The following is a 226,756-nucleotide window of genomic DNA, read 5'->3' on the forward strand; positions in this document are numbered from 1 at the left end:
AGTTCGCGAGAAGGAGGCCCGGTTCCAAGGCAACTTGGAGCTGGGGGCACAAACCAGGGGGTGGCGACTGTTTATTAAAAACACAGGGCTCTGCGAAGTCGCAAGACGACGTATAGGGTCTGACGCCTGCCCGGTGCCTGAAGGTTAAAAGGAGGGGTGAGAGCTCCGAATTGAAGCCCAGGTAAACGGCGGCCGTAACTATAACGGTCCTAAGGTAGCGAAATTCCTTGTCGGGTAAGTTCCGACCTGCACGAATGGCGTAACGACTTCCCCGCTGTCTCCAACATCGACTCAGCGAAATTGAATTGCCTGTCAAGATGCAGGCTTCCCGCGGTTAGACGGAAAGACCCCGTGCACCTTTACTACAGCTTCGCACTGGCATCAGGATTGTGATGTGCAGGATAGGTGGTAGGCATCGAAACCGGAACGCTAGTTCCGGTGGAGCCTCCCTTGAGATACCACCCTTCGCACTCTTGATGTCTAACCGCGGTCCGTTATCCGGATCCGGGACCCTGCGTGGCGGGTAGTTTGACTGGGGCGGTCGCCTCCTAAAGCGTAACGGAGGCGCGCGAAGGTTGGCTCAGAGCGGTCGGAAATCGCTCGTTGAGTGCAATGGCAGAAGCCAGCCTGACTGCGAGACTGACAAGTCGAGCAGAGACGAAAGTCGGCCATAGTGATCCGGTGGTCCCAAGTGGGAGGGCCATCGCTCAACGGATAAAAGGTACGCCGGGGATAACAGGCTGATACTGCCCAAGAGTCCATATCGACGGCAGTGTTTGGCACCTCGATGTCGGCTCATCTCATCCTGGGGCTGGAGCAGGTCCCAAGGGTACGGCTGTTCGCCGTTTAAAGAGGTACGTGAGCTGGGTTTAGAACGTCGTGAGACAGTTCGGTCCCTATCTGCCGTGGGTGTAGGATACTTGAGAGGAGTTGCCCCTAGTACGAGAGGACCGGGGTGAACGATCCACTGGTGGACCTGTTGTTGCGCCAGCAGCAGTGCAGGGTAGCTATGATCGGACAGGATAACCGCTGAAGGCATCTAAGCGGGAAGCCCCCCTCAAAACAAGGTATCCCTGAGGGCCGAGGTAGACCACCTCGTCAATAGGCCGGAGATGTAAGTGCAGCAATGCATTCAGTTGACCGGTACTAATCGCCCGATAGGCTTGATCTGTTCCAGTAACAGTCAGTGACACAAGAACCAAAAGCAAAACACAAAACTTGGACTTCATGTCGATTGTATCTCCGCGACGTCTCAAAACCCAAACGTCGCGAATATGGATTTTCCTCGGTTTGGTGGTCATAGCGCAAGTGAAACACCCGGTCCCATCCCGAACCCGGAAGTTAAGCACTGTTGCGCCGATGGTACTGCGTCTTAAGGCGTGGGAGAGTAGGTCACCGCCAAACCTAGAAAAATCCATAAACACAAACGATACCAATAAAATATACCTTCAGACACAAACATCTGAAGACACAGACGCTCAGTCACAACACGCGTGATCAAGCAGCGGCAGCCTCAGGCAACAAAACGCAATGAGGAAAAACTATACTGTCGCGGGATGGAGCAGCCCGGTAGCTCGTCAGGCTCATAACCTGAAGGTCGTAGGTTCAAATCCTACTCCCGCAACCAATATTACCAAAACATAACACATACTTACAGCCGCCTCCGGGCGGCTTCCTGCGTTTGGGACAAGCCCGCTGAAAGCACTACGGATGTAAACAGAGCCAAGAGAGGCCCTATGCTGCACCAAATCCAACCCGCAGCGCGTCCAGCAAACCGGCAGTTATGATCATCTAGGTTGCTCTGCACCTGCTTCTTCTAAAAGTATCTCGAGAAAAGTTCGTCCGACGTGGTTCAGCTTGGCGCCCCTGCGAACAGCGGTTTGAACTGTTACGGGGCGGTCAAACCCACCATTTGCAATATTCTTCATTCGTCCACCCGCAACCCAGTCCTTGGCGAAGTATGATGGTAGATAGCCGACGTATCGGTCTGTCAGTATCAGCAGCGCGATCGCTTCCATTTGATGGCCGATTGCGTTTGAGGGCAGATGGCGGGTTTTAGGAGCGACGGTATCCTCATTTAGATAGGCGCGCTTGGCAAACAGTGACTTGCGTAGCTGTTTTTCCTGCTCTTCCGGGCAGTCTATGGTAAACAGCGGGTGCCCGGAACCACAATAGAGGCAAACGGTCTCTTTGCAGATATCGTTGTAGACCAATCCAGGCTTCGGGGAATGGAAAGGGCCGATTCCGATTGGAACTTTGCCGTCAAGCACCGCGAATTCAATGTCATTTGGGGCGAGAGAGTGTAGTTCAATCTTTACATCCGGTGCCATCGCTGTGAACTTTGACAGCGAGCGCACGATTGGAGCCGAGTTATTTGAAGCCCAGTTTTCGATGACACCCAATGCGAGATGACCGAAAAGACGGCCGCGCGATCCGTCAACGGTCTCCTGAAATTCCCCGAGTGCTCCGAACAATTTCTGCGCTGCTTGGTAGACTGTGTCTCCCTTTTCGGTAACGCGAAAACCGGTTCTGCCCCGGTCGCACAGGCGCATCCCAAGCCTGGTTTCCAATTCCGATATCTGCCTGGAGATCGTAGAGGTTGCCACGTTGAGTACGACCTGGGCATTTGAAAAACCTTCAGCATCTACAACGACGCAGAACACCCGTAACAGATGAATATCGACCTTTGAAACCTGCCTTGCAACCATAGCTACTCCAATGACTGCGTCATTGAGGCCATCTTGTTTGTAATATTGTGCAAGTTCAATCCCGATTATTGTAATTTAATGCACTTGGAAAGCAGGCACATTAACCTTTGGAGAGGTCCTGCCTGTGAAGGCAAGGCGGATCAGCTCTGATGGAAGGTATCAACAATAAGAACAACGACAACTTGGAGAGTGAAATGAAGAGACTAGCGACTTGGACGACGAGCGCGGTGTTGGCTACGCTTGGAACAGGTGCTTTAGCCGCCGATATGGTCATTGGTGTGCCAAACTGGCCATCGGTTCGCGTAACGGCGAATGTTCTCAAGATCGTGCTTGAGGATAATCTTGGCCTTGATGTTGAACTGCAAAACGGCAGCAATCCGATCGTCTTTGAAGCTATGGACTCCGGGGCCATGCAGGTCCACCCAGAAGTCTGGTTGCCAAACCAGGCTAATCTTCACAACACGTTCGTGAAGGAAAAGGGCACTGTTGCCATGAACCCGAATGGCATACCGGCAGATCAGGCCATGTGTGTCACCAAAGGCACCGCTGAACGCACCGGCATCAAGGCGCTGTCTGAGCTGAGTGATCCCGATATGGCGGCCAATTTCGACAGTGATGGCGATGGAATGGGAGAAATCTGGATCGGTGCCGCAGGTTGGGCGTCAACCAATGTCGAGAAAATCCGTGCCAAATCCTACGGGTACGATCAGACAATGACGCTTAAGGAAATGGATGAGACCTTGGCACTCGCTGAGGTTGATGCCGCGACTGATCAAAACACCAATGTGGTGTTCTTCTGCTATACGCCGCACCACATGTTCCAGCTGTATGATCTGGTCCAGTTGGAAGAACCGCCGCACGACCCTGCAAAGTGGAATGTCGCGCAGCCCACTGATGATCCGAATTGGCTGGAGAACTCCTCTGCGGCGATGGCCTGGGACAAGGCTTACCTGCATATCCACTATCAGGCCGCCATGGACGAAAGCGCGGCCGCAGTTCTGTCCAAGGTTAACCTGACCTCCGATCAAGTGTCAGCGATGGTCTATGCCTTGATCGTTGACGAAATGGATGCGGAGGTGTTTGCCCGCAAATGGGTTGAAGAGAACGCGGACCAGGTTGACAGCTGGCTGAACTGATTTCTGTTCTTCGTCACTTGCGCCCCCGCGCGAATCTTTGACGGGCGGGGGTGGTTCTCTGTGCGGTGCTCTTCTTGGTCTGCATAGCCCAATATATCCAACAGGTTGATATCTATGAACGATGACGCAGTCATACGTCTGGACGGAGTATGGAAAGTTTTTGGCGAGCGCGCCGAGGAAGCAATGGAGGCGATCCAACACCGAAATCTGAGCAAGGCCGAAGTGCTGGGTGAATTTGGGTGCGTGATCGGCATCGCAGATTGCTCCTTCGAGGTGCAGAAGGGCGAGATTTTCTGTGTCATGGGGCTGTCAGGTTCTGGCAAGTCCACCATGGTGCGACACATCAACCGGCTGATTGAACCCACTGCGGGCGATATTCAGGTTCTGGGCCGGGATGTACTGGCACTCAACGCCGAAGAACTGCGCGAGATGCGCGCAGTCAATTTGGGAATGGTTTTTCAGCATATGGCGCTGCTGCCGCATCGCACGGTGCGTGACAATGTGGCGTTTCCCTTGCAGATCCGAGGAGAATCCAAATCTCGTCGCTGGGAGGTTTCACAGCGCTGCCTGGAACGGGTGGACCTGCAAGGATACGAAGATCGCTTTCCACGTGAGTTGTCAGGCGGCATGCAGCAAAGGGTGGGCCTGGCCCGTGCGTTGGCCTCTGACCCTGACGTTTTGCTGATGGATGAGCCGTTTTCGGCCTTGGACCCACTCATTCGCAGACAGTTGCAGGATCAGTTCATGGCGCTATCGGCGGAACTGGGAAAAACCACAGTGTTTATTACCCATGATCTGGACGAAGCGATCCGTATTGGTACGCGGATCGCCATTATGAAAGATGGGCGTATCGTTCAGATCGGCACGCCTGAGGAAATCGTAACTGAGCCTGCTGACGACTACGTGAGAGACTTCGTTGAGGGGATTTCGAAGCTCAAGTTGGTTTTTGCCCATTCAATCATGGTGCCGCTGGCAGAGTATCAGACAAAAGACTGGGAAGATCTGGCGGTCAGCCCGCGCGCAGCACACTCGACGGATTTGGATATGTTGATTGATATCTCGACAGCCACTGAGCAACCAATCGTCATCACATCGGATGATGGAACGGATGTGGGTGTCATTGATAAGCCAACTCTTCTCAAAGGTATCCAAGGGGGCAAAGCATGACCGATACAGGATTGGAAAGTGGCCCCAATGCCAACAGCACGACGGTCGCTGATTTTGTCGAGCGGAACACCAGTTACTACACTGGGGCGTTTAAAAAAATTCAAGATACGACTGGTTTCGCATGGTCATGGAACACAATGGCGGCGGTGTTCGGGCCACTCTGGGGCGCGGCGCGCGGGGTTTGGGGTTTTTTCTGGATCTTTCTTGTTCTGGAGCTGTTTGCGCTGGTTCAGATAGGACGAGGGCTCTGGGGGGAACTTGGTGCCGACCAACTTGCCAAACTTGAGCGTGCTTTAGGGAATATCGCAAAACGTGAGGCACAGGCCGCTGAGTTGCTTGCTGCGGGAGATGCAGCCGGGGCTGACGCGAAACTGAAGATCGCAGAGAATCTGAAGAAAGTTGCCGCAAGGGCGCAAGAACAGGCTGATTTGGCAGCAGCGGAGGCAACCACCATTCTGTTGGTTGGCGTGGCGATTCTGACCTTGGTGAAGCTGCTCGAAGGGCTTTATGCTAATATTGCCTATGAGGCGCATTACCTGAAGTGGCGGGCGGATCAGGACAGTCAGCAGGTCGGTTTAAAAACATCCAGTACCGTTTTCGGTGCGATCATGATGCTGGCAATCATGCCACTTACGCTGTTGCGGTTCACGGTACGGGCACCGGATGAGATTTTGGCCAGCCTCACCGGTGGGTTTGTCGGTGAGACGATTCCGGTAACGGAGTTCCCAATCCAGCGTGAGTATTTCTCAGCCTTGTCTCGGAAAGGGGATGCTGCATTCGATTGGGCTGCGGCGAATTTTTCGAATACCTTTGATGGCATTACAGCGGCAATCCGTTGGTGTCTGGACGGGTTGGAAACCCTGCTGTTACAGACACCATGGCCCGTCGTTATGCTGGTGATTGTGGTCATGGCCTACCGTCTGGCAGGTCCACGGATCGCGATATTTACAGCAGCGTCATTGGCCTATCTTGCGTTTATGGGCCTGTGGGAATTGTCGATGATCACAGTAGCGCTGATCGGGGCTGGGGCGATGCTGTGCATCATTATCGGGGTGCCATTTGGTATCTGGTTCGGCAAATCAAAACGCGCTTACGCTGTCGCTGAGCCGGTTCTGGACTTTATGCAGACCATGCCGGCATTCGTTTATCTCATTCCTATCATTGCGTTTTTTGGTACTGGTAAGCCGCCAGGTGTGTTGGCTACGCTGATCTTCGCGATGCCGCCGGTGATCCGGTTGACGGCATTAGGAATGCGCGGCGTACCCGACGCGACGAAGGAAGCGGCAATCGCTTTCGGATGTTCCCGCCGCCAGTTGCTGTTCAACGTTGAGTTGCCGCTTGCACTTCCGTCCATCATGACCGGGATCAATCAGACCATTTTGATGTCGCTGTCGATGGTGGTGATCGCGTCCCTTATCGGTGCTGATGGTTTGGGGGCACTTATCCTTGAATCGCTGCAATACGCAGCCAAGGGGCAGGGCCTTTTGGGCGGCCTCGCGATTTTGCTTTGTGCGATGGTGATCGATCGGATTGCGCAGGGCAGCTACCGCAAGAAAGTCGGTGAAAACTGACTCTGGACCCATTTTGACATTGCATGACAGTCGTTGTGAAAGGAGCCCCGATGTCGGATCCGCATCTGAATGCGATGATGGAAAACCTCTATTGGTGGGGTATCCCGACCTTATTCCGTTGTCCAAACCTGCCCGTTGATGGTCAGGATATTGCATTGGTCGGCGTGCCTCACTCTGCAGGCAATGGAACCACAGAGCGTGATCAGCATCTTGGCCCGCGCGCCCTTCGCAACGTGTCATCAGTACAGCGGCGTATGCACAGTGGCTTTCAGCTGGATCCCTGGAATGCTGCGAAGATTGTTGATCTGGGCGATGTACCATTTCCGAAGGCCAACGATAATGAAGACTGTATTGATCAGATCACCAGTTTCTATCAGCAGATCGACAAGGCAGGCGCGCGGCCAGTCTCTGTGGGTGGGGATCATTCGATCACCGGGGGGATCGTTCAGGCGCTTGGGTGCGGGGCGATTACAAAAGGTGAGCCGATTTGCTTTCTGCATCTCGATGCCCACACCGATGTCTTCACCAAAGTAGACCACTTCCTGGGAGCGAAGAAGTCTGCGGCCCATTGGGGGGCTTATCTGGCGGATCAGGGTAAGGTTGATCCAGCCCATTCCATGCAGATCGGTATAAGAGGCCATGCCCGGACGCTCGACTGGCTGCAGCCATCCTATGAGTACGGCTACAATGTTGTGACGATGAGAGATTTCAGAAGGCGAGGTCTGGCTGACGTCGTGGCGCAGATTACCGAGGTGCTTGCTGGCCGCCCTGTCTATATTACATTCGATCTGGACTGTCTGGACCCGACGATTGCACCGGGAGTTTCCAATATCGAGGCTGGTGAGAAGGGGTTCGACATTGATGAGGCTGTGGGTTTGCTACATGCGGCGCGCGGCATGAATATTGTCGGCGGGGATATCGTTTGCATGATGCCAACCAAAGATAGCCCCAATCAGATAACCGCGCTGACTGCGGGTGCCATCATGTTCGAAATCATCTCAATGATAGCTGAAAATCATTCATCCCAACGAGAGGCCTAGATTTTATGGCGTCCTTGCCTACAGATTTCTTTCATCCAGTATCCGGGATGGAGATGCCCCGGTTTGCCGGTTTGCCAACCTTTATGCGGCTGCCACATGTGACCCTAGATGATCCGATCATTGATCAGGTGCAACTGGGCTTGGTTGGGGTGCCTTGGGATGCCGGAACAACCAACCGGCCGGGTCCGCGCCATGGTCCGCGACAGCTGCGCGACCTTTCGACCATGATCCGGGCCGGGAACCCGGTGACAGGCATCAATCCTTTTTCGATGATCAATTGCGCAGACCTTGGCGATGTCGCGCCCAACCCGGTTGATATCATCGACTGTATGGAGCGGATCAGCGCTTTCTACGCGGATCTGAAATCTCGCGACATCTTTGCGCTGACTGTCGGTGGTGATCACCTCGTATCATTACCTGTCCTGCGGGGATTGGCTAGCGACGCGCCGGTGGGTCTCATTCAGTTTGATAGTCATACCGACCTCTTTGACAGCTATTTTGGCGGAAACAAATATACTCATGGCACCCCCTTTCGCCGTGCAATCGAAGAAGGATTGGTCGATCCGAAGCGGATGGTGCAGATCGGTATCCGAGGCACTGCTTACAACACCGAAGATGTCGAATGGGGGCAGGCACAGGGTGTGAGAATCATCCGAATTGAGGAATTTTTCGATCGCGGCGTCTCGGACGTCATGCGTGAAGTTCGAGAGATTGTCGGTGACCAGCCGACGTACTGCACATATGATATCGATTTCGTTGATCCAGCTTTCGCACCTGGCACGGGGACACCTGAGGTTGGTGGGCCGAACAGCTTTCAGGCCCTGCAGGTGGTGCGTGAGCTCGCAGGCATTCAGCTTGTGGGTGCCGATCTGGTGGAAGTGTCGCCTCCGTTTGACACAAACGGAAACACCGCGTGGCTTGGGGCGTCGATCCTATTTGAGATGCTCTGTGTCTGTGCCGGAGCGATTTCGCGACGATGAGCTGCTACGAAAGAGGTGTTTCTAATGAAAATCCCGGCTGGGGAAGAGGCGCTTGGCCTGATCTCTCGGATGCATCGCACGGGCGGGATATCTGGTCCGTTTAGGCGTGTCGTCGGCGCGGGGCCCCTCGGACTGAATCGCACCGTCCAGCGGGTGGCCTAGCTCCGATAATCTGACAGATTCATCCTCAATATTTTGTGCGATGACGTGGACGACGGCGCCCTCTCGCTGAAGGTACCCGGTTACGCATAAGAGGCGTCCACCCATGACAATGCGCCGAAAGCGTTCGTATATCTTTTTCCAAACCACAACGTTGCAAACGCCTGTTTCGTCTTCAAGGGTCAGAAATATAACGCCAGAAGCAGTTCCCGGTCGTTGCCTCGTGATGACAAGACCGCCTACCGAGACGCGCTGCAGGGGAGCCTTTATCAGTTGGTCATTGCAGGTCAGACCAGGAAGGGTTGGGCGTAGCAGCTCCATTGGGTGTGCCCGCAAGCTCAGGCGCATGGACACATAGTCTTCGACGACTTCTTCCCCTAGGTGCATTCTTGGCAGCATGACATCCGGTTCGTTAATGGCCTCGCCGTCCAATTGATCGTTGAACAGGGGTAACGGTGCTGGTGTCGTGATGGACTTCACCTGCCAAAGTGCGTCCCGCCGCGAGATGCCCATCGACGAAAAGGCGTCAGCTTCTGCCAAACGTTCCAGTGCTGTGGGCGCCAGACCTGCACGTAGCCAGAGATGTTCGGGGTCAATATAGCCATTCCCGCGCGCTGCAATGATCCAGCCTGCGTCATCTTCCTTGAAGCCTTTAATCTGGCGAAATCCCAGACGTAGAGCCAAGGTACCATCCGGGCGACGCTCAAGTGAGTTGTCCCATTGGGACTGGTTTACACAGATTGGGCGCACCTCGATGCCATGATCACGCACATCACGGACAATCTGTGCCGGTGCATAGAATCCCATGGGCTGAGAGTTGAGCAGAGCACAGGCAAAAATGGCCGGATGATGACATTTCAACCAAGCTGAGACATAGGCCAGCATAGCAAAGGCTGCGGCATGGCTTTCCGGAAAACCGTAATCGGCAAATCCCTCGATTTGACCGAAACATCGTTCTGCGATTTCTCTACTGTAGTTGTTCTTAAGCATACCTGCGATGAACTTGTCGCGATATTTGCCGATCGTTCCCATACGCCGAAACGAGGCGAGAGATCTGCGCAGATGGTCGGCCTCTTCCGCTGAAAACCCCGCGCCCACAACCGCAATTTGCAAGGCTTGCTCTTGAAACAGGGGCACCCCCTCGGTGCGTCTGGTAACCTGTTCCAGTTCAGGCCCGAAGGGATCTGATTTTTCCAAACCGTTCCGCCTTCGGATGTAGGGCCTGACCATATCTCCCTGAATAGGGCCGGGGCGGACGATGGCGACCTCGATAACCAGGTCATAGAATTTGCGCGGGCGCATCCGGGGCAAAAAATTCATCTGTGCCCGGCTTTCGACCTGAAATACCCCCACCGCATCTGCCGCACAGAGCATGTCGTATGTCGCGTCATCTTTCTGTGGGATGGTCGCGATGCTGTGAGTGATGTTCTCATGTTGCTGCATCAAGGCAAATGCCTTGCGAAGACAGGTGAGCATGCCCAATGCAAGAATATCCACCTTGAGAATGCGCAGGGCATCAATATCATCTTTGTCCCAACAGATGACGGTGCGATCTTCCATCGCGGCATTCTCAATCGGGGCCAGTTCATCCAGTCGTCCGCTTGTTATGACAAAACCACCCACGTGCTGGGAAAGATGGCGCGGGAAGCCGATGATCTCGCCGATTAGGCGAATGGTCTGCATCAGGCGACGGTCTTCAAGATTGAGCCCCAATTCTTGGATGCGCTCCAGATCGACACTGCCATTGCTCATGCCCCAAATCTGTCCTGACAGACCTGCCGTTACATCTTGGCTAAGCCCCATCACCTTCCCAACCTCGCGAATGGCAGCCCGCGTGCGAAAGTGGATAACTGTCGCGCAGAGGCCCGCACGGTGGCGACCGTATTTCTGGTAAATCCACTGGATGACTTCTTCGCGCCGCTCATGTTCGAAATCCACATCAATGTCTGGTGGCTCTCCTCGGTGTTTTGAGACAAAGCGCTCAAAAACCATGGCGATCATATCGGGGCTGACATCTGTAATACCTAAGAGATAGCAAAGGATGGAATTGGCCGCAGACCCGCGCCCCTGGCACAGTATGCCTTTGGACTTGGCGAATTGTACGATGTCGTGAACGGTCAGAAAATAGGCTGGAAATTCGAGATCTTTGACTGCTGACAGTTCCTTTTCCATCAGCTTTATTGCGCGATCCGGCGGGCCATCCGGATAGCGCCGCTTTAGCCCTTCTTGTGCGAGACGCTCCAAACGGTCCTGCGGTGTTTCCCCTTCTGCCTCCTCATGGGGGTACTCATAGGACAGCTCGCTCAGATCGAAATTACATCTGTTGGCAATTTCCGCAGTGCGACGTAGCGCGGCAGGATGATCACGAAAAATGCGTGCCATATCTGCACCGGCCTTCAGACGGCGCTCCGCGTTGGGTAAAGCCCGGCTCCGATATCGTCAATGTTGATATTTTCACGCATGCAGGTCAGCACATCTGCAAGTTGCCTGCGGTTGGCCCGGTGCATCAGCACATCGCCGACGGCAACCATTGGAGCACATGTCGTCTGCGCTAATTTTGCACAAGCCGCCAGATAAGCCTGATCGCTTCCGTCATAGCGAGGGGTCGCGCCTAGGAACACATGGTTCGGAAATTGCCTTTCTATCTTCTGAATATCCGAAGCAGCGTTGCCTAACGTCTCTTTGGGTAGGGCAATCAGGATCATACCTTTGCAGGCGTCCATCATGTCCTCAGCATAAAGAAGACATTGCCCTTTTTCAGCGCGCCGTTTTCCTAAGGTGAGCAGACGTGCCAGTCTTTTGTAGGCGGAACGATCACAGGGCAGGGCAATCCAATCCACAGCACAGTTTTGTAATATCAGACGGCAGCCAACGATGAGCTTTGGGAAGATGGGTGTCGTGGGTTTGGGAAGAGCGGATGTATGCCCGATCTCTTGCCGGGATGACGAGTCGACCTGGTGCTGTGATCGGATCTTCAATGCGTCTTGGGGGTCGCGTTTCAGTTCTTTTAGCGCACTCCAGGCACGAACAACCCCCGCAAGTGAGTTGTGGTCTGTAATCGCAAGTGCCGAGAGGCCCAACTCTGCCGCCCGTACGATAAGTTCTTCGGGGTGAGAGGCACCGGTTAAAAAGGTGAAATTCGTGGTGACACAAAGCTCCGCATAATCCGGCGCATCAATGTGTTTGGCCAACATCTCGCGCTGGAATGTTTCGACAGGGCGGTGGGTTCTGTTCACTTCAATCATGCGAATTCTCCCTGAACGAACCACCCAGGGTTCTGAGGTGTATAAAATAGCCAGAGGCGTCTCCCCTGGGTCGTCTCCACTCTCCAATAATCGCGCATACCGGACCGCCAGTTGTCGTCTTCCATCCACCATTCGGGAGTGATGCGTTCAGGGCCGATCATGTGGCCTGTGGTCAATGAAATCCGACGCCAACGGAAATGGTTTGGGGGATAGGGGCCCCTGCCCGCAATCGGTTCGGGTGGAAATAGGCAGAGCGGGCGTGGGGTTTTACACATCCAGCCACTGGCTGCGTCTGAATAGGCCGCCGGTGAAACGATGAAACTACGCTCCGGAATATGGCTGTCAGCGGGTAGAAAGCGCTGAATGTTCTCGAGTCCGATCCGTGTTCCGATCCGCGTGATCAGGTCATCCAACCGGTCTTCGCCGTCACCTGCGACGTGAGACATTTGTTGCGTCGGCAAGGCTTCTGTCTGGGTTGCTTCGAGGCGCAGTTGATCAATGCCAAAGCCTGCATCCATTTCAGCCAACCCCTTTTCAAACAGGGGCAGAATCCTCTGGGGATCACGCAAGGCGCGGGCCAGACGTAATTCCACCTCTTGTTGATCCAGATCTACGCGCCGCAGTGTAATGACAAAGATGCGCGCACCCATTTCATGGGTTTTCAATTTGGCACAGAGCTGTGTCAGCAACCTTTCCGCACCGGCCATGACATCACTGAGAAGACCGATTGGCTCTGGCAATGTCATACGGACCCCGTAGTGAGGTGGAGCTACCAATGGAGTGATTTCTTCAGCTTGGTGGCCCAAAGCCTGATCAAGCCTCATCAATACATTGGCTCCAAAACGGCGGGCCAGCGGGGCGCGAGGCGTTGTTGCGAGATCTCCAATCTTACGCAGGCCCACTCTGACCAGCGCTGTTGTTGTTTTCTCATCAAGACGCAGGGCTGCAACGGGCAGGTGCTGAAGAGCGGGCAACATATCCCCGGTTGCAGCCTGCCCCTCGCCGTAATGCGCCAGGGCCCAAGCCGCCCCGCGTGTGTCAGCCAGGCCGATCTGCGCGGATAGACCGGCCCGCATCAAACCGCTACGGATAGCATTCAAGATACCGGTTTCCCCCCCGAAAAGATGGGAGGACCCACTGATATCGAGCACTAAACCATCGCGCCCCTCTAGGCCCACCCACGGGCAATAGCGGGTGGCCCAGCGGCGCAGGAGCAGCAAAAACTGTTGGTCCCGGTAAATGTCCGCTTCTGCTGTTTGAAGGTCTGGACAAAAGGCACGGGCATCTGAGTGGGCCATGCCCTGATGCAAACCTTGTCGCGTGGCTTCTGCATTGAGGCAATAGAGGCGGTTTGTGTTGCTGTGTTTGATCGTAAGCGCAAAAGGACCGGACAGCGGGTACTGCCGAAGAAACCGGTCACTCGCGAACCGGTGAAACCATATCGACACGACGCGACGCGCGATTCCATCGAACATGCCAAGATCCATTTGTTCCTGATTTGTTCTTAATAAGTCTCCAGTGAAAATGAGTCGAGTCTTGTGCCTGAAATATTGGATCGCAGCGCCAGCGAGTTTCGGCAGCATTGCTTCCCATGCCTTCGGGAATAAGGCAAAGCCCGGTGGTGTTTCCGGCCTTCGCTGCAAGCTGGAGCCGTCGACCAGCGGTCAGACTGAGTGGTTTGCTGATGTCGATCACGACCAGAGCGACTGCGCGTTCCTGCAGCGCCTCTTCTGCACTGGCGAGGCCGTCGGCCTGATGCTTCACATTTACGACCAACAGTTGAGACGGGTCTGTAAACTCCCCCAAACCTAGCGGATTAATATGCTCCAGACGATGGCTCTCGCGTATCCATAATGTCGGACCGCGAACCTGTGCCATCAAAACAGCAAGAAACCCAAAGCTGCCCGGACCGCACACCTCATGAACGCGTCCGCGTTTGAGAGGAAAATAGGGAAGGTCCAAAGAGGTCATAATCGATTTATATCGCGTTCCGCAGTTATGCAAAAGCCAGAGCCCGACAGGAAGTCACGCCAGACGCCATACGCAGGAGAAAACTTGTTTCACGGAGCGACAGGTTGCGCCAGGAATGCCTTCCTTCCAGAATAGGGTGAAACCCCCAATTAGAGACTGTCTATAACCTTCTCCGCGCTTATGAGATACTCCTGTTGCTTCTCCGCGGACATTCTGTCCCAGGTTCGATAGGGCTGCATCAGGCGCGGGTTCTTTGACAGTTTCTCACGGTTGCGGATCAGGAAATCCCAATAAAGCGGATTGAACGGGCAGGCTTTGGGGCCGGTTTTCTGTTTCACGTCATAGGCACATGTCGTGCAGTAGTTCGACATCTTGTTGATATAATTGCCGCTGGCGGCATAGGGTTTGGAGCCTAAGAGGCCGCCATCGGCGAATTGGCTCATACCGATGACATTTGGGGCTTCGACCCATTCATAGGCGTCGGCATAGACGGCCAGATACCATTCGTGGACCTGATGCGGGTCTATCCCTGCCAGCATTGCGAAATTTCCGGTGACCATCAGGCGCTGAATATGATGGGCATAGGCTTCGTCTTGGGTCTGGGTGATGGCGGCGGCCATACAGGCCATCTTGGTCTCTCCGCTCCAATAAAACTCCGGCAGATCTCGCCCTGCGCCGAGGGCATTTTCGGAGGTGTATCCAGGCATCTTCAGCCAGTAGATCCCGCGCATGTACTCGCGCCAGCCGATAATCTGGCGAATGAAGCCTTCAACCGCGTTGAGGGGGGCATGGCCCTCATAAAAAGCGCGTTCGGCCCGGCGGCAGACCTCAAGCGGATTGAGCAAGCCGATATTGATGTATTGAGACAACAGGGAGTGATAGAGAAACGGCTCTCCGTCCAGCATCGCATCCTGATAATCCCCAAACAGCGGGAGCGCCGCATCAATAAAATGATCAAGTGCCTTGAGAGCCGCTGCCCGGGTGACCGCGAACCAAAACGGTGTCAGCCGCCCGAAATTGCTGGGAAACCTGTGTTCCACCAATTCCAACACGTCTTGCGTGATACGATCCGGATCGCAGCGCAGCGGCTTGGGCATGAACATGTCGTTCTGCGCCGGTTTGCGGTTCTCTGAGTCATAGTTCCATTTACCACCCTCAGGGGCGTCCCCTTGCATCAACAGGCCGGTTTTGCGCCGCATGTCGCGATAGAAATATTCCATGCGCAGCTGCTTGCGTCCCTCTGCCCAGCTGCGAAACATGTCGTGGCTGGCCAGAAATCGGCTGTCATCCAGCATGGTTATCCTGGCTGGTCCGGACCATGTGTTCAGCGCCTCTTTGAGACGATATTCGCCAGGTTCAGTCACCAGCACTTCGGTTGCGGTGAACTGCTCCAAAGCCCGGTCCAATTCGCCTATAAGGCTGCCGGAATTGTCTGGGTCATCCAGGTAGATATATTGCAGGTTCCAGCCCGCAGCGGTCAGCTCATCCGCAAAGTGCCGCATGGCAGACAAAACAAAAGCGAGCTTTTTCTTGTGATGAGGGACATAGCTCGCCTCCTCTGCGACCTCGGCCATCAACAGGCGGTCTTTTTGAGGATCACCGATCTGGAGTGAGGGGAGATCATGTGACAGCTGATCGCCCAGGATCAGAATGATCCGGCCTGCCTCACGGCTGTCTTGAGGTGTTGTTTGGTTGGTCATGTCCGATGCTCCGCTGACCTGCCAGCAGATAGCGTAACCGGGGATGCTGACAACGCCTGAGCGGCTGAGACATAGTGAGACGCGGCGGATAATCCTTTTTAGAGCCTAATATTCTGAAATCGCGGGGCCTCGCAGTCTTCCTCCCGCCTCAGGAGGCTTGGCTATAGCGCACGCCCTCCGGTTTATGGGCGTCAAATACGCTGGCAATAATCCGGGTCAGCGCGCGGCCTTCGGGCTCAATAGTTAGGGCATCATCCGTCAACGTGACCAGATCGCCATAGGCCGCTGTAACGGCTGTCAGATCTGCGGTCAGCTGTTGGGTCTGTGGCCCGAACCGGTGCTGCAGTTCGCTACGGTCCAAACGGAAGTCGCACATCAGCATCTCGATGGCCCGGGCGCGCATCTTGTCGATCGGAGTGAGCTGATGACCGCGTGTCCCGGCCAGATCGCCCGCTTCGACCCTTTGAATATATGCAGCGGTGGCAGCTGCATTTTGCACGTAGCCCCCGTCGAAACGCGAGATTGAGGAGGCCCCAACACCGATCAGCGTCGGGCAGTGATCATCTGTGTAACCTTGAAAGTTTCGCCGCAGATGTCCGCTATTGCGGGCCAAGTTCAATCCATCCTGCGGTCGTGCAAAATGGTCGATGCCGATATTCGCAAATCCCGCAGATTGGAATTTTTTGGCGGCCAGCTCAGCCAGATGATACCGGGTCTCATCACCAGGCAGGGCAGTATCATCAATCAGCTTCTGCCGTTTGGCCACCCATGGGACATGAGCATATCCGAAAAGAGCGACCCGGTCCGGCGCCAATGTCAGCACCTTGTCTACAGTATCTGCAATGCGCGTGGCATCCTGATGCGGCAGACCGTAGACAAGATCGGTATTCAATGAGTGAATGCCTGCGGCACGCAGATCCGCAACGCAGGCGGCAGCCACGTCAAAAGGCTGGATCCGCCCAATGGCGGTCTGCACTTCAGGATCAAAATCCTGAATACCGATGCTTGCACGGTTCATGCCTTCTTTCGCAAGCGCGGCGATTTTGTCGCGATCCACCATTGTGGGATCGATCTCGACCGAGAATTCCCAATCGGCTGTCGGCGGGATTGCAGATTTTATTGATTGGGCCAGCCGGTGGATGAGGGCTGGAGGCAGAATTGTAGGTGTGCCCCCACCCCAGTGCAGCTAAGCCCATCCGTAGCCCGTCGGGAAGAAACTCAGCGATCAGGGAAAGCTCTTTTTCGACAGTGTCGATATAGCTTTCCACGGGGCTGAGGGTTTGCGTGCCCTGGGTTCGGCAGGCACAGAACCAGCACAACCGCTCACAAAACGGGATGTGGATGTAGACCGAGACAGGCACTGCAGGATCCAGTGACGTCAATTGGGTCTTTTGGAAGGCAGCCCCCACCGCCGTGCTGAACACGGGTGCGGTGGGATAAGACGTGTAACGGGGCACGCGGCTGTCAAAAAGTCCCAGCGCGCGAAGGCGGTCAATCTGTTTCATACCGCCAGATATGACCGATTCCGGGCAGTGTGACTTTGCGCGAAATCAAATGTCAGTAGGGCAGGGGGGAGACACCGATAACCTGCTCATGCAGGTGCAGCGCGCTGACCCAGAGCAGCAGGCCGATGCCAGTGCGCAGCAAGAGACTGCGCAGATGGTGTCGCCGCCAGTTCGGATCAACTATCGGCTTGAGTGAAAACAGGGCGGTGTGGGCAAAATATGCTGCCGCTTCCTGACCGAGGGCCGTTGTTGCCTTGGCGTCGAAGAGCAGGATCGCAGCGCTTGCAAGAAACAAGGAACCGCCAAAGACGATGGCATGAGCCAGATCGCCATTTGCCAGAAGATGTGACAGCGACCAAAGCGCCAAAGCCAACAGGAGCGGATGGCGGCTGAGCGCGGCCCGGCCGGGATCACCCTGTGTCGGATTGGCGGTACGCTTTCCTCCCAGCGTGTAGGGTGTGTCCACCCCCAAGCCCCAGACGGCCAGCACAAAGACTAAGGGCATTGCCAGCATCGGGGCCCAGCGGGCCCAATCAAGCGGCGGCCAGAGTTCAACATAGGGGGCTTGTGCCGCCGCGACGATCACCCAGCCAAACAGTACCAGCGACAAGAGCCCGTAGACCGAGAAATAGATCTTGCGGCCAAGGGATGCGATCAGCCGCCCGCGCAGATCAGCGAGCCGCGGCAGAAAATGACTGACGGTGAACACCATCATAGCGAGGGCGAAGCCGGTCCAATCGTTTGTCATCTATAATGTCCTAACCCGGCGAATACGGTGTGACTGCGCGCGGTTCATTCTGTTTACGTCTGTGGCGGATCTACAGTGTGAACCGCGTCAGGATGCGCCATCGCAAAGGCCGGGTTCTCAGCGCATGTGGCCTCTATCATCATGAGACGCGGCAGATCGTCGAAAGTCACCCCCCAGCGGCGCGCGTTGTAGAGCTGCGGTATGAGGCAGAGATCCGCAAGCCCCGGATGATCGCCGGTGCAATAGGGGGCAACCGGATATTCCTCCAGCAGTGCGTTGAAGGCAACAAGTCCCGGGCGAATGAAATGTCGCATCCAGTCCGCAGGCATGTCGACTGGATGCGCGGCTGGGACGGCAGCAGACCCTGTGCAAAGACCACTGGCATGGCGGGCAACTTTCAGATTGCAGACCGGATGCAGGTCGACGGCGATGGCGTGCGCCAAGGCTTGAGCCAAGGCGCGCTCTGCCGGGGCGCGCGGCAGTAAATCCAGATGCCGTGTCTGGTCAAGATAGTCCAGAATGGCCAGTGACTGTGTCAGCCGCAGTCCGTCGATCTCCAGCACCGGCACCAGGCCTTGGGGGTTGCGGGCCAGATGTTCGGGGCTGGCCTGCTCGCCCTTGACCAAATCGACCGTCACGGCCTCATAGGCGATACCCGCCAAGTTCAGCGCAATGCGGACCCGGTAGCTGGCTGATGATCGCCAGTAGTCGTATAATATGACGTCAGACATTCCGCTTCCCCTACATTGCGCATGTTACAGGCCGCAGTACAGCCCTTTGGCCTAAACGTTGTTCAGCTCCTTAGCATGCAGCCAGTCGGCGTGTTTTGGGGCCTTCTTGGTCTTTGACCAGTCCTCCAGCATGTCCCATTTCACGGCGTTCAGCCGCTGAAGAAGCGCCTCCTCTTCGGGGTCAGGGCAGGCCAGCTCAACCCGATGACCGTTTGGATCGAAGAAATAGATCGAGTGAAAGATGGAGTGGTCGGTCACACCCAGAACCTCAACACCGTTGGCTTCCAGATGCTCTTTGAATTCAATCAGTGTGTCGCGGTCTTTCACTTTGAAGGCGATGTGCTGCACCCAGATCGGTGTGTTGCGGTCACGGTCCATTTCCGGCTTGGTCGGCAGCTCAAAGAAGGCCAGCACGTTGCCGTTGCCCGCATCCATGAAGATATGCATGTAGGGGTCTGGTTCATGGGTTGAGGGGACATGGTCCTCGGCGATCGCCAAGACAAAATCCATGTTCAGCATCGTGTTGTACCACTCTACCGTCTGCTTGGCGTCTTTACAGCGGTAGGCGACATGGTGGATTTGCTCGATTTTCATGTGTCAGTCTCCTCTTGCGGCAGCGCAGCAGCTGCCAGCGCTTGTGTCAGGATTGCGCGTTTCCCAATATGGTTCGCCAGCACCAGAACCAGACGCGCGTTCAGCGCATCGCTTTCGGCTTTGGTCAGTCCCTCATGGGCCGCGAGAAGATCGGCATAGAAATCATCGGCCCTTTCGATGTTCGGGGCCAGAATTAGATTTTCGTGATCGGTATTACGAGCGTTCATGCCGAGGCCTCCTTGCCAATCGCGCGGCGCAGGGCTGCACGGAATTGGTTTTGGTCAAATGCCGGGCGCCGCGCCGCCACATGCTGGTCAGGGCGGATCAGATAGACAGCACTTGTTGCATCACCGAGATAACGTTCGCGCAGGGTTCCGGTCTTGTCATCTTTGGTCGACAGGGCCAGCCGCTTCACCGGGATACCCGCCTCCTCAAAGCTGTCGGGAGCGTCCGCGTCGATGGTCAGCAGGGTAAACTGGTCTGCCAGTTTGGGCAGCAGATATCCGTCCGCTATCGACACATCAGGGCAGGGGCTACCGGGCTTGGTACGCTGAGGCCCATGCAAGGCATCCGCTGAATTCAGCGCCGATCTCTCATAGGTGCAGGGCAGGGACAGGCGCCCCGAATTCACCAACGGCCGGGCAAAGGCGTGATGTTCGGACAGGTCCAGAACTGCGTCCCGCATAATCCGGCTCATTTCCGATTTCGGCGTGATGAAATCGGTGGAACGGGAGGAGTTGAGGATATTTTCATCTGCACCATGAACGCGCTCGCTGTCGTAACTGTCCAGCAGGCTTTCGGGCGCCTTTCCCTCCAGCACCAGTTTCAGTTTCCAGCACAGGTTATCTGTGTCCTGCAAACCGGAATTGGCTCCCCGCGCACCGAATGGTGACACCTGATGTGCAGCATCGCCAGCAAAGAGCACGCGACCGTGACGGAATTTCTCCATCCGGCGGCACTGGAAGGTGTAGATTGAGACCCACTCCAACTCGAATTTCACATCCTCGCCCAGCATCGCCTTAAGCCTTGGGATCACGTTCTCCGGGCGCTTCTCACGCTCCTTGTCGATGTCCCAGCCCAGCTGCAGGTCGATCCGCCAGACACCGTCAGGCTGTTTGTGCAGAAGTGCCGATTGCCCCTTGTTGAAGGGCGGATCAAACCAGAACCAGCGCTCTGTCGGGAAATCCGCATCCATGATCACATCGGCAATCAGGAAGTTGTCCTCAAACACCCGGCCAACAAAATCGAGACCCAGCATCTGCCGGGTTGGCGAGCCCGCGCCATCGCAGGCAATCAGCCAATCCGCCTCAAGATTGTAAGACCCTTCTGGCGTGTCGATCTCCAGCGTGACGTGATCTGCGTGAGTGCCGATGGCAGAGACCTTGTTGCGCCCTCGAATTTCAATCGGGGCCCCGGCAGCCTGAAGCGCATTCGCCCGCTGAACCAGATACTCCTCAAAGTAATATTGCTGCAGATTGATAAAGGCAGGCTGCGCGTGGCCGCTCTCCGGCAGGAGGTTGAATTCATAGACTTTGCGGTCGTCGAAAAACACCTTGCCCAGATTCCACTGCACGCCTTTTTCCACCAGCGGGTCGCAGAAGCCGAGCCGGTCCGCGATTTCAAGACTGCGTTTGGAAAAACAGATGGCCCGACTACCGAAACTGACCTTGTCATTCTCGTCGAGAACCACGACGCCAATCCCCTGTTGGGCGAGATCAATTGCTGCGGCCAGACCCACAGGACCGGCGCCAATCACGATGACCGGGTGGCGCACCGGGGCGCCTGTGTCCTGATCTTCGCTACGCTGATAGGGATACATGGGAACTTCAAAGATCTTGTTCATCTGGTTTCCTCCCAAAAATACATGCCGTAGGGCAAAGCTCTCCCATGTACCGGCAAAGGCTGCCGGTATCGGATAAGAGCCTGTCATAGGTTGCCCCGGCAGGACACGATCTGGATCAAATCCCCCCAGATGATGTCTCTGCCGGGGTGTGGATCTTAGTCCTGAAGCGCGTCCCACATCTCCAGATCGCGCTGGGCGGTCCAGATGCGCGGGGTATCAACGCCGCGGGCCTCATCATAGGCGCGCGCCACATTGAAGGGCAGGCAATGCTCATAGATCGCGTAGTCCGCGAACTTCGGATCACATTCGGCCCGCACGGCGTCCCAGGCCTCTTTCAAGGTGCCGTTCCTGGCCGCCACTTTGGCGGCGGGGCGGTAGGTGCTCTCAACGAAATCGCGGGTGTTCTCAATGGCTGCGTTGACCATCTCCTTGCCCACCAGCGCATCACCGCGGCCGGGTGCGATGGCATCCACGTCGTAGGCTTTGATATTGTCGAGCGTGTCGCCCCAATCGCTGAAATGCCCGTCACCGCAGTAGCAGGCGGAGTGGTATTCAACGATGTCGCCGGTGAACATGACGTTTTGGTCCGGCACATGGATCACAGCATCACCCGCGGTATGAGCGCGGCCCAAATGTTTGATATCAACGCGGCGGTTGCCGAGGTAGACAGTCATGGAATCGCTGAAGGTGGTGGTCGGCCAGGTCAGGCCGGGGATGCTCTCATGGCCTTCGAACAGACGCGGAAAGCGCTGGAACTCACTGTCCCAGTCCTCCTGCCCGCGTTCGACCACCATCGAACGTGCCTTATCCGACATGATGATGTTCTGCGCGCCAAAGGCCGATGCGCCCAGCACGCGGACAGCATGATAATGCGTCAGCACCACATGAGTGATCGGCTTGTCGGTCACGGATCGCACGCATTCGATCACCTTATTTGCCAGCCGCGGGGTGGCCTGCGCCTCCACGATCATCACAGAGTCATCGCCGATGATGACGCCGGAGTTCGGGTCGCCTTCGGCGGTGAAGGCATAGAGGCCTTCGCCGATTTCATCGAAGGTGATCTTCTTTTCGCTCATGTCCCCTTGGGACGCAAAAGCCTTTGCCATGGTGGTCTTCCTTATCTTGCGTAGGGGTCTTCAAGTGCGGCCAGAACAGTGCCGGTGCAGTCGCCAAAGCCAATGGTATAACCATCGCCCTTCGCCGCGCCCTTCAGGGTCAGCGTATCGCCATCAGCGATGAAGGACCGCTCCTCGCCAGTGTCCAGCGTCAGCGGCTCCTTGCCGCCCCAGCTGAGTTCCAGGAGCGAGCCGCGGCTGTCTTTGGTTGGGCCGGAAATGGTGCCAGATCCCAAAAGATCGCCTGCGTTCATCGGGCAGCCGGAGGTGGCGTGATGTGCCAGCTGCTGCGCGGCGGAGTAGTACATTTCCTTGTAGTTGGTCCGCGCGATGGTGGTTGCGTCCTTGCCCTGTGGCGCCATGGTGACTTCTAGGTCGATGTCATAAAGCATCGGCCCGCAGTCCTTCAGGTGATCCAGCAATTCCACCTCGCGCTCTGGTGTGTTGCAGCGAAACGGTTCCAGCGCCGGTTTGGTCACGATCCAGGGGCTGATTGTGTTGGCCGTTGCCTTGGCCTGAAACGGACCCAGTGGCTGATATTCCCAGGCTTGAATATCACGTGCAGACCAGTCGTTCAGCAACACGTAGCCAAAGATATGATCGTCTGCTTCCTGAACGGTGATCGGGCCTTCAGACGGCGTACCGACGATGGCGCCCATCTCCAGCTCGATGTCGAACCGCGCGCAAGGCGCCCACCGCGGCGCGGCATCGTTCGGTCCCTTCAGCTGGCCCCAGGGGCGGCGCACATCGGTGCCGGACACCACAACCGAGGACGCGCGACCGTTATAGCCGATGGGGATGTGCAGCCAGTTCGGCGGCAGGGCGTTTTCGGGGCCGCGGAACATGGTGCCGACATTGAAGGCGTGGTTCTTACCTGCATAAAAGTCAGTGTATTCGCTGACTGCAAACGGCATGTGCAACTCCGCACCGGCTGCCGGAACCAGCAGGGGCTCCAGCTTTTCCTGCTCGGCAGCGCCGTCGGACAACAGCGCAGTCAGCCGTTCGCGCAGCGCGGCCCAGACGGCCGGGCCTTCCTCCATCAGATCATTCCAATAAGGCACGTCAAACAGCGGCGCATCGCCCAGCTGGATCAGTCCGGCTTCCTCGGCGGCCTGCATATCCAGGATCATGTCTCCGATCGCAACACCGCAGCGGGGATCATCACCGTCAACAGAGAACACCCCATAGGGCAGGTTGTTCAGCGGGAAGGGGTGGGTCGCACTATTGGCAGAGGAGACCCAGGATTTTTTCAAAGGCATGCGTGATCCTTTTGTTTGAGAGCCGCTGCTCCCGTCATCTTTCCCGAAATACTCCGGGGGGTGAATGCGGCCCTCAGGGCCGCAGAGGGGGCAGCGCCCCCCTTTGCTTATTTTTTGCCCGGGGTGCCGTCGAATTTCTTTTCGATGTCAGCCCAGCAATCTATGTAGTCATCCTGCAGCGGTGCCTCATTGGCGGCAAATGGCGTCAGATGCTGCGGGAAACGGGTCTCGAACATGAAGGACATGGTGTTGTCCAACTTTTCCGGACCCAGGTTTGCGTTGGATGCGCCTTCAAATGCGTTTCTGTCCGGGCCATGCGGCAGCATCATATTGTGCAGGCTGACACCACCGGGGACGAAGCCCTGTGGCTTGGCGTCATACTGACCATAGATATTGCCCATCAGCTCGGACATGATGTTCTTGTGATACCACGGCGGGCGGAAGGTATCTTCTGCCACCATCCAGCGTTCCCGGAACAACACGAAATCGATATTTGCGGTGCCGGGCTGGCCCGATGGGGCCGTCAGCACAGTAAAGATTGACGGATCCGGGTGGTCAAACAGGATGGCCCCAACCGGACAGTAGGTCCGCAGGTCATATTTCATTGGCGCGTAGTTGCCGTGCCAGGCCACCACATCCAGCGGTGAGTGACCGATCTTGGTCTCGTGAAACTGGCCACACCACTTGATGGTGACGGTGGATGGCGTCTCGCGGTCCTCAAACGCCGCCACCGGCGCCTTAAAATCGCGCGGATTGGCCATGCAGTTGGCGCCGATCGGGCCACGGCCAGGCAATTCAAACTTCTGCCCGTAGTTTTCGCAGACAAAGCCACGACAGGGGCCGTCCAGCACTTCGACCCGGTAGACCAGCCCGCGTGGGATGATGGCGATTTCCTGGGGCTCGAGATCAATGATGCCCAGCTCAGTCGCAAACCGCAGCCGCCCTTCCTGTGGAACCACCAGCAATTCGGAATCAGCGGAATAGAAATAGCTGTCCACCATCGAGTCGGTGACCAGATAGACATGGCTCGCCATGCCGACCTGGGTGTTCACATCACCTGCCGTGGTCATGGTGCGCATGCCCGTGAGCCAGGTCAGCCCCTCTGTGCCATGGGGCACCGGATCCCAGCGGTACTGACCGAGGCTGATCACATCCGGGTCCACATTCGGGGCAGACTTCCAATAGGGCAGATCAATTTTGGTGTAGCGATGAGAGTGTTTTACCGAGGGGCGAATGCGATAGCACCAGGTGCGCTCATTCTGGTGGCTTGGGGCGGTAAAGGCGGTGCCACTCAGCTGTTCACCATAGAGACCGTAGTTGCATTTCTGCGGGCTGTTCATGCCTTGCGGCAGGGCGCCGGGCAACGCTTCTGTTTCAAAGTCATTGCCAAATCCGGGCATATAGCCCGCGTGAGGCCCGGCAAGAGACGGGGCCTGGATCATTTCATGGGCATCGACTTTGTGATTCATGACGCGCTCCTTTTGGTGTTCTCTGTTTCGGTAATAGTTGATTTTGTAACTAACAAGGGATAGCTCTGCCCTATGGATGAAAAAGATGACTTCGCGTTACAGGATTTCTTGCCGTATCTGCTCAACCGGGCGGCGGAGGAATCCTCGCTTGAGTTTCAAAAGCACTACAAGAACCGCTATGGAATGCTGCGCAATGAATGGCGGGTGCTGTTTCACTTGGGCAATTACGGCCGCATGACAGCAACCGAGATTGGCCAGCGTGCCAAGATACACAAGACGAAGATCAGCCGGGCGGTTGCGAAACTGGCGGAACGTCGTTTTGTGCTACGTCATCGCGACGAGAAAGATCGTCGTGCCGAGCACCTGGAACTTACGTCGCAAGGTGAGGCCGCTTACCGGGACCTGAGTACGCAGGCTGCGATCTATGATCGTCAACTCGCGGGGCGGCTTAGCGACGGGGAAAGTGCGGCGCTGCGCGACATGTTGCGCAAACTTGCAGGAATTGAGCCATAGACATCGCCGGGTTGAGGCCTCAGATTGGACCGGGACCACAATATGAGGCCGTGCATAATGACGGATGCTGCTTCACGCGCCACGCCGATAATCGACTGGCTCACTGCTGAAGGGCTACGGGGGGCCAGCCGTCAGGAGATGTTGCAGGGATTCTGCCAGAGGCTCGCCGACACCGGGGTACCCCTGCTACGCTTCCATCTGGCACAGCGCGCTTATCATCCGAAATATGGTGGTATTGGGTTCAGCTGGACGCGGGCCGACGGGCTGTCGCATGAGTATTATGAACACAGCGATACCCCACGAGATGAATGGCTCTACAGCACCTTCTATTACATGTTGGAACGCGATGTGCCTGAGTTCCGCAGTAAGCTGACAGGCCATGTTCTGGAGAGGTTTCCAGCGTTGGCGCAGTTCAAGCAGCGCGGAGCAACGGATTACTTTGCCTTGGCAAAGCGGTTCGGCGATTTCGCTGACGCACCTTTTGATCCTCGCCGCCCGGGCGAGGGGATTTTGTCGTCCTGGTCGACCGATCATCCCGAGGGATTTACTGATACAGACTTAGCCCTGATCCGCCAGATTTACTCGCATCTGGCATTGGCGCTGCGCGCGGCATCTGCACAGCAGATGGCCAAAGATCTGTTACAGGTCTATCTGGGGCGCGACGCCGGGCAGCGGGTTTTGTCAGGAGAAATTCAACGCGGATCCTCCCGCCAGATTGATGCTGTAATCTGCTACTTCGATCTGAAAGGGTTCACCCAGCTGGCAGAGCAAATTCCGGGTGCCGAGCTGATTGATATGCTCAACGATTACTTTGGTCTGGCTGTTGAGACGATCCAGTCTCACGGCGGGAATATCCTGAAATTCATGGGTGATGGCATATTGTCCATGTTCGATCTTGGCAGCATTGCTGAGGACGCGACTGCTGCCCTAGCTGCCGCCAGCGCACTGCAAGGGAAAATTCGCAAGCGCAATACGGAGCGCGCAGCGCAAGGCGTGCCAACTGCGGATTTCACTCTGGCGCTGCACGCGGGCGAAATCCTCTACGGAAATATCGGCTCTGAGAACCGGCTGGATTTCACAGTTATCGGGCCAACCGTCAATCTGACGGCGCGGATATCCGGTATGCATACCTCCGTTGGGCGCAGCATCATCGTATCTGAGCAGGTGCAAAAAGCAGCTCAACCGACCAACCATGATCTGGTCTCGTTGGGTCGCTATATGCTGCGCGGTGTCGCAGAGCCGGTGGAGTTGTTCACGATCTACGGGGGGTAATTTCCGCGACCTGTTGGGGCTGGAATTCAGCGAAAGGTAAAATTTGCCATAATTTTCGCATTTTTCTCCCTTAGTGCTGAAAGCAGGAAAAGGGTGTGGTCAGTGAGATTCGTCGAAACCTCGCAACGCGTCACCCCGGACAGCGACAGAGCAGCAAGGATAAGATGCAATGAAACTGACACTGCGCATGACCCATCTGACAGCCGCAGCGGCTGTGTGGTTTGCAACCGGTCCGAATGCCTTTGCAGCGGGTGAGTGGCCGGATGCGGGTGGCCCTGGGAACGGCAACGGTAATGGCTGGGGCAATGGCTGGGGTAATGGCTGGGGCAACGGCGGAGGTAACGGAAATGGCAATGGCAACGGTGGGGGCCAGACGGTTCCTGAAATTGATGTCAGTGCCTAGGCCTGCTCGCCGTCGCTGCGGTTGCGGCAGCGCTTCTGCTGACTTGGGAACTGCGCCGCCGCCGATCCATACAGAACTGATGCTGTGATGGCGTATGGCGTCAGAGGAAACCGGGCCTAGATCAGGGCCCAGTTTGCTGTGGCAAAGGCGACATAGGCGATCAGCGCATTGGCCACCATATGGGCCAGTATCGCCGCAGCCAGACCGCCGCCGCGCAGATATAGCGCACCAAAGATGGCGCCAGCCGCCATTCCCAAGGCAAAACGGTCGTGCATCAAGCCAAAGAGGGCGCTCGTGATGAGAAGTGCGACAACGGCCCGTAGAATCTGACCTTGTCCTGCCATGCGGCGCAGCAGATATCCGCGAAAGAACAACTCTTCGATAATCGGGACCAGAACGACGGTGCCGAGAAGACGTGTGCCAACCCAGAGCATATCGCGTTCATCGGTGCCACCCCGGCTGATGCCCGGTGTGGACATCACAATCCAGACAGCGGCGATCGCGGCGCCAGCCGCGATGTCAATTGGCCGTGGTCGATATGCCAACTGGCGCAGGGCAGGCCAGAATACGAGCAAAGCGGCGGCCATCATCGCCGCGCGCAGCGGGTACCCTTGCGCAGGATCGGCCCAAATCGCGGACACCAGCACACCGCTTAACATCATCACGATGAATGGGACGATGGAGGCAAGCAGCATATCAGCGCGCATCGGCGGCAGTTCAGCCGCAGCTGCGGCCAGCGCCTCTGGATTGGTCTGCAACCAGCGAGAGCGATGCGCAATGGCCAGCACCAGCAGCGCCAATAGCGTAAACATCAGCCAGCCGGCGTAACTGTGGAAGCCGTTAACGGCGTGCTCCGGTGCGATCCATGCACCGATCAGGATCAGGATGGCGATACGCACGATGTTGAATGCCCAGCTGAGCAGCAGCGCCGCAGGGAACAAGACCAGCCAGTACCGTGTCTGACGAATATCCCGTCCCATCAGCAACGCATATAGCCCCATGAAGGTGGTCACGAGTGCAAAGCCTTCTACGCCGGAGCATGGTTCGCCGATCTCCACCAGAAACCCGTCAACGCGGATCAGATGCAGCGCCGCATCAGACCAGACCGTCGCGCCGGAGACTTCCAGTACCCATGTCACCAGAACGAAGGTCACCGAGGTCAGCGCCTCGATGTTCCAGATCGGCTCCATCATGCGGGTGATGTCGGGCATGACCAGCGCCACCATCAGCGCCAGCGTCAAAGAGAGCCCGCAGCCGCGCAACCAGATCAGCCATGCACGCAGTGGCATCAGGGACAGCACCCCACCCAGTCCGGCAATAGCGCCGCCGAGGCAGATTAGAATGAGCGTCGGTGATATCCATGCGTTGATCCCAGCGGGGCCAAATAGTGCCAGCGGGACAAGCGCGATCATTAGGCCCGCGAGGTTGAGCACCAGCGCCGAGGGGCGTCTTGGGGCCTGTCCGATGGCAGACGTCAATGCGTGATATGCGCTGCGCATCAGGATCAGATAAAGCCCAAGCACGGTTAGAACGGCCAGCAAGCGCCCGGCGATCGAGCGCACAGTTGTGCACGCCAGATCTGCGCCGGTAAATTTGCAATGCACATTGGCCAGCAGCTGATAGGCGACCATGATGACAAACAGTTCGGCAACTGCCAGCCCAAGGATCAGGATCAGCCGACGCCCGCCGCGCTGGGCGACCAGCCCGGCCTCACCGCTGGTGGGGTGCTGGTCAGATATCGACATCCACGCCTGGCAGGTTCAACGATTTCATCATGTCCCGCAGTTCCTGACGAGCGGCGATATTGGAGATATTCAGCTGTTTGACGCCGATATCCTTAAGGTCAAGCAACGTCAGCCCGCGCGGGAATAACTCCCGAAAGACCACGCGCTCGGAAAAGCCGGGCGCCACGCGAAACCCGATCCGTTTGGACAGCATGGAAATGGCGCGTTCCATCTTCTCTTTGTTGACCATGCGCTGGGTGCCAACACGATTGCGGATCACGATCCAATCAATCGGCTTCAACCCGGCCTGGGCCCGCAGTTGCCGCGCATTCCAGACCATTTCTGAATAGACGGATGGGCCAGTGATTTTCTCACCTTTCTGATCGGTGTGAGCGAGGAGGTCAAAATCGACAAAACTGTCGTTCAACGGCGTGATCAGCGTGTCTGCCAGAGAATGGGCGACTTGGCTCAGACGGGTATGCGATCCGGGGCAGTCGATCAGGATGAAATCATTGTTGGGTTCCAGTTCGGAAACCGCAGCAGACAGCCGGTGGTCATAGACATTTTCGCCCGGTTGCAGGCTATCGGCGTCGATTTCAGGGAGCTCGTGCAGCGCAACCAGCGGCAGCTCCAGCGCGGCTTTCTCCATGAACGCCCTGCGGTTCTCCAGATAGCGCCCGAGCGACCGCTGCCGCAGATCAAGGTCCAAAGCGGCAATTTTGTACCCCAGCCGGGCCAGTGTGGTTGCCACATGCATGGAGACGGTGGACTTGCCCGCCCCACCTTTTTCGTTGCCGACGACAATAATATGCGCCACGTTCACTTCCCCCAATCACTGCGCGAAATACTGCGCATCTTGGGCTGACTATACTGTCCGGTCGAATCGATGGGAAGCGCGATATCCGCAGGTTAGGGCCTGATTTAGGCTCTGTGGTTTCCTCAGGGTGAACTTGCGCAATGAACATGGTCGCTGAAGTCGCAACAAAAAACGCCGCCCAAGGGAGCGGCGTTTTCCAAAAAATAAGTCCAGGTTGGCTTAGAAGCCCAGACCTTCGTACTTCTTTTTGAACTTGGATACGCGGCCACCGGCGTCCATCAGACGGGTGGAGCCACCGGTCCATGCGGGATGCACGGTGGGGTCGATGTCCAGCGCCAGTGTGTCACCCTCTTTGCCCCAGGTGGAGCGCATCTTGAGGATGGTGCCATCGGTCATTTTGACGTCGATGAAGTGGTATTCGGGATGGGTGTCGGCTTTCATGATACCACTCCTTACGCTTTGGCTTTGTAGTTTGTATCTTCTGCAATCCGTGCAGATTTACCGCGACGGGCGCGCAGATAGTACAGTTTCGCGCGACGCACACGGCCGCGGCGAACGACAGTGATGCTGTCGATGTTGGTCGAGTGCAGCGGGAACACACGTTCCACGCCTTCGCCAAACGAAATTTTGCGAACGGTGAACGAACCGGCGATGCCGGAGCCGTTTTTGCGGCTGATGCAGACGCCTTCGTAGTTCTGCACGCGCGAACGGCTGCCTTCGGTCACCTTGTAGCCGACGCGGATGGTGTCACCGGCTTTGAAATCGGGGATCTCTTTCCCCAGGGCGGCAACTTGTTCCGCCTCCAACTGTGCGATCAGGTCCATCGCAGGTCTCCTATAATTGCTCGTGGTTTTGCCCACGAAGTTTTGCGCGGTTGCGAGAGCTCTTGGTCTTCACCGGGTCCCGCAGATAGCAGCCCGCCAGAGATCACTCCGTTCTTTCCTAAGCGTGTGCTGTGCGCCCCCCAAATTGCCGAAGAAGGCGGGTCAGGGGTTTCAAAATGCAACAGAACACAGGTCCACAGACGCAAAAGCGAATCCAGACAGGGGCCTTCTATGCCTGTTTGGTCAGCGGATCAAGGGGAGAGGCCGCGTTTAAGAACCGCAAATCCCGCCTTCGGATCGTTCAGTCTGACGTCTTGCGGTCCTGGTAGGCCTGCCAGAGATCAGGGCGTCGGGCCTTGGTGATGTCTTCGCTCATTTTCTGGCGCCATTCAGCAATTTTACCGTGATGGCCGGACATCAGCACATCAGGAATGGTTTGTCCTTTCCATTCCGCTGGGCGGGTATATTGCGGATGTTCAAGCAGGCCGGAGGAAAAACTCTCCTCTTCGGTGGAGGCTTGATTGCCAAGAACACCGGGGATCAGGCGCACAGTGGCGTCGATCATCGCCTGCGCAGCAATCTCCCCGCCGGTCATGACGAAATCCCCCAGAGAAACTTCCTGAATGCCGTAGTGCTGCAGAACTCGTTCATCAACGCCTTCAAAACGTCCACAAAGCAGTGTGACACCATCGCAGTGCGCCAGATCCTGCATCAAGGCCTGATCCATCCGGCGCCCGCGTGGCGACAGGTAGATCAACGGCCAATTGCCGACAGCGCCCGCCATCGTATGCTCAATCGCATCCCCCAACACATCCGCCCGCAGCACCATACCAGCGCCACCGTCGGCGGGGGTGTCATCGACATTGCGGTGCTTGCCGATGCCGAACTGGCGTAGATCAACCGTGTCCAGCTGCCACAGCCCCTCTTGCAGGGCCTTGCCGGTCAGGCTTTCACCCAGAATGCCGGGGAAGGCATTCGGGAACAGGGTCATGATTTTCGCCTTCCAAACGCCAACTAGATTCGGCGTCGGCGTCATCAGCTCGCGTGGCTTGAAAGAGGGGCCAATGGCCTTGCGGCCGTGAGATTTGTTTTGTGCACTCATGTGGTGCTGTTTAATCCAGTTAGAACGACACGCAATAAAAAGCTTTGGTGTTTGGATGAATTCGGAAAAGGCCCCTATTGTAACCGACCATGAGTATCAGGCCGCAATCGAGGATGTGCAGGCACGAGCCAAAGCGTTCTGGCCACGTATTGCGTCGGACCTCGGTCTGGCTGCCGAAGGTGCCCGGTTTCGTCAGCTTCTGGTGAACAGCCGGTATCAGCATGTTCGCAGCGTTCAGGAGGTGACAACGGCAACCGGGCAACGCTATGTCTTGAGGGCGGTCTTTGACGACACCACTGCTGCACGGCAGATCAGGGCTCTTGATCGACATCAGCAAGCGGCGCTTGACCTGCAATCGGTATGCGGCGTGTCATCGCCTGACGTCCTGTGGCGAGATCAAGATAGCGCTGTAGTTTTGATGGATTTTGTCCAAGGGGAGACTGCCTACCGCGAGCTGGCTATGACCGAATACGGGTTTGGTGACCGGGCAGAGGTTCTTCGCCGGATTGGATGCGCGGTCGCTGAGCTGCATAGGGTTTCGGATGCAGGAGATATGCAATTCTGGCCTAAACCCTTTCTGAGACAGATATCAGCGCGGGCGGAGGCGGTACGCGCCGGGAAGTTTCAGGTCTTGAAGCCGAAGAGGTATTTGGGTCTCTGTGCGCTGCTTCACCGGGAGGCTCGGCGTGCACGTAAACAGACATTCCGCGGTGCATTGGAGCATGGAGATCTGCATCTGCGGAATATCCTGATGTGCGACAGCGAGGTGTCATTCATAGACTATTCAAACCATGACGGAATGTTCCCGCAGCGCGATATTGCCGATATTTGGTTGTCCAACTGCCCCGACCACCTTGCTGCAGAAGGGCGCACGCCTGGTTTCGGAGGGGTGGCCAGAGCGGATTGGGCAGCATTTGAGGAGGGCTATGGTGCAGAACTGACGGCGGATCCTATCTTCAGGTTCTTCTTTACCTGGCGTCTGTTCAAGCTGTGGTCAGCACTGGGCAGAAAACGATCGGAACCGCGACAGCGAACGCAGGATGTCGCTGCCGCCGCGGAACATGTTTTGGAGCAGCTGTTGGCAGCTGAAGGCTGACAGGCTCAGAACACGCCATCCGGTGGGTCTGCGATGATGCGCCCGCTTGCAAGATCAACCGTCGGTACAGCTGCCAGCGTGAACGGTAGCAGCACGGTTTTGCTCTCCGCCGGGATGGCGATTTCCAGCAGATCGCTGGCGCCGTGGTTCTGGACTGATTTTACGGTCCCCAGCAGTGTCCCGCCGGTGTCATAAACCTCAAGGCCCATCAGATCGGTGTGATAATATTCATCATCCGGAAGATTTGGGAGCCGCTCGCGTGGTGCAAACAGGCGCACCCCCTTCAAAGCATCGGCCTGCTCCTTGCTCTCGATCCCGCCGATACGGGCGGTAAACCCGTTCTTGATGGCGCGGACCAGGGTGATCGTATAGGTCTGACTGCCGTCTTCAGTGCTGAGCGGGGAGTAGTCTTCAATATCCTCGGGCATGGCGCAGAAACTCTTCAGGCGTACCTCGCCCCGCACCCCATACGAGCCTGAAATGGCACCAACGCAAATCTGCTCAGTCATTCAATCCATCCTTTGCAGAACCGCGCAGCAGTCCAAGTGCCGCCTGCGAGTCCACAGCGTTCTGTTTGGTAGTTGCGTTCATAGAGAACACCTGCGGTAAAGGCGATCAGAACAAAAACCGCAAGCCGGATCAATCGCCACATCTGTGGATTACCGGGTTTCGACCGGCAATGCGTTGCGGCGGGTTTCCCAGCCTAGCTGTTCCAGCTCCGGTGTTTTGGACATCCGCTCCGGGTGGCCAACGCAGAAATATCCGATCAACTGCCAGTCGGCCGGAACATCCAGATCCCGGTTCAGCTGTTGCGGATCAAGGATCGACACCCAGCCCAGCCCCAGACCTTCGGCACGCAGGGCGAGCCAGAACAGGGTCACAGCGGTAACAACGGAGTAGCGGCGCATCTCCGGCATGGTGCCAGCGCCGAGCTTGTGACCTTTTGTTGTGGAATCATCGCAGTAAATCGCCAGCTGAACCGGTGCTTCGCGCATTCCGGACAGTTTCAGCTTAGCATAGCGCTCAGCTTTGGCTTCGGAAAAGCCCGCCAGCGCCGAGGCATTTGCGGTCTCGAAATTCTCAAGTGCGGCGGCCCGAGCTGCGTCACTTTCGACACGGATCACCCGCCAGGGTTCGCTGAGCCCGACCGAGGGCGCCAGCTGAATGGTGTCGAGGCAGCGCGTAAGCACTGCCTCGTCCACCGGATCGGAGCGAAACCGGCGCACATCGCGCCGGACACGCATCAACAGATCAAGTTGCATGCGGAAGTCTTCAGAGAATGAATTGTCCCGCATGTTCATCAACTTACTCCGCGTCTGCAGTCGCTTCAGCAGCCTTGGCTGCTTTTTCTTCGGCGCGCTCCTGAGCTTTCTTGCCCGGGGTGCCTTTCTTGGGGTTGTTCCGCTCCACCTTAGCGCGAACGCCAGCAGCTTCCAACATCCGAGCGATACGATCTGTGGGCTGAGCGCCCTGATCCAGCCAGTGCTGCACACGCTCCATGTCCATTTTTACGCGCTCTTCACTGTCTTTCGGCAGCAGCGGGTTGTAGGTGCCCAGCTTTTCGATGAAGCGACCATCGCGCGGCATGCGGCTGTCAGCAGCCACAATGCGATAGAAGGGACGCTTTTTCGAGCCGCCGCGGGCCAGACGAATTTTCATTGCCATGGGTTCAGTCTCCTTTAATGGCGTTTACAGGGATATCCCTGTTATTCCTGGTGTTTCTTATGGTGTCGGATGACTTCCTGAATGATGAAGTTCAGGAAAGCCTTGGCGAAATCGGGGTCCAGGTCGGCCTGTTCCGCCAGGTCTTCGAGCCGTGCGATCTGCGCGGTTTCGCGCGTCGGATCGGACGGGGGAAGGTCGTGTTCAGCCTTGAGTTGGCCCACCGCCTGGGTGTGCTTGAACCGCTCGCCCAAAGTGTAGACGAGAATGGCATCAAGGCGATCAATGCTCTCGCGGTGGCCTTTCAGCAGCGCCGCTGCACGGGCGACGGGATCTTGGGTCTCTGTCGTCATTTCTGGCTCCGCGAGGGAATGAATGGGACGCGCATTGCGCGGCTGTGGGTGATGGGATCAGTCAAGCGCCCAGCCCTCCGGTTTGAACAGGGGATCTGCGTAATGGCTGATTTCCATCTCGATCCCATGGACCAGCTGGCTGTCCTTAAGCGCATCGGGGTCGGGGTGGCGATAGACTGCATCACTGCCGTCAATCGTCGCGGCCTCATGATCCTTCCGTGCGCCCAGCCGTTCTGCCAAGCGGATCGAATCCAGGTTTTTCGGATCAATATAGCTGACCGCGCCATCCCAGCCGAGCGTATTGTAATAGTAGTTGCGGGCCGCATGGGTGGCTTCCAGCGCATACCCCTTACCAGCGGCGTCAGGCCAGATGATCCAGGCGATTTCACGTTCAGGCCAGCCTGCGGGCATCCAGCCTCCGGCCATCCCGTAGGTTTCCTCGGTGATCTTGTCGTGGATCATCCACATGCCAAACCCGCGCACCTGCCAATGGCCGATCTCCGCGGCGTAGAGCATCCAGGCTTCGTACGGGTTCAGTGGACCGCCCATGAAGCGCGCGCGATAAGAACTGAACGTTGCCTTGAAGTCGGGATAATCCACGGCTTCGGGGCCCCGCAGAACCAGGCGTTTGGTTTCGATCACTGGGATGGACGAGGGCATCAGGCACCCCTCGCGCTGCATGAGAAACGGCGACAGATCATTGGAGACGCCCCGTTGTCACAGGCTCGCCCAACAGGCGCTGGCGCGGCTGATGCCGCCAGGTTCGCATATTGTTGGCCGGGGCCAGGCGGAACGACACCAACTGCTCCGGGCGGGCGCCAATGCGCTGCGCCAGAGCGATGGATGCGGTGTTATCCTCCGGAATGAAGGAGGCGATATTGCTCCAGTTTTTCTCACGGAAGAGCCAATCAAGAACGGCCTCTGCCGCCTCGCTTGCATAGCCTTTGCCCCGCGCATCCTCTGTCAGATGCCAGGAGAGTTCTGGTTCCGGCCAGCCTTTGGGGAACCATGGGCCAATCATGCCGACCGGGCGTCCGGTGCTGCGCTCGACCAGGGCGAACAACCCATAACCGCGCAGGTGCCAGTGACCAATAATGGTGGCAATCGACCACCAGAGGGCATCTGGATCGTCAGCTGCATCAATAAAGCGCGGGGCGCCAATGCGCAGAAAGGCATCATGCGCGTCGAAACCGGCCTCCGCAGGGGACACCAGTGTAAGCCTCTGCGTCATGAGGCTGGGGAAACGATAGCCCGTGTCTGACATTACCACATCCGTATCAACCCCTGCGGCACAGGCCGCAGCGATCTGTTTATGCATCAAAGACGGTTTGACCATGCCAGATGCCGGAAAATAATGGGTTAAAGCACCGTCCAGGCGTGGCAGAGTCGCCACAGTGGCACCGCTACGGTGGCCTGTGGAGCAGGAAAAGCGGAGATCCATCATGCGTAGGCCTCCATCCCGCCATCCGCATCAGGTGCGTTATGGCGGTAGACGAGCGTATCTGCAGACGTTTCGCCTTCGGGCAAAGGTGCCTCAGGATCCTGCGTGGCCCCTAGCCTCTCAGCCACTGAGACCGATTTGTCGTTTCCGGGCGTGATGTAGCTGACAAGGGTGGTAGCGCCCATCTGGGACCACGCCCATTCCAACGCTGCAGATGCTGCTTCGGTGACGTAACCGTTGCCTTCGAAGCCGTTGCAAAGTGTCCAGCCGATCTCCGCTTCGGGGTAATGGGCTGGTTTGTTGATGCCGACTTGGCCAACAAATGCGCCGTCTTCGCTGCGTTCGATTGCCCAGCTGCCGAAACCCAGAAGGGACCAGCTGCCCACCTCAGCGGCAATTGTCTGCCAGCTGTCCTTGAGTGAAAACGGCCCGCCCATATAGCGTGCGCGTTCACTGGCCAGCACATGGTGAAGCGGCGCGAAGTCCGACATCACGTGGTGGCGCAGCGTGAGGCGCGCAGTGGATATGGTGGGCGCAATGGTCACCTTACTTCTTCTTGCCCAGGCCGCTCAGACCGCCGGGCAGACCCATGCCGCCAAGGCCGGGTAGCCCGCCGGGCATACCGCCCATGCCACCGGGAAGGCCCTTGCCGCCGCCCATGGCTTTGGCTGCTGCTTCCAGCGCTTTTGGATCCATCTGGCTCGGATCCATTCCAGCCATATCGGGCATGCCGCCGCCTTTGCCGAACATGCCAGACATGGCTTGTTTCAGCATCTTGCCTTTACCCATCTTGCCCATCTTCTTCATGACGTCGGCCATCTGACGGTGCATCTTCATCAGTTTGTTGAGGTCGGAGACCTGCATACCTGACCCTGCTGCAATGCGCTTCTTGCGAGACGCCTGAAGGAGGGCAGGATTGGCGCGTTCTTTCTTGGTCATCGACTGGATCATGGCGATCTGCTGGCGCAGCACCTTGTCATCAAAACCGGATTCTTCGACCTGTTTTGCCATTTTGGCCATGCCGGGCATCATCTGCATCATGCCCTGCATGCCGCCCATCTGGATCATCTGCTCAAGCTGCATCTTCAGGTCATTCATATTAAAATGACCCTTCATCATGCGCTTCATCATGCGCTCGGCCTGTTCGGCCTCAATGGTTTCCTGGGCCTTTTCAACCAGAGCAACGATATCGCCCATGCCGAGAATCCGGCCTGCGATTCGGTCAGGCTCGAAGGTCTCGATGGCGTCCATCTTCTCGCCCAGACCGACAAAGCGGATGGGTTTACCGGTGACCGCGCGCATCGACAGCGCCGCACCACCGCGGCCGTCGCCGTCCATCCGGGTCAAAACGACGCCGGAGATGCCGATCTTGGCATCGAATTCTTCGGCCACTTCGACCGCGACCTGACCAGTCAACCCGTCAACAACCAGCAGCGTTTCGCGGGGGGAGACGACATCGCGGACGTCCTCGACCTCCTGCATGAGCACTTCGTCAATCTGCAGGCGGTCGAGCAGTGTCGAGCATATAGACGTCGTAGCCACCCAAGGCGGCCTGCTGTTTGGCGCGCTTAGCGATATCGACAGGTTTCTGACCCGGCACGATAGGCAGCGTGTCGACACCGATCTGGGTACCAAGTACCGCCAACTGATCCATTGCAGCCGGGCGATACACATCAAGCGACGCCATCAGGACGCGCTTGCCTTCTTTATCTTTCAGACGCTTGGCAAGCTTACCAGTGGTGGTGGTCTTACCAGAACCTTGCAGACCAACCATCAGGATGGGGGCTGGCGGGTTGTCCACTTTCAGCTGGCCCGGATCCTCATCACCGCGCAGCACACCCACCAGTGCATCATGGACGATTTTGACAACCTGCTGGCCGGGCGTAACCGATTTGGTCACCGCCTGGCCTGTAGCCTGATCTTGCACACGTTTCACAAAATCCCGGGCAACCGGCAGCGAGACATCCGCCTCCAGCAGCGCAACGCGGACTTCGCGCAGGGCGGTTTTGACGTCTTCTTCGGACAGCGCGCCCTGTTTGGTCAGCCGGTCAAAGACACCGGATAGGCGTTCGGATAAATTTTCAAACATGCCTTCGGCCTCCTATGCCGGTTTCAACGTGGACGCCCCACATGTAGGGAGCAAAGGATCCATGCGCAATCACCCCCACGGGCGTAACACGCTGGTGGAGGGCGATCCCTGGCAAGGGCAGGGACCGGAAGACTGTAGCGGCTCCCGGATTTGGGCCATGCGTTACTCGTTCGCCTGCAATGAGTCAACCCGAAGCGCTTTGGCCGGGAATAGGTGGTCCGCTGCCATGCGTTGAGCGCAACGGTTGACGCAAGGCACTGCGGTGGGGGAGTATCAGAGTGCGGGGCACGTCTATACGCGTGCAAGCGCCATCGCATTGCAGGTGCGTGAACAGCGCCTATGCGATGGCTCTTTGGTAGATGTCAGACATGAACAAAAACATGGGTCAGCCAAGCCCCCACTGCAGAGGCAGCTATTCTCAAGGCATCTGGTGCGGCGTTCCTGTCGCATTCCTTCATCGGGCGGCTTTGCAGCCACAGAAGGATCAAGACAGATGCGTGTGTTTACAGTTATCGGCCCCTCTCATTCCGGCAAGACTGAGCTGGCAAAAGCCCTAGCGACACTTCAGGAGCCAGAGCAGAAGCCGCAGCAGGCCACAGGTGTTGTGGAGTTGAGAGCGTTTCCGTTCATGGATGAGGCCTGGGGCGTGATTGATATTGCTTAAGCGGGGTTGAGAACTTGGCGACGGCGGGGCCCGCGTTGGCAGCCAGCGATGCGGCGGTTGTTTGCGTGTCGGCGGATCCATCTGCCGGGGTTTTGGCCGCGCCTTATCTCAGGATGGTCGAAGAGGCGGGCATTCCCGCCTTTCTTTTTATCAACCGTATGGATCAGGCCGCTGGGCGGGTGGCCGATATCGTCGCCGCGCTGCAAACCTATTGTCGGCATAATATCGTCCTGCGCCAGATACCGATGCGGACTGGGGGGAGGTGATCGGGGCGGTGGATCTGATATCCGAACGGGCGTGGAAATATCAGGAGGGGCAGCCCTCAGCCCTGGTGGCTTTCCCGGATAGCATCCATGCCCGCGAACGTCAGGCGCGGGGAGAAATGCTGGAAGCCTTGGCCGACTATGACGACGATCTGCTGGAGCAATTGATCGAAGACCGCAAGCCGCTGACAGAAGCGGTCTATGATGTGGCCACCCGTGTCTTGCAGCATAACGATTTGATCCCGGCGCTTTTGGGGTCTGCGCTTCATCGCAACGGTATCCTGCGTCTGATGAAATCCCTGCGCCATGAGGCCCCCGCGGTCGAGGTCGCAGCACAGCGGTTGGCAGCGGACGGGCAGCCTCTGGCCGTGGGGTGTATCGGAGACCTTGTTAAACATCTCGGCAAGACGGTCGTCGTCCGCGCGCTGAGCCAATCGGTGGGAGCGGGGGCGCAGGTTGGAGGTGGCAACCTTGGAGCGATGACGCAGTTGAGGGGGAGGGTACGGCTGCGAAAACCGGCCCAAGCGCGCCTGCAACCGGGCGCGCTGCTGGCAATGGCCGCAACCCATCCCCCTCCGGTTCGGGTGACCTTGCACCGGGGGATATCGCGCAAGTTGTGAAATCGGATCATCTGAGCCTTGGCTACGCCTATCTGGAAAACCGTGCCGCGCAATTGCCGCAGTGGGCCCAACCGCGCCCGTCGAGTTATCAGCGGATCGTCACGCCCGTGCACGATCGCGATGATGTCCGGCTGACTGCGGCGCTGGAGCGCATTGCTGAGATTGATACCGGGATGCTGGTCGAACAGGATGAGATCAGCGGGCACGCGCTGCTTCACCTGCAAGGGCCGCTGCATTTGCGCCGTATCCTGGGGCTGCTAAACGACTCGTTCGGTATCGAGGTGGGAGATGAACCTGTGCCGCCCGCCCTGCGGGAGACCATCACGCGGCCGGTCACAATCCATCATCGCCACCGTAAACAATCTGGCGGAGCTGGTCAGTTTGCCGATGTGGTGCTGAGCATCGCACCGGCCGCGCGCGGGTCGGGTTTCCATTTTACCGATGAGGTCAAAGGCGGTGCGGTGCCAAAGGGCTACATTCCGTCGGTGGAGGCGGGTGCGCGCGAGGCGTTGAAGGCGGGTGCCAGTGGCCATCCTGTTGTCGATGTGCAGGTGACCCTGAAGGATGGCAAGCACCACTCCGTTGACAGTTCGGACTACGCGTTTCGTACGGCGGGCAAATCTGCGGTTCGTGAGGCGGTGGCGGAGGCGGGGTCGGTGGTACTGCAACCCATCATGCGGGTGGAGATCCACGTTCCTTCAGTCTTCACTGGTGGGCTTGTCCCAGTGGTCAGCGGGATGCAGGGGCAGATACTTGGTTTCGCAGCCCACCCCGAGGCCGCAGGCTGGGACGTGTTTGAAACCCTGCTGCCGGTGGCGGTTCAGGACCAGCTCTGTAGCAGCCTTGCCAGCGCAACTCGCGGAACGGCCTGGTTCTCAAGCGGGTTCGATCACTACGAAGAGGCGCGCCGCACATCATCTGCGGCAGGTGGCGGGCGCTGACGAAACGCTGATGAGAAAGCAGGCGGAATATCGATGTTCCCTCTTGCATGCCCTCGTGTTTCGCATTGATCTGCGGGCGATATCATTTGTGCAGATCAATGAGGCCACGGTGGACGCATCATCCCAGTTTCAAGACAGCTTGCCTGTTTCTTCCGACAAACTTTTGGCGCAGCTGGATGCGTGGGGCATTAGCTACCGGCTGCACAGTCATGTGCCACTGCGCACTGTCGAGGACGCGAAGGCGGTAGAAGCGGGCTTCATGCAGGCAGGGGAGCGCGCGCTGCGGCTTAAGAACCTCTACCTGCGGGACAAGAAGAAACGCAATCATCTGGTCAGCCTTGAGCAGGACCGCGATGTCGATTTGAAAGCGCTGGCGGCTGATCTGGGACTAGGCAAACTGTCATTTGGATCAGCTGATCGCCTGCTGGAAACCCTGGGTGTGCGCCCCGGCGCTGTGACGCCACTGGCGATGGTCAACGGGGTCAATCAGGATGTGCACTTTTATATGGACAAGGCTGCGCAGCAGGCGGATGTGATCTACATGCATCCGTTGGTGAATGATCGCACCGTTGCCCTGACGCGACAGGTATTTCTGGAGGTGATGGATCGATTGAACGTCACAATCACCTGGGTCTGATGTGGCAGGGCAATTTGTGACCACTGCGCAAATTTGAACCTTTCTCTGGCTAGAGCCTGTGGAATGTGCATGGTTGCGGCAAGTGATACGCAGATGAGAGGTGATCATGGAAAACTGGGACGAGGTACGCACCGCCTATCAGGTGGCTCGGATGGGAACCGTGAGCGGCGCCGCCGAGGTGTTGGGCGTCCATCACGCGACAGTCATCCGCCACGTCGATGCGATTGAGGCGCGTCTCGGCGTCAAGCTGTTCCAGCGCCACGCGCGTGGCTACACCCCGACAGAGGCTTAGCCAAGATCTGCTGCGGGTGGCGCAGGCCACGGACGATCAGTTTGGTCAGCTGGTTGGTCGGCTCAAGGGGCATGGGGATGCGGTATCCGGCGAATTGGTCGTGACCTCGCTGTCCTCGATGTCGACACTGCTGGTTCCCGCGCTCACGGAATTTCAGCGTCAACACCCCGAGTTGGTGATCCGCTTTCTGACCGGTAGCCGCCTGTTTCGGCTGGAATACGGGGAGGCGCATGTCGCGATCCGCGCCGGATCTCCGCCGGAACAGCCCGACAATGTGGTTCAGCCCTTCATGCGGCAACAACACGGGCTTTACGCCAGTGCCTCCTATATTGAACGGTTCGGTCCGCTGAAAGGGCTGGACGATATGTCCAACCATCGGTTCATCTGCAATGACGACATAGATAGCCGGGCGCCTTATTCCCGCTGGCTGCGTGCCCACGCGCCCGAGAGTGCGCTGTCGTTTCGCTGCGTGAACGCCGTCTCGATGCAGGAGGCTCTGCTGGCAGGAGCGGGGATTGGTTTCCTGACCCGCTGGGAGGCGGAGCGGCATCCTGGGTTGACCCAGATGATGGAACCCCTGCCAGAGTGGGCGGGCGAATTGTGGCTTGTCACCCATGTTGATCTGCACCGCACGACCAAGGTGCAGAGTTTCCTCAGCTTCCTGAAAGCCGAAGCCAAGGCCTGGACCGCATGACACCGAGCTATCGCGGTCATCTCGCAATGCTGGTGTTCTCGGCCTTGGTGGCCGGATCGTTTTCGCTTGGCGCGATGGTGGCCAATGACATCGCTCCCATGGCCCTCAATGCCATTCGGTTTGTGATTGCTGCGGTGGTGATCGGCATTGCGGCACAGCTCACCCATGGCCTGCGCCGAAAGGATTTTGTGGCGCCTTGGCGTTTCCTCGTGCTGGGGGGGCTGTTTGCCATCTACTTCGTGCTGATGTTCTACGGATTGCAAACCGCCGCGCCAGTGAGTGCGGCTGCGGTATTTACACTTACACCGGTGCTGAGTGGGGTATTCGGATGGATCCTGCTACGCCAGATCACGACATGGCGGATGGCGCTGGCGTTGGCGATTGGTGCTGTGGGGGCAATCTGGGTGATTTTTCGCGGCGACCTGTCGGCCATCTGGGCCTTTGAAATTGGCCGTGGAGAGATGATATATTTCTGGGGATGTGTGGCCCACGCCGCCTATACGCCGATGGTGCGCTTGCTGAACCGGGGCGAGCCCGCGGTGGTGTTCACCTTCGGGATGTTGGTCGCGGGCGCAATAATCCTGTTGGTTGTCGGCTGGGGCGACATTCGCGCCACGGATTGGACCGGGCTGTCACCGCTTGTCTGGGTGGTCCTGCTCTATGTCGCGCTGATCGCCAGTGCCGCCACCTTTGTTCTGCTGCAATATGCAACGCTTCATCTGCCCTCAGCCAAGGTCATGGCCTATACCTATCTGACCCCAAGCTGGGTCATCTTGTGGGAAATTGCGCTGGGCCGTCCGGCCCCTAGTGGCATCGTGGCGCTGGGCGTGGTTTGCACCATCTGGGCGCTTTGGTTGCTGCTACAGGAGGGGCGCAGCGCAGTGCCGACTACGCAATCAGGCTAACCCGCCTCACTCGGAGGATGGATCTGCTGTCGGGCGGCCGAGTTCGGTTTCCAGAAAGCGCTCAAATGCGTCCAGATTGACGGGTTCGAACTGACCAAACCCCTGCATCCAGACGGAGGCGGACCGCATGGCGTCCGGCTGCAGTTTGCACCACTTCACGCGGCCACGTTTTTCCTGCGCAATGAGGCCTGCTCGTGTCAGGATCATCAGGTGTTTGGAGATCGCCGCAAGCGACATGTCAAACGGTTCAGCAACATCTGTGACGGCCATGTCGTCCTCCAGCAGCATGGTCAGAATGCTGCGCCGGGTTGGGTCCGCAAGGGCGGCAAATACGGTATCAAGAGGATCGCTCATGCCGACACACCTAAACCGCAAGATGCGGGTCGACAATCCCAAGCCGCTAGCCGCATATCACCGGCAACGACGACAGAGCGCGAAAGAGACATGATATGGCATTGAAATACTGGGCGGCGATCTTTGTACTGGGGATCGGCTGGGGCATGTCCTTCATGTTCAATGCTGTTTTGCTGCGCGAGCTGGGACCATTGTCGGTGTCCATGGGGCGGGTTGGCTTTGGTGCGCTGGGATGTTGGATCTATGTCGTGGCGGCGCGTAAGCGGGTGCCGGACCAACCACGGCGTTGGCTGGCGCTGTTTGGTTTTGGTGTCCTGAGCTATGCGGCGCCCTTTGCCTTCTACGCGCTGGGACAGCAGCATATTGCCAGCGGCGTGGCCGGGATCCTGAATGCGTTTACCCCGGCGCTTGCTGTTATGGTAGCGCATTTCTGGCCGGGTGGAGAGCGGGCGACCTGGCAGAAATCACTGGGCGTGGTTTTCGGCTTTCTTGGTATTCTAGTCTTGTCGTGGCCGCTGCTGCAGGGCGGACGCCAGTCCGAGGTCTGGGCTGTGCTTGTTACGCTTTGCGCGCCGCTGTGTTACGCGTTTTCGGTCAATATTGCCCGCCAGTTCCGTGATATTGATCCCGTGGTCCTTGTCGCTGTTGCCTTGACCGGGGCCACTGCGGCCATCACGCCGCTGGCGATTTGGGCCGAAGGTCTGCCGGTGATCACCCGATTGGAGACTTGGGGCGCATTGTTCATTATCGGTTTCATCCTGACGTCCGCAGCTTTCATTCTGTTCTATTGGGTTCTGCCTCGGGTTGGGCCGACCAATATCACCCTGCCAACGCTGATCGCGCCGGTTTCCGCCCTGGCGATGGGGGCCTGGATCTTGCAGGAGCCGCTCAAACTGGAGCACCTGACAGGGATGAGCCTGATCCTGATCGGACTGGTGCTGATCGATGGTCGCCTGCTGCGTAAAATCCGGCGTCGACCGGCCCTCTGATAAAATCAACCTTTTGGTTGAATATGGATTTTGACCGAAAAACCATCGTCTGTTCGCCAGATGGGCAGGAGGTGATGCGATAGGCCCCAGGCATAACTTAATAATTACAATGAGTTGCGCTCGACGTCGCAGGGCTTTCAGGGTTGTTGACTCTGAGGCGAGGACTCCTTAGCACCGCAACAGAATTCACGTGAGGATGGCGACCGTGTCACAAGAGCCAGACAAGCAGCGCTTGGCGCAGCTAGAGGCCAAGTTGGCAGAGGCGCGTAAGGCCCAAGAGCCCAAGCCGCGCGTGGATGAGCATTATTCGACGGCCAATCAGGCTTGGCGGATGGTGATTGAGTTGGTGGCCGGTCTGATGATCGGCTTTGGTATCGGATACGGGTTGGACCTTCTGCTTGGGACCATACCGATCTTTCTGGTGCTGTTCACGATGCTGGGTCTGGCGGCCGGGGTGAAGACAATGCTCCGCAGCGCGCAAGAGATCCAGGAAAAGAAACTGGCCGAAATGGCCGAACAAGATGCGCAGGACCGGGACTGATCCCCCGGCGACAGGAGAAACGGGACAATGGGCAAACTAATCTTTGGTGCAGCTTTTCTGCTGGTACTTGCGTCTGGGCTGTTCTTTGCCCCCGCTATTCCGGGCCTCCAGATCCATCCGACTGACCAGTTCCTGGTCAAGCCGCTGGGTGGCGCAGGTGAGCTGAACTTCTACACCCCGACCAACGTGACCCTCTGGATGGGTCTGGCGATTGTCGCGATCTTCGCGCTGATGGTTCTGGGGTCTGCAAAACGCGCGATTGTCCCGTCGCGCATCCAGTCGGTTGCCGAACTCGCCTATGGCTTCATCTATAAAATGGTCGAAGATGTGACCGGCAAAGACGGTCTGAAGTTCTTCCCCTATATTATGACCCTGTTCATGTTCATCCTGACCGCGAACATGCTGGGCCTGATCCCGGGCAGCTTCACCACCACATCGCATTTTGCCGTAACAGCAGTTCTGGCCATGCTGGTGTTCGTGACTGTTACTGTGACTGGTTTCGTGCTGCACGGGACTAAGTTTCTGGGCCTGTTCTGGGTTGGCTCCGCACCGCTGGCATTGCGCCCGGTGCTCGCGATCATCGAACTGATTTCCTATTTTGTGCGTCCTGTCAGCCACTGCATCCGTCTTGCAGGTAACGTGATGGCGGGCCACGCGGTTCTGAAGGTATTCGCAGGTTTTGCAGGCGCATTGGGCCTGTTCAGTTTCCTGCCGATCTTTGCCATCACCGCGGTTTACGCACTCGAAGTTCTCGTGGCCTTCATTCAGGCCTACGTGTTCACCATTCTGACCTGCGTGTACCTGAAGGACGCGCTGCACCCGTCGCACTAAGACGCGGTCAGGTCCGAACAATAAGATCCTCAACTTCCAATCGTAAGGAGATACACAATGGAAGGCGAACTCGCACACATCGGCGCTGGCCTGGCTGGCATGGGTACTGGTATTGCTGCACTGGGTGTTGGCAACGTTGCTGCTAACTTCCTGGCAGGCGCTCTGCGCAACCCCTCCGCGGCTGCTTCCCAGACCGCAACCCTCTTCATCGGCATTGCATTTGCAGAAGCTCTGGGCATCTTCTCGTTCCTGGTCGCTCTGCTGCTGATGTTCGCCGTCTAAGACCCTTCGGAACCATTTTCCTTACGGCCGGGCGGTGTGGATGACCGCGCCGCCCGGTGTAACGGCAAGTTCCCTAGGAGGACGACATGGCAACTCAGACGCAGGACGCAGGTCACGGTGCCGCAGAGGCCGCCCACGGTTCGGGCGGTATGCCGCAGCTGGACTTCTCGACCTATGCGAACCAGATCTTCTGGCTCGTGGTCACGCTCGTCGTGATCTATTTCATCCTGTCGCGCATCGCGCTGCCCCGCATTGCGGCAGTGTTGGCCGAGCGTCAGGGAACCATTACCAACGACCTCGCCGCGGCTGAAGACCTGAAGGCCAAAGCCGTAGAGGCCGAAACCGCTTATAACCAAGCTCTGGCAGATGCCCGTGCAGAGGCTCAGCGCATCGCTGCTGAAACCCGTGCGGAAATTCAGGCAGATCTGGATGAGGCCATTGCCAAGGCAGACGCACAGATTGCGGCCAAGGCAGCGGAATCAGAAGCCGTCATCGCCGAGATCAAGGCCGGTGCCATCGCCAGCGTCGAAGCCGTCGCTGTTGATACCGCCGCTGAGATCGTCGCCACCTTTGGTGGCAAGGCAGACGAAAAAGCCGTCGCAGCTGCGGTTGCCGACCGGATGAAAGGATAAGAACATGCGCTCTGTACTGGCTCTTGCTCTGACCTTTGGTGCCACCAGCCCCGCATTCGCGGCGTCCGGCCCGTTCCTGTCGATGAGCAACACCGACTTTGTCGTGACGCTCGCATTCCTGCTGTTCGTCGGCATCCTGCTTTATGCGAAGGTGCCCGGTCTGTTGGGTGGCCAGCTGGACGCTCGCGCCGAAGGCATCAAGAGGACCTCGAAGAGGCCCGTGCCCTGCGTGAAGAAGCTCAGACCATTCTGGCCTCTTACGAACGCAAGCAGCAGGAAGTTCAGGCGCAGGCCGATCGGATCGTTGCGTCGGCGCGTGAAGATGCTGCGAAAGCAGCTGACCAAGCCAAGGCTGACCTGGAAGTCTCGATTGCGCGTCGCATGACCGCTGCCGAGGAACAGATCACAGCGGCGCAGGACGCCGCGGTGAAAGAAGTGCGCGATCAGGCAATCACTGTTGCAATTGCAGCGGCGGATGCGGTGATCTCGAAACAGATGACAGCGACCGAAGCCAACAAGCTGATCGACGCTGCTATCGCCGACGTGGACGCCAAGCTGCACTAATTTGCTCTTGCATCGACGCTGTTAAAGAACCCGGCCCAAGTGGCCGGGTTTTTTGTATTCAAATGCGTTGCCTGCGATAACCGCGCACATCCTTACTTCCCCTAAAATGGTGGATTGAACGCAGGCTGAGCGATAGAAGAGAGCGCAAGACCCTGCCCGCTGGCGGGGCTTTCGGTTACCAGAGGAGTCACAGATGCGCGCCCATCCGACGGCCATTGTCAGCCCCAAAGCCAAGATCCACCCGAGTGTCGAAATCGGCCCCTTTTCGATCGTTCATGACAACGTCGAAATTGGCGCGGGGACCAGCATCGGAAGCAATTGTGAACTGGGCGTCGCAACCCGTCTGGGGGATGGCTCTCCGTTGCGCATCGGGGAAGAGTCGACGATCCGCTCCCATAGCGTTTTCTACGAAAGCTCAGGCTTCGGTGATGGCCTGGTGACCGGGCATCGGGTCACAGTGCGCGAACTCACCCAGGCCGGACGCGGGTTTCAGATTGGCACGCTGAGCGATATCCAGGGTCATTGCACAGTTGGCGACTACGTGCGGCTGCACAGCAACGTGCACATCGGACAAAAGAGCGTTGTTGAAGACTATGTTTGGATCTTTCCCTACGTCGTGCTGACCAATGATCCGCATCCGCCGAGCGAGGTTTTACTGGGTGCGCGGATCAAATCATTTGCCGTGATCGCCACGATGACCACTGTTCTGCCGGGGGTCACTGTCGGGGAGGGGGCCCTGGTGGGTGCGTGCAGCGCTGTTACAAAAGATGTTGCAGACCATCGGATCGCAGTCGGAAATCCTGCTGTTGATCGGGGGGATGCCAATCGGGTTCGCCTGAAGGATGGCACTGACCGGGCGGCCTACCCGTGGAAATCCCATTTCCACCGAGGATACCCCGAGGCCGTCGTTGCCGAGTGGATGGCGTCTTTACCCAAATCCTGATGGGGTACAGGCTGTTTAAACCTGCGGATGGGCTCTCTCAGGTTTTGCTGATTTCATGCTGCAGACGTTGCTTGGCCACCTCTGCATTGCGCAGCGCGCGCTGATGGTCAGTCAGGGCCTGTTTCACATAATCCAGATGGGTTTCAACAGCGGCCCGTGCTGCCGACGGGTCGCGGGCCTGTAGCGCGGCGTTGATGGCGCTGTGCTGGGCCAATAGGGCATCGCGCGTGGTGTGCTGCTGGAACATAACGCGACGGTTATAGAAAACACCTTCACGCAGCAGCTCAAACATCGAGCGCATCATATGCAGCATGACCACATTGTGGCTCGCATCCATGATTGCGGAATGAAACTGGGCGTCGAGCGCGGCTGCCTCTTCTGAAATGGCGGGATCACCGGCCTGCTCCATCTTGTCAAAAATTGTCTGGATCACCTCCAGATCATAGTCGGATCCGTATTTGGCGGCGCGCTCGGCGGCCAGGCCTTCCATATCTCGGCGAAAGCTGAGGTAGTCGAAAACCGCCTCGTCATGGCTTGCAAACAACTGAACCAAGGCCGGTGAAAACGCAGAGCCAAGCACATCGGCAACAAACACTCCGGCGCCCGCCCGCGAGACCAGCAAACCGCGGTCCTGCAGTTCGGCCAGCGCATCGCGCAAGGAGGGCCGTGAGACCCCCAGACGCTCCGCCAACTCCCGCTCGGCTGGGAGCCTTTCGCCGGGGGTGAGGATTCCGCGCAGGATGAACTGCTCAATCTGGCGCACCACAGACGCTGAGAGTTTTTCGGGCTGTACTTTTTGAAAGGGCATGCTGTCAGTCTTTTGGATGCGCGATTGGTCAAAACATATGACCACGGGGCCAAGGTCATCGCAAGAGGATGTGCGCCCAATCAGCAGACAGCGCGCCTATTCCATGCTAGGTCGAAGGGACGAGCGAAGACCCAGTCTCATTCGGCGCAGGGATACAGATGCGTGATATTATCAGGCGAGCGGTTCCATTCCGCTCTATTTTTATGTTCCTTCTTGCTGTTCCGCTTGCAGCCTGCGATACGGCAAGCCCGCATTTCCGTGGTCAAGCGGTGCAGAGGATCACGGTGGAGGGCAGCGTATTTGAGGTGCGCCTGCGCGGATCACTCGCAGAGGCGGTGCGCGTCAATCCTCAATATGCGCCGCGCCTTGGCCCCATCCGGAACCGCGCGCAACGTGCCATGGAAATGGCAAGCGGCTGCCCAGTGCGCGATGTCCTGGGCGATCAGGCTGTCCTCGTCGGGCGCTTGGACTGCGGGAGCGGCGAAGCCGCGTAATGAAGAGTTATCCACAATATATGGTGGCGATATGACGCTGACCCAGCGGATTTGGGGGGCGGCCACATTGACAGTGGTGTAACAAACCCATGACACTTACATCCCAATGAATCACAGGATATCGGCTTGCGCTTCTCGAAACTCAGACTGAACGGCTTCAAGAGCTTTGTGGACCCAACGGATCTGTTGATCGCAGATGGCCTGACCGGGGTTGTCGGCCCAAACGGCTGTGGCAAATCCAACCTTCTTGAGGCGCTGCGCTGGGTGATGGGCGAAAACCGCCCAAAGGCAATGCGTGGCGGCGGTATGGAAGACGTGATCTTCGCGGGCACCAGTTCCAGGCCAGCCCGCAATTTTGCCGAAGTCAGCCTGCAGATCGACAACGGTGAGCGGCTGGCCCCATCTGGTTTCAACGAGAGTGACAATCTGGAAATTCTGCGCCGTATCACCCGTGATGTTGGCAGCGCCTACAAGACCAACGGGAAAGATGTGCGCGCGCGCGATGTGCAGATGTTGTTTGCCGATGCCTCAACTGGCGCGCATTCTCCTGCCCTGGTCCGACAGGGGCAAATTGCTGAGTTGATCAATGCCAAACCGAAGGCACGGCGGCGTATTCTGGAAGAGGCGGCAGGTATCTCTGGCCTCTACCAGCGGCGGCACGAGGCCGAGCTGAAGCTGAAAAACACCGAACAGAACCTGTTGCGCGTCGACGATGTGATTGAACAGCTCGCAGCACAACTCTCGCAGTTGGCCCGTCAGGCGCGTCAGGCACAGCGGTATCGCGATATCGGTGAACAGCTGCGCCGGGCCGAGGGCATGTTGCTGTATCGTCGTTGGCGAGAGGCAGACGACGCGCGGCTGGAAGCTGAAGACATCCTGCGCAGCCGCGAGACCCAGGCGGCCAAGGCCGAGGCGCTGGCCCGTGTTGCTGATGGCAAGCGGCTGGAGGCTGAGAGTGCACTGCCTCCTCTGCGCGAAGAGGAAGCCATTGCTGCTGCCGTGCTGCAACGGCTGTTTGTTCAGCGCGATGCACTGAGTGATCAGGAAGCGCAGGCGCGTCAGACAATCGAAACGCTGACCAACCGTGTGGCGCAGCTTGGCCGCGATATTGAGCGCGAAAGCGGGCTGAACCGGGATGCTTAGGCGAAACGATTGAACGGTTGGACTGGGAACAGCGTGAACTGGCGCGGGCCGCTATCGGTCACGATGATCGCATGGCTGAGGCAGCCGAGCGGTCGCGAGAAGCAGTCTCGGTGCTTCAGGCCCGCGAAGAACATCTGACAAGCCTGACAGAAGATGTCGCGCGGCTTGCAGCGCGCCATCAATCAGCGCAGCGTCAGGTCGAGGATTGCCGTCGTGCTTTGCTTCGTGCCGAGGAGGACGGGGGCAGTTCCCGTGACGCGATGGCCGAGGCCCGCGATACACTGGCTCAGGCAGAGGCCGCGTTTGAAGCCGCGATCGAGGCCGAGGAGGAAGCGCGCGCTGCTGCTGAGCTCGCGGATGAGGCGCTCGCTGCGGCCGACGAGGCGCGCAATGATACCCAATCGCGCGAGGCTGAGGCCCGCGCCCGCCGCTCTGAGGCGGAGGGCGAATTGGGCGCACTGCGGGCGGAGGTGACGGCGCTTGCGAAGCTTGTGGAGCGCGATACCGCCGAGGGCGGCCATGTTCTGGACGAGATGCGCGTTGCAGCGGGATACGAGAAAGCGCTTGGCGCGGCTCTTGCCGATGACCTGCGTGCGCCCCTGGCGGAGGTTGATGGGCCGAGCGGTTGGGTCACTTTGCCACCATATGACGGAGATGCGCCGCTACCAGCGGGGGCGGTGCCGCTCTCACTGCATGTCAGTTGCCCCGATGCGCTGCATCGTCGGATTTCTCAGGTTGGCCTTGTCGATGGGGATGCCGCACGTGATCTGCATTCGCGGCTGATGCCAGGGCAGCGTCTGGTTACTCTGGAAGGCGATCTGTGGCGCTGGGATGGGTTCCGGGCCTGGGCTGAGGATGCGCCAAGTGCAGCGGCGTTACGGCTGGAGCAGATGAACCGTCTTGAAGCGCTGAAACAGGATATGGAGCATGTCGGTGCGCGCGCGGATGGGGCCAAGGCTGCGCATGAGGTTCTGATGCGCAAGCTGGCGGAGGTCACCACCGCCGATCAGGCCGCGCGTCAGGCGCGCCGGGTTGCCGATCAACGCGTCGCTGACGTGGCGCGCGCGCTGAGCCGGGCTGAAAGCCATCGCAATCTGTCCGAAGGCAAGCTGGAAACCCTTGGCATCGCGGTTGCCCGACATGAAGAAGACGCCGCCGCTGCGCAGACACAGCTGACGGAAGCGGAAACGGCTGTCGAAGGGCTGGAAGACCTCGCTGAGGCGCGTGCCAAGGTTGAGGACGTAAAACAGGCGGTGGAAGCGGCTCGGATCACCATGCTGACCCATCGGTCGACGCAGGATGAGCTGCGGCGTGAGGGAGAGGCCCGCACTGCACGTGGGCAGCAGGTCACCAAGGATCTCTCCGGGTGGCGCCACCGACTGGAAAGCGCAGACAGGCGGATTGCCGAGTTGACGGAGCGGCGTGCCGCAACCGAGGAAGAGCTGCAAGAAGCACATGCGGTGCCTGCCGAGATTGCGGAAACCCACGAGGAACTAAACCTTGCCATTGAAGAGGCTGAAGCGCGCAAAGCGGTTGCCTCAGATGCACTGATTGGTGCCGAAACCGTCCTGCGCGATGCCGTTCAAAATGAGCGGGAATGCGCGCGACTGGCCTCTGAGGCGCGCGAGGCACGGGCCCGGTCAGAGGCGCGTTGTGACGCAGCCCGCGAAGCCGTTGGTCATGCCGAGGCGCGTATTCGCGAAGAACAGCAGACAGTACCTGACGATCTGTTGGCCAGCCTTAATGCCACACCTGAAGACATGCCGAACGCGGAGGAGCTGGAGGCAGAGGTCAACCGTCATAAGCGTCAGCGCGACGCACTGGGAGCGGTCAATCTGCGTGCAGAAGAAGATGCGCGCGCGGTCCAGGACGAGCACGACCAATTGGTGCGCGAAAAGGCTGATCTGGAAGAGGCCGTGAAGACGCTAAGGGCGGGTATCGCCAGCCTCAATCGCGAAGGTCGCGAACGGTTGCTGACCGCGTTTGAGGAGGTGAATGCGAGCTTTACCATGCTGTTCACTCATCTCTTCGGCGGTGGGGAGGCCAATCTGGTCATGGTCGAAAGTGATGATCCGCTGGATGCCGGGCTTGAAATCATGTGCCAGCCGCCGGGCAAGAAACTCTCGACGTTGTCACTGCTGTCAGGGGGCGAGCAGACATTGACCGCTATGGCTCTGATTTTCGCGGTGTTTCTGTCCAACCCGGCGCCGATCTGTGTGCTGGACGAGGTGGACGCGCCGCTGGACGATGCCAATGTCACTCGCTTCTGCGATTTGCTGGACGAGATGTGCCGCCAGACCGACACGCGCTTTCTGATCATTACGCACCATGCGGTGACGATGGCGCGGATGGACCGGCTGTTCGGGGTCACGATGCAGGAAAAAGGTGTCAGCCAACTGGTGTCCGTGGATCTCAAGAAAGCCGAGGCGCTGGTCGCCTGACCCCTTGTTCCAACGCGGCGCAGGTTCTATCGTCGGCGCGCCAATGACAGGATTTACAATGAAATTTCTTTCTCTACTGACCGCCGCTGCCCTGTTTGTCCTCCCGGGCCTTGGGCATGCTGAAAACATTCTGGCCAAGGATGCGACCACCCTTGCGCGCTTCTTTGAAACGGAAGGCGTCGAATTTGAGGTCACCACCGATGATGTCGGCGATCCAAAGCTGAAGGTCGACTACTACGGCAATGATTTCTCGATCTATTTCTACGGCTGCGAAAACAACAAGAACTGTGATGCGATCCAGTTTTTCTCCGGCTATCAGACAGATGGCGGCGTGCGTGTGGTCAAGATCAATGAGTGGAACACCGAAAACCGGTTTGGTCGGGCCTATATTTCGGACGAAGGGTCGGCTCGGGTCGAATTGGATGTGTATCTGGGGGACACCGGCATGAACCCCGACGATTTTGCTGAGCTGCTCGGTTATTGGTCGCGGATCGTTCAGGAATTCGAGGACTTCATCAACTGGTGACAACACCTGCCCTGTCACCGAAATGTGAGGTGGGGCCGAGAGAGAATACCGCTAGGCTGGCAGCATGAAACATTTCACGCTGCTGGCCTTTTTTGTACTTCTCGGATCAATCCAAGTGCCGGGCACGGTCTTGGCGCAGGATGGGGCCATGCGGGTGGGTGATCAGCCCTATGACGAAGAGGCGCTTGCGGCGCTGCCGGGGCAATCTTTTGTTTTTTATGATGATGGTGAGGCGCTGTTCGGGGACGACGGAGCCTATTCCTACACTTATTCAGCGGCGAATGGCGGTGGCACTGCATGGGGCAGCTATCGTGTCGCGCAGGATGGTCAGGTCTGTGTGACTTTCGTCAATGGTATGTCCCGTTGCGATCAATATGTGACCAACCGGGATCGCACTGTGGTCATTACCTCTGAGGGGCAGAGGTTCCCGGTGCGATCATCGCAAATTCCCTGAGACACAATCCCGCGGAAACCGCCCCCGGGGGCGATCTCCTCCAATAGATCAGAGACGCGCCAACAGCGCTGGTGTTGGCCAGGCGTCAGCGGGGAGGCCAAGGCGTTGTTGTTCTTTTTGGACAGCAACACGTGTCTTGGCACCCAGGATCCCGTCGACATCACCAACGTCATGACCGCGTGCCTGAAGCTTGCGCTGCAACTGTTCCATTTGTTTTGCCGCAAGGCCGGTGTCGGGGTTGCCTGCATCGTAACTCGCAGCGCCCGACAGCCGGGTCGCAAAATAGGCTGCAGTCAGCACATAGGTAAAGCTCTGGTTCCATTCGAAATAGACGTCGAAATTGGGGTAGGCGAGGAAGGCAGGCCCTTTGTGCCCCTGCGGCAAAATCAGCGCCGCCTTGGTGCCGCGCTCCGCCAGTCGACCACTGCGGGGGCGTATGCCCAATGCCTGCCAGTCAGCGACCGTCTCCTTGTGGTGGACACCACTGAGGCTCAGGTCCAGATCGGCCGGGATCGTCACCTCCTGCAACCAGGGCTCATTTGGGCGCCACCCCAAATGAGAGAGCATCTTTGCGCCGGACATCAATGCATCCGGGGCGGACGTCTTGAGGCTGACATGGCCGTCACCATCGGCATCGACCCCGTTTTCGAGAATGTCACCGGGCAGCATCTGGACCATGCCGATTTCACCGGCCCAGGCGCCGGTGGTGCGGCGCGGATCAAAGTTGTCCTGACGGAACAATTCCAGCGCGGCAAAGACCTGTGGGCGGAACAGCTCCGGCCGACGGCAATCATGGGCCAGGGTCACCAGCGCATTTAACGTGTTGAAATTTCCCTGCACGGCGCCGTAATCGGTTTCAAAGGCCCAGAACGCGAGTAAAACGCTGCGATCAATGCCGTAGGTCGTCTCTATCCTGCGGAATGTGGCGTCATATTTGCGCGACATCGCCTGACCACGGTCCAAGCGGCTCTTGGAGATCAACCGGCGCGAAAACTCGATGAAGGGTTTCTGGAACACGCCCTGCGCGCGGTCGGCCTTTAAGACTGCGGGATCTTGGCGCACGTTCTCAAAGAAACGATTGACCGTGGCGCTGTCATAGCCCCCCGTCAGCGCCTCTTCCTTCATCAGCTGAACGAAATTGCGAAACCCGCCGCCACATTGCGCATGGGCCTGAAGCGGAAGCAGAAATGAGACAAGGGCGAGAATGCTGGGGCGCAACACAGGTGGCGTGTCCTTTTTGAGAGTGCTGCCCCTTGTTAGCTACAACAGCGCGGCAATGGCAACCGTTAGCGCAAGCCCAAAGGCCCAAGAAGCCCATAGAAGATGTATGCAGCGCATGATGCTGTGGGCGCTGGCGCTTTTGGAGCCACTGGCGTTGACCCAAGCAAAGTCCTGCAGTTTCCCATCGTAGGATCGCGGACCGGCGAGTGCGATCCGCAACGCGCGCGCCATTGCGGCTTCGGGCCAGCCAGCATTCGGGGAGCGGTGGCGGCGGGCATCCTGGGCAATGTCAGGCCAGCTGCGCAATACCAGGCCAACGGTGGCGATCATCAGTGCGGACAGGCGCGCCGGGATCAGGTTCAGCAGGTCGTCCAACCTGGCCGATGCCCAGCCGAAATTTCTGTGCCGCGGCGTCTTGTAGCCAATCATGCTGTCGGCTGTATTGGTGATCTTGTAGATCATCAAACCCGGCAGGCCGCCAATCAGAAACCAGAATGCAGGGGCGACCACACCGTCGGAAAAATTCTCTGCCCCGCTTTCGATGGCGGAACGGGCAATCTGCGGCGTGGTCATGCCGGTGGTGTCGCGGCTGACAATCATCGCAACGGCCTCGCGGCCTTCTGTCAGATCAAGACGCAGTCCATCGGCGACGGCCTCGACGTGGTCGCAAAGCGACCGCTGCGCCAGCAAGATGGCGGCGATAAGGATTTGAACCAAGGGGCCGAACAGGGTCAGCAGCCAGCCAAGCCAGCCCGCTGATACAACAAGAAGCGTTATGGCCAGAACGCCACGCGCTTTGCGCTGTTTTCCGGTGTTCAATGTCTGGTCGACGAGAGACACAGCACGGCCCATCAACACCGCAGGATGAGGCAGCCGTGACCAGAGCCAACGCGGCTCCCCAAAAATGGCATCCAGCAGCAGCGCCGGTATCAACAGGGCAGCAGTGGTCACAGAGCGGCCTCAAGCCGTTCCCAACCTTCACCCGTCGGCAGACCAAGCCGCAGATAGGTTTTGGAATATGGAAAAATACGCGTCCAGATCTGAGCGGAGGCGAGCCGGGCCTGCCATGCAGCGGCATCGTCAACGTCATACAGACGAAACAGATCAGTGCCGCCGACCAGTTTCGCTCCTTTTCCGGTCACCATCTTGTCCAGACGTTTTGCGTCCTGCTGCAAGCGCGCCCGCGTGGTCTCTGCCCAGTCGGCATCTCTTAGGGCATGGGCGCCGATGCGCAGCGCCGGGCCGGAGACAGCCCACGGTCCTTGCCAGGCTGCGAGGTTGCCGATCAGGCTGGGATCACCAATGGCAAACCCCAGCCGCAGTCCCGCGAGGCCCCAGAATTTGCCAAAGCTCTTGAGGATAACAACGCCGGGGCGGTTGGCCAGATGCATCAGGCTGTCTGCGGGGCAGACATCACAGAAACTCTCATCGATGACGACCAACGGGGCCTGCACATCTTCGGCGCTCCAGCGACGGCCATCAGGATTGTTTGGATGAACCAGCACACAGGCTTCGGCGGGGCCAGCGGTGACAGTCTGCCATCCGCGCGCGGCGAAGGCTGCGGCGTGCTCATTGTAGGTTGGTGGTGTTATCTGAACCCACCGGGGGTCGGCCAAGGCCGGAATGGCGGCGATGAGAGCTGAGGCGCCGGGGGCTGCCAGAACTGCAGCCTCTTGCGGCACATTCCAGAAGTGACGCGCGGCGGTCACCAAATCAGTCATTGCCGCCTGATCGGGCAGGGCGCCCCAATCCGCGGCAGTCAGATCAGGGACAGGGTAGGGTACAGGGTTGATCCCGGTCGAGATATCGACCCAGTCGCTGGCTACACCACCAAATTCGGAAATCGCGGCGCTGAGGTTGCCGCCGTGGTCCCGTTTGGGGACCTCTGTCAGATCCAGCATGCCTGTCATCTTGGGCCTTAACAAATGAACCAGAACCGAGGGCCAGAAATATGCCGACCCAATACCGCCGTATGGAACAGCAATTGCGAGAAAGCAACCATAGCGTCTCGGGATCAACAATTCACTAATATCGGGGAGTCTCCCATAAATAAATCACGTTATACGTGTATTTCTTTATGAACACTCTGGACATCTCACACAGGCTGCAGTGGGCCAGAGACGGAACATCTATCGGGGCCCGGTTGGCGTTATTCCGCCTTGATTCGCTCTCCGGGACCGTAGGATTGGCGCCGCGTTGCGCCAGCACTTTCAGAGATTTAGAAGACAATCACGATGGGCCTGCCGAATTGTTGCTGCGCATATGGCGTACCACGAATGCCCGATCGGGGGGATTATCGCCCCCCCGTTGATGAGCGTCCTGGTGTTCAGTCGCGACCGTGTGGGGCCATCCAGTCGATACGCGGATTGGTTGGGATGATCCGATGAGGATTTATGGTGTCATGACTGTAGTGATAGTGGCGCACGATGTGATCCATCCCGACGGTGTCTGACACACCCGGCCACTGATAAAGCGCACGCGTATAAGCCCAAAGGTGCGGATAATCTATCAAGCGCCGACGGTTACATTTGAAATGCAGATGGTAGACAGGATCGAAGCGGACCAACGTGGTAAACAGCCGCCAGTCTGCCTCGGTCAGCCTGTCACCCAGAAGGAAGCGATGATCAGACAGGATGTCTTCCAGCCAGTCCAAAGTGTCAAATAGTGGGTCGATCGCGGCGTCATACGCTGCCTGTGTGGTGGCGAAACCGCATTTATAAACACCGTTGTTCAAGGTGGAATAGACCCGGCTGTTCACGGCCTCAATCGGTTCTCGCAGTTCCTCCGGCCAATAGTCGTCGTGATTGCCGGTGATCTCGTCAAAGGCGCTGTTGAACATGCGAATGATGTCGGCGCTTTCGTTTGAGACGATGGTATTTTCCTTTTTATCCCAAAGAATTGGAACCGTGACCCGGCCGGAGTATTGCGGGTCGGCGCGGGTGTATATCTGGTGCACATGGTCATATCCGAACAGGTGGTCCCCGGTGGCGCCATGGTCGTCCTTGGCAAGGCTCCAGCCCTTGTCCAGCATGTCCGGGTGGACAACGGAAACGGTGATGTGATCGGTCAGCGCTTTTAGCTGGCGAAAGATGAGTGTGCGATGCGCCCAAGGGCAGGCTAGCGAAACGTAGAGATGGTAGCGTCCGCTTGCGGCGGCAAAGCCACCCTTGCTGGATGGTCCTGCCTGTCCATCTTTGGTGACCCAATTGCGAAACTGCGCCTGCGAGCGTTTGAACGCGCCACCGGATGACGCGGTGTCGTACCATTGGTCGTGCCAGACGCCATCAATCAAGAGGCCCATCGAAAACTCCTATGCGCTGTGGATACATATTGTTCGCTGTAACCTAGGCGGCGTAGACGCCTGCGCCCATGGCCGTCGGCGCGCAGCTTCCCTGCGCCAATGCACAGCTGGCAGGTGCGCGACGTGTTGGGGGCGCTACTGGTGCTTTGCTCTCGCGCACCTAAAGTGGTGCTGCGGCCAACGCGTGGAAATGACTCAAAAAGTTCACTTGATTTTATCCTTTGTGCGTTCACACTTGTAAGGAACAGGGCAAAATGCCCACCTGCTCTGGCAGTCAGTCGCGCGGCGGCTGATGTCAGAGCGGTATCAGATCGAGAGGTCACGGCCATGACGACATTTGTTCCCCAATCGGTACAGGACGCGCTGGATGCTGCGCGGCTGGATGGTATGAAAAACAAGAGCCGCCTGCGGGTGGCTGCCGGTGATCATGTCTTTCCCGTGCTGCGCATGTGGAAAGATGGGTTTTCGGTAGAGGCGGCAGATGCGCCGCAGCTGCGCGGGCTGGTCGACCTCTACGATGGAACCCGCCACCTATCGCAGTGTCTGATCGTGGCTTCGGATGAAGAAGCGGGTGAAATGCGCTATGAGTTCAAGCGTGCGACGCCGAGCGGCGGATCAGGCTCCACTGGATTTCTACCGCGCGCCAGATGCGCCTGTTGCACTGATCGCACAGGATGACATGCGGCTGTAAGCATGGCTGGGCCTTGGCGCTGACCTGACAAACAAAATAAACCAGTGAAGTAATTCGAAAGGGGACCAGGACTACGTGATCCCCTTTTCTACTTTGCGTTTCTACGCGGCGTTTTGGTCTGACATGGGCTGGGCCTTTGCCAACCGCAACGCTGCTATTGCAGGTCGGAGAATGCGTTGCGCAGCCGTTCGCAAGCCTCTTCCACCCGTGCGCGTTGCGTGCCGAGGTTGAAGCGCAGGAAAGTGTCGCCACCAGTGCCAAAACTCGGACCGTGATTGGCGGCAATCTTGGCGCTCTGTTCTACCCGTTTGGTAAATTCCTCGCGGCTCATGCCGGTGCCAGAGAAATCGACCCAGGCGAGATAGGTCGCCTCCAGACGGGTGGAGCGTAGACCCGGGATCTCGTTCACGGCAGTATCGAAGAGCTGGCGATTGCCATCGAGGTAGGGCACCAGCTCATCCACCCAGGCGGCGCCTTCGGGAGAATAGGCTGCTGCCGTTGCCCATTGGCCAGGGGAATTCGGCGAGAGGGCCAGCGCCAGCATCCGGCGAGAGAATTGCGCACGCAGATCGGGATCCGGAATGATGACCTGCCCAGTGTGCATGCCTGCAAAGTTGAAGGTTTTGGACGGCGCGGTCAGCATGAGCAGGCGGTCAGTGATGTCCGGCGCCGCGTTCTGCATCGGGATATGTGTGGCACCATCGAAGACCAGATCGTGATGAATTTCGTCCGACAGCAGGATCAGATCGTGCCGTTTGGCAAAATCCGCAACGCCGCGCAGCTCTTCCTCGGTCCAGACACGGCCAACCGGATTATGCGGCGAGCAGAGGATGACCATTTTCTCGGTGCCGGTCATCTGTGCGTCATAAGCCGCGAAATCCATCTCATACCGTCCGTCATTGACGGCGAGTTCACATTCCACCACGTCGCGCCCGGCGTTGCGGATGACCTTGGCAAAAGCATGATAGACCGGCGTGAAGAGAACGATCCCGTCGCCCGGTTGTGTGTAGGTGTCCAAGCACATGCCGACGCCGTTCACCAAGCCTGTTGTGGTGAAAATCGCCTCCGGATCGACCGACCATCCGTGGCGGTTCTGCATCCACCAGCAGATCGCGGATTTGTAGGGGCGGTCGCAATTTACATAGCCATAGACCCCGTGGTCTGCCATCTCGCGCATCTTGTCGGTCACCACCGATGGAACTGCGAAATCCATATCCGCAACCCACATCGACAGGCCCTCGTCGCGCGGCACATTGTAGAGATCCTCCATCATGTCCCACTTGATGCAATGTGTGTTCCGGCGGTCAATGATCTTGTCAAAATCCATGTCTGAACTCCCGTTGTTCCCGGGCGAAGCTAACGGCAATCCAGCCACGCGCAAGGGGGGCGTTGCAGGACGGGCGTCAATGGCCTAAATCAGCGGCATGAAACGTCCGATCCTGATCCACCCTGATCCCCGCCTCAAGAAGGTTTGTGCAGCCGTGCCGGATATGTCCGATGTGTTGCGCACGCTGGCCGATGACATGTTGGAAACCATGTACGCTGCGCCGGGTATTGGGCTTGCTGCGCCGCAGATCGGGGTGCTGGATCGGCTGATCGTGCTCGATTGCGTCAAGGAAGAGGACGGTCCGGCGCGCCCGCTGGTCATGTTCAACCCCGAAGTCGTGGCGTCCTCGGACGAGGCGAACGTCTATGAGGAAGGGTGCCTGTCGATTCCCGACCAATACGCCGAGGTGACCCGCCCCAAGGTGGTCGAGGTCGAATGGATGGATCGTGACGGCAATGCTCAGCGGGAGACATTCGACGGGCTTTGGGCCACCTGTGTCCAGCATGAGATCGACCATCTGAATGGCAAGCTGTTCATTGACTACCTGAAACCGTTGAAGCGGCAGATGATCACCCGGAAGATGCAGAAACTGAAACGTGAGCGTGGCCGCGGCTGACAGCGCAGCGGCCCGTTATGAGGCTGAGCGTGGGTCAAGACTGAGTGTGTTCTCGGGAAAGGTGAACGAAATGGCGGTTCTCCCTATCAGGGCTTGGCCTGATCCGGTGCTGAGCACTCCGGCAAAACTGATTGCCACACCGCGAGACGTCGAAACGCTTGCCCGCGATATGCTGGAAACAATGTATGCCGCACCTGGGCGTGGGCTGGCCGCGCCACAGGTTGGCGTATTGGCACGGCTGTTCGTGATGGACACCACCTGGAAAGAAGGTGCGCGCGATCCGCTTGTCTGCATCAACCCGGACATTGTCGCGCTGTCGGAGGAGGTGGCCACAATGTCTGAGGGCTGTCTGTCGATCAAAGGTGTCAGCCTTGAAGTCACGCGCCCGGCTTGGGTCGATCTGGCCTGGAGCGATTTGCAAGGCGTCCGCCAGCAACGCCGGTTTGAGGGATTCGCCGCCGCCTGCGTGCAACATGAATATGATCACCTTGAGGGGCGCGTGACCTTTGACAGGGTGTCCTCCACGGCGCGTGCTGCTGCTGTCGCCACCTATGAAACTTGTCTGGAGACAACCCGATGACTGTGCGCCCTTGCCTGCCTTGGCCTGACAAACATCTGCGCAGCCGCGCCGAGGAGGTCAGCGAAATCACTGATGAAACGCTCGCCCTCTGGCAGGACATGATCGACACAATGGAGGCGATGCCCGGTGTTGGTCTGGCCGCCAATCAGATCGGTGTGTTGCAACGGCTTGCGGTGGTGGATGGGTCCAGCGAGCGGGGGCGGGCCGTCCGTCTGGCCAATCCTGAAATCCTGCATGCCTCGGTCGCGCTGCGTGAGCATGAGGAAGCCAGTCCGAACCTGCCCGGCGTCTCAGCCAAGATCAAACGCCCCCGTGCGGTCACTGTGCGCTACATGGATGAAACCGGTGCTATGGTTGAGCGGGATTTTGTCGGGATTGAAGCCACCAGCGTGCAACACCAGATCGATCACCTGAACGGCAAGATGTATTTCGACAAGCTGTCGAAGGTGAAGCGCGATATGTTGATCCGCAAGGCGAAGAAGCTGAGCGGCTGAAGGTCAATCGGGGTTTCCCCCAAGTTAGAGCCTGTTTCGGGCGGCCAAATTCAGAGTGAAGGGGCGACATATGCGTATTGTTTTTATGGGGACACCAGATTTCTCTGTCCCGGTGCTCAATGCGTTGGTTGAGGCGGGCCATGATATTGCTGCCGTTTATTGTCAGCCACCCCGCCCAGCAGGACGGGGCAAGAAAGACCGACCCACGCCCGTTCACGCCCGGGCGGAGGCGCTGGGGCTTGAGGTGCGCCACCCGGTCAGCCTGAAAGACGCGCAGCAGCAGGCCGAGTTTGCAGCGCTAAACGCCGATGTGGCGGTTGTGGTTGCCTATGGTTTGATCCTGCCACCGGCCGTCCTGGACGCTCCACGTCAAGGGTGCCTCAATATCCACGCAAGCCTTTTGCCGCGCTGGCGTGGGGCGGCGCCGATCCACCGTGCGATCATGGCGGGGGATGCGCAGACCGGGGTTTGTATCATGCAGATGGAGGCCGGGTTGGATACGGGGCCAGTTCTGATGCGGGAGGCGACAGATATCGGCGCAGAGGAAACCACGTCTCAGCTACATGACCGCCTGTCTGAAATGGGCGCGAACCTGATCGTGCAGGCGTTGAGACAATTGCCGGGGCTAACACCAGAGCTGCAGCCGGACGATGGTGTGACCTACGCCCACAAGATCGACAAAGCGGAGGCCCGCGTGGACTGGACACGCCCGGCGATCGAGGTTGATCAGCAGATCCGCGGGCTGTCCCCATTTCCCGGCGCCTGGTGTGAGATTGACGGCCAGCGCGTGAAACTTTTGGCGTCACGTGTTGTCGATGGTGCGGGGGCGGCGGGCAAGGTTCTGGATGACACCTTGCGGGTCGCCTGCGGTGAGGGCGCGGTTGAGCTGCAGAAGTTGCAGCGTGCGGGCAAGGGTGCGCAGGCGCGAGAGATCTTTTTGCGCGGCTTTCCTGTCATTGCTGGCACACAGCTTTAAGGGGGAAGGCGATGTTTCTAGCTCTTTTCGGCAGCGTGGTGATTGCTGGGATTGTTGGCTACCTTGCGGAGAAAACTGGCTTCACCCAGAACGGCTATCTGTCTTCGATCATCATTTGTGTGGGCGGCGCGTTTCTGTTCCATTTCGTAGTGATTATGTTCGGGATCGGATTTCGCGCGCCAGGGTGGAATGCGATTGTGGCCTCGATCGGCGCGCTGATCATTGTGCCGTTTCATTGGCGCCCCTAGGGGGCTGAGAGACGGGATCAGCTACGTGGCGGGCGCGAGCGATAGACCGGCAGATGCCAACCAAAGGTGATGGAACCTGCCCGCAGAACCCAACACACCACTGCACAGGCCACCAAGGCCCAGCGGGTCGGCAGGCCGAAGGCGATGCTGATCACGGCGGTGATCGCGCCAGCCATCGCGCAGGAAATATAAAGCTCCCCCTGCTTCAGAACCAGCGGCACCTCGTTGCAAACGACATCCCGCATGAGCCCACCCAGCGTGCCGGTTGCCATGCCCATCAGCACCACGATCACGGGGGGCTGACCTGTCAGAATGGCCGCGCCGGTACCGGCAGACACCGCCACTGCCAGAGCAAAACTGTCAAGCCAGACAACCCAGCGCAACCGGCTCTCCACCAGATGGGCGGTAAAAAACACCAGTACCGCAGCAGCGGCCGCCAGCAGGATGTTGGTGGAATCCCCGATCCAGAACACAGGATGCCGATCCAGCAGGAGATCCCGCACCGTGCCCCCACCGACAGCGGTCAGACAGGCCACGAAGGCAAAGCCAACGATATCCAGCTGCGCCCGACTGGCCACCAGCGCGCCAGAGGCGGCGAAGACCAGAACGGAGGCGTAGTCCAGAAGGGTGAGGATGGTCATGCTTTGGCTTTGCCGGGTTTGAAGGGGGCCATGCCTGCGCGCGCCAGCTCATCAGCGCGTTCGTTCTCGGGGTGGCCTGCGTGGCCCTTGACCCATTCCCAGGTGACATCATGCCGACGCTGAGCCTCGTCAAGTCGCTGCCACAGCTCGACGTTTTTCACCGGTTTCTTGGAGGCGGTTTTCCAACCGTTGCGCTTCCATCCGTGAATCCACCCGGTAACACCGTTCTTCACATATGCGGAATCGGTGACAACCGTCAGCGTGGACGGTCTCGCAAGGCTTTCGAGGGCGTTGATTGCCGCCAGCAGTTCCATCCGATTATTGGTGGTTTCGGCCTCGCCGCCGCTCAGCTCCTTTTCCTTGACGATGGTCTCGCCATCCATTGCCCGCAGCAACACACCCCAGCCACCGGGGCCGGGATTACCAGAACAGGCACCATCGGTGTAGGCGAACAGCTCAGCCATGACAGGCCACCGAAATCCAGCGTGCCATTGACCCGTCCAATCCGGCGCTTTCGCCTGTGGTGGTGTTGGTGGGTGTGAAACCGGCTGAGCGCAGCAGATCCTTCAATTCGTCGTCCTCATAATAGGTGTAGAGCCGCCCAATGGCGTCTCGGGCCTCGCCCTTACCGAGCTTCAGCGCGATGTAAAAGGGGCCACCTGATCGCAATGCCCGCCGGATGGCGCGCAGATGGCGGGGAAAGTCGGCGCGAGGTGCATGCAGCAGGCTGAAATTGGCCCAGACACCATCGTAGATGTCGATGCCGGAGAGGTCATCAAAGCTGGCGAGCTGGGTCTGAACTCCGGGGAGCTGATCCGCCAACGCGATCATTTCAGCCGAAGCATCCATCGCCAGGGGCCGCAGACCCGCGGATGCCATAACTGCGCTAGACGTGCCAGGACCACAGCCCAGATCCAACACCTGACCACCGGGTAGACAAGCGGCGATGAACTCCCCAAGACGTGGATCTCGCCGCAAGTGGATCTCATTGCGGTCTGCATACTCCGCAGCCTTGCGGTTGTAGATTTCCAGGGTCGTGCGATCCGGTTCGCTCATAGGTACACGCCTACGGCCAGGCTGGCGATCACGATAGATGTGAGCAGCAGTCGCAGTTGGATCCACCATGATGGCGTCAGGCGCCAGACGGAAAAAGCATAGTCCAGCAGCAACAGCCCGGCGAAGCCGTAGATAAGGTTGATGCCCGCACTGGTTGGGCCACCGCCTGTCATAAAGAACGCCCAGAGTGCGGGCAGCACTGACAGCGTATAGGCCGTTGTGGCCCGCATTCCCGATGTCTTGGTCGCAAACCCCCACAGCACACCGGACATGAAGCTGAGGATAACGGAGCCGTAGAACAGCTGCACATAGGGGCCGACAAACCGCGGGCCAAGATGACTGGCCCCCCAGGCCTGTAAGGACGGGAGCTGCGTCGTCAGCGCACCCCACACAAAAGGTATCACCCCGGCGAGACCCAGGATCAGCGGTGCGGGGGGATCCGGCTCATGCCCGTTCCATCGCAAGTCTTGCTGCCAAAGCGGCAAACAGACCGGCAAAGCTGCGGTTGAGCCATTTCACCACGATGTCGGATCCCAGGATCAGGTGGCGGGCTTGGGCTGCGAACAGGCCATAGAGAACAAAAACCGCAAAGGTCATCGCCATGAAGATCAGCCCAAGGATCACCATTTCCTGCGTTGCGGTCTCAGGCGTGCCCGAGAGGAAGGGGGGAAGAAGAGCCAGAAAAAATACGGAGAGCTTCGGGTTGAGAATGTTGATCATTGCCCCGCGCTTGGCAATTTTCACGCCTAGGTCTCGCGCTGTGGGCGCATTGGACAGCGACAGGGCTCCATCCGCCTTCAGCATCTGCCACGCGAGATAGAGAAGATAGAGAACGCCAGCAAACTTCACGGCTTGGAACAACAGTGCCGATGTGTGCAGAACCGCAGCCAAACCTAATGTGGCGGCCGCAAGATGGGGCAGGATGCCAACGGTGCAGCCAATTGCGGCCCAGATTGCGGCGTGCCGTCCCTGACCAAGGCCAAGCGCCAGCGTGTACAGCACCCCTGTTCCCGGTGCGAGGACAACGACAAATGCGGTGATCAGAAATTGCAGTGAAATCAATCGACCAGCTCCTTGGACAGACAATTTAGCTCTGGCCAAGGGTAATCGGCTATTGATCAGTTGCAAGGCAAAGAAACCCTGCAGACAGGTAAAGCGGCTGCAGGGGTAAAACGCGATTGCGTCAGGCGGGTTCGCGCAGAACCCGGGGAACCTTGAACTCGACCCGCTCAATTGCGGTTTCGACCAACTCAACGGTGACCTCGAACCGCTCTTTGAAGGCGTCGATCACCTCATTCACCAGCAATTCAGGGGCTGAGGCTCCGGCAGTGATGGCCACCGAGGAAATCCCTTCAAGTGCGCGCCAGTCGATGTTTTCGGCGCGCTGCACCAGCTGTGCATATTGGCAGCCAGCCTTTGCGCCGACCTCGACAAGACGGCGGGAGTTCGACGAATTGGGCGCGCCGACCACCAGCAGGGCGTCTGCTTTGGGGGCGACTTCCTTGACCGCTTCCTGACGGTTGGTGGTGGCGTAGCAGATATCTTCCTTGTGCGGCCCGACGATATTGGGGAAGCGTGCCTGCAGCGCTGCGACAATATCCTTGGTGTCATCCACTGACAGGGTCGTCTGGGTGACATAGGCCAGATTGTCGGGGTCACGTACCGCCACGGTGGCCACATCAGCTCGGCGTTTCAACCAACAGCACTTCTCCATCGGGCAGCTGCCCCATGGTGCCGATAGTCTCCGGATGGCCCTTGTGACCAATCATGATCATCTGGAGGCCGTTTTCAGCATGACGCTGGGCCTCTATGTGGACCTTTGAGACCAGCGGGCATGTCGCATCGACATAGATCATCTGGCGCCGATCAGCTTCTGCTGGGATAGACTTCGGCACACCATGGGCGGAAAAGATCACCGGTCGGTCATCGGGGCACTCGTCCAGTTCCTCGACAAAAACGGCGCCCTTATCCCGCAGCCCATCGACTACATATTTGTTGTGCACGATCTCATGGCGCACATAGACCGGCGCGCCCCATTTCTCGAGCGCCATTTCAACGATTTTGATAGCCCGGTCGACACCGGCGCAGAAACCGCGTGGTGCGGCTAGATATAGTGTCAGGGGGGCTTGATCATCGCGGTCTCCTTACGGCCCAGAGCTAGGACTTTCTGTCGGCAACGTCCAGTGCTGCACAACGGACTTGTGCTGCTGATGCGTCAAATCGCGCGCGCTGCGCAAACAAAAGCCCGCAGTCAGTGGGGAGCACTGCTGCGGGCTATGTCGGCCATGTCCGAAGCGCGTCGTCGGCACCAGATTGGTATCAGCCGCTTGCGGCCGACACCGAACGCGGATCGCTTTGTTCGCGGGGGGGGCGACCAATCACGTCCTTCAACTCTTCCAATTCGATGAAATTGTCGGCCTGGCGGCGCAACTCGTCCGAGATCATCGGTGGCTGGCTGCGAATGGTAGAGACCACGGATACCCGTACGCCCTGCCGCTGCAAACTGGCGATCAGAGGGCGAAAATCGCCATCACCGGAAAACAGCACGATATGATCGACGCGCGGTGCCAGTTCCATGGCATCGACCGTCAGTTCGATATCCATATTCCCCTTCACCTTTCGGCGGCCCATGCTGTCGGTGTATTCCTTGGCCGGTTTGGTCACCATGGTGAAGCCGTTGTAATGCAGCCAGTCCACCAAAGGCCGGATGGGAGAGTACTCATCATTTTCCAGCAGGGCTGTGTAGTAAAAGGCGCGCAGAAGTTTGCCCCGGCGCATAAATTCCTGCCTGAGCAACTTGTAATCGATGTCAAACCCCAGCGCCTTTGCGGCGGCATAAAGGTTCGAGCCATCGATGAACAGCGCAAGCCGTTCGTCCTTGTAAAACATCAAATATGTCCTTCCGGTAGGTCCGTCCCAGCAGTGAGGTTCCGTGAGTGAATGCTGAAATACGCTAAAACGGGTGGACTTAATGTAGGTTATTTGACATTTGCCGCAAGTGTGTCGGGATTAAGAAACGAGGGCAAAAATGACCGAAATCCGGTCAGAGGCGCTTATTGCCATGGGGGGAAACCTGCCTATCGGCGAGCAGTCGGTGGTCCATACCCTCATAGGGGCTGTTGAGCAGTTGTCCGAATCAGACATCCGGCTGACGGCGGTGTCGCGGTTCTATCGTACGCCTTGTTTTCCGGCCGGGTCCGGCCCCGACTATGTGAACGCGGCGATTACCATACGCACAAATCTGTCACCGCGTGCCTTACTGGATCTGTTGCATCAGGTTGAGGCAGATTTTGCCCGCCGCCGTGTGCAGCGCTGGGGGATGCGGACGCTGGATCTGGACCTGATCGCCTATGATGATCTGATCTGTCCCGATGTGGCCACCTTCGATCGTTGGAAAGATCTGCCGCTTGATCAGCAAATGCAGGAGGCGCCGGGTCAGATGCTGATACCGCACCCACGGCTTCAGGATCGCGGCTTTGTCCTCGTGCCGTTGCGGGATGTCGCACCGGATTGGCGGCACCCGATTCTCGGTCAGACGGTCGGTGAGCTCTGCGCTGCGCTGCCAATGTCGGATTTGAGTGAGATTTCCCCGGTCTGAGCGGCTAATGCGTCCCATTCGGCGCTTGTCAAGAGAAAGCTTTGGTTTTAGAAGTCACCCTTCTGGACTTATTTTGATTTGGAGAGTCGCCTATGGCCCGCGTGACGGTTGAAGACTGCGTAGACAAGGTTCCCAACCGCTTTGAGCTGGTGATGCTCGCCGCGCATCGTGCGCGTGAGATTTCGGCCGGTGCCGCGCTGACGGTTGAGCGGGACAACGACAAGAACCCTGTCGTATCCCTGCGTGAGATCGCTGACGAAACCCAAAGCGCCGACTCTCTGCGCGAGCGTCTGATCGAAAGCAACCAGACCCAGATTGAAGTGGATGAGCCGGAAGATGATTCCATGGCCCTTCTGATGGGTGCGGAAAACGACAAGCCTGCCGCCGACGACATGTCGGAAGAAAAACTGCTGCGCGCGCTGATGGAGGCGCAAGGGCAGGGTTGAGACGTCGCAAGACATAACAAGCTGAGGCTGCGGACCGGAAATGATTTCACCAGAAGACCTGATTGCTCTGGTCCGCAACTACAACCCCCGGACCAATGCGGACAGGATCGCCGATGCATATGCGTTCGGTGAGCAGATGCACGACGGGCAGTTTCGCCATTCGGGCGAACCTTATTTTACCCATCCCGTAGCAGTCGCGGCCATCCTGACCGAACAGCGGCTGGATGATGCCACCATCATCACCGCCCTGCTGCACGACACCATCGAAGATACCAAAGCGTCCTACGACGAAATCTCCACGCGGTTCGGGGATGAGGTGGCAATGCTGGTCGATGGTGTGACCAAGCTGACAAACCTGCAGCTGTCCAGCCGCGAGACCAAACAGGCCGAGAATTTCCGCAAGCTGTTTATGGCGATGTCGAAAGACCTGCGGGTCATTCTCGTCAAACTCGCGGACCGTCTGCACAATATGCGGACCATCAAGGCGATGCGCCCGGACAAACAGGCTCAAAAGGCGCGCGAGACCATGGACATCTATGCGCCGCTGGCTGGTCGCATGGGGATGCAATGGATGCGCGAGGAGCTGGAAGATCTGGCTTTTCGTGTGCTCAATCCTGAAGGGCGCCAATCGATTATCCGCCGCTTCGTCACGTTGCAGCGCGAAACCGGTGATGTGATCCACCGTATCACCGGCGACATGCGGGCGGAGCTTGAAAAGACCGGGATTGAAGCCGAAGTATTTGGCCGCGCGAAGAAACCCTATTCCATCTGGCGTAAGATGCAGGAAAAAGATCAGGGTTTTTCGCGGCTCTCTGATATCTACGGGTTCCGCATCATCACGGCGAGTGAGGAAGATTGCTACCGCGCGCTGGGAGCCATCCATCAGCGCTGGCGGGCGGTCCCTGGCCGTTTCAAAGACTATATCAGCCAGCCAAAATCCAACGGGTATCGGTCAATCCACGCGACCGTTTCCGGGCGTGATGGCAAGCGGGTCGAGGTGCAGATCCGCACCCGCCAGATGCATGATGTGGCCGAAACCGGTGTGGCGGCACATTGGTCCTATCGCGATGGTGTGAGATCCGAGAACCCCTTTGCCGTTGATCCGGCAAAATGGATTGCGTCCCTCACGGAACAGTTCGACGCGGAGGAGGATCACGATGAGTTTCTCGAAGCGGTCAAGCTGGAGATGTATTCGGATCAGGTGTTCTGCTTCACACCCAAGGGGGATGTGATCAAACTGCCCAAAGGGGCGACGCCGATTGATTATGCCTATGCAATCCACACCCGCATCGGGCATGCCTGCGTGGGGGCCAAGGTGGATGCAATCCGCGTGCCGCTCTGGACCCGTTTGCGCAATGGCCAGTCGGTTGAGATCATCACTGCTGAGGGGCAGACCCCGCAAGTGAGTTGGCTGGACATTGCGACCACCGGCAAGGCGCGCACCGCGATCCGCCGCGCCCTGCGGGAAGCGGACCGGGCCCGGTTTGTGAAACTGGGCCATGAGCTGGCGCGCTCCGCCTTTGAACATGTCGGCCGCAAGGCCACGGATAAGGCGCTTGAAACAGCGGCGCGCGCTCTCCGTGTCAGTACGGTGGATGAGTTGCTGGCCCGTCTCGGGGCAGCCGTTCTCACGGCTCATGATGTGGTTCAGGCCGTCTACCCGGAGCTGGCCGCAGACGACAGTGATGAAGTGCCTCCTCGCCGGGCAGTGATTGGTCTTGAGCCGGGGCAGAGCTTTGAGCGTGCGCCCTGTTGCCAGCCCTTGCCGGGCGAGCGGATCATTGGGATCACTTACCGGGGGCGTGGCGTTGTGGTGCATGCCGCAGATTGTGACGCGTTGGGAGAGGTGGAGGACCAGCCCGAACGCTGGGTCGACCTGCATTGGCATAGCGGAACCCACCCGGCGGTCTATGGTGTGACGCTGGAGCTGACCATCGGCAATGACGCCGGTGTGCTGGGACGCATTTGCACATTGATCGGTGAGAAAAAGGCCAATATCTCAGACCTTGAATTTGTCGATCGGAAACCAGACTTTTACCGGCTGATGATTAATGTCGAACTGCGGGATGTGGAGCAGCTGCATTCGCTGATGTTGATGCTGGAAGCCGAGAGCGATGTCGCTGCCGTTGCTCGGTTCCGCGATTTGCCGGAAAGCCGCCCAAAGCTCGGGTAGCCGTTCAGTAGGATTTGGGAAGGACGCGTATCTTTGGTATTCAGGCGCCGTGATAGACGTCCGCCTCTGCGCGCGGTTGCCGATTTTCTGTGGCCACGTGGCGGCTGGGGGCGTGCATTTCACTACGTGAAGCACCGTGTCCGCCGTCTGCCCGATTCGCCGGAGCGGATTGCCCGCGGCGTTTGGGCTGGCGTCTTCACCACATTTACCCCGTTTTACGGCATGCACTTCGTTGTGGCTGCAATCATCGCACGGCTGATGAACGGCAATATCCTAGCGGCGCTCAGCGGAACATTCTTTGGCAATCCGTTGACCTATGTGCCGATTGGCGTCGCCTCGCTGCAGACCGGACATTGGATTCTGGGAACCGAATTCGATGCCGACGTGGACAAGTCACTGGTTGGGAAATTCCTGGCGGCGGGTGATGATCTGTTTGACAATCTGATTGCGCTGGTCACCGATCGCCCGGCGGATTGGCAGGGACTGACCCTATTCTACCACGAGGTGTTTTACCCCTATCTTGTCGGCGGCGTTATTCCGGGCATCATTACGGCAACGGTTTGCTATGTTCTTAGCGTGCCGGTGATCCGGGCCTACCAGCAGCGCCGCCGTGCCAAGATCAAGGCGAAGTTCGATATTATCAAGAAACGCGCCTCTCTGGACGCTGAAAGCGACAGTGGCAGCTGAGCCGTCACGCCAAGGCATAATTTGGTGGTTTCCGGGCTTGCCCTTGCCACCGCAGCGCCTAGTCTCAGGCGAAAGGCACTCTAGTAGGAAATTGAATCCATGGCACAGACGTCCTTGCAAACTGCCGGGCTGCGGCTTGGTGTGAATATCGACCACGTGGCCACCGTGCGCAACGCGCGCGGCGGCTTGGTGCCGGATCCGGTACGGGCGGCAAAATTGGCCGAGGAGGCTAGCGCTGACGGGATCACTGCGCATCTGCGAGAGGATCGTCGCCACATCACCGATGCCGATATCGATGGGCTGATGGACGCCCTGAGCGTGCCATTGAACTTTGAGATGGCGGCAACGGAAGAGATGCAGAAAATCGCTCTGCGTCATAAACCCCATGCGGTGTGCATCGTGCCGGAAAAACGCGAAGAGCGCACCACCGAGGGGGGCTGGAAGTGGCCCGCGAGGAGAATAAGCTGGCCCACTACATTGCGCCCTTACGGGAGGCCGGGTGCCGGGTGTCAATCTTCATCGCTGCGGATCAGCGCCAGATTGAGGCCGCCCACCGCATCGGGGCCGAGGTCATTGAGCTGCACACCGGGGCCTATTGCGATGCCCACGCGGAGGGCGATTTCGCCAAACGCGACGCCGAGTTGGCCGCCCTGCGCGAGATGTCGAGCTTTGCGCATTCACTGGGGCTGGAGGTCCACGCCGGACACGGCCTGACATATGATTGTGTACAGCCTATCGCCGCTTTCCCCGAGGTGCGTGAATTGAACATCGGTCATTTCCTTATTGGCGAGTCGATCTTCAGAGGGTTGACCCCGGCCATTGCCGAAATGCGCCGCCTGATGGACGAGGCGCGAGGTTAGCACCTCCTCAGGCCACCATGGCCCTTGCCAGTGTCAGTCAGATCGCCTTTGATCGGGGGATGATCTTGGGTGTAGGCACTGACCTGGCAAATATTGAGCGTATTCAGCGCACTTTGGACCGGTTTGGCGACCGGTTCAAAAACCGTGTTTTCACAAATACCGAACAGCGCAAGGCCGAGCGGCGGATGGATGTTGCGGGCACCTATGCCAAACGCTGGGCTGCAAAGGAGGCCTGTTCCAAGGCGCTCGGCACCGGTCTGCGCATGGGGATCGCCTGGAAAGATATGGCGGTTTCCAACTTGCGCACAGGCCAGCCGGTTATGCATGTCACGGGCTGGGCCGCTGATCGGTTGGCCAGGATGACGCCGCCGGAGCACGAGGCCATCATTCATGTGACATTGACCGACGACCACCCCTGGGCGCAGGCCTTTGTGGTGATTGAGGCGCGTCCCATCGCTCGTGATCCGCTTGCGACGCCGGGCGATGCTTGACTTACCCGGATCGGCCCCGCATGTAGCGCCGGACCCATGTTTACAGTTAGACCGGAGAGCCTGATGACGGCCAAAGCAACAGTCGGAAGTTCGATCCTTGAGACGGTCAAGACCATCGTCTACGCCCTGCTGATCGCAGGTGTGTTCCGCACGCTGTTCTTTCAGCCATTCTGGATTCCCTCCGGCTCAATGAAGGAAACGCTGCTGATTGGCGACTTTCTGTTCGTGAACAAGATGGCCTATGGGTATTCCTCCGCCTCCTGTCCAAGCCTGAAATTCCCCAGCGTCGGCATCGATATCGACAGCAGCGATATCTGTGGCTTCCTTGATGGGGATAACTCCCGGATTTGGGCCGGTGATCCCGAACGCGGTGATGTCGTAGTCTTCCGCCACCCGGTCAACCAGAACGACTTCATCAAGCGGCTGATCGGTCTGCCGGGCGATAAGGTTCAGGTCAAAAACGGGGTGCTGCATATCAACGGCGCTGCTGTCGCGCTGCAGGACGCGGGCGAGTTCGAGGAGCTGATGGCGCCACAGGGGCCCGCCGGGTCCTACCCGCTGTGCGAGAATGCACCGGTGGGTGAAGGTGCGATGTGTAAAAAATCCCGCCAGATCGAAACGTTGCCGGGCGGCAGCCAGCATGTTGTGCTCAATATTGGCAATCAGGGGATGGATCACACCGGGATCTATCAGGTCCCCGAAGGCCACTATTTCTTCATGGGGGACAACCGCGACAATTCCTCCGACAGCCGTTTGCCGCAATCGGCAGGGGGCGTCGGCTATGTGCCTTATGAAAACCTCATTGGTCGCGCGGATCGTATCATGTTTTCCTCGGCTGGCCGGTCGATGCTGTTCTTCTGGACCTGGCGCGGGGATCGCTTCTTTAAGGGGATCGAGTGAAACTCTCCAAGGATATGCGCGCGTTTGAGACGCGGATCGGCTATAGTTTCTCCCAGCTAGGCACTTCTGGTGCGGGCGCTGACGCACGCCTCGGTGTCGTCTCCCAACCGTCAGGACAATCAGCGGCTGGAGTTTCTGGGCGACCGGGTGCTGGGGCTGGTGATGGCCACGGCGCTTCTGGACACGGATAAGGCCGCGACAGAGGGGCAGCTTGCCCCGCGGTTCAATGCGCTGGTGCGCAAGGAAACCTGCGCGGATGTGGCCCGTGATATCGATCTGGGGGCGGTGCTGAAATTGGGTCGCTCCGAGACCATGTCCGGTGGGCGGCGCAAACTGGCGCTTCTGGGCGACGCGATGGAGGCGGTGATTGCCGCCGTCTATAAGGATGGCGGGTTTGAGGCGGCACAGGAGCTGATCCTGCGGCTCTGGGGCAATCGCATCGGCCGGGTTGAGGCGGATGCCCGCGACCCCAAGACCACCTTGCAGGAATTTGCTCAGGCGCGGGGGGAACAGCCCCCGGCCTATGTGCTGGTGGAGCGGAAAGGCCCGGATCATCAGCCGGAATTTACAATTTCCGTGCAGTTGCAGGATGGCACCGAAGGCCGCGCAACTGCTGGATCGAAACGTCAGGCCGAACAGGCCGCTGCCAAATTACTGTTGGCACGATTGGAGCAAGAAAAATGACCACACGCGCTAGCTTCGTTGCCCTGATTGGTGAACCCAACGCGGGTAAATCCACGCTTCTCAACCGGATGGTCGGGGCCAAGGTGTCGATTGTGACCCACAAGGTGCAGACCACCCGCGCCCGCATCCGTGGTGTTGCGATGGAGGGCGAGAGCCAGATCGTTTTTGTCGACACGCCTGGCCTGTTCCAGCCGCGCCGTCGGCTTGACCGCGCAATGGTTGCCGCTGCCTGGGGGGGCGCTGCGGACGCTGATGTGGTCGTGCTGATGGTGGAGGCACACCGGGGTATCACCGAAGGTGTCGAGCGTATTCTGGAAGGTCTTGAGAATATCGGCGAGGGTCGTAAGATCGCCCTGGCGATCAACAAGATCGACCGCGTTCAGTCCGAAGTCCTGCTGGGCCTGACCAAGGAACTGAATGAGCGCTATGCCTTTGCGGATACCTTCATGATTTCCGCAGAAAAAGGGCACGGGGTTGAGCACTTGCGCGGCTGGCTGGCAGAGCAATTGCCGGAGGGGCCGTGGCTTTATCCTGAGGATCAGATTGCTGACCTGCCCATGCGGATGATCGCGGCTGAAATGACCCGTGAGAAACTGACCCTGCGGCTGCATCAGGAACTGCCCTACCAGCTGACCGTAGAAACCGAGAACTGGGAAGAGCGCAAGGATGGGTCTGCCAAAATCGATCAGCTGATTTATGTCATGCGTGACGGTCACAAAGGCATCGTGCTGGGCAAACGCGGTGAAACCATCAAGGCGGTGAGCCAGGCAGCCCGCGCTGAGCTGGAAGAGTTTCTCGACCGTAAGGTGCATCTCTTCCTCCAGGTAAAAGTGCGCCCGAACTGGCTGGAAGAATCCGAACGCTATTCCGAGATGGGTCTCGATTTCAAAGACGGGAACTGATCCCATATGGCACGGCTGACAGCCAGTTTCTGGGTGCAGGCTTATCTCACCCGTTTGCGGTTGGCCGATATCCCCGCCTTTGTCACCGCGCATGGGGATGACACGGCGGGCGCCGTCTTGATCAAACTGAACACGCTGGACCGCCGCGCGCAGGCCCTGCATCGCTCTTACGATCTGATGAGCGGGGCGCGAAGCTGGGTCACGCTGGCCGAAGGTGACGAGGCTGATGTTGATGCCGCCATCGCCAAACAGCGCAGTTTTGATCCTGATCTATGGGTGATCGAGGTCGAAGATCGCCATGGCCGTCACCTGCTGGATGAACCGGGGCTGGACTGATCATGGAATGGCGCGACGAGGGCATATTGCTGACGATGCGCCGTCATGGAGAAAGCGCGGCCATTGTCGATGCATTCACTGCCGAACATGGACGTCATGCTCAGGCATCGTACGCGGTGGCGCAGGGCGCAGGATGGCCCCAGTGTTGCAGCCCGGTGCGCAGCTGGATCTGACCTGGCGTGCCCGGCTTGAAGACCACCTTGGCAGCTATCAGGCTGAATTGATCCGCAGCCGTGCCGCGACTGCCATGTCCAGTCGGTTGGCGCTTGCTGGATTGAACGCGGTGACTGCGTTGCTCGCCTTCTGTCTGCCGGAACGTGAAGCCCATCCGGAGCTCTACGCGCGCAGCACGCAAATCCTGGATCTGCTGGGCCGCGACGATATCTGGCCATTGGCCTATCTGCGCTGGGAGGTCGCCCTTCTGGAAGACATGGGGTTTGGTTTGAATTTTGAGCACTGCGCCGTCACCGGCAGCCGTCTCGATCTGATCTATGTCTCCCCCAAAAGCGGGCGCGCCGTTTCACGCGCAGGGGCTGAGCGAATGGGCTGATCGGATGTTGCCCTTACCGCCTGTGTTGATGGGGCGTGGTGGGGCGGAGAATAGTGAGATCGTGACAGCCCTCACGACGACCGGTTTCTTCCTGCAAAACCGACTGGCGCCATCGCTTGGCAACCATCCGCTGCCGGAGGCCCGCGGGCGGCTCATTGATGTGCTCAGTCGGCAGCCGTGAAAATCATCTCGCGTCCAGCTGCGTTCGACAGGATCATCACAGCGCCTTTGATCTCTACGATCTCCATCGCCTGCAAGGCAGCGAGGACATCGGTTTCTTCCTGCAAGGCGGCGCACACCATACGGGTCGTGGCGAGGTTTTCGACCTCAAACCAAGGATAGGGCGCGGTGAGTTGTCCGGTCACCCGGTTGCAGGGCAACTCACCGGTCAGCGCGCCGGGACGGGGGAAGCTCAGCGTTGTGACTGCTGAGACCGCGTCGCTGTCAACCTCCCGTAGCTGCCATGTGGCACTTTTGCCGCCATATGCCCGCAGGGTTTCATCACCAAGGCAGGCACTGAGGATGCCCGTGCAAAGCACTGCAAGTGTCAGAAAATACGTCTGTTTCATGATGGCACGCTAACTTCTGATTGCAATACGTCAAGGTGAAGACAACGAAAAACCCGGCACAAGGGTGCCGGGTTGGTTGCAGGTTGAAATCTGCCCGATGATCGGGCCGTGATCAGGCCAGCAGGCGGCGTGCGATCACCTGTGCCTGAATTTCTGCGGCACCCTCAAAGATATTGAGGATACGGGCATCACACAGAACCCGGCTGATTTTGTATTCCAGCGCAAACCCATTGCCACCATGGATTTGCAAACCGTTGTCAGCCGCCGCCCAGGCGACGCGCGCACCCAGCAGTTTGGCCATACCGGCTTCGAGGTCGCAGCGGTGGCCGTTGTCCTTTTCCCAAGCAGAGAAATAAGTCAGCTGGCGCGCGATCATGATCTCCACCGCCATCATCGCCAGCTTAGAGGCCACACGCGGGAAGGCGATCAGCGGTTTGCCGAACTGCTTGCGATCCTGCGCATATTGCATCGCAATATCGAGGGCGGATTGGGCAACACCGATGGCACGGGCGGCGGTCTGGATGCGCGCGGACTCGAAGGTCTCCATCAATTGCTTGAAGCCCTTGCCCTCATCTCCACCGAGGAGGTTTTCACGCTTCACGTGAAACCCGTCAAAGCCCAACTCGTATTCCTTCATGCCGCGATAGCCCAGAACCTCAATTTCGCCACCGGTCATACCTTCGGTCGGGAACGGGTTTTCATCCGTGCCCGGTGTTTTTTCGGCCAGGAACATCGACAGGCCACGGTGATCGGTCGTGTTGGGATCCGTCCGCGCCAGAAGTGTCATAACATGGGTGCGGGCGGCATGGGTGATCCAGGTCTTGTTGCCGGTGATCCGGTAGTCGCCATTGTCGTCCTGTACGGCTCGGGTGCGCAGGGCGCCGAGATCGGAGCCTGTGTTTGGTTCTGTGAACACAGCGGTTGGCAGGATTTCTGCGCTGGCAATCCTGGGCAGCCAACTGGCTTTCTGTTCCTCGGTGCCACCGGCTATGATCAGCTCAGCCGCGATTTCCGACCGTGTGCCAAGGCTACCAACACCGATATAGCCGCGCGACAGCTCCTCTGAGACCACGCACATGGAGGCCTTGGAGAGGCCAAACCCACCGTATTCTTCGGGAATGGTCAGGCCAAAAACACCCATTTCGGCCAGATCTTCGATGATCTCCATCGGGATCAACTCATCCTTCAGGTGCCAGTAGTGGGCGTTTGGCTCGACCTTTTCGAGCGCGTAGCGGCGGAACTGGTCCCGGATCATCTCCAGTTCTTCGTCAAGACCGGACGCGCCAAACATCACGGAACCGGCCTGTTCCTGCATCAGCTCGACGAGCCGCAGGCGTGCGGCCTGAGTATTTCCGCTATCGCAGAGCGTCATCACAGCAGGCGCCATCAGCATTCGCTGGCTGTCCTGCGACAGGCCGAGATCCTGCAGACGCAGGATTTCACCCTGGTTCATCTGAATGCCACCGTAGATCTGCCAGAGGTATTCGCCAAAACCGATCTGAAGCATCAACTGCTCCATCTCGCCAAACTTGCCATCTGCCTGTAACTGCGCGGCCCAACGATGCATCTGACGCAGGCTGTAAGCGTAGGTCGCAAGCCAGGCGAGCCCATGGGCAGCCGTCTGATGCGCCTCAACCAACGCCCCGGAGACACGCCCGTCCTCGCTGACCTGTTCGCGTATGGTCGCGCGCGCTGCCTCCAGCAGCTGGTCCACCGGCTCCAGCGCAGCAGCGGTCAGTGTCAGCACGTCAGAGATAAGCGTCGGTTGCATTTGCGGGTCCTGTCCATCGTGGGCCATGAATCACATCCTTTTCAGCTGCGTATGTGGTAAATCATTTTGCAGTTGCAGCGCAACAAAAATACCCTGTGACATCACGTTTGGATCAAAAGTTACCTGTAGATTTTGCGCGCGCAGCGGAGGAAACCTGTGCTAAGGGTCTGATCATGTCAGATAATTCAATTGTTATGCTTTTCCTCCCAGCAGAGCTTATCTCCGTAAATCTACTTGCGGCCTTTGCAATTGCAGCGCTTGCTTAGCGCTGTGAAGGGGATGGTGGGGTTCGCCATGCCGATGATACTCGTGTCCGGCCTCAGCCTGTTCTTGCCGCCGGATATTGCCTTGGCCGGGCTGATCCTCCCCACTTTGGTGACGAATGGCATGCAGGCCCTGCGACAGGGCGCGCAGGCGGCCTGGCAGTCGATGAAGCGGTTCAGGATCTTTCTGCTGGTTGGCCTCGTTTTTCTGCTGGCAAGCGCGCAACTTGTCCGGGTTTTGCCACAGGATGTTATGCTGATCCTGATTGGTGCCCCGATCACGCTGTTTGCCCTGCTGCAGCTGTTTGGGATCGCCATCCCGATCTCCCGCGCCACGCCGCGCGTTGAGGCGATAGTCGCGGCCTTCGCCGGGTTCATCGGTGGGTTTTCCGGGATATGGGGGCCGCCGACAGTGGCCTATCTGACCGCCCTCGGCACCGAGAAACGTGAACAGATGCGGGTGCAGGGCGTCATCTACGGGCTGGGCGCGGTGGCGCTGCTGATTGCGCATATCGGATCTGGTGTGATGCGGGCAGATACAGCCCCGTTCTCGTTACTGCTGATCCCGCCTGCTATTTTTGGCATGTGGATCGGTGGACGCTTGCAGGACCGGATCAATCAGGTCACCTTTCGACGTGCAACGCTGTTTGTACTGCTGGTCGCCGGGGCGAATTTGCTGCGGCGCGGACTGATGTATTAGGGCCAAACAAGCGTGTTAGGGTCGGTATGGGGCAAAAAACGCGCAGAAAGGGCCGCAGATGCCAAAGCGATTGACTGCGGAACAGCTGGCCACCGCATCCATTGCGGTTGCACTTCTGGTGCTCGCAGCAAAGGCGCTGGCCTGGTGGTTGACCGGCTCAATTGCGCTGTTTTCCGATGCGATGGAGTCTCTGGTCAATATTGGTGGTGCAATCATTGCCTGGTTTGCGGTCCGCTACGCCAATCGCCCGGCTGATGCAGGCCATCCCTTTGGTCACCACAAGGCGGAGTATTTCTCGGCTGTTGTGGAAGGGATCATGATCATCGTGGCGGCGCTGTTGATCCTTCAGGAGGCGGTCAGCGCCTTGGTCGCGCCGACGCCTTTGGTTTGGAATACCGCCGGATTGTGGGTGAATGCAGCCGCGATGGTGATCAATCTCCTTTGGGCGCGGGTGCTGATCGCACGGGGGGCGGCCCTTAAATCTCCGGCATTGGCCGCGGGCGGCCGCCATCTGATGAGCGATGTCTGGACCTCCGCAGGAGTTCTGATCGGGTTAATTCTTGCGATGGGGACGGGCTGGCCTTTGCTGGATCCAATCCTGGCCCTGTTGGTCGCGGTCAATATTCTGCGCGAGGGCTATCTGGTTGTGGCCTCATCAGTTGGGGGGCTGATGGATCAGGCCGCACCCCAGAATGAACGGGACGAGATTGCCGCGATTATTCACAGAACCGCGCAAGGCGCGTTGCAGGTGCATGGGCTAAAAACCCGTAGAGCCGGGCAGGCGGTGTTCGTCGAATTCCACATGGTCGTCGCAGGGGACATGACCGTGCGGGCATCTCATGCGATCTGTGATCGGATCGAAGAAGCTATCCGTGCCTCGCTGTCAACGGCGCAGGTCACGATCCACGTGGAACCAGAGCACAAACTGGAAGACAGCGGGATTCAGCTGGGGCAGTGAGGTATGGCCTCTCCAGAGACAAAAAAGCCCCGATCCGAGGATCAGGGCTTTTGTGTTTCGAATCTGTGCAGCTCAGCTGATCGCAGCGGCTTTCACGTCATCGTCGATGTAGGGCAGGTACTGTTCGAAATTGTTAGAGAACATCTGAACCAGCTTCGCAGCCTGCGTGTCATAGGCGGCCTGATCGTCCCAGGTGCGGCGCGGATCCAGCAGAACTTCGGCCACACCGGGCACTGTGACGGGCACATCAAAGCCAAAGTTGCCGTCCTTGCGGAACTCTGCCTCGGCGAGGGAGCCGTCCAGCGCGGCGGTCAGCAGCGCGCGGGTGGCACGGATCGGCATGCGGGAGCCGATGCCATAGGCGCCGCCGGTCCAGCCGGTGTTGACCAGCCAGCAGGTCGCACCGTGCTCGGCAATCTTTTCACGCAGGAGGTTGCCGTACACTTCCGGGCGGCGCGGCATGAAGGGCGCACCAAAACAGGTGGAGAAGGTCGGTTCCGGCTCGGTCACGCCGCGCTCGGTGCCTGCCACCTTTGAGGTGAAACCGGACAGGAAGTGATACATCGCCTGCGCCGGGGTCAGCCGCGCGATGGGAGGCAGCACCCCAAAGGCATCACATGTCAGCATGATGATGTTCTTGGGGTGGCCGCCGCGCGCGCTTTCCGAAGCATTGGAGATATAATGCAGCGGGTAGGCGCAGCGCATGTTCGCAGTCAGGCTGTCGTCGTTGAAATCCAGCTCCTTGGTCTCTGGGTCGAACACCATGTTCTCAATCACGGTGCCGAACTTGGACGTCGTTGCGTAAATTTCCGGCTCTGCCTCGGCATTCAGGTTGATGGTCTTGGCATAGCAGCCGCCTTCGAAGTTGAAGGTGCCGTTGTCAGCCCAGCCATGTTCATCGTCACCAATCAGCACGCGGTCCGGGTCGGCAGACAGGGTGGTTTTACCAGTGCCCGACAGGCCAAAGAACACGGCGGTGTCGACCGGGTTGCCCTTGGCGTGGTTGGCGGAGCAGTGCATCGGCATGATGCCTTTCTCCGGCAGCAGATAGTTCAGCAGCGAGAAGACGGATTTCTTGTTTTCGCCCGCATATTCGGTACCGCCGATCAGGATCATCTTGCGATCAAAGTTCATCGCGATCACAGTCTCGCTGCGGCAGTTGTGGCGCTCCGGATTGGCTTGAAAACTGGGGCAGTTGATGACCGTGAAATCCGCGATGAAGTCGTTCAGGTCTTCGCGGTCCGGGCGGCGCAGCATGGTCCGAATGAACAGACCGTGCCAGGCCAGTTCGGTCACCATGCGGACATTGATCGCATGGGCGGGATCCGCACCACCGACGAGGTCCTGAACATAGTATTCCTTGCCCTGCATATGGGCGAGCATGTCTTCATAGAGCGCGTCAAAGCCTTCGGGGCTCATCTCGGCATTGTTTTCCCACCAAATGGTCTTGGCCACACTGTCGGTTTTAACGACATGTTTGTCCTTGGGAGAGCGGCCGGTGAACTTGCCGGTGGTGACCAGAAAGGCACCGCCATTGCCAAGTGTACCCTCGTCGCGCTTCAGGGCCGCCTCAATCAGGGCTGGCTCCATGAGGTTATAATAGACGTTCCCCAGTCCTTCGATACCTTGATCTTCGAGGCGGAATTGCGGGTTAACCCGTCCAGATACCATGTGTTCTTTCTCCTGTGTCGACCATCAAAGGCCGCAAACATAAAAGCCGCGCCCTGGGGCAGAAATCGGCACAACCGGCCGATGTGGCTGGTCTTAACATGAGGGTTTGCACGCTGAACAGAACGGTTTGACGCAGTTAGCGCCATCAAGGCGATGTTTAGCGCAACCATTTTTTTTAAAGACAATTTGCAGGGGTGGCTGCCGGAATCTTCAGCGCCTGCTAAGGTATTTTTGTCTCAATTGAGGCGAAACTGTGTCCAGATTCTTCAATTGGCATTGATTCGCCGAGGCAGAACGGCGATGAACGTCTAAAAAACGCAAAAAAGAGCAGATTAGGGGCCAATCAGATGTCTAAGATTGCTTTAGTCGATGATGATCGGAATATCCTGACTTCGGTCTCGATGACCCTGGAGGCCGAAGGCTTCGAGGTGGAAACCTATAATGACGGGCAGGCTGCGTTGGATGCGTTCAACAAAAAACTGCCGGATATGGCCGTTCTCGATATAAAGATGCCGCGCATGGACGGCATGGACCTGTTGCAGCGGCTGCGGCAGAAAACCCAGATGCCGGTGATCTTTCTCACCTCCAAGGATGATGAGATTGACGAGGTGCTGGGCCTGCGCATGGGCGCTGATGACTACGTCAAAAAACCGTTCTCGCAGCGACTGTTGGTCGAGCGGATCCGCGCCCTGCTGCGCCGTCAGGAAGCAATCAGCGGCGATGCGGTCGCCACAACCACTGAGAACAAGGTGATGGAACGCGGCAACCTGCGGATGGATCCGCTGCGCCATTCGGTCAGTTGGAAGGGGCAGGATGTGTCACTGACCGTGACCGAATTCCTGCTGCTGCAAGCGCTGGCGCAACGCCCCGGATTTGTCAAAAGCCGCGATCAACTGATGGATGTCGCCTATGATGATCAGGTCTATGTCGACGACCGCACCATCGACAGCCACATCAAGCGTCTGCGCAAGAAGATGCGCAGCGCGGACTCTGAATTCTCGGCGATTGAGACGCTTTACGGTATCGGGTACCGTTATAATGAAGAGTAACCCCCGTCTGGGGGCAGGCGGAGTAAAACGCCGATGCGCGATTCCGGCATAAGCCGTTCACAGCGGGATAATGATGTTGTTCTGGGCGACGACTGGGTCGCACCGGACCAAAACGTCACGCGTGAACTGCAGGACAAGCGCGCGCGCCGTGGCGTGCTGTCGCTGCGGGGCTCTCCGCTGACGCGCAAGATCATCACGCTGAACCTCATCGCGCTGATCATTCTGGTCTCGGGTATTCTCTATCTCAATTCCTCACGCCAGAGCCTGGTGCTGCAGCGCGCTGGCGCCCTTGCGGCAGAGGCGATGCTGATCTCGGATGTATTTGAGGCGCAGCTGCCAGAGGTCGGGACGGTCAGCCTGGCTGTTGGTGATGGCATTGATCCGGTGACGACTTTGCAGAATATCAGCCTGCGCGCCGGGGCTGAGGTCTTTGTTTTTGATACCGTCGGCACGCTGATCGCGCAGACCAAAGGTGTCGAACAAGGCGGCGCACTGGATTTGCTGACGGATGACAACCCGTCAGCCACGCTGATCAGCGATGGTCTCGCGGCACTCTGGTCGGCGGCAGGCGGTTTGCTCAAATCGGATACGCCGGAGCCAGCCGCTCAGCCGCTGGAAGACCAGCTGCGCGGGATGGTGCAGCAGGCCCTGGCTGGCGGAACCGAAGTCAAGGCCGTTGTCGACACCAGCGGCGGGACGGTATTCTCCGCAGCCACGCCGATCCTCTTTCAGGGCCAGGCCATCGGTGTTGTGACACTGGCGTCGCCTACGGGGGAGATCGACGCCCTGGTGCGTGGTGAACAAGAACGCGTCTTGCAGATGTTTGTTGTGGCCCTGGTAGTCTCTATCGGTTTGAGCTTGGTCCTCGCCTCCACCATCGCGAACCCGCTCGCGGATCTGGCCGAAGCGGCTGAGCTGGGCCGGGATGGGGATTCCCGAAAATCCAAACCGGGTCGTATCCGTATACCCGATTTGAGTGCGCGTCCCGATGAAATTGGCCGCCTCAGTCGAGCGCTGCGCGGCATGGTGAAGGCACTCTACAACCGCATTGACAGCAATGAGCAGTTTGCGGCGGACGTCGCGCATGAGATCAAGAACCCGCTGGCGAGCCTGCAATCCGCCGTGGGAACGCTGCGGATGATCAAACGCGAAGACCAGCGTGAGAAGCTGTTGGACGTCATCGAACATGATGTGCGGCGTCTGGACAGACTGGTCAGCGATATTTCCAACGCCTCGCGGCTGGATGCGGAATTGGTCAAAGAAGATGAAGAGAGTTTTGACCTGCTGCATATGCTGGGCAACCTGAACCAATTCCTCGGCGAGGACGCCCGCGGGAAGGGCATTGATTACATCACCGATTTGCCGAAAACCCCGATCACAATCCAGGGGCTGGAGGCACGACTGGCCCAGGTTTTTGTCAACCTGATTACAAATGCGATTTCGTTTTGCGAGGATGGCGATGCGATCCGGGTCTGGGCGCGCCGCCGCGACAATCGCGTTTTGGTCGTGGTTGAGGACACCGGTCCCGGCATCCCCGATCAGGCCCTGAGCAAGGTGTTCAAGCGTTTCTATTCGCAGCGCCCTGTTGAGCATTTCGGCAACAACTCCGGCCTCGGCCTGGCGATTTCCAAACAGATTGTCGAAGCACACGGTGGTGTGATCTGGGCTGAAAATATTCGCCCAACCGAAGCCGACATCACCTCGGAGCCTTTGGGGGCGCGGTTCGTCGTCGGCCTGCCGGTCTGAGTGATGATCGCAGCCCCAACCTGCCGACTGCACGCCAGCTGCGTCGACGTCGCAGGGCATGGGGTGCTGATAACCGGCCGATCCGGCAGCGGAAAATCGACATTGGCCTTGCAGTTGATGGCCCTTGGTGCAGCGCTTGTCTCCGATGATCAGGTGATCGTGACTGCACATGATCAGGGGTTGGAAGCCACAGCCCCTGATGCCTTGCATGGCATGATCGAGGCACGCGGCATAGGCCTGCTGCGGGCTAGCGCCTGTTCGCGATCCCAACTGACAGCGGTGGTCGATCTGGAGCAGCTTGAAACAGATCGCCTGCCACCCCAGCTGGAAACCATGATCCTGAACCAACCAATCCGCCTGCTGCGCCGCGTCGATGGTCCGCAGTTCGCGCCTGCCCTGATACAGTTGCTCAAATACGGAAGCGTTAATCCCGATGCGTGACCCGGATATTGCCTACGACCCGACGCCGGTGCCGATCGTCCTGGTGACAGGCCCGTCTGGTGCGGGGCGCACCACGGCGATCAATGTGTTGGAGGACCTTGGGTTTGAGGCGATTGACAACCTGCCGCTTCGGCTGCTGCCTGGACTGGTTGAGGCCAACAGCCTGACCCGCCCGATGGCGCTTGGGCTCGACAGTCGCAACCGGGACTTCTCCCCTGCGGCGCTGCTTGATGTCATTGATATGCTGTCCGCCCGCCGGGATCTTGATCTGACCGTACTCTACCTTGATGCGGACCGCGATGTTCTGCTGCGGCGCTATTCGGAAACCCGCAGACGGCACCCGCTTGCTCCGGCAGAAGATCCTGAGGTGGGTGTCTTGCGCGAGATCGATCTGATGCTGCCGATCCGCGACCGCGCTGACCTGTTGCTGGATACTTCTGAAATGAATATCCATCAACTCAAGGCGGATATCGAACGGCGCTTCGCCCCCGGCGGGCGGTCCTTGGCTGTGTCCTTGCAGAGCTTTTCCTACAAACGCGGCGTGCCGCGCAGCATCGATATGGTGTTCGACTGTCGATTTCTGCGGAACCCTTATTGGGAGCAGAGCCTGCGCACCCTGGATGGGCGCGATGCGGCGGTCCAGTACTACGTGCGTGAAGACAGCCGCTATCAGCCGTTTTTTGACCGGGTGCTTGATCTGATCCGCTTGCTGTTGCCTGCTTACCGAGAAGAAGGTAAGTCGCATCTCTCTATAGCATTTGGATGCACCGGAGGGCAGCACCGCTCGGTCACATTGGCAGAAACCCTGGCCAAGGATCTTGCGGAAGACGGGCAGCAGGTGTCAATTAGACACCGCGAGCTGCATGGCCAGCGACAGAAGTGAGGGACCGGCTTGATCGGAATCGTGATCGTTGCACATGGGGGGTTGGCCAGAGAGTATCTGGCCGCCGTGGAGCATGTCGTGGGTCCTCAGGTCTGCCTTGAGGCCATCAGTATCGGTCCGGAAGATAACCGGGACGAGAAACAGCGCGAGATCTGCGGGGCCGCTGATGCGGTCGACAGCGGCGGCGGCGTGGTGGTGGTCACGGATCTGTTTGGCGGGTCTCCGTCCAATCTCAGCCTGTTGGCCTGTACCCCGGCAAACCGACGCATTCTCTACGGGGCCAATCTCCCGATGCTGATCAAACTGGCAAAATCCCGCCATTTGCCGGTGGCCGATGCCGTCCGGCATGCCATGGAGGCGGGACGCAAGTACATTAACGCCCAAAACATCAACCCCGAAGGGGAGCAAGCGCATTAAATGGTTCAGAAAACGCTGAAAATCGTCAACGAAAAAGGACTGCACGCGCGCGCATCGGCCAAGCTGGTGGAAGTGGTTGAAGGCTTTGATGCCACGGCCGAGGTGTCGCGGGATGGGCTGTCAGCCTCGGGAGACAGCATCATGGGGCTTTTGATGTTGGCAGCCTCAAAAGGAACGACTATTGACATCGAGACTTCGGGCCCGGATGCAGAGGCGCTGGCCTCCGCGCTGGATACGCTTGTCGCCGACAAATTCGGCGAAGGCTACTGAGGCTCATTCACGACTACGGAACAGGACAAGGCACTTGGCGGATACAGCGCATGATCGGGACACTGGCGTGACGCCAGGGACCGAAGAGACCGGCGAGATCTATGACCGCCGGACGCTCACCTACGCCAATTCCTTTGACGATCGCTGGACGTCGCTTGCGATCCGGGCCATCGAGTGGTGCACAGGGAAGCTGACGATCCTGCGTATGGTGCGTCGTTTTGAACGCAGCAATGCTGAATACCGTGGCCAGAAATTCTGGCGCGGCGCCCTGAATGTGATGGGCATTGATCTCGAAACACCATTGGAGCAGATCCAGCGTATCCCCGGCGAGGGACCGGTGGTTGTGGTTGCGAACCACCCCCATGGGATGGTTGATGGCATGATCTTCGCAGACCTCATTGGCCGCGTGAGGCAGGACTACCGAATTCTGACCCGTTCGGTGCTGACGGGGTTGGATGAGGCGGCGACCTCTTTCATGATCCCGGTGCCATTCCCCCATGACCCCGAAGCGCAAAGCAAGATGGTTGAGATGCGGGCCAAGACTATGGCTCATCTGAAGGAGGGTGGGGTGGTCGCGCTGTTCCCCTCTGGCGTGGTGATGTCCTCTGAGACATGGTTCGGCCCCGCGATTGAGCAGGAGTGGAACGTCTTCACAGCGCAGCTCATCCGTCGGTCTGGCGCGCGGGTGGTGCCAATTTTCTTCCCGGGCAGCAATTCCCGTTGGTACCAGATTGCCAACCGGGTTTCGCCGATCCTGCGACAGGGGTTGCTGCTGCATGAAATCGTGCGGTCCTGCAACAAACCGCAAAGCCCGGTGGTCGGCGAACCGCTGACCGAGGCACAGATGGAAAAACTGCAGAGCGATCCGCGCGGCTTTATGGCCTGGCTGCGGGAGCATACGCTCAGCCTCGGCAAAGACAGTTGATCAAACTCTCATTTTTCTTCTGGCTAAAAATATCCCAGGGGTGAATTGGCTAATAGGCCAAGAGGGGGCAGCGCCCCCTCTGCTCTTTCAGGATCAGCGCGTCGGCACCGGTGTTTCGCCGCGATAGTCATAGAAGCCGCGCTGTGTCTTGCGGCCAAGCCAGCCAGCTTCCACATATTTTGTCAGCAGCGGGCAGGGGCGATATTTGGTATCCGCCAGACCGTCATGCAACACGTTCATGATCGCCAGACAGGTGTCCAGGCCGATAAAATCAGCCAGCTCCAACGGGCCCATCGGGTGGTTGGCGCCCAGTTTCATAGATTCGTCGATGGATTTCACTGATCCCACGCCCTCATAGAGGGTATAAACCGCTTCGTTGATCATCGGCATCAGAATGCGGTTCACGATGAAGGCCGGGAAATCTTCGGCGCTGGCAGCAGTCTTGCCCAGCTTTTCCACCACTGCATGACAGGCTGAGAAGGTGGCCTCATCAGTGGCGATGCCACGGATCAGCTCGACCAGCTGCATCACCGGCACCGGGTTCATGAAATGGAAGCCCATGAACCGCTCTGGGCGGTCGGTGCGGCTGGCCAGTCGGGTGATGGAAATTGACGAGGTGTTTGACGTGAGAATCGTATGGGGCAGCAGATGCGGCAGCAGATCCTCGAAAATGGCCTGCTTAACGGTCTCCCGCTCTGTCGCCGCCTCAATCACCAGATCGGTCTTGCCAATGTCGGCCAGCGTCAGCGTTGTCGAAATACGCCCCAGCGCCGCCTCAACTTCGGTCTGATCGATCTTGCCTTTGCTGGCCTGGCGGGCCAGGTTTTTCTGGATCGCGCTTACGGCCGCGTCCAGTGCCTGCTGGCTTATGTCATTAAGAACAACGTCATAGCCCGCCAAGGCCATCACGTGAGCGATGCCGTTGCCCATCTGGCCTGCACCAATCACGCCTATTTTCTGGATGTCCATCGCTCATGCCTCTTGAGAGTTTTCCGGCGGATCATACTGGCGGGTCTGTGGACGGCACAAGGCCGATTGGACGGCTTTTTAGGCAAAGTTGAGCATTAGCATTTCATCAACGGATCTCGGGTTAGGTGAGTCTCGGGTGAAATTTGGTGGGTATTATGAGCTATGAACTCAAGAGCGCGACAGCGCTTGCGGGCGAGCCTTGCAGCTATGCGGGTTCGAAATTATTGGTCCGCGGGCTGGCGCGTAATCTGACTGAACCATATTTGGCATTTATTGGCGGCACAGAGGTCTTCGGACGCTTTGTCGAACGACCGTTTGTGTCTGAAACTGAGGCGTTGCTTGATCGTGTTTGCGTAAATCTGGGCAGTGTGAACGCCGGTGTCGACAGTTTCCTGAGCGACCCTGATATTCTGGAAATCGCGGGCCAGGCCGAAACAACGCTGCTGCAGGTGCTTGGGGCACAGAATATCTCCAATGGGTATTACAAGGTACATCCACGGCGCAATGACAGGTTCCTTTGTGCACATGAGCCGTTGCTGGAGCTCTACCCGGAAGTGGACTTTACCGAATATCACTTCAACAAGCACCTGCTGAGCGCGCTCAGATCTTGTTGCACAACCCGTTACGAAACGGTTCGTGATCATCTGCAGGATACATGGGTTGAACGTATGGGGGAGTTGATCTCTGCCCTGAATGGTGCGGTGACGCTGCTTTGGGTGCACTACGACGTCGACCAGCAGGCTTTGTTTGGTCACGAACCTGCCCTCGTGGACCGGCCCATGGTGGATGCGCTACGCGCCCGCGTCCTCGGGGTGTTGGAAATCCCCGTGCATACCGCGCGGGATGCAGCTGATATTGACGGCATGTTTTATGGCCAGCTTGATCTGCCTTCGGCACAGCGCATGCTGGGACCAAAGGAGCATCTGCGGATAGCGCAACAGGTGGCGCAGTATCTGCGACCCCGTTTGAACACCTAAGGTCTACACAACTGGACCACAGGCCCTAGGGATGGTCACGAAAAAAGCCCGCAACACCAGTTGCGGGCTCCTTCATGCGATAACTGCAGAATCTTACAGCTTTTCAATCAGCTCGGGCACAGCCTGGAACAGGTCAGCGACCAGACCATAGTCGGCCACCTGAAAGATCGGAGCCTCTTCGTCTTTGTTGATCGCGACGATGATTTTGGAGTCTTTCATGCCTGCCAGGTGCTGGATTGCACCGGAGATGCCAACTGCAACATACAGCTCAGGTGCGACGACCTTACCGGTCTGACCCACCTGCCAGTCGTTCGGTGCATAGCCCGAGTCGACTGCAGCACGGGACGCGCCAACTGCGGCCCCCAGCTTGTCTGCGAGGCTTTCGATCAGTTTGAAGTCCTCCTCGGAGCCAACACCGCGACCACCGGACACAACCACACCGGCCGAGGTCAGCTCGGGGCGATCGCTGGCGGCGACTTTGTCCTCAACCCATTCGGACAGGCCGGGGTTTTCGGCTGCGGAGATGGTGTCAACAGAGGCAGAGCCGCCGTCGCCAGCCGCGTCAAAGGTGGAGGTCCGGAAGGAGATCACCTTTTTCGCATCGCGCGACTTCACGGTCTGTACCGCGTTGCCTGCGTAGATCGGGCGCTCAAACGTGTCGCCGTCGACAACGCCGGACACATCCGAAATCACCATCACATCCAAGAGCGCCGCCACGCGAGGCAGGACGTTCTTGGCGTCTGTGGTTGCGGGCGCAACGATGTGTTCATAGTCGGATGCCAGCGACGCGATCAGCGCTGCAGTCGGCTCCGCCAGGCGGTGGCCCAGCGACGCATCTTCGGCGACCAGAACCTTGGCGACGCCTGCGATCTTCGCGGCTTCTTCGCCAGCGGCGGCTGCGGATGCACCAGCGGCCAGCACCGTCACATCGCCCAGTTTGCCCGCAGCGGTAACCGCTTTTGCAGTTGCATCCAGCGCCAGGGCACCATCGGTCACTTCGGCAAGGAGAAGAACAGCCATTACACAGCCCCCGCTTCTTTGAGTTTCCCAACCAGCTCATCGACCGAGCCCACAATGATGCCAGCGGCACGGGCTTCGGGCTCTTTGGTGGAGATGATTTCCAAGCGCGGCGAGACGTCGACGCCGTAGTCGGCGGCGGTTTTCTCGTCGAGCGGCTTTTTCTTCGCTTTCATGATGTTCGGAAGCGAGGCGTAGCGCGGCTCGTTCAGGCGCAGGTCCACGGTGACGATGGCGGGCATCTTCACTTTGATGGTCTGCAGGCCGCCGTCTACTTCGCGGGTCACAACAGCGTTATCGCCGTCGACGTCCAGCTCAGAGGCAAAGGTGCCTTGCGACCAACCCAAGAGCGCAGACAGCATCTGACCGGTTGCGTTCATGTCGTTGTCGATCGCTTGCTTGCCTAGCCAGAACCAGACCGGGCTGCTCTTCCTCGATCACTTTGGCGAGGATCTTGGCAACGGCCAGCGGCTCGATGTCGGTGTGGACATCTTCAGCGGCGTTGACCAGGATCGCGCGGTCGGCGCCCATGGCCAATGCGGTCCGCAGGGTTTCCTGCGCCTGCTTCACACCGATGGAGACAACGACGATCTCATCAGCTTTGCTTAGCTTCCTTGAGGCGGATGGCCTCTTCGACGGCGATTTCGTCGAACGGGTTCATCGACATTTTGACGTTGGCGAGATCGACACCGCTGCCGTCCGCTTTGACGCGGACCTTCACGTTGTAGTCAATCACGCGCTTGACAGGCACGAGTACCTTCATTTTGCGTTCTCTCCTTAACAAACGGCAAGCCGCCGAGGCGACTCTCCTCCATGCTCTCGCGATGTTGATAGCGGCTTAGATTGCGCCGCAACAGGGCAAAATCGTCACGTTACCGCCCTCCGACGTCGCGTCTGACGGTTTGCATCAGCAGTTTTGCAGGAATGTTGCGACGCAAGATGCTGCACTGCCGCAAGGGAAGCAGATCACACCGTAGAATCATGGCGCGGCGGTGGAGCGATCCGGGCGCGGGTGTGTCTATCAGTCAGCGTCGACAGATGACGCGCCGTACGGGCCGATCAGACCTGCACGGCGCGATAGACCCGCTCCGGGGGGGGGCTAGCGATTGGCGCCTGGCACCCACAGAACATCGCGGGCCCCATTGTCATTGGCAGCGCGCGATGCGACGAAGAACCAGTCCGAGAGCCGGTTGAGATACTTCACCGCCGCTGGATTGATGTCCTCCTGCGTCGCCAGGTCGGTCGCCAAACGTTCAGCACGCCGCGCCACAGTGCGGCAGACGTGCAAATGCGCGGAGAGTGCAGCCCCGCCCGGCAGCACGAAGCTGCGCAGCGGCGAGAGTTCCGCGTTCATCGCATCGATTTCCGCTTCCAGCCGCGCGACCTGCGCATCGGCAACCCGCAAGGGCGGGTAGTCAGCATCTGCATCCTTGTCCATTTCCGGCCGACACAGATCTGCGCCAAGATCAAAAAGGTCATTCTGAATGCGGGCCAGCGCGGCATCCATCTCATCCTTGGCCTCAAGCCGGGCCACCCCGACAAAGGCGTTCAGCTCATCCGAGGTGCCATAGGCGTTCACCCGCGCGGAGTGTTTGGCGACACGGTCGCCATTGCCAAGCGCAGTGTCCCCTTTGTCGCCGGTGCGGGTGTAGATTTTGTTCAATACGACCATGGCTTACTGACCTCCCTGAGCGCGAAGATAGACGTAGCCAAGGATGAACACCACGGCGAGAAACTGAAACAGGATGCGCAGGCGCATCATCTTATTGGCGTTTCTGGCATTGAAGGCACCGCTGGCGCCGAACCCACCAATGCCGATCACCAGCACGATAACAGTTGCTGCGATGGCAGCAATTGCCAGGATGTAGAGCGGATCGCCCATCTTCTCATATTCCTTGTTTCTTGTCGCGCTAGCCGCTGCCCCCATGGCAGGTCTGGCCGCGCATCAGCTATCTAAGCCGCGCGAGGATGCGGTCAATCGCGCGTGTTGTCAGGATGCGTTTTAGCACACCGCCAATATGGGTCGGTACGGTGACATAGTAACGCGGATGCGGGCGTTTGCTCTCGCAGGCATGAACCAGTTTGGCTGTAACAGCGGAGGCGGGGAGCTCAAACCTGTCTGGCCCGGTGCTTTCATAGAGACGTTTCAGCAGGCTCGCCTCATAGCGGTCACGCAGGGCGGAGTTTTCCCAGTCGACGTATTTCTCGAAATGCGGAATGGCTTTTTCGCGGATCTTCGATGTAACGGGGCCGGGTTCGATCAGGATGACATGGATCCCGCTGTCCCGCAGTTCGACACGCATGGTGTCGGTCAGCCCCTCAATTGCGTGTTTGGTGGCGACATAGGCCCCCCGCCAGGGGAAGCTCACAAATCCGAGGATCGAGGAATTCTGCACGATGCGCCCGTGCCCCTGTGCGCGCATCACCGGGATGACGTTGCGGGTCAGCTCGTGCCAGCCAAAGACATTGCTTTCAAAGATGCTGCGCAGCCCGTCGGTGGAGACATCCTCGACCGCACCGGGCAGACCATGGGCGCCGTTGTTGAACAGAACATCCAATGTGCCGCCGGTGTGCTCCAGCACTTCGCCAAGACCGCTGCGGAGTGTCTCGGCATCTGTGTAGTCCATCAGTGGGCTGATGAACCCTTGGGCACGCAACCTGTCGCAATCGACGCGCTGACGACACGAGGCAAAAACAGTCCAGCCGCGTTCGCGCATCCCATGGGCTGCATCCAGGCCGATCCCGGAGGAGCAGCCTGTCATCAGGATTGTTTTTTGCATGAAGCCCCTCGCGCGGTCACCTGTACCGACGCTTTATGGGCGTTTCTGGCTCACCAGGGAAGCGGCAATCCAGCCAACTTTGCCGTCTTTTACGGTGCGCAGGTGCAACCAGCCGGTGCCGATATCTTCAAATACCGCAACTTCTTCACCGTTGCTCAGCCGGTCAACGATGGGATAGACCGTGCCCGGACCGGAGCGCATATTGACGCGTGTCGCGGTGATGGAGCGAATGTCAGCCTTCGGCTCCACGATGTCCTGCGGGTCGGTCTCAAGCGCGGCCTGGACCAGCGGTTGTGCCGATAGCCCGTCTGTGAGCGAGGCCAGCTGCACCGCTCCAGATGTTGCAGGGGACGTTTGGAAGCTCGCCTGAGACGCCGACGTGGCCGAAAATGCGGTATCACTGTTGCTAAGGCCTGCGCCGACAGCGGCGATCTGCTCCATCGCGACCCGAGAGCGCAGCGCAGGGTCGGCGGCTGGTCGGGCCGGTTTGGTGTTTGCCGCTTGTGTTGTGTCATTTTGCGGGACGCGCAGGGCCACCTTGCTGACCAGCGACTCGGCCGTCACCTGAGCGCTGCGCACAGATGTAGTTGATGGGCTGCTGTCGCTGCCAAAGGCTGCTTTGGCGATATCAAGCGCGGCCGACGGACCCTTCGGCGGTTCAAAATCGGCGCCGCCACTGGCCTCGTAGAAGCCCCAGCCCAAGAATAGAAACGATGCAATAACAAAGCGTGACATATACAAATCCCCCCCAGGATCAGCCTGAAAATCTGTGCAAATTCACGAGTGGCAAGCGTCCGCCCGCATGCAGATAATACGCAGCTGCAACACAGTTTGTTCCGGCGTCTTTCAATCCTACAGCAGTTTCGCGAGTCGCAATAGGGGAGAGGTGGCCGCTTTCTCCCCCGAGTGAGCGACGGTGCACACGAAGAGATGTCGGCGTTCGGCCCCCCCCTCGCATATGGTTGTGGTCGGGCCGATATATGGGGGTAACTCCGCATTTTCTCACGGCCCCGCTTTACCAAGGCTGGAGGGGGCAGTATCACCAATACATGACCGACCTGGTAGATGATCAAGACACCCCCGATTCCCCCGCATCCGGAGAAGTATTGGAACCGTTGCGCCGCGCGATTGGCGAGCGTTACCTGACCTATGCTCTCAGCACCATCATGCACAGGGCCTTGCCCGATGCGCGTGATGGTCTGAAACCGGTGCATCGCCGTATTCTCTACGCCATGAGCCGTCTGCGGCTCACCTCCACTGGCGGCTTTCTGAAATCGGCGAAGATTTCCGGTGACACCATGGGGGATTTCCACCCTCACGGCGATGCCGCGATTTATGATGCTATGGCGCGTCTGGCGCAGGACTTCAACGTCCGCTACCCGCTGGTCGACGGTCAGGGCAACTTTGGCAATATCGACGGCGATAACCCTGCGGCCTCGCGCTACACCGAAGCGCGGATGACCTTCGTTGCCGAGGCGATGCTGGAAGGTCTGAGTGAAAACGCCGTTGATTTCCGTGACAACTACGACGGACGTCTGACCGAACCGGCGGTGCTGCCTGCGACATTCCCGAATATCCTCGCCAATGGGGCGGCCGGTATCGCCGTGGGCATGGCAACAAATATCCCGCCGCACAACATTAGTGAGCTGATCGATGCCTGCCTGCATCTGATCAAGACCCCTGATGCGCGCGATGACACCCTTCTGAACTATGTGCCCGGCCCGGACTTCCCCACGGGAGGCATTATTGTTGAGCCCAAGGAGAACATCGCCAAGGCGTATACCACAGGGCGCGGGTCTTTCCGTCTGCGCTGCACCCATGAGGTCGAGGATCTGGGCCGCGGCCAATGGCAGATCGTGATCACCGAAATCCCCTATCAGGTGCAGAAATCGAAGCTGATCGAAAAGATCGCGGAACTGATCCAGACCAAGAAGATCCCCATTCTGGGTGATGTGCGCGACGAGTCGGCGGAGGATATCCGCATCATTCTTGAGCCGAAGTCCAAGAATGTGGACCCCGAAGTGCTGATGAACATGATGTTCCGCAACTCGGATCTGGAAATTCGCTTCAGCCTCAACATGAACGTCCTGATCGACGGGGTCACGCCCAAGGTCTGTTCGATGAAGGAGGTGCTGCGCGCCTTCCTTGATCACCGTCGCGATGTCTTGCAGCGCCGCTCGCAGCACCGGATGGATAAGATCGATCATCGTCTTGAGGTGCTCGAAGGCTTCATCATCGCCTTCCTCAATCTGGACCGCGTGATTGATATCATCCGCTATGACGATGATCCCAAAGCGGCGTTGATGCGGGAAAACTGGTCGCAGGATCACCCGCGCGCCTATACCGAAGCAGACTATGTTTCGCCTGCTACCGGTGCCGGGGAGTTGAGCGAGGTGCAGGCCGAGGCGATCCTCAACATGCGCCTGCGCAGCTTGCGCCGCTTGGAAGAGATCGAACTGGTGCGCGAACGTGACGCCCTGCGCGAAGAACGCGCCGGGCTGGTTGAATTGTTGGCGTCGGAAGACCTGCAATGGTCCCGCATCGCGGAACAGCTGAAGGACACCAAAAAGCAGTTCGGCAAAACCTATGAGGGCGGCCCGCGCCGCACCCGCTTTGCCGAGGCGGGAGAGGTCGAAGAGGTCCCGCTGGAAGCCATGATCGACCGCGAGCCGATCACTGTGGTTTGCTCGCAAATGGGCTGGATCCGGGCGATGACCGGCCACATCGATCTGGGGCGTGAGTTGAAGTTCAAGGACGGCGACGGCCCGCGCTTCATCTTCCACGCCGAAACCACAGACCGGTTGCTGGTCTTCGCCTCCAACGGGCGGTTTTATACGATTTCCGCGTCCAACCTGCCCGGCGGGCGTGGCATGGGAGAGCCATTACGGCTGATGGTTGACCTGCCGAACGAGGTCGAAATCGTCGATATCCTGATCCACAACCCGGAAGGCCGCCTGCTGGTCGCTTCGGATGCGGGCAATGGTTTCATCTGCGCCGAAAAAGATATCGTGGCACAGACCCGCAGCGGCAAACAGGTGCTGAACGTCAAAGACGACGACCGCGCCAAGATCTGTATCCCGGTGACGGGCGACCATGTTGCGGTGGTGTCCGAGAACGGCAAATTCCTTGTCTTCGCGGTTGAGGAAATGCCGGAACTGACCCGTGGCAAAGGCGTGCGTCTGCAGAAATACAACATGGCGCGTGGCAAGCAAGGCTCGTTGGAACTGGATGGCGGGCTGAGCGATGTCAGCACCTTCAACTGGGACGATGGCCTCAGCTGGGAAATGGGTGGCGGCAAGACACGGCACGAAACTGACTTGGGGCAATGGTTGGGCAAACGTGCCGGTATCGGCAAGCGGCCGCCGTATGGTTTCCCGCGCAACTACAAATTCAAATAAGGCACCTCTTGCGGCCACGCACCTGTGGCCTCAGCGCCACCCGTCGGAACCACGGGGCCATCATGGCTTTACCGGTTCCGCACGGGGCGGCTATCTGAAGGCGTCTGTTAACTGAAATGAGACTGCTATGATCCGGATCTTCGCTCTTCTGGCCGCCATGGTCGCCGTTGCCGCCTGTACCGCAGCCGCGCCTGACGAACCGCTGGAGGATCTCGGAACCTTCAAGCTGGGCCATAATATCGTCATCGCCTCCAAGGTGCAGATGGTGCCGGGATCGCGCGAGGTGTCCAAGCAAGAGTGGGTCGATATCCTCACCAATGAGGTCGATGCCCGGTTCAACCAGTATGACGGCGACAAGATCTATCACTTTGGCATCAGTGTTGAGGGCTATTTTGTTGCTCCCGGCGGTGTGCCGCTTGTGCTTAGCCCGAAATCTGTTCTGGCGATCAATGTGACTGTCTGGGATGACGCCGCAGGCACCAAACTGAACAAGGTCGTGAAGAAATTCACCGTCTTCGAGACGACAACCGCAGACAGCTTCTTGGTTGGATCGGGCCACGCGCGCACCCGGGAAGAGCAGATGCGGGGGCTTGCGCGCAATGCTGTCGGCCAGATCGAAGACTGGCTTGTTGAGCAGCGCAAGGACAACGGCTGGTTTGAGCCAGAACAGAGCGATGCTGCGGACCTCAGCGAAGATGCCAGCGCCGCAAGCGCCGGGCCCGCGGCAGCGGCTGGCTAACGGTCCAAGATCGCTGTTTTTATCGCGTTCTAGGTGGCAGAAATTCGCGCGCATAGCGCACGCATTGGAGGCTTCGGCCTGACATCAGGCCAGCTGCGATGAGCTGGGCGCGCGGGCTGTGGGGTCTGGTCTACGATCTCGCGGGGATTTGCGCGCCGACGTGCCGGAACGGGTTGATTTTCACCCGCAAACCAAATAAGCCGCGCGCGCAGAGGAAATTCGGGTCGGGTTCCGACCCCCAATTCAAAAGGGCGCCTACAGAATGGCTAAGGAAAAGTTTGAACGTACAAAACCGCACGTCAACATCGGCACCATCGGCCACGTTGACCACGGCAAGACCACGCTGACCGCAGCGATCACCAAGTATTTTGGTGACTTCAAAGCCTACGACCAGATCGACGGCGCACCTGAAGAGAAAGCGCGCGGGATCACCATCTCCACCGCGCACGTGGAATATGAGACCGAAGGCCGTCACTACGCCCACGTCGACTGCCCCGGCCACGCTGACTATGTGAAGAACATGATCACCGGTGCGGCGCAGATGGACGGCGCGATCCTGGTTGTGAACGCTGCTGACGGCCCGATGCCGCAGACCCGCGAGCACATCCTGCTGGGCCGCCAGGTTGGCATCCCGAAGATGGTCGTGTTCATGAACAAAGTGGACCAGGTTGACGACGAAGAGCTCCTGGAGCTGGTCGAAATGGAAATCCGCGAGCTGCTGTCGTCCTACGACTACCCCGGCGACGATATCCCGATCATCGCAGGGTCCGCTCTGGCGGCGATGGAAGGCAACAAGCCTGAAATCGGCGAAGAGAAAATCAAGGAGCTGATGGCGGCTGTTGACGATTACATCGACACCCCTGAGCGCGCTGTTGACCAGCCGTTCCTGATGCCGATCGAAGACGTGTTCTCGATCTCCGGTCGTGGTACTGTTGTGACCGGTCGTGTTGAGCGCGGCGTGATCAACGTTGGCGACTCGATCGAAATCGTTGGTATCCGTGACACCTCCACCACCACCTGTACCGGTGTGGAAATGTTCCGCAAGTTGCTGGATCGTGGTGAAGCCGGCGACAACATCGGCGCGCTGCTGCGTGGTGTCGACCGTGACGGCGTTGAGCGTGGTCAGGTTCTGTGTAAGCCGGGTTCCGTGAAGCCGCACACCAAGTTCGAAGCTGAGGCCTATATCCTCACCAAAGAAGAAGGTGGTCGTCACACCCCGTTCTTCGCGAACTACCGTCCGCAGTTCTACTTCCGCACCACCGACGTGACCGGCACCGTGACCCTGCCTGAGGGCACCGAGATGGTTATGCCGGGCGACAACCTGAAGTTCGACGTTGAACTGATCGCGCCGATCGCGATGGAGCAGGGCCTGCGCTTCGCGATCCGCGAAGGCGGCCGCACCGTCGGCGCTGGCGTTGTGTCGAAAATCACTGAGTAAGACGGCTTTGCCGTCTGGCGGGCGGCAGTTGGTTTTGCGCAGCAAAATTAATGAGAGCCCGCACCAGTGAATGAACTAAAGAAGGCCGCTCCAAACGGGGCGGCCTTTTTCTGTGCGGCAGTGATGGGGCAGGGCAGAGACCGGTTAGAGGCCTGAACGAGACGGCAAAGCGATCGACTTTTCTCTTATGGCTTTCATGAACACCTGCGTTACGGGGATTTCTGCCAAGGCATGGTTGGTGTCGCCAGAGAACGCCTTTTTCCGAACCTTGCTTGTAGTGCAGGAAAGCAGGTCCACAAACCGCGCGGTCTTCGGGGCGGTGGGCGGAGATCAAAGAATACTCTGCGTATCGGTGATCAATCCACCAACCGAAACTGCGGCGAAAACCGTGCTAACTAACCTGCCGGGTACTTCTGCCCCTCACCGTCGCGCCCGACCGCCGTATCGGCCGCATCGGTGATGGCGTCCAGTGAGGCCTGCAGGCTCAGTCGCAACGTTTCCACTTGCTCATCAGTGGGCTTCTTCGGCACTTCCTCTGTCCATTCCTGACAGAGGAGAACACCACGTGAAAACGGCAGCGGCAGCATCTGTCTGTCCCAAGTTGGCAGCTTGATCACTTTCCGCTCTGCAAAAGCGACGGTGAACACACGGCATCCGGTCATCCGTGCCCACGTGATCGGCACGCCCGAGGAAATACGAGCAGGCCCTCTCGGTCCGTCGGCGGCGATGCCGATGGAACAGCCTTCTTTGGTCCGGCGCAGCACTTCGCGGGATAGGGCGACGTGGCGCTTGTGGCTGGACATCGGGATGGTCTCAAACCCCAGTCGCACCAGGATCTGTCCGGCCAGCCGCCCGGCGCGCGCGGCGGAGGTCAGGGCGCAGATGCGACCCAGCGAAGTGTCGAAGAGATAGGGCGCCATGATCAGCCGCTGGTGCCAGAGCACGAAGATCACGGGTTCCCCTGAGGCGACGCAGGCATCCATCTCCTCAAATCCGCGACGCTCCCAGCGTGAGGTTCGATAGGCGAATCGCACATAGCCAGCCAATAGGGCCTCGACGGCGCGATTCACCTTCGGGCTGTCGGCGATTTTCTTACGCAGGCTCACTCTGGGCTCTTTCTTCTGGATCCTTTGCCCTGTCATACTGGAGCCTGACAGCCGGGACCAGTCATCCCGGCCTGAGACGCGGAAATCAGGGGGATTTCGTCGATTTCCCTCTTGCCAGCGGCGCATCCCTGGCTTAGGAACTGCCGCACCGTAGGGGTATAGCTCAGTTGGTAGAGCGACGGTCTCCAAAACCGTAGGTCTCGGGTTCGAACCCTGATGCCCCTGCCATTTCCCAGATTTCCAAATCCGCAGTCAGCCCCGTGCTGGTATCTGTCAGGTGTTGTTGTCGGTGTTTATCACGGGTGGACGGCTGCGGCAGTGACCTGCATCCCCGCGGGATGACCCCGCCGCCTTGTTCGGGCAGCGAGGGCATGTGCGTTGGTTTGCCTATATTGTGATCAAGCCGCGTGAATGGGTGGCGCGGCCACTTTCCCGTGGGAGAACCTGTCAACGGGCGGTTTGGGGAGGGGTCCTCGGCCGGGACCGCCACGTGCTGGGGCGGTAGGGCGTCGCAATGGCGTGCGAACACAATATCCAACCCACGCTCCAGGTCCTGCATATAGCCTGCCGTATTGAACAGCGGGGCCTTGGAGTGCATCAGACGCAGCTTGCTGCGCAGCGCCATCAGCTGGTCGCGATCTCCGGCCAGTTCCAGAGCGCGCGCTTCATAGGCCTGGGGCGTTGTTGTCTGCAGCTCCTCCATCCCGGCGGCGGCCAGCAGGCTGGCGGTGGTGCGTGCGGCGAACTGGCGACCGGCCATCGTCAGCACAGGTAGCCCGGCAATCAGCGCATCACGGGCCGCAGGACCGGCATTTATGGTGAAACTATCGAGGAAGAGATCCGCAACCATGCTGCGGGCCATCCGCTCTTCTCCGGTGCAGGGGGGCGCAAAGATCAGGCGGTCAGGGTCGACACGGCGATCACCTGCGGCCTGGCGAAGCGCCGCCTGCGCCTCTTCGGGGTGATCTGCCAGCCAAAGCACGCTGCCGTCGATTTTTGTCAGCAGACGCATCCAGATGTCGAACTCACGCGGGGTTACCGCGTGGCTGGCGGTAAAACTGCAGAACACAAAGGCCTCATCCGGCAGATTGCAGTCGCGACGGCTAAACTGATGTCCAGACAGATCCTGCGGACCTGACACACTCAGGTAGCTCTGCGGCATGCGGATCAGATGTTCCTCGAAATACCGCTCACTGCCGGGCGGGCAGGTGACCGCATCCCCGAGGATATAATCATAGGCGGGGGTGCCCATGGTGCCGGGGAAGCCTGGCATGGCAACTTGCACCGGCGCGATCCGGGCCGAGAACACGGTGGCATCAGCCTCATGGGTGTAGCTGGTCAGATCAATCGCAATATCCAGCTGGTCTGCCACGGCCTGCGTCTTGATTGTGGTGGGCGATAGTCCGCGAATGTCGCGGTGCAGGACGCCGATCAGATCAGCGCGCGGGGCGCTGGCGGTGTAGACATAAAGGGCGAGATCGGCTCTGATCATGGCGGGCGAGCAGACTGTCGAGCAGCCGCAGTGCGTCCAAATCCTGGGCTGAGCTGACAAAATAGCCGACACGAAGCTGCTGGGGCCGGGTTCCTGCCCGTGGGCGTTGCGGTGCCGGATCAGCCTGCAGCCCGGCGCTGGCATGGGCCTGCATCCGGATGCGCAGGAGGTCGGGGTTATCTTCGAGACCGATCTGAGCCTGCGGCGCACATGCAGAGCCGCGCAGTCCCAGATGGCGGCGGTGATCCCGATATTCATCCAGCCAGCGCCAGTCACAGATATCAGCCATCAGGCGCAGCTTCTGGGCGCGGGCACGATCATCGTTTGGGCGGGCCAGCAGGATCTGTTCCAGATTGCGGATCGCCTCAACCCGGTCGCCAGCCATACCGGTGAGCTGGGCGAGATTATAGCGTGCCTCCAGAAAACCCGGCGCAAATCGTGCGGCCTGCCCATAAAGATCGCGCGCGATACCCAGATTGCCAAGCTGGCGCTGGATATTGGCACGGTTGTAGAGCAGCTGCGCATTGTCCGGCGCCTGATCGATTGCACTGGCGAAGCACTGGTCCGCTTCGATGATACGATCCTGATCCAGCAGAGTATTGCCCAGATTATTCAGCGCGGGCAGGCAGGTCGAATCAAGCGTCAGTGCTTTTTTGTAGAGCGCGACGGCATCCTCCGGCCGGTTCTGGCGACGGTAGACATCGCCCATCGCAGCAAAGGTCGTGGGCGAGGTCGGGTTCAACTCGCAGGCCTTGTTGAGGCAGGTCGCAGCCTCATCCAGCGCGGTCTGTGCCAAGTGGCAACGACCCAGAAGTTCCCAGAGAAACGCAGATTTCCGGTGGCTGTTCAGCAGTTCTGCGCATCGGGTTGCGGCCTGCTGATGGTGCCCGTGCTGAAACAGCGCGGTCAGTTGCTCCTGCAGCTCAGGATCCAGTTTGGTATCCGTTGGCTGTTGCCGCGCGTGGCCGCGCCCGGAAAGCTTGCCGGAAATTTGCATGGTCAGCGGTGGGGTTGCCTGCGCTTCGCGCTGGGTGGCGGCCCCTGCTGGGGTGGTTTGACTCAGGCCGCTTGCCTGTGGATTGTTCTGTGCGAGGGTCATGGAATCCTATCTCATAATCGCGCTCGGTGACGGGCAGGGCGGGATGTGATGGCACCTGCGCTACCCGGTGGCGATATTTATGCCTCTCGAAAATTAAGATAGAATTGACTGCGCCGACGGCGGTTGACGCAACGGCTCCCGTCGGCAGCCGTCATCATAGGACCTCAGCTGCTAGCAGTCTTAAGCCTCTTCAGCCAAACACCGGACCCCAGCTGCCGGGCCCGATCTGCAGCGGGGCTTGAAATTGCCTTAGTCTGCGGTTAAATCGCTGCTTAATTGCTAGCAGAGAGAACCCCGCCTCATGGCCACCACCAACCCCGTCCAGTTCATCCAGCAGGTTCGCGCCGAAGTTTCCAAGGTCGTCTGGCCGACCCGCCGTGAGGTGCTGCTGACCACCGTGATGGTGTTCGTCATGGCGGCGCTTACGGCCGTGTTCTTTGCCATTGTGGACATTCTGATCCGCTTTGGGCTTGAGGGCATCTTGGGCATGTTCGGCTAATCCCGACCTGACGGCCTTCCGTTGCGCGGCGTTGCGACACAGGCGGCCGGGTCTTTGCAATTCACGGCTCTCCTCTTGATCTTGGACTCCCGGGGCGATAGGTGAGCGCGTAACTCTGACGTAGGCGTGTGGCGATTCGTGTCGCGCGCCGCTTTTTGTTAGAGGGCAGCCCTGAGAGGCTGTATTTTATTTCAGCAGCGGCACGGCAGTCTTGTCGGCCAAGAGACACAAGGACGATCAGGTTCATGGCGAAACGGTGGTATTCGGTCAGCGTTCTTTCGAACTTCGAAAAGAAAATCGCAGAGCAGATCCGCACGTCGGTCGCAGAACAGGGCCTTGAGGATGAGATTGACGAGGTTCTGGTCCCCACCGAAGAGGTGATCGAGATCCGTCGCGGCAAGAAGGTCACGACCGAGCGGCGTTTCATGCCCGGCTATGTGCTGGTGCACATGGAGATGTCCGATCGTGGCTACCACCTGATTTCCTCGATCAACCGCGTGACTGGCTTCCTCGGACCGCAGGGCCGCCCGATGCCGATGCGCGACGCAGAGGTGCAGGGTATCCTCGGCCGCGTCCAGGAAGGCGAAGAGGCACCGCGCACGCTCATTTCCTTCGAGGTTGGTGAAAAAGTCAAAGTCAACGACGGTCCGTTCGAAGATTTCGACGGCATGGTCGAAGGCGTCGACGACGACAATCAGAAGCTCAAGGTTACCGTGTCCATCTTTGGCCGGGAAACCCCGGTGGAGCTGGACTTCACTCAGGTGACCAAGCAGGGGTGATAACCCCCCCCCGTTTGATTGTATGCGAACGTGAGACAAGGCGGCCCCGTACGGGTCGCCTTTTATCGTTTGGGTGAGGCGGCATCAGGGTGAGATGATCCCCAGATCTTTTGTGCGTCCTTAACCGTCAGTTTCCGCTGGATCAGATTCAGTTCACCAAATGCGAGCGCTCTATCACCAGTGCGGGCCAGCGCCTTGTTGAAGGTGCGATGAACAGATCTCGCGCTCCAAGGCAGGACAGCGGATGAGATCCAGCGGCGCAGATCCGGAGGGAGACAATCGTAATCCTGCATCGGGTTGCCACGGCGCAGCTTACGTTTCAGGCTGGTTCGACCGCAGTTTCCAGTCATCTTAGAGGCCTCTGGTAGGGGTGGTTTTAAAGGTTGCCGTAGCAAGTGGTCACGAAGTGTTATATGATATCATTACACATGAAAAGTCACTTGCCCTTGTATCAGGCAATCTGGCCGGTTGTTTACTGGCGTGCACCTCTCCCAACCCCTTGCCAACCTCACCGTTCCGCTATAAACGCCGCTTCTATCGCCTCCGGGCGAGATTCTCTCGTGGGAGATCAAGGGATCGCGATCCTGACATCGGACCACGCAACACTCTCCGGACAGGACGCGTCCTGTCCTCGTTGAAAGGAAAACCAAATGGCTAAGAAGCTTGTTGGCACAATGAAGCTGCAAGTGCCCGCCGGTAAGGCAAACCCATCCCCGCCGGTCGGTCCGGCACTGGGTCAGCGCGGCATCAACATCATGGAATTCTGCAAGGCGTTCAACGCCAAGACTGCAGACATGGAGCCCGGTGCGCCGTGCCCGACCGTGATCACCTACTATCAGGACAAGTCCTTCACCATGGACATCAAGACGCCGCCCGCGTCTTACTACCTGAAGAAGGCCGCCAAGGTGAAATCCGGCGCGAACAACCCGTCGCGTGAAACCGTTGGCACCGTCAGCGTCGCTCAGGTGAAAGAGATCGCCGAAGCGAAAATGAAAGATCTGAACGCGAACGACATCGACGCCGCAATGCAGATCATCCTGGGCTCTGCCCGCTCCATGGGCATCGAGGTGAAGTAAGATGGCTAAGCTCGGTAAACGGACCCGCGCTGCGCGCGAAGCTTTCGCTGGCAAGGACAACCTGTCGGTGGAAGAAGCGGTCGCTCTGATCAAGGCGAACGCAAACGCAAAATTCGATGAAACCATCGAAATCGCCCTGAACCTCGGCGTTGACACCCGTCACGCAGACCAGATGGTTCGTGGCGTTATCGGTCTGCCCAACGGCACCGGCAAAGACATGCGTGTTGCTGTTTTCGCCCGTGGCGCGAAAGCTGACGAAGCCAAAGAAGCTGGCGCGGACATCGTTGGTGCAGAAGACCTGATGGAAACCATCCAGGGCGGCACCATCGATTTTGATCGCTGCATCGCAACCCCGGACATGATGCCGATCGTCGGCCGTCTGGGCAAAGTGCTTGGCCCTCGCAACCTGATGCCGAACCCCAAGGTTGGCACCGTGACCATGGATGTGAAAGCAGCCGTGGAAGCAGCCAAAGGTGGCGAAGTTCAGTTCAAGGCTGAAAAAGGCGGCGTTGTCCACGCAGGCGTCGGCAAAGCGTCCTTCGACGAAGCCAAGCTGATCGAGAACGTCAAGGCGTTCATCTCGGCGGTGGCCAAGGCCAAGCCGGCTGGTGCCAAAGGCGCCTATATGAAGAAAATCGCTCTGTCCTCCACTATGGGGCCGGGCGTCACTGTTGACGTGGAAACCGCCGTTACCGAGTAATCTCGGCAGGCGGGACGATAGTTTGGTGGTGCGCTATGTCGCGCTGCCGTAGATCGTATACATCAGCGATAGACCGGGGGCCCTTGCAGGGGTCCCCGGTTTTGCATTTCGGGGCTGTCCTTGCCAGGATTCCGACTGATCCCGCCCCTGTTGGGTGTTGCGGCAATTTTGCCCTTGGAAAACCCCTAAAATGGGACTAACTACGACCGCGAGATAAAGCGTGCGATTCGTCGTGCGCTTTATTTCATTTCGTCCAAGATGGTGGGTGGCCTGTCGATCGGGTCTTAATTTCCCTCCTGAGACGGGAACGACCAAAGGATCGAGGGAATTCCTACCCTCGGGTGATTTTGGCTCACCCCGTTAAAACGGACTTGAACGCCGGACAGCAATGTTCGGCACATCAATGAGCCGGGATGCGAAAGTGTCCCTAAACTTGGAGAGAACTGTGGATAGAGCCCAGAAAGAGAGAGTGGTCGAGGAACTCGGCCAGATCTTCGAAAGCTCTGGCGTGGTGGTCGTAGCCCACTACACCGGTCTGACAGTTGCAGAGATGCAGGATCTGCGGGCGCGTGCAAGCGACGCCGGGAGCTCCGTGCGTGTTGCCAAGAACAGGCTCGCCAAAATCGCCCTCGAGGGTAAGCCGTGTGAAAGCATGTCTGACCTGCTGACAGGGATGACCGTTCTGACCTATTCCGAGGACCCCGTGGCAGCAGCCAAGGTGGCCGAGGGCTTCGCCAAGGAGAACAAAAAGTTCGAAATCCTTGGCGGTGCAATGGGCGAGAACGCTCTTGACCGTGCTCGGCGTTGAAGCCGTGTCGAAAATGCCTTCGCGCGACGAGCTTATTGCTCAGATCGCAGGCATGCTCGGCGCACCTGCTTCCAACATCGCCGGTGCGATTGGCGCACCTGCAAGCAACATCGCAAGCATCCTTTCGACCATCGAAGAGAAGGCGGAAGCTGCGTAAGCGGTTGGCACTGAATGACTGGCGTCGGGCATCAGCCCGCACGTTGGAACACACACACTGTAAACGGAAAGAGCTGATAAAATGGCTGATCTGAAGAAACTGGCAGAAGACATCGTTGGTCTGACCCTGCTTGAAGCACAAGAACTGAAAACCATCCTGAAGGATGAGTATGGCATCGAGCCCGCAGCTGGCGGCGCAGTTGTCATGGCAGCTGGCGGCGACGCCGGTGGCGCAGCGGAAGAAGAAAAGACCGAATTTGACGTCGTTCTGAAAAACGCTGGTTCGTCCAAAATCAACGTGATCAAAGAAGTTCGCGGCATCACCGGTCTTGGCCTGAAAGAAGCCAAAGAGCTGGTCGAAGCTGGCGGCAAGATCAAAGAAGGCGTGGACAAAGCCGAAGCAGAAGACATCAAAGGCAAGCTGGAAGCAGCTGGCGCCGAAGTCGAGCTGGCCTAAGCTACGCGATACGGGACAACACTGGGGGTCGGTTTCGGCACCCTCTGAACATCCCGGAAATTTGGCTGGGCCCGGTGAAAACCGGGTCCAGCCGAACCTGTCTTAGAAAGGGCCCAAATTTACGGGCGTTTTTTCAGGCGAGGTTCAAAGGATCGGGAGGCCACCATTCGGGAAGGTGGTCATGAATTGATCCGAACACGCTGTCTCGTATGAGTAAGGTGCCGGGGCCCGGCGGCATCCTTGCTCAGTGAGAATTGGAAAGGTGACATCTGACATGGCTCAATCGTTCCTTGGCCAGAAACGTCTTCGCAAATACTACGGTAAAATCCGCGAAGTCCTGGACATGCCGAACCTCATCGAGGTCCAGAAATCTTCTTACGACCTCTTCCTGCGCTCTGGTGATGCAGAACAGCCGCTCGACGGCGAAGGCATCATGGGCGTGTTCCAGTCGGTATTCCCGATCAAGGACTTTAATGAGACGTCGGTTCTGGAATTCGTGAAATATTCCTTCGAACGTCCGAAGTACGACGTCGAGGAATGCATGCAGCGCGACATGACCTACTCGGCTCCGCTGAAGGTCACATTGCGTCTGATCGTCTTTGATGTGGACGAAGATACTGGCGCCAAGTCGGTGAAGGACATCAAAGAACAGGACGTCTACATGGGCGACATGCCCCTGATGACGCCAAACGGCACCTTTGTGGTCAACGGCACCGAGCGTGTGATCGTATCCCAGATGCACCGTTCGCCGGGCGTGTTCTTTGATCACGACAAGGGCAAGACGCATTCTTCGGGTAAGCTGCTGTTTGCCTGCCGCATCATCCCGTATCGCGGCTCCTGGCTGGACTTCGAATTTGACGCCAAGGACATCGTCTTTGCGCGTATCGACCGTCGCCGCAAACTGCCTGTGACAACCCTGCTGTATGCTCTGGGTCTCGATCAGGAAGGCATCATGGATGCCTATTACAACACCGTGAACTTCAAGCTTGAGAAGAGCCGTGGCTGGGTCACGCCGTTCTTCCCCGAGCGCGTGCGCGGCACCCGTCCGACCTATGATCTGGTTGACGCAGCCACTGGTGAGATCTTTGCCGAAGCAGGCAAGAAGGTCACGCCGCGTGCCGTCAAGAAGATGATCGACGAAGGCAACATCACCGACCTTCTGGTGCCGTTTGAGCATATCGTTGGCAAATTTGTCGCCAAGGATATCATCAACGAAGAAAACGGCGCCATCTATGTCGAGGCTCAGCGATGAGCTGACCCTTGAGTACGACAAAGGCGGCGAGTTGATTGGCGGGACTGTCAAGGAACTGATCGATGCCGGTATCACCGACATCCCGGTTCTGGACATCGACAACATCAACGTCGGTCCCTACATGCGCAACACCATGGCGCAGGATAAGAACATGGGTCGCGACACCGCGCTCATGGATATCTACCGCGTCATGCGCCCGGGTGAGCCGCCGACCGTTGAAGCAGCCTCCGCGCTGTTTGACACGCTGTTCTTCGATTCCGAGCGCTATGACCTCTCCGCCGTTGGCCGTGTGAAGATGAACATGCGCCTTGCTCTGGATGCTGAGGACACTCAGCGGACCCTGCGCAAGGAAGACATCATCTCCTGCATCAAGGCACTGGTTGAGCTGCGCGACGGCAAGGGCGACATCGACGACATCGACCACCTTGGTAACCGTCGTGTGCGCTCCGTTGGCGAGCTGATGGAAAACCAGTACCGCGTCGGCCTTCTGCGCATGGAACGTGCGATCAAGGAACGGATGTCCTCCGTTGAGATCGACACCGTCATGCCGCAGGATCTGATCAACGCAAAACCGGCTGCCGCGGCTGTCCGTGAATTCTTCGGCTCCTCGCAGCTGTCTCAGTTCATGGACCAAACCAACCCGCTCTCCGAAGTGACGCACAAGCGTCGCCTCTCGGCGCTTGGGCCTGGCGGTCTGACCCGTGAGCGTGCTGGCTTTGAGGTGCGCGACGTTCACCCGACCCACTATGGTCGGATGTGCCCGATTGAGACACCGGAAGGGCCGAACATTGGTCTGATCAACTCGCTGGCGACCTTTGCCCGCGTGAACAAGTACGGTTTCATCGAAACACCTTACCGTGTCGTCAACGAGGCGAAGGTGACCGACGAAGTCCACTACATGTCCGCGACAGAAGAAATGCGTCACACTGTGGCGCAGGCGAACGCGACACTGGACGAAGATGGCAAGTTCATCAACGATCTGGTTTCGACCCGTCAGTCGGGCGATTATACTCTGGCTCCGCGTGAAAGCGTGGACTTGATCGACGTCTCGCCCAAGCAGTTGGTCTCCGTTGCGGCCTCGCTGATCCCGTTCCTTGAGAATGACGATGCGAACCGGGCTCTGATGGGCTCGAACATGCAACGTCAGGCGGTTCCGCTGCTGCGCGCAGAGGCACCGCTGGTCGGCACCGGCATCGAAGAGATCGTGGCACGGGATTCCGGCGCGGCCATCATGGCCAAGCGCGGCGGTATCATCGACCAGATCGACGCACAGCGTATCGTGATCCGGGCGACCTCTGACCTCGAAATGGGTGATGCGGGTGTGGACATCTACCGCATGCGCAAGTTCCAGCGTTCGAACCAGAACACCTGCATCAACCAGCGTCCGCTGGTGAAAGTAGGCCAGGAAGTCCGCAAGGGCGAAGTGATTGCCGACGGTCCGTCCACCGATATGGGTGAGCTGGCTCTGGGTAAAAACGTCGTCGTGGCCTTCATGCCCTGGAATGGCTACAACTACGAAGACTCCATCCTGATCTCCGAACGCATCGCGCGTGACGACGTCTTTACCTCGATCCACATCGAGGAATTCGAAGTCGCCGCCCGTGATACCAAGCTCGGGCCGGAAGAGATCACCCGCGACATTCCGAACGTCGGTGAAGAAGCGCTGCGCAACCTCGATGAGGCGGGCATTGTTTACATCGGTGCGGATGTGGAACCGGGCGATATCCTCGTCGGTAAGATCACACCCAAGGGCGAAAGCCCGATGACTCCGGAAGAAAAGCTGCTGCGCGCCATCTTTGGTGAAAAAGCATCTGACGTGCGCGACACTTCGCTGCGCGTGAAGCCGGGTGACTACGGGACTGTGGTTGAGGTCCGTGTCTTCAACCGTCACGGCGTCGAAAAAGACGAGCGTGCGCTGCAGATCGAGCGTGAAGAAGTCGAGCGTCTGGCCCGTGACCGGGACGACGAGATGGGCATTCTGGATCGCAACATCTATGCACGTCTGCGTGGCATGCTGCTGGGTAAAACCGCTGTCAAAGGCCCCAAAGGCATCAAGGCTGGTTCGGAAATCACTGAGGAGCTGCTGGACACACTCAGCCGCGGTCAGTGGTGGATGCTGGCGCTTGAAGACGAGCAGAGCGCTCAGGTTGTCGAGGCCCTGAACGAGCAGTACGAAGCACAGAAACGTGCTCTGGATGCCCGTTTTGAAGACAAGGTCGAGAAAGTGCGTCGCGGCGATGATCTGCCGCCGGGCGTGATGAAGATGGTCAAAGTCTTCATCGCGGTGAAGCGTAAGCTTCAGCCGGGCGACAAGATGGCTGGTCGTCACGGGAACAAAGGTGTGATCTCGAAAGTGGTGCCGATGGAGGACATGCCGTTCCTCGCCGATGGTACTCCGGTCGATTTCTGTCTGAACCCGCTGGGTGTTCCGTCGCGGATGAACGTTGGTCAGATTCTGGAGACCCACATGGGCTGGGCCGCACGCGGTCTGGGCATCAAAGTTGACGATGCGCTGCAGGACTATCGTCGCTCCGGCGATCTGACCCCGGTTCGTGAAGCGATGCACCATGCCTATGGTGACGACGTCTACGGTGAAGGTATTGCCGATATGACCGAGACCGATCTGGTCGAGGCCGCAGGCAATGTGACCCGTGGTGTGCCGATCGCAACACCAGTCTTTGATGGCGCCAAAGAGGCCGACGTCAACGACGCTCTGGTGCGCGCTGGCTTTGACACCTCCGGTCAGTCGATCCTGTTTGATGGCCGCACCGGCGAGCAGTTTGCCCGTCCTGTGACCGTCGGCATCAAATACCTGCTGAAACTGCACCACCTGGTCGACGACAAGATCCACGCACGTTCGACCGGTCCGTACTCCCTCGTTACTCAGCAGCCGCTGGGTGGTAAGGCGCAGTTCGGCGGTCAGCGCTTTGGTGAGATGGAAGTCTGGGCTCTGGAAGCTTATGGCGCCGCCTACACCCTGCAGGAGATGCTCACCGTGAAATCGGATGACGTTGCAGGCCGGACCAAGGTCTATGAATCGATCGTCAAGGGCGAGGACAACTTTGAAGCGGGCGTACCGGAATCGTTTAACGTTCTGGTGAAAGAAGTCCGTGGCCTCGGCCTGAATATGGAACTCCTGGATGCAGAGGGTGAGGAGTAAGGGCCTCGGCCCTTGCTTTCTCTCCTTTCTGCACGAATTTGAGGTATCAAAATGAACCAGGAACTGACGAATAATCCGTTCAACCCGCTCACGCCGCCGAAGGTCTTTGATGAGATCAAGGTGTCGCTGGCATCGCCCGAGCGGATCCTGTCGTGGTCCTACGGCGAGATCAAAAAGCCGGAAACCATCAACTACCGGACGTTCAAGCCCGAACGCGACGGTCTGTTCTGCGCGCGCATCTTTGGCCCGATCAAAGACTACGAATGTCTGTGCGGCAAATATAAGCGCATGAAGTATCGCGGCGTTGTCTGCGAAAAATGCGGTGTGGAAGTCACCCTGCAAAAGGTCCGCCGCGAGCGCATGGGCCACATCGAACTGGCATCGCCGGTTGCGCATATCTGGTTCCTCAAGTCACTGCCGTCGCGCATCGGCCTGATGCTGGATATGACCCTGCGCGATCTTGAGCGGGTTCTGTATTTCGAAAATTACGTTGTCATCGAGCCGGGTCTGACTGACCTCACTTACGGCCAGATGATGACCGAAGAAGAATACATGGACGCCCAGGACCAGTTCGGCATGGACGCTTTCACCGCCAACATTGGCGCTGAAGCGATCCGTGAAATGCTGGCCGCGATTGATCTGGAAGCCGAAGCCGAGCATCTGCGCGCAGAGCTGGCGGAAGCCACAGGCGAGCTGAAGCCCAAGAAGATCATCAAGCGCCTGAAGGTGGTTGAAAGCTTCCTGGAATCCGGCAACCGCCCGGAATGGATGGTCATGACCGTCATTCCCGTGATCCCGCCGGAACTGCGCCCGCTGGTGCCGCTGGACGGGGGCCGTTTCGCGACCTCTGACCTGAACGATCTGTATCGTCGCGTCATCAACCGGAACAACCGTCTGAAGCGCCTGATTGAGCTGCGCGCACCCGACATCATCGTCCGCAACGAGAAGCGGATGTTGCAGGAATCGGTTGACGCGCTGTTCGACAACGGCCGTCGTGGCCGCGTGATCACCGGCGCCAACAAGCGTCCGCTGAAATCGCTGTCCGACATGTTGAAAGGTAAGCAGGGTCGCTTCCGTCAGAACCTTTTGGGTAAGCGGGTCGACTTCTCCGGTCGTTCGGTCATTGTGACCGGCCCCGAGCTGAAGCTGCACCAGTGCGGTCTACCGAAAAAGATGGCGCTCGAACTGTTCAAGCCCTTCATCTACTCGCGTCTGGAGGCCAAAGGTCTGTCCTCCACCGTGAAACAGGCGAAGAAGCTGGTCGAAAAAGAGCGCCCCGAAGTGTGGGATATCCTCGATGAGGTTATTCGCGAACACCCGGTGATGCTGAACCGTGCGCCGACGCTGCACCGTCTTGGCATTCAGGCGTTTGAACCCACGCTGATCGAAGGTAAAGCTATTCAGCTGCACCCGCTGGTCTGCTCTGCGTTCAACGCGGACTTCGACGGTGACCAGATGGCGGTTCACGTTCCTCTGAGCCTTGAGGCCCAGCTGGAAGCGCGCGTTCTGATGATGTCCACGAACAACGTTCTGTCGCCCGCCAACGGCGCGCCGATCATCGTTCCTTCGCAGGATATGATCCTGGGTCTCTACTATGTGACCCTGGAACGTGAAGGCATGCCCGGTGAAGGCAAGATCTTTGGAACCATCGACGAGGTTCAGCACGCGCTGGACAGCCGGCGAAGTGCACCTGCACACCAAGATCACCGCGCGGATCACTCAGATCGACGAAGAAGGCAACGAGGTTCTCAAGCGTTTTGAGACCACCCCGGGCCGGGTCCGTCTGGGCGCGTTGCTGCCGAAAAACGTCAAGGCACCGTTTGAGCTGGTCAACCGTCTTCTGCGGAAGAAAGAGGTTCAGCAGGTCATCGACACCGTCTACCGTTACTGCGGTCAGAAAGAGTCGGTGATCTTCTGTGACCAGATCATGACCATGGGTTTCCGTGAAGCGTTCAAGGCGGGCATTTCGTTCGGCAAGGACGACATGGTGATCCCCGACACCAAATGGACGCTGGTCGATGAGACCCGCGATCAGGTGAAGGACTTCGAACAGCAGTACATGGACGGCCTGATCACTCAGGGTGAAAAGTACAACAAAGTTGTCGATGCCTGGTCGAAGTGTAACGACAAAGTCACCGATGCGATGATGGGCACCATCTCCGCAGACAAGCGCAACGAGGCTGGCGCCGTGATGGAACCGAACTCGGTTTACATGATGGCTCACTCCGGTGCGCGTGGCTCGGTCACCCAGATGAAACAGCTGGGCGGGATGCGCGGCCTGATGGCGAAGCCGAATGGCGACATCATCGAGACCCCGATCATCTCGAACTTTAAAGAAGGTCTGACCGTTCTCGAGTACTTCAACTCAACCCACGGTGCCCGTAAGGGTCTGTCGGATACCGCTCTGAAGACCGCGAACTCGGGTTACCTGACCCGTCGTCTGGTTGACGTGGCACAGGATTGCATCGTGCGCGATCGTGACTGTGGCACTGAGGCCGCGATCACTGCTGAAGCAGCGGTCAACGACGGTGAGGTCGTGGCGTCGCTTGGCGAGCGTATTCTGGGCCGTGTTGCGGCTGAGGATATCAAGAAGCCGGGCACCGAGGAGATCATCGTGGCCGTTGGCCAGTTGATCGACGAGCGCATGGCAGATGCAGTGGAAGAGGCCGGTGTTCAGTCGACCCGTATCCGCTCGCCGCTGACCTGTGAGGCCGAAGAAGGCGTTTGCGCCCAGTGCTATGGCCGTGACCTGGCCCGTGGTACGCAGGTGAACACCGGTGAAGCTGTCGGCATCATCGCCGCGCAGTCGATCGGTGAACCCGGTACACAGCTGACGATGCGGACCTTCCACATCGGCGGCGTTGCTCAGGGTGGCCAGCAGTCCTTCCTCGAAGCCTCGCAAGAGGGCAAGATCGTCTTCGAGATGCCGCAGACCCTGGAAAACGCCAACGGCGAGACCCTGGTTGTTGGGCGGAACATGAAGCTGATCATTCAGGACGAGCACGGGGAAGAGCGCGCCAGCCACAAGCTGGGTTACGGCTCCAAACTGTTCGTCAAGGAAGGCCAGACCGTGGCCCGTGGCGACAAGCTGTTCGAATGGGATCCCTACACCCTGCCGATCATCGCCGAGAAACCCGGTACCGCAAAATATGTGGACCTGGTCTCCGGTATCGCTGTGCGGGATGAGACCGACGAAGCGACCGGCATGACCCAGAAGATCGTGATCGACTGGCGTGCGGCTCCCAAGGGCTCTGACCTCAAGCCGGAAATCATCCTGGTGGATGGCGATGGCGAGCCGGTGCGCAGCGATGCGGGCAACCCGCTGACCTATCCGATGTCCGTGGACGCCATCCTGTCGGTCGAAGAAGGCCAGCAGATCATGGCAGGTGACGTTGTCGCGCGTATCCCGCGCGAAGGCGCCAAGACCAAGGACATCACCGGTGGTCTGCCGCGGGTTGCGGAACTGTTCGAAGCCCGTCGTCCCAAGGATCACGCGATCATCGCCGAAATCGATGGTTACGTGCGCTTTGGCCGCGACTACAAGAACAAGCGCCGCATCTCGATCGAGCCTGCTGATGAGTCGATGGAGCCCGTCGAATACATGGTGCCCAAGGGCAAGCACATTCCGGTTCAGGAAGGTGACTTCGTCCAGAAGGGTGACTACATCATGGACGGCAACCCGGCGCCGCATGACATCCTGTCCATCATGGGTGTCGAGGCTCTGGCGAACTACATGATCGACGAGGTTCAGGACGTCTATCGCCTGCAGGGTGTGAAGATCAACGACAAGCACATCGAGGTGATCGTTCGCCAGATGCTGCAGAAGTGGGAGATCTCCGACTCTGGTGACACAACGCTGCTGAAAGGTGAGCATGTGGACAAGCAGGAGTTCGACACCGCCAACGAGAAGGCGCTGGCCCGTGGCAAGCGTCCTGCTCAAGGCGAGCCGATCCTCTTGGGTATCACCAAGGCGTCGCTACAGACCCGCTCCTTCATCTCGGCGGCCTCCTTCCAGGAGACCACCCGTGTCCTCACCGAAGCATCGGTACAGGGCAAGAAGGACAAGCTGGTTGGCCTGAAAGAGAACGTCATCGTGGGTCGCCTGATCCCGGCCGGTACCGGTGGCGCCACTCAGCGGGTGCGCAACATCGCCCAGTCGCGTGACAATGTCGTCCTTGACGCACGCCGCGAGGAGGCCGAAGCCGCCGCCGCACTGGCTGCCCCGTCGATGGATGACGTCGCCACCGAGGATAGCCTCGACAATCTGGTGGAAACCCCAGAGAGCCGCGACTGATCCACGCTGATCTGAAATGAAAACAGCCCCTCGCAACTGATGTTGCGGGGGGCTTTTGTTTGGAGGTGTCCGCAAACCATGATGGCCCGCTCCGCGGGACAAAGCGCCCTTTCGCTGCACTTGCGCCAATGTCTGTTTTGAGCGACTAGTGACAGACAATGACTTTTAGAAAATTCGGTAATCTCACTGGCACTGTCGGTATGCTCGTAGCACTGTCTGCGTGTTCTTCAGAGTACATGTCTGTCGCCAACCTTCATGGAAGCGCGACCGTCAGCATGTCTGTGACGCCAATGTTCGGTATACACAGCGACTGGAACAGAGCATTCACCATTAGTGACGGCGCTACAACGGCTTCTATCGACCTTTTCGAAGATACAGGATGGTGGCAAGGCTCACACTTATATCTGCACTCCTCAGGCACTTATGTTGTCCACGAAGGGCAAATTGGGTGCTTTGGCTTTACCCTCAAGCCCGTTTCGTTTGACGCTCGCACCTCGATATCGTGCGCCAAGATGGCTAATACCGCTGCTCGGCTCTCGGCAGGCGGTCAGGAACTGAATGGATATCCAGCATCTAGATACTACGTCGGCTTGTTCTATGTCGGCAGGTTTGTTGAAGCTGGTCGTGTGCCAGAGTTGCGGGACACGCGTGCGGAAACACCAATCGTCTTTCAAACGTACGAGCAACAAGCCGAGCCCGAACTCCCAAAAATCCTTTAGCGGCCATTCGTGCGCAACGCAGCATCAAGCACTTTGGGCTCGAAGCGGACCAACGCGATTTGCGGGCATCAAGGTTTTCGGTGCAGCGGCTTCGGTTGCGGGCCGCCCGCGCTGTCGCGGGGCAGGGCGATTTATGATCTTTCCAACGAGCCTTGGGAATGATCTTTTGCGCTCAACACCGCCCGGTCCGCCCGGGCTGCGATTGGGGGCGCTTGGATATGGATATCAAACTCAGCATTGTCGGCCTTGTGCGCTTTTCCGTGCTGACCCCGACCTATTATTCCGAACGGTTCGCGACCCTTGAGGACACTGCTGCCCATCTCTTTGCACCAGAGCGGATGGAGCTGCGGTTTCGGGTGTTCGAACGCCTGTGTCTGCGGTCCCTGTTGCAGCAGAGCGATCAGGGGTTTCACCTGATCGTCCTCACCGCTGAGGATATGCCGGAGATCTATCTGGAGCGCCTTGCGCGTCTGCTGGAACCTGCTTCCAATATCACCCTGATGCCCGTTGGCCCCGGTGCCCATTATCGAATGCTGAAACAGGGTTATAATGCGGTCCCGTTTGATGGTGCGACGCATCGGCTGATGTTCCGGCTGGATGATGACGATGCGGTGGATCTGGACTATGTCGCCCGCAATCGCCGCCTTGCGATGGGAATGATCCCTCTGCAGAGCGGCGATACGCCTTTTATCCTAGCCAACAACCGGGGCCTTTACCTGCGGCGCACTCAGGGGCCGGATGGTGCGACGGATGACATCTTTGACGCCTGTGAGAAGGCGCCTTTGTCGGTGGGGGCGGCGCTTGTGGCGCCAGTTGAGTATCGCGACAATCCATATCGGTATAATCACCGCCGCTACGCGCAGCATTGGAACACATATTCTGACATCTCGACGCCCGGCTTCCTGCGCACCATTCATGGCGACAACAAATCCCGCCCGGCGCAAATGGGGATCACACATAAGATGTCCGAAGCGGAAATCACCACAGCGCTGGACCGCCATTTCGCCCTGACCCCCGAACAACTCCGGGACGTGTTGCCGTGATCTCTCGGCTGACAGGCAATCAGCTGGGCGCGCTGTTGATGGTGGGCAGTATGGCTGGCTTCACCCTTAACGACGGGATGGTCAAACTTGCCGGGCAAAGCCTGCCGCTTTCGCAGATCCTTGTGGTGCGCGGTGTTGCGGTCAGCCTACTGATTTATGCGCTGGCGCGGAGTTATGGCGGCCTGCGCCTGTCTCTGACGCGGCGCGACTGGGCCTTGGTTGCCGGGCGCAGCCTTGCTGAGATTGCCACCACCTATTTCTTTCTTAGCGCACTGCTAACCCTGCCGATCGCAAATGTGACAGCCATTTTGCAGATGCTGCCGCTGACGGTGACCCTGGCGGCCGTGCTGCTGTTCGGAGAGCAGGTCGGTTGGCGACGGGCCACAGCCATCGGTGCGGGGTTCCTCGGCATGTTGCTGATCGTGCGCCCCGGCGCTGAGGGGTTTGATACCGGCACCGGTTACGCGCTTGCGGCGGTTCTCTGCATTACGGCCCGTGACCTCTTTACCCGGCGTATGTCGGCAGCGGTGCCGTCGCTGACGGTCACATTGATGGCGGCTGTGTCGGTGTTGGTGTTTGGCCTCGGGCTTGGCCTACAGGAGACATGGCAGCCGCTGACCCTGCCGACCACGCTGATCCTGCTATTGGCAGCGGGCTGCATCTTTGTCGGCTATCTATTTTCAGTGATGGTGATGCGGGTGGGGGACGTGGCGGCGGTCTCGCCGTTTCGCTACACGGGCCTGCTTTGGGCGCTGCTCTTGGGGTGGCTGATGTTTGACAGCTGGCCTGATACGCTCACCCTTGTCGGGGCGGCCATTGTCGTCGCTGCGGGCGTTTTCAGCCTGTTGCGTGAGCGTCCGCGCCGTGCCGCCGTGCCTGACCTGTCGCCACCGGAATAACGCGGCTTACCTCGTGATCGCAAAGCGCGCCTCGAATTCGCCCTCTTGCTCCGGGGTGAGACGGGTCAACTCAGGCTCCTTGGCGCCCTTCTGTCGGGAATCATTGGAGGCATTGAGTGTACGCACGAACATTGGCGCATCCGGGATCGTGATGCTGGGCATGAAACGGGCAATCTTGTGGTGGGCGAAGTTCATGATGCTTTGCCCGCAGCCCCCCGCTACATACATCCCCATTGCGGCAACAAAATAGGGGCGGTGAACCTCAGCTGCATAAATCCCATCCGGCTGAAAACGGGCGGTGAACCCCTTGCAGAAATCAATCGCGAGGGTTTGGTTTCGGGCGATCAGCGGCTGGCAGTCCTGAGCGGTCTGTCGCAGCCGTTCCACAAAATCGACTGACACCGCATCATCGTCATCATGGCGAAACTGCAAACAGGGAGTACGTGGATCATGGCGGGCGTCATTCAGCACCTGTTTCATCACCTTCCGGTGCGGGCCGGAGGGCAGGGCGCGGATCTGCACCTGCGGCATATCCGCTGTCAACGCGCGCAGTCGCGCGACATGTTCCGCGGGCAGGCTGTCGCCGATGGCAATCACCAGCGTGAAATCCGGATCGGTCTGGGCGCGCAGGCAGGGCAGGGCGACCCGCTCCATCAGCTGAAACCGCTCCTCCAAGCGCGCCTCTGCATAGAGATAGGCGATCCGCGCCTCCAAACTGTCATGTTCCACCTGAAAGCCGCCGATGGCCGGGTAGGAAAACCGGCATAGACCTATGACCTGCATCGCGGTACACCCTCACATCCACGGCCTCTGATATGGGCCGACTGGTTGCCTGGGACTATGCACCGCGCTGGTTGTACAAACAAGCAAGGCGCTCGCACCGGTCTCGACCCGGCGTTGGTCACGTCTGTCGGTGTCGTGCGCGCCGGGGCCGCTGTTGACATCCCCCGCGACTCCCCATATATGCCCGCCTATCCGGCACCCGGGGGTCGCCCCAAAAGCCGATATCAAAATCTAAGTGGCCCAAGATCTCGCGCGCCTATTTGTGCGGATCCTCTGTAAACCCACCGCGTCGTTTACCTCGGAATGGAAACGATTGCGGTTTTTGCGCTTGCGGACGCGTAAGTGCGACGAATTTAGCCGTACGTTCAAGGACGTGCATGACACATGTGTTGTTGAGACGGGGAAAGAACCGGAATGCCAACGATCCAACAGCTGATCCGCAAGCCGCGGCAGCCGAAAGTAAAACGCTCTAAGTCCATGCACCTGGAACAGTGCCCGCAAAAGCGCGGCGTCTGCACCCGTGTGTATACCACCACACCGAAGAAACCGAACTCCGCTATGCGGAAAGTTGCGAAGGTTCGCCTGACCAACGGTTTCGAAGTGATCTCCTACATCCCGGGTGAAAGCCACAACCTTCAGGAGCACTCCGTGGTTCTGATCCGTGGCGGCCGTGTAAAAGACCTTCCCGGTGTCCGTTACCACATCCTGCGTGGTGTTCTGGATACCCAGGGCGTCAAAGACCGTAAGCAACGCCGCTCCAAGTACGGCGCGAAGCGTCCTAAGTAAGAAGGATATTGATAAATGTCTCGCCGTCACGCTGCTGAGAAACGCGAAGTTCTGCCCGACGCCAAGTTTGGCGACCGCGTTCTGACCAAATTCATGAACAACCTGATGATCGATGGTAAAAAATCGGTCGCAGAAAGCATCGTTTACAACGCATTCGACCGCGTTGAATCGAAAATCAAACGTGCCCCCGTGGAAGTGTTCCACGAAGCCCTGGACAACGTGAAGCCTTCCGTCGAAGTGCGTTCGCGTCGTGTGGGTGGTGCAACCTATCAGGTGCCCGTTGAAGTGCGCCCTGAGCGCCGCGAAGCCCTGGCGATCCGCTGGCTGATCAAAGCGGCCCGCGCGCGCAACGAAAACACCATGGAAGAACGCCTCGCCGGTGAGCTGCTGGACGCTGTTCAGTCCCGCGGTACCGCCGTGAAGAAGCGCGAAGACACCCACAAGATGGCAGAGGCCAACAAAGCCTTCTCCCATTATCGCTGGTAAGCTAGGGGATCCAAACCTATGGCACGCGAATATCCGCTCGAACTATACCGTAACTTCGGTATCATGGCGCACATCGATGCAGGTAAAACCACCTGCTCCGAGCGCATCCTGTATTACACCGGCAAATCCCACAACATCGGTGAGGTGCACGATGGTGCAGCCACCATGGATTGGATGGAGCAGGAGCAGGAACGCGGCATCACCATCACCTCGGCTGCGACCACCACGTTCTGGGAACGCACCGAAGACGGTGAAACTGCTGACTCGCCCAAGCACCGCCTGAACATCATCGACACCCCCGGCCACGTTGACTTCACCATTGAAGTCGAGCGCTCGCTGGCTGTTCTCGACGGTGCCGTCTGCGTTCTGGACGCCAACGCTGGTGTTGAACCCCAGACCGAAACCGTGTGGCGTCAGGCTGACCGCTACAAGGTTCCGCGTATGGTGTTCGTCAACAAGATGGACAAAATCGGCGCTGACTTCTTCAACTGCGTCAACATGATCGAAGACCGTACTGGCGCCCGCGCGGTTCCGGTTGGTATTCCGATCGGCGCAGAAACCGAGCTGGAAGGCCTGGTTGATCTGGTCAACATGGAAGAATGGCTGTGGCAGGGTGAAGACCTTGGCGCGTCGTGGATCAAAGCTCCGATCCGTGACAGCCTGAAAGACATGGCCGACGAATGGCGCGGTAAGATGATCGAAGCGGCCGTCGAGCAAGACGACGCTGCGATGGAAAACTACCTGATGGACGGCGCTGAGCCGGACGTCGCAACCCTGCGCGCGCTGCTGCGTAAGGGCACGCTGGCACTGGACTTCGTTCCTGTCCTGGGTGGTTCCGCGTTCAAGAACAAAGGCGTTCAGCCTCTGCTCAACGCTGTGATCGACTATCTGCCCAGCCCGCTGGACGTTGTTGATTACATGGGCTTCAAACCCGGTGATGAAACCGAAACCCGTGACATCGCCCGCCGTGCGGACGACGAAATGGCGTTCTCGGGTCTGGCGTTCAAAATCATGAACGACCCCTTCGTCGGCTCGCTGACCTTCACCCGGATCTACTCCGGTGTGCTGAACAAGGGCGACACGCTGCTGAACTCGACCAAAGGTCGTAAAGAGCGCGTTGGCCGGATGATGATGATGCACTCCAACGACCGTGAGGAAATCACGGAAGCGTTTGCAGGCGACATCATCGCACTGGCAGGTCTGAAAGACACCACAACCGGTGACACGCTCTGCGCCGTCAACGATCCTGTGGTTCTGGAAACCATGACCTTCCCCGATCCGGTGATCGAGATCGCGGTTGAGCCGAAAACCAAGGCCGACCAGGAGAAAATGTCCCAGGGTCTGCAGCGTCTTGCTGCTGAGGATCCGTCCTTCCGCGTGGAGACCGACATCGAGTCCGGTCAGACCATCATGAAGGGCATGGGCGAACTTCACCTGGACATCCTGGTTGATCGTCTGAAGCGTGAATTCAAGGTCGAAGCCAACATCGGTGCGCCGCAGGTTGCCTACCGTGAGACCATCGGTCACGAAGTTGAACACACCTACACCCACAAGAAACAGTCGGGTGGTTCGGGTCAGTTCGGCGAAGTGAAGATGATCATCTCGCCGACAGAGCCTGGCGAAGGTTACTCCTTCGAATCCCGTATCGTTGGTGGTGCGGTTCCGAAGGAATACATCCCGGGTGTTGAAAAGGGCGTTCAGTCCGTCATGGATAGCGGCCCGCTGGCTGGCTTCCCCGTGATCGACTTCAAGGTTGCTCTGATCGACGGTAAATTCCACGACGTTGACTCCAGCGTTCTGGCCTTCGAAATCGCGGCACGTATGTGTATGCGTGAAGGCATGCGCAAAGCTGGCGCCAAGATGCTGGAACCGATCATGAAGGTGGAAGTTATCACACCTGAGGATTACACCGGTGGCATCATCGGCGATTTGACCTCGCGTCGTGGTCAGGTGACCGGCCAGGAGCCCCGCGGCAACGCAATTGCGATCGACGCATTTGTGCCGCTGGCGAACATGTTCGGCTACATCAACACCCTGCGTTCGATGAGCTCGGGCCGCGCCCAGTTCACCATGCAGTTCGATCACTACGATCCGGTTCCGCAGAACATCTCTGACGAGATCCAGGCAAAATTCGCATAAGCGAACAGATATTGAGGGGTTCGCGCCACGGCGCGTGCCCTTCTCAACACGAAAAGGAGGCCTCTCATGGCTAAGGAAAAGTTTGAACGTACAAAACCGCACGTCAACATCGGCACCATCGGCCACGTTGACCACGGCAAGACCACGCTGACCGCAGCGATCACCAAGTATTTTGGTGACTTCAAAGCCTACGACCAGATCGACGGCGCACCTGAAGAGAAAGCGCGCGGGATCACCATCTCCACCGCGCACGTGGAATATGAGACCGAAGGCCGTCACTACGCCCACGTCGACTGCCCCGGCCACGCTGACTATGTGAAGAACATGATCACCGGTGCGGCGCAGATGGACGGCGCGATCCTGGTTGTGAACGCTGCTGACGGCCCGATGCCGCAGACCCGCGAGCACATCCTCTTGGGCCGCCAGGTTGGCATCCCGAAGATGGTCGTGTTCATGAACAAAGTGGACCAGGTTGACGACGAAGAGCTCCTGGAGCTGGTCGAAATGGAAATCCGCGAGCTGCTGTCGTCCTACGACTACCCCGGCGACGATATCCCGATCATCGCAGGGTCCGCTCTGGCGGCGATGGAAGGCAACAAGCCTGAAATCGGCGAAGAGAAAATCAAGGAGCTGATGGCGGCTGTTGACGATTACATCGACACCCCTGAGCGCGCTGTTGACCAGCCGTTCCTGATGCCGATCGAAGACGTGTTCTCGATTTCCGGTCGTGGTACCGTTGTGACCGGTCGTGTTGAGCGCGGCGTGATCAACGTTGGCGACTCGATCGAAATCGTTGGTATTCGTGACACCTCCACCACCACCTGTACCGGTGTGGAAATGTTCCGCAAGCTCTTGGACCGTGGTGAAGCAGGCGACAACATCGGCGCGCTGCTGCGTGGTGTCGACCGTGACGGCGTTGAGCGTGGTCAGGTTCTGTGTAAGCCGGGTTCCGTGAAGCCGCACACCAAGTTCGAAGCTGAGGCCTATATCCTCACCAAAGAAGAAGGTGGTCGTCACACCCCGTTCTTCGCGAACTACCGTCCGCAGTTCTACTTCCGCACCACCGACGTGACCGGCACCGTGACCCTGCCTGAGGGCACCGAGATGGTTATGCCGGGCGACAACCTGAAGTTCGACGTTGAACTGATCGCGCCGATCGCGATGGAGCAGGGCCTGCGCTTCGCGATCCGCGAAGGCGGCCGCACCGTCGGCGCCAGCGTTGTGTCCAAAATCACTGAGTAAGACGGCTTTGCCGTCTGGCGGGCGGCAGTTGGTTTTGCGCAGCAAAATCAATGAGAGCCCGCACCGGTGAATGAACTAAAGAAGGCCGCTCCAAACGGGGCGGCCTTTTTCTGTGCGAGGCTCTGCATCGCGTTCCGTAATATTTGGGAAAAGATGAATAGTGTGTTGCGCTTACACGATGGTTGTTAGGTTGCGTCGCAGTGGTCAGTTGAGCTGAAGTCGCCCACGCCGAAACTTCGCATGTGAAAGTATTGACGGGTGTCAGAATGCGGGTTCTCGTGGTTCTATTGCGCTGTTGAGTTCCCTCCGGAAATCGCAACACCCTACGGGTTAGCAGCCGTTGCGGCCTTTTTCCTGCCGCGCATGGCGCTAGGAAAGCCAAGCCGAGCCGCGTGCTTTTCGCATTTTGATCACCGCTTATCTTGGCGCCCTCAACCCCCCTTGCCACACTGGCCCAACAGGCGTATACGGCGCCATCCCGCTTTGCGGGGCAAAGGCGGGGTGATTCCCGCCTTTTGGGTTCGATGAGGGTACGCGGTGGTCGCATGCCCTCCTCTCAACCCCAACGCCTGAGAAAAAAGGCATGACTATGCAAAGCCAAAATATCCGTATCCGGCTGAAGGCATTCGACTTCCGCGTACTGGACGCCAGCACGCAGGAAATCGTGAACACTGCCAAGCGGACCGGCGCGCAGGTGCGCGGCCCGATCCCCCTGCCGAACAAGATTGAGAAATTCACCGTTCTGCGTGGCCCGCACGTTGACAAGAAATCTCGTGACCAGTTCGAGATCCGCACCCACAAGCGGCTTCTGGACATCGTTGATCCGACCCCCCAGACCGTGGACGCGCTGATGAAGCTCGACCTCGCCGCTGGTGTGGACGTCGAAATCAAGCTGCAATCCTAAGATCGGAGGGTAAACATATGCGCTCTGGTATTATCGCAAAGAAAGTCGGCATGACCCGGCTGTTCCTCGAAGACGGCAAGCAGGTTCCTGTGACCGTTCTTCAGCTGGACGGCCTGCAAGTGACCGCACAGCGCACCGAGGAAAAAGACGGCTACACTGCTGTTCAGCTCGGTGCAGGTTCGGCCAAGGTCAAGCGGGTCTCCAAAGCCATGCGCGGCCACTTCGCAGCAGCGAAGGTTGAGCCCAAGCGCAAGCTGGTTGAATTCCGCGTGCCCGCAGATGGCCTGATCGAAGTGGGTGCGGAAATCTCCGCCGAGCACTTCCTCGAAGGTCAGAAGGTTGACGTGACCGGCACCTCCATCGGTAAAGGTTTTGCCGGTGCGATGAAGCGCTGGAACTTTGGTGGTCTGCGCGCCTCGCACGGTGTGTCGATCTCCCACCGTTCCCACGGTTCGACCGGTCAGTGTCAGGATCCCGGCAAGGTTTTCAAAGGCAAGAAAATGGCTTAGCCACATGGGTGCTGCCCGCGTGACCACTCAGAACCTTGAAGTCGTCAAGACCGATGCCGATCGTGGCCTGATCATGATCAAAGGCGCCGTTCCCGGCTCCAAAGGTGGCTGGGTCACCGTTAAAGACGCCGTGAAAAAGAAAGCCCCCGAAGGTCTGCCCTATCCGGCAGCTCTGAAGTCGGCTGCAGCGGAAGAAGTCTCCGCGGAAGGTGGTGAAGCATGAAACTTGATGTGATCAAACTGGACGGCGCCAAAGCCGGCGACATCGAGCTGGATGCAGAGCTGTTCGGCCTCGAGCCGCGCACCGACATCCTGCACCGTGTGGTGCGCTGGCAGCGTAACAACGCGCAGCAGGGTACGCACAAGGTCAAGACCCGCTCCGAGACCTCCTACTCGACGAAGAAGATCTATCGCCAAAAAGGCACCGGTGGCGCACGTCACGGTGACCGTAACGCGCCGATCTTCCGCAAGGGTGGTATCTACAAGGGTCCGACCCCGCGTTCGCACGGCCACGATCTGACCAAGAAATTCCGCAAGCTGGGTCTGCGCCACGCGCTGTCCGCCAAGGCAAAAGCGGGTGAACTGGTCGTTATTGAAAACGCCGATTCCGCAGGCAAGACAGCCGCTCTGGCCAAGCAGGTCAAAGACCTGGGTTGGAAGCGCGCACTGGTCATCGATGGCGCATCCGTCGACGAGGGCTTTGCCCGCGCCGCGCGCAACATCGACGGTCTGGATATCCTGCCGACAATGGGCGCAAACGTCTATGACATCCTGAAGCGTGACACCCTGGTGATCACCAAAGCAGGTGTCGAAGCACTGGAGGCTCGCCTGAAATGAGCGCGAAGGCAGAACACTACGACGTGATCCGCAAGCCGATCATCACTGAAAAAGCAACCATGGCATCCGAAACCGGTGCAATGGTGTTTGAAGTGTCGATCGACTCCAACAAGCCCCAGATCAAAGAAGCCGTTGAGGCGCTCTTTGGTGTGAAGGTCAAAGCGGTCAACACCACCATCACCAAGGGTAAGGTCAAGCGTTTCCGCGGCCAGCTGGGCAAGCGTAAAGACGTGAAGAAAGCCTATGTGACCCTGGAAGAAGGCAACACCATCGACGTGTCCACCGGACTCTGAGATCTGTTTGTCTGAGACTTAAGAAGGCCCCTGCGAAAGCGGGGGCCTTTTTCGTTGGGCGCTGCCCTACCTGCGGCGGGAAAAGTGGCAGTCATTCTTTCCTTTTTCTTCTGCTTAGCAGTGATTGTTGTATTGAATCGCGTATCAAATTAGTGATCGTTCGCTAATTCAACGTACATATTTTAGGATAGAAATCTGAAATACATGGTTATTGCGGCGTGTCTTGTGGTTGCGGGATGTTCTTCGGCGGTGACGTCGCATATTTACAGTAGTCAAAGAACTGACACGCTTTGGAACCAACAGAGTGTAGAGCGCGATCCTGTGAAACTTGCGCAAATCGAAGCTGAGTTGGGTGCGCGTGGTGAGTACAATTCTGGAAAATTTAACTTCATCGGTCGACGTACGGCTAAGCAAATCGGCATGAAGCGGTTTGAGAGATCACTGGCTGATCGATTGAGGGGGAGTGATAGGAACTGTGATGACTTTGTCAGCGCAGCAGAGGCCCAGAAGTTCTTCCTGTCGGCAGGTGAGCCTTCGGCAGATCCACACAGATTGGATGCTGATGGTGATGGGTTCGCCTGCGAATGGGGCAGTGAGGTTCGGCGTACATATCGAAAATTCCATTATGTACCAAAAGTTCGCGCCTACCGACCAACTCGGCAGTGTTATACTGGGCCACGCGGGGGGCGATATACAATTTCTGCAAGTGGTCGAAAGAACTATGGTGGGTGCTAGCGAACAGGAACGTACTCCCCCATTGCCACCCCTCTCATCCTCTGCTATGCCGCAGCAATCCTGACGACCCCGGATTCGCTCCGGGGTCATTACGTTTGTCGGGATGTTCGAACCTGGGGACCTTCGGGGCCCTATAATCTGGCCACCCTAGTAGGGCGTCTCATCTTGGGACAACCGGGCGGGGGGCTTACACATAGCGGACCCAAAGACAAAAACCTAAGGGTCTGCACGCTAAACGGAAGACAGAAAGCATGGCACTCAAGTCGTATAAGCCGACGACGCCGGGCCAGCGTGGGCTGGTTCTGATCGACCGTTCGGAGCTTTGGAAAGGGCGTCCGGTCAAATCTCTCACTGAGGGTCTGACCAAATCGGGCGGCCGGAACAACACCGGACGGATCACTTCACGTCGTCGTGGCGGCGGCGCAAAGCGTCTCTACCGGATCGTTGACTTCAAACGGAACAAATTTGATGTCGCGGCAACCGTTGAACGGATCGAATATGACCCGAACCGGACCGCATTCATCGCGCTGATCAAATACGAAGACGGCGAGCAGGCCTATATCCTCGCTCCGCAGCGTCTGGCAGTTGGTGACAAAGTCGTTGCATCCGCAAAGGCCGACATCAAGCCGGGCAACGCAATGCCGTTCTCGGGCATGCCGATCGGTACCATCGTTCACAACATCGAAATGAAGCCCGGCAAAGGCGGCCAGATCGCCCGTGCAGCCGGTACTTACGCTCAGTTCGTTGGTCGTGATGGTGGCTACGCTCAGATCCGCCTGTCCTCGGGCGAACTGCGCCTGGTTCGTCAGGAATGCATGGCCACCGTTGGTGCGGTCAGCAATCCCGACAACTCGAACCAGAACTTTGGTAAAGCTTAGCCGTATGCGCCACAAGGGCAAGCGTCCTTCTGTGCGTGGTGTGGTTATGAACCCGATCGATCACCCGCACGGTGGTGGTGAAGGTCGTACCTCCGGTGGCCGTCACCCCGTGACACCCTGGGGTAAGCCGACCAAAGGCAAGCGTACCCGCAACAAAAACAAAGCGTCGCAAAAGCTTATCATCCGCTCGCGCCACGCCAAGAAGAAGGGACGTTAATCTATGTCTCGCTCTGTATGGAAAGGCCCCTTTGTCGATGCTTACGTGCTGAAAAAAGCCGAAGCAGCGCGCGAGTCGGGCCGCAACGAAGTCATCAAGATCTGGTCGCGTCGTTCCACCATTCTGCCCCAATTCGTGGGTCTGACGTTTGGTGTGTACAACGGTCAGAAGCACATTCCCGTCAACGTCTCGGAAGACATGATCGGTCAGAAGTTCGGTGAATACTCCCCGACTCGGACCTATTACGGTCACGCTGCGGACAAAAAAGCGAAGCGGAAGTAAGTCATGGGCAAGGCAAAAAATCCCCGCCGCGTGGCAGACAACGAAGCAATGGCAAAACTGCGCATGCTCCGGACCTCCCCGCAGAAACTGAACCTCGTCGCCGAGCATGATCCGTGGCAAGAAAGTTGAGAAGGCCCTGACCGACCTGACTTTCTCCAACAAGCGGGTCGCGCAGGACGTGAAGAAATGCCTTCAGTCCGCAATTGCGAACGCCGAGAACAACCATAACCTGGACGTCGATGAACTGATCGTGGCCGAGGCTTATGTGGGTAAAAACCTGACCATGAAACGCGGCCGTCCTCGTGCCCGTGGCCGGTTTGGCAAGATCCTTAAGCCGTTTTCGGAGATCACCATCAAGGTGCGTCAAGTTGAGGAGCAAGCCTAATGGGACATAAAGTCAATCCGGTCGGCATGCGCCTTCAGGTCAACCGCACCTGGGACAGCCGTTGGTACGCCGACACCAAAGATTATGGTGATCTGCTGCTGGAAGACCTGCGCATCCGTGATTTCATCAAGGAAGAGTGCAAGCAGGCAGGCATCGCCCGCGTGATCATCGAACGCCCCCACAAGAAGTGCCGTGTGACCATTCACACCGCGCGCCCGGGCGTGATCATCGGTAAAAAAGGTGCTGACATCGAAGTGCTGCGCAAGAAGCTCGCCTCGATGACAGACTCGGAACTGCACCTCAACATCGTTGAAGTCCGCAAGCCCGAGCTCGACGCACAGCTGGTCGGCGAGTCCATCGCTCAGCAGCTGGAACGTCGTGTGTCCTTCCGTCGCGCGATGAAGCGTGCCGTACAGAACGCCATGCGCATGGGCGCCCTGGGTATCCGGGTGAACGTTGCTGGTCGTCTGGGCGGCGCTGAAATCGCACGGACCGAATGGTACCGTGAGGGCCGTGTGCCGCTGCACACGCTGCGCGCCGACATCGATTACGCTCACTCCGAAGCCATGACCCCTTACGGGATCATCGGGATCAAAGTCTGGATCTTCAAAGGCGAGATCATGGAACACGATCCTCAGGCGCGTGACCGTAAAGCACAGGAACTCCAGGACGGTCCGGCACCTCGCGGTGCAGGCGGTCGTCGCTAAGGAGGAGATGACATGCTTCAACCAAAGCGTACTAAATTCCGCAAAATGCACAAAGGCCGGATCTCCGGTCTGGCAAAAGGCGGTTCGGACCTGAACTTCGGCACCTATGGCCTGAAGGCAACCACTCCTGAGCGCGTCACCGCGCGTCAGATCGAGGCTGCTCGTCGTGCCATGACCCGCCACATGAAGCGTCAGGGTCGTGTCTGGATCCGCATCTTCCCGGATACCCCGGTGACCTCCAAGCCCGTCGAAGTTCGTATGGGTAAAGGTAAAGGTTCCGTGGATTACTGGGCTTGCAAAGTGAAGCCCGGCCGCGTGATGTTCGAGATCGACGGCGTCAATGACGACATCGCACGTGAGGCCCTGCGCCTGGCCGCGATGAAGCTGCCGGTCAAGACCCGCGTCGTGGTTCGCGAAGACTGGTAATCGCTTGCGCATCTGCGCATTCGATTAGAAAAAAGACCCCCGCTGAGCAATCGGCGGGGGTTTTCTTATGAAATCAAAAGAGGCGGGCAGTTGTCCGCCCCGCTCGGCCCGGCCAGATCAGCGATACTGCGCTGCGGTGATGAACTCTGCGAAGGTTTCGCACCAGATCACCACTGTGGTGTACTCCTCGATATTGATACCCTCGGGGATATCTAGGATCAGACCGTCGAACATCTTCACATCGCCCACGCGGGCCGAGGTGGACTTGATCGCCTCAAAGCCCGCTTCGTCCTCGACAAACTCCGGCGCGAGGTAGAGCTTGTAATCCGGACCCGGTGCCAGCGCGCCCATATGGGTGATCTGCTGCGGCGACAGGCTGACACGGCCGGTGCCCCAATGCAGGAAATCGCTACCGGCCAGATCGCGGGTGAAGCTGCCGGTATATGTCGCGCCGTCCGCACTGGCGGTCAGAGTTGCGGCATCTGGGCTATCCGGCGCGGTCAGAATGGGCAGCATGTAAATCCCCAAGGCAAAGCCGATCGTCAGCGCAATACCGTGGCTCAGCAGTCTCAAAATCCAGCGCATATCATGTTCCTTTTTCGGATGAGATCAGACTAGCCAGTCCGCAGAGGAAAAGGGAAGATGCGGGTGCACAGGATCCGGCAAAGCATCTCGTACTTCACGCTGTGTTGCGCTAAAGGACGGGTATGGCACAGATAGATTCCCTCTTCGTAACCCGTCTCTACCGCGCAGCCCTGTCCGAACATGGACCCAAGGTCGACGCCGGTGAACTTGAAAACTCCTGCTTCGTGATCGCGCAAGACGACGACGCCTAGCCAGGACTGGTGCGAGGAGAACGGCTATCCTGGCTACACCTCCTATGCCTCGTTGACGGATCTGCCCTGGCGCTTCCCGATCTTTGCTGACTTGGTGAAGTCGCTGGACCTGCATGTCGCGGCCTTTGCCAAGGATCTGGAGCTCGATCTCGACGGTCGCGCCTTGGTGCTTGAGGATCTCTGGATCAACATCCTGCCCGAAGGCGGCACCCATGCCAGCCACATCCATCCCCATTCGGTGATTTCCGGCACCACCTATGTGTCGATGCCGGACGGGGCTTCCGCGCTGAAGCTGGAAGATCCGCGCCACGCCATGATGATGGCGCATCCGCCGCGCACTAAGGAGTGCTGGCAGGAGCTGAAGAGCTTTGTCTACCAGAAGCCTAACGTCGGCGACGTGCTGCTCTGGGAAAGCTTCATCCGCCATGAGGTGCCGATGAACATGGCCGAAGACGAGCGCGTCTCCGTGAGCTTTAACTACCGGTGGGAGTGAATCTTGGGTTGCGCCTGCAGCGATGGTAACTATGCAGGGTGCACAACCTAAAAGGATGGCTGACTAAATGAAATCAATTCTAATTCTTGCTTCTGTATCCCTGATGGCGCTGTCAGCCTGCGTTGATTCTGAGAAAGCAGCGATGCGACGTGGGTCTCTCATTGCGCAGGTTTTTCCTAATCCTGCTGATCGAACGGGGATCCATCTGGCTCTCCCTGTCGGCTCATTCTTGCAGATCATCTACTTCAAGAATGAAGTTAGCTCTAAAGCTATTGATCGTCGTGTAGCGGGCTACTGCGAACGTATCGGTGAGCCTGTCTTAACCGTGTATAAGGCCCCGAAGGCGAGCGTTGCGACTTTGGCAAATGGAACGCAGCGACCCGCGACGACTATCTGGTATGACTGCAAATAATCTGTGAGTTCCCTTTGCCCCGTCGTCATCCCCGGTGGGGCAAAATCCAAATGAAGACCGGCAAGTGATCCAGATGTACCATCACGCGGCCATTGAACTCAGTGATGGTGAGCAAGTTGTTTATGCCACTCACGCCCGCATAGCGCCAACGCTGAGCGAGATAATCGTCATCGTGCTTTGCGCGCCAGTGGCACTGGTGATCTGGCTGTTCATCCATCGCGCCTTTCGCTCGGTCACCTACATCATAACCACGCGGCGCGTGTTGATTGTTGAAAAGCAGGGCATTGCCGATCAGATCGGCATTCAGGATATTCAGCGTGTTAAGGCGAGACGGCGCGCGGTGATGATTTCTGGGATAAGCAAACGTCTGTGGCTTGCACGGCTGCAAAACGGGTGGCAATTTGATACGATCTTAACGCGGGTTCGGGCGCTGCGCTAAACGCTGTGACCGGGTGCAAACGGTGTCGCCAACTTCGCCCTTGCTCCGACCGCCCACCTCCTGTAAGTGGACCCATCGCCTGACCCTTGATCTGTCTGGATCCGGGGCTGGTGATTCTTTTTGCCGCGTCTTTTGGCGCGGTGTGACATAACCCACCAGGTAACAAGGTGACCCATTCGGGGCCTTCTGGTGCTTAGGACAAGGAACAAAGGCGATGAACGCCAATGATCTGCGCGAGAAAACCGTGGATGAACTCCGCGATACCCTCGCATCCCTGAAAAAAGAGAGCTTCAACCTGCGTTTTCAGCAGGCAACCGGTCAGCTGGAATCGACCGCAGGCATCAAGGCGGCTCGCCGCAATGCTGCACGCGTCAAAACCATCCTGAACGAAAAAGCTGCAGCAGCAGCTGAATAAGGAGCTTCTCGAATGCCTAAACGTATCCTGTCCGGCGTTGTGACCTCCGACGCCAACGCACAGACCGTCACCGTTTCCGTAGAGCGCCGCTTTACGCATCCGGTTCTGAAGAAAACCATCCGTAAGTCCAAGAAATACCGGGCTCACGATGAACAGAACGCTTTCAAGGTCGGCGACTCCGTACGCATCATCGAATGCGCGCCGAAATCGAAAACGAAACGCTGGGAAGTTCTGGAAGCCTAAGAGTCTCATCCGAGACTCCTGGCGACTGGGCTGAACAGCAAAGTCGAAACCCTGGGGGATCACGCCACGCATCGGCGCCCCAAAGGTCGGGAGAAACCACATGATCCAGATGCAAACAAACCTGGATGTTGCTGACAACTCCGGCGCTCGCCGAGTTCAGTGCATCAAGGTTCTGGGTGGTTCCAAGCGTAAATACGCATCCGTAGGCGACATCATCGTCGTCTCGGTCAAGGAAGCCATCCCGCGCGGCCGCGTGAAAAAAGGGGACGTCCGCAAGGCCGTCGTCGTACGCACCGCCAAAGAGGTCCGTCGTGAAGACGGCACCGCAATCCGTTTTGACCGCAATGCAGCTGTCATCCTGAACAACAACAACGAGCCGGTAGGTACCCGTATCTTTGGCCCGGTTGTTCGTGAACTGCGCGCGAAAAACTTCATGAAGATCATCTCGCTCGCTCCGGAGGTGCTGTAATCATGGCTGCTAAACTCCGCAAAGGCGACAAGGTCGTCGTGCTGGCTAAGCAAGGATAAGGGCAAAGAAGGCACCATTGCCTCCGTTGACCCCAAAGCTGGCAAAGCCATCGTTGACGGCGTGAACATGGCAATCCGCCACACCCGTCAGACCCAGTCCGACCAGGGTGGCCGTCTGCCTAAGGCACTGCCGATCCAGCTGTCGAACCTGGCTCTGCTGGACGCAAATGGCAAAGCAACCCGCGTTGGCTTCCGCATGGAAGGCGACAAGAAAGTGCGCTTCGCTAAAACCACGGGGGACGTGATCGATGCTTGATAACGCAACCTACACCCCGCGTCTGAAAACTCTCTACAAGGACTCCATCCGTGGCGCCCTGAAAGAAGAGTTCGGCTACAAGAACGAGATGATGATCCCCAAGCTGGAGAAAATCGTTCTGAACATCGGCTGCGGCCGTGCTGCCGTCAAAGACAGCAAGAAAGCCAAGTCTGCTCAGGCTGACCTGACCGCAATCGCGGGCCAGAAAGCTCTGACCACCGTGGCAAAGAACTCCATTGCTGGCTTCCGCGTTCGCGAAGGCATGCCGATGGGCGCAAAGGTGACTCTGCGCGGCGACCGGATGTATGAATTCCTCGACCGTCTGACCACCATCGCGATGCCCCGTATCCGCGACTTCCGCGGCGTTTCGGGCACGTCTTTTGACGGCCGTGGCAACTACGCCATGGGTCTGAAAGAGCACATGGTCTTCCCCGAGATCGACTTCGACAAGATCGACGAGCCCTGGGGTATGGACATCGTGATTGCCACCACCGCGAACACCGACGCGGAAGCCAAGGCGCTGTTGAAAGCATTCAACATGCCCTTCAACAGCTAAGCGCGGGAAGGAAGAGACATGGCTAAGAAAAGCATGATCGAACGCGAGAAGAAGCGCGAGCGCCTGGTGGCAAAATACGCCGCAAAGCGTGCCGAGCTGAAAGAAATCGCAAACGACGAATCTCGCCCGATGGAAGAGCGTTTCAAAGCGCGCCTCGAATTGGCGAAACTGCCGCGTAACTCGTCGGCAACCCGTCTGCACAATCGCTGCCAGCTGACCGGCCGTCCTCACGCTTACTACCGTAAGCTGAAGATCAGCCGTATCGCTCTGCGGGAACTGGGCTCGAATGGCCAGATCCCCGGCATGGTGAAATCGAGCTGGTAAGGGAGAGACTGATATGAACGATCCTATCGGCGATATGCTCACCCGTATCCGTAACTCGCAAATGCGCGGCAAATCCACCGTCATGACACCGGCTTCCAAGCTGCGTGCATGGGTTCTGGATGTGCTCAAGCAAGAGGGTTACATCCGCGGTTATGAGTCTGCGACTGATGCAAAGGGCCACCCGGCTCTCGAAATCAGCCTGAAGTACTTCGACGGCGAACCTGTCATTCGTGAACTGAAGCGGGTCTCCAAACCCGGTCGTCGCGTTTACATGGGCGTCAATGACATCCCGTCGGTCCGTCAGGGCCTGGGTGTGTCGATTGTCTCCACCCCCAAGGGTGTGATGTCGGACGCAAGCGCACGCGCAGCCAACGTTGGCGGCGAAGTGCTCTGCACCGTCTTCTAAGGAGGCCCCACGATGTCCCGTATTGGTAAAAAACCGGTCGAACTTCCCAGCGGCGTAACTGCTTCTGTGTCCGGCCAGACCATCGAAGTTAAAGGCCCGAAAGGCGCCCGTACCTTCACCGCGACCGACGACGTCACCCTGACGGTTGACGACAATGTCGTCAAAGTGGACCCTCGCGGCAAATCCAAGCGCGCGCGCCAGCAGTGGGGCATGTCCCGCACGATGGTCGCAAACTTGGTCGCAGGCGTGACCTCCGGCTTCAAAAAAGAGCTGGAGATCCAGGGTGTGGGTTACCGGGCTCAGATGCAGGGCAACACCCTGAAGCTGAACCTGGGCTACAGCCACGACGTTGATTTCACTGCCCCGGAAGGTATCACCATTACCGCTCCGAAGCAGACTGAAATCGTTGTCGAAGGTAATGATCAACAACTCGTTGGCGAAGTTGCGGCCAAAATCCGCGACTGGCGTCGTCCCGAGCCCTACAAAGGCAAAGGCATTCGCTACAAAGGCGAGTTTATCTTCCGCAAGGAAGGCAAGAAGAAGTAAGGACCAGCAAAATGGCAAACAGCAAACGCACCCTGTTTCTGAAGCGCCTAGCTGCGCGTCCGGAACAAGCTTCGCAAGGTCAACGCAGGCCGTCCGCGCCTGTCCGTGCACCGTTCGAACAAGAACATCTCTGTTCAACTGATCGACGACGTACGCGGCGTGACCCTGGCTTCGGCATCGACCCTGGAAAAAGACCTGGGTCTCGTTGGCAAGAACAACGTCGAAGCAGCCACCAAAGTGGGTTCGGTTATCGCCGAGCGCGCCAAGGCGGCAGGCGTCTCCGAGGCCTATTTCGATCGTGGCGGCTTCCTGTTTCACGGCAAGGTGAAGGCTCTGGCCGACGCTGCGCGTGAAGGCGGCCTGAAGATCTAAGGATCTGCGCCCTGTGTTCTCGGTTGTCCGGGAACGCGGGGCGCACCCTAAGTCAAGGTGGATGGCGTTCGCGCCATCCCGATGATCCGGGGGTGGGCCGGTTCGGCCCTTGCCCACCTGGATTGAGTATACGTCAGGCGCTTGTCGCCAGAAAAAAGGATTGCCTCATGGCAGAACGTGAAAATCGCCGTGGCCGTGGCCGCCGCGAAGAAGAAACACCGGAATTTGCTGACCGTCTGGTCGCGATCAACCGGGTGTCGAAAACCGTAAAAGGTGGTAAGCGCTTTGGCTTCGCCGCTCTTGTGGTTGTTGGCGATCAGAAAGGCCGCGTCGGCTTCGGTAAAGGTAAAGCGAAAGAGGTCCCTGAGGCCATTCGCAAAGCCACCGAGCAGGCCAAGCGTCAGATGATCCGTGTGCAGCTGAAAGAAGGCCGCACCCTGCATCACGACATGCACGGCCGTCACGGCGCAGGCAAAGTTGTCATGCGCACCGCCCCTGAAGGTACCGGTATCATCGCGGGTGGTCCGATGCGTGCTGTCTTCGAAATGCTCGGCGTCAAAGACGTTGTTTCGAAGTCGATCGGTTCGCAGAACCCCTACAACATGATCCGCGCCACTATGGACGGTCTGAAAAAAGAGCAGTCGCCCCGTTCGGTTGCTCAGCGTCGTGGCAAAAAAGTCGCCGACATCCTGCCCAAGCGGGATGAAGCACCTGCCGCTGAAGCAGAAGCGTAAGGAGACGGACACATGGCAAAAACCATCGTCGTTAAGCAGATCGGTTCCCCGATCCGCCGCCCCGCAGACCAGCGCGCTACCCTCGTTGGCCTGGGCCTGAACAAGATGCACAGGACTCGCGAACTGGAAGATACCCCTTCCGTACGCGGTATGGTCAACAAGATCTCGCATCTGGTTGAGATCATCGAAGAGCGCGACTAAGCCTCTCTCGCATGAGCCAAGAATACAGAAAGCGCCCCGATTTCGGGGTGCTTTTTTCTTTGTCTGGCGGGCATGGTGCTCATGTATGTCAGGCTCTCACGTCGATGACTGTTGGGGCTGTGCGCCCACGGGTCCATGGCTCCAGAGGGGTGCAGAAACCCCAGAACGCAGCCCGGACGGGCGGGTTAACGTTTGAGTCACCTCCTATGCTTGGCATGCATAGCGGGCAGTCCGAGCTGTCAGTTGTTTGCGCAAACATTTGCGCCTATCTCACGGGTGTCACTGAAACAGACACAATTGAGAACAGCCGGAAATTCGTCCGGCCAGAGAAAGGACCAATACCATGGCACATGTCATCAACACCACCGACACTGGCTTCAATCTGATCGCCCGCCTGCGCGGCCTGGCAGAAGAGATCAAGGACAGCTGGGCGCGTCGCGCCGAGTACAAACGCACCTTCGCTGAGCTGGACAGCCTGTCCAACCGCGATTTGGCCGACATCGGCGTGCGTCGCTGCGATATTCCGCAGATCGCTCATGTTCAGGCCTACGGCCACTGAGCTTTGCCACCAGGGGCAGATTGCAGTAATGCTGTCGCCCCTGGGTTGCCCAAGTGTCAGACCGGCTCTTTCTCCTCCCTCAGGGGCCGGACTGGACGCGCCTCCGCTTTGCGGGGGCGTTTTTGGTTTCTGAGGCAGCGGTGCCAATAAGAGGCGCGATGTCGGCCAGTAGCTGGCCGTTGCGACCCCAGCGCCCGCCCGCTCCATGATCCGTTCATGCGGCCGTGGCATTCTGCACAGGATCGCGATCACCCGCCGGACCTGACACCTCCGGCACCGATGACCAGGGCCCCGGCGTGGCAGCCGGGGAGCACGATAATATTATCCACGCACGGGAGAGACCCCGTCCCACATACCTAGGCGGCGCCGCCACCCTTTATGGTCGGCCACAAACGCAACGGAACCATGAGGTAGCAGAATAACACGCAACCGGCAGGGCAGAGGCCCCGGCGCCGCGTCGGGCTTTGCGCCTCTGGGAGCCAGTTGCCAGCCATACTGCACCCTTGATCCCGCCCCGCATCGGGTCTATACGCCCCCGGTGGTCCTGCGGGCCACAGAATCAGAAAACCAAGAAACGCCGTGTTTGCCCTAATCCGCTTCGGGGGCAGTTCCGGCAAAGGAGAAGCGATATGAAACTCAATGAACTGCGCGACAATCCAGGCGCCGCCAAAAAACGTATGCGCGTTGCCCGTGGTCCGGGTTCCGGCAAAGGTAAAATGGGTGGCCGTGGTATCAAAGGTCAGAAATCCCGTTCGGGTGTTTCGATCAATGGCTACGAAGGCGGCCAGATGCCCCTCTACCAACGCCTGCCGAAGCGCGGCTTCAACAAGCCGAACCGTAAGTCCTACGCCGTTGTGAACCTGGGCCTGATCCAGAAATTCATCGACGAAGGCAAGCTGGAAGCCGGTTCCATCACCGAAGATACTCTGATTTCTTCGGGTCTGGTACGCCGCAAACTGGACGGTATCCGCGTTCTGGCAAAGGGTGACTTCACCGCCAAGGCAACCATCGCTGTGACCGGCGCCTCCAAGGCCGCCGTTGACGCAGTCGCAAAGGCTGGTGGCGCCCTGACCGTGGCAAACACTGCCGCAGCTGAGTAACAGCTTGTGAGCGGCGCCGATGCCGCTTACATAGTCTTCAGTTTTCCATTAACGCCGCCCGAGCCGGAAAACGGCCCTGGGCGGCGTTTTCGCAAGAAGAGACCTTTTTTATGGTATCAGCAGCAGAACAAATGGCGGCGAACACCAGCTGGGCCGCTCTTGGCAAAGCCACGGATCTGCGCAACCGCATCCTGTTTACGCTCGGGCTTTTGATTGTCTATCGCCTGGGCACCTATATTCCCGTCCCGGGGATTGATGCGGATGCTCTGCGCCAGTTCATGACCTCGGCAGGGCAGGGCATCGGGGGCATGGTGTCCATGTTCACCGGCGGTGCGCTTGGCCGTATGGGCATCTTTGCACTTGGCATCATGCCCTATATTTCGGCGTCGATCATTGTGCAGCTGCTGACCTCGATGGTCCCGGCGCTCGAACAGCTCAAAAAAGAGGGCGAGCAGGGCCGCAAGAAAATCAACCAATACACCCGTTACGGCACCGTGCTTCTGGCCACGGCGCAGGCCTATGGTCTCGCGGTCTCGCTCGAATCGGGGGATCTGGCGACGGATCCGGGCCTGTACTTCCGTCTCGCCTGCATGATCACACTGGTGGGCGGCACCATGTTCCTGATGTGGCTGGGCGAGCAGATCACCCAGCGCGGCATCGGCAATGGTATCTCCCTGATCATCTTCGTCGGCATCATCGCCGAGGTGCCCGCCGCGATTGCGCAGTTCCTGGCCTCCGGTCGTTCGGGTGCGATCAGCCCCGCGGTGATCATCGCGGTGATCCTGATGATGATCGCGATCATCATGTTCGTGGTGTTCATGGAACGCGCCCTGCGCAAGATCCACATCCAGTATCCGCGCCGTCAGGTCGGCATGAAAGTCTATGACGGTGGCTCCAGCCACCTACCTGTGAAAGTGAACCCAGCAGGCGTGATTCCCGCGATCTTCGCTTCGTCCTTGCTGCTGCTGCCGGTGACCATCTCCACCTTCTCGTCGAATGCGACCAGCGGCCCGATCATGTCTTGGCTCTTGGCCAACTTCGGCCCCGGTCAGCCGCTCTACCTGCTGTTCTTCGTCGGCATGATCGTATTTTTCGCCTATTTCTACACCTTCAACGTGTCCTTCAAACCGGACGAGGTGGCCAATAACCTGAAGAACCAGAACGGTTTTGTCCCCGGTATCCGCCCCGGCAAAAAGACCGCGGAATACCTCGAATATGTGGTCAACCGCGTGCTGGTTCTGGGCTCTGCCTATCTGGCTGCTGTCTGTCTGCTGCCGGAAATCCTGCGCGGTCAGCTTGCAATCCCGGTTTACTTTGGCGGTACCTCCGTGTTGATTGTGGTTTCTGTTGTGATGGACACCATTCAACAGGCACAAAGCCACCTGCTTGCGCATCAATACGAAGGTCTCATTGAAAAGAGCCAGCTGCGCGGTCGGAATAAGAAACGGACACGACGGGGACCTGCACGCCGATGAGCAATATTATCCTTCTGGGCCCGCCCGGCGCGGGCAAGGGAACACAAGCCCGCTACCTGGTTGAATCTCGCAATATGGTTCAGCTGAGCACCGGCGACATGCTGCGCGATGCGCAGGCGTCGGGCAGCGAAATGGGCCAGCGGGTTGCCGCAGTGATCGCCCGCGGTGAGTTGGTCACCGACCGTATCGTGATCGGTCTGATCCGCGAGAAGATCGAACAGGGGGCCGAGGGCGGCTTTATCTTTGACGGCTTCCCCCGCACGCTCGCTCAGGCGGATGCGCTGGCGGAACTGCTGCGCGAAACCGGTCAGAAACTGGATGCGGTGATTGAGATGCAGGTAGATGACACCGCATTGGTCGCCCGCATCACCGGTCGCTCCACCTGTGGCGATTGCGGTGAGGTCTATCACGACGAGACCAAGCCCTGGCCTGAGGATGGCAAATGCACCAATTGCGGTGGTACCAGCCAGAAACGCCGCCCGGACGACAACGAGGAAAGCCTCCGCACCCGTCTGATGGAATACTACAAGAAGACCTCGCCGCTGATCGGCTACTACTATGCCAAGGGCAACCTGCAGCGTCTCGACGGTCTGGCTTCTATCGAAGAGGTCCGCAAAAACCTCGGCTGGATCATGGGCGACTGATCGTCCGATCCGTTTGGATTTGAAAAACGCCCCGCGCCACCCTGGCCGGGGCGTTTTTTGTGCGTTGGTCGCGCGCTGGCAGAAAAACAACACAAATTGCGCTGCGGGTGGTTGACCTTGGGGGAAACTTCGGCCCCAGTCTTGCCGACGGGTTGACCATAGTGCGATTTCCACATAGGGAACCCCATCCCTTCTGGGAATCATCACAGGTGCGTGTAATTTCTGCCGCCCTGACCACCTCGAAATGCTGGACCAACGGGCGACACTGCCAAGGTCAAGCGTTGTGAAAAAAGGTTCCGGCGCTACGGAACCGCAACGAAAAGGAAAGTGACACGTGGCACGTATTGCTTAGCGTAAACATCCCGACTGCAAAGCGGGTACCGATCGCCCTCACCTATATCACTGGCATTGGCACGACCTCTGCTGAAGCCATCTGCGAAGCCGTAGGCATCGACGCAACCCGTCGTGTAAACGAGCTGTCCGACGCTGAAGTTCTGGCCGTGCGCGAGCACATCGACGCCAACTACACCGTCGAAGGCGACCTGCGCCGTGAAGTTCAGATGAACATCAAGCGTCTGATGGACCTCGGCTGCTACCGCGGTCTGCGCCATCGTCGTAACCTGCCCGTTCGCGGTCAGCGTACCCACACCAACGCTCGTACTCGCAAAGGCCCCGCAAAGGCCATTGCTGGTAAGAAGAAATAAGGGAGGGTTTGATCAATGGCACGCGATAAGACTCGTACCAAGCGCAAAGAGCGCAAGAACATCGCCTCCGGCGTTGCACATGTGAACTCCTCGTTCAACAACACCAAGATCCTGATCTCGGACGTGCAAGGCAATGCGATTTCCTGGTCCTCCGCAGGCACCATGGGCTTCAAAGGGTCGCGTAAATCGACTCCTTATGCGGCTCAGATGGCTGCTGAAGACGCAGGCAAAAAAGCGCAGGAACACGGCGTTAAAACTCTGGAAGTCGAAGTTCAGGGTCCCGGTTCGGGCCGTGAATCCGCACTGCGCGCTCTGGCTGCAGTGGGCTTCAACATCACCTCGATCCGTGATGTGACCCCGATCGCGCACAACGGCTGCCGTCCGCCGAAGCGCCGTCGCGTCTAAGCGACGCTGATTTTTGCTGGGGCTTTGCGATTTCTGCAAGGCCCCAGTACGCCATTTGAAACCTCGGGCGTCTGTACCTTCGGACATGAGGTATAGACAGGAATGGAGGGACCGCATGATCCACAAGAATTGGGCTGAACTGATCAAGCCGACTCAGCTTGACGTGAAGCCGGGCAATGATCCCGCACGCCAGGCCACCGTTGTGGCTGAACCGCTGGAGCGCGGCTTTGGTCTGACACTGGGCAACGCGCTGCGCCGCGTCCTGATGAGCTCGCTGCAAGGCGCCGCCATCACCTCCGTGCAGATCGACAACGTCCTGCATGAATTCTCCAGCGTCGCTGCGGCGTTCGCGAAGATGTCACCGACATCATCCTGAACCTCAAAGGTGTGTCGCTGCGCATGGAAGTCGAAGGCCCCAAGCGTCTTTCGATCAATGCCAAAGGCCCCGCAGTTGTCACCGCCGGTGACATCTCCGAATCCGCTGGCATCGAAGTGCTGAACCGTGAACACGTGATCTGCCACCTTGATGATGGTGCGGATCTGTTCATGGAACTGACCGTCAACACCGGCAAGGGCTATGTCTCTGCTGACAAGAACAAGCCTGAAGATGCGCCCATCGGCCTGATCCCGATCGACGCCATCTATTCGCCGGTCAAGAAGGTCTCCTATGACGTTCAGCCGACCCGCGAAGGTCAGGTTCTGGACTATGACAAACTGACCATGAAGATCGAAACAGACGGCTCCATCACGCCCGATGACGCGGTCGCTTATGCGGCCCGTATCGTGCAGGATCAGCTGTCGATCTTCGTCAACTTCGACGAGCCGGAATCGGCAAACCGTCAGGACGATGACGACGGTCTCGAGTTCAACCCGCTTCTGCTGAAGAAAGTGGACGAGCTGGAACTGTCTGTACGTTCGGCAAACTGCCTGAAGAACGACAACATCGTCTACATCGGCGATCTCATCCAGAAGACCGAAGCAGAAATGCTGCGCACGCCGAACTTCGGCCGCAAGTCGCTGAACGAGATCAAAGAAGTGCTGTCGGGCATGGGTCTGCACCTTGGCATGGACGTCGAGGACTGGCCGCCGGACAACATCGAAGATCTGGCCAAGAAGTTCGAAGACAGCTTCTAAAAGATTGGGCGGCTTACGGGCCGCCCGAAATGCCCGGATGTACCGGGGACAACAAGGGCACGCGCCCCAAGGTGAGCCGCTGACACGCATCAGCAGCCTGACAAAGCAAAAACGCAGATCAAAGGACTATCAAAATGCGTCACGCACGTGGTTACCGCCGCCTGAACCGTACTCATGAGCACCGTAAGGCCCTGTTCTCCAACATGGCTGGCTCGCTGATCGAGCACGAGCAGATCAAGACAACCCTTCCCAAAGCAAAAGAACTGCGCCCAATCATCGAAAAGATGATCACCCTGGCAAAGCGCGGCGACCTGCACGCCCGTCGTCAGGCCGCGTCCAAGCTGAAGGAAGACAAGGACGTCGCAAAACTGTTCGAGGTTCTGGGCCCGCGCTACAAAGACCGTCAGGGCGGCTATGTCCGTATCCTGAAAGCCGGTTTCCGCTATGGCGACATGGCACCGATGGCGATCATCGAATTCGTTGATCGTGATCGCGATGCCAAAGGCGCCGCCGACAAGGCACGTCTGGCCGAAGCAGAAGCTGCTGCTGACGAATAATCAGATCGGTCATCTGACCGGACCTGACCCCCGCTCTGGCAACAGGGCGGGGGTTTTTCGTTTTCGCACTCCGCGCGGTGGGCTGAAAGTGGCTGGGTGAAAATGCAGCGTTTTTCCCCGGCAAATCCAACCTTGTAAAAGATGCCTCCGGTCCGCATATCCTGTTCACAAGAACAATCGGAGTCGTCATGTTTCGCGCAATCCTGACCGCAGCGGGCCTGTTTCTGGCCACTCAGATCCCCACCACACAGGCGCACGCAGAGACCCGTGTGCCGCAGAATCAGGCGGAGATTTCCCTCGGCTTTGCACCCTTGGTGAAAGAGGCCGCTCCGGCAGTGGTCAATATCTACGCCAAGATTGTCCATGAACAGCGCCGCACGCCTTTTATGAACGACCCGTTCTTTGATGATTTCTTTCGCGGCCTCTCGAAGCCCCAACCCCGTGTGCAGAACTCCCTCGGCTCTGGGGTGATCCTGTCTGCGGATGGCATTGTGGTTTCGAATTACCACGTTGTGGGCATGGCAACCGATATCCGTGTGGTGACCACAGACCGGCGCGAATATGCGGCACAGGTGGTGCTGGCAGATCAGGCCAGTGACCTGGCCATTCTGCAATTGGAAGAGGCCGAAGACCTGCCCTATCTGGAGCTGCGCGACAGTGACGGGGTTGAGGTGGGTGAGCTGGCGCTGGCCATCGGCAATCCCTTCGGCGTTGGTCAGACCGTCAGCAGCGGCATTGTTTCGGGCCTTGCGCGCAGCGGCGCGGCGACAGGGGAGGGGATTGGCTATTTCATCCAGACAGATGCGCCGATCAATCCCGGCAACTCCGGCGGCGCGCTGATTGATGTGAATGGTGACCTGATCGGCATCAACACCCGTATCGTGACCCGCTCCGGCGGCTCCAACGGTATCGGCTTTGCCATTCCCGCCAATTTGGTGCGTGCGTTTATGCGGCAGGCCGATCAGGGCGCCGAAGAGTTCCAGCGCCCCTGGGCTGGCATGATGGGGCAACCGGTGGATGCGGATCTTGCCGCCTCGCTGGGGATGGATCTGCCGGAGGGGATGGTGATCTCCGAACTGCACCCCTCCAGCCCATTCACCAAGGCGGGGTTCGAGGTCGGCGATGTGATCCTTGACGTGGCCGGGCAGGCGGTGAACTCCCCGTCGGAGATGGTGTTCCGCATGTCCGTTACCGGGCTTGGCGATACGGCAGAGGTCACCCGTTTGCGGGCAGGCGAACGCGAGGTGCTGACCGTCGAGATGATGCTGGCCCCGGATGAGCCACCTGCCGATCCGCTCAGCCTTGATGAAAACACGCCGCTGCCGGGGCTGACGGTCGCGCGTATCAATCCGCAGTCGATCCTGCGGTTCCAGCTGCCGATGTCCTCTGACGGGGTGGTGATCACCGACCCCGGCGCTTATGGCGGCCGCGTCGGTCTGCGGGCAGGGGATATCATTCTGGGCATCAACAATGAGGCGATTGCCTCGCCCGCTGATGTGTCTGATGTGCTGGCGACTGTTGGCCGTTGGATGAAGGTTGATCTCAACCGGCAGGGCCAGCGCGTCTCGCTGCGCTACCGGCTCTGATCATGGCGGATCTCTTTGACAGTGGCGATGCCGCCCCCCGCCCGGACCCGCAGTCGGAGGTGAACCGCCCGCTGGCGGATCGCCTGCGTCCGCAGTCGCTGGCAGAGGTGATCGGTCAGGCGCAGGTCCCTGGTGAGGAGGCGCCGCTTGGGGTGATGCTGGCCTCCGGCTCCCTGTCGTCGCTGATTTTCTGGGGGCCGCCTGGTGTGGGCAAGACCACCATCGCGCGGCTCTTGGCGCGGGAGACGGATCTGCATTTTGTGCAGATCTCAGCCATTTTCACCGGTGTGCCGGATCTGAAGAAAGTGTTCGAGGCCGCCAAGATCCGCCGCCAGAACGGTCAGGGCACGCTGCTCTTCGTGGATGAGATCCATCGATTCAACAAGGCCCAGCAGGACGGGTTCCTGCCGCATATGGAGGATGGGACGATCCTTCTGGTCGGGGCCACGACCGAGAACCCGAGTTTTGAGCTGAACGCCGCTTTGCTGAGCCGCGCGCAGGTCTTGGTGCTGGAGCGCTTGTCGCTTGCCGATCTGGAACGGCTGACCCAGAGGGCGGAGCAGGAACTGGATCGCGCCCTGCCGCTGACCCCGGATGCGCGGGACGCGTTGCAGGAGATGGCCGATGGCGACGGGCGCGCCCTGCTGAACCTGATCGAACAGGTTGCGGCCTGGAAGGTGGAGAGCCCGCTGGGGCGTGAGGCGCTGGCCGCACGGCTGATGCGGCGCGCGGCAAAATACGACAAATCCGGTGATGAGCATTACAATCTGATTTCCGCCCTGCATAAATCCGTGCGCGGTTCGGATCCGGATGCAGCCCTTTACTGGTTCGCCCGCATGCTGGAGGGGGGAGAGGATCCCCGATACCTGGCCCGCCGCCTGACCCGGATGGCGGTTGAGGATATCGCCCTTGCCGACCCGCAGGCGCAGGGTATCTGCATTCAGGCTTGGGAAACCTATGAGCGTCTGGGCAGTCCAGAGGGCGAGCTGGCGCTGGCGCAGGCGGTGATTTATCTGGCCCTCGCGCCGAAAACCAACGCTCAGCTACATGGCCTATAAGGCGGCGCGCTAAGCTGGCGAAACAGACCGGCAGTGCGCCGCCGCCGAAACATATCCTGAATGCGCCGACCAAACTGATGAAATCGCAAGGCTACGGTGACGGCTATGACTACGACCACAACGCGGCAGATGGGTTTTCTGGACAGAACTACTTTCCCGACGATGTGCCACGTCCGGTGCTATATCAGCCGGTTGAGCGTGGGTTCGAGCGCGAGTTGAAGCGCCGGGCCGAGTATTTTGCCAATCTGCGCGCCAAACGGAACAGCTGATCCGGCTTTGCGGGACAAAGCCGGTGCCTGCGGCGCGAGTATTTTGGGAAAGGTGACGGGCCTGCGCTGCTGCGCAATGCTGCCATGCTTGCGCAAAACTTGACATCCATGCGCCAGCTAGACGACAGACCGTTGATGGTTTTTTCGGTTCTATATGTGGCCTTGGGCGGCGCGATCGGTGCCGCCTGCCGCTATCTGGCCGGTTTGGGGATGTCCCGCCTATTTGGGGTGGGAGAATTTCCGGTGGCGATTCTGACGGTGAATGTGATCGGCTCCTTTCTGATGGGCGCCTTTGTTGTCACGGCCGCCCATAAGGGGCTGACCCACCTGAGCCCTTTTGTGATGACTGGCCTTCTGGGCGGTTTCACAACGTTTTCGGCCTTCTCGCTTGAGACGGCCACCCTGATCGAGCGCGGCGCCTTCGGGCAGGCTGCGCTCTATGTGCTGTTGTCCGTGGGCCTGTCGGTCGGCGGACTGTTTTTCGGCCTGATGGCCGCCAGAGGAGTGTTCGCATGAGCGGCGTACAGATGATTACCGTCAGTGAAGACGATGCAGACCAGCGTATTGACCGCTGGCTGCGGCGGCTCTTCCCGCATGTGAGCCAGGGGCGGATCGAGAAGATGTGCCGCAAGGGCGAATTGCGTCTGGATGGGGGCCGGGTGAAGGCCAACAGCCGCGTCGCCGCCGGGCAGGTGGTGCGTGTGCCGCCCCTTGGCGCAAGCGATCTGAAACCGGCAGAGGCGCCGAGCTACCGGATTTCCGAAGCGGACGCCAAGATGATCCGGGGCTGTGTGATCTATAAGGACGATGCTGTCATCGTGTTGAACAAACCCGCAGGTCTGGCGGTGCAGGGCGGCAGCGGCACCACCAAACATGTCGACGGGCTGAGTGCCGCCTTGCAGTTCGACGCCGAAGAAAAGCCGCGTCTGGTGCATCGTTTGGACAAGGACACCTCAGGTGTGCTGGTGCTGGCGCGCACCCGCCTCGCAGCGCAGTCGCTGACCGCGGCCTTCCGCCATCGCGCCACCCGCAAGATCTATTGGGCGCTGGTGGCCGGGGTGCCGACGCCCTATCTCGGTGAAATCAAATGCGGGCTGGTGAAGGCGCCGGGTCACGGCAAATCGGGCGAGGGCGAGAAAATGATCGCCATCCATTCCAATGAGGTGGACAGCACACCCGGCGCCAAACGCTCGCACACCCATTATGCGACGCTCTACCGTGTGGCCAGCCGCGCGGCCTGGGTTGCGATGGAGCCGATCACCGGCCGCACCCATCAGCTGCGCGCGCATATGGCCGAGATTGGCCACCCGATTGCGGGTGACGGCAAATATGGTGGCTCCAGTCAGGAAAACCTCGGCGATGGCTGGGGCGCGCAGCTCGGGGGGATTATCTCCAAGAAGCTGCATTTGCACTGCCGTCGCATGGCGTTTGAGCATCCGACCACGAAAAAACCGCTGTCGATCACAGCGCCTTTGCCCGACCACATGAAGGACAGCTGGGACACCTTTGGCTGGTCCGAAGATCTGGCGGCAGAAGATCCGTTTGAGAGCCTGCAGTAACGAGGTTCATGACGATGAGCGGTGATCTGCGTTTGATCCTGTTTGATGTGGATGGCACCCTGGCGGATAGCGAGGGCACCATTGTTCAGTGCATGCAGGAAGCTTTCGAGTTGTATGAAAGAAAGCCTGCGAAACAGGATATTCTTTCGATAGTTGGCCTTTCATTGCCGGAGGCTGTCGCGCAGTTGGCCCCTGATCTGCACTCAGAGTCGCGGGATATAGTGGTTGGGCGATACAAGGATGCGTATTACCGGGCGCGCGTTACCAAGGGTGCAGGGCATTCGCCGCTCTACCCCGGTGCGGCGGAGGTGCTGACGGAGCTGAACGCGGTGCCGCACTATTTGCTCGGGGTGGCTACCGGCAAATCACAGCGCGGGTTGGATGCGCTGATCGCGGCACATGAGCTGCGGTGTTTCGTGACCCGGCAATGTGCGGACCACCACCCGTCCAAACCGCATCCGTCCATGGTGCTGCGGGCAATGGCCGAGACCGGGGTACAGCCTGAGCATACCGTGATGATCGGCGACACCAGTTTTGACATCGATATGGGCCGGGCCGCCGGTGTGCGCACCATCGCCGTGGATTGGGGGTTTCACCCCGCTGACCAGCTGGGGGCGGATCACATTATCGACAGCTTCGCCGACCTGGCGCCGCTGTTGCAGAACATCTGGAAAGACTGACGATATGAGCGAGTGGAAACAGAAACGATTCTGGAAAACCGTCTCGGTGGCCGAAACCGAGGATGGGTTTGCGGTGGAACTGGACGGGCGGCGCGTAAAAACTCCGGCAAAAGCTGCGCTTGCTGTGCCGGGTCGCGACATGGCCGAGGCAATTGCGGCGGAATGGGAGGCGCAGACCGAATCAGTCGACCCGTCGACGATGCCGGTAACGCGTTCTGCAAATGCTGCAATCGACAAGGTGTCGCATCAGCATGGCGAAGTGTCGGATATGCTGTCGGACTACGGCGATTCCGATCTTTTGTGCTACCGCGCGGAGATGCTTAGCCGAGCTGGTGCAGCGTCAGGCCGAGATCTGGGACCCGGCGCTGGAGTGGGCAGCTGAAACGCTCGGCGCCCGGCTGGAGCCGCGTTCCGGGATATTGCATGCACCGCAAAACCCCGAGGCGCTGGCGCGGTTGCGCGGCTTAGTCCATGAAATGACACCATTTCAGCTGGCGGCCTTCCATGATCTGGTGGCGATGTCCGGGTCCTTGGTCCTTGGGTTTGCAGCGGCAAAGGGCTGGCGCCCGGCGGATCAGATCTGGGAGATGTCACGGCTGGATGAGCTGTGGCAGGAGCAGCAATGGGGCCAGGACGAAGAGGCCCAGGCCACTGCTGACCTGAAACGCCATGCGTTTTTACACGCTAAGCGGTTCTACGATTTTTCCTGTTAGCGCAATATATTACCGAGATTGCCGCGCAGCCGCAAAAATCGTTCGCGCCCACGAAATTGTTCGCTATGCGCCCATCGAAATTCCTGATCCCGCACTTGACGTTTGTTGATGAATGCGACCACACTCGGTCGCGAAATGGGCAAAACCCTGTTTCAACACCTATCTCCGGCATGGCTGGTGCCGGGCAAAAAGAGCCGCCAAATAGGCGGACAATCAGGAAGAGGTAAACATGAAGAATAAGGTAATTTTGGGTGCGCTGACTGTTGCTGGTCTGGCCGCCGGTGCCGCTGCGGCGGGAACGCTGGATGACGTCAAGGCCCGTGGCAAGCTGAACTGCGGCGTGACCACTGGTCTGGTCGGCTTTGCAGCGCCCAATGCCAATGGCGAATGGGAAGGTTTTGACGTTGCTGTCTGCCGCGCGGTTGCTGCGGCTGTACTGGGCGACTCGACCGCCGTTGAATTCGTGCCGACCACCGGCAAAACCCGCTTCACCGCTCTGGCCTCCGGCGAGATCGATATGCTGGCGCGGAACACCACCTGGACCTTCAGCCGCGATGTCGATCTGAAGTTCGAATTTGTTGGTGTGAACTACTACGACGGTCAGGGCTTCATGGTTCCCAAGGAACTGGGCGTGTCCTCCGCGAAGGAACTGGACGGCGCGACCGTCTGTATCCAGACCGGCACCACAACCGAGCTGAACCTGGCGGATTTCTTCCGTTCCAACAACATCAGCTATGAGCCGGTTCCGATCGAAACCAACGCTGAAGCGCAGCAGCAGTACCTGGCTGGCGCCTGTGACGTCTACACCACCGACGCGTCTGGTCTGGCGGCAACCCGCGCGACCTTTGATGATCCTTCGGCGCATGTTCTGCTGCCTGAAATCATCTCCAAAGAGCCGCTGGGCCCGCTGGTTCGTCACGGCGACCACGAGTGGGGCGACGTTGTCCGCTGGAGCCTGAACGCACTGGTCGCAGCTGAAGAACTGGGCGTGACCTCCGCCAACATCGGCGAGATGGCTGCAGGCACCGAGAACCCGGAAATCAACCGTCTGCTGGGCACCGAAGGTACCCTGGGCGAAATGCTGGGTCTGTCGGCTGACTGGGCGAAAAACGCCATCGGCGCTGGCGGCAACTACGGTGAAGTCTTTGCTAAGAACATCGGCGAAGACACTCCGATTGGTCTGGCACGCGGTCTGAACGCACAGTGGACTGAAGGCGGCCTGCTCTACGCACCGCCCTTCCGCTAAGAACGACTGAGGAAAGGGCGCAGGACCAACCTGCGCCCTTTTTTCCTGCCGACCTATCCTAACAAAAACGCTTGAGGTCTGACGCGAGCAGGGAACCAACCCCGCCGATCAGTTGACCTATAAGCCACGGGGATCACACATTCATGTCAACTCTCACTGACCCTCCAAAGGCACAGTTTCAGCTGTCCATGTTGGTCAACGATACCCGCTATCGTTCGTTGACCTTCCAGGCGATTGCTGCACTGGTTCTGGCCTTGGCCATCTGGTATCTGGGGAACAACCTTATTCAGAACCTGCGGGCCGCGGGTCTGAATATTTCATACGGGTTCCTTGGGGATCCATCCGGTTACGATATCAACCAGCGTCTGATCGAATACGACAGCCAGTCCAGCCACGCGCGTGCGGCGGTTGTTGGTGTTCTGAACACGCTGCTGGTGGCCGTTCTTGCCTGTATCACCGCCACCATCTTTGGCGTGATTGCGGGTGTTCTGCGCCTGTCGAACAACTGGCTCGTCTCCAAATTGATGGCCGTTTATGTGGAAATCTTCCGCAATATTCCGGTTCTGATCTGGATCATCATCATTTTCACCGTCATGACCGCCGTGATGCCGGGGCCTCGGGAATTCCGGGGTGACAACGCCACGTCGAGCATGCTGTTTGACCTCTTCGCCTTTACCAACCGTGGTGTCTATATCCCGATGCCCTGGTTCGAGAGCGGTTTCTTCGCCTCGGGTGCGTTGAACTGGCTGGTGATCATCGCAGTGTTGGTCGGGTCCTTCCTTGTGATGCGCAGGGTCGAGACCAACGCGACCAAAACGCAGGAAAAAACCGGCGTGCGTCCCAACACCAAGCTGATTGCCTTGGGCGTCTGGCTGGTGCCACTGGCGCTGGTCCTGTTTGTCATGGGCCTGTCCTGGGAAGTGCCTGAGCTGAAAGGCTTCAACTTCAAGGGTGGTATCAAGATTGGTGGGCCGCTGATTGCCCTGTGGTTTGCCCTGTCGATCTACACCGGTGCCTTCATCGCGGAAAACGTGCGTGCGGGTATTCAGGCGATCAACAAGGGTCAGACTGAGGCTGCCGCAGCGCTGGGTCTGCGTCCGGGCCGGATCATGAACCTCGTGGTGCTGCCGCAGGCGCTGCGCGTCATCATTCCGCCGCTGATCTCCAACTTCCTTAACATCACCAAGAACTCCTCGCTGGCGATTGCTGTGGGCTATGCCGACATCACCGCGACCCTGGGCGGCATCACGCTGAACCAGACCGGCCGCGCCATCGAATGCGTGCTGCTGCTGATGTTGTTCTATCTCACCGCGTCGCTGCTCATCTCCATGGTGATGAACGTCTACAACGCATCTGTGAAACTGAAGGAGCGCTGAGACATGAGCGATACACACGCACAAACTGTCGCCTTTGTCCGCGAAACCCAGATCCCGCTAAGCACCGCCGCCGGGCCGCGAGACCGGGGTCTATAAATGGATGCGCGAGAATCTGTTCTCCAGTGTCCCTAATTCGATCCTGACCCTGGCGGCGCTGGCGCTGATCTATGCTCTGCTGAGCAGCACCCTGCCGTGGTTGCTGAACGGCGTCTGGACCACCAACTCTCTCGCGGAATGTCGTGAGGTTCTGGATGGCAAGGTTGGCGCCTGTTTCTCGGTCCTGACTGAGCGTTGGAACCAGCTGCTCTATGGCTTCAAATATCCGGGCACGGAATATTGGCGCCCCAATCTTGCATTGGTGTTGTTGCTGGTCGCATTGGCACCCGTGCTGTTCTTTGATCTGCCGCGCAAGCTCCTGGCCTTCACTGCGATCTATCCTTTCCTGGCCTTCTGGTTGATCTGGGGTGGTTCCATCCTGGTGCCGATCGTTGCCCTGCTTGGCTTTGTTGCTGCCGGGTTCGTGTTTCAGAAATTCGGCAAAGGCAGTTTTGCTCTTGGGTTCTTCGGTGCGATTGTTGCGGCGATCGTGGTCTGGAATGTCGGCGGCTTTCTGATCCCGGAAGGGGCGTCTGACAACGCAATGCTGTCGGCTGTGCCCTCGCGAGATTTGGGCGGCTTCATGCTGAACATGATGCTGGGTGTCACCTGTGTGTCGCTGTCGGTGCCGCTTGGTATCGCGCTGGCACTGGGGCGTCAGTCCAACATGCCTCTGATCAAGTGGATCTGCGTCGTCTTCATCGAATTCGTGCGTGGCGTGCCGCTGATCACCCTGTTGTTCGTGGCATCTGTGATGCTGTCCTACTTCTTCCCGCCAGATGCCACCGTGGACCTGTTCCTGCGTGTGGTCATCATGATCACGCTGTTCTCTGCGGCCTATATCGCCGAAGTGATCCGGGGCGGTCTGGCCGCGCTGCCGAAGGGGCAGTATGAAGCAGCAGACAGTCTGGGGCTGGATTATCCGCAGGCGATGCGGCTGATCATCCTGCCGCAGGCCCTGAAGATCTCGATCCCCGGTATCGTGAACGTGGCTGTTGGCCTGTTCAAGGATACCACGCTGGTGTCGGTCATCTCGATGTTCGACCTGGTGGGCATGATCCGTGGCCCGATCCTCGCCTCCACTGAGTGGAACGGCGTTTATTGGGAACTCCTCGGCTTTGCCGCCTTCCTGTTCTTCATCGTCTGCTACGGCATCTCTCAATACTCACAGTGGCTCGAGCGTCGTCTCGCCACCGATCACCACTAAGGAGTTCAACATATGTCTGAACTTATGTCCGACCGCGCCATCGACCGCTCCAAAATGCAGGTGAGCGACGAGGTTGCCATCGAAATCAACAATATGAACAAGTGGTATGGCTCGTTCCATGTGCTGCGCGACATCAATCTGACCGTCAATCAGGGCGAGCGGATCGTGATCGCTGGTCCGTCGGGGTCCGGCAAATCCACCCTGATCCGCTGCCTCAATGCGCTGGAAGAGCACCAGCAGGGCAAGATCGTGGTGGATGGCACCGAACTGTCCAACGATCTCAAGAACATCGACAAGATCCGCTCCGAGGTTGGCATGGTGTTCCAGCACTTCAACCTGTTCCCGCATCTGACGATTCTTGAGAATTGCACCCTGGCGCCGATCTGGGTGCGCAAGACGCCCAAGAAAGAAGCCGAAGAGCGGGCGATGCACTTCCTGGAAAAGGTGAAGATCCCCGACCAGGCGCATAAATATCCCGGCATGCTCTCCGGTGGTCAGCAGCAGCGTGTGGCGATTGCCCGCTCGCTGTGCATGATGCCGCGGATCATGCTGTTTGATGAACCGACATCGGCACTGGACCCGGAGATGATCAAAGAGGTGCTCGACACCATGATCGAGCTCGCGGAAGAAGGCATGACCATGCTCTGCGTGACGCATGAGATGGGCTTTGCCCGTCAGGTGGCGAACCGCGTGATCTTCATGGATGCGGGGCAGATCGTGGAACAGAATGAGCCGGAAGAGTTCTTCAACAACCCGCAGAGCGAGCGTACCAAGCTGTTCCTGAGCCAGATCCTCGGCCACTGAGGTCTGTCTGCTATGGTATTGAAAAGGCCGGGCATCTGCCCGGCCTTTTTTGGTTTACGGCCCTGGCCTGGGCAGTGTCAGGAAGCACCGGCAGGGGGCGCTGCCCCCTGACCTCCGGAGTATTTCAGGAAAGATGACAGGACGCGGTTGCGCAGAGGTTAGCCGTGGTGTGCAAAGATCTCGCTGGTGCCATCTGCGCGGATCAGCAACGTGGCGAAGGGGTCTGTGTCCTCGCCCATCTCCATGCCGGGAGAGCCGATCGGCATGCCGGGCACGCTGAGGCCCCGGGCACCCGGGCGTTCGGCGAGAAGGCGGGTGATATCTTGTGCAGGAACATGGCCTTCGATCACATAGCCCGCAACCATTGCAGTGTGGCAGGAGGCCAGCGCATCGGTGATGCCAAGCCGGGATTTCATCTGCCAGAGTTGATCATCGCTGACATTCCGGACCTCTGTCCGGAAGCCTGAGGTGGTGAGGTGGTTCACCCATCCGGCGCAGCAGCCACAGCTGGGAGATTTCATCACCTCAATCATCGGGGTGGCCTCTGTGACGGCCCATGCGCCCGTGGCGAGGGGTAGCGTAGCGGTGGCGGTGAGCAGAAAGGATCGGCGGTTCATCTCAGGGAGGCTCCATTTGCGTGGTCTCAAGTGCCCCGGATGATAGGGGATATATGCGAGAGGGGGCGCATGGGTTCCCGCGTGGGAGCGACAGGATGCCACAGATCCGTCGCCATGCCCAACGGGAGCGATTGCATGGTGATGTAGTCGCGACGGGCGGCAGGGGGCCCCGGCGATGTTGGGGCGGCACTTTGAAGGTGTGGGGCTGGCGGGCCGTCCGTCAGGCGCCCAGCAACTCACGCGGGACGGTGAATTCCGCGACCTTGCCGCTGCTCCACGTCAGATCGGCCCAGCTGTCGATATCGAAGCGGGCGATCAGCGTGGCGCCAGTGGGGAAGTCGTCAAATCGGGAATGATCCGGCGGGTGGCGGACAATGGAATGCGCAAACGCGGCAAGTCCGGGGTTATGGCCCAAGACCAGCACCCGCTTGTGTTCGGCCTCACGCAGCACCTGAAACAGGATTTCCGCGCTGGCGTGATAAAGCCGTTCGATGAAGACCGCAGGTGCACCAAGCTCCATCAGATCACAGGTCTCGCGGGTGCGCTGCGCCGAGGAGGAGATCACCTGATCCGGGATCATCCCGATTTCGCGCAACCAAGTGCCAACGGCCGCGGCGGAATGGCGGCCGCGGTTGTTCAGCGGGCGGGCGTGGTCGCTGGGGGCGGAGGTATCCCAGGCGGATTTGGCGTGGCGGGTCAGGATCAGCGTGCAGGTCATTTTATGTGAAAATACCTCATGTGATGGGCGGATTGCGCCGGGAGACGGTCAGCGCCTGCGCTCAATGGGCAGGCGCGGCGGGCGAGGCAGCCAGCGGACAGGCAGGACGCGCCTGCGGGGCTGTCCAGATGGTCATGGCAGGCTGCCAGATCATAGGGGCCACCATCGTTCAGGGCGGCCACCGGGCAGGCGGTCAGGCAGGGGCGGGTATCGCAGCTGAGGCAGGGCGTCTGGGCCCGTGAGTGCTGGCGGCAGGCCCAAAGGAGTGGTGAAATAAAGGGCGCCGCGAAAGGAAATCATCATACCATAGCGATCATGCACCAGCATTTGCGACGGGGATGTGAAACAGCGGCCCGTTGCCAACGCCCAGTCTACAAACGGCGCATAGGGCGGGCCTGTGAAGGGGAAGGCCGGTGTGGCCTGCCATGTTTCTGCCAATGCGGTGATGACGCGGCGCGACCAGCGGTCAATCGGGTCGGCAGCGCCGTCCTGCGCCTCTGGGCTGCTGCGGAAATATGACCAGAAGGATGGCGCCGTGCCGAGCAGGATCAGCGTGCCATGGGGGATGCCGGGGGCGGCATCCACGGGCAAGGAAGCGCCGGGGAGTCGGGACATGTCTGCAGGTGAGGGATGAAAGCCGCCGTAGATATCCAACCCAAGCCTTTCGGCGGCGTTTTGCAGCCGGGTGTAACCTTGGGTGGTCTCAACAGGGTCAGCGACAGGTGCCGCTGCTAAATCCATGGCAACGGCCCTGTCCGTGTCGGGGGGGCTGGTCATGGCCACAGTCTAGCGCAGTTTGGCCAGTTTCCCTAAGGGGATTTCACCGTCGTCAATTGGGCGTAAAGCGCGCCGAAGCAATCAAGTAAAGCTCAGGGGCGGATCATCGACCCGGCCCCGTGGTCGGTGAACAGCTCCAGCAGCACCGCATTGGGCACCCGTCCATCCACGATGGTACAGGCCCGCACACCGCTGCGGACGGCCGACAGCGCGGTTTCGGTTTTCGGGATCATACCGCCAATGATCACACCGTCGCAGGTCATCGCCTCGACGTCGGCGGCTTTCAACTCTGTCACCACTTCACCTGCGCCGTTCTTGACGCCGGAGACATCTGTCAGCAGCAGCAGCCGGTCGGCCTTCAATGCGGAGGCAATGGCCCCAGCGGCGGTGTCGCCGTTGATGTTGAAGGTCTCGCCATTGGGGCCTGCGCCAATGGGGGCAATGACCGGGATCATGTCCTGTTCAAACAGGTGGTGCAGCACGGAGGGGTCCATCTGCGACGGGGTTCCGACAAAGCCGAGATCCGGGTCCGCCTGGGTGCAGGTGATGAGATTTGCATCCTTGCCCGAAAGGCCGACACCGGCGCCGCCCTGACGGTTGATCGCCTGCACGATGCGTTTGTTCACCACGCCGGACAGCACCATTTCGACCACATCCATGGTGGCAGCATCAGTGACCCGCTTGCCGTTCACGAAATCGGATTTGATCTGCAGTTTTTCCAGCATGGCATTGATCATCGGGCCGCCGCCATGAACGATAACCGGGTTCACGCCGACCTGCCGCAACAGCACGATGTCGCGGGCAAAGGTTTCCATCGCCTCGTCGCTGCCCATGGCGTGGCCACCCAGCTTGATCACGACGATGGCACCGTCATAGCGCTGCAGATAAGGCAGGGCGCTTGAGAGGGTCTCGGCTGTAGCAATCCAATCGCGGTTCATGTCTTGTTTCTTCATCGTTGCAATCCCTGGAACTGGCCGCAGCAAACGGCGCAGGCGTGGGCCATGTGTTACGCGGTTCTGCCCGCTGTGCCAAGCATCGGGCGGAGTATTCGCCCCATTGCAGTTGCCTGTTGGGGTGCTAGGTTCGCCTCAACGTGTCGATGATGCGGTGCCGATCGTCTGACTGTCAGACGGAACCTCGGGAGTGGCTTTGGGCCAAGGATGGTAACATGCGCAAGAAGACCCTGTTGTTGACCGGTGCAAGCCGGGGCATAGGCCATGCGACGGTGCAGCGGTTCAATGCCGAAGGCTGGCGGGTGATCACCTGTTCGCGCCAGCCCTTTCCTGCCGAATGCCCCTGGGGGGAGGGCAGGAAAACCATGTGCAGGTGGACCTCTCCGACCCAACGGACACCATCAACAAGGTGGGCGAAATACAGGAGCTGCTGAACGGGCAGCTGGATGCGTTGGTCAACAATGCCGGCGTGTCGCCCAAGGGGCCAAAGGGCGAGCGGCTGAGCACGCTGGACACCGACCTGATGACCTGGGGCAAGGTGTTCCACGTGAATTTCTTTGCCTCTGTGGTGCTGGCACGGGGACTGAAGGACGAACTGGCCGCGGCCAAGGGATCTGTTGTCAACGTGACGTCGATTGCGGGCAGCCGGGTGCATCCTTTTGCCGGGGCGGCTTATGCCACATCGAAGGCGGCGCTGGCGGCGCTGACGCGCGAGATGGCCCATGACTTCGGCCCGCTGGGCGTGCGGGTCAATGCGATTGCGCCGGGAGAGGTGGAGACCGCGATTCTGTCGCCGGGCACCGACAAGATCGTGAAGAAACTGCCGCTGCAGCGTCTGGGCCAGCCGGAGGAGGTGGCCGCGGCGATCTACTATCTGTGTTCGGACCAAAGCTCTTATATCTCGGGCGCGGAGATTGAGGTGAACGGCGCCCAACACGTCTGATATCGGCTCTACCTTGCGGGTTAGAGACAAAACGCCCCCGAATCAGCGGATCACGGGGGCGTTTGTCATGTCACTGAAAGGAAGCTGGCGTCATTCCAGCCCGGCGATGATGGACCGCAGGGTGGCAATGCCGTCGCCCTTCTCCGAGGAGGTCAGAACAATCTCGGGATAGGCGGCAGGGTGTTTGGACAGGGCGCTGCGCACCTGTTCCATCACCGCAGCGCGGTCCTTGTCCTTGACCTTATCAGCCTTGGTCATCACGCATTGGAAGGTCACAGCTGAGCTGTCCAACCGGGTCATGATCTCGTCATCGACTTTTTTGATGCCATGGCGGCTGTCGATGAGCACAAAGGCGCGGCGCAGGGTTTGGCGGCCGGAGAGATATTGTTTCAGCAGGCGCTGCCATTTCTCCACCACCGGTAGGGGCGCATTGGCATAGCCATAGCCGGGCAAGTCGACCAGATAGAGCTCCGGGCCTTGGGTGAAATAGTTGATTTCCTGCGTGCGCCCCGGCGTGTTGGAGGCACGGGCCAGACCTTTGGTGCCGGTGAGGGCGTTGATCAGGCTGGATTTGCCCACATTGGAGCGGCTAGGCAAAGCAGACCTCGATGCGGTCGGCAGGCGGCAGGCCGGACATCGCAACCACGCCTTTGACAAATTCCGATTGTCCGGCAAACAGCTTGCGACCCTTCTCGGTCATGATTTCATCTGGCGTCTCGGCCAGGGGGAACGGCATCTGCATCAGAGCACCTTTACAGTATCGCCGACGCGGATCGCGCCGTCTTGGATGACCTCTGCATAGACAGCAAAGTCCTGATGACCCCAGCTCTCGCGCAGGGTCTTCAGCGTATCAGCGTCGCGGACGCCGGTCTCGGGGTTGGTCGTGGTTGCAAGGCAGCGCACAGTGCGCTCGCGGATGGTCAGCACCGCCTCGCCAATCTGGACATTGCGGCCGATCCAGTCGTTTTCCTCCCAGGCGGTGCCTGTGTCGAACCAGATGTTGCCGCGCCAGCGCTGCGGGGACAGCGGATGGCCGATGGCGGTCTCCACCGCGCGATGCGAAGCCCAGTTGCACAGGCTGATCGACGGAAAATCGCTGTCGGTCATGCCCCGTCCCGGCACCCGCAGAATACGGGCGGAGGCGGCGCGATCTTCGGGCATCAGGGGGCGTACCCAGTCAAGGAACCGGGGCAGGTCAGCCGCGCTATCAGGATTGAAGGTCAGCGCATCCTGCGTCGGGTGGGTCAGTGTCACCGCGCCCTTAGCCGCGTCGTAAACGGCCTCAATCGCCATCAGCTGTGGGGCCTTGGCCACACGGCTGAAGTTGGCGCAGGGCACCCAGGCGCTGCCGTCAGCCTTGGAGGCCTCATGGGCAACCGCCCAAACGCGATCGCCGGGCAGACACTGCCCGGCGACCAAAGAGGCGCTCTCCAGCGGCTCCCGACCATGTGATTTGATCGGATGCCGCCAGATATGAGTTATGCCTTCGCTCATTTCTTTTCAGCCTTCGGCGTCTTTTTGAAGCCGGATTTGATATTGCCGAACACATCGGGTTTGTAGCCGTGGCTGCGCATAATCAAATACTGCTGGGTAAAGGTGATGGTGTTGTTCGCAATCCAGTAAACCACCAGCCCCGAGGCAAACCCGCCCAGCATGAACATGAAGACCCAAGGCATCCAGGCAAAGATCATCTGCTGAGTCGGATCGGTCGGCGCCGGGTTCAGTTTCTGCTGCAACCACATGGAGATACCCAGAAGGATCGGCAGAATCCCGATGAAGATCGTCGCCATCAGCGTGCCTTCGACCGGGGCGGCGAAGGGCAGCAGGCCGAAGAGGTTCATGATCGAGGTCGGATCTGGTGCGCTCAGATCCTGGAACGGACCAAAGAACGGCGCGTGGCGCAGCTCCAGCGTGACGAAAATCACCTTGTAGAGCGAGAAGAAGATCGGGATCTGGATCAGGATCGGCAGACAGCCGCACGGCCGGGTTGACCTTTTCCTTCTTGTAGAGCGCCATCATCTCCTGCTGGAGCTTCTGACGGTCGTCGCCCGCTTTCTCCTTGATCTCCTCCATCCGCGGTTGCAGCTCTTTCATCTTCGCCATGGAGGCATAAGATTTATACGCCAACGGGAAGACCAGAAGCTTGATCAACACAGTGAGGCCGATGATCGCCCAGCCCATGTTGCCGATCAGGGCGTTCAGCCAGTGCAGGACCGCAAAGATCGGCTTGGTCAGGAAGAAGAACCAACCCCAGTCGATGCTGTCGAGGAAGCCCTCGATGCCGTCTTTCTGGTAGCCGCGAATGGTGGCCCATTCCTTGGCGCCGGCAAACAGCATGGTGGTGGCTTCAGAGGTTTCGCCATCCGCCACTGTGACGGTCGGCAGCACGATATCGGTCTGATAGATCTCGCGACGCTCGTCGAATTTGGCGATGGAACGGAAGGCCTGACCCGGCTCCGGCACGAGGGTCGACATCCAGTAGTGGTCGGTGAAACCGATCCAGCCATTGGTTTCAACCTGGGTCACCTCGGCGCGGGCACCGCTGCGGGCGTCCACCTCGAAATCGGTCATGTCGTCATAGTCGATTTCGGCGAGGGTGCCGTCCGCCATGCCAATCACGCCCTCATGCAGGATGAAGAAGTTCTTCAGATCCTGCGGCTCGCCATGGCGGGCCAGCGTGCCGTAAGGTGCCAGCGCGACGGTGTTACCGGAGGCGTTGGTGACCGATTGCGTGATGGTGAAGAGATAATCCTGATCAACCGCGATGGTGCGGTTGAAGGTCAGACCCTTGCCATTGTCCCAGGTCAGGGTGACCGGGCTGTCCGGCGTCAGGGTTGCGTCACCTTCAGCCTGCCACAGGGTGTTGGCACCGGGCACATCATCAGGGCCAAGACCAGCACCCGGCGCCCAGCCATAGAGCGCGTAATAGGCGTTCGGATCACCGGCGGGGGACAGCATCTTGACGATGGCGGCATCCTCTTCCAGCGAGACGCGGTAGTCCTTGAGGGACAGGTCATCAAGACGCCCGCCCAGCAGGGAGATGGTGCCGGAGACGCGGGGCGTGTCGATTGTGAGGCGCGGCGCATCGGCGACCGCGTCTGCCTCAGCGGTGACAGCGGCGCCTTCGCTGCCAGCTGCAGGGCTGGCGGCGGCTGGCGCGGTCACGACGTCGCCCGCAGGCGCAGTCTCGGCCACAACAGCGTCCGGCTGGGGCTGCGGTTCTGGCGGTGGGAAAAAGACATACCACCCCAGAATCACCAGGAAGCTAAGCGCGGTTGCGAGAAGAAGGTTTTTGTTCTGATCGTCCATTGGGGACCGCCACCTCGTGTATGGAATGACAGGGTGTGGTTCAACAGAGATGCCCCCCAAAGGTCAAGCGGAATCGCCCCCATGGCGGCCTCGCGACGCGGATGACGGGGTATTTCCTTGTATCACCGCTGTAAAAGACCGAATTGCCGCCTTACGACGGAATGAAAGGGCGGGCGACAGGACAGGGGAGCGCGCCGGGCTGAGGTCCCCGCGCAGGGCCACATCAGATCCGCGTCAGGCCCAACGTCAGAACAGGCAGGCGCTGGATGACAGGGCGTTGGCTGGAGCGGGGGCAGGAGGCACGAGGTCCGGCGACGGGATTGGCAGGCAAGGCGGGTGGCCCGCTTAGGTAGCCAACCTGCGACCGGTCAGATTGGCTATGGTCAGGGGGCGCGCTGCGTGTTGTGTGCCCGGGGCCGGATGCCTTGCGCAATGACTGTATAGATTAGTTGCCCTGACGCCCTATCGTGGGCGCCTCTTGCAACTTGGCCTCATGGGCGGCGATCCAGTCGAGTGTTTGGTCAAACGGCATGGGGCGGCCAATGCCAAAGCCCTGGACATGATCACAGCCCAGCTGAGACAGGAGCGCGTGTTCGCCGACGGTCTCCACCCCCTCGGCGAGGGTGGCCAGATCCAGCCGTTCGGCCATGGTCAGGATTGCGGCGATCAGTTTTTGCTGTTCGGGATCGCGGTCCGCCTTCATCACGAAAGAGCGGTCAATCTTGATCCGCGAGACGCGGAACCGCTGAACCGCCGCAATGGAGGCATGGCCGGTGCCAAAATCATCCAGATCAATACCGCAGCCCAATTCGCCAAGAGCGGCGATATTGCGCACGATCATATCATCCGGACGATCCGTCATCACGGTTTCGAGGATCTCGATGCTGAGCCGATCCGGCGTGAGGCCAAACCGCTCCAGCTCCCAGCTGATCCGCTCGACCAGATTGGCGTTGCGCAACTCATCCGTGGCGAAGTTCACACCAACAGAGGGCACATTGAGGCCCGCCGCATCCCAGGCCTTCAGCGCGGTCAGCGCGTTGTAGAGCATGATTTCGCTCAGCCGCTCCATCAGGCTGGCGCTTTCCAAGGTCGGGAGGAAGGACATCGGCGCGATCATGCCGCGGACCGGATGGGCCCAGCGGGCCAAGGCCTCGAACCCGGAGACACGGCCGGTGTCGGTGCAGATCTGTGGCTGAAACCAGGCCTGGATCTGGCCATTTTCCAGCGCCTCAGTCACCTCATCCAACATATCGCCGCGCGCCTTGCTGCGCTGATCCATCTCCGGAGAGAAGGCGCGAATGCCGGAGGGGCCGTTGTTCTGGGCATCCAGGAGGGCGGTGCAGGCCGCGCCCATCCAATCGTTGCCGGTTGGTCGAGGAGTGCGGCTGTGCAGGCAGAATCCGATAGAGCAAGACACGTAGAGAGAGGCACCATCCACGGCAATCGGCTCTTCAATGGAGGCCTGCAAGCGGCTTAGCCATCTGGATCGCCAGTTCGAGATCCATTTGCAAAACCGGAGTGAGGCAAATGGCAAAACGCGAATCACCGATGCGGGCGACGTAATCCTGCGGGCGCAGGATGGAAATGATGCGGTCACCACAGCGGTTGACCAGCTGATCGGCGGTTTCCTGTCCGTGGCGCTGGGCCAGTTCCTTGAAATCATCAAGCTCGACGATGAAAACCGCAGACCGCAGACCGGTATCGGCCGCGCTGTCATAGACTTCGGAGACGATTTCGTTAAACCCGTCACGCATCATCATGCCGGTGAGGCTGTCGCGGGGCATGGTTGGGCGACGGAAATAGGCAAAGCCGCCGGAGGCCGCAAAGATCAGCGGCAGACCAAGGGCCACGGCCAGCAATGCCGCCTCCCCGCCCAGCCAGAAGGTTGCCAGTGTCAGAGCTAGGCAAAAACGCAAGCAGCGGCGGCCCGAGCAGCACCGGGGCAATCCGTTTCCTGACCTGTGTCAGCGTCTGCGACAGCGTTTTTGTCATCTGTAGACCTTTCACCTACGGCATATGGCGCCTGCTGTAGACTAAGGTCGCGGTCTGACCGGCAAGTTAACGCAAATCGGGAATCTCATCGGAATCTGCCCTCAAATCGGGATTTTTCAGCATAAGCGCAGAAAAATCGAACAGTTTGGGGTCCAGAAGATGTGACGGGCGGGCATTCATCAGGGCGCGGAACATCACCTGACGGCGTCCCGGGCTGTTTGATTCCCACTGATCGAGGATCTGTTTGACCTGCTGGCGCTGCAGCCCATCCTGGCTGCCACAGAGATCGCAGGGAATGATCGGATAATTCAGGGCCTTGGCGAATTTCTCGCAATCCGCTTCGGCAACATGTGCGAGGGGGCGGAACACGAACAGATCCCCCTCCTCATTGACCAGCTTTGGCGGCATGGTCGCCAGACGACCGCCGTGGAAGAGGTTCATAAAGAAGGTCTCAAGAATGTCGTCGCGGTGATGGCCAAGAACCACGGCAGAGCAACCTTCCTCGCGGGCGATCCGGTACAGGTTGCCGCGCCGCAGGCGCGAGCAGAGGGCGCAAAATGTGCGACCTTGCGGGACCTTATCCATCACGATGCTGTAGGTGTCCTGATATTCGATGCGGTGCGGAACCCCCATCTTCTCCAGAAACTCTGGCAGCACGGTGGCCGGAAATCCGGGCTGACCCTGATCCAGATTGCAGGCGAGCAGATCCACCGGCAAAAGCCCGCGCCACTTCAGCTCATAGAGAACCGCAAGCAATGTATAGCTGTCCTTGCCACCGGAGAGGCAGACCAACCATTTCGGCGTGCTGCCGTCCTCGCGCCGTTCCACCATGCCGTATTGGTCGATCGCCTCGCGCGCGTAGCGCACGATCCGTTTGCGGAGCTTCTTGAACTCCGTGGTCGAGGGGGCGCCGGCGAACAGCGGGTGGATATCGTCCAGATCATCATCAAGCATGGGCGCGCCCTAGCCGAGGATCGACGTTTTGCCAAGAAGAAAAGGCTCCGCAGGCACGTCGCAACGCCGGGGTGGAAGGGCGGGCCGGGTGGCAGAGTCATCCAAAAGCGGGGCCGCTGCGTAGCCAACAGCAAGAGACACAGGACAAAGATGAGGTGTGCGACATGGCATTTGTGACGGAAACACCACGGCGGTTTCGGTTTGGGCGCTGGGCGGCTCTTGGCGCGGGGGCAGCAGCTGTTGCGGCATTGGCGTCCTGCGGGCGGCCCAGTCTGACGGATGAAAAGCTGAGTGATAAGACCTTCAATCTGGAGGAGTATTTTGAAGGTAAGACGGTAGCTTATGGGCAGTTCGCGGATCGGTTCGGTACCGTGCGGCGCCGGTTCAAGGTGGATATCACCGGTGAGTGGGACGGCCGTGTACTGACGCTGGCCGAGAATTTCCGCTACGCCGATGGCAGTACCGAGCAACGGATCTGGTCGCTGACCAAGACCGGGGAGAACACCTGGGAAGGCAGCGCCGATGGGGTTCAGGGCATCGCCAAAGGCGAAGAACGCGGGGACACCTTCAACTGGGGCTACACAATTGATCTGCCGGTGCCCGGAGGCGACACCATGCGTGTGACATTTGATGACTGGATGTGGCTTCTGGAGGACGGCAGGTTGCTGAACAAAGCATATATGAGCCGCTATGGCGTCACGCTGGGCGAAGTCACGATTTTCTTTGAGAAGCTCTGAACGGGTTACCTGGGGCCAACAGTCGGGTCCTGTTTGGCCCGGTCATGGTCGGGGTCACAGCCGGGCACCGGATCGTAGCCATCCCCGCCGAGGGGGTGGCAGCGCCCGATTCTGCGCGCGGTGAGCCAGGCGCCCCGAATGGCGCCGTGTTTCTCCAGTGCCTCCAGCGCATAGGCTGAGCAGGTGGGCTGGTAGCGGCAGTTGAAGCCGACCCATGGGCTGAACAGCAGCCGGTAGGCGCGCACAGGCAGAGCGAAGAGATGGGCGAGCAGGGTCATGGCGCATAGATAGGCGCGATAGCGTCCCATAGCAATCTTCGGGGGGTCGCCGCTGCCGGGGGAGGGCGTACCAGCAGGCGCGGCCGGATGTGACTACTTGCCGTGAATTTTCTTCAACGCGTAGATCAGATCGTTTTTCAGATCGTCGAACGGGCGGTCAGCGGTCCCACCGGCACGGCCAATCAGCACATAATCCCAGCCAGTGCGGCCGTGGATCGGCAGAATCATCCGCGCCACCTCGCGCAAGCGGCGTTTGGCGCGGTTGCGGGCCACCGCATTGCCGACCTTTTTGGAGCAGGTAAAGCCCATGCGAATGCCATCGCCGACGGGATCGTCGGCGTGGCGTTTGCGGCCCTGAACCATCATCCCCTTGGTGCCCTGACGCCGTGCCCGCGCCGCGGCGAGAAAATCACGGCGCTTGGCGATCACAACGGGTTGCGGCTGGGGGAGGCTGCGTGCGGGCGTTTCAGACGCAGAAACGGACACCGCCGGAGACCTGGTCCCTTGGGCAGCTGAGCCATCCTTGGGGGTCTCCGGCGGTGTCATGTCCGTCTGAACAGTGCTGGGCGCGATTACGCGCTCAGCGACTTACGACCGCGTGCGCGGCGTGCGTTCAGGATCTTGCGGCCTGCCTTGGTGGCCATGCGCGCACGGAAGCCGTGGCGGCGTTTGCGAACCAGGTTCGAAGGCTGATAGGTGCGTTTCATCGCTCCGGTCTCCAACTGTTTACATCGGGACGGCGCGGAATCGGCCACCCGGGGGTCTATCTCGAGGCCCGGTCTCTAGAAGGGAATGACCTGCGAGTCAAACCCCAACGCTGTTGTTTTCTGCACGAAATGCAACATTTCCATGAAAACCGGACGCTGGAGGCTCTTTAACAGAAGAGAATTGTAACAGACAGGGGGGAGATTGGTGTTTGGCTCACTTTTTCGCAGGGGATGATCAAGCGGACGTGAAGAGGTGGCGCATGGTCTCGTGCAGGGCCTATTTACCGGATAGCCAGAGACAAAGCCCATAGGGCCTATGTCGACCAAGCCGAACAACCGCAGCTGCGGGACAATGTATGACCGGTCAGCCATGGCCCTAGACAGCAGGATTTACGTAAGATGCCCAATCAGTCCGACCAGCCAGATATCGGAGAAAACGCACAGACCCAGGCCCCCGCAGGCGAATCGGGGGGAGGGGCGAGAAAAAACCAGCGCTGACCCGGTTCCTGCCGCTGGTGCTGGTGCTGGTGGTTGCGATGATCGGCGCGATGACCTTGGGCGACTATCTGACGTTTGAGACGCTGCGCGACAACCGGGTGGCGTTGATGGCGTTTCGCGATGACAATTATCTGGGTCTCGTTGGTCTGTTTGTGCTGGCCTATGTGGTGATTGTCGTTTTCTCGCTGCCCGGTGCGGCTGTGGCCTCTGTCACGGGTGGCTTCCTGTTCGGGTTGGTTGCGGGCACGGTGTTCAATGTGCTGGCGGCCACGGTCGGGGCTGTTGGCATCTTTCTGGCGGCACGTTGGGGGCTTGGGGCGATGCTTACCCACCGGTTGGAAACGGCTGAGGGGCGGGTGCGAGATCCTGAAGCAGGCGCTGCGGGAAAATGAGATCGAGGTGCTGCTGCTGTTGCGTTTGGTGCCGAGCGGTGCCGTTCTTTGTGGCCAATCTCCTGCCCGCACTGGTCGGGGTCAAGCTGATCAATTTTCTGTGGACGACGGCAGTGGGCATCATTCCCGGTGCTGTGGTCTTCACCTGGATTGGTGTGGGCCTTGGCGCGGTGTTTGACCGGGGCGAGACGCCGGATCTGTCGATCCTGTGGGAGCCGTTTGTGATCGGGCCGATCCTTGGTCTGTGTGTGTTGGCGGCCCTGCCCATCCTGCTGAAGAAACGCCGCCCGACAACCCCCGGAAAGGACCAGTGACCATGGATAAGATAACTTGCGATCTTCTGGTGATCGGGGCCGGATCGGGCGGGTTGTCCGTCGCGGCAGGGGCGAGCCAGATGGGCGCCGACGTGGTGCTGCTGGAAGGTCATAAGATGGGCGGCGATTGCCTGAACTACGGCTGTGTGCCGTCCAAATCGCTGCTGGCCAGTGCCAAGGTTGCTTATGGTCAGGCCCATGCCAGCGCCTATGGTGTCGCGGATCAGGTACCGATGGTGGATTATGCTGCCGCGAAGGATCATGTGCAGGACGTGATCGCCACCATCGCGCCCGTGGACAGTCAGGAGCGCTTCGAAGGCTTTGGTGTGCGGGTCATTCGCGACTACGGCCGGTTTGTCGATGATCGCGTGGTCGTGGCAGGTGAGCACCGGATCACAGCCCGCCGGATTGTGATCGCCACGGGATCCTCTCCGCTCGTGCCGCCCATCGATGGGCTGGCGGATGTGCCCTATTATACCAATGAGACGCTGTTTGAGTTGCGCGAGCGGCCAGAGCATCTGCTGATCATCGGCGGCGGTCCTATCGGTATGGAAATGGCGCAGGCCCATATCCGGCTGGGCAGCAAGGTGACCGTGATTGAGGGCGACCGGGCGCTGGGTAAGGATGACCCGGAGCTGGCCGCCATCGTACTGGACCAGCTGCGCGGCGAGGGTATTGAGATCGCCGAGGGCGCGCAGGCCGAAACGATCACCTCTACGGAGGCCGGGGGCATTCGCGTGCGCACCAAGGATGGGCGTCAGTTCGACGGCAGCCATCTATTGATGGCGGTCGGGCGGAAGGCCAATATCGACAAGCTGAATCTGGAAGCCGCCGGGATTGAGACCAATCGCGCGGGCGTGGTGGTGGATGAGAGCCTGCGCAGCAGCAATCGCCGGGTTTATGCCATTGGCGATGTGGCGGGCGGGATGCAGTTCACCCATGTGGCGGGGTATCACGCTGGTGTTATCATCCGCTCGATCCTGTTTGGCCTGCCGTCCAAGGCCAAAACCAATCATATCCCCTGGGCGACCTATACCGCGCCGGAACTGGCGCAGGTCGGTCTCACGGAGGCGCAAGCGCGCGAGACATATGGCGACCGGCTGGAGGTGGCGCCGTTTGATTATCACCACAACGATCGCGCCCTGGCTGAGCGCAAAAGCAAGGGGCTGATCAAGGTGATGGTGGTCAAGGGGCGCCCCGTCGGGGCCTCCGTCGTGGGGCATCAGGCGGGGGAGCTGGTGGCGCTGTGGTCCATGGCCATCGCCAATAACCTGAAAATGAGCCAGGTCGCGGGCATGGTGGCACCGTATCCCACCATATCTGAGGTCAATAAACGCGTCGCAGGGGCCTATTTCTCGCCACGGCTTTTTGATAGTCCAATGGTGAAGCGAGTGGTGCAGTTTGTGCAGCGCTGGCTCCCGTAACGCCGGAAGGGGCTGAATGCTCAACACGCTTTCAGGCAGATTCCTGATCCTGACCACGGTCTTCGTGATGTTGGCTGAGATCCTGATCTTTGTGCCCTCCATCTCCCGGTTTCGGCTCGATTATCTGGCAGACCGGCTGGAGCGGGCGCAGATTGCCTCGCTGGCGCTGCTGGCGGATGACATGCTGGAGACCGAGCTGGAGGCCGAGCTGCTGGAAAACGCAGGCGTCTTCAACGTGGTGCTGCGACGGGATGAGGTGCGCCAGCTGGTGCTGTCCTCACCGATCCCGGCCCCGATTTCGGGCACCTATGATTTGCGGATGAGCAGCCCGTTTGCGCTGATTGGCCATGCGATGCAGCGGCTGGTGACGCCGGAAAATCAGATCATCCGGGTGATTGGCGCGCCGGTGCGTGACGCCGGGCTGCTGATCGAGATCACGATTGAGACCGACGGGCTGCGGGCTGCGATGATCGATTATGGCGTGCGTATTCTGCTGTTGTCTGCGGTGATCTCCATCTTTACCGCAGTGCTGCTGTTTGCGGCGGTGCGTCGGTTTATGGTGAAGCCGATCAAGGGTGTTATCGGTTATATGCAGCGCTATGCCGCCGCGCCGGAGGACGCCCGCGGCATTATCCATCCCACCGCCGGGGTCCGCGAATTGCGTGAGGCGGAAGAGGCGCTGATGCAGTTGCAGACCGAGCTGACACAGGCGCTGAAACAGCGCGAGCGGCTGGCGCAGCTGGGCGGTGCGGTGGCCAAGGTGAGCCATGATCTGCGCAATATCCTGACCTCGGCGCAGCTGTTCACCGACCGTATCGAGATGAGTGAAGATCCGCTGGTGCGCCGCCTTGCGCCCAAGCTGGTGAATTCGATCACCCGCGCGGTGTCGCTTTGCGAGGGGACGCTGGCGTTTGGCCGGGCGGAGGAACCGGCGCCGACCTTTGGCCGCGTCGCCCTGCATGGGCAGGTGGAGGATATTCTGGAAAGCGAGAGCCTCGCCGGGGGCGCTGAGGGGCGGGTCCGTTTCCTGAATGAGGTGCCCGTGGATCTGAGCCTGCGGGCCGATCCCGAACAGCTGTTTCGGATCGTGATGAACCTGGTGCGCAACGCGCGTCAGGCGATCGAGGCCACGGGGCAGGAGGGGCAGATCACCCTCTCTGCCCGCGAAGACAGCGAAAGCTGGTGGATCTCGGTTGCGGATACCGGCCCCGGTCTGCCGTCAAAGGCGCGGGAAAACCTCTTTACCCCGTTCCAGGGCGGCATCCGCAAAGGCGGTACCGGCCTGGGCCTTGCCATCGCAGATGAGCTGGCGCGCGGTCATGGCGGCATGGTGGTTCTGCGCGAAACCGGTCCGGAGGGCACAGTGTTTGATATCTGCCTGCCCAAAGGCGACGGGACGCTCTGAGGGTTTGTCCTCGATAACCGACGCTGGATGCGCAAAATCACGAAAACCTACGACAAGCTGACATTTTAGGCTTGCACCCTCGCGCTGCTGCGCATAAACCCCGCCGCAGTGGACCGATAGCTCAGCTGGATAGAGTACTTGACTACGAATCAAGGGGTCGGGGGTTCGAATCCTCCTCGGTCCGCCACTACCCCTCTTTTTTAATAAGGCGAATAGGTCTGCCATTTAAGGTAGAGTATTCTCGGTCGTTGCGATCCAGTATGCTTGCGTCTGTCTCGTGTTGTGATTGATCTGACTCTGCTTCTGGACAATCAGGGCTGATTTGCAGGCCCGACGCCGAAAGCGCCTGCTGCTGATCTGCCACGTGGCGAACGTGTGAGGGGGCGTGAGCGAGGTTGGGTGCAAATTGGAGCCTGTCGTTGGCATCGCAGGCTATGTGCCAGAGAATTTGCAGTTCAATCCTACGTGTCGAATTGGCGCTTCCATAGTTGGCGTTTGGACTAAACGCTGCAAGTTTGATAGGAACCCAGAGGCACGGATATTGCGTGTGTCGCAAACGACTGCTCTCTCGTCTCAGCGGCTTGTCATACCAGCAATCATTGCCCCAAGCGCGACGAGATGGACTAGCATGAGCGCCTTGTCACTCCACAGAGCACCCACAGCGAACCATCCGACGACACCGACGATAAAAAGGTAGAGGTTCCAGGGTGTCCAGCCGAACCCTGTTGCAGTGTATCCCATGATCTGAACAGCGGAAGCGCCCCATTTCACCACCAAGACAAGACGCTCACGCGATGTTTCGCTGGCAATGGTATCAGACGGCACGGGTCAGGCCGCCATCTATGCGCAGGTTTTGGCCAGTCATGTAGCCACCTTCGTCGGACGCGAGCCATGAAATCAGCGAGGAAACCTCCGACGCGGAGCCGTAGCGCCCCATAGGAATACGCGCTTTGCGATCTTCAGTTTCGGGCAGGCTGTCTATGAACCCCGGAAGGACGTTGTTCATGCGGATATTCTCGGGCGCGTATTGATCCGAGTAGAGCTTTGTAAATGCGGCGAGCCCCGCCCGAAAGACGCCGGACGTTGGGAAGAGGGAGTCGGGTTCGAATGCCGCAAAGGTCGAGATGTTGATGATCGTCCCGCTGCTCTGCGCTTGCATCACTGGAGTGACCAGCCTTGTCGGGCGGATCACGTTCATGAGGTAGAATTCCATTCCGTGATGCCAGTCGTCGTCGCTTATCTCAAGAATTGGCCCTTTTGGCCCGTGACCCGCTGAGTTGACTAATACATCAATACGGCCCCAACGATCCTTTGCACCGGTGACCAAGGTGTTCAACGCATCTGGGTCAAGATTAGAGCCAGTCACACCAAAGCCGCCGAGCTCACCACCGAGTGCCTCGCCTTTGCCAGACGACGACAGGATGCCAACTTTGAATCCATCTTTGGCCAGCCTGCGGGCTGCATCCGCGCCCATGCCGCTACCGCCTGCCGTAATTAAAGCTACTTTTTCTACTGACATATCCATCATCCTTTCATATGTGAAAACAGTATCTCTGTTGTTATTTGAAGTTTGAATTGAGAATTGATGTTCTTTGGCAGTAGATATACTGTTGCAAAATGGCGGAACTTCCTCCCCTCAACAGTTTGCGTGCTTTTGATGCGGCAGGCCGTCGCCTTAGTTTCCGGGCTGCCGCAGATGAATTGGGTGTCACACAAGGGGCCGTTGCACAGCAGGTGCGACAGCTCGAAGCGCATCTTGGTGTGGTCTTGTTTGAACGTGTGCCGAAGGGTCTGGCGTTCACATCGGTGGGGCGCAGCTTCCACAATCGGGTCGCCGACGTTTTCGCTGACCTTCGATCCGCAACTGCTGAGCTGAAGCCTGAGCCAAATACAGTGCTGATCAGTGTCACCCCGACCTTTGCCGCGAAATGGCTGATCCCTAATCTACCAGACTTCACGGCAGCACATCCGAATATCGATTTGCGCATTCTGGCCACTGAGAAAATATCCAGCTTCCAGAGTGACGGGATAGATCTTGCGGTGCGCCAAGGATCGCCGCCATTTGGTGCATCACTGGACGCAACATTGCTATTCAAACAAACGCTGACCGCTGTTGCTGCGCCAGCGATTGTTCGCGATGCGCAACATCCGCTTGCACCAGACACACTGTCTAAACTACCGAAGATCCATGACGCACATGATCTCTGGCCAGGCTACCTTGCGCATTTGCATGTGCAGGATCAGTCGCCACGTAGCCTACGCCTAAGCCAGACGTCCCTTGCGGTAGATGCCGCTATCGCTGGCCAAGGCGTTGCCTTGGTGAGCCGTTTTATGGTGGCTGATGATCTCGAAGCGGGTCGTTTGACTGAGGTTGGCGAGGTTTGGGAAGCAGGCGGAAATGACTTCTACGTCCTGATGCCACGCATCGTAAAAAGAAACAGATCCGTGGTGGAGGTCCTGACATGGATCAAAGCGCGCTCCGCCGCTGCAATCTGACGGCCCATAAAGTGTATCAAGACGACTGGCGCCACGCTCTCCGTCGCAACCTACTGAAGCAACGGTTTGCATAGGTTGCTCTCCTCAGCCTAAGGCGCTGTGGTCCTGTTGATCTGTGACGCGCTGAACACGGGAGGTGCCATAGGATTGCGACACGATTGGCGATGCGTCCCCGCAAGCGCAACCAGCAAGACGGTCTGGTCTGTTAGGGCAGAGGCGGAAGGTCGCGCGCTTACTCTAAGCATCACGGGAATCAGGTGTGCCGAAACCCCACTTGTCAGAGGGGGCACCGGATGGCCGCCTGCCATCATTTCGACCGTCTTGAAACCTGCGACGAAGCTGCTTGATCGCGTCATTTATGCGCAGCTGCTAGCAACTGCTCTCAGAAAATCCTCTACCTGCGAACGCTTCGGCTGACCGCAGAGATCCTTTGCAATCTCTTCAGGCGAAAGTTTCAGAAAGTTAAACCGTAAGAACAGGTCTGGTCTGAATTGATCACTCACTGTCGACAAGACCAGTCGCAACTGCGCCAACATGTCATCACCACGACGGGATGCATGCATCAGTGCGATTGGCTTCCCGATAATCTCATCTCTCGACACCATCCAATCAATGGCATTCTTCAGACCGCCGGGGATCGCATGGGCATATTCAGGGCTTGATATAATCAGCGCATCGCTTTGCCGCACCAAGTCTGCGAACCTCTGAACGGCGGGAGGTGTCGTGCCCTGTTCTGCATCCGGCGAGAACACTGGTAAGTCGGCTAAGCCAGAAAAAACGGCTAGCTCGTGGTTGGCCGCAGCGATCTCGGCAACTGCATTTAGCATCGCAGTATTTGTCGAAGCAGCGCGCGTGCTGCCTGAAATGGCGAGAATTCTCATGTGCTCACGTCTAGGTCAGAGCGGCGAGACCATCAATGGGGGACGGGTTCCGCATTGGGCGGGTTTCCCCCGGCGTGTGATATTCCCCATAAGACATTCCTGGTATTGAGAGACAGCGGGAATGGTTTGCAGCTTGGTCACGGCGCTTCTGTCAGATGCAAAGCGTCAGTTAACTGCGGCAGGGTGTATGTTGGAGGTAAGCTATTTGCGCTGATTTGCCGCCGGAGGATCCATTGAGAGCGCGCGCAGGCCCTTGTAAATTTTAAAAAAAACCGGGGGCCATATGTGATGATCCGAGGGCACAGCATTAAGGTCTGCGCTGCCGCTGATGAACAAATTCTGCTGATCCCCGAGGGGCTTCACGACTTCGCCGGGGCGGAGGTGATCATGACCAGTGGTCGTGCCTCGATCTTTCATAAGCTGCTGCATCAAGATGCCTTTGGGACGGAGTTTTTCTCAAACGCGCCCTGTCTTGCATATGTGCTGCGGGGACGTGAAACTTTTGTCGACGCGGATGGGGAAGAGACGACCGTGGTGCAGGGGGATACGTTGCTACTACCCCGGCATCATCACATGGTGTCTGAGTTCTCAAGTGAAACGGGGCCGCTTGAGGCGGTATTGTTCTTTTTTAGCGATGCTGTGATCGCGGAGTTTCTGGCTGCGACCTCACGTGGCGCCACCACTGCACCGCGCAGCCAGACTGCCCTGTTTGCGGGGTCGCCGTCGCTGCACGAATATGTCAGTGCGCTACCCCGGGTATATGGCGGCCTGCAGGCCTCTCCCGCACTTGTGAAATCGAAACTATTGGAGCTGCTGTTGCTGCTGGATCTGCATGACCACCAGGGGCAGCTATGGCGATTTCTTGTCCATGAGAACTCCCAGCGCGCCCGTCGCAATATCAAGCAGGTCATGCGGGCACATGCGCTCGCGGATCTTTCGGTTGCGGATTACGCGACGCTTTCGGGGCGGTCAATTTCGACCTTTCAGCGTGACTTCAAGCGTGCCTTTGGCGAGGCGCCGAGTGTCTGGCTGCGGCGCGCACGGCTGGACCATGCTCGGGTCCGGGTGATCGACGGCAAAGATACCATTGCCGATATCGCGCTAGCAGCAGGGTTCTCCGACACCTCACATTTCATCAAAGCCTATAAGGCCCATTTCGATCAGACGCCGAAGCAGCACCGTTTGCATCTGGCGTGATCTGGCGTGTGTAACTGACCTGTAAACCCGATTTTTGAGGCTGGTTTTCTATCTCGAGATGCAGGTTGTGGTGACACTGCCCCTGTCACAAAGAAGGAGACTATTCATGACGATTTGGGTCACGCTTGAAATGCGCGTAAAGGACGGGGCGTTTGACGCATTGTCAGCTTTTCTGGAGGCAAACCTGCCAAACGTGCGCGGCTTCGACGGGGCGTTTAGTGTTACGCTTTACTATGATGCGCAAACAATGGCGTTCCTCATCCACGAAGAATGGCTGAGCCGTGAGCACCATCAGGCCTATCTCGCCTTCATTGAAGAGCGCGGAGTTATGGCGGCGCTGCTCGGGTTCATGGAGGGGCCGCCTAAGGTTACCTACTACGACAGGCTGGTGGTGTGATGGCCGGGTTGTTGCGCCTTCCCCGGCGTAGTGTGATTGCTGCAGTACCCGCCTGTCTGCTGGCTTTGCGTGCAGCGGCTTGGGGGGGCGCCTAGGGCGCCGACATCCGGTTCTCAGCCCGTCTTGAGAGTCGAAACTCAGATATCGGAGGCTGCGGCGGCTTCGCTGGCGACCGCTTTGCGGCGCACACCAGGATGTCTGCGTGTTGATGTCTTCCGGGGTGAGGGGCGGGAAGTTGCGATGTTCCAACGCTGGCGCACGCGGGACGAAGGCAACGCATTCTGGTCGGGTCGCACCAACGCTGGGGGCTTGGCCTATCTGAACAGGCTCGAGATCTAACCCGATGGTCCGCAAGGGCGCGCGGCGGCGTGGTCATCGGCCTCTATCGCGGGTGATAGCCTGCAGCGGATATCGATCTGGCGCGTCCTCAATCGGTCACGAAAGACCAATTGGTCTTTCGTGCTTCTCCGGGGCGGTGATGCTACAGGGGCAGGATCTGCAAGACTGCGGCAGCGTTGTCGCGTTGGTGGAACGCCCTGGGCGCCTGAGGGCAGCGTTCCAGATCTGCCAAGGTCACGACGTTCCCCTTGGCCTTATGCACCTAGGCCGCTTGAACTGCTCCGGGAGCGCAGGACCAACATAGGGCCATGAGGCTTGCGCGACAACGAGGGTGTTACGCGGCGCGGCGATCGGTAATGTCGCGGCGTCTGAGCGAGCGGCGGGCGAGATCGCCGTAGGTTTTGCGGACCTGGTGGCGGCCGGGCTCGCCTGACAACCCATGCACTATTGCCAGCTCCGGGAATAGTGCCAGCAGCTCACGCAGGTCGTCTCCCGACAGGCCGCGGATCGCCTCCGGGCCGGGCCAGAAGGTTTCGGTCGCGATGCCTTCTGCAAAAATGACCTCGTGCTGCTCCGTCATCAGGTGGACATAGGTGACCGGAGTTTGATGGGTTACCTGTGCGGCAAAATCTGCGTCCATCTCGGCAAGGAGTTTTGCAGACACAAAGCTTTCGTCACGTGGTTTTTCTGCCATCAGGCAGCGGTCATTGACGATCAGGCGGTGTTGCGGGGACAGCAGCATCGGTCGGTCCGGTGACAGCACCCCGCCCGGACGCAGGCAATAGGGGCGCAACTGTGGGCGGTGCATAAGATCGGCCGCGCTGAGGTGGCGCTTGCCAACCCAGATCACGGGCTGAAACCCGTTGTCTGCGGTTTGCAGCAGATCCCCGACCCGGATCTGACCTGCAGGGACAGCGCCCCGGCGTGTGGCCAGCAGCACGTCGGGCGTAAAGCAGGGAATGCCTGCGGCGTAGAGCTGGTTGTGACTGCTCATCTGCGCAGGTGTCACCCCCTGAAGCACCAGTTGCTCCCCGCCGGGGAACGTCAGGAGCGCATTGCCGAACCCGTCGTCGGCCACGGCGACATCGCTGGTGCGCACGGCGCCATCGGCCCCGCTGCCGCTCAGCCAGGTCAGAGACATCCAGCTGGTCATTGTAAAACCCGTTGCCGTCGTCATCGTTCAGATCGAAGTCGCTGACGGTATCGACACCGCCACCCTCCGTCAGAAGCAGCTCATCATCGCCCGCCCCGCCGGTGATGGAATCGTCGCCTTCACCGAATGTGATCGTATCGTCGCTACGCATGCGGCATCGATATCCACACCGGCGTTGTCGGCGGAGGCATCAACCACATCCGCCTGATCGGTCAGGGTCAGCTGTTCAATCTCGCTGAAGGAGATCGTGTCGGCCCCATCGGTGATCTGGCTAAGCCTCATAGCCGGAATAGGTGACGTTGACACTGTTGGTGACATTCGACAGGTCGATGTGGTCAGAATCGTTTCCGGCTTCACCGCCCGAAATGGTGTCGTTGCCAAAGCCATCCGACATCCGGAAGGTATCAGCATCCGCTTCGCCATACATTTTGTCATCGCTAGCGCCGCCAACCAGCAGATCGTCGTCATTGCCGCCGTACATGGTGTCGGCGCCATCGCCGCCTTCCAGCGTGTCATTGCCGTCTGTAGCGACGATGCTGTCATTGCCGGTGCCGCCGACCAGGCTGTCATCGCCTGCCGAGTTGCGCAGTGTGTCGTTGCTTAGCGCCACCAATCAGCGTGTCATTGCCAAGCCCGGTGGTCAGACTGTCGTCGCCATCGCCGCCGTCGATATAGTCGTCACCATCGCCGCCTGCGATGGTATCGGCGCCGAGGCCACCCATCAGCGTATCGTTTCCGACACCGCCATCCATCACATCGTCGCCGGTGCCGCCGTCCAGGCTGTCGTTGCCCGTTTCGCCGTACATCAGGTCGTTGTCGGCACCTCCAAGCAGGAGGTCGTCGTCATTGCCGCCATAAAGAGTATCATTGCCATCGCCGCCTTCCAGCGTGTCAAAGCCGTCGGTTGCCACGATGCTGTCGTCGCCGGTGCCGCCAACCAGACTGTCATCACCGGCGGAGTTGTTCAGCGTGTCATTCCCTTCACCGCCAAGGAGCGTATCGTTGCCGATGCCGGTTGACAGTTTGTCGTCGCCCTCACCGCCCTCGATATAATCGTCCCCGTCGCCGCCAGAGAGCGTGTCGCCACCGGCGCCGCCAAGCAGGGTGTCGGCACCTATGCCCCCCTCCATGACATCGTCGCCTTCACCACCGTCCAGCAGGTCGTCACCTTCCTCACCCAGCAGGGAATCATCGCCCCCCTGACCATGGACGATGTCATCGCCAACACCGGCCATAACCGTGTCGTCCCCCTGGTCGATGACGGTAGTGATCGGGTCATCCAGCACGTCGCCGGACAGGGTGAACCCGGCCAAGCCTGCACGGGTTTGCAGGGTGAATTCAATTGAGGAGCGGTCCTCAAATGAGGCGGAGAACCAAGAGTCCTGATCGGTGTAGTCGTTCAGCTCTGATCCGGTGGCTTTGACCACATCTCCGTCGATGTCGGTGGTCAGCGACGAATCTGACGAGACGCCAAAGGAGGTAAAGCTGCTGCCATCAATGATGACGGCTTCGGCGTCGCCGTAGTAGCTGTTGTCGTCGATATCATTGAATGTTGCGGTTGAGTTGAGATAGACCGTCTCTCCGGTGTCAGGGTCAAAAAACTCCAGCCGGAATTTGGCCTGATCACCGGGCCGATCCCCATCCAACAGGATTTCCGCGCCATTCGTATAGCCAAATTCCACCGACATATTGGCGTTGGACTTTTCGACCAGAATCAATTTTCCGGAAATGCTGGTGCCGTCCTCCAGCGTGGCGACATTGCTGAACACAGCGTAGTTGCTAAGCCGAACCTGTGCCACCATCGTGGGACACGCTATGCATGTTGTTGATATCCAGCGTCAGCGGAGAGGCCTGCATCCCCTGGTCAAACCCGTCCCCCATGTCGCCATAGATGATGTCGTCGCCTTCGCCACCGTCAATCAGGTCGTTGCCCTCTTCACCGGCGACAGTGTCGTCCCCCTCGCTCAGCATCCATGGTGTCATCCCCCGTGGAGCCCCCCATTTTATCCTTGCCTTTGCCACCTTTCAGGGTCGCGAGGAGATCTTCGAGCCAACTTGGACGGGGCATGGCGGGTCTCAATCCTTAATCGATTTATACAACTGTCGTGTTGACCATTAAGCATGCGCTGCATGGTCGATGGTGGGGACACACATCAAACGAAGCTTAGATGTTTGGCGATAATAAAGCGTAAATCGGCAAGGCTGCCCGTTGTGCAGCGTTGCAGCAGGCGTCGTGCGATGGGATGGCACGTCCGTTGCATGCTCTCTGGGATGAGAGGAATAGGCGGTGAGCCGTTTGGTCAGATTCCGCCGTATGGGCGCAACCGGAACTGCAGCCTGACGGCTCATCAAAAGGCCGCCTATATCACAAGACTCTTTCAGAAATCCTGAACATCCTTGGGATATGCTACTGATATGCTGGAAATTCAGGGGTGTTTGGTGGAGCCTAGCGGGATCGAACCGCTGACCTCCTGCATGCCATGCAGGCGCTCTCCCAGCTGAGCTAAGGCCCCAAACCGCCGCGTTTCGTTTCCGTCTCGCGGTGTGTGTCGGTGATTTAAGGGAGGCTGGCGCGTGCCGCAAGCGGAAAATGCACCATCGTCCGAGATTTTTTCAACACCGGTTTTCCGGCGGTCATTCGCGGTATCCGGGGGAGGTGGCAGCACCTCCCCCAAGGGCCTTGTGGCCTTAGGACTCGTCGTCTTCGGAGGCGACGTCGGCGATCTCGTCGAGCGAGACGTTGTCCTCGTCATCATCATCGTCCAGGACGTCGTCGCCCAGATCCAGATCGACATCATCTGCATCATCAAGCACCGCGTCATCACCGTCGGTGTTTTCCTTGGCCTTGCGGCTGGCCGCATCTTCGGCGTCGGCTTCGATCATGCGGCTTTTGCCGTTGTTCAGTTCGACAACCTCACCGGTGTAGGGGCTGACGATCGGGTTCTTATTCAGGTCGTAAAAACGTTTGCCGGTTGTCGGGCAGACGCGCTTTACACCCCATTCTTCATTGGGCATGTGGATCCCCTTGATTTTCTGCTGAGTCGGTTCGACGATTCAGGTGCCTTGCCATATGCGCCGGGTGCTGTCAAAGCCTTTGCCAAAAGGGGAGGCTGTCATGGCTGATCATCACCTGCCCGGAGATCCGCCGGTTCCGCTGACGCTGCGCCGCTCTGCGCGGGCGCGGCGGATCAGTCTGCGCATCTCAGGGCTGGATGGTCGGGTGACGCTGACGTTGCCGTCACGGGTCCCGGATCGCGAAGCGCTGGAGTTTGCGCGAGAAAAGGAAGGTTGGATTCGCGGGCATTTGGCGAAGCATCCGGAATGTATCGACGTGGATTACGGCAGCGTGCTGCCGATTGATGGCCAGCCACGACATGTGGTTGCCGGGCCGGGGCGCAGGGTGCTGTTGGCACCGGGCCAAGTGACGGTGCCGGGGGGTGCCAGCGGGGCGAAGCCCGGGCGCCGGATTCAGCGGTATCTGCAGGAGCTTGCGCGTGACAGGCTGGCGGCAGCCTCTGATCACTACGCGGCGACGCTGGGTCGCCCCTATAGGCGTATCAGCCTGCGGGATACCCGGTCGCGCTGGGGGTCGTGTTCGTCCGAGGGGGCGCTGATGTATTCTTGGCGGTTGATCCTGGCACCGCCGGAGGTGCTGCGCTATGTCGCCGCGCATGAGGTGGCCCATCTGGCGGAGATGAACCATTCGCCTGCATTCTGGGCAACCGTCCAGCAACTATATGGCAACTATGATGGCGCGAGAGAGTGGCTGCGCCGCGAGGGCAATCAGCTGCACCGCTACCGTTTCTGAGGGCATCTGGGCAATGGACCTGTGTTCGACAGAGGGTGCCGGTTGACCTGATCGAAATTTGTGATCACAACACCAATATGTCCGATCCTGTACCCAACCCCATTCGCCCGACTGTTGAGCCGCCCACCGGCTCTGCCCACGACCGGGTCTACCGCGCATTGCGTACCCGGATCATGCACGGTGAGATGGCACCGGGAGAGGCGCTGACGCTGCGCGGGATTGGCCGTGAGTTTGATGTGTCAATGACGCCCGCCCGCGAATCGGTACGGCGGTTGGTGGCAGAAGGCGCCCTGTTCCTGTCGTCTTCGGGTCGGGTATCGACGCCGGAGCTGACAAATGAGCGGATTGAGGAGCTGGCAGCCCTGCGGGCGTTGATCGAGGTCGAGCTGGCCAGCCGGGCCCTGCCGCGCGCGCATATCGCGCTGATCGACCGCTTGCAGAGCATTAACAGCAATGTGGCCGAGATGATCTCCAAACGGGATGCTGTTGGCTATCTCCGCACCAATCTGGAGTTTCACCGAACGCTGTACCTGCGGGCGCAGGCCCCGGCGATGTTGGCAATGGCGGAGACCGTCTGGCTGCAGCTGGGGCCGACCATGCGGGCGCTTTATGGCCGGTTGCGGCGCACCGAACCGCCGCAGAATCACAAGTTGATCATTGCCGCGCTGAAGGCGGGGGATGAACCGGGGTTGCGACTGGCGGTGCGTTCCGACGTGACGCAGGGGCTGCGAATGCTGGCGGGATAGGTCGCGCCGTCAGTTATGGCTGAGTGCATCGCCGAGGGTCTTTGTGCCGCGGTTGCTGGCCTTGGGCACGACGCGATAGAGTGCGTTGACGCAGCAGAACAGCGCAAAGCCCAAGAGGCCGAAACAGAGAGCCGTGACAAGAATCTGGCCAAAAATCTGCGCCTGGAGCCAGTCAAAAACACTACCGATACCACTGGGGCTGTCAGCGGATGCAAACACCGTAGCCTGAATGATCAATGCGCCGATAACACCGATGACCACGCCGTTTGCGGCGACACCGATTTTCAAGGGTGTATTAAGGCGCCGGGTGGTCGCGTTGGCTTTGAGATGTGTTCGGTAGCCTTCGCTCCACGCCTTGTGAAGGTAGTAACCCGCTGCACCCAGCGTCAGCAGGCCAGCCACCCCGAGGAGGATCGCGCCGGCTGGCGACGACGCAAGCTGCGCGATCTTATCACCGCCGGAGCCATTACCGGACTGATGGTCGATCAAAACTGTGACGGCAAGTCCCGCCATGACGAAATGGACGAGACCCGTCACCACCATCGCGGTGCGGGCGATCAGCCCCTTGATACCCGCCCCGTATGCTTCGAGGTCCCAGACGCTGTCGACCACTCGCCAGACTGCGTAGGCTGCCAATCCCAAAATGATCGCGAGTAGTACAATCGTACCCCAGCCGCCATCCAGCCACTCCAGCGCTTCCGTGGTGCCTTTTGCACCGCCGCCCTGCCAGATCGACCACAGCGATGTGCTCGGCAATCGTCAGATAGACCAGCGCCCGACCACCGTAGCCGGTACGCATGATGGGTATCGCCCAAGAAAAGTCATCTGGGTTGATCTGATCAAGGATCTCGTTACGGGTGTGCTCAGAGGGCAAGGCGCGATTTGCGAGCCCTGAAAACAGGCGATCTGACATGGTGGCGCTCCTGACCATGGGAACGGATATATATCAATCAAATGCGCAGCAGCACAGGATTGTTCCGAAAGCAGATCGTCACGATTCGAGCACACATAGAAAAACCCCGGCGCACAGGCCGGGGTTTCATTTTAAATCAGAGCGTTGCAGGTGGCCTTAGGCCGCCAGCCCCTTCGACCCGATATCCAGGAACTTCTGGCGACGATCTTTGATCAGGGCGGCGGCGTCCTTGCCGTCCAGCTCTGCCAGCATGTCGGCCAGCGCGCCGCGCACCGCCTCAAAGGCGGCGTCAGCATTGCGGTGGGCGCCACCGAGCGGTTCGGGGATGATCTTGTCCACCACGGCCAGCTCCTTGAGGTTCTGGGCGGTGAGGCGCAGGGCCTCTGCGGCTTCGCGCATCTTCTCGGCATCTTTCCAGAGGATAGACGCGCAACCTTCAGGGCTGATCACTGAGTAGACCGAATGTTCCAGCATGGCCACGCGATTGGCCGTGGCAAAGGCCACAGCACCGCCAGAGCCGCCTTCCCCAATGATGATGGAGATCAGCGGCACGCCGATTTTCAGGCACATTTCAGTGGAGCGGGCGATGGCCTCGGACTGGCCGCGCTCTTCTGCGCCTTTGCCGGGGTAGGCGCCAGCCGTATCCACGAGGGTCACCACCGGCAGGCCAAACCGGCTCAGCCATTTCCATCAGGCGGATGGCCTTGCGGTACCCTTCGGGGCGGGCCATGCCGAAATTATGGGCGATACGCGCCTTGGTGTCCGAGCCTTTTTCATGGCCGATCACCATGACCGGTTGGTCGTTGAACCGGGCCAATCCGCCCATCACCGCCAGATCATCGGCGAAGTTCCGGTCGCTCAGCCAGCGGTGTATATTCGGTGAACAGCGCATCGATATAATCACGGCAATGCGGCCGTTCGGGGTGACGGGCGACCTGGCATTTGCGCCAGGGTGTCAGATCCTTGTAGAGATCGATCAGCAATTGCGCCGCCTTGGCGTCAAGGGCGGCGGCCTCATCGGTCAGATCGGCTTCTTCATTTGCCCGTGCCAGGGCGCGCAGTTCTTCCGCTTTGCCTTCGATTTCGGCCAACGGTTTCTCAAAATCCATGTACTGGGTCATGTCGTCTCACTCGAGCGGTTTGCCCGATATATGGCCCCAAGGGCCGACGGATGCAACTCAGCAAGATTTGTGAAGTGCTACTATGGCATCCAAATCGGGTCAGAAGAGGGACGTTTTCCATGAGCAACTCCTATGAGGACCGCATTCTGCGGGTGCTGGGCTATATCTACGACAACCCGGAGGGGGATCTGTCGTTGGATGCGCTGGCGGATGTTGCGGCGATGTCGCGGTTTCACTGGCACAGGGTGTTTCGCGCCCTGACCGGGGAAACCTGCGCGCAGGCGGTGCGCCGGATCCGGCTGCATCTGGCCGCAACTGCGCTGGTGCAGGGCGCAGCCCCGATCGAGAGCATCGGCCGCGCCGCAGGCTATCCCAATACCCGCTCTTTTGCGCGTGTCTTTGCTGAGGCTTATGGGGCGTCGCCCGCGGCCTTTCGCAGGAAGGGCCGTCTTCTGCCACCCAATCCCAACCTGCTGTCCCAAGGAGACCCCATGTATCCCACCACCATTCGCGATGAACCCGCCCGCACCCTGGCCGCATTGGCCCATAAGGGAGCCTATAGCGAGATTGGCCGCAGCTTTGAGGCGTTCTCAGCCCTGTGTACAGCGCGCAATCTCTGGCCGCAGATGCGCCAGATGATCGGTGTCTATCTCGACAGTCCAGATTCAGTCCCCGATGCCCAGCTGCGCAGCTATGCCGGGGCCAGCACTGCCGAAGGTGTTGCCCTGCCCGAAGATATGGAAGAGGTGGCTTTGCCTGGCGGGAAGACTGCCGTGATGACCTACAAGGGGCCGTATTCCGGCATCCATGCCGCCTATGGTGATTTGTTCGGCGCGTGGTTGCCACAGTCGGGCGAGGAGCCCGCCGATGCGCCCTGCTACGAGATCTATCTCAATGATCCGCACCAAGTCGCACCGGAGGAGTTGCTGACGGAGATCTGTCTGCCGCTGAAGTGACGCTCAGCGCTGCAGCAGGATCGCGGCCAGCGACGCAAGAAGCAGGGCTGCCATGGTCCAGTTGAAGGCCCGCAGCTGTGCGGGGCGGGTCAGCAGCCGACGCAGCTGCTGGCCCAGCAATGTCCAGGTCGAGGCCGAGAAACTGCCCACCAGTAAATAAGTGCCCGACACCCAGAGAATGGCAGTCACATCGCGGCTGGCCGCATAGAGGGTGATTGCGCCAAGGGCCATCGCCCAGGCCTTGGGGTTGACCCATTGGAAGGCGCAGGCCTGAAGGAAACTCAGCGGTGTCCCCTGCGCCTCGCCATCGCGCGGCGGGGCCGCATTGGCAACTTTCCACGCCAACCACAGCATATACGCCACCGACAGTGCCGTCATGATCCAAGTGAGTGCGGGGAAGGCATCAAACAGCTGCATCACCCCAAGGCCAACCGGCAGAATCATCAACGGAAAACCAACCGCCACACCCGTGAGATGCGGAAGGGAGCGGCGAAAGCCGAAGTTGGCGCCGGAGGCCATCAGCATCAGATTGTTGGGGCCGGGTGTGAAGACAGTGCCAAAGACAAAGCCTGCGAGGGCGAAGAAGAGTTCGTAGGTCATGGCGATGAAAATGAAGAGTATTTGAGCGAATGAAATTGCGTTCTCTATGCGTTGATGTCATATTTTGCAACAAATGGCGAAACTGGATCAGATAAACGACAGGATATTGCAAGAGCTGAGCCGCGACGGGCGGATCAGCAATCTGGAACTGGCGGATCGTGTAGGGCTGTCGCCTTCTGCCTGTTTGCGCCGGGTGCAGGATCTGGAACGCAGCGGGGTCATCACCGGATATCGGGCGGTATTGAACCGGCAGGCGCTGGGGGTTGGTTTTGTCACCTATATCGGGGTGGGTCTGGGCGAGCATACCAAAGAAGCACAAGAGGCCTTTGAGATCGCCATGCGGCGGGCGCCCGAGGTGGTGGAGTGCCACAATATCACCGGCACCATCGAGTATCTCCTGCGGGTCGAATGCGCGGATTTGCCCAGCTACAAGCAGTTTCATACCGATATTCTGGGGACGTCTCCCTATGTGACTTCGATCACCACCTATGTGGTGATGGGATCGCCCAAGGACATGCGGGCCTGACAGCGGGGGCGTCGGAGATTGAGTATTTGGAGAAAGGTGACGGGGTTGGCGTCAGCCCGCCCCTGTGAGGCTCCGCATGGCGATGGCGGGGGAGGCGAGCACCGGGATCTCAGTCTCAATCAGCGTGGCGGCACCAGCCATGGAGGACTGCGCAAGCACCACGCAGGCGGTATCGGCCACCAAGGCGAGGCTGGTGCTGACCCAGATACCGATCTGTTGGTGGAACAGATCGGTATCGCCTGCGGTGAAGTGCGGCCAGAGGCCGGTCAGCGGCAGAGTGCGAATTTCTGCTGATGTGTCGAGGTCGCTGAAGGCGCGCTCCAACAGGGCCGTAGAGGGCGCGCATGTGCTTTCCAGACAATACGCAATCAGCACCGGTCCGCCGATCTGTGCTGCGGCCTGCATCATCGGCCAGTCGAGCCGGATGGCGCCAAGACTTTCGGCCAGTTCTCCCAATGTGGTGCAGTTGCAGAGGATAGGGCCAGTCAGGCGCTGGATTTCGGCGGTGATTTCCCGGCGCAGGGCGTCGTCGATGCCGTCTTGGGCCTGCTCCAGCCAGTCAGGACGGACGATATGGTGCAGCTTTGCAGCGCCCGCCAGCGCATCGAAAGTGGCGACATGGGTCTCGGCCGTGTGAATCAGGGTGAGATCGACTATGTGCTTCGCCTGCCTTTGTCGCTGTCTTGACGGTCCTTGTTTTACCGGGGGCATTGTCGCACCCCCGGTTTTACAAACCGTTAGCCGTTTTGGGCAATCAGCTCCGATTGGGCGACGATCACCTCGGCTTGTTTGATAGAGGCGATATCGACCAGACGGCCCTTGTAGACTGTTGCGCCTTCGCCGTTGGCCTTGGCTTGTTCCATGGCTGCGAGGATCTCACGCGCCTCAGAGACCGCTTCATCAGATGGGGTGAAAACCTGATTGGCCAACGCGATCTGTTTCGGGTGGATCGCCCATTTGCCGACCATGCCGAGGGTGGCGGAGCGTTTGGCCTGGGCGATATAGCCCTCATCATCGGAGAAATCCCCAAACGGGCCATCCACTGGCAGAATGCCATGGGTGCGACAGGCGGCGACAATGGCGGCCTGGGCCCAGTGCCAGGGGTCGGACCAGTGTTTTTCGCCAGCGCGCAGCATATAGTATTCCTCCTGCGTGCCGCCGATGCCGGTGGTCTGCATGCCCATGGAAGCGGCAAAATCCGCAGCTCCGAGGCTCATGGCCTGAAGGCGGGGGCTGGCGGCGGCGATGGCTTCGACATGGGCGATGCTCGGCGGCAGATCTCGATGATCACCTCAAAGGATATCGGCTTGCGGCGGCCCTTGGCGCGTTCAATCGCCGTGACGAGTGCGTCTACGGCATAGACATCTCCGGCGCAGCCCACTTTGGGGATCATGATCTGGTCCAGTCGGTCACCAGCCTGCTCCAGAAGATCGACAACATCGCGGTACCAATAGGGGGTATCCAGCCCATTGATCCGCACGGAGATATATTTGTTGCCCCAGTCGACCGTGTTCAGGGCCTCGATCACATTGGCACGGGCTGCGTCCTTGTCCGACGGGGCGACCGAATCCTCCAGGTCGAGGTTGATCACATCTGCTGCGGAGGCTGCCATTTTCGGAAAGAGTTTGGTGTTGGAGCCGGGCCCAAACAGCTGACAGCGGTTCGGGCGGGCCGGGGCGGCGGGTTGGATGCGAAAGCTCATGTCAGCGACCTCTGGGTAATGATGTGTCGTAATTGCTTGTCGTTTTGGTATTAAATTGCAGCGCGACCCGCAAGCGTTTTGTGCAGCCGCAGCATTGCGAGCGCAGAAACAGTCACTGGGGGGCCGAGTTGTGCGACAGCGAAAGCAAGGAACCGGCGTATATGATCATTGATCGGGAAGATCTTCGGGTGTTTCCTTCTGGATTCGAAGATTCATGCGTCAATTTTCAGATGTTGCGCAGAATTCGGGATCCTCTCGCAGGCGCGCTCTCCTACACTCACGCGGAACTCGACTTTTTCTGAGGAGGCCCCGCCATGATCGAGACCCCATATCTGCTGTTCCTGGGCGATGCGCCCGACATGCTGGCCGCCAAGGTGGCCATCGGTATTCGCGACTGGCGCCCGGATCACGCCGTGGGCCAGATTCGCCTGCCCGGCTGTGGAGCCGATCTTGGGCTGACCGATATGACGCTGGCCGAGGCCAAGGCGGCGGGTGCCAAGACGTTGGTGATCGGTGTGGCCAATCGTGGCGGTGTGATCTCCCCGGCGTGGAAAGAGGTACTGATTGCAGCCCTGGAGATGGGGTATGATCTGGCGTCTGGTCTGCACAATCTGCTGCGGGACGAGGGGGATCTGGTTGCGGCGGCCCAGACCCATGGCGGCACCCTGCATGATGTCCGCGTGCCGACCGTTGGCTATCCGATCGCCAATGGCGTGAAGCGCAGCGGCAAACGCTGCCTCGCTGTTGGCACCGATTGTTCCGCGGGAAAGATGTATACTGCCCTGGCCATGGACGCTGAGATGCAGAAGCGCGGCCTGAAGTCGACCTTCCGCGCGACGGGCCAGACCGGCATTCTGATCACCGGCCACGGCGTGCCGCTCGACGCGGTAATCGCGGATTTCATGGCAGGGTCGATTGAGTATCTGACCCCGGATAATGACGATGACCACTGGGATCTGATCGAGGGGCAGGGTTCATTGTTTCACGTGTCCTATTCTGGCGTGACCATGGCGCTGGTGCATGGGGGCCAGCCAGACGCGCTGATTCTGTGCCATGAGCCGACCCGTGAGCATATGCGGGGTCTGCCGGGTTATAAGCTGCCGAGCCTTGAGCAGCTGCGTGACACCGCGCTGCCGCTGGCGCAGGTCTCCAATCCGGAGTGCAAGGTCGTGGGTATTTCGGTGAACACCCAGCATCTGAGCGAGGAGGATGCGAAATCCTATCTCGCCGAAGTTGAGGCCCGCATGGGGCTGCCAGCGGTGGATCCCTATCGCCATGGTGCGGGCCGTCTGGTGGACGCGCTGGACGCTGTGTGATCTAACCCCTGCTGCCGCTGGGGGTGAGCCGAACGGTTCGAAGCCTCCGGCGGGAGTATTTTTGGAAAGATGACATTGGGGTGCCCGGCCGCGCGGGTGTCCTTTGGGCCTTTTCCGGTTCTTTAGACAAAGACAACTACCGCAGTTATGGAGAGACATATGCAGATCAGCGTGACACCCGATATTTTCAAGCTGGCGCAGGTCTTTACCATCTCCCGAGGATCACGCACCGAGGCCAAGGTGCTGACCGTGCGTATCGAACAGGATGGCGTCACGGGCTGTGGTGAATGTGTGCCTTATGCGCGTTATAGTGAAACGCTGGAGAGTGTGACGGCCGAAATTGAAGGTCTGCCAGAGCATTTCAACCGCGAAGAACTGCAATCGCTTTTGCCTGCAGGGGCCGCGCGCAATGCGGTTGATTGCGCGCTCTGGGATCTGGAAGCGAAACAGGCAGGCAAGCGCGTGTGGGAGCTGGCAGGTCTGCCAGAGCCAAAGCCGGAAATTACCGCTTATACGTTGTCGCTTGACAGCCCTGAAAACATGCAGGCGCAGGCCGCCAAGAATGCCGATCGCCCACTACTGAAAATCAAGCTGGGCACCGCTGATGACATGGCCCGTCTGGAAGCCGTACGCGCCGGTGCCCCGGAGGCTCGTATCATTGTCGATGCCAACGAGGGCTGGAGCGCCGAGGTCTACGCTGATCTTGCCCCACATCTGGTGCGACTGGGGGTGGCGCTGGTGGAACAGCCTCTGCCTGCGGGCGAGGATGCTGCCCTTCTTGGGATGGAGCGTCCAGTGCCAGTCTGTGCCGATGAGAGTTGTCATGACCGCGAGAGCCTCGCTGCCCTTGAGGGGAAATACGACGTCATCAACATCAAGCTGGACAAGACCGGTGGGCTGACGGAGGCGCTGAAACTGCGCGACGCGGCGCTGGCGCGCGGCTTTGAGGTGATGGTGGGCTGCATGGTCGGATCCTCTCTTGCCATGGCGCCTGCGACACTGGTGGCACAGGGGGCGGTGGTCACCGATCTTGACGGGCCGCTTCTGTTGGCCGAAGACCGTGCGGAACCGTTGAAATTTGACGCAGACGGCGTGCACCCGCCGGAAGCGGCCTTGTGGGGCTAAGGAGAGCACTATGACCCGTACCGTATATGTGAATGGCGACTACCTGCCGGAGGATGAGGCCAAGGTCTCGATTTTTGACCGCGGTTTTCTGATGGCGGATGCTGTTTATGAGGTGACCTCGGTTCTGGGCGGCAAGCTGATTGATTTCGAAGGTCACGCCGTACGTCTGAAACGGTCGCTGGACGAGCTGGAGATGGCCGAGCCCTGCAGCAAGGAAGAGCTGCTGGAGATCCATCGCAAGCTGGTGGAGCTGAACGACATCGACGAAGGCCTGGTCTATCTGCAGGTCAGCCGTGGCTCTGATGGGGATCGTGATTTTGTGTTTCCCTCGGCTGAGACCACGCCGACCATCGTGCTGTTCACCCAGAACAAACCCGGCCTGGCGGATAGCCCGGCGTCGCGCAAGGGCGCTAAGATCATCTCGATCGAGGATATTCGCTGGGGCCGCCGCGACATTAAGACCGTGCAGCTGCTTTACCCCTCCATGGGCAAGATGATGGCGAAGAAGGCCGGGGCCGATGATGCCTGGATGATTGAGGATGGTCACGTGACCGAGGGGACCTCTAACAACGCATATTTCGTGAAGGATGGCGTGATTGTTACCCGCCCGCTGTCCAATGACATCCTGCACGGCATCACCCGCAAGGCGGTTTTGCGCATGGCAGAAGAGGCGCAGATGAAGATCGAAGAGCGCCTGTTCACCATTGAGGAAGCGAAAGAGGCGGATGAGGCCTTTACCACATCGGCTTCCGCCTTTGTGATGCCGGTGGTTGAGATCGACGGCGTGGCGCTGGGCGATGGCACGCCGGGCCCGATCGCCAAGCGCCTGCGCGAGATCTATCTGGAAGAAAGCATGAACGCGGCGATCTGATCACGCGCTCATCACGTGCGAGAATAAAAGGCCGCCCGCATCACTGCAGGGCGGCCTTTGTATTGAGCGCTGCGGCTTTCGCAGGCTTGCGGCCTCAGAGTAGGGCGAGCAGCTGTTTCGCGGCCTCTTCCGAGGAGGCGGGGTTCTGACCGGTGACCAGCTTGCCGTCGGTGATGGCAAAGGAGGCCCAGTCGTCGCCTTTCTCGTAGGTGGCGCCATTTTCAGCCAACATGTCTTCCACCAAGAAGGGCACCACGTCGGTGAGGCCGACGCCGTCTTCTTCGCTGTTGGAGAAACCGGTCGCGCGTTTCCCTTGCACCAATGGCGCGCCATCGGCGTCCTTGGTGTGGCGGAACACGGCCGGGGCGTGGCAGACGGCACCGACGGGACGGTCGCTGTGCGCGAAGGCCTCAATCAGGCGGCGGCTGTCGGCGTCTTCGGCCAGATCCCAGAGAGGACCGTGACCGCCGGGATAGAACACCGCGTCAAAGCCATCATCTTTGACCTCTGCCAAGACCTTGGTGTTGGCCAAGGCGTCCTGCGCGGCGGTATCTTCCTTGAACCGGCGGGTGGCATCGGTCTGGGCGCTTTCATCATCGCTCTTGGGATCGAGCGGGGGTTTCCCCCTTTGGGGGAGGCCAGTGTGATATCGGCGCCTGCATCTTTCAGCGCATAATAAGGCGCGGCGAATTCCTCCAGCCAGAAGCCGGTTTTTTCGCCTGTGTCGCCCAGTTTGTCATGGGAGGTGAGGACCATCAGGATTTTCATCTCGGGTCTCCTTATATTTTGAAGTTCAGATCAGTCGGCGAGGTGGATGACACGTTTGCCAAACGCTTCGCCTCTCAAAAGACCAACGAATGCTGCGGGCGCTTGTTCCAGACCCTCGATCATTTCTTCGCGGTATTTCACTTTACCCTCCTGCACCCAGCCGGTCATCTGCTTGGCAAACTCCGGGTAGAGATGGCCGAAATCGTCAAAGACGATGAAGCCGCGCATGGTGATGCGTTTGCGCAGCAGCTGGCCCATCAGGTAGTTCATCCGGTCAGGGCCGTCGGGGAGGGCAGTGGCGTTGTACTGCGAAATCAGGCCGCAGAGCGGGATGCGGGCAGAGGGGTTGAGGAGCGGCATCACCGCGTCAAAGACAGCGCCGCCGACGTTTTCGAAATAGATGTCGATGCCATCTGGAACCGCCTTGGCAAGGTCGTCGGCAAAGCTGTCGGCCTTGTAGTCGATGCAGGCGTCAAAGCCCAAAGTATCGACCACGTGCTGGCATTTCTCCGCCCCACCCGCGATGCCGACCACGCGCAGGCCGAGGATTTTGCCGATCTGGCCGACCGTTGCGCCGACCGGGCCGCTGGCACCTGCAACCACCAGTGTTTCGCCTTCTTTTGGCTGGCCGATCTGGGTGAGACCCGCCCAGGCGGTGAGGCCCGGCATGCCCAGAACACCAAGCGCCCAAGACGGGTTCTGCGGGGTCTTGCCCATATTGATCACACCGGTGCCATCCGACAGTGTGTAGTCCTGCCAGCCGCCGAATGCGACGACCCAATCGCCTTTTTCATATCCCTTGACGTTGGAGGTAACGACCTCGGCAACGGTGCCGCCCACCATGACCTCATCGATCTCGACCGGCGCGGCATAAGAGGGCGCACTGCTCATCCGGCCACGCATATAGGGATCCAGCGACAGGTATTCGTTGCGCAGGAGCATCTGCCCCTCGCCCGGGGTGGGCACTGTGGTGGTTTCCAGGCGTAGGGTGCTGTCGGTTGGCTCACCCTTGGGGCGCTCGGCGAGGACGTACTGGCGGTTGGTGGTGGAGGTCTGTGTCATATTGGGGTCCTTTCTGTAGGGATTAGACCGATCGTCTAGTGATCGGTAAATTTTTTACGGCACACACGGGAGCCAGAATGTTTCTGACAGGTTAGATGTGCCCGGGTGGGGGGAGCATGGCCCGGGTCTGGACCATGGCGGTGCTAAACGGGGTGCTGTCCTGTGACAGATGCGCCATCAGGCTGGCGCCAAGCCAGATCTGATAAAGTGTGATGGCGGTATGGATTGGGTCGACGCTCGGGCTGAGGGAGCCGTCCCGTTGACCTTTGCGCAGGCAGTCGGCCAGCCGCGCTGTAATGCCTTCGACAGCCTGTTGCAGAATGCCGCGCATCGCAGGAGAGAGATCGGCGATTTCGGCAGCCAGTTTGACAATAAGGCATTTTTGACCGGCCATGTCGGAACTCTGCCGGTCCTGCCAAGCGGTGACATAAGACAGCACCTGATCGCGCCCGGTCAGTTCTGGGTTGTTCAGCGTGGGCGTCAACTCAATCCGGTACTGGTCGACGTAGTGACGCAGCAGGGCGCAACCGTAGTCTTCTTTGGAGGAGAAGTAGTGATAGAAGGACCCCTTCGGCACCTGCGCCGTCGCAAGCAGCTCCGTCAGGCCGACGGAGGTATAGCCGCGCTGCGCCGTCAGTGCGCGTCCAGTATCCAGAATATGCAGTCGGGTGTCACTCATGCGAGTAGACATAAGATCACTAGACCGATTGTCTAGTGGGGTTGGAGACTTTTTTCCACCCGTCAAAAACGAGACAAGGCCCCGCGTCTGCGAGGCCTTGCGCTGGCTGATACCAAGTGATCGGGAGGTGCTACTTGATCATCAGCTGAGGGGAGACAACATCAATGCCCAGAGCCTTGCCGACCGCGAAATAGGTCAGCTTACCGGCATGCACGTTCAGGCCATTCAGCAGATGTGGATCGTCTGCGCAGGCTTGCTTCCAGCCTTTGTTTGCCAAATTCAGCAGGAATGGCAGGGTGGCGTTGCCCAAAGCCTGGGTCGAGGTGCGGGCAACAGCGCCGGGCATGTTGGCCACGCAGTAGTGCATGATGCCGTCGACCTCATAGATCGGATCGGCGTGGGTGGTTGCCTTTGACGTCTCAAAGCAGCCGCCCTGGTCGATGGCGACATCCACCAGCACTGCGCCGGGTTTCATCTCGCTGAGCTGGGCCCGTGAGACCAGCTTTGGTGCTGCGGCACCGGGGATCAGAACCGCGCCGATCACCATGTCTGCATCGCGCACCAGCTCGGCGGTGGCGCCTGCGGTCGAGTATTGGTTCTTGAAGTCGCGGCCAAAGACATCGTCGAGATATTTCAAGCGTGTCAGGGAACGGTCGAGGATGGTGACATCCGCACCCATGCCAGCAGCGATCTTGGCCGCATGGGTGCCAACGACGCCGCCACCGATCACCACAACCTTGGCCGGGGCCACGCCGGGGACGCCGCCCATCAGCACGCCACGACCGCCATTGGCCTTCTGCAGTGTGTAGGCGCCCACTTGTGGGGCCAGGCGGCTGAGCAACTTCGGACATCGGCGCCAGCAGCGGCAGGCCGCCACGGTCGTCGGTCACGGTTTCATAGGCAATCGCGGTGCAACCGGAATCCAGCAGATCACGGGTCTGATCCGGATCGGGGGCGAGGTGCAGATAAGTGAACAACAACTGGCCTTCGCGCAGCATCTTGCGCTCAACGGCTTGGGGTTCTTTCACCTTCACGATCATGTCTGCAGTGGCAAAGATCTCCTCGGCGGTGTCGATGATTGCGGCACCTGCTGTGGTATAATCTTCGTCGGTGAAGCCAGCGCCCATCCCGGCACCGGCCTGGATCAGGACGGTATGGCCATGGTTTACGGCTTCGCGGGCGGCGTCCGGTGTCATCCCGACGCGGAATTCCTGCGGCTTGATCTCTGTGGGGCATCCGATTTTCATGTAATCACTCCTCCAGCATGCTTGCGCTATGATGCCGCAGGTGCGATGAGATTTGCTGCCTTTTTAGGCGAATTAAAAAGGTGCATATCGAAGGTTCTTCTAATATATTCACCCTTCATCGAAGGATCTTTCGCAATATGTCACTTGACCACACAGATCGTCGCATCTTGCAGGTGTTGCAGAAGCAGGGGCGGATTTCCAACGCCGAACTGAGCGAACAGGTAAACCTGTCGGCATCCGCCTGCCACCGGCGTGTGCAACGGTTGGAGACAGACGGGTATATCCGTAACTACGTCGCTCTTCTGGACGCGCGCAAGATGAACCTGCTTAGCAACCGTCTTTGTGGAGATCACGCTGCAGAGCCAGGCGGATGAGCTGCTGGATGCCTTTGAGAAGGCGGTGGGGCGCATTCCCGATGTGTTGGAGTGTCATCTGATGGCGGGGACGGCGGATTACATCCTGAAGGTGGTGGCTGAAAACACCGATGATTTTGCCCGCATCCATCGCCAACACCTGACCCGGCTGCCTGGTGTGGCGCAGATGCAGAGTTCCTTTGCGCTGCGCACGGTGTTTAAAACCACGGCGCTTCCGGTCTGATCTACGCGTCTGCGCGTGCCTTTGCGTGGCTTGTCAGGCGGGGGGATCTGGGAAAGACTGCCCCGACAGAACAAGACGGCAGGATTGTCGCGGGCGGGGGCGTATGGATTGGGACTATATCATTATCGGCGCAGGCAGCGCGGGCTGCGTGTTGGCCAACCGATTGAGCGCGGCAGGTCAGCGGGTGCTGCTGCTGGAGGCGGGCGGCAAGGACAATTACCATTGGGTGCATATCCCGATGGGGTATCTCTATTGCATCAACAACCCGCGCACTGACTGGATGTATCGAACTGAGGCGGAGGCGGGGCTGAACGGGCGCGCGCTGATCTATCCGCGCGGCAAGGTGCTCGGCGGCTGTTCGTCCATCAACGGAATGCTATATCTGCGTGGACAGGCGGCGGACTATGATGGCTGGCGCCAGCGCGGGCTCACCGGCTGGGGCTGGGATGATGTGCTGCCCTATTTCAAGAAATCAGAGGATTACGTCGATGGCCCATCCGACATGCACGGGGCAGGCGGCGAATGGCGGGTGGAAAACCAGCGCCTGCACTGGGATGTACTGGATGACTGGATGCAGGCTGCCGCGGAATGGGGCCTGCCCAAAGTCACTGATTTTAATACCGGCAACAATGAGGGCGTCGGCTATTTTCGGGTGAATCAACGCGGCGGCTGGCGGATGAACACCGCGAAGGCGTTTTTGCGCACGGCGACTGGTGAAAGCCTGAAGGTAGAAACCGGCGCCCACACCCGGCGTATCCTGATCGAGAACGGCCGTGCCGTAGGGGTGGAATACAGTCAGGGCGGTGTCGTGAAAACAGCGCGGACGGGCGGTGAGGTGCTGCTGTCTGCGGGGGCCATCAACAGCCCACAGATCCTTCAGCTGTCTGGTCTGGGTCCGGCAGACCTGCTGCGCGACCAAGGGATTGCGGTGCAGCGGGACATGCCTGAGGTTGGTCGGAACCTGCAGGATCATCTGCAATTGCGTTGCGCCTGGCGACTGCAGGGGGCAAAGACACTGAACACTCTGGCCAATTCGCTGCTGGGCAAGGCAAAGATTGCGGCCGAATATGCCCTGCGCCGCTCCGGTCCGATGTCGATGGCGCCGAGCCAGCTGGGGGCGTTTTCCCGTTCGCGCCCGGATCTGGCGACGCCGGATCTGGAGTATCACGTCCAACCGCTGACGCTCGACGCCTTTGGTCAGCCGCTGCATGATTTTCCGGGATTGACGGCAAGCGTGTGTAACCTGCGACCTGAAAGCCGGGGAGAGGTAGCTATCGCCAGCGCGGATCCCATGCAGGCGCCCCGGATCGCACCGAGTTACCTATCGACCGAAGGCGACCGTCAGGTGGCCGTGGCGGCCATCCGGCAGGCGCGGGCGATTATGGGGCAGGGGGCCATGCAGCGGTATGCACCGCAGGAGCTGAAACCCGGCGGCGGTTCGGATGATGAGGCGGATCTGATGCAGGCGGCAGGCGCGATCGGGACAACCATCTTTCATCCGACCTGCACGGTACGGATGGGCGCGGAGGAGGCGGCACCGGTGGACGGCGCGCTGCGTTTGCGCGGGGTTGGCGGGCTGCGGGTGGTTGATGCCAGCGTGATGCCGGTGATTCCCAGCGGCAATACCAATGCGCCGACGATCATGATCGCAGAAAAGGCAGCTGATATGATTTTGAGCGATCATCACGGGTAATTGGCCGCGCGGGCAGCATGCCCCCTTGCGTCTGCCGCCAATATTCGATTCCCTGTTCCGATCCGGCTGGCGCGTGGCCTGCGGGACGCGCTGGTCTGTTTCAGCGACCAGAGGGGCTGACAGTGCTCATCGCTTGCCTGACTGTGACACGAAACGATCACATCCGCCTGCTACAGCCGCGTGACTGACCAAAGACCGACCAAGGAGCTTTAGTGTGACCAGCGACCATGACCCTGATTCCTTTGACTGGCTGGACGCCGAACTTCAGGACACGCTGGACGAGGATTTCGAGATCGAATTCGCCGAGCCGATGCTGTCGATGGAATTGCGCAAGATCTACCGGTCACAACACCCGGAGATGCTGGATCGCAAGGTCTATTTTCGCAACTTGCTGCGGTTGCAGGCTGAGCTGATCAAGGTTCAGGATTGGGTCCAACACACCGGGGCCAAAGTTTGCATCCTGTTTGAAGGCCGCGACAGTGCTTAGGCAAGGGCGGGGTGATCAAGCGGATCACCCAGCGTTTGAACCCGAGGGTGGCGCGTGTGGTGGCTCTGCCTGCCCCCAGCCGTCGTGAGCAGAGCCAATGGTATTTTCAGCGTTATGTGCCCTACCTGCCTAGCTGCGGGTGAAATCGTGCTCTTCGACCGCTCCTGGTACAACCGGGCCGGGGTCGAACGGGTGATGGGCTTTGCCAGCGATGATCAGGTCGAGCAGTTTTTTCAGGACGTTCCGGAATTCGAGCGGATGCTGGTCCGGTCCGGGATCATCCTGCTGAAATATTGGTTCTCCATTACCGATGAGGAGCAGCAGCTGCGGTTTCTCATGCGGATCCACGACCCGATGAAGCAGTGGAAACTGTCGCCAATGGATCTGGAGAGCCGCATCCGCTGGGAGCAGTATACCAAGGCCAAGGAGGACATGTTCGAGCGCACCAACATTCCCGAAGCGCCCTGGTATATCGTGGAAGGGAACGACAAGAAGCGCGAGCGGCTGAACTGTATCGAGCATCTTCTGACCAAGATCCCCTATTGCGATGTGCCAAGTGAACGCGTGTCGCTGCCGGATCGCGAATATAAGCCCGATTACGAGCGCCGGGTGCTGCCGGACGACCTCTATGTGCCCAAGATTTACTGACCTGAGCTGACGTGGCGGCCGCACCGGAAACGGGCGCAGATGTGCCATGCTGGCGTTTCTGCGCGGGTATGAGGCGGGGAAGAAGGAACCCGGAGCGGCAAATGCCTTGGTTGTAAGGGGGTAAGACAAGCGCCTGATGGGGGGAGACGCTGCCTGCTCCGGGTTAGACCATCGGGTGTTCCAAATCCGATGGAGCGGGCAGCTGCTGGGGAAACGCGTCAGCCTGCCCGTGCATTAACCACAGTAGCGCAGTTTGTTCAAAACGAACACACGTATTGCGTGTATTTTTTGATAAAATATTAAGTTTATAAGTGACGGATTGTCGCACTCGCTATTTATGGGGAGGCCGAAAACGACAAACCCCCGCGGCTGAGCCTCGGGGGTCGTCATTTTGCGTCCAGAACTGCGGACAAAGGGCTCAGAGGAGGCCTTCGCGCTGTGCTTTCTTACGTGCCAGTTTACGGGCACGGCGAATCGCTTCAGCTTTCTCGCGCGCTTTTTTTCTCGGACGGCTTCTCGAAATGTTGCTTGAGCTTCATTTCACGGAAGACGCCTTCACGCTGCAGCTTTTTCTTCAGGGCACGAAGCGCCTGATCGACGTTGTTGTCGCGAACACTAACCTGCATGTGGTTTTCACCACCTTTCTAAGTTGAGTTGCAAGGATTTGCAGGAAGTGGCCGTATAGCAAGGTCGCCCTAGCTTGTCCAGTACCGGGCCAGTTGCCGGGCAGGGCCACTGCGGCGATAAACGGCGGCGCGCCAGTGAGACGTTCGGCCGGGTAGATTTTGCCGATGTGACATCACATATTCGATGTCAAACAGATGTAATTGCAACTAGTAAGACGTGAAATTTCAGAAGGCGAGACCATGACGATTGAGGATCACACCGACCCGCGCGCAGAGCCTGAGGCGGGAGATATCATCGGGCAACTGCTGGATGCAGCTCTGTTGCATGTGCCCTTTGATGGCTGGAGCGCGCAAACGTTTGCGGCGGCTGTCGAGGACGCAGGGATCACGCCAGCGCTGGCCGAGGCGCTGTGCCCGCGTGGGGCGGTGGATCTGGCGATTGCCTTTCACAAACGCGGCGATCAGCTGATGCTTGACCGTCTGGCCGAAGAGGACATGACAGGCTTGCGGTTTCGCGACAAGATCGCACGTGCCGTGCGGCTGAGGTTGGAAGTGGTCGATGACAAGGAAGCCGTGCGCCGCGGCACCACGCTGTTTTCCCTGCCGCAATACGCGGGCGACGGAGTTCGCCTGATCTGGGGCACGGTCGATGCGATCTGGACTGCACTGGGTGACGCGTCCGAGGACATCAACTGGTACACCAAACGCGGCTCGCTTGCCGGGGTCTATTCGGCGACGGTGCTTTATTGGTTGGGGGACGACAGTCTGGAGCATCAGGCCAGCTGGGAGTTTCTGGATCGTCGGATCGACAATGTCATGCAGTTCGAAAAGCTGAAGGCGCAGGTGCAGTCCAACCCCCTGCTGAAACCCTTTCTGGTGGGGCCGAACTGGCTGGCGCAGCAAATCAAGGCGCCCGGCACCCGTGACGACCTGCCGGGCAGCTGGTCCGCGCCGCGGCGTTGAGCCGCGCAACGTTACCGCGATCCGCAGCGGTGCGGAACCTATGACAGTCGGGCGTCCTTTGCTAGTCAGTGACAACAGCGGAGGAATGCCAATGACCGAAATGATGCGCGCGATTGAGATCCAGGAGCCCGGTGGCCCGGATGTCCTGCAGGCCTGTCAACGCCCGGTGCCGATGCCCGGCCATGGGCAGGTGGTGGTGAAAGTCGCCTATGCGGGCGTCAATCGCCCCGATGCGCTACAGCGTGCTGGCAAATATGCTCCGCCCCCGACCGCAAGCGACCTGCCAGGCCTAGAAGCCTCCGGAGAGGTTGTTGCCCTTGGGGCGGGGGTCCCGAGCTGGAGATTGGCGACCGCGTCTGCGCCTTGCTGCCCGGTGGAGGCTACGCCGAATATGTGGCGACCCCGGCGGCGCATTGCTTGCCAATTCCTGAGGGGCTTTCACTGAAGCAGGCGGCCTGCCTGCCGGAAACCTGCTTCACCGTCTGGTCCAATGTCTTCACCCGTGGTGGCCTACAGGCGGGGGAGCGGTTCCTGGTGCATGGTGGCTCGTCCGGGATTGGGACAACAGCCATTCAACTGGCCTCGCAGCTGGGCGCGCGGGTGTTCACCACCGCCGGGTCAGCCGAGAAATGTGCGGCCTGCCTGAAGCTGGGGGCTGAGCGGGCGATCAATTACCGGGACGAGGATTTCGTAGAGGTATTGAAGAGTGAGGGCGGTGCCAATCTGATTTTGGATATGGTGGGCGGTGACTACATTCCCCGCAATGTGCGCGCATTGGCGGATGATGGGCGTCTGGTCCACATCGCATTTCTATCCGGGCCGAAGGTTGAGCTGAACTTTGCCCAGATCATGGCGCGGCGGTTGACGCTGACCGGTTCAACCCTGCGCCCGCAGAGCGATCTGGCCAAGGCGCAGATTGCCCAGGATCTGCGCGAGGTGGTCTGGCCTTTGATTGAGGTGGGGAAGTTTGCCCCGGTGATGGATCAGACATTTGCGCTAGAGGATGCGGCGGCCGCCCATAGCCGGATGGAGGCATCGAGCCACATCGGGAAAATCGTACTGGAGGTCAGTGGCGAGGTGTAAACCGCACTGGGTGGGTGGCTCAGCAGGTGTCACCTGCTGCTTCCCTTGCTTCCCGTCACGCAATGGCACGACGATAGAGATGCCAGGTGGCGTGCCCCAGTACAGGGACGACCACGATCATGCCGACAAACATCGGAATCGCGCCAAGAATGAGTAAGACGGTGACGATGACGCCCCAGAGCAGCGAGACGAGAAGGTTCTGACGCACCACTCGCAGAGATGTGGCCACTGCAATCGGCAGGCCGACATGACGGTCCAACAGCAGCGGAAAGGATACAAGGCTGACCGCGAGCGCGGCAAATGCAAAGACCGCGCCCGCCGCGCTGCCGATCACCAGCATTGCCCATCCGGGGGCGGTGGTGAAGATATCCTGTATGAACAGGTTGAGGGAGGTCGGGGCCTCTGGGCCGAGTGTCCGGTTGTAGATGGCGGCGGCGACCGTCAGCCACAGGATGCAGAGCGCGGCAAGATACAGGCCCAACATTAGAATCGACAGAAACGCGGGAGACCGCAGCACCGCAAAGGCGTCCATCCAGCGCGGCGTGAACCCTGCCTCACGGCGCGATGACATCTCATATAGCCCGACAGCGGCCACCGGGCCGATCAGCGCAAAGCCCAGAACCAGCGGGAACACCAATGGCAGCAGGTTCATCGACAGGCTGAGAACCACCAGGGCAACGCCAATCAGCGGATAGAGGAAGACAAGCGCCATAGCGTCGGATCGGCAGGCGGTGAAATCATGCCAGCCAGCCCGCAAGGCAGCGCCCAGATCTGAGATGTCCAATTGCAGTACGCGCGGCATCTCGCCAACCTTGTCGCTACCAAGGTGATCCACCGAGGCGGAGACGTGAGAACCGGTTAGGCCAAAGGACTTAGCCAGCCAGCTGATGGGATTTCCGATGGTGCGTTCCATGATCCTTCCTCTCGTGTTGGCGCAGGGCGCACAGAGGGGGCGGGTCAGGTGGAGGCGGCGTAGTCGGTCCGGATCAGTGACGCCCCAAGCCGGTGCGTATCCGCATGATACCATAAATACAGCGCAAAGTATGTCACTATGGTGCGAGGGGGTGAGGGTCGCCAGCCGAGCGGGTCGGCGGGCAGAAGCCGTATCAACCTGACAGGGGGGTTACCGGATCGGCTCAAACACCGCATTTTTCTGCGTGCAATCACGGATCACATCCCTGCCGCAAGGGACTGGTTGCAGATCGCGGGACAAACAGACACGCGCCTCCTGGATGTGACCGTCGCGGCAAGTGATGGTCAGCGTGTTGGGGGCCAGGTCTGGGTTGTCCTGCAGAAAAGCCTGTTCGACCAAGCTGGCAGGCAGGGTCACCGGTTGCTGCAGTTTGCGGAAGGCGGCTGGGCGTTTGATCTGCGCATAGGCCTGTCGCGACAGCTCAAAATAGGCGCGGGGCGACAGGCCCGAGCAGGTGCCGTGTTTCTTCCACTGATGCCAGGCGAGGCCGGGGCTTCCCATGATATCCGCCATCTGCCGCGTCTGCTGGCGGTTTGGCGGGGCCTCGGCAGTGCGGCAGTGGCTGGGCCAGCCGCGGTGAAACTGCGGCCACAGACCATGCAGGGTCCAGCCGTGGTCATGGCGGGGGTCGCATTGGTCGGATTTCCTGGCATCCCCCTCCAGTGCGCACCAATTCGGTGACCAGCTGAGCGCCAGAACGTAATAGTCGAATTGTCCGGCAATCTCACCTTCGGCCTTTGCCGGTGTTGCTGTGCCGACGTTCAGCCCGATGCCCACGACTGCAATAAGGGCCGCCATTAGGGCCAGTTTGATCCCGCGCATTCGCCTCTTTCCTTATAGAAACATCGCGACTATATAGAACTGAAGTTCCCCGACAACGGAAACCGCCCCAAATCGGGGAAGCCTCTTTCAGGCGACGGGAAAGATGTATCTGGGACAACCGTGTTATTAAGGAGATGAGCGCATGGCAAAACCGTTGATGGCCAAGGCGACCGCCGTGTGGCTGGTGGACAATACCACGATCAGCTTCAAACAGATCGCCGATTTCGTTGGCATGCACGAGCTGGAAATCCAGGGCATTGCAGATGGCGATGTGGCTGCGGGCGTTAAAGGGTTCGACCCGGTTGCCAACAACCAGCTGACGCAGGACGAGGTCGACAAGGCCGAGAAAAATCCCCTGCATAAGCTGAAGCTGAAGTTCAACCCGGCTGCCGCTGGCGAAGAAAAGCGCCGTGGCCCGCGCTACACCCCGCTGTCCAAGCGTCAAGACCGCCCGGCCTCGATCTACTGGCTGGTGAAGTTCCACCCGGAACTGTCCGATGGGCAGGTGTCGAAGCTGGTTGGCACCACCAAACCGACCATTCAGGCGATCCGCGAGCGGACCCATTGGAACATTGCCAATATCCAGCCGATTGACCCGGTTGCTCTGGGCCTGTGCAAACAGTCCGAGCTGGACGCCGCCGTCCAGAAGGCTGCCGCCAAGAAGGCTGCTGAGGGTGGCGTGATGAGCGATGACGAGCGTCGCAAGCTGGTGTCGACGGAACAGTCGCTGGACATGGACGCGGAACCCCGCATGCCGTCTGCGATCGAAGGTCTCGAAACCTTCACTCTGGGTGGCAATGACAAGCCTGATGCGGCCGAGGAAGAGACTGTTGTGGACGCTGACAGCTTCTTCAACCTGCCTGCCGGTGGTGACGACGAAGATGAGGACGAGGACAACATCGATCCCCGCTTCTAAGATCCACAGGCCGCCGGAGTGGCGGCATGTCAGATAGCAAAGACCACGGTGCGCGCTGCGTTCCGTGGTCTTTTTTGCGCCTGGGGGTGACTGATGCTGCAGGTGCCACCACGGCGATTTTGTGACGCAGGATGGGGTGCGTGGAGGTCGATTATTCGACCGTCACAGAAAATTCGCTTTTCGATGCCGATCCCTGCATTTTTCTGACTTTTCCGCCTTGACGCGCGGGCGTGGCTGGCGTACCTCGCACCCCGACGGCGCGGTAGCTCAGTTGGTTAGAGCGAACGACTCATAATCGTTAGGTCGGGAGTTCGAGTCTCCCCCACGCCACCATTCTTCTCTTGAAAATATAGACTCGACCACTGGCAGATTGCCGGATGCAATTTGCGCTTTTCAGGCGATGAGCGGGTTTTACAGCTGGCCTCGGTCACTCTCGTCAGAAGCCGATGGGGCGAGGCCTGCAAACGGGGGGCCCGCTGCAGCGCTTCAGATGTCCTTACGCGCGCGCAGGGCGGCTGTGATGGTGCCTTCGTCGAGGTAGTCCAGCTCTCCGCCGATGGGCACACCCTGTGCCAGCGACGTCAGACGGACCTGACCGCTGAGTTGATCGGCGATGTAATGTGCCGTCGTCTGGCCGTCGATTGTGGCGTTGAGCGCCAATATGACCTCGTTGACCTGTTCGGCCTGCACCCGGTCCACCAGACGGGGAATGCGCAGATCCTCCGGGCCGACCGCGTCCAAGGCCGAGAGCGTCCCGCCGAGCACGTGATAGCGCCCTTTGAAGACACCCGCACGTTCCATGGCCCAGAGGTCCGAGACATCCTCCACCACACAGAGCTCGCCGTTCTCACGGGTCATATCCTCGCAGATGGTGCAGAGATCACCGGTGCCGACATTGCCGCAGTTCAGGCACTCCCGCGCGGTGGCGGCCACCTCGCTCATGGTCTCGGCCAATGGGGTCAGCAGCAGAGCGCGTTTGCGGATCAGGTGCAGCACAGCCCGGCGGGCAGAGCGCGGCCCCAGCCCCGGCAGCTTGGCCATCAGGGCAATCAGATCTTCGATATCGGTGGTTGAGTTCTTGATCATGCCTAACACCCCTGTCTGCCCCGCTATATAGGCTGATTGCGCCCTCGGAGTACAAGGGGCGCAGGGCAACTGTTCAGGTTTTGTTTTTCGGGCGCGCGGCGGACAAAAGAAAAGGCGACCCGAGGGCCGCCTGATGTTGTGTCTATGGTGCCGAGCGTCAGAACGGCAGCTTGATGTCCTTGGGCAGGCCCATGCTTTCGGTCAGGCTGGCCATTTCTTCCTGCGCTTTTTCTGCGGCTTTGGCCTGTGCATCCTTGATCGCGGCGAGGATCAGGTCTTCGACCACTTCCTTGTCGTCGCCATTGAAGATCGACGGATCGATATCCAGCGCTTTCAGATCGCCCTTGGCCGAGGCGGTCGCCTTCACCAGACCTGCGCCTGCTTCGCCGGTGACCATGACATTGTGCAGCTCTTCCTGCATCTGCGCCATTTTGGTTTGCAGTTCCTGTGCTGATTTCATCATCTTGGCCATATCGCCAAGACCGCCGAGGCCTTTGAGCATCTGTTTTCTCCTAAGTGCGAGGGCGCAGTGCGCCGTAAGTCATCACCGCACATATCGCAACTGCGAAGCCGATGAACAAGTGGGGTGGTCCAAGGCAGCCTTCAGCAAGGGCGTAGGCTTCCACATAATCAAGCGCGTTTTCGTATCGGTCAACCGCAACGACAAAGCTGATACCGGCCCAAAACACGGCGGCGATTACGAAGGTCGGGCGGTTTCTTGTGGCCAGAGCGATGCCCGCGAGGGCAAGCAACGCAAGCGACACGGGCAGGGTGGAGAGGCCAATCAATTCATCCCAGGCGGTGGCCGGTCCATCACCTGGTTGCCAAAACGGTCGTTCCTTATCACAGACTTCTGCACGGGCTGCGGCGGGAAACAGCATCGCGATGAAGCCTATCGCCCAAGTTACTCTTCTTCGAAGGGATCCCATTCGTCTTCGACCTCCGGCAGGGCGTCTGCTTCGACCTCGGCGGCGAGATCTTCTGCTGTGCGGATGTGTTTGATCTTCGCCTTGGGAAAGCTTTCAAGGACCGCCTGCACCATCGGGTGGGTGCTGGCCTCCGCTCGCAGGGCGTTCTCTGCGGCGTTGTCACGTTCGGTGATCGTCTCACCGCCACCCTCATTGGCGAGGGAGATCACCCAACGGGCATGGGTCCAGGTCTGCAACTGCTGGCCCAGACGCGCGGCGAGATCCTTGGGCGCGTCATCCGTGGGCTGGATGGTGATCCGGCCGGGTTGATAAGACACCAGACGCAGGTAGGTTTTCACATATTCCAGCAGCAAACCGTCGCGCTTTACCCGGATCAGTTCGATCACATGCTCAAAGCTGGGATAGCGGGCAAGCGCGCTATCTACCTGCGGGGCGAGCGCGGTTGCCTGTCCGTTTCCTGTCGACATCGTTGGTCCGCCCTGGGGGCCGCTTGGCATGCCGCCCTGCGGTCCGGGTTGCTGGGGGACGTAACCGCCTGCGCCTTGGGGGGCGCCAGATGGTCCGCCAGAGTTCCCCGTCGGCGCGTTCATATGACCGCTGGGTGGCGGGGGCGGCGGCGTATCCTGCAGGGTGCGCATCAGTTGTTCAGGCGTCGGCAGATCTGCCACATGGGTCAGGCGGATCACCGCCATTTCGGCCGCCATCATCGCATTGGGGGCTGCGGCGACCTCTTCCAGCGCCTTTAGCAGCATCTGCCACATCCGCGTCAGGACACGCATCGGCAGCGCCTCGGCCATTTGGCTGCCACGGGCGCGCTCATCCGGGCTGACGGTGGGGTCTTCAGCCGCATCGGGGGTGATTTTCACCACAGAAACCCAATGGGTGATTTCGGCCAAATCGCGCAGGACGGCCAGCGGGTCGGCGCCCTCGGCATATTGCGCGCTGAGTTCGGTCAGCGCCGCAGCCGCATCGCCTCGCAAAATCATGTCGATGAGGTCCAAGACCCGCCCACGATCCGCCAGCCCCAACATGGCGCGGACCTGATCCGCGGTTGTCTCGCTCGGCGCCATGCGAAATCGCCTGATCTAGGAGCGAGGTGGCATCGCGGGCAGAGCCTTCGGCGGCGCGGGTGATGAGCGCCAGCGCGTCCTCGGCGATCTGGGCATTTTCCGCCCCTGCAATTTTTTGCAGAAGGCCGATCATTACCTCAGGCTCAATGCGGCGCAAATCAAAGCGTTGGCAGCGCGACAGGACGGTCACTGGTACCTTGCGGATCTCCGTGGTCGCGAAGATGAATTTCACATGTGCGGGCGGTTCCTCCAGCGTCTTCAATAGCGCGTTGAAGGCGGAGGTCGACAGCATGTGGACTTCGTCGATAATGTAGATCTTATAGCGGGCAGAGGCTGCCCGGTACTGCACCGAATCGATAATTTCGCGGATGTCGCCCACGCCCGTTCGGCTGGCGGCGTCCATCTCCATCACATCGACATGCCGACCTTCCATGATCGCCGTGCAATGTTCGCATTTGCCACATGGTTCTGTGGTAGGGCCTCCCTGACCATCCTCGCCGATACAGTTCATGCCCTTGGCAATGATCCGTGCGGTTGTCGTCTTACCAGTGCCGCGAATGCCCGTCATGATGAAGGCCTGGGCAATCCGGTCGGCGGCAAAGGCGTTTTTCAGCGTCCGCACCATGGCGTCCTGGCCCACCAGATCGGCAAAGGTTTCGGGCCGGTATTTGCGTGCCAGAACCTGGTATTGGGATTGGCCTGCTGTGTCGCCTGCTGTGTCGCTCATGATCTCTCGTGCCAGATTCGGGGGTCGGTCGTTTGTATTCGGGTAAAGTAGGCAAGCGCGCGCGTGGCGTCCACCGCTGATGCAGATCCAGGGCGCGCAGGTGTCCACCGCCAGAGCGGACCCAGAAACCATTAGGTGCCGGAGGGGCGGACCGCTACATTGAAGGATGTGATCATCCGGGGGGATTGGTGGCGCAGGATTTGCGGCGTGCTTGCCAGTGGGGGCTGACAATGGAGCATGGATCTGAGGGTGGTAATACCGATAGCGCGCAGAGAGGCGCACCGCTGGTGCTGCACGCGTTATCCGTGGCGGATGGTATTTTGGCGCTGTGTCCGTTGCCGGGGGCAAGCGGGGATTATCAGGCCGACATAGAACATATTCGGGAATGGCAGCCCGGGCTGGTGATTTCCATGACCACGGATGAGGAGCACGCCGCCGTTGGCGCAGCGAGCCTCGGCAGTGATTTGCAGAGCCTTGGCAGCCGGTGGATCCACCTGCCGGTTCCCGACTTCAGCACGCCACCTCCGGACATTCTGAATCGTTGGCCTGAAGCCAGCCATATGGCACGCAAAGCGCTTGTCGGGGGTGGCCGGGTGCTGGTGCATTGCCGGGGCGGCTGTGGCCGGTCGGGAATGGTTGTGCTGCGACTGATGACAGAATGCGGCGAGCGGCCCGATCTGGCGCTGGCGCGCCTGCGCGCGGTGCGCCCCTGTGCCATTGAAACTGAGGAACAGATGGCCTGGGCCTATGGCCCAAGACGCATTCCCGGCAACGCGCGCTGACTTGGGATCGCTACGCAGCGCGTCGCTGAAGGCCCGTTCAACAGGTTGTTGTGGGTTGTCAGGCGGGTACGGATTGCAGCGGCGTTGGCGTGATCCCGGGCTTTGGTGTCAAGGGCAGAGCCTGAGCCAGGCCACAGGGGTATTCCGGCAGACGGGTGATGGGGCGGCTGTGCGCAGCTTGGCAGAAAAGTGCATCCGCAAAATGGTCAAGGCTGCCCTGATCCGCCTCCGGAGAGATGCCGCAGTAGATGCGGATACGATCGTGGCTGGCCGCAAACCGTGCCTGGCAGGGCCGGTCGCAGGCGGTCAGTTCACAGTTGCCCGCAATTTCAAAGTCATCAGTTGTGACCGCACGGGCCTGTCCCAAAGCAGCGGTTAGGCGTGACAGCATGCGTTCTGCCGCAGGGCAGGGTTGTCCCAAATGTTGGCAATTGCTGAGTGAGTAGCGGTGTGTTGTATCAGTCCAGTTCATTGCGCCCTCCGCGCGAAGGAGGGGATGAATGGTCAGAGCTGGCAGGCCAATGGGCAGACATGCAGACCCTGCCAGAACACCCCGCCTGGTTTCGAGTTTCTTATCAGATGGCAGGTCTCCTGACTCGCGGGTCGTCACAACACCGGGGCCTTCCCAATGCGACAGGTCCAGATGGACCTTGGCATCAGTGGCATAATCCGGGGTCGCTCACCGCTTACAGTTGCGGGGGCAGTCGCGGCATTGATCTGGCTGTCTGCCATCACGCACCGTGTTCCCTTTTCATCCTGACCGCCCAAGGGCGATACAGGAACCATCTGGTGCAGAGCTAGCGGGGGCGGGTGCGAGTCGTCAAGCGTTTCGTCTGAATGTGCCCGGATTTGTTGACACATGATGGCGCTATATTTGGAGATTGTTAGTTGGGCCGCGTCTATATTTTGTGCCGCCGGGCCATCTTTTAGTTGGCAACGATGCTTCGCGCTTACTGCCGTGGAACGGCCATTATCTCGAAGAGGGAAAAGGTGAGAGGTTGGACATCGACCCAAGCGGGGCTCGTTGTGGCTGCTTCCTTCCGGATCTGACCAGGTTGGCGAGGCGCTTGCCCGCGCCAACCTCTCGACCCCGATATAGGAGTGCAGGCGTGGAATGGCAAGCCCGTGCGATGCGCAATATGAACGGAGCCGCGAGTCTGATCATATGCTTTGATCTTACAATCTGACTCCAATCCGCAGGAACCCGTCGGGTGTGGTTCCATGCAGGCTGTGGCGGGACGGATCAAGTTCGCTGAGATAGGCGCGGGCTCCGGGGCCGGTGAAGATCTCGACCTCAGTGGAGGGATGGCTGAACAGGCGCCAAGGAGGAGGTGCGTGTTCCAATGGGTCACGATCAAGACGTCCAGCCACGTAGTCGCGGATCGCGTCTCTCACCCGCAACGGGGGGATCGGCAGCGGCGTAGCGGCCTGGGCCATCGCGAAATTACCGCCGCCGCCGATGCGATAGCTGCTTACTGCCACCGCGAAATGCTGACTGTCGCGCACTGGTGCGCCTTTCCAACGGAGGTTGCGGATCCGGTGGCTGTCCGGATTCGCAAGCTCTCCATCGCTGCCAAACCGGGCTGGTGCGGAGACATCGATATCGTATTGGACGCCGAAAATAACATCGAAATTATGGCTAAGCCCGCTCTTTGTTCAGCAATGGGGAGCCAACGGTGCCGGGCGCGATCTGATTGAACAACCCGGCCGACATTTCCAGCCAGTCGCGCAGCTGGGCGCCATCCAGAACCACGGCGCGCAACTCGTTCGGGAAAGGCTGTATATCGACGACATGGCGCATATACATCTGCCCGATGGGCACATCCGTGTAATTTGAGGGGCCGGAGCGTGCGCCAAATTTGCCGGGGGCCGTCGCTGAGAGCAGGGGCAGGTTGCTGGCCACAGTATCTGTCAGGGCCGGACGCACTGCAGCCGCCTGGGCCCAAGCCACCAGCGCAAGAGCCTGATCGCGACCGAGAAAAGTGAAATAGGAGTGCAGCGGTTGGCTGGTGCAACCCACAGGTTGCGCCATGCGGGTCCGTGTTTCGGCATGATCTTCCGCGAGCGCCGCGACCATTGCGGGATCTTCGTCCACCAGAGGTGTCAGTACGCCGCCAGCGCCGCCGATGGTTCTGCGACGGGCGATGGGGCGGAGCGTACAAGTGGCCTTGGTCGCAGCCCAGCGATCAGAGTTCCACGTCACCCGCAAGTCGATTACGCCAAGATGTGAGCCATGGGCCCCGGGCATCACGACCGGCACGGAAACCGGGTGGCGTGGATCGGGCAGCGTCAAATGGGTGTGGCCGCCAACTATCGCGTCCAAGACGCCAAGATTGGCCAACTGATGGAGGGCGTTTTCAATACCGTAGGTTGCGTGTCTTTCGCCGATCCCGGTATGGGCGAGTGCCACGATGACGTCACAGCCCTGTTCGCGTAAGGCAGCGGCATGATCGCGTGCGGATTGCACCATGTCGTCGATCGTGACTTTGCCTTGAAGTTGATGGGCCGCCCATTTGAGTGTCTGCATCGGCAGAACCGAGAGCAGACCAATGCGCAGCGGCGGTGTGCCTGAGGTATCCGGGAGTGCGCGTTCGAGCACGGTGGATTGGCAGAACGGAAGGGACAGCTGCGGATCCAGCGCCCGCATGTTTGAACAGAGTACCGGGCAGCTGATCCGCAATAGTGCCTGTCGCAACTGATCCAACCCGAAATCGAAGTCGTGATTTCCAAGGCCGATGGCGTCATAGTTGAGCAGATCGAACGCGCGCGCAACTGGTGCAGGGCGGATATCGCTAAGTTCCAGCGGGCGCTCTGCAATCGGGGTTCCGAAAATGCTGTCGCCATTGTCCAGAAGCAGAGTGACAGCACCGTTTTCTGCAGCTTCGTGGCGTGCCTGAGCGATCAGCGTGGCCACGCGTGACAGGCCCTGCGCAGGATCAGGTTTATCGGAATAGTAGTCGTGACTGAGCAGGTTTGCGTGAAGATCCGTGGTCGCCAGAATGCGCAGGGATCCGACCTTCCTGTCCTCGGCTTGGTCCGATCCTGTCATGTGGCGTTTCTTAGAGGTCGCACGGTAATTCCCGAGGTGGCGTTGATTGCCAATTTATTAACAAGCCTGTTTGCCTCTTTGAAGCAATCAAATGTGACACTTGAAAGCCGCTTATTGCTAAGAATTCTATTCAATCGCGTTGCTTTCCTCTTGAGATGCTATGAATTTACGGCTTTCACCTACGGCGAGTGTCCTAGATAATTCTAGATCACTGTGGCGCAGAGGAAACAGCTTTTCACCCTAAGGTTGCAAGGCTCTGACAGATTCAGGTGCTGTGGCACATCTGTGCGCAAACGAAAGAGCAAGGCGGAGCGATGCGACAGGCAGAACAGGTGACATTTGGCGGCAGTGGCTTGGACCGGGCCGCGCATTTGCGGGATGATCCTGCGGCTTTGGCCGGGCTTTGGAACAGCGGGGACTGCCGTATCTTGTTGATCTGGCGTGGAAAGCCATTGTGCACTCTGCCTTCAGAAGTCGTCGCTGCATCGGGTGGGGCGAGTGTACCGGAGGCTTTGGCATGGGTTCGGGCCGATCACCCCGTGATCAAGAACGCAGCGGAGGCGGCTGTTTTCCTCGGGATCTGTACAGCAGGGCGGGCACGGTTCTCGGTTGATATCAGTGACTGGCAGCCGGACAACCTTGACGATATAGCGCTGCGCGCCTTTGTGGATAACAGCGAGCAGCGGCATCCGGATCTGCCGCAGGGCACTGGATTTGTCGAACTGCGGCGCATTATGGCCCAGCTCAGCCGCGAGGACGCAGAACTGGCGGCGACCGCACGGGCGGTGTTTGGCTGGCATCATTCGCATGGGTATTGTGCCTGCTGTGGTGCCAAAAGCGATATGGCGCAGGCGGGGTGGCAGCGGGTCTGCCCCAGCTGTGACGCCGCGCATTTTCCGCGCACTGATCCCGTCGTGATCATGTTGATCACGCATGGCGATGCGGTACTGGTCGGGCGGTCGCCGGGATGGCCCGAGGGGATGTATTCCCTGCTGGCCGGGTTCTTGGAACCAGGAGAAACACTGGAGGCCGCTGTGCGGCGTGAGACTGCGGAAGAAACCGGGGTAGAGGTCGGTGCCGTCAGCTATCTGTCCAGTCAGCCCTGGCCATTTCCAATGTCGCTGATGTTCGGCTGCGCGGGCGAGGCGCTGGGGCGTGAGATCACCATTGATCCCAAAGAGATCGAAGATGCGATCTGGGTTTCACGTCAGGATATGATGGCGGTATTCGAAGGGGAGCACCCCGATATTCGCCAGCCGCGCAAAGGTGCAATTGCGCATTTTCTGTTGCAGAACTGGCTTGCAGATACGCTGGATTGAGACGAATAGTAGCAGTCAGTACAAGACCGCCATCGGATTTTCCGATCCGCTGTAACAACAGGACGCCCATGGATTTTTCCAGCAAAGAAGACATCGACGCACCAATTGCAGAAGTCTTTCGATCAGTCGCAGATTTCGAAAACATGGAGCGTATGGCGCTGCGTCGGGGTGTGGATGTGCAGCGGATGGGGGATGTTCATCATCCCGAAAACGGGCTGGCCTGGGAGATCGAGTTCCAGTTTCGCGGCAAGAAACGCAATCTGCACCTATCGCTCAGCACTTATGAACCGGTGACGCAGATGGTGCTGACCGGTACAGGCAGCGGCCTGGATGGCGTGATGGATATCGAGTTGCTGGCCCTGTCGCCGCAGCGCACCCGCTTGTCGGTGACCCTATCGCTGACACCCAAGACGCTGTCGGGGCGTTTGATGGTTCAGTCCTTGAAGTTGGCGCGCAGCAAGTTGAACCGCGGCTTCAAGAAACGCGTCTCCGAGTTTGCCAAACAGACTGAAGACCGGGTTGGCCGCTCCGCCTGACGCGAATTACAGATCAGAAACGATCGTCATTCGCCGGGTAAACCCCCAGGATCTCGATATTTGTGGTGAAATAGGCCAGTTCATCCATGGCGAGGCGGACATTGGGATCGTCCGGATGTCCATCAATATCAGCATAGAACTGGGTCGCGGTGAAGGACCCATCGACCATATAGCTCTCGAGCTTGGTCATGTTGATGCCATTGGTCGCAAAGCCACCCATCGCCTTGTAGAGTGCGGCGGGTATGTTGCGGACCTGAAAGACGAAGCTGGTGATCATGCCATGGTTGCCCCGGCGGTCCATATTCGGTTCACGCGACATGGTCAGGAAACGGGTGGTGTTATTGCCGTGATCCTCGATATGGCGGGCCAGCACCTCCAGACCGTAGATCTCGCCAGCCAGTTCGCTGGCCAGCGCGGCGTGGGTCTTGTCGCCCTGTTCGGCCACGTCACGGGCGGCGCGGGCATTGTCGGGGCTGACACGGCCATGGATGTTATTTTCGCTTAGAAACCGTGCACATTGCGGCAGCAGCACGAGATGCGAATGCGCCTCTTTGATGTCTTCAAGCTGCGCGCCCGGAACGCCAAGAAGGTTGATATGCACGCGCACAAAGGCTTCATCGATGATATGAAGGCCACTGTGCGGCAGCAGGCGGTGAATATCGGCAACGCGCCCGTAGGTGGAATTCTCCACCGGCAGCATGGCCAGTTCAGCCGCGCCGCTGCGCACAGCGTCAATGGCGTCCTCGAAATTGCGGCAGGGCAGCACATCCATCTCTGGACGCTCCTTGCGGCAGGCTTCGTGGCTGTAGGAGCCAAGCTCCCCCTGAATGGCAATTCTCTGGGTCATAACTGCGACATCCGTGCAAAACTTCAAAAAACGGGCGTTTCGTCGCGCTGTCTATACCTTGCCACTTGAGAGGGGAAGCCTTAGACACCCTCCCAGACAGCTGAAATGGACTCGCGATCATGTTTGACACGATGACCCTTACCAAAGCGACCGCAGGCGTTTGCGGCGCGTTCCTCGTGTTCCTCCTGGGCAAATGGGCCGCAGAGGAACTCTATCATACCGAAAGCCATGGCGAGGCTTCTTATGTGATTGAAGTGGAAGAGGCAGGTGCGGAAGAAGTTGCTGAAGTCGTAGACTTTGGTGAACTGATGGCCGCTGCAGACGTTGGCAAAGGTGCCAAGGTCTTCAAGAAATGCTCCGCCTGCCACAAACTCGAAGCCGGTGAAAACGCCACTGGCCCTTATCTCTATGGGGTGGTTGATCGTCCGATCGCCGCAGCGGATGGCTTTGGATACTCTGCCACTCTGGCCGGTCTTGGCGGTGAATGGACAGCAGAAGAGCTGGATGCCTTCCTGGCCAAACCGTCGCAATACGCGCCGGGCACCACCATGAGCTTCAGCGGGTTGAAGAAGCAGAAGGATCGGGTGAACCTGATCGCTTATCTCGACAGCCTCGACGACTGATTTTTGTCGCCTTATGGCAGAACGAAAAGACCGCGCCATTCAGCGCGGTCTTTTTCGTTTTCAGGCGTGGGCGACGTCGAAGTGATCAAGTTTGAGCGCGATTCGGCGGGTTCATGCCCGCTCGTTGCTTGACACACGGGAAATTCAGCCAATCTGAACTTGAATGTTAGGGGGGCAGCCGCATAGCTTTGGGTTAGACAATGATCCTGGCAGCGAACGCCGGACAATGGAGGTATTGGCAGATGAAGACGCCCACCGCACCGCGCCGCGCCGTTTCGGCCCGAGTGGTTGATCCGCAACCATTTTTTCGCATCGTGATGACAGGGTTTGCCGCGCTCATCATCTGCGCGATGGCGGCCTCGCTGGCCTTTGCTGAGGAGCGGGTGATCAAAAGTCACGGCTTCACTGAATTCGGAGAGTTGAAATATCCCGAAGGCTTTGCCCATTTCGACTACGTCAATCCAGAGGCCCCGAAAGGCGGCGAACTGTCTCTCTCTGCGGTGGGAACCTTCGACAGTATGAACCCTTACACCCGTAAGGGGCGTGGAGGCGCCATGTCGGCTGATCATTTTGAATCGCTGATGATAGGCTCCTACGATGAACCGGGATCCTACTATGGTCTGCTGGCCGAGAGTCTGGAGTATCCGGAGAGCCAGGACTGGGTGATTTTCAACATGCGCCCTGAAGCACGGTTTTCTGATGGGACGCCCGTCACGGCTGAGGATGTTGTCTTCTCGCACAACCTTCTGTTGGAGCAGGGCCTGCAATCCTACGCGGAGGCCGTCAAAAAGCGTATTCCCAAGGCCGAAGTGCTGGGGCCGCATCGGGTGAAGTTCTATTTCTCACCGGATTTCCCGCGCCGGGCGATGATCACACAGGTTGGTGGAACCTCGGTGTTTTCCAAGGCCTGGTTTGAGGCAGATCCGGAAAACCGGCGTCTGGATGAGCCGCGATTGGACCCAGGGATCGGATCTGGCCCATATGTGCTCGAAAGTGCGGACGTGAACCAGCGCATCGTCTATAAACGCAACCCTGATTACTGGGGCAACGACGTGAATGTAAATGTCGGGCGCCACAACTACGATCGCATTCGGATCGAGTATTTCGGCGATAGCGTTGCCGCGATGGAAGGGTTCAAGGCCGGGGTCTACACCATGCGCCCGGAGAACAGCTCTAAGAGCTGGGCCACCGCCTATGGGTTTGACGCGGTCAAAGAGGGCGATTTGGTGAAGGGGGAGTTCCCCGATGGGAATGTTCCCGCTGCCAGCGGATTTGTAATGAACCTTCTACGCCCCAAATTTCAGGATCCCCGCGTGCGCGAAGCGATCCAGCTTGCCTATAATTTTGAATGGACCAACGACAGCCTGCAATATGGGCTGTTCGCGCAGCGCCATTCGTTCTGGCAGGATTCGGCTCTTGAAGCGACGGGGCTGCCCGAGGGACGCGAATTGGAGGTGCTGCAGGATCTGGGTGACCAAATTGATCCGGCGCTGCTGACAAGTGAGCCGGTGATGGCGCATAGCTCAAAACCTGCGCGGCCAGCGGATCGGCGCAACCTGCGCCGGGCGATGAAACTGCTGGATGAGGCGGGCTGGGCTGTTGGCGATGATGGTCTGCGCCGCAATGCAGAGGGCGAGCTGTTTAAGCTTGAGTTCCTAATCGATTCGCCCACGATTGAGCGAATCGTACAGCCCTATATCGCGAACCTGCGGCAGATGGGGGTGGATGCCATCTCTAACCGGGTCGATTTCGCGCAATATACCAGCCGTCGCCGTGAAAAAGACTTTGATATGATCACCTTCGCCTATCCAAAATACCTGCAGCCCTCGACCGGGTTGTATCAGCAGTTTGGGTCCGACGCGCATGAGTTTTCAGTGTTTAACCCGGCGGGGGTGGCGGATCCGGCGGTTGATACGCTGATTGGCGCCATCGTAAAGGCGGAAGATCAGGAAGAGCTCTACGCCAATGTGCGCGCGTTGGACCGCGTTCTGCGGGCCAAGCGTTTCATGGTCCCCACCTGGTATCTGGATGTGAATTGGGTGGCCTATTGGAATTTCTATGAGCAGCCCGAGACCTTGCCGTTGTTCGATCTGGGATTGCGTGATGTCTGGTGGGTCAACGCCGAGAAAGAAGCGGCATTGAAATCCTCCGGTGCGTTGCGGTAAGCGCCTGACATGGCAGCCTATATCCTTAGACGTTTTCTCCTGGTGATCCCGACGCTGTTCGGGATCCTCGTTATCAATTTCGCGCTGGTGCAATTTGTGCCGGGTGGTCCGGTCGAACAGATGATCGCGCAGCTGGAAGGCGGCGGCGATGTCTTCGAGGGGTTCGCCGGGGGTGGCGGTGACGCTGGTGGAGAGGCCGTCGCAGCCAATGACAATTACGCTAAGCCGACAAGGATTGCCGCCTGAGTTGATCGCAGAGCTGGAGCAGCAGTATGGCCTGGACAAACCGCCGCTGGAGCGATTTTTCCTCATGCTCGGCAATTACATGCGCTTTGACTTCGGCGAGAGCTATTTCCGCAAGATTGATGTGATGGATCTGGTTCTGGAGAAGATGCCGGTGTCAATCTCGCTGGGGCTTTGGTCGACATTGATCGCCTATCTGATTTCCATCCCATTGGGTATCCGCAAGGCTCTGCGGGACGGCAGCCGGTTTGATACATGGACCAGCGGTCTGATCATTGCGGCCTATGCGATCCCCGGTTTTCTGTTTGCAATCCTGCTCTTGGTGTTGTTTGCTGAGCGGGTCCTATTGGCAGATTTTCCCGCTGCGGGGGCTGACTTCTGACAATTGGGAAAACCTCAGCCTTTTCGGTAAGATCGCCGACTATTTCTGGCACATCACGCTGCCGGTTGTGGCCTCAACTATTTCGGCCTTTGCCACGCTGACACTGCTGACCAAAAATTCGTTTCTGGATGAGATCAAGAAGCAATATGTGATGACTGCCCGCGCCAAGGGGCTGAGCGAGCGGCGGGTGCTTTATGGTCATGTGTTCCGCAATGCGATGCTGATCGTCATAGCGGGCTTTCCGGCGGTTTTTATCGGGGTCTTCTTCTCCGGCAGCCTGATCATTGAGACGATCTTCTCTCTCGACGGTCTGGGGCGTCTGGGGTTTGAGGCCGCGGTGGCGCGCGATTATCCGGTGATCTTTGGTACGTTGTTTATTTTCGGACTGATGAGCCTTGTGGTCGGGATTATCTCCGACATCATGTATGTGATTGTCGATCCGCGTATCGACTTTGAAAAGAGAGAGGGCTGACAGATGGCATTGTCCCCGCTCAACCAGCGTCGCTGGAGCAATTTTTGCCGCAATCGCCGGGCCTTCTGGTCGCTTTGGATCTTTTCCGTTCTGTTCGGGATTTCGCTGTTTGCTGAGTTTGTCGCCAATGACAAACCGATGCTGGTGAACTACCGGGGCGAATATTTCACGCCTGTGTTCAACTTCTACCCGGAGACGGCTTTTGGCGGGGATTTCCAGACGGAGGCCGCTTACCGTGATCCCGAGGTGCAGTGTCTGATTGCCTCTGGCGGTGTTGAGGACTGCTTCGACGATCCCGAAGGAATTCTGGAAGAGATCGAAGTCGGCACGTTTGCGGCGGATGGGTTTGTGGAAGGGTGGGCGATCTGGCCGCCGATACCCTATTCTTTCAATACCACGGTCGACCGACCCGGTGCGGCACCTTTGCCACCAAATGGGCAGAACCTGCTGGGCACGGATGATACCAAGCGCGATGTATTGGCGCGCGTCATTCACGGGTTTCGTCTGTCGATCCTGTTCACCCTGATGGTTACGGGTGCCGCCACCTTGGTGGGGATTGCAGCGGGTGCGGTGCAGGGGTTCTTTGGTGGCTGGCTAGATCTGATTTTCCAGAGGGTGATTGAGATCTGGGGCTCCATCCCGCAGCTCTATGTCATCATCATCATGTTCGCCATTCTGGGACGCAGTTTCTGGCTATTGGTGGTACTAATGATCCTGTTCAGTTGGACAGCCTTGGTCAGCGTGGTCCGAGCAGAGTTCCTGCGTGCCCGCAATCTGGAATATGTGCGTGCAGCCAAGGCATTGGGGGTGGGCAATATGACCATCATGTTCCGCCATATGCTGCCGAATGCAATGGTTGCGACTCTGACGTTTCTGCCGTTTATCGTGACCGGCACCATCGGGACGCTTGCTGGGCTGGATTTCCTTGGCTTTGGGCTGCCATCCTCCGCGCCGTCGCTCGGGGAACTGACGTTGCAGGCCAAGCAGAACCTAGAGGCGCCCTGGCTGGCATTCACCGCCTTCTTCACCTTTGCGATCATGCTGTCCCTGCTGGTCTTCATCTTTGAAGGTGTGCGCGATGCCTTTGATCCGAGAAAGACGTTTTCGTGATCAGATCAGGCCCTATTGCGCACCACAGAGACGAATTGATGATCTGTTTTAAGCCGAGATACAGCGCAACATGCAGATGTTCTAACCTATGAGCTCCTCGATGACCGTATCTGAAAAATCCACCCCGTTGCTGAATGTTCGAGACCTCCGCGTGTCGTTCCGCCAGGATGGCAAGGTGACAGAGGCAGTGCGTGGCGTGTCCTTTTCGGTGGGCCGCGGGGAAACAGTTGCGTTGGTGGGCGAGAGCGGTTCCGGCAAATCGGTTTCGGCGCTGTCGACGGTCTCACTGCTGGGGGACAGCGCCACGGTCACTGGTTCCGTTACTTATGATGGCACCGAGATGGTCGGCGCCAGTGAGCGCCATCTTCGGCAGGTACGAGGCAATGATATCAGCTTCATTTTTCAGGAGCCGATGACCTCTCTCAACCCGCTGCACACGATTGAGAAACAGTTGGCGGAGTCGCTTGCACTGCATCAGGGGCTGGGCGGCACGGCGGCGCGGGAGCGGATTGTGGATCTGTTGAACCGGGTTGGTATCCGGGACGCAGAGACCCGTCTGGACGCGTATCCGCATCAGTTGTCCGGCGGGCAGCGCCAGCGGGTGATGATCGCCATGGCTCTTGCCAACAAACCCGACATTCTGATCGCGGATGAGCCGACAACCGCCCTTGATGTCACCATTCAGGTACAGATCCTTGACCTGCTTGCGGATCTGAAAGCCAGCGAGGGCATGGGGTTGCTGTTCATCACCCATGATCTGAGCATTGTGCGCCGGATCGCGGATCGCGTCTGCGTCATGCAGGCGGGTGAAATCGTTGAAAGCGGTCCCACGGCTGAGATTTTCGCCAATCCGCAGCATCCCTACACGCGCAAATTGCTGGACGCCGAGCCGACTGGCCAGCCCCAAGCGGTGCCGCAGGATGCCAAGGAGCTGATCCGCACCGAAAATCTGAAAGTGTGGTTTCCCATTCAAAAGGGGTTGCTGAAACGCACTGTTGGCCATGTGAAAGCGGTAAACCCAACGTCGCTTTCGGTCCGCGCGGGTGAGACGTTGGGCATTGTGGGCGAAAGCGGCAGCGGCAAAACCACGCTGGCGTTGGCCATCATGCGTCTGATCGCCTCTGAGGGGCGGGTTGAGTTTCAAGGGCAAGATTTGCGGCAGTGGTCGACCCGCGATTTGCGCCGATTGCGGGCGGATATGCAGATCGTGTTTCAGGATCCTTTCGGGGCGCTCAGCCCACGGATGACCTGCGCTCAGATCATCGCGGAGGGCTTGGCCATTCACAATGTGGATCAGGACCGTGATCCGCGGGATCTGGTCGCTGAAGTGATGGCTGAGGTGGGGTTGGATCCGGCGTTTATGGATCGCTACCCGCATGAATTCTCAGGTGGTCAGCGGCAACGGATTGCGATTGCGCGGGCGATGGTGCTGCGGCCGAAACTGGTGGTGCTGGATGAGCCAACATCGGCACTGGACATGACGGTGCAGGTGCAGATCGTCAATCTGTTGCGTGACCTGCAGGAGCGGTATGGGCTCGCGTATCTGTTCATCTCGCATGATCTGAATGTGGTGCGGGCCATGTCGCACAAGATGATCGTGATGAAGCAGGGTGATGTGGTTGAGGCGGGATCGGCGGCAGACCTGTTCAACAATCCGTCAGATCCCTACACGCAGCAACTTCTGGCCGCAGCCGGGTAGGGTGCGGTCCGCGCAAATGTATCTCGCGGTTCGGTAAATCAGCTACGTGGATTGTCGCGACAGTATGGCACATCCGGCCACCATATCCCGCCAATAAGATACGGTCATTTGCATCGCGAAGTGGATAAGCCCTTGTCATCATTACGAGGGGTGGCACCTTGGCTGTAGGCGACGAGAGGTGCATTCCCACCGTGACGTACCAACAAACGCGGCGTCGCCAATTGTGATTTGCGCGGCACATGTTTAAATTGACACCGCCAGGTGAGCATTAGCCTTAGCGCAGATCAAATCGGACCTCTCATGAACGCTCCTACCATTCAGAACGTCAATTGCGGCGATTGTCCCATTCGTCATCGCGCTGTGTGCGCGCGCTGTGATGCGGACGAATTGGAAATGCTGGACTCTATCAAATACTACCGCACCTATGATGCGGGCCAACCAATCACCTGGTCCGGTGACCGGATGGATTTTGTCGGCTCCGTTGTCTCGGGCATCGCAACCTTGACGCAGACCATGGAGGACGGGCGGACCCAGATGGTTGGTCTGTTGCTGCCCAGCGATTTTGTTGGCCGACCAGGACGCGATACGGCAGCTTATAATGTGGTCGCAACCTCAACAGTGGTCATGTGCTGTTTTCGCAAGAAACCGTTTGAAGAGATGATGGCCCATACTCCGCATGTGGCACATCGTTTGCTGGAAATGACGTTGGACGAGCTGGACGCTGCCCGGGAATGGATGCTGGTTCTAGGGCGTAAAACGGCGCGCGAAAAGATCGCCAGCTTGTTGTCTATTCTGGCCCGGCGCGATGCCTCCTTGCAGCTTCACAAAGACAGCAACCGTCGCGTTTTTGATCTGCCGCTGACCCGCGAGGCGATGGCAGACTATCTGGGGCTGACGCTGGAAACCGTCAGCCGCCAAGTTTCCGCCCTGCGCAAGGATGGCGTGATCGAACTGGAGGGCAAGCGGCATGTGACCGTGCCTGACATGGGACGCCTTATGGAAGAGGCGGGAGATGACAGCGACGGCGGCTGCCTGATCTGACCACTCCTTGAGCAAGCGAAGGGGCCGAATGTGTCGCCCCCTTCTTACTTGAGCCCTTGCATTAGTGGGCCATCATAACCGGCACTTTTGCCTTCTCCAGCATATTGCGGGTTGCACCGCCCAGGATCGCCTCACGGAAACGGGAATGCCCGTAGGCCCCCATCACGATCAGATCTGCCGCTGTATCGACCGCATGTCGGTTCAACACGTCCGAGACGCGGGTCATGGTTTTGCTGAGCACATCAATCTCGCATTTGACCCCATGGCGCGACAGCATCTGGCACAGCAACCCGCCTGGATCTGAGCGCTCCGGCCCATGCTGCGGCGGGTCGATAACAACGACGCGGACCACATCCGCCGCCTGTAGCATTGGCAGCGCCTTGCGAATAGCGGTCATGGCTTCGATGCTTTCGTTCCAAGCAACCAATACGGTTTTCGGCTGCGCGGGCAGGGGCGCATCATCCGGCACCACAAGCACAGGCGCGCGACCTTCGAAAAGGGCCGCTTCGACAATGGCCTCCGCCTCGGCGGGACGGTCCTTGCCGTAGGGCTGGCCCAGCACAACAAGATCGCAAAACCGCGCCAAACGCGCAACGTGGCGGCCAATATCAGCCATCTGTGCGACACCTGTCTCAACGTTGAAGCTGACCGCTGACCGGGTCAGACGCTCGGTCGCAGTAGCTTCGATGCCACTGACCTCTTCCTTGGCACGGGCGAGGGTTTCTTGCAGCACCATCGCATTGGCCCCAGCGTAGTAATAGCCGGTTTGGGTGCGATCTACGCCAAGGCACAGCGCGTCAACATGGCCGTCGGCCAGCCGGGTCAATGAGATCGACTGCTCCAGCTGAGTTTCGGTGTTTGCGGGGGTGGTCAGAACAGTCAGCAGTGTCTTGTAGGACATATTAACCTCGCAGGGATATGTGCGACCGCAACGAACTTGTGGTTGTGCCGCGAGTTGCGTCATTATGAAGGTGCTTCTCACATTCTGCGGCAAACTGTCTTGATACAGATCAAGGCGTTGTCTGGCGCAGTTTTGCATTTAAGGCTCAGAAAAAACTGTCTGACGCGGACCAGAGAATCGTGTCGGGCAAGGAAAAGGGACGCAAGATGTCTAATTATATCAAGCTAATCGTGCTTGGTTTGGTCACGCTCTTCGCGATGATCGCGACCAATTATGCGCGGGATTTGGCCTATCAGGTTCATGCGATCATCATCATGATCGTGGCTGGCGGGCTGTTTCTATACACCCTTCGACACACCGATGAGCCTGTGATTACAACGGGATCGCTGCAGGGCGAGTACTTTGACAGTGTGGTGCGCGCCGGTGTGGTGGCAACCGCGTTCTGGGGCGTGGTCGGGTTTCTGGTGGGTGTCTTCATCGCCTTCCAGTTGGCCTTCCCAGTCCTGAACTTTGAGTGGGCGCAGGGGCTGGCCAACTTTGGACGGCTGCGGCCTCTGCATACTTCGGCGGTGATTTTTGCCTTTGGTGGCAATGCGCTGATCGCGACCTCATTCTACGTGGTGCAACGCACCTCGGCCGCTCGTCTCTGGGGGGGTAATCTGGCATGGTTTGTGTTCTGGGGCTATCAGCTGTTCATCGTGCTGGCGGCGACCGGCTATCTGTTCGGGTCGACCCAGTCCAAGGAATATGCAGAACCGGAATGGCATGTTGATCTCTGGTTGACCATCGTCTGGGTGGCCTATCTGGCGGTGTTCCTGGGCACCGTGATCAAGCGTAAGGAGCCGCATATCTATGTGGCAAACTGGTTCTACCTTGCGTTCATCGTGACCGTCGCCATGCTGCATCTGGTCAACAACATGACGATCCCTGTTAGCATCTGGGGCTCCAAATCGGTGATCATGTGGTCGGGCGTGCAGGACGCGATGGTACAGTGGTGGTATGGCCACAACGCTGTGGGCTTCTTCCTGACTGCGGGTTTCCTTGGCATGATGTACTACTTTGTGCCGAAGCAGGCTGAGCGTCCGGTTTTCTCATACAAGCTGTCGATCATCCACTTCTGGGCGTTGATCTTTCTCTACATCTGGGCCGGTCCGCACCACCTGCATTACACCGCTCTGCCGGATTGGGCCTCGACCCTTGGTATGGTGTTCTCGATCGTACTGTGGATGCCCAGCTGGGGCGGCATGATCAACGGCCTGATGACCCTGTCTGGCGCTTGGGACAAGCTGCGCACCGACCCGGTGATCCGGATGATGGTGATCTCGATCGGCTTTTACGGCATGTCCACCTTTGAAGGTCCGATGATGTCGATCCGTGCCGTGAACTCGTTGTCGCATTACACCGACTGGACCATTGGTCACGTTCACTCCGGCGCGCTTGGCTGGAACGGCATGATCACTTTTGGTGCGCTGTATTTCCTGGTGCCGGTTCTGTGGAAACGTGAGCGTCTCTACAGCCTCAGCCTGGTGTCCTGGCATTTCTGGCTGGCCACCATTGGCATCATTCTCTACGCGGCATCCATGTGGGTGACCGGCATCATGGAAGGCCTGATGTGGCGTGAAGTCGATGCCAACGGGTTCCTCGTGAACTCCTTTGCTGACACCGTGGCTGCGAAATTCCCGATGTACGTGGTACGCGCTCTGGGTGGGGTCATGTTCCTCGCTGGTGCCCTGATCATGTGCTACAACCTGTGGATGACTGTACGGCGTGCGCCAAGCCAAAGAGGCCAGCCTGACCGTCGCAGTCCCTGCTGAATAAGGAGGGCCCGAGCAATGGGAATTCTCGACAAACACAAAATCCTCGAGACCAACGCGACCCTCCTGCTGGTGTGCAGCTTCCTGGTTGTCACCATTGGTGGTCTGGTCCAGATCGCACCGCTGTTCTGGCTGGAGAACACCATCGAAGAGGTGGAAGGCATGCGTCCCTACACCCCGCTGGAGCTGGCCGGGCGTGATATCTACATCCGCGAAGGGTGCTACGTCTGCCACAGTCAGATGATTCGTCCTATGCGCGATGAGGTCGAACGTTACGGACCATATTCGCTGGCCGCAGAGTCGATGTATGACCACCCGTTCCAGTGGGGATCAAAGCGAACCGGTCCGGATCTGGCCCGTGTGGGCGGTCGCTACTCGGACGAATGGCACGTCGACCACCTGCGCGATCCGCAGTCGGTGGTGCCGGAATCCGTGATGCCAAAGTACGGCTTCCTTGAGAACAACCGGATTGATGGCGAATACATCGGTGATGTGATGGCGGCAAATGCGTTTGTCGGGGTGCCGTATTCCGAAGGGATGTTGGAGAACGCACAGGCAGACTTTCGTGCGCAAAGCAATCCTGATGCCGACTATGACGGCCTGCTGGAGCGCTATGGCGAGAAGGTCAGCGTCCGGAACTTCGACGGTCAGCCCGGGATCTCCGAAGCTGACGCTTTGATCGCCTATCTGCAGATGCTGGGGACCTTGGTTGATTTCTCGACCTTTACCCCCGTCGCCAACCGCTGATTGGAGGCAGACATGGACATTTATACTCTGCTTCGGGAATTCGCCGACAGCTGGATGCTGCTCTTCCTGTTTGTGTTCTTTCTGGCCGTGGTGGTCTGGGCGTTTCGCCCCGGCAGCACCAAGGTTTACAAGGATACCGCCAACATCCCCTTCCGGCACGAAGACAAACCCGCCCCAGAAATGGGTAAAGCCAAGGAGGCGCGGTCATGAGCAAGAAAGTGAAGAAGTTCGAGGACGACCCGAACACCACCGGCCACAGCTGGGACGGGATCGAGGAATTCGACAATCCGATGCCGCGTTGGTGGCTCTGGACCTTCTATGCGACCATTATCTGGGCCATCGGCTATACCGTTGCCTACCCGGCCTGGCCGGGGATCCAATCGGCGACAGCCGGTGTGCTGGGCTGGAACTCCCGGGCGCTGGTCGCTGAGGAAATCGCAGCCGTGAACGAGGCCAACGCCCCGATCAACAGCCGTCTGGAGGAGATTGAGCTGGCGTCTATCACCACCGATCCCGAGTTGAACGGCTATGCGGTTTCGGCTGGTTCCGCGGTGTTCAAGACCTGGTGCGCCCAATGTCACGGCGCTGGCGCGGCCGGGGCGAAAGGGTATCCGAACCTTCTGGATGATGACTGGCTTTGGGGCGGGTCGATGGAGGACATTCACGCCACCATCGCCCATGGTATCCGCAACGAAGAAAGCGACGATGCGCGCTACTCTGAGATGCCAGCCTTTGGCCGGGATGAGTTGCTGGAGAAGGAAGAGATTGATCAGGTCGTGAACTATGTGATGTCTCTTTCGGGTGAGCCTCAGGATGCCGCCAAGGTCGAGGCGGGGTCTGTGATCTTCGCGGACAATTGTGCTTCTTGCCACATGGACGATGGCACCGGTGACCGCTCCCAGGGGGCGCCGAACCTCGCAGATGCCATCTGGCTCTATGGTGGGGATCACGCGACACTGACCGAAACCGTCTACAACTCGCGTTACGGGGTCATGCCAAACTGGAACGCGCGCCTGACAGAGGCCCAGATCCGCGCGGTCACCGCTTATGTGCATCAATTGGGCGGCGGTGAATAAGGCTGCGCCCTTTCATACAGTATCAGCATCGAGCGGGGCTGCCTTTGGGCGGCCCCGTTCCGTTTCAGCCTGTTGGCACATGGTTGATTTTCCCCTTGAAGCTACAGTCGCTGTAGGATGTAGCAGGGGTGGGCAATCAAATAGGTGATCTCATGCCCAATACTCGTTTTCTCGACGTAACACCGATGCTCGACAGCAAGGCACCAGCGATAGCTGCGTTGATTTCGGAACGTGGCTGGCAGCAGCTGTCACCTCATGAACGGATCGGTGCAGCCTATGACTACGTCCGCGATGAGATCCTGTTTGGCTATAAT

At 59.0% G+C, this 226,756-nt stretch carries 200 protein-coding genes, 5 tRNA genes, 2 rRNA genes, 1 other RNA gene, 46 pseudogenes and 1 riboswitch (2 of these 255 cut by a window edge); of the genes and pseudogenes, 157 read left to right on the forward strand and 97 right to left on the reverse strand.

Annotation, left to right across the window (positions count from 1 at the left end):
* From L0Z65_RS15470 to L0Z65_RS15480, 3 genes are all read left to right on the forward strand, one after another.
* Positions 1 to 1,171 (forward strand): 23S ribosomal RNA (locus L0Z65_RS15470); it begins 1,657 nt to the left of the window's first position.
* A 118-nt stretch (positions 1,172 to 1,289) separates the two neighbouring features.
* Positions 1,290 to 1,404: ribosomal RNA gene (gene rrf / locus L0Z65_RS15475) — 5S ribosomal RNA — on the forward strand.
* A gap of 146 nt (positions 1,405 to 1,550) precedes the next feature.
* Positions 1,551 to 1,627 (forward strand) — tRNA-Met (locus L0Z65_RS15480).
* A gap of 160 nt (positions 1,628 to 1,787) precedes the next feature.
* Here L0Z65_RS15480 and L0Z65_RS15485 read toward each other — a convergent pair.
* Positions 1,788 to 2,708, reverse strand: coding sequence for a LysR family transcriptional regulator (locus L0Z65_RS15485; RefSeq protein ID WP_405109017.1), 921 nt, complete (start codon positions 2,706 to 2,708; stop codon positions 1,788 to 1,790).
* A 227-nt stretch (positions 2,709 to 2,935) separates the two neighbouring features.
* Between L0Z65_RS15485 and L0Z65_RS15490 the strand changes: the two genes are divergently transcribed.
* The 5 genes from L0Z65_RS15490 to speB all read left to right on the forward strand — a co-directional run bounded on the left by L0Z65_RS15490 (position 2,936) and on the right by speB (position 8,602).
* Entirely contained in the window at positions 2,936 to 3,844 is a 909-nt protein-coding gene (locus L0Z65_RS15490) for a glycine betaine ABC transporter substrate-binding protein (RefSeq protein ID WP_405112583.1), read from the forward strand.
* 114 nt (positions 3,845 to 3,958) lie between these two features.
* Positions 3,959 to 5,011 (forward strand): glycine betaine/L-proline ABC transporter ATP-binding protein, encoded by a 1,053-nt coding sequence (locus tag L0Z65_RS15495; RefSeq protein ID WP_102896127.1) that lies wholly within the window; start codon positions 3,959 to 3,961, stop codon positions 5,009 to 5,011.
* The gene (locus L0Z65_RS15500; protein ID WP_102896128.1) at positions 5,008 to 6,582 is read left to right on the forward strand and encodes a proline/glycine betaine ABC transporter permease; all 1,575 of its coding nucleotides are present in this window, start codon (positions 5,008 to 5,010) and stop codon (positions 6,580 to 6,582) included. The genes L0Z65_RS15495 and L0Z65_RS15500 overlap by 4 nt, the downstream gene beginning before the upstream one ends.
* A gap of 50 nt (positions 6,583 to 6,632) precedes the next feature.
* Positions 6,633 to 7,622, forward strand: a complete 990-nt coding sequence (locus tag L0Z65_RS15505; protein ID WP_096872766.1) for an arginase family protein — start codon at positions 6,633 to 6,635, stop codon at positions 7,620 to 7,622.
* Positions 7,623 to 7,627: 5 nt separating this feature from the next.
* Entirely contained in the window at positions 7,628 to 8,602 is a 975-nt protein-coding gene (gene speB / locus L0Z65_RS15510) for an agmatinase (protein ID WP_405109022.1), read from the forward strand.
* Between the two features lie 21 nt (positions 8,603 to 8,623).
* Here speB and L0Z65_RS15515 read toward each other — a convergent pair.
* The 13 genes and pseudogenes from L0Z65_RS15515 to hmgA form a co-directional block, all read right to left on the reverse strand.
* Positions 8,624 to 12,006, reverse strand: a pseudogene (locus tag L0Z65_RS15515) (error-prone DNA polymerase).
* A complete protein-coding gene (locus L0Z65_RS15520; protein ID WP_405109025.1) occupies positions 12,003 to 13,481 on the reverse strand; it encodes a DNA polymerase Y family protein in 1,479 nt (492 codons plus the stop codon). Before L0Z65_RS15520 ends, L0Z65_RS15515 begins: the two are co-directional and overlap by 4 nt.
* Positions 13,423 to 13,977 (reverse strand): ImuA family protein, encoded by a 555-nt coding sequence (locus tag L0Z65_RS15525; RefSeq protein WP_405109028.1) that lies wholly within the window; start codon positions 13,975 to 13,977, stop codon positions 13,423 to 13,425. The genes L0Z65_RS15520 and L0Z65_RS15525 overlap by 59 nt, the downstream gene beginning before the upstream one ends.
* 149 nt (positions 13,978 to 14,126) lie before the next feature.
* Positions 14,127 to 15,677 carry a cryptochrome/photolyase family protein gene (locus tag L0Z65_RS15530; protein ID WP_405109030.1) on the reverse strand — a complete coding sequence of 517 codons (1,551 nt, stop codon included), beginning with the start codon at positions 15,675 to 15,677 and terminating at the stop codon, positions 14,127 to 14,129.
* 148 nt (positions 15,678 to 15,825) lie between these two features.
* Positions 15,826 to 17,182, reverse strand: a pseudogene (gene hemN / locus L0Z65_RS15535) (oxygen-independent coproporphyrinogen III oxidase).
* 52 nt (positions 17,183 to 17,234) lie between these two features.
* Positions 17,235 to 17,930, reverse strand: coding sequence for an NnrU family protein (locus L0Z65_RS15540; RefSeq protein ID WP_405109033.1), 696 nt, complete (start codon positions 17,928 to 17,930; stop codon positions 17,235 to 17,237).
* Positions 17,931 to 17,983: 53 nt separating this feature from the next.
* Complete coding sequence (maiA, locus tag L0Z65_RS15545; RefSeq protein WP_405109036.1) at positions 17,984 to 18,661, reverse strand: maleylacetoacetate isomerase; 678 nt, start codon at positions 18,659 to 18,661, stop codon at positions 17,984 to 17,986.
* A gap of 51 nt (positions 18,662 to 18,712) precedes the next feature.
* Positions 18,713 to 19,255, reverse strand: coding sequence for a VOC family protein (locus L0Z65_RS15550; protein ID WP_040176127.1), 543 nt, complete (start codon positions 19,253 to 19,255; stop codon positions 18,713 to 18,715).
* Entirely contained in the window at positions 19,252 to 19,482 is a 231-nt protein-coding gene (locus L0Z65_RS15555) for a DUF2783 domain-containing protein (RefSeq protein WP_405109039.1), read from the reverse strand. The genes L0Z65_RS15550 and L0Z65_RS15555 overlap by 4 nt, the downstream gene beginning before the upstream one ends.
* Complete coding sequence (locus L0Z65_RS15560) at positions 19,479 to 21,098, reverse strand: FAD-dependent oxidoreductase (RefSeq protein ID WP_405109042.1); 1,620 nt, start codon at positions 21,096 to 21,098, stop codon at positions 19,479 to 19,481. Before L0Z65_RS15560 ends, L0Z65_RS15555 begins: the two co-directional genes overlap by 4 nt.
* A gap of 155 nt (positions 21,099 to 21,253) precedes the next feature.
* Positions 21,254 to 22,204 carry an MBL fold metallo-hydrolase gene (locus tag L0Z65_RS15565; protein ID WP_102896147.1) on the reverse strand — a complete coding sequence of 317 codons (951 nt, stop codon included), beginning with the start codon at positions 22,202 to 22,204 and terminating at the stop codon, positions 21,254 to 21,256.
* A gap of 11 nt (positions 22,205 to 22,215) precedes the next feature.
* Entirely contained in the window at positions 22,216 to 23,472 is a 1,257-nt protein-coding gene (gene fahA / locus L0Z65_RS15570) for a fumarylacetoacetase (RefSeq protein ID WP_405109045.1), read from the reverse strand.
* A gap of 107 nt (positions 23,473 to 23,579) precedes the next feature.
* Positions 23,580 to 24,941, reverse strand: coding sequence for a homogentisate 1,2-dioxygenase (gene hmgA / locus L0Z65_RS15575; RefSeq protein ID WP_096872754.1), 1,362 nt, complete (start codon positions 24,939 to 24,941; stop codon positions 23,580 to 23,582).
* A 72-nt stretch (positions 24,942 to 25,013) separates the two neighbouring features.
* Between hmgA and L0Z65_RS15580 the strand changes: the two genes are divergently transcribed.
* The 4 genes from L0Z65_RS15580 to L0Z65_RS15595 all read left to right on the forward strand — a co-directional run bounded on the left by L0Z65_RS15580 (position 25,014) and on the right by L0Z65_RS15595 (position 27,209).
* Complete coding sequence (locus tag L0Z65_RS15580) at positions 25,014 to 25,454, forward strand: MarR family winged helix-turn-helix transcriptional regulator (protein ID WP_040176139.1); 441 nt, start codon at positions 25,014 to 25,016, stop codon at positions 25,452 to 25,454.
* 57 nt (positions 25,455 to 25,511) lie between these two features.
* Positions 25,512 to 26,726 (forward strand): adenylate/guanylate cyclase domain-containing protein, encoded by a 1,215-nt coding sequence (locus tag L0Z65_RS15585; protein WP_405109050.1) that lies wholly within the window; start codon positions 25,512 to 25,514, stop codon positions 26,724 to 26,726.
* A gap of 169 nt (positions 26,727 to 26,895) precedes the next feature.
* A complete protein-coding gene (locus L0Z65_RS15590; protein WP_405109053.1) occupies positions 26,896 to 27,129 on the forward strand; it encodes a VPEID-CTERM sorting domain-containing protein in 234 nt (77 codons plus the stop codon).
* 2 nt (positions 27,130 to 27,131) lie between these two features.
* Positions 27,132 to 27,209, forward strand: a complete 78-nt coding sequence (locus L0Z65_RS15595; protein ID WP_405112586.1) for a hypothetical protein — start codon at positions 27,132 to 27,134, stop codon at positions 27,207 to 27,209.
* 36 nt (positions 27,210 to 27,245) lie between these two features.
* Here L0Z65_RS15595 and xrtE read toward each other — a convergent pair whose 3' ends face one another.
* The 5 genes from xrtE to trmD all read right to left on the reverse strand — a co-directional run bounded on the left by xrtE (position 27,246) and on the right by trmD (position 31,596).
* A complete protein-coding gene (gene xrtE / locus L0Z65_RS15600) occupies positions 27,246 to 28,874 on the reverse strand; it encodes an exosortase E/protease, VPEID-CTERM system (protein ID WP_405109055.1) in 1,629 nt (542 codons plus the stop codon).
* A complete protein-coding gene (locus L0Z65_RS15605; RefSeq protein ID WP_405109058.1) occupies positions 28,861 to 29,670 on the reverse strand; it encodes a division plane positioning ATPase MipZ in 810 nt (269 codons plus the stop codon). Before L0Z65_RS15605 ends, xrtE begins: the two co-directional genes overlap by 14 nt.
* Before the next feature lie 219 nt (positions 29,671 to 29,889).
* Positions 29,890 to 30,111, reverse strand: a complete 222-nt coding sequence (gene rpmE, locus L0Z65_RS15610; protein WP_014876110.1) for a 50S ribosomal protein L31 — start codon at positions 30,109 to 30,111, stop codon at positions 29,890 to 29,892.
* 11 nt (positions 30,112 to 30,122) lie between these two features.
* Complete coding sequence (rplS, locus tag L0Z65_RS15615) at positions 30,123 to 30,494, reverse strand: 50S ribosomal protein L19 (RefSeq protein ID WP_014876109.1); 372 nt, start codon at positions 30,492 to 30,494, stop codon at positions 30,123 to 30,125.
* A gap of 301 nt (positions 30,495 to 30,795) precedes the next feature.
* A complete protein-coding gene (trmD, locus tag L0Z65_RS15620; protein ID WP_405109062.1) occupies positions 30,796 to 31,596 on the reverse strand; it encodes a tRNA (guanosine(37)-N1)-methyltransferase TrmD in 801 nt (266 codons plus the stop codon).
* A gap of 55 nt (positions 31,597 to 31,651) precedes the next feature.
* On the opposite strand from trmD, the gene L0Z65_RS15625 reads away from it, so the two are divergent.
* Entirely contained in the window at positions 31,652 to 32,692 is a 1,041-nt protein-coding gene (locus L0Z65_RS15625) for a phosphotransferase (RefSeq protein WP_405109065.1), read from the forward strand.
* A gap of 5 nt (positions 32,693 to 32,697) precedes the next feature.
* On the opposite strand, the gene rimM is transcribed toward L0Z65_RS15625, so the two are convergent.
* The 8 genes and pseudogenes from rimM to ffh form a co-directional block, all read right to left on the reverse strand.
* The gene (gene rimM, locus L0Z65_RS15630) at positions 32,698 to 33,201 is read right to left on the reverse strand and encodes a ribosome maturation factor RimM (protein WP_405109068.1); all 504 of its coding nucleotides are present in this window, start codon (positions 33,199 to 33,201) and stop codon (positions 32,698 to 32,700) included.
* 150 nt (positions 33,202 to 33,351) lie between these two features.
* A complete protein-coding gene (gene bluB, locus L0Z65_RS15635; protein WP_024095735.1) occupies positions 33,352 to 33,993 on the reverse strand; it encodes a 5,6-dimethylbenzimidazole synthase in 642 nt (213 codons plus the stop codon).
* Between the two features lie 4 nt (positions 33,994 to 33,997).
* Positions 33,998 to 34,357, reverse strand: a complete 360-nt coding sequence (gene rpsP / locus L0Z65_RS15640) for a 30S ribosomal protein S16 (protein WP_014876104.1) — start codon at positions 34,355 to 34,357, stop codon at positions 33,998 to 34,000.
* A gap of 41 nt (positions 34,358 to 34,398) precedes the next feature.
* Entirely contained in the window at positions 34,399 to 34,707 is a 309-nt protein-coding gene (locus L0Z65_RS15645; RefSeq protein WP_040176153.1) for a chorismate mutase, read from the reverse strand.
* Between the two features lie 57 nt (positions 34,708 to 34,764).
* On the reverse strand, positions 34,765 to 35,367 hold the full coding sequence (locus L0Z65_RS15650; RefSeq protein ID WP_405109073.1) for a GNAT family N-acetyltransferase: 603 nt from the start codon (positions 35,365 to 35,367) through the stop codon (positions 34,765 to 34,767).
* Positions 35,368 to 35,404: 37 nt separating this feature from the next.
* The gene (locus tag L0Z65_RS15655) at positions 35,405 to 36,151 is read right to left on the reverse strand and encodes a GNAT family N-acetyltransferase (protein ID WP_405109076.1); all 747 of its coding nucleotides are present in this window, start codon (positions 36,149 to 36,151) and stop codon (positions 35,405 to 35,407) included.
* The gene (locus tag L0Z65_RS15660) at positions 36,148 to 36,693 is read right to left on the reverse strand and encodes a GNAT family N-acetyltransferase (RefSeq protein ID WP_405109079.1); all 546 of its coding nucleotides are present in this window, start codon (positions 36,691 to 36,693) and stop codon (positions 36,148 to 36,150) included. The genes L0Z65_RS15655 and L0Z65_RS15660 overlap by 4 nt, the downstream gene beginning before the upstream one ends.
* 1 nt (position 36,694) lies before the next feature.
* A pseudogene (gene ffh, locus L0Z65_RS15665) lies at positions 36,695 to 38,237 on the reverse strand (signal recognition particle protein).
* Between the two features lie 493 nt (positions 38,238 to 38,730).
* On the opposite strand from ffh, the gene L0Z65_RS15670 reads away from it, so the two are divergent.
* The 7 genes and pseudogenes from L0Z65_RS15670 to L0Z65_RS15700 all read left to right on the forward strand — a co-directional run bounded on the left by L0Z65_RS15670 (position 38,731) and on the right by L0Z65_RS15700 (position 43,253).
* Positions 38,731 to 38,901, forward strand: a complete 171-nt coding sequence (locus tag L0Z65_RS15670) for a hypothetical protein (RefSeq protein ID WP_405109082.1) — start codon at positions 38,731 to 38,733, stop codon at positions 38,899 to 38,901.
* Positions 38,902 to 38,936: 35 nt separating this feature from the next.
* A complete protein-coding gene (locus L0Z65_RS15675; RefSeq protein WP_405109085.1) occupies positions 38,937 to 39,167 on the forward strand; it encodes a hypothetical protein in 231 nt (76 codons plus the stop codon).
* A gap of 8 nt (positions 39,168 to 39,175) precedes the next feature.
* Positions 39,176 to 39,784 (forward strand): hypothetical protein, encoded by a 609-nt coding sequence (locus L0Z65_RS15680; RefSeq protein WP_405109088.1) that lies wholly within the window; start codon positions 39,176 to 39,178, stop codon positions 39,782 to 39,784.
* Complete coding sequence (locus L0Z65_RS15685) at positions 39,781 to 40,725, forward strand: hypothetical protein (protein WP_405109091.1); 945 nt, start codon at positions 39,781 to 39,783, stop codon at positions 40,723 to 40,725. Before L0Z65_RS15680 ends, L0Z65_RS15685 begins: the two co-directional genes overlap by 4 nt.
* Before the next feature lie 109 nt (positions 40,726 to 40,834).
* Positions 40,835 to 41,362 (forward strand): prolyl-tRNA synthetase associated domain-containing protein, encoded by a 528-nt coding sequence (locus L0Z65_RS15690; protein ID WP_096873220.1) that lies wholly within the window; start codon positions 40,835 to 40,837, stop codon positions 41,360 to 41,362.
* Between the two features lie 106 nt (positions 41,363 to 41,468).
* Positions 41,469 to 42,348 (forward strand): annotated as a pseudogene (locus L0Z65_RS15695) (LysR family transcriptional regulator).
* On the forward strand, positions 42,345 to 43,253 hold the full coding sequence (locus tag L0Z65_RS15700; protein ID WP_405109094.1) for a DMT family transporter: 909 nt from the start codon (positions 42,345 to 42,347) through the stop codon (positions 43,251 to 43,253). Before L0Z65_RS15695 ends, L0Z65_RS15700 begins: the two are co-directional and overlap by 4 nt.
* 6 nt (positions 43,254 to 43,259) lie before the next feature.
* Here L0Z65_RS15700 and L0Z65_RS15705 read toward each other — a convergent pair whose 3' ends face one another.
* Positions 43,260 to 43,607 (reverse strand): ArsR/SmtB family transcription factor, encoded by a 348-nt coding sequence (locus L0Z65_RS15705; protein WP_405109097.1) that lies wholly within the window; start codon positions 43,605 to 43,607, stop codon positions 43,260 to 43,262.
* A 95-nt stretch (positions 43,608 to 43,702) separates the two neighbouring features.
* Between L0Z65_RS15705 and L0Z65_RS15710 the strand changes: the two genes are divergently transcribed.
* The 7 genes and pseudogenes from L0Z65_RS15710 (at position 43,703) to L0Z65_RS15740 (ending at position 48,389) form a co-directional block, all read left to right on the forward strand.
* The gene (locus tag L0Z65_RS15710; RefSeq protein ID WP_405109100.1) at positions 43,703 to 44,596 is read left to right on the forward strand and encodes a DMT family transporter; all 894 of its coding nucleotides are present in this window, start codon (positions 43,703 to 43,705) and stop codon (positions 44,594 to 44,596) included.
* A 196-nt stretch (positions 44,597 to 44,792) separates the two neighbouring features.
* Positions 44,793 to 45,137 (forward strand): AtpZ/AtpI family protein, encoded by a 345-nt coding sequence (locus L0Z65_RS15715; RefSeq protein ID WP_014876092.1) that lies wholly within the window; start codon positions 44,793 to 44,795, stop codon positions 45,135 to 45,137.
* A gap of 27 nt (positions 45,138 to 45,164) precedes the next feature.
* Positions 45,165 to 45,968: a F0F1 ATP synthase subunit A gene (locus tag L0Z65_RS15720; RefSeq protein WP_040176175.1), complete on the forward strand. Its 804-nt coding sequence runs from the start codon at positions 45,165 to 45,167 to the stop codon at positions 45,966 to 45,968.
* 57 nt (positions 45,969 to 46,025) lie between these two features.
* Positions 46,026 to 46,250, forward strand: a complete 225-nt coding sequence (locus tag L0Z65_RS15725) for a F0F1 ATP synthase subunit C (RefSeq protein ID WP_008562443.1) — start codon at positions 46,026 to 46,028, stop codon at positions 46,248 to 46,250.
* Between the two features lie 86 nt (positions 46,251 to 46,336).
* Entirely contained in the window at positions 46,337 to 46,882 is a 546-nt protein-coding gene (locus tag L0Z65_RS15730) for a F0F1 ATP synthase subunit B' (protein ID WP_014876090.1), read from the forward strand.
* Positions 46,883 to 46,886: 4 nt separating this feature from the next.
* Positions 46,887 to 47,446, forward strand: a pseudogene (locus L0Z65_RS15735) (F0F1 ATP synthase subunit B).
* A gap of 193 nt (positions 47,447 to 47,639) precedes the next feature.
* On the forward strand, positions 47,640 to 48,389 hold the full coding sequence (locus L0Z65_RS15740) for an N-acetyltransferase (protein WP_405109105.1): 750 nt from the start codon (positions 47,640 to 47,642) through the stop codon (positions 48,387 to 48,389).
* A 37-nt stretch (positions 48,390 to 48,426) separates the two neighbouring features.
* On the opposite strand, the gene L0Z65_RS15745 is transcribed toward L0Z65_RS15740, so the two are convergent.
* Positions 48,427 to 49,197 (reverse strand): FadR/GntR family transcriptional regulator, encoded by a 771-nt coding sequence (locus L0Z65_RS15745; RefSeq protein ID WP_096872739.1) that lies wholly within the window; start codon positions 49,195 to 49,197, stop codon positions 48,427 to 48,429.
* Between the two features lie 158 nt (positions 49,198 to 49,355).
* Here L0Z65_RS15745 and L0Z65_RS15750 point away from each other — a divergent pair, with 158 nt between their 5' ends.
* The 4 genes and pseudogenes from L0Z65_RS15750 (at position 49,356) to L0Z65_RS15765 (ending at position 54,255) form a co-directional block, all read left to right on the forward strand.
* Positions 49,356 to 49,691 carry a hypothetical protein gene (locus L0Z65_RS15750; protein WP_096872738.1) on the forward strand — a complete coding sequence of 112 codons (336 nt, stop codon included), beginning with the start codon at positions 49,356 to 49,358 and terminating at the stop codon, positions 49,689 to 49,691.
* A gap of 126 nt (positions 49,692 to 49,817) precedes the next feature.
* Positions 49,818 to 53,275, forward strand: a pseudogene (locus L0Z65_RS15755) (chromosome segregation SMC family protein).
* A gap of 58 nt (positions 53,276 to 53,333) precedes the next feature.
* Positions 53,334 to 53,801, forward strand: a complete 468-nt coding sequence (locus tag L0Z65_RS15760; RefSeq protein ID WP_096872736.1) for a YbjN domain-containing protein — start codon at positions 53,334 to 53,336, stop codon at positions 53,799 to 53,801.
* Positions 53,802 to 53,865: 64 nt separating this feature from the next.
* The gene (locus L0Z65_RS15765; RefSeq protein ID WP_405109110.1) at positions 53,866 to 54,255 is read left to right on the forward strand and encodes a hypothetical protein; all 390 of its coding nucleotides are present in this window, start codon (positions 53,866 to 53,868) and stop codon (positions 54,253 to 54,255) included.
* Positions 54,256 to 54,303: 48 nt separating this feature from the next.
* Here L0Z65_RS15765 and L0Z65_RS15770 read toward each other — a convergent pair whose 3' ends face one another.
* The 4 genes from L0Z65_RS15770 to L0Z65_RS15785 all read right to left on the reverse strand — a co-directional run bounded on the left by L0Z65_RS15770 (position 54,304) and on the right by L0Z65_RS15785 (position 58,777).
* On the reverse strand, positions 54,304 to 55,476 hold the full coding sequence (locus L0Z65_RS15770) for a lytic murein transglycosylase (RefSeq protein WP_405109113.1): 1,173 nt from the start codon (positions 55,474 to 55,476) through the stop codon (positions 54,304 to 54,306).
* Between the two features lie 39 nt (positions 55,477 to 55,515).
* The gene (gene cbiB, locus L0Z65_RS15775) at positions 55,516 to 56,427 is read right to left on the reverse strand and encodes an adenosylcobinamide-phosphate synthase CbiB (RefSeq protein ID WP_102896170.1); all 912 of its coding nucleotides are present in this window, start codon (positions 56,425 to 56,427) and stop codon (positions 55,516 to 55,518) included.
* Entirely contained in the window at positions 56,424 to 57,377 is a 954-nt protein-coding gene (cobD, locus tag L0Z65_RS15780) for a threonine-phosphate decarboxylase CobD (RefSeq protein WP_405109117.1), read from the reverse strand. The genes cbiB and cobD overlap by 4 nt, the downstream gene beginning before the upstream one ends.
* A gap of 425 nt (positions 57,378 to 57,802) precedes the next feature.
* Entirely contained in the window at positions 57,803 to 58,777 is a 975-nt protein-coding gene (locus L0Z65_RS15785; RefSeq protein ID WP_405109120.1) for a glutathione S-transferase family protein, read from the reverse strand.
* A gap of 327 nt (positions 58,778 to 59,104) precedes the next feature.
* Between L0Z65_RS15785 and L0Z65_RS15790 the strand changes: the two are divergent.
* Positions 59,105 to 59,468: pseudogene (locus L0Z65_RS15790) on the forward strand (hypothetical protein).
* A 154-nt stretch (positions 59,469 to 59,622) separates the two neighbouring features.
* Here the strand turns inward: L0Z65_RS15790 and L0Z65_RS15795 are convergent.
* Positions 59,623 to 60,795 (reverse strand): MalY/PatB family protein, encoded by a 1,173-nt coding sequence (locus L0Z65_RS15795; RefSeq protein WP_405109123.1) that lies wholly within the window; start codon positions 60,793 to 60,795, stop codon positions 59,623 to 59,625.
* Positions 60,796 to 60,892: 97 nt separating this feature from the next.
* Between L0Z65_RS15795 and def (L0Z65_RS15800) the strand changes: the two genes are divergently transcribed.
* The 5 genes from def (L0Z65_RS15800) (at position 60,893) to L0Z65_RS15820 (ending at position 63,709) form a co-directional block, all read left to right on the forward strand.
* A complete protein-coding gene (gene def / locus L0Z65_RS15800; RefSeq protein ID WP_096872729.1) occupies positions 60,893 to 61,411 on the forward strand; it encodes a peptide deformylase in 519 nt (172 codons plus the stop codon).
* Between the two features lie 70 nt (positions 61,412 to 61,481).
* Complete coding sequence (gene def / locus L0Z65_RS15805) at positions 61,482 to 61,991, forward strand: peptide deformylase (RefSeq protein ID WP_405109127.1); 510 nt, start codon at positions 61,482 to 61,484, stop codon at positions 61,989 to 61,991.
* Positions 61,988 to 62,485, forward strand: a complete 498-nt coding sequence (def, locus tag L0Z65_RS15810) for a peptide deformylase (RefSeq protein WP_405109130.1) — start codon at positions 61,988 to 61,990, stop codon at positions 62,483 to 62,485. Before def (L0Z65_RS15805) ends, def (L0Z65_RS15810) begins: the two co-directional genes overlap by 4 nt.
* A gap of 70 nt (positions 62,486 to 62,555) precedes the next feature.
* Complete coding sequence (gene fmt, locus L0Z65_RS15815) at positions 62,556 to 63,461, forward strand: methionyl-tRNA formyltransferase (RefSeq protein WP_405109133.1); 906 nt, start codon at positions 62,556 to 62,558, stop codon at positions 63,459 to 63,461.
* 11 nt (positions 63,462 to 63,472) lie between these two features.
* Positions 63,473 to 63,709, forward strand: a complete 237-nt coding sequence (locus L0Z65_RS15820; RefSeq protein WP_405109136.1) for a hypothetical protein — start codon at positions 63,473 to 63,475, stop codon at positions 63,707 to 63,709.
* 17 nt (positions 63,710 to 63,726) lie between these two features.
* Here the strand turns inward: L0Z65_RS15820 and L0Z65_RS15825 are convergent, their stop codons facing one another.
* The 7 genes and pseudogenes from L0Z65_RS15825 to L0Z65_RS15855 all read right to left on the reverse strand — a co-directional run bounded on the left by L0Z65_RS15825 (position 63,727) and on the right by L0Z65_RS15855 (position 68,295).
* Positions 63,727 to 64,350: a trimeric intracellular cation channel family protein gene (locus L0Z65_RS15825; protein WP_096872725.1), complete on the reverse strand. Its 624-nt coding sequence runs from the start codon at positions 64,348 to 64,350 to the stop codon at positions 63,727 to 63,729.
* On the reverse strand, positions 64,347 to 64,814 hold the full coding sequence (gene rnhA, locus L0Z65_RS15830; RefSeq protein ID WP_024095768.1) for a ribonuclease HI: 468 nt from the start codon (positions 64,812 to 64,814) through the stop codon (positions 64,347 to 64,349). Before rnhA ends, L0Z65_RS15825 begins: the two co-directional genes overlap by 4 nt.
* Complete coding sequence (locus tag L0Z65_RS15835; protein ID WP_405109141.1) at positions 64,807 to 65,406, reverse strand: class I SAM-dependent DNA methyltransferase; 600 nt, start codon at positions 65,404 to 65,406, stop codon at positions 64,807 to 64,809. Before L0Z65_RS15835 ends, rnhA begins: the two co-directional genes overlap by 8 nt.
* Complete coding sequence (locus L0Z65_RS15840) at positions 65,403 to 65,870, reverse strand: DUF3429 domain-containing protein (RefSeq protein WP_405109144.1); 468 nt, start codon at positions 65,868 to 65,870, stop codon at positions 65,403 to 65,405. Before L0Z65_RS15840 ends, L0Z65_RS15835 begins: the two co-directional genes overlap by 4 nt.
* The gene (locus L0Z65_RS15845; RefSeq protein WP_405109147.1) at positions 65,851 to 66,468 is read right to left on the reverse strand and encodes a LysE family translocator; all 618 of its coding nucleotides are present in this window, start codon (positions 66,466 to 66,468) and stop codon (positions 65,851 to 65,853) included. The genes L0Z65_RS15840 and L0Z65_RS15845 overlap by 20 nt, the downstream gene beginning before the upstream one ends.
* A gap of 121 nt (positions 66,469 to 66,589) precedes the next feature.
* Positions 66,590 to 67,526: pseudogene (gene ispH, locus L0Z65_RS15850) on the reverse strand (4-hydroxy-3-methylbut-2-enyl diphosphate reductase).
* Between the two features lie 199 nt (positions 67,527 to 67,725).
* Positions 67,726 to 68,295: an NYN domain-containing protein gene (locus L0Z65_RS15855; RefSeq protein WP_014876066.1), complete on the reverse strand. Its 570-nt coding sequence runs from the start codon at positions 68,293 to 68,295 to the stop codon at positions 67,726 to 67,728.
* A gap of 139 nt (positions 68,296 to 68,434) precedes the next feature.
* On the opposite strand from L0Z65_RS15855, the gene folK reads away from it, so the two are divergent.
* The 11 genes and pseudogenes from folK (at position 68,435) to recO (ending at position 77,214) form a co-directional block, all read left to right on the forward strand.
* The gene (gene folK, locus L0Z65_RS15860; protein WP_405109151.1) at positions 68,435 to 69,004 is read left to right on the forward strand and encodes a 2-amino-4-hydroxy-6-hydroxymethyldihydropteridine diphosphokinase; all 570 of its coding nucleotides are present in this window, start codon (positions 68,435 to 68,437) and stop codon (positions 69,002 to 69,004) included.
* A gap of 92 nt (positions 69,005 to 69,096) precedes the next feature.
* A complete protein-coding gene (rpoZ, locus tag L0Z65_RS15865; protein ID WP_405109154.1) occupies positions 69,097 to 69,450 on the forward strand; it encodes a DNA-directed RNA polymerase subunit omega in 354 nt (117 codons plus the stop codon).
* 40 nt (positions 69,451 to 69,490) lie between these two features.
* Positions 69,491 to 71,623: a bifunctional (p)ppGpp synthetase/guanosine-3',5'-bis(diphosphate) 3'-pyrophosphohydrolase gene (locus tag L0Z65_RS15870; RefSeq protein WP_040176031.1), complete on the forward strand. Its 2,133-nt coding sequence runs from the start codon at positions 69,491 to 69,493 to the stop codon at positions 71,621 to 71,623.
* Positions 71,624 to 71,656: 33 nt separating this feature from the next.
* On the forward strand, positions 71,657 to 72,310 hold the full coding sequence (locus L0Z65_RS15875; protein ID WP_040176032.1) for a DUF2062 domain-containing protein: 654 nt from the start codon (positions 71,657 to 71,659) through the stop codon (positions 72,308 to 72,310).
* Positions 72,311 to 72,409: 99 nt separating this feature from the next.
* Positions 72,410 to 73,170: pseudogene (locus tag L0Z65_RS15880) on the forward strand (pyridoxine 5'-phosphate synthase).
* A gap of 59 nt (positions 73,171 to 73,229) precedes the next feature.
* Complete coding sequence (gene acpS, locus L0Z65_RS15885; RefSeq protein WP_040176077.1) at positions 73,230 to 73,661, forward strand: holo-ACP synthase; 432 nt, start codon at positions 73,230 to 73,232, stop codon at positions 73,659 to 73,661.
* 63 nt (positions 73,662 to 73,724) lie between these two features.
* Positions 73,725 to 74,561 carry a signal peptidase I gene (gene lepB, locus L0Z65_RS15890; protein WP_096872718.1) on the forward strand — a complete coding sequence of 279 codons (837 nt, stop codon included), beginning with the start codon at positions 73,725 to 73,727 and terminating at the stop codon, positions 74,559 to 74,561.
* Positions 74,558 to 75,245, forward strand: a pseudogene (gene rnc / locus L0Z65_RS15895) (ribonuclease III). Before lepB ends, rnc begins: the two are co-directional and overlap by 4 nt.
* Positions 75,242 to 76,147, forward strand: a complete 906-nt coding sequence (gene era, locus L0Z65_RS15900; protein ID WP_405109159.1) for a GTPase Era — start codon at positions 75,242 to 75,244, stop codon at positions 76,145 to 76,147. Before rnc ends, era begins: the two are co-directional and overlap by 4 nt.
* A gap of 6 nt (positions 76,148 to 76,153) precedes the next feature.
* A complete protein-coding gene (locus tag L0Z65_RS15905) occupies positions 76,154 to 76,483 on the forward strand; it encodes a DUF1491 family protein (RefSeq protein WP_096789946.1) in 330 nt (109 codons plus the stop codon).
* Between the two features lie 2 nt (positions 76,484 to 76,485).
* Positions 76,486 to 77,214: pseudogene (gene recO / locus L0Z65_RS15910) on the forward strand (DNA repair protein RecO).
* Here recO and L0Z65_RS15915 read toward each other — a convergent pair.
* Both L0Z65_RS15915 and L0Z65_RS15920 read right to left on the reverse strand, forming a co-directional pair.
* A complete protein-coding gene (locus tag L0Z65_RS15915) occupies positions 77,198 to 77,602 on the reverse strand; it encodes an META domain-containing protein (protein WP_405109163.1) in 405 nt (134 codons plus the stop codon). The pseudogene recO and the gene L0Z65_RS15915 overlap by 17 nt on opposite strands.
* Before the next feature lie 112 nt (positions 77,603 to 77,714).
* A complete protein-coding gene (locus L0Z65_RS15920) occupies positions 77,715 to 79,400 on the reverse strand; it encodes an acyl-CoA dehydrogenase family protein (RefSeq protein WP_405109166.1) in 1,686 nt (561 codons plus the stop codon).
* Positions 79,401 to 79,546: 146 nt separating this feature from the next.
* Here L0Z65_RS15920 and L0Z65_RS15925 point away from each other — a divergent pair.
* Positions 79,547 to 80,336, forward strand: a pseudogene (locus tag L0Z65_RS15925) (sulfite exporter TauE/SafE family protein).
* A gap of 58 nt (positions 80,337 to 80,394) precedes the next feature.
* Positions 80,395 to 81,294: a cation diffusion facilitator family transporter gene (locus tag L0Z65_RS15930; protein WP_405109169.1), complete on the forward strand. Its 900-nt coding sequence runs from the start codon at positions 80,395 to 80,397 to the stop codon at positions 81,292 to 81,294.
* A gap of 72 nt (positions 81,295 to 81,366) precedes the next feature.
* On the opposite strand, the gene L0Z65_RS15935 is transcribed toward L0Z65_RS15930, so the two are convergent.
* Positions 81,367 to 82,965: a phosphoenolpyruvate carboxykinase gene (locus tag L0Z65_RS15935; RefSeq protein ID WP_096872712.1), complete on the reverse strand. Its 1,599-nt coding sequence runs from the start codon at positions 82,963 to 82,965 to the stop codon at positions 81,367 to 81,369.
* 347 nt (positions 82,966 to 83,312) lie between these two features.
* Here L0Z65_RS15935 and L0Z65_RS15940 point away from each other — a divergent pair, with 347 nt between their 5' ends.
* The 7 genes from L0Z65_RS15940 to L0Z65_RS15970 all read left to right on the forward strand — a co-directional run bounded on the left by L0Z65_RS15940 (position 83,313) and on the right by L0Z65_RS15970 (position 88,696).
* Complete coding sequence (locus L0Z65_RS15940) at positions 83,313 to 84,014, forward strand: response regulator transcription factor (RefSeq protein WP_014876049.1); 702 nt, start codon at positions 83,313 to 83,315, stop codon at positions 84,012 to 84,014.
* A gap of 33 nt (positions 84,015 to 84,047) precedes the next feature.
* Positions 84,048 to 85,760 carry a sensor histidine kinase gene (locus L0Z65_RS15945; RefSeq protein ID WP_405109174.1) on the forward strand — a complete coding sequence of 571 codons (1,713 nt, stop codon included), beginning with the start codon at positions 84,048 to 84,050 and terminating at the stop codon, positions 85,758 to 85,760.
* A 66-nt stretch (positions 85,761 to 85,826) separates the two neighbouring features.
* On the forward strand, positions 85,827 to 86,201 hold the full coding sequence (locus L0Z65_RS15950) for an HPr kinase/phosphorylase (protein ID WP_405112589.1): 375 nt from the start codon (positions 85,827 to 85,829) through the stop codon (positions 86,199 to 86,201).
* Positions 86,194 to 87,084, forward strand: coding sequence for an RNase adapter RapZ (gene rapZ, locus L0Z65_RS15955; protein ID WP_405109177.1), 891 nt, complete (start codon positions 86,194 to 86,196; stop codon positions 87,082 to 87,084). Before L0Z65_RS15950 ends, rapZ begins: the two co-directional genes overlap by 8 nt.
* 9 nt (positions 87,085 to 87,093) lie before the next feature.
* Complete coding sequence (locus L0Z65_RS15960) at positions 87,094 to 87,501, forward strand: PTS sugar transporter subunit IIA (protein ID WP_024095793.1); 408 nt, start codon at positions 87,094 to 87,096, stop codon at positions 87,499 to 87,501.
* Complete coding sequence (locus tag L0Z65_RS15965; protein ID WP_014876044.1) at positions 87,502 to 87,771, forward strand: HPr family phosphocarrier protein; 270 nt, start codon at positions 87,502 to 87,504, stop codon at positions 87,769 to 87,771. It begins immediately after the preceding gene.
* A 34-nt stretch (positions 87,772 to 87,805) separates the two neighbouring features.
* Entirely contained in the window at positions 87,806 to 88,696 is an 891-nt protein-coding gene (locus tag L0Z65_RS15970) for a lysophospholipid acyltransferase family protein (RefSeq protein WP_096872709.1), read from the forward strand.
* A 93-nt stretch (positions 88,697 to 88,789) separates the two neighbouring features.
* Here the strand turns inward: L0Z65_RS15970 and L0Z65_RS15975 are convergent, their stop codons facing one another.
* A complete protein-coding gene (locus L0Z65_RS15975; RefSeq protein ID WP_024095795.1) occupies positions 88,790 to 89,665 on the reverse strand; it encodes a 3-hydroxybutyryl-CoA dehydrogenase in 876 nt (291 codons plus the stop codon).
* A 155-nt stretch (positions 89,666 to 89,820) separates the two neighbouring features.
* Here L0Z65_RS15975 and L0Z65_RS15980 point away from each other — a divergent pair, with 155 nt between their 5' ends.
* A complete protein-coding gene (locus L0Z65_RS15980; protein ID WP_405109182.1) occupies positions 89,821 to 90,642 on the forward strand; it encodes a DUF6473 family protein in 822 nt (273 codons plus the stop codon).
* Between the two features lie 93 nt (positions 90,643 to 90,735).
* Here the strand turns inward: L0Z65_RS15980 and L0Z65_RS15985 are convergent, their stop codons facing one another.
* The 6 genes and pseudogenes from L0Z65_RS15985 to L0Z65_RS16010 form a co-directional block, all read right to left on the reverse strand.
* On the reverse strand, positions 90,736 to 91,662 hold the full coding sequence (locus L0Z65_RS15985) for an electron transfer flavoprotein subunit alpha/FixB family protein (RefSeq protein WP_014876040.1): 927 nt from the start codon (positions 91,660 to 91,662) through the stop codon (positions 90,736 to 90,738).
* Positions 91,662 to 92,422, reverse strand: a pseudogene (locus L0Z65_RS15990) (electron transfer flavoprotein subunit beta/FixA family protein). The gene L0Z65_RS15985 and the pseudogene L0Z65_RS15990 overlap by 1 nt, the downstream one beginning before the upstream one ends.
* 336 nt (positions 92,423 to 92,758) lie before the next feature.
* On the reverse strand, positions 92,759 to 93,331 hold the full coding sequence (locus L0Z65_RS15995) for a cob(I)yrinic acid a,c-diamide adenosyltransferase (protein ID WP_096872705.1): 573 nt from the start codon (positions 93,329 to 93,331) through the stop codon (positions 92,759 to 92,761).
* 3 nt (positions 93,332 to 93,334) lie between these two features.
* Positions 93,335 to 93,541 carry a twin transmembrane helix small protein gene (locus L0Z65_RS16000; RefSeq protein WP_405109186.1) on the reverse strand — a complete coding sequence of 69 codons (207 nt, stop codon included), beginning with the start codon at positions 93,539 to 93,541 and terminating at the stop codon, positions 93,335 to 93,337.
* A gap of 67 nt (positions 93,542 to 93,608) precedes the next feature.
* Positions 93,609 to 94,439, reverse strand: a complete 831-nt coding sequence (locus L0Z65_RS16005) for an SDR family NAD(P)-dependent oxidoreductase (protein ID WP_405109189.1) — start codon at positions 94,437 to 94,439, stop codon at positions 93,609 to 93,611.
* Positions 94,440 to 94,472: 33 nt separating this feature from the next.
* Positions 94,473 to 95,174, reverse strand: coding sequence for an SH3 domain-containing protein (locus L0Z65_RS16010; RefSeq protein ID WP_405109192.1), 702 nt, complete (start codon positions 95,172 to 95,174; stop codon positions 94,473 to 94,475).
* 314 nt (positions 95,175 to 95,488) lie between these two features.
* Here L0Z65_RS16010 and L0Z65_RS16015 point away from each other — a divergent pair, with 314 nt between their 5' ends.
* The 3 genes from L0Z65_RS16015 (at position 95,489) to tuf (L0Z65_RS16025) (ending at position 100,014) form a co-directional block, all read left to right on the forward strand.
* A complete protein-coding gene (locus tag L0Z65_RS16015) occupies positions 95,489 to 97,837 on the forward strand; it encodes a DNA topoisomerase IV subunit A (RefSeq protein WP_405109195.1) in 2,349 nt (782 codons plus the stop codon).
* 127 nt (positions 97,838 to 97,964) lie between these two features.
* Positions 97,965 to 98,576, forward strand: coding sequence for a hypothetical protein (locus L0Z65_RS16020; protein WP_405109198.1), 612 nt, complete (start codon positions 97,965 to 97,967; stop codon positions 98,574 to 98,576).
* Positions 98,577 to 98,838: 262 nt separating this feature from the next.
* Positions 98,839 to 100,014 carry an elongation factor Tu gene (tuf, locus tag L0Z65_RS16025; protein WP_024095804.1) on the forward strand — a complete coding sequence of 392 codons (1,176 nt, stop codon included), beginning with the start codon at positions 98,839 to 98,841 and terminating at the stop codon, positions 100,012 to 100,014.
* Between the two features lie 395 nt (positions 100,015 to 100,409).
* Here the strand turns inward: tuf (L0Z65_RS16025) and L0Z65_RS16030 are convergent, their stop codons facing one another.
* Entirely contained in the window at positions 100,410 to 101,120 is a 711-nt protein-coding gene (locus tag L0Z65_RS16030) for a lysophospholipid acyltransferase family protein (protein WP_405109201.1), read from the reverse strand.
* 152 nt (positions 101,121 to 101,272) lie between these two features.
* Between L0Z65_RS16030 and L0Z65_RS16035 the strand changes: the two genes are divergently transcribed.
* Positions 101,273 to 101,348: transfer RNA gene (locus L0Z65_RS16035), tRNA-Trp, on the forward strand.
* Between the two features lie 379 nt (positions 101,349 to 101,727).
* Here L0Z65_RS16035 and L0Z65_RS16040 read toward each other — a convergent pair.
* Positions 101,728 to 102,612 (reverse strand): annotated as a pseudogene (locus tag L0Z65_RS16040) (UDP-N-acetylglucosamine-peptide N-acetylglucosaminyltransferase); the annotation flags it as partial.
* Positions 102,557 to 103,711 carry a tetratricopeptide repeat protein gene (locus tag L0Z65_RS16045; RefSeq protein WP_405109204.1) on the reverse strand — a complete coding sequence of 385 codons (1,155 nt, stop codon included), beginning with the start codon at positions 103,709 to 103,711 and terminating at the stop codon, positions 102,557 to 102,559. The pseudogene L0Z65_RS16040 and the gene L0Z65_RS16045, both read right to left, overlap by 56 nt.
* 301 nt (positions 103,712 to 104,012) lie before the next feature.
* On the opposite strand from L0Z65_RS16045, the gene secE reads away from it, so the two are divergent.
* Both secE and nusG read left to right on the forward strand, forming a co-directional pair.
* Positions 104,013 to 104,210, forward strand: coding sequence for a preprotein translocase subunit SecE (gene secE, locus L0Z65_RS16050; RefSeq protein ID WP_008560174.1), 198 nt, complete (start codon positions 104,013 to 104,015; stop codon positions 104,208 to 104,210).
* Between the two features lie 245 nt (positions 104,211 to 104,455).
* Entirely contained in the window at positions 104,456 to 104,989 is a 534-nt protein-coding gene (gene nusG / locus L0Z65_RS16055) for a transcription termination/antitermination protein NusG (RefSeq protein WP_014878905.1), read from the forward strand.
* A 62-nt stretch (positions 104,990 to 105,051) separates the two neighbouring features.
* On the opposite strand, the gene L0Z65_RS16060 is transcribed toward nusG, so the two are convergent.
* Positions 105,052 to 105,339, reverse strand: a complete 288-nt coding sequence (locus tag L0Z65_RS16060) for a DUF6525 family protein (RefSeq protein ID WP_040173575.1) — start codon at positions 105,337 to 105,339, stop codon at positions 105,052 to 105,054.
* A 300-nt stretch (positions 105,340 to 105,639) separates the two neighbouring features.
* On the opposite strand from L0Z65_RS16060, the gene rplK reads away from it, so the two are divergent.
* From rplK to L0Z65_RS16100, 8 genes and pseudogenes are all read left to right on the forward strand, one after another.
* On the forward strand, positions 105,640 to 106,065 hold the full coding sequence (rplK, locus tag L0Z65_RS16065; protein WP_024095809.1) for a 50S ribosomal protein L11: 426 nt from the start codon (positions 105,640 to 105,642) through the stop codon (positions 106,063 to 106,065).
* A gap of 1 nt (position 106,066) precedes the next feature.
* Entirely contained in the window at positions 106,067 to 106,765 is a 699-nt protein-coding gene (rplA, locus tag L0Z65_RS16070; protein WP_014878906.1) for a 50S ribosomal protein L1, read from the forward strand.
* A 445-nt stretch (positions 106,766 to 107,210) separates the two neighbouring features.
* Positions 107,211 to 107,730, forward strand: a pseudogene (gene rplJ / locus L0Z65_RS16075) (50S ribosomal protein L10).
* A gap of 81 nt (positions 107,731 to 107,811) precedes the next feature.
* Positions 107,812 to 108,186: a 50S ribosomal protein L7/L12 gene (rplL, locus tag L0Z65_RS16080; protein ID WP_040173581.1), complete on the forward strand. Its 375-nt coding sequence runs from the start codon at positions 107,812 to 107,814 to the stop codon at positions 108,184 to 108,186.
* A 274-nt stretch (positions 108,187 to 108,460) separates the two neighbouring features.
* Positions 108,461 to 112,598: pseudogene (gene rpoB, locus L0Z65_RS16085) on the forward strand (DNA-directed RNA polymerase subunit beta).
* Between the two features lie 51 nt (positions 112,599 to 112,649).
* A pseudogene (gene rpoC, locus L0Z65_RS16090) lies at positions 112,650 to 116,892 on the forward strand (DNA-directed RNA polymerase subunit beta').
* 937 nt (positions 116,893 to 117,829) lie between these two features.
* Positions 117,830 to 118,654, forward strand: a complete 825-nt coding sequence (locus L0Z65_RS16095) for a glycosyltransferase (protein ID WP_405109211.1) — start codon at positions 117,830 to 117,832, stop codon at positions 118,652 to 118,654.
* Positions 118,651 to 119,553 (forward strand): DMT family transporter, encoded by a 903-nt coding sequence (locus L0Z65_RS16100; protein ID WP_405109214.1) that lies wholly within the window; start codon positions 118,651 to 118,653, stop codon positions 119,551 to 119,553. Before L0Z65_RS16095 ends, L0Z65_RS16100 begins: the two co-directional genes overlap by 4 nt.
* 6 nt (positions 119,554 to 119,559) lie before the next feature.
* On the opposite strand, the gene L0Z65_RS16105 is transcribed toward L0Z65_RS16100, so the two are convergent.
* Positions 119,560 to 120,336: a putative rhamnosyl transferase gene (locus L0Z65_RS16105; RefSeq protein WP_405109216.1), complete on the reverse strand. Its 777-nt coding sequence runs from the start codon at positions 120,334 to 120,336 to the stop codon at positions 119,560 to 119,562.
* A gap of 414 nt (positions 120,337 to 120,750) precedes the next feature.
* Between L0Z65_RS16105 and rpsL the strand changes: the two genes are divergently transcribed.
* The 14 genes and pseudogenes from rpsL to rplP all read left to right on the forward strand — a co-directional run bounded on the left by rpsL (position 120,751) and on the right by rplP (position 131,162).
* Positions 120,751 to 121,122 carry a 30S ribosomal protein S12 gene (gene rpsL / locus L0Z65_RS16110; protein ID WP_005621086.1) on the forward strand — a complete coding sequence of 124 codons (372 nt, stop codon included), beginning with the start codon at positions 120,751 to 120,753 and terminating at the stop codon, positions 121,120 to 121,122.
* 15 nt (positions 121,123 to 121,137) lie between these two features.
* Positions 121,138 to 121,608: a 30S ribosomal protein S7 gene (rpsG, locus tag L0Z65_RS16115; RefSeq protein WP_014876015.1), complete on the forward strand. Its 471-nt coding sequence runs from the start codon at positions 121,138 to 121,140 to the stop codon at positions 121,606 to 121,608.
* Positions 121,609 to 121,626: 18 nt separating this feature from the next.
* Positions 121,627 to 123,747 carry an elongation factor G gene (gene fusA / locus L0Z65_RS16120; protein WP_096872689.1) on the forward strand — a complete coding sequence of 707 codons (2,121 nt, stop codon included), beginning with the start codon at positions 121,627 to 121,629 and terminating at the stop codon, positions 123,745 to 123,747.
* Between the two features lie 66 nt (positions 123,748 to 123,813).
* Complete coding sequence (tuf, locus tag L0Z65_RS16125; protein ID WP_405109221.1) at positions 123,814 to 124,989, forward strand: elongation factor Tu; 1,176 nt, start codon at positions 123,814 to 123,816, stop codon at positions 124,987 to 124,989.
* Between the two features lie 589 nt (positions 124,990 to 125,578).
* Entirely contained in the window at positions 125,579 to 125,893 is a 315-nt protein-coding gene (rpsJ, locus tag L0Z65_RS16130) for a 30S ribosomal protein S10 (protein ID WP_008563081.1), read from the forward strand.
* Positions 125,894 to 125,910: 17 nt separating this feature from the next.
* Positions 125,911 to 126,625, forward strand: a pseudogene (gene rplC / locus L0Z65_RS16135) (50S ribosomal protein L3).
* Positions 126,622 to 127,239, forward strand: coding sequence for a 50S ribosomal protein L4 (gene rplD, locus L0Z65_RS16140; protein ID WP_405109224.1), 618 nt, complete (start codon positions 126,622 to 126,624; stop codon positions 127,237 to 127,239). The pseudogene rplC and the gene rplD overlap by 4 nt, the downstream one beginning before the upstream one ends.
* A complete protein-coding gene (locus L0Z65_RS16145; RefSeq protein WP_405109227.1) occupies positions 127,236 to 127,532 on the forward strand; it encodes a 50S ribosomal protein L23 in 297 nt (98 codons plus the stop codon). The genes rplD and L0Z65_RS16145 overlap by 4 nt, the downstream gene beginning before the upstream one ends.
* A gap of 420 nt (positions 127,533 to 127,952) precedes the next feature.
* Positions 127,953 to 128,267 (forward strand): excalibur calcium-binding domain-containing protein, encoded by a 315-nt coding sequence (locus L0Z65_RS16150; protein WP_405112592.1) that lies wholly within the window; start codon positions 127,953 to 127,955, stop codon positions 128,265 to 128,267.
* A gap of 251 nt (positions 128,268 to 128,518) precedes the next feature.
* A pseudogene (rplB, locus tag L0Z65_RS16155) lies at positions 128,519 to 129,362 on the forward strand (50S ribosomal protein L2).
* A gap of 3 nt (positions 129,363 to 129,365) precedes the next feature.
* On the forward strand, positions 129,366 to 129,644 hold the full coding sequence (rpsS, locus tag L0Z65_RS16160) for a 30S ribosomal protein S19 (RefSeq protein WP_005980699.1): 279 nt from the start codon (positions 129,366 to 129,368) through the stop codon (positions 129,642 to 129,644).
* Positions 129,645 to 129,647: 3 nt separating this feature from the next.
* Positions 129,648 to 130,029: pseudogene (gene rplV / locus L0Z65_RS16165) on the forward strand (50S ribosomal protein L22).
* Complete coding sequence (gene rpsC, locus L0Z65_RS16170; RefSeq protein WP_024095828.1) at positions 130,029 to 130,736, forward strand: 30S ribosomal protein S3; 708 nt, start codon at positions 130,029 to 130,031, stop codon at positions 130,734 to 130,736. Before rplV ends, rpsC begins: the two are co-directional and overlap by 1 nt.
* Before the next feature lie 12 nt (positions 130,737 to 130,748).
* The gene (gene rplP, locus L0Z65_RS16175) at positions 130,749 to 131,162 is read left to right on the forward strand and encodes a 50S ribosomal protein L16 (protein WP_014876004.1); all 414 of its coding nucleotides are present in this window, start codon (positions 130,749 to 130,751) and stop codon (positions 131,160 to 131,162) included.
* 117 nt (positions 131,163 to 131,279) lie between these two features.
* On the opposite strand, the gene L0Z65_RS16180 is transcribed toward rplP, so the two are convergent.
* The gene (locus tag L0Z65_RS16180) at positions 131,280 to 131,747 is read right to left on the reverse strand and encodes a DM13 domain-containing protein (RefSeq protein WP_405109232.1); all 468 of its coding nucleotides are present in this window, start codon (positions 131,745 to 131,747) and stop codon (positions 131,280 to 131,282) included.
* Positions 131,748 to 131,869: 122 nt separating this feature from the next.
* On the opposite strand from L0Z65_RS16180, the pseudogene L0Z65_RS16185 reads away from it, so the two are divergent.
* The 32 genes and pseudogenes from L0Z65_RS16185 to L0Z65_RS16340 all read left to right on the forward strand — a co-directional run bounded on the left by L0Z65_RS16185 (position 131,870) and on the right by L0Z65_RS16340 (position 155,095).
* Positions 131,870 to 132,491, forward strand: a pseudogene (locus L0Z65_RS16185) (TIGR02466 family protein).
* Positions 132,492 to 132,558: 67 nt separating this feature from the next.
* Entirely contained in the window at positions 132,559 to 132,903 is a 345-nt protein-coding gene (locus tag L0Z65_RS16190) for a hypothetical protein (RefSeq protein WP_123580077.1), read from the forward strand.
* 73 nt (positions 132,904 to 132,976) lie between these two features.
* Entirely contained in the window at positions 132,977 to 133,342 is a 366-nt protein-coding gene (locus L0Z65_RS16195) for a hypothetical protein (RefSeq protein WP_096789927.1), read from the forward strand.
* A 214-nt stretch (positions 133,343 to 133,556) separates the two neighbouring features.
* The gene (rpmC, locus tag L0Z65_RS16200; RefSeq protein ID WP_014876000.1) at positions 133,557 to 133,757 is read left to right on the forward strand and encodes a 50S ribosomal protein L29; all 201 of its coding nucleotides are present in this window, start codon (positions 133,557 to 133,559) and stop codon (positions 133,755 to 133,757) included.
* Positions 133,758 to 133,769: 12 nt separating this feature from the next.
* Complete coding sequence (gene rpsQ, locus L0Z65_RS16205) at positions 133,770 to 134,000, forward strand: 30S ribosomal protein S17 (RefSeq protein ID WP_014875999.1); 231 nt, start codon at positions 133,770 to 133,772, stop codon at positions 133,998 to 134,000.
* 100 nt (positions 134,001 to 134,100) lie between these two features.
* Positions 134,101 to 134,469 carry a 50S ribosomal protein L14 gene (gene rplN, locus L0Z65_RS16210; protein WP_005621870.1) on the forward strand — a complete coding sequence of 123 codons (369 nt, stop codon included), beginning with the start codon at positions 134,101 to 134,103 and terminating at the stop codon, positions 134,467 to 134,469.
* A gap of 2 nt (positions 134,470 to 134,471) precedes the next feature.
* Positions 134,472 to 134,784: pseudogene (gene rplX, locus L0Z65_RS16215) on the forward strand (50S ribosomal protein L24).
* A complete protein-coding gene (rplE, locus tag L0Z65_RS16220) occupies positions 134,777 to 135,340 on the forward strand; it encodes a 50S ribosomal protein L5 (protein WP_040180838.1) in 564 nt (187 codons plus the stop codon). The pseudogene rplX and the gene rplE overlap by 8 nt, the downstream one beginning before the upstream one ends.
* 18 nt (positions 135,341 to 135,358) lie before the next feature.
* Positions 135,359 to 135,664: a 30S ribosomal protein S14 gene (gene rpsN / locus L0Z65_RS16225; protein ID WP_040174804.1), complete on the forward strand. Its 306-nt coding sequence runs from the start codon at positions 135,359 to 135,361 to the stop codon at positions 135,662 to 135,664.
* A 13-nt stretch (positions 135,665 to 135,677) separates the two neighbouring features.
* Entirely contained in the window at positions 135,678 to 136,070 is a 393-nt protein-coding gene (gene rpsH / locus L0Z65_RS16230; RefSeq protein WP_014875996.1) for a 30S ribosomal protein S8, read from the forward strand.
* A 12-nt stretch (positions 136,071 to 136,082) separates the two neighbouring features.
* Entirely contained in the window at positions 136,083 to 136,616 is a 534-nt protein-coding gene (rplF, locus tag L0Z65_RS16235; protein WP_014875995.1) for a 50S ribosomal protein L6, read from the forward strand.
* Between the two features lie 11 nt (positions 136,617 to 136,627).
* A pseudogene (rplR, locus tag L0Z65_RS16240) lies at positions 136,628 to 136,988 on the forward strand (50S ribosomal protein L18).
* A 167-nt stretch (positions 136,989 to 137,155) separates the two neighbouring features.
* Complete coding sequence (gene rpsE / locus L0Z65_RS16245; RefSeq protein ID WP_014875993.1) at positions 137,156 to 137,722, forward strand: 30S ribosomal protein S5; 567 nt, start codon at positions 137,156 to 137,158, stop codon at positions 137,720 to 137,722.
* A gap of 12 nt (positions 137,723 to 137,734) precedes the next feature.
* Positions 137,735 to 137,923, forward strand: a complete 189-nt coding sequence (gene rpmD, locus L0Z65_RS16250) for a 50S ribosomal protein L30 (RefSeq protein WP_405109241.1) — start codon at positions 137,735 to 137,737, stop codon at positions 137,921 to 137,923.
* Positions 137,924 to 138,266: 343 nt separating this feature from the next.
* On the forward strand, positions 138,267 to 138,482 hold the full coding sequence (locus L0Z65_RS16255) for a DUF1127 domain-containing protein (RefSeq protein ID WP_102896204.1): 216 nt from the start codon (positions 138,267 to 138,269) through the stop codon (positions 138,480 to 138,482).
* A 629-nt stretch (positions 138,483 to 139,111) separates the two neighbouring features.
* On the forward strand, positions 139,112 to 139,582 hold the full coding sequence (gene rplO, locus L0Z65_RS16260; RefSeq protein WP_040174795.1) for a 50S ribosomal protein L15: 471 nt from the start codon (positions 139,112 to 139,114) through the stop codon (positions 139,580 to 139,582).
* Between the two features lie 110 nt (positions 139,583 to 139,692).
* Entirely contained in the window at positions 139,693 to 141,057 is a 1,365-nt protein-coding gene (gene secY / locus L0Z65_RS16265; protein ID WP_040174793.1) for a preprotein translocase subunit SecY, read from the forward strand.
* A complete protein-coding gene (locus tag L0Z65_RS16270) occupies positions 141,054 to 141,701 on the forward strand; it encodes an adenylate kinase (protein WP_405109246.1) in 648 nt (215 codons plus the stop codon). The genes secY and L0Z65_RS16270 overlap by 4 nt, the downstream gene beginning before the upstream one ends.
* Positions 141,702 to 142,045: 344 nt before the next feature.
* Complete coding sequence (rpsM, locus tag L0Z65_RS16275; RefSeq protein ID WP_405109249.1) at positions 142,046 to 142,405, forward strand: 30S ribosomal protein S13; 360 nt, start codon at positions 142,046 to 142,048, stop codon at positions 142,403 to 142,405.
* A gap of 15 nt (positions 142,406 to 142,420) precedes the next feature.
* Positions 142,421 to 142,810 (forward strand): 30S ribosomal protein S11, encoded by a 390-nt coding sequence (gene rpsK, locus L0Z65_RS16280; protein ID WP_014875982.1) that lies wholly within the window; start codon positions 142,421 to 142,423, stop codon positions 142,808 to 142,810.
* Positions 142,811 to 142,925: 115 nt separating this feature from the next.
* A pseudogene (locus tag L0Z65_RS16285) lies at positions 142,926 to 143,944 on the forward strand (DNA-directed RNA polymerase subunit alpha).
* A gap of 134 nt (positions 143,945 to 144,078) precedes the next feature.
* Positions 144,079 to 144,501 carry a 50S ribosomal protein L17 gene (gene rplQ / locus L0Z65_RS16290; protein WP_014875980.1) on the forward strand — a complete coding sequence of 141 codons (423 nt, stop codon included), beginning with the start codon at positions 144,079 to 144,081 and terminating at the stop codon, positions 144,499 to 144,501.
* A 188-nt stretch (positions 144,502 to 144,689) separates the two neighbouring features.
* On the forward strand, positions 144,690 to 146,087 hold the full coding sequence (locus L0Z65_RS16295; protein ID WP_405109253.1) for a trypsin-like peptidase domain-containing protein: 1,398 nt from the start codon (positions 144,690 to 144,692) through the stop codon (positions 146,085 to 146,087).
* Between the two features lie 2 nt (positions 146,088 to 146,089).
* Positions 146,090 to 147,414, forward strand: a pseudogene (locus L0Z65_RS16300) (replication-associated recombination protein A).
* Positions 147,415 to 147,549: 135 nt separating this feature from the next.
* Complete coding sequence (gene crcB, locus L0Z65_RS16305; RefSeq protein WP_102896207.1) at positions 147,550 to 147,930, forward strand: fluoride efflux transporter CrcB; 381 nt, start codon at positions 147,550 to 147,552, stop codon at positions 147,928 to 147,930.
* Positions 147,927 to 148,973 (forward strand): RluA family pseudouridine synthase, encoded by a 1,047-nt coding sequence (locus L0Z65_RS16310; RefSeq protein ID WP_014875976.1) that lies wholly within the window; start codon positions 147,927 to 147,929, stop codon positions 148,971 to 148,973. The genes crcB and L0Z65_RS16310 overlap by 4 nt, the downstream gene beginning before the upstream one ends.
* Positions 148,974 to 148,987: 14 nt before the next feature.
* Positions 148,988 to 149,653, forward strand: coding sequence for an HAD-IA family hydrolase (locus L0Z65_RS16315; RefSeq protein WP_405109257.1), 666 nt, complete (start codon positions 148,988 to 148,990; stop codon positions 149,651 to 149,653).
* A 4-nt stretch (positions 149,654 to 149,657) separates the two neighbouring features.
* Positions 149,658 to 150,366: pseudogene (locus tag L0Z65_RS16320) on the forward strand (ATP12 family chaperone protein).
* Positions 150,367 to 150,595: 229 nt separating this feature from the next.
* Positions 150,596 to 151,612, forward strand: coding sequence for an amino acid ABC transporter substrate-binding protein (locus L0Z65_RS16325; protein WP_014875973.1), 1,017 nt, complete (start codon positions 150,596 to 150,598; stop codon positions 151,610 to 151,612).
* Positions 151,613 to 151,755: 143 nt separating this feature from the next.
* Entirely contained in the window at positions 151,756 to 152,988 is a 1,233-nt protein-coding gene (locus L0Z65_RS16330) for an amino acid ABC transporter permease (protein WP_040180831.1), read from the forward strand.
* A 3-nt stretch (positions 152,989 to 152,991) separates the two neighbouring features.
* A pseudogene (locus L0Z65_RS16335) lies at positions 152,992 to 154,291 on the forward strand (amino acid ABC transporter permease).
* Between the two features lie 12 nt (positions 154,292 to 154,303).
* On the forward strand, positions 154,304 to 155,095 hold the full coding sequence (locus L0Z65_RS16340; RefSeq protein ID WP_024095850.1) for an amino acid ABC transporter ATP-binding protein: 792 nt from the start codon (positions 154,304 to 154,306) through the stop codon (positions 155,093 to 155,095).
* Between the two features lie 158 nt (positions 155,096 to 155,253).
* Here the strand turns inward: L0Z65_RS16340 and L0Z65_RS16345 are convergent, their stop codons facing one another.
* The 4 genes and pseudogenes from L0Z65_RS16345 to argB all read right to left on the reverse strand — a co-directional run bounded on the left by L0Z65_RS16345 (position 155,254) and on the right by argB (position 158,160).
* Positions 155,254 to 155,712: a DUF411 domain-containing protein gene (locus L0Z65_RS16345; RefSeq protein ID WP_405109262.1), complete on the reverse strand. Its 459-nt coding sequence runs from the start codon at positions 155,710 to 155,712 to the stop codon at positions 155,254 to 155,256.
* Between the two features lie 220 nt (positions 155,713 to 155,932).
* Positions 155,933 to 156,430 (reverse strand): histidine phosphatase family protein, encoded by a 498-nt coding sequence (locus L0Z65_RS16350; protein WP_096872672.1) that lies wholly within the window; start codon positions 156,428 to 156,430, stop codon positions 155,933 to 155,935.
* Positions 156,427 to 157,171: pseudogene (locus tag L0Z65_RS16355) on the reverse strand (ferredoxin). The gene L0Z65_RS16350 and the pseudogene L0Z65_RS16355 overlap by 4 nt, the downstream one beginning before the upstream one ends.
* A gap of 128 nt (positions 157,172 to 157,299) precedes the next feature.
* Positions 157,300 to 158,160, reverse strand: a complete 861-nt coding sequence (gene argB / locus L0Z65_RS16360; protein WP_405109266.1) for an acetylglutamate kinase — start codon at positions 158,158 to 158,160, stop codon at positions 157,300 to 157,302.
* Positions 158,161 to 158,375: 215 nt separating this feature from the next.
* Between argB and L0Z65_RS16365 the strand changes: the two are divergent.
* Positions 158,376 to 159,103: pseudogene (locus L0Z65_RS16365) on the forward strand (SDR family NAD(P)-dependent oxidoreductase).
* Between the two features lie 90 nt (positions 159,104 to 159,193).
* On the opposite strand, the pseudogene yihA reads toward L0Z65_RS16365, so the two are convergent.
* From yihA to ttcA, 5 genes and pseudogenes are all read right to left on the reverse strand, one after another.
* Positions 159,194 to 159,845 (reverse strand): annotated as a pseudogene (gene yihA, locus L0Z65_RS16370) (ribosome biogenesis GTP-binding protein YihA/YsxC).
* Positions 159,845 to 160,597 carry an MOSC domain-containing protein gene (locus L0Z65_RS16375; RefSeq protein WP_405109269.1) on the reverse strand — a complete coding sequence of 251 codons (753 nt, stop codon included), beginning with the start codon at positions 160,595 to 160,597 and terminating at the stop codon, positions 159,845 to 159,847. The pseudogene yihA and the gene L0Z65_RS16375 overlap by 1 nt, the downstream one beginning before the upstream one ends.
* Positions 160,594 to 162,412: pseudogene (gene yidC / locus L0Z65_RS16380) on the reverse strand (membrane protein insertase YidC). Before yidC ends, L0Z65_RS16375 begins: the two are co-directional and overlap by 4 nt.
* Positions 162,413 to 162,857: 445 nt before the next feature.
* Positions 162,858 to 164,404 (reverse strand): annotated as a pseudogene (locus L0Z65_RS16385) (putative bifunctional diguanylate cyclase/phosphodiesterase).
* 66 nt (positions 164,405 to 164,470) lie between these two features.
* Entirely contained in the window at positions 164,471 to 165,358 is an 888-nt protein-coding gene (gene ttcA / locus L0Z65_RS16390) for a tRNA 2-thiocytidine(32) synthetase TtcA (protein WP_040180826.1), read from the reverse strand.
* A gap of 164 nt (positions 165,359 to 165,522) precedes the next feature.
* Between ttcA and L0Z65_RS16395 the strand changes: the two genes are divergently transcribed.
* The gene (locus tag L0Z65_RS16395; protein WP_096869506.1) at positions 165,523 to 166,095 is read left to right on the forward strand and encodes a DUF3833 domain-containing protein; all 573 of its coding nucleotides are present in this window, start codon (positions 165,523 to 165,525) and stop codon (positions 166,093 to 166,095) included.
* Between the two features lie 5 nt (positions 166,096 to 166,100).
* Here the strand turns inward: L0Z65_RS16395 and yidD are convergent, their stop codons facing one another.
* From yidD to rpmH, 3 genes are all read right to left on the reverse strand, one after another.
* Positions 166,101 to 166,373 (reverse strand): membrane protein insertion efficiency factor YidD, encoded by a 273-nt coding sequence (gene yidD, locus L0Z65_RS16400; RefSeq protein WP_405112595.1) that lies wholly within the window; start codon positions 166,371 to 166,373, stop codon positions 166,101 to 166,103.
* Between the two features lie 93 nt (positions 166,374 to 166,466).
* The gene (gene rnpA / locus L0Z65_RS16405) at positions 166,467 to 166,919 is read right to left on the reverse strand and encodes a ribonuclease P protein component (RefSeq protein ID WP_040174748.1); all 453 of its coding nucleotides are present in this window, start codon (positions 166,917 to 166,919) and stop codon (positions 166,467 to 166,469) included.
* Between the two features lie 26 nt (positions 166,920 to 166,945).
* Complete coding sequence (rpmH, locus tag L0Z65_RS16410; RefSeq protein ID WP_005980833.1) at positions 166,946 to 167,080, reverse strand: 50S ribosomal protein L34; 135 nt, start codon at positions 167,078 to 167,080, stop codon at positions 166,946 to 166,948.
* A 464-nt stretch (positions 167,081 to 167,544) separates the two neighbouring features.
* Between rpmH and L0Z65_RS16415 the strand changes: the two are divergent.
* The 4 genes and pseudogenes from L0Z65_RS16415 to L0Z65_RS16430 all read left to right on the forward strand — a co-directional run bounded on the left by L0Z65_RS16415 (position 167,545) and on the right by L0Z65_RS16430 (position 171,300).
* Positions 167,545 to 168,284 (forward strand): annotated as a pseudogene (locus tag L0Z65_RS16415) (TVP38/TMEM64 family protein).
* Positions 168,285 to 168,286: 2 nt separating this feature from the next.
* The gene (locus L0Z65_RS16420; protein ID WP_405109275.1) at positions 168,287 to 169,708 is read left to right on the forward strand and encodes a dihydrolipoyl dehydrogenase family protein; all 1,422 of its coding nucleotides are present in this window, start codon (positions 168,287 to 168,289) and stop codon (positions 169,706 to 169,708) included.
* 16 nt (positions 169,709 to 169,724) lie between these two features.
* Positions 169,725 to 171,113, forward strand: a complete 1,389-nt coding sequence (locus L0Z65_RS16425) for a sensor histidine kinase (RefSeq protein WP_405109278.1) — start codon at positions 169,725 to 169,727, stop codon at positions 171,111 to 171,113.
* A 110-nt stretch (positions 171,114 to 171,223) separates the two neighbouring features.
* Positions 171,224 to 171,300, forward strand: a tRNA-Arg gene (locus tag L0Z65_RS16430).
* A gap of 386 nt (positions 171,301 to 171,686) precedes the next feature.
* Here the strand turns inward: L0Z65_RS16430 and L0Z65_RS16435 are convergent.
* Together L0Z65_RS16435 and L0Z65_RS16440 are read right to left on the reverse strand one after the other, a co-directional pair.
* The gene (locus L0Z65_RS16435) at positions 171,687 to 171,938 is read right to left on the reverse strand and encodes a DUF6552 family protein (protein ID WP_096872663.1); all 252 of its coding nucleotides are present in this window, start codon (positions 171,936 to 171,938) and stop codon (positions 171,687 to 171,689) included.
* On the reverse strand, positions 171,928 to 172,632 hold the full coding sequence (locus L0Z65_RS16440; protein ID WP_096873214.1) for an SDR family oxidoreductase: 705 nt from the start codon (positions 172,630 to 172,632) through the stop codon (positions 171,928 to 171,930). Before L0Z65_RS16440 ends, L0Z65_RS16435 begins: the two co-directional genes overlap by 11 nt.
* A 98-nt stretch (positions 172,633 to 172,730) precedes the next feature.
* On the opposite strand from L0Z65_RS16440, the pseudogene L0Z65_RS16445 reads away from it, so the two are divergent.
* Positions 172,731 to 172,916 (forward strand): annotated as a pseudogene (locus tag L0Z65_RS16445) (LysR family transcriptional regulator); the annotation flags it as partial.
* Between the two features lie 90 nt (positions 172,917 to 173,006).
* Positions 173,007 to 173,609 carry a LysR substrate-binding domain-containing protein gene (locus tag L0Z65_RS16450; protein WP_405112598.1) on the forward strand — a complete coding sequence of 201 codons (603 nt, stop codon included), beginning with the start codon at positions 173,007 to 173,009 and terminating at the stop codon, positions 173,607 to 173,609.
* Between the two features lie 356 nt (positions 173,610 to 173,965).
* Here L0Z65_RS16450 and L0Z65_RS16455 read toward each other — a convergent pair whose 3' ends face one another.
* Entirely contained in the window at positions 173,966 to 174,490 is a 525-nt protein-coding gene (locus L0Z65_RS16455; RefSeq protein ID WP_096872661.1) for an NADPH-dependent FMN reductase, read from the reverse strand.
* A gap of 288 nt (positions 174,491 to 174,778) precedes the next feature.
* Between L0Z65_RS16455 and L0Z65_RS16460 the strand changes: the two genes are divergently transcribed.
* The 3 genes from L0Z65_RS16460 to L0Z65_RS16470 all read left to right on the forward strand — a co-directional run bounded on the left by L0Z65_RS16460 (position 174,779) and on the right by L0Z65_RS16470 (position 176,423).
* Positions 174,779 to 175,687: an AraC family transcriptional regulator gene (locus L0Z65_RS16460; protein WP_102896221.1), complete on the forward strand. Its 909-nt coding sequence runs from the start codon at positions 174,779 to 174,781 to the stop codon at positions 175,685 to 175,687.
* Between the two features lie 106 nt (positions 175,688 to 175,793).
* Positions 175,794 to 176,084, forward strand: a complete 291-nt coding sequence (locus L0Z65_RS16465; RefSeq protein ID WP_405109283.1) for a putative quinol monooxygenase — start codon at positions 175,794 to 175,796, stop codon at positions 176,082 to 176,084.
* A 69-nt stretch (positions 176,085 to 176,153) separates the two neighbouring features.
* Positions 176,154 to 176,423, forward strand: a complete 270-nt coding sequence (locus tag L0Z65_RS16470; RefSeq protein WP_405112601.1) for an antibiotic biosynthesis monooxygenase — start codon at positions 176,154 to 176,156, stop codon at positions 176,421 to 176,423.
* Positions 176,424 to 176,757: 334 nt separating this feature from the next.
* Here the strand turns inward: L0Z65_RS16470 and L0Z65_RS16475 are convergent.
* The 3 genes and pseudogenes from L0Z65_RS16475 to L0Z65_RS16485 form a co-directional block, all read right to left on the reverse strand.
* Positions 176,758 to 179,644 (reverse strand): annotated as a pseudogene (locus L0Z65_RS16475) (Hint domain-containing protein).
* Between the two features lie 369 nt (positions 179,645 to 180,013).
* A tRNA-Ala gene (locus L0Z65_RS16480) sits at positions 180,014 to 180,089 on the reverse strand.
* Between the two features lie 175 nt (positions 180,090 to 180,264).
* Positions 180,265 to 180,591, reverse strand: a complete 327-nt coding sequence (locus L0Z65_RS16485) for a TIGR02300 family protein (RefSeq protein ID WP_014875934.1) — start codon at positions 180,589 to 180,591, stop codon at positions 180,265 to 180,267.
* Between the two features lie 100 nt (positions 180,592 to 180,691).
* On the opposite strand from L0Z65_RS16485, the gene L0Z65_RS16490 reads away from it, so the two are divergent.
* Entirely contained in the window at positions 180,692 to 181,384 is a 693-nt protein-coding gene (locus L0Z65_RS16490) for a M48 family metallopeptidase (protein ID WP_405109286.1), read from the forward strand.
* Positions 181,385 to 181,461: 77 nt separating this feature from the next.
* Positions 181,462 to 182,130, forward strand: a complete 669-nt coding sequence (locus tag L0Z65_RS16495) for a GntR family transcriptional regulator (RefSeq protein WP_096873212.1) — start codon at positions 181,462 to 181,464, stop codon at positions 182,128 to 182,130.
* 9 nt (positions 182,131 to 182,139) lie between these two features.
* Here the strand turns inward: L0Z65_RS16495 and L0Z65_RS16500 are convergent, their stop codons facing one another.
* Positions 182,140 to 182,886, reverse strand: coding sequence for a DUF1206 domain-containing protein (locus L0Z65_RS16500; RefSeq protein ID WP_405109290.1), 747 nt, complete (start codon positions 182,884 to 182,886; stop codon positions 182,140 to 182,142).
* Between the two features lie 313 nt (positions 182,887 to 183,199).
* Positions 183,200 to 184,164: pseudogene (locus tag L0Z65_RS16505) on the reverse strand (acetyl-CoA carboxylase carboxyltransferase subunit alpha).
* Between the two features lie 119 nt (positions 184,165 to 184,283).
* Between L0Z65_RS16505 and L0Z65_RS16510 the strand changes: the two are divergent.
* Complete coding sequence (locus L0Z65_RS16510; RefSeq protein ID WP_405109293.1) at positions 184,284 to 185,120, forward strand: GyrI-like domain-containing protein; 837 nt, start codon at positions 184,284 to 184,286, stop codon at positions 185,118 to 185,120.
* A 3-nt stretch (positions 185,121 to 185,123) separates the two neighbouring features.
* Here L0Z65_RS16510 and L0Z65_RS16515 read toward each other — a convergent pair whose 3' ends face one another.
* Positions 185,124 to 185,720, reverse strand: a complete 597-nt coding sequence (locus L0Z65_RS16515; RefSeq protein ID WP_040174698.1) for a LysE family translocator — start codon at positions 185,718 to 185,720, stop codon at positions 185,124 to 185,126.
* A gap of 73 nt (positions 185,721 to 185,793) precedes the next feature.
* Between L0Z65_RS16515 and L0Z65_RS16520 the strand changes: the two genes are divergently transcribed.
* Positions 185,794 to 186,246, forward strand: a complete 453-nt coding sequence (locus L0Z65_RS16520; protein ID WP_040180809.1) for an Lrp/AsnC family transcriptional regulator — start codon at positions 185,794 to 185,796, stop codon at positions 186,244 to 186,246.
* 51 nt (positions 186,247 to 186,297) lie between these two features.
* Here the strand turns inward: L0Z65_RS16520 and L0Z65_RS16525 are convergent, their stop codons facing one another.
* Complete coding sequence (locus L0Z65_RS16525) at positions 186,298 to 186,903, reverse strand: hypothetical protein (RefSeq protein WP_405112604.1); 606 nt, start codon at positions 186,901 to 186,903, stop codon at positions 186,298 to 186,300.
* Between the two features lie 80 nt (positions 186,904 to 186,983).
* A pseudogene (locus L0Z65_RS16530) lies at positions 186,984 to 187,948 on the reverse strand (L-malyl-CoA/beta-methylmalyl-CoA lyase).
* Positions 187,949 to 188,262: 314 nt separating this feature from the next.
* Here L0Z65_RS16530 and dgcN point away from each other — a divergent pair.
* The 3 genes from dgcN (at position 188,263) to L0Z65_RS16545 (ending at position 191,260) form a co-directional block, all read left to right on the forward strand.
* Positions 188,263 to 189,264: an N-acetyltransferase DgcN gene (gene dgcN / locus L0Z65_RS16535; protein WP_405109297.1), complete on the forward strand. Its 1,002-nt coding sequence runs from the start codon at positions 188,263 to 188,265 to the stop codon at positions 189,262 to 189,264.
* Positions 189,265 to 189,423: 159 nt separating this feature from the next.
* Positions 189,424 to 190,389, forward strand: coding sequence for an N-acetyl-D-Glu racemase DgcA (gene dgcA / locus L0Z65_RS16540; protein ID WP_405109300.1), 966 nt, complete (start codon positions 189,424 to 189,426; stop codon positions 190,387 to 190,389).
* 10 nt (positions 190,390 to 190,399) lie between these two features.
* Positions 190,400 to 191,260, forward strand: a complete 861-nt coding sequence (locus L0Z65_RS16545; protein ID WP_040180800.1) for a D-amino-acid transaminase — start codon at positions 190,400 to 190,402, stop codon at positions 191,258 to 191,260.
* Positions 191,261 to 191,354: 94 nt separating this feature from the next.
* Here the strand turns inward: L0Z65_RS16545 and L0Z65_RS16550 are convergent.
* The 4 genes and pseudogenes from L0Z65_RS16550 to ald form a co-directional block, all read right to left on the reverse strand.
* A pseudogene (locus L0Z65_RS16550) lies at positions 191,355 to 192,028 on the reverse strand (type 1 glutamine amidotransferase domain-containing protein).
* 30 nt (positions 192,029 to 192,058) lie between these two features.
* A complete protein-coding gene (locus tag L0Z65_RS16555; RefSeq protein ID WP_405109303.1) occupies positions 192,059 to 193,090 on the reverse strand; it encodes an NADP-dependent oxidoreductase in 1,032 nt (343 codons plus the stop codon).
* 91 nt (positions 193,091 to 193,181) lie between these two features.
* Complete coding sequence (locus L0Z65_RS16560; protein WP_405109306.1) at positions 193,182 to 193,769, reverse strand: TetR/AcrR family transcriptional regulator; 588 nt, start codon at positions 193,767 to 193,769, stop codon at positions 193,182 to 193,184.
* Positions 193,770 to 193,899: 130 nt separating this feature from the next.
* Positions 193,900 to 195,016 (reverse strand): annotated as a pseudogene (gene ald / locus L0Z65_RS16565) (alanine dehydrogenase).
* Between the two features lie 137 nt (positions 195,017 to 195,153).
* On the opposite strand from ald, the pseudogene L0Z65_RS16570 reads away from it, so the two are divergent.
* From L0Z65_RS16570 to ppk2, 3 genes and pseudogenes are all read left to right on the forward strand, one after another.
* Positions 195,154 to 195,613, forward strand: a pseudogene (locus tag L0Z65_RS16570) (Lrp/AsnC family transcriptional regulator).
* 103 nt (positions 195,614 to 195,716) lie between these two features.
* Positions 195,717 to 197,306, forward strand: a complete 1,590-nt coding sequence (locus tag L0Z65_RS16575) for a GMC family oxidoreductase (RefSeq protein WP_405109309.1) — start codon at positions 195,717 to 195,719, stop codon at positions 197,304 to 197,306.
* A 214-nt stretch (positions 197,307 to 197,520) separates the two neighbouring features.
* A pseudogene (gene ppk2, locus L0Z65_RS16580) lies at positions 197,521 to 198,441 on the forward strand (polyphosphate kinase 2).
* A gap of 418 nt (positions 198,442 to 198,859) precedes the next feature.
* On the opposite strand, the pseudogene rpsU reads toward ppk2, so the two are convergent.
* Positions 198,860 to 199,067 (reverse strand): annotated as a pseudogene (gene rpsU, locus L0Z65_RS16585) (30S ribosomal protein S21).
* A gap of 240 nt (positions 199,068 to 199,307) precedes the next feature.
* On the opposite strand from rpsU, the gene L0Z65_RS16590 reads away from it, so the two are divergent.
* Both L0Z65_RS16590 and L0Z65_RS16595 read left to right on the forward strand, forming a co-directional pair.
* On the forward strand, positions 199,308 to 200,030 hold the full coding sequence (locus L0Z65_RS16590) for a COQ9 family protein (RefSeq protein ID WP_405109312.1): 723 nt from the start codon (positions 199,308 to 199,310) through the stop codon (positions 200,028 to 200,030).
* 91 nt (positions 200,031 to 200,121) lie between these two features.
* Positions 200,122 to 201,113: pseudogene (locus tag L0Z65_RS16595) on the forward strand (NAD(P)H-quinone oxidoreductase).
* 55 nt (positions 201,114 to 201,168) lie between these two features.
* Here L0Z65_RS16595 and L0Z65_RS16600 read toward each other — a convergent pair.
* Both L0Z65_RS16600 and L0Z65_RS16605 read right to left on the reverse strand, forming a co-directional pair.
* Positions 201,169 to 202,026 carry a DUF2189 domain-containing protein gene (locus L0Z65_RS16600; protein ID WP_405109315.1) on the reverse strand — a complete coding sequence of 286 codons (858 nt, stop codon included), beginning with the start codon at positions 202,024 to 202,026 and terminating at the stop codon, positions 201,169 to 201,171.
* A gap of 210 nt (positions 202,027 to 202,236) precedes the next feature.
* A complete protein-coding gene (locus L0Z65_RS16605) occupies positions 202,237 to 202,908 on the reverse strand; it encodes a ribonuclease T2 family protein (RefSeq protein ID WP_405109318.1) in 672 nt (223 codons plus the stop codon).
* Positions 202,909 to 203,050: 142 nt separating this feature from the next.
* On the opposite strand from L0Z65_RS16605, the gene L0Z65_RS16610 reads away from it, so the two are divergent.
* Positions 203,051 to 203,824, forward strand: a complete 774-nt coding sequence (locus L0Z65_RS16610; protein WP_040174602.1) for a DUF1013 domain-containing protein — start codon at positions 203,051 to 203,053, stop codon at positions 203,822 to 203,824.
* Positions 203,825 to 204,080: 256 nt separating this feature from the next.
* Positions 204,081 to 204,157 (forward strand) — tRNA-Met (locus L0Z65_RS16615).
* A gap of 153 nt (positions 204,158 to 204,310) precedes the next feature.
* On the opposite strand, the gene recR is transcribed toward L0Z65_RS16615, so the two are convergent.
* The 4 genes and pseudogenes from recR to L0Z65_RS16635 all read right to left on the reverse strand — a co-directional run bounded on the left by recR (position 204,311) and on the right by L0Z65_RS16635 (position 207,636).
* Positions 204,311 to 204,910: a recombination mediator RecR gene (gene recR, locus L0Z65_RS16620; protein ID WP_118068839.1), complete on the reverse strand. Its 600-nt coding sequence runs from the start codon at positions 204,908 to 204,910 to the stop codon at positions 204,311 to 204,313.
* A gap of 157 nt (positions 204,911 to 205,067) precedes the next feature.
* Positions 205,068 to 205,412 (reverse strand): YbaB/EbfC family nucleoid-associated protein, encoded by a 345-nt coding sequence (locus L0Z65_RS16625; protein ID WP_024095897.1) that lies wholly within the window; start codon positions 205,410 to 205,412, stop codon positions 205,068 to 205,070.
* Positions 205,413 to 205,422: 10 nt separating this feature from the next.
* Positions 205,423 to 205,791, reverse strand: coding sequence for a hypothetical protein (locus L0Z65_RS16630; protein ID WP_405109323.1), 369 nt, complete (start codon positions 205,789 to 205,791; stop codon positions 205,423 to 205,425).
* A gap of 23 nt (positions 205,792 to 205,814) precedes the next feature.
* Positions 205,815 to 207,636: pseudogene (locus tag L0Z65_RS16635) on the reverse strand (DNA polymerase III subunit gamma/tau).
* 230 nt (positions 207,637 to 207,866) lie between these two features.
* Here L0Z65_RS16635 and L0Z65_RS16640 point away from each other — a divergent pair.
* Positions 207,867 to 208,418 (forward strand): protein-tyrosine phosphatase family protein, encoded by a 552-nt coding sequence (locus L0Z65_RS16640; protein WP_096873211.1) that lies wholly within the window; start codon positions 207,867 to 207,869, stop codon positions 208,416 to 208,418.
* Positions 208,419 to 208,476: 58 nt separating this feature from the next.
* Here L0Z65_RS16640 and L0Z65_RS16645 read toward each other — a convergent pair whose 3' ends face one another.
* The 4 genes from L0Z65_RS16645 to L0Z65_RS16660 form a co-directional block, all read right to left on the reverse strand.
* A complete protein-coding gene (locus L0Z65_RS16645) occupies positions 208,477 to 208,809 on the reverse strand; it encodes a hypothetical protein (protein ID WP_405109326.1) in 333 nt (110 codons plus the stop codon).
* Between the two features lie 172 nt (positions 208,810 to 208,981).
* Positions 208,982 to 209,220: riboswitch (cobalamin riboswitch) on the reverse strand.
* A 186-nt stretch (positions 209,221 to 209,406) separates the two neighbouring features.
* Positions 209,407 to 209,505, reverse strand: an RNA gene (gene ffs / locus L0Z65_RS16650) — signal recognition particle sRNA small type.
* Between the two features lie 89 nt (positions 209,506 to 209,594).
* Positions 209,595 to 210,041 carry a 5'-nucleotidase C-terminal domain-containing protein gene (locus L0Z65_RS16655; protein WP_405112607.1) on the reverse strand — a complete coding sequence of 149 codons (447 nt, stop codon included), beginning with the start codon at positions 210,039 to 210,041 and terminating at the stop codon, positions 209,595 to 209,597.
* Positions 210,042 to 210,057: 16 nt separating this feature from the next.
* Positions 210,058 to 211,467 (reverse strand): metallophosphoesterase, encoded by a 1,410-nt coding sequence (locus L0Z65_RS16660; protein ID WP_405109329.1) that lies wholly within the window; start codon positions 211,465 to 211,467, stop codon positions 210,058 to 210,060.
* Positions 211,468 to 211,781: 314 nt separating this feature from the next.
* On the opposite strand from L0Z65_RS16660, the gene nudC reads away from it, so the two are divergent.
* Positions 211,782 to 212,786 (forward strand): NAD(+) diphosphatase, encoded by a 1,005-nt coding sequence (nudC, locus tag L0Z65_RS16665; protein ID WP_405109332.1) that lies wholly within the window; start codon positions 211,782 to 211,784, stop codon positions 212,784 to 212,786.
* 68 nt (positions 212,787 to 212,854) lie between these two features.
* Complete coding sequence (locus tag L0Z65_RS16670; protein WP_405109335.1) at positions 212,855 to 213,322, forward strand: SRPBCC family protein; 468 nt, start codon at positions 212,855 to 212,857, stop codon at positions 213,320 to 213,322.
* Positions 213,323 to 213,335: 13 nt separating this feature from the next.
* Here L0Z65_RS16670 and L0Z65_RS16675 read toward each other — a convergent pair whose 3' ends face one another.
* Entirely contained in the window at positions 213,336 to 214,169 is an 834-nt protein-coding gene (locus tag L0Z65_RS16675; protein WP_405109338.1) for a prephenate dehydratase, read from the reverse strand.
* Between the two features lie 119 nt (positions 214,170 to 214,288).
* Between L0Z65_RS16675 and L0Z65_RS16680 the strand changes: the two genes are divergently transcribed.
* The 6 genes and pseudogenes from L0Z65_RS16680 (at position 214,289) to fnrL (ending at position 221,904) form a co-directional block, all read left to right on the forward strand.
* Positions 214,289 to 214,792 (forward strand): cytochrome c family protein, encoded by a 504-nt coding sequence (locus L0Z65_RS16680; RefSeq protein WP_096872636.1) that lies wholly within the window; start codon positions 214,289 to 214,291, stop codon positions 214,790 to 214,792.
* 242 nt (positions 214,793 to 215,034) lie between these two features.
* Positions 215,035 to 216,957 carry an extracellular solute-binding protein gene (locus L0Z65_RS16685; RefSeq protein WP_405109342.1) on the forward strand — a complete coding sequence of 641 codons (1,923 nt, stop codon included), beginning with the start codon at positions 215,035 to 215,037 and terminating at the stop codon, positions 216,955 to 216,957.
* A 9-nt stretch (positions 216,958 to 216,966) separates the two neighbouring features.
* Positions 216,967 to 218,054 (forward strand): annotated as a pseudogene (locus L0Z65_RS16690) (microcin C ABC transporter permease YejB).
* A 3-nt stretch (positions 218,055 to 218,057) separates the two neighbouring features.
* The gene (locus tag L0Z65_RS16695) at positions 218,058 to 219,164 is read left to right on the forward strand and encodes an ABC transporter permease (protein ID WP_102896247.1); all 1,107 of its coding nucleotides are present in this window, start codon (positions 218,058 to 218,060) and stop codon (positions 219,162 to 219,164) included.
* 88 nt (positions 219,165 to 219,252) lie between these two features.
* Positions 219,253 to 220,863 (forward strand): ABC transporter ATP-binding protein, encoded by a 1,611-nt coding sequence (locus tag L0Z65_RS16700; RefSeq protein ID WP_405109345.1) that lies wholly within the window; start codon positions 219,253 to 219,255, stop codon positions 220,861 to 220,863.
* A 300-nt stretch (positions 220,864 to 221,163) separates the two neighbouring features.
* Positions 221,164 to 221,904: a transcriptional regulator FnrL gene (fnrL, locus tag L0Z65_RS16705; RefSeq protein WP_096872633.1), complete on the forward strand. Its 741-nt coding sequence runs from the start codon at positions 221,164 to 221,166 to the stop codon at positions 221,902 to 221,904.
* A gap of 61 nt (positions 221,905 to 221,965) precedes the next feature.
* Here the strand turns inward: fnrL and L0Z65_RS16710 are convergent, their stop codons facing one another.
* Positions 221,966 to 222,805 carry a universal stress protein gene (locus L0Z65_RS16710; protein WP_405109348.1) on the reverse strand — a complete coding sequence of 280 codons (840 nt, stop codon included), beginning with the start codon at positions 222,803 to 222,805 and terminating at the stop codon, positions 221,966 to 221,968.
* Positions 222,806 to 223,011: 206 nt separating this feature from the next.
* Between L0Z65_RS16710 and ccoN the strand changes: the two are divergent.
* From ccoN to L0Z65_RS16735, 5 genes and pseudogenes are all read left to right on the forward strand, one after another.
* A pseudogene (gene ccoN, locus L0Z65_RS16715) lies at positions 223,012 to 224,623 on the forward strand (cytochrome-c oxidase, cbb3-type subunit I).
* 14 nt (positions 224,624 to 224,637) lie between these two features.
* Entirely contained in the window at positions 224,638 to 225,366 is a 729-nt protein-coding gene (gene ccoO, locus L0Z65_RS16720; RefSeq protein WP_040174578.1) for a cytochrome-c oxidase, cbb3-type subunit II, read from the forward strand.
* A 12-nt stretch (positions 225,367 to 225,378) separates the two neighbouring features.
* Positions 225,379 to 225,576 carry a CcoQ/FixQ family Cbb3-type cytochrome c oxidase assembly chaperone gene (locus L0Z65_RS16725; protein ID WP_040174575.1) on the forward strand — a complete coding sequence of 66 codons (198 nt, stop codon included), beginning with the start codon at positions 225,379 to 225,381 and terminating at the stop codon, positions 225,574 to 225,576.
* The gene (ccoP, locus tag L0Z65_RS16730; protein WP_040174574.1) at positions 225,573 to 226,442 is read left to right on the forward strand and encodes a cytochrome-c oxidase, cbb3-type subunit III; all 870 of its coding nucleotides are present in this window, start codon (positions 225,573 to 225,575) and stop codon (positions 226,440 to 226,442) included. The genes L0Z65_RS16725 and ccoP overlap by 4 nt, the downstream gene beginning before the upstream one ends.
* 152 nt (positions 226,443 to 226,594) lie before the next feature.
* A protein-coding gene (locus L0Z65_RS16735) for a transglutaminase family protein (RefSeq protein WP_405109353.1) crosses the window boundary here: on the forward strand, positions 226,595 to 226,756 show its beginning. The gene runs 564 nt beyond the window's last position; 162 of the gene's 726 nt are visible here — the first part of the coding sequence; it begins with the start codon at positions 226,595 to 226,597; its stop codon lies beyond the right edge, outside the window.

The sequence above is a fragment of the Phaeobacter sp. BS52 genome (assembly GCF_045040595.1).
Classification (GTDB): domain Bacteria; phylum Pseudomonadota; class Alphaproteobacteria; order Rhodobacterales; family Rhodobacteraceae; genus Phaeobacter; species Phaeobacter piscinae.

Bases quoted from the DNA above. Each gene is read 5' to 3' on its own strand.
- L0Z65_RS15485 (WP_405109017.1), bottom strand. From the start codon at position 2,708: ATGGTTGCAAGGCAGGTTTCAAAGGTCGATATTCATCTGTTACGGGTG.
- L0Z65_RS15495 (WP_102896127.1), top strand. From the start codon at position 3,959: ATGAACGATGACGCAGTCATACGTCTGGACGGAGTATGGAAAGTTTTT.
- L0Z65_RS15500 (WP_102896128.1), top strand. From the start codon at position 5,008: ATGACCGATACAGGATTGGAAAGTGGCCCCAATGCCAACAGCACGACG.
- L0Z65_RS15505 (WP_096872766.1), top strand. From the start codon at position 6,633: ATGTCGGATCCGCATCTGAATGCGATGATGGAAAACCTCTATTGGTGG.
- speB (WP_405109022.1), top strand. From the start codon at position 7,628: ATGGCGTCCTTGCCTACAGATTTCTTTCATCCAGTATCCGGGATGGAG.
- L0Z65_RS15520 (WP_405109025.1), bottom strand. From the start codon at position 13,481: ATGTTCGATGGAATCGCGCGTCGCGTCGTGTCGATATGGTTTCACCGG.
- L0Z65_RS15525 (WP_405109028.1), bottom strand. From the start codon at position 13,977: ATGACCTCTTTGGACCTTCCCTATTTTCCTCTCAAACGCGGACGCGTT.
- L0Z65_RS15530 (WP_405109030.1), bottom strand. From the start codon at position 15,677: ATGACCAACCAAACAACACCTCAAGACAGCCGTGAGGCAGGCCGGATC.
- L0Z65_RS15540 (WP_405109033.1), bottom strand. From the start codon at position 17,930: ATGACAAACGATTGGACCGGCTTCGCCCTCGCTATGATGGTGTTCACC.
- maiA (WP_405109036.1), bottom strand. From the start codon at position 18,661: ATGTCTGACGTCATATTATACGACTACTGGCGATCATCAGCCAGCTAC.
- L0Z65_RS15550 (WP_040176127.1), bottom strand. From the start codon at position 19,255: ATGAAAATCGAGCAAATCCACCATGTCGCCTACCGCTGTAAAGACGCC.
- L0Z65_RS15555 (WP_405109039.1), bottom strand. From the start codon at position 19,482: ATGAACGCTCGTAATACCGATCACGAAAATCTAATTCTGGCCCCGAAC.
- L0Z65_RS15560 (WP_405109042.1), bottom strand. From the start codon at position 21,098: ATGAACAAGATCTTTGAAGTTCCCATGTATCCCTATCAGCGTAGCGAA.
- L0Z65_RS15565 (WP_102896147.1), bottom strand. From the start codon at position 22,204: ATGGCAAAGGCTTTTGCGTCCCAAGGGGACATGAGCGAAAAGAAGATC.
- fahA (WP_405109045.1), bottom strand. From the start codon at position 23,472: ATGCCTTTGAAAAAATCCTGGGTCTCCTCTGCCAATAGTGCGACCCAC.
- hmgA (WP_096872754.1), bottom strand. From the start codon at position 24,941: ATGAATCACAAAGTCGATGCCCATGAAATGATCCAGGCCCCGTCTCTT.
- L0Z65_RS15580 (WP_040176139.1), top strand. From the start codon at position 25,014: ATGGATGAAAAAGATGACTTCGCGTTACAGGATTTCTTGCCGTATCTG.
- L0Z65_RS15585 (WP_405109050.1), top strand. From the start codon at position 25,512: ATGACGGATGCTGCTTCACGCGCCACGCCGATAATCGACTGGCTCACT.
- L0Z65_RS15590 (WP_405109053.1), top strand. From the start codon at position 26,896: ATGAAACTGACACTGCGCATGACCCATCTGACAGCCGCAGCGGCTGTG.
- xrtE (WP_405109055.1), bottom strand. From the start codon at position 28,874: ATGTCGATATCTGACCAGCACCCCACCAGCGGTGAGGCCGGGCTGGTC.
- rpmE (WP_014876110.1), bottom strand. From the start codon at position 30,111: ATGAAAGCCGACACCCATCCCGAATACCACTTCATCGACGTCAAAATG.
- rplS (WP_014876109.1), bottom strand. From the start codon at position 30,494: ATGGACCTGATCGCACAGTTGGAGGCGGAACAAGTTGCCGCCCTGGGG.
- trmD (WP_405109062.1), bottom strand. From the start codon at position 31,596: ATGAGTGCACAAAACAAATCTCACGGCCGCAAGGCCATTGGCCCCTCT.
- L0Z65_RS15625 (WP_405109065.1), top strand. From the start codon at position 31,652: ATGAATTCGGAAAAGGCCCCTATTGTAACCGACCATGAGTATCAGGCC.
- rimM (WP_405109068.1), bottom strand. From the start codon at position 33,201: ATGACTGAGCAGATTTGCGTTGGTGCCATTTCAGGCTCGTATGGGGTG.
- bluB (WP_024095735.1), bottom strand. From the start codon at position 33,993: ATGAACATGCGGGACAATTCATTCTCTGAAGACTTCCGCATGCAACTT.
- rpsP (WP_014876104.1), bottom strand. From the start codon at position 34,357: ATGGCAATGAAAATTCGTCTGGCCCGCGGCGGCTCGAAAAAGCGTCCC.
- L0Z65_RS15645 (WP_040176153.1), bottom strand. From the start codon at position 34,707: ATGACGACAGAGACCCAAGATCCCGTCGCCCGTGCAGCGGCGCTGCTG.
- L0Z65_RS15650 (WP_405109073.1), bottom strand. From the start codon at position 35,367: ATGCCCTCGTCCATCCCAGTGATCGAAACCAAACGCCTGGTTCTGCGG.
- L0Z65_RS15655 (WP_405109076.1), bottom strand. From the start codon at position 36,151: ATGATGGATCTCCGCTTTTCCTGCTCCACAGGCCACCGTAGCGGTGCC.
- L0Z65_RS15670 (WP_405109082.1), top strand. From the start codon at position 38,731: ATGCGTGTGTTTACAGTTATCGGCCCCTCTCATTCCGGCAAGACTGAG.
- L0Z65_RS15700 (WP_405109094.1), top strand. From the start codon at position 42,345: ATGACACCGAGCTATCGCGGTCATCTCGCAATGCTGGTGTTCTCGGCC.
- L0Z65_RS15705 (WP_405109097.1), bottom strand. From the start codon at position 43,607: ATGAGCGATCCTCTTGATACCGTATTTGCCGCCCTTGCGGACCCAACC.
- L0Z65_RS15710 (WP_405109100.1), top strand. From the start codon at position 43,703: ATGGCATTGAAATACTGGGCGGCGATCTTTGTACTGGGGATCGGCTGG.
- L0Z65_RS15715 (WP_014876092.1), top strand. From the start codon at position 44,793: ATGGCGACCGTGTCACAAGAGCCAGACAAGCAGCGCTTGGCGCAGCTA.
- L0Z65_RS15720 (WP_040176175.1), top strand. From the start codon at position 45,165: ATGGGCAAACTAATCTTTGGTGCAGCTTTTCTGCTGGTACTTGCGTCT.
- L0Z65_RS15725 (WP_008562443.1), top strand. From the start codon at position 46,026: ATGGAAGGCGAACTCGCACACATCGGCGCTGGCCTGGCTGGCATGGGT.
- L0Z65_RS15730 (WP_014876090.1), top strand. From the start codon at position 46,337: ATGGCAACTCAGACGCAGGACGCAGGTCACGGTGCCGCAGAGGCCGCC.
- L0Z65_RS15740 (WP_405109105.1), top strand. From the start codon at position 47,640: ATGCGCGCCCATCCGACGGCCATTGTCAGCCCCAAAGCCAAGATCCAC.
- L0Z65_RS15745 (WP_096872739.1), bottom strand. From the start codon at position 49,197: ATGCCCTTTCAAAAAGTACAGCCCGAAAAACTCTCAGCGTCTGTGGTG.
- L0Z65_RS15750 (WP_096872738.1), top strand. From the start codon at position 49,356: ATGCGTGATATTATCAGGCGAGCGGTTCCATTCCGCTCTATTTTTATG.
- L0Z65_RS15760 (WP_096872736.1), top strand. From the start codon at position 53,334: ATGAAATTTCTTTCTCTACTGACCGCCGCTGCCCTGTTTGTCCTCCCG.
- L0Z65_RS15765 (WP_405109110.1), top strand. From the start codon at position 53,866: ATGAAACATTTCACGCTGCTGGCCTTTTTTGTACTTCTCGGATCAATC.
- cobD (WP_405109117.1), bottom strand. From the start codon at position 57,377: ATGCTGGATCTGACAGAGGTCCCCAAACGGGACCACGGCGGCAACCTC.
- L0Z65_RS15785 (WP_405109120.1), bottom strand. From the start codon at position 58,777: ATGGGCCTCTTGATTGATGGCGTCTGGCACGACCAATGGTACGACACC.
- L0Z65_RS15795 (WP_405109123.1), bottom strand. From the start codon at position 60,795: ATGGATTTTGACAAGATCATTGACCGCCGGAACACACATTGCATCAAG.
- def (WP_096872729.1), top strand. From the start codon at position 60,893: ATGAAACGTCCGATCCTGATCCACCCTGATCCCCGCCTCAAGAAGGTT.
- def (WP_405109127.1), top strand. From the start codon at position 61,482: ATGGCGGTTCTCCCTATCAGGGCTTGGCCTGATCCGGTGCTGAGCACT.
- def (WP_405109130.1), top strand. From the start codon at position 61,988: ATGACTGTGCGCCCTTGCCTGCCTTGGCCTGACAAACATCTGCGCAGC.
- fmt (WP_405109133.1), top strand. From the start codon at position 62,556: ATGCGTATTGTTTTTATGGGGACACCAGATTTCTCTGTCCCGGTGCTC.
- L0Z65_RS15820 (WP_405109136.1), top strand. From the start codon at position 63,473: ATGTTTCTAGCTCTTTTCGGCAGCGTGGTGATTGCTGGGATTGTTGGC.
- L0Z65_RS15825 (WP_096872725.1), bottom strand. From the start codon at position 64,350: ATGACCATCCTCACCCTTCTGGACTACGCCTCCGTTCTGGTCTTCGCC.
- rnhA (WP_024095768.1), bottom strand. From the start codon at position 64,814: ATGGCTGAGCTGTTCGCCTACACCGATGGTGCCTGTTCTGGTAATCCC.
- L0Z65_RS15835 (WP_405109141.1), bottom strand. From the start codon at position 65,406: ATGAGCGAACCGGATCGCACGACCCTGGAAATCTACAACCGCAAGGCT.
- L0Z65_RS15855 (WP_014876066.1), bottom strand. From the start codon at position 68,295: ATGTTTTACAAGGACGAACGGCTTGCGCTGTTCATCGATGGCTCGAAC.
- folK (WP_405109151.1), top strand. From the start codon at position 68,435: ATGACCGAAATCCGGTCAGAGGCGCTTATTGCCATGGGGGGAAACCTG.
- rpoZ (WP_405109154.1), top strand. From the start codon at position 69,097: ATGGCCCGCGTGACGGTTGAAGACTGCGTAGACAAGGTTCCCAACCGC.
- L0Z65_RS15870 (WP_040176031.1), top strand. From the start codon at position 69,491: ATGATTTCACCAGAAGACCTGATTGCTCTGGTCCGCAACTACAACCCC.
- acpS (WP_040176077.1), top strand. From the start codon at position 73,230: ATGATCTTGGGTGTAGGCACTGACCTGGCAAATATTGAGCGTATTCAG.
- lepB (WP_096872718.1), top strand. From the start codon at position 73,725: ATGACGGCCAAAGCAACAGTCGGAAGTTCGATCCTTGAGACGGTCAAG.
- era (WP_405109159.1), top strand. From the start codon at position 75,242: ATGACCACACGCGCTAGCTTCGTTGCCCTGATTGGTGAACCCAACGCG.
- L0Z65_RS15905 (WP_096789946.1), top strand. From the start codon at position 76,154: ATGGCACGGCTGACAGCCAGTTTCTGGGTGCAGGCTTATCTCACCCGT.
- L0Z65_RS15915 (WP_405109163.1), bottom strand. From the start codon at position 77,602: ATGAAACAGACGTATTTTCTGACACTTGCAGTGCTTTGCACGGGCATC.
- L0Z65_RS15920 (WP_405109166.1), bottom strand. From the start codon at position 79,400: ATGGCCCACGATGGACAGGACCCGCAAATGCAACCGACGCTTATCTCT.
- L0Z65_RS15930 (WP_405109169.1), top strand. From the start codon at position 80,395: ATGCCAAAGCGATTGACTGCGGAACAGCTGGCCACCGCATCCATTGCG.
- L0Z65_RS15935 (WP_096872712.1), bottom strand. From the start codon at position 82,965: ATGGTATCTGGACGGGTTAACCCGCAATTCCGCCTCGAAGATCAAGGT.
- L0Z65_RS15940 (WP_014876049.1), top strand. From the start codon at position 83,313: ATGTCTAAGATTGCTTTAGTCGATGATGATCGGAATATCCTGACTTCG.
- L0Z65_RS15945 (WP_405109174.1), top strand. From the start codon at position 84,048: ATGCGCGATTCCGGCATAAGCCGTTCACAGCGGGATAATGATGTTGTT.
- rapZ (WP_405109177.1), top strand. From the start codon at position 86,194: ATGCGTGACCCGGATATTGCCTACGACCCGACGCCGGTGCCGATCGTC.
- L0Z65_RS15965 (WP_014876044.1), top strand. From the start codon at position 87,502: ATGGTTCAGAAAACGCTGAAAATCGTCAACGAAAAAGGACTGCACGCG.
- L0Z65_RS15975 (WP_024095795.1), bottom strand. From the start codon at position 89,665: ATGGACATCCAGAAAATAGGCGTGATTGGTGCAGGCCAGATGGGCAAC.
- L0Z65_RS15980 (WP_405109182.1), top strand. From the start codon at position 89,821: ATGAGCTATGAACTCAAGAGCGCGACAGCGCTTGCGGGCGAGCCTTGC.
- L0Z65_RS15985 (WP_014876040.1), bottom strand. From the start codon at position 91,662: ATGGCTGTTCTTCTCCTTGCCGAAGTGACCGATGGTGCCCTGGCGCTG.
- L0Z65_RS15995 (WP_096872705.1), bottom strand. From the start codon at position 93,331: ATGGTCGTATTGAACAAAATCTACACCCGCACCGGCGACAAAGGGGAC.
- L0Z65_RS16000 (WP_405109186.1), bottom strand. From the start codon at position 93,541: ATGGGCGATCCGCTCTACATCCTGGCAATTGCTGCCATCGCAGCAACT.
- L0Z65_RS16005 (WP_405109189.1), bottom strand. From the start codon at position 94,439: ATGCAAAAAACAATCCTGATGACAGGCTGCTCCTCCGGGATCGGCCTG.
- L0Z65_RS16010 (WP_405109192.1), bottom strand. From the start codon at position 95,174: ATGTCACGCTTTGTTATTGCATCGTTTCTATTCTTGGGCTGGGGCTTC.
- L0Z65_RS16015 (WP_405109195.1), top strand. From the start codon at position 95,489: ATGACCGACCTGGTAGATGATCAAGACACCCCCGATTCCCCCGCATCC.
- L0Z65_RS16020 (WP_405109198.1), top strand. From the start codon at position 97,965: ATGATCCGGATCTTCGCTCTTCTGGCCGCCATGGTCGCCGTTGCCGCC.
- tuf (WP_024095804.1), top strand. From the start codon at position 98,839: ATGGCTAAGGAAAAGTTTGAACGTACAAAACCGCACGTCAACATCGGC.
- L0Z65_RS16045 (WP_405109204.1), bottom strand. From the start codon at position 103,711: ATGACCCTCGCACAGAACAATCCACAGGCAAGCGGCCTGAGTCAAACC.
- secE (WP_008560174.1), top strand. From the start codon at position 104,013: ATGGCCACCACCAACCCCGTCCAGTTCATCCAGCAGGTTCGCGCCGAA.
- nusG (WP_014878905.1), top strand. From the start codon at position 104,456: ATGGCGAAACGGTGGTATTCGGTCAGCGTTCTTTCGAACTTCGAAAAG.
- L0Z65_RS16060 (WP_040173575.1), bottom strand. From the start codon at position 105,339: ATGACTGGAAACTGCGGTCGAACCAGCCTGAAACGTAAGCTGCGCCGT.
- rplK (WP_024095809.1), top strand. From the start codon at position 105,640: ATGGCTAAGAAGCTTGTTGGCACAATGAAGCTGCAAGTGCCCGCCGGT.
- rplA (WP_014878906.1), top strand. From the start codon at position 106,067: ATGGCTAAGCTCGGTAAACGGACCCGCGCTGCGCGCGAAGCTTTCGCT.
- rplL (WP_040173581.1), top strand. From the start codon at position 107,812: ATGGCTGATCTGAAGAAACTGGCAGAAGACATCGTTGGTCTGACCCTG.
- L0Z65_RS16095 (WP_405109211.1), top strand. From the start codon at position 117,830: ATGGATATCAAACTCAGCATTGTCGGCCTTGTGCGCTTTTCCGTGCTG.
- L0Z65_RS16105 (WP_405109216.1), bottom strand. From the start codon at position 120,336: ATGCAGGTCATAGGTCTATGCCGGTTTTCCTACCCGGCCATCGGCGGC.
- rpsL (WP_005621086.1), top strand. From the start codon at position 120,751: ATGCCAACGATCCAACAGCTGATCCGCAAGCCGCGGCAGCCGAAAGTA.
- rpsG (WP_014876015.1), top strand. From the start codon at position 121,138: ATGTCTCGCCGTCACGCTGCTGAGAAACGCGAAGTTCTGCCCGACGCC.
- fusA (WP_096872689.1), top strand. From the start codon at position 121,627: ATGGCACGCGAATATCCGCTCGAACTATACCGTAACTTCGGTATCATG.
- tuf (WP_405109221.1), top strand. From the start codon at position 123,814: ATGGCTAAGGAAAAGTTTGAACGTACAAAACCGCACGTCAACATCGGC.
- rpsJ (WP_008563081.1), top strand. From the start codon at position 125,579: ATGCAAAGCCAAAATATCCGTATCCGGCTGAAGGCATTCGACTTCCGC.
- rplD (WP_405109224.1), top strand. From the start codon at position 126,622: ATGAAACTTGATGTGATCAAACTGGACGGCGCCAAAGCCGGCGACATC.
- L0Z65_RS16145 (WP_405109227.1), top strand. From the start codon at position 127,236: ATGAGCGCGAAGGCAGAACACTACGACGTGATCCGCAAGCCGATCATC.
- L0Z65_RS16150 (WP_405112592.1), top strand. From the start codon at position 127,953: ATGAAGCGGTTTGAGAGATCACTGGCTGATCGATTGAGGGGGAGTGAT.
- rpsS (WP_005980699.1), top strand. From the start codon at position 129,366: ATGTCTCGCTCTGTATGGAAAGGCCCCTTTGTCGATGCTTACGTGCTG.
- rpsC (WP_024095828.1), top strand. From the start codon at position 130,029: ATGGGACATAAAGTCAATCCGGTCGGCATGCGCCTTCAGGTCAACCGC.
- rplP (WP_014876004.1), top strand. From the start codon at position 130,749: ATGCTTCAACCAAAGCGTACTAAATTCCGCAAAATGCACAAAGGCCGG.
- L0Z65_RS16180 (WP_405109232.1), bottom strand. From the start codon at position 131,747: ATGCGCTGGATTTTGAGACTGCTGAGCCACGGTATTGCGCTGACGATC.
- L0Z65_RS16190 (WP_123580077.1), top strand. From the start codon at position 132,559: ATGAAATCAATTCTAATTCTTGCTTCTGTATCCCTGATGGCGCTGTCA.
- L0Z65_RS16195 (WP_096789927.1), top strand. From the start codon at position 132,977: ATGTACCATCACGCGGCCATTGAACTCAGTGATGGTGAGCAAGTTGTT.
- rpmC (WP_014876000.1), top strand. From the start codon at position 133,557: ATGAACGCCAATGATCTGCGCGAGAAAACCGTGGATGAACTCCGCGAT.
- rpsQ (WP_014875999.1), top strand. From the start codon at position 133,770: ATGCCTAAACGTATCCTGTCCGGCGTTGTGACCTCCGACGCCAACGCA.
- rplN (WP_005621870.1), top strand. From the start codon at position 134,101: ATGATCCAGATGCAAACAAACCTGGATGTTGCTGACAACTCCGGCGCT.
- rplE (WP_040180838.1), top strand. From the start codon at position 134,777: ATGCTTGATAACGCAACCTACACCCCGCGTCTGAAAACTCTCTACAAG.
- rpsN (WP_040174804.1), top strand. From the start codon at position 135,359: ATGGCTAAGAAAAGCATGATCGAACGCGAGAAGAAGCGCGAGCGCCTG.
- rpsH (WP_014875996.1), top strand. From the start codon at position 135,678: ATGAACGATCCTATCGGCGATATGCTCACCCGTATCCGTAACTCGCAA.
- rplF (WP_014875995.1), top strand. From the start codon at position 136,083: ATGTCCCGTATTGGTAAAAAACCGGTCGAACTTCCCAGCGGCGTAACT.
- rpsE (WP_014875993.1), top strand. From the start codon at position 137,156: ATGGCAGAACGTGAAAATCGCCGTGGCCGTGGCCGCCGCGAAGAAGAA.
- rpmD (WP_405109241.1), top strand. From the start codon at position 137,735: ATGGCAAAAACCATCGTCGTTAAGCAGATCGGTTCCCCGATCCGCCGC.
- L0Z65_RS16255 (WP_102896204.1), top strand. From the start codon at position 138,267: ATGGCACATGTCATCAACACCACCGACACTGGCTTCAATCTGATCGCC.
- rplO (WP_040174795.1), top strand. From the start codon at position 139,112: ATGAAACTCAATGAACTGCGCGACAATCCAGGCGCCGCCAAAAAACGT.
- secY (WP_040174793.1), top strand. From the start codon at position 139,693: ATGGTATCAGCAGCAGAACAAATGGCGGCGAACACCAGCTGGGCCGCT.
- L0Z65_RS16270 (WP_405109246.1), top strand. From the start codon at position 141,054: ATGAGCAATATTATCCTTCTGGGCCCGCCCGGCGCGGGCAAGGGAACA.
- rpsK (WP_014875982.1), top strand. From the start codon at position 142,421: ATGGCACGCGATAAGACTCGTACCAAGCGCAAAGAGCGCAAGAACATC.
- rplQ (WP_014875980.1), top strand. From the start codon at position 144,079: ATGCGTCACGCACGTGGTTACCGCCGCCTGAACCGTACTCATGAGCAC.
- L0Z65_RS16295 (WP_405109253.1), top strand. From the start codon at position 144,690: ATGTTTCGCGCAATCCTGACCGCAGCGGGCCTGTTTCTGGCCACTCAG.
- crcB (WP_102896207.1), top strand. From the start codon at position 147,550: ATGGTTTTTTCGGTTCTATATGTGGCCTTGGGCGGCGCGATCGGTGCC.
- L0Z65_RS16310 (WP_014875976.1), top strand. From the start codon at position 147,927: ATGAGCGGCGTACAGATGATTACCGTCAGTGAAGACGATGCAGACCAG.
- L0Z65_RS16315 (WP_405109257.1), top strand. From the start codon at position 148,988: ATGAGCGGTGATCTGCGTTTGATCCTGTTTGATGTGGATGGCACCCTG.
- L0Z65_RS16325 (WP_014875973.1), top strand. From the start codon at position 150,596: ATGAAGAATAAGGTAATTTTGGGTGCGCTGACTGTTGCTGGTCTGGCC.
- L0Z65_RS16330 (WP_040180831.1), top strand. From the start codon at position 151,756: ATGTCAACTCTCACTGACCCTCCAAAGGCACAGTTTCAGCTGTCCATG.
- L0Z65_RS16340 (WP_024095850.1), top strand. From the start codon at position 154,304: ATGTCTGAACTTATGTCCGACCGCGCCATCGACCGCTCCAAAATGCAG.
- L0Z65_RS16345 (WP_405109262.1), bottom strand. From the start codon at position 155,712: ATGAACCGCCGATCCTTTCTGCTCACCGCCACCGCTACGCTACCCCTC.
- L0Z65_RS16350 (WP_096872672.1), bottom strand. From the start codon at position 156,430: ATGACCTGCACGCTGATCCTGACCCGCCACGCCAAATCCGCCTGGGAT.
- argB (WP_405109266.1), bottom strand. From the start codon at position 158,160: ATGAAGAAACAAGACATGAACCGCGATTGGATTGCTACAGCCGAGACC.
- L0Z65_RS16375 (WP_405109269.1), bottom strand. From the start codon at position 160,597: ATGAGCGAAGGCATAACTCATATCTGGCGGCATCCGATCAAATCACAT.
- ttcA (WP_040180826.1), bottom strand. From the start codon at position 165,358: ATGCTTGATGATGATCTGGACGATATCCACCCGCTGTTCGCCGGCGCC.
- L0Z65_RS16395 (WP_096869506.1), top strand. From the start codon at position 165,523: ATGGCATTTGTGACGGAAACACCACGGCGGTTTCGGTTTGGGCGCTGG.
- yidD (WP_405112595.1), bottom strand. From the start codon at position 166,373: ATGACCCTGCTCGCCCATCTCTTCGCTCTGCCTGTGCGCGCCTACCGG.
- rnpA (WP_040174748.1), bottom strand. From the start codon at position 166,919: ATGACACCGCCGGAGACCCCCAAGGATGGCTCAGCTGCCCAAGGGACC.
- rpmH (WP_005980833.1), bottom strand. From the start codon at position 167,080: ATGAAACGCACCTATCAGCCTTCGAACCTGGTTCGCAAACGCCGCCAC.
- L0Z65_RS16420 (WP_405109275.1), top strand. From the start codon at position 168,287: ATGGATAAGATAACTTGCGATCTTCTGGTGATCGGGGCCGGATCGGGC.
- L0Z65_RS16425 (WP_405109278.1), top strand. From the start codon at position 169,725: ATGCTCAACACGCTTTCAGGCAGATTCCTGATCCTGACCACGGTCTTC.
- L0Z65_RS16440 (WP_096873214.1), bottom strand. From the start codon at position 172,632: ATGTCAGTAGAAAAAGTAGCTTTAATTACGGCAGGCGGTAGCGGCATG.
- L0Z65_RS16455 (WP_096872661.1), bottom strand. From the start codon at position 174,490: ATGAGAATTCTCGCCATTTCAGGCAGCACGCGCGCTGCTTCGACAAAT.
- L0Z65_RS16460 (WP_102896221.1), top strand. From the start codon at position 174,779: ATGATCCGAGGGCACAGCATTAAGGTCTGCGCTGCCGCTGATGAACAA.
- L0Z65_RS16465 (WP_405109283.1), top strand. From the start codon at position 175,794: ATGACGATTTGGGTCACGCTTGAAATGCGCGTAAAGGACGGGGCGTTT.
- L0Z65_RS16485 (WP_014875934.1), bottom strand. From the start codon at position 180,591: ATGCCCAATGAAGAATGGGGTGTAAAGCGCGTCTGCCCGACAACCGGC.
- L0Z65_RS16490 (WP_405109286.1), top strand. From the start codon at position 180,692: ATGGCTGATCATCACCTGCCCGGAGATCCGCCGGTTCCGCTGACGCTG.
- L0Z65_RS16495 (WP_096873212.1), top strand. From the start codon at position 181,462: ATGTCCGATCCTGTACCCAACCCCATTCGCCCGACTGTTGAGCCGCCC.
- L0Z65_RS16510 (WP_405109293.1), top strand. From the start codon at position 184,284: ATGAGCAACTCCTATGAGGACCGCATTCTGCGGGTGCTGGGCTATATC.
- L0Z65_RS16515 (WP_040174698.1), bottom strand. From the start codon at position 185,720: ATGACCTACGAACTCTTCTTCGCCCTCGCAGGCTTTGTCTTTGGCACT.
- L0Z65_RS16520 (WP_040180809.1), top strand. From the start codon at position 185,794: ATGGCGAAACTGGATCAGATAAACGACAGGATATTGCAAGAGCTGAGC.
- dgcN (WP_405109297.1), top strand. From the start codon at position 188,263: ATGATCGAGACCCCATATCTGCTGTTCCTGGGCGATGCGCCCGACATG.
- dgcA (WP_405109300.1), top strand. From the start codon at position 189,424: ATGCAGATCAGCGTGACACCCGATATTTTCAAGCTGGCGCAGGTCTTT.
- L0Z65_RS16545 (WP_040180800.1), top strand. From the start codon at position 190,400: ATGACCCGTACCGTATATGTGAATGGCGACTACCTGCCGGAGGATGAG.
- L0Z65_RS16555 (WP_405109303.1), bottom strand. From the start codon at position 193,090: ATGACACAGACCTCCACCACCAACCGCCAGTACGTCCTCGCCGAGCGC.
- L0Z65_RS16560 (WP_405109306.1), bottom strand. From the start codon at position 193,769: ATGAGTGACACCCGACTGCATATTCTGGATACTGGACGCGCACTGACG.
- L0Z65_RS16575 (WP_405109309.1), top strand. From the start codon at position 195,717: ATGGATTGGGACTATATCATTATCGGCGCAGGCAGCGCGGGCTGCGTG.
- L0Z65_RS16590 (WP_405109312.1), top strand. From the start codon at position 199,308: ATGACGATTGAGGATCACACCGACCCGCGCGCAGAGCCTGAGGCGGGA.
- L0Z65_RS16600 (WP_405109315.1), bottom strand. From the start codon at position 202,026: ATGGAACGCACCATCGGAAATCCCATCAGCTGGCTGGCTAAGTCCTTT.
- L0Z65_RS16605 (WP_405109318.1), bottom strand. From the start codon at position 202,908: ATGCGCGGGATCAAACTGGCCCTAATGGCGGCCCTTATTGCAGTCGTG.
- L0Z65_RS16610 (WP_040174602.1), top strand. From the start codon at position 203,051: ATGGCAAAACCGTTGATGGCCAAGGCGACCGCCGTGTGGCTGGTGGAC.
- recR (WP_118068839.1), bottom strand. From the start codon at position 204,910: ATGATCAAGAACTCAACCACCGATATCGAAGATCTGATTGCCCTGATG.
- L0Z65_RS16625 (WP_024095897.1), bottom strand. From the start codon at position 205,412: ATGCTCAAAGGCCTCGGCGGTCTTGGCGATATGGCCAAGATGATGAAA.
- L0Z65_RS16630 (WP_405109323.1), bottom strand. From the start codon at position 205,791: ATGCTGTTTCCCGCCGCAGCCCGTGCAGAAGTCTGTGATAAGGAACGA.
- L0Z65_RS16640 (WP_096873211.1), top strand. From the start codon at position 207,867: ATGGAGCATGGATCTGAGGGTGGTAATACCGATAGCGCGCAGAGAGGC.
- L0Z65_RS16645 (WP_405109326.1), bottom strand. From the start codon at position 208,809: ATGCTGTCACGCCTAACCGCTGCTTTGGGACAGGCCCGTGCGGTCACA.
- L0Z65_RS16660 (WP_405109329.1), bottom strand. From the start codon at position 211,467: ATGACAGGATCGGACCAAGCCGAGGACAGGAAGGTCGGATCCCTGCGC.
- nudC (WP_405109332.1), top strand. From the start codon at position 211,782: ATGCGACAGGCAGAACAGGTGACATTTGGCGGCAGTGGCTTGGACCGG.
- L0Z65_RS16670 (WP_405109335.1), top strand. From the start codon at position 212,855: ATGGATTTTTCCAGCAAAGAAGACATCGACGCACCAATTGCAGAAGTC.
- L0Z65_RS16675 (WP_405109338.1), bottom strand. From the start codon at position 214,169: ATGACCCAGAGAATTGCCATTCAGGGGGAGCTTGGCTCCTACAGCCAC.
- L0Z65_RS16680 (WP_096872636.1), top strand. From the start codon at position 214,289: ATGTTTGACACGATGACCCTTACCAAAGCGACCGCAGGCGTTTGCGGC.
- L0Z65_RS16685 (WP_405109342.1), top strand. From the start codon at position 215,035: ATGAAGACGCCCACCGCACCGCGCCGCGCCGTTTCGGCCCGAGTGGTT.
- L0Z65_RS16695 (WP_102896247.1), top strand. From the start codon at position 218,058: ATGGCATTGTCCCCGCTCAACCAGCGTCGCTGGAGCAATTTTTGCCGC.
- L0Z65_RS16700 (WP_405109345.1), top strand. From the start codon at position 219,253: ATGAGCTCCTCGATGACCGTATCTGAAAAATCCACCCCGTTGCTGAAT.
- fnrL (WP_096872633.1), top strand. From the start codon at position 221,164: ATGAACGCTCCTACCATTCAGAACGTCAATTGCGGCGATTGTCCCATT.
- L0Z65_RS16710 (WP_405109348.1), bottom strand. From the start codon at position 222,805: ATGTCCTACAAGACACTGCTGACTGTTCTGACCACCCCCGCAAACACC.
- ccoO (WP_040174578.1), top strand. From the start codon at position 224,638: ATGGGAATTCTCGACAAACACAAAATCCTCGAGACCAACGCGACCCTC.
- L0Z65_RS16725 (WP_040174575.1), top strand. From the start codon at position 225,379: ATGGACATTTATACTCTGCTTCGGGAATTCGCCGACAGCTGGATGCTG.
- ccoP (WP_040174574.1), top strand. From the start codon at position 225,573: ATGAGCAAGAAAGTGAAGAAGTTCGAGGACGACCCGAACACCACCGGC.